Raw genomic sequence first — 230,686 nt, forward strand, 5'->3', positions numbered from 1 at the left:
CCTCTACCGTGCTCATCGTCATCGCCAAGGCCAGCGGCCGCATCAGCTGGGGCCAGCTGGGCGCCAACTGGCTGAACGTTTATCTCGGCAATCTGGTCGGCGCGCTGTTCTTCGTGGCGCTGATCTGGTTCTCCGGCGAGTATATGGTCGCCAATGGCCAGTGGGGGCTGAATGTCCTGCAAACCGCAGACCACAAGCTGCATCACACCTTTATCGAAGCCGTGTGCCTCGGCATTCTGGCTAACCTGATGGTCTGCCTGGCGGTCTGGATGAGCTACTCCGGCCGCACCCTGACCGACAAGATGCTCGCCATGGTGCTGCCGGTCGGGATGTTTGTCGCCAGCGGCTTCGAGCACAGCATCGCCAACATGTTTATGATCCCTATGGGCATCGTGGTCAAACACTTCGCCACGCCGGAATTCTGGCAAGCCGTAGGGGCGGTACCTGAGCAATTCGCTCATCTGACAGTAAGCAACTTCATCATCGACAACCTGATTCCGGTCACCATCGGTAACATCATCGGTGGCGGTCTGCTGGTTGGGTTGACTTACTGGGTAATTTATCTGCGCGGGGGTCGCGAACAGCACTAAGCTGTGAGTTACCGCGCGCAGAGTTAGAAATCCACAATCAAAGGTAGGTGTACAATGACCGAACTTAACGAGAAATTAGCCAACGCTTGGGAAGGTTTCAGCAAGGGTGACTGGCAGAATGAAGTCAACGTTCGTGACTTCATCCAGAAAAACTACACGCCTTATGAAGGTGACGAGTCCTTCCTGGCTGGGGCAACTCAGGCCACCACCACCTTGTGGGACAAGGTTATGGAAGGGATCAAACTGGAAAACCGCACTCACGCGCCGGTTGATTTCGACACCAACGTTGCTTCAACCATCGTTTCTCACGACGCGGGTTACATCGCCAAAGAGCTGGAAACCATCGTGGGTCTGCAGACCGACGCCCCTCTGAAACGCGCGCTGATCCCGTTCGGCGGCATCAAAATGGTCGAAGGTTCGTGCAAAGTGTACGGCCGCGAGCTGGATCCGCAGCTGAAAAAAGTGTTCACCGAATACCGTAAAACCCACAACCAGGGCGTATTCGACGTTTACACCAAAGACATCCTGAACTGCCGTAAATCCGGCGTGCTGACCGGCCTGCCGGACGCCTACGGCCGCGGCCGCATCATCGGCGACTACCGCCGCGTGGCGCTGTACGGCATCGACTTCCTGATGGCCGACAAGCTGAACCAGTTCAAATCGCTGCAGGAAAAACTGGAAAACGGCGAAGATCTGGAAATGACCATTCAGCTGCGCGAAGAGATCGCTGAACAGCACCGCGCTCTGGCTCAGATCAAAGAGATGGCCGCCAAATACGGCTACGACATCTCCGGCCCGGCCACCAGCGCGCAAGAAGCGGTGCAGTGGACCTACTTCGGCTACCTGGCCGCGGTGAAATCCCAGAACGGCGCCGCCATGTCCTTCGGCCGCGTGTCCACCTTCCTCGACGTGTTCATCGAGCGCGACATCAAGGCGGGCAAACTGACCGAAGAACAAGCGCAGGAACTGATCGACCACCTGGTGATGAAACTGCGTATGGTGCGCTTCCTGCGTACCCCTGAGTACGATGAGCTGTTCTCCGGCGACCCAATCTGGGCAACGGAATCCCTGGCCGGTATGGGCGTTGACGGCCGCACCCTGGTCACCAAAAACAGCTTCCGCTTCCTGAACACCCTGTACACCATGGGGCCGTCTCCGGAGCCGAACATGACCATCCTGTGGTCTGAGAAGCTGCCGCTGAACTTCAAGAAATTCGCGGCGAAAGTGTCCATCGACACCTCTTCCGTTCAGTACGAAAACGACGACCTGATGCGCCCTGACTTCAACAACGATGACTACGCCATCGCTTGCTGCGTCAGCCCGATGATCGTCGGCAAACAAATGCAGTTCTTCGGCGCCCGCGCCAACCTGGCGAAAACCATGCTGTACGCCATCAACGGCGGCGTTGACGAAAAACTGAAAATGCAGGTCGGCCCTAAAGAAGCGCCGATGATGGACGAAGTGCTGGACTATGACAAAGTCATGGCCCGCATGGACCACTTTATGGATTGGCTGGCCAAGCAGTACGTGACCGCGCTGAACATCATTCACTACATGCACGACAAGTACAGCTACGAAGCTGCGCTGATGGCGCTGCATGACCGTGACGTTTATCGCACCATGGCTTGCGGCATCGCCGGTCTGTCCGTGGCGGCCGACTCCCTGTCTGCCATCAAGTACGCGAAAGTCACCACCATTCGCGACGAAGACGGCCTGGCCATCGACTTCAAAGTGGAAGGCGAGTATCCGCAGTTCGGTAACAACGACGCCCGCGTCGATGACATCGCCTGCGACCTGGTGGAACGTTTCATGAAGAAAATTCAGAAACTGCGCACCTACCGCAATGCGGTACCGACCCAGTCCGTACTGACCATCACCTCCAACGTGGTGTACGGTAAGAAAACCGGTAACACCCCGGATGGCCGCCGCGCAGGCGCACCGTTCGGCCCAGGTGCCAACCCGATGCACGGCCGCGACCAGAAAGGCGCAGTAGCCTCCCTGACCTCGGTAGCCAAACTGCCGTTTGCCTACGCGAAAGACGGGATCTCCTACACCTTCTCCATCGTGCCTAACGCGCTGGGTAAAGACGACGACGTGCGTAAAGCCAACCTGGCGGGCCTGATGGATGGTTACTTCCACCATGAAGCCTCCATCGAAGGCGGCCAGCACCTGAACGTCAACGTGATGAACCGCGAAATGCTGCTGGACGCGATGGAAAACCCTGAGAAATACCCTCAGCTGACCATCCGCGTTTCCGGTTACGCCGTGCGCTTCAACTCGCTGACCAAAGAGCAACAGCAGGACGTAATTACTCGTACCTTCACTCAAACGATGTAATACGCCGGCCGGGCGGGAAACCGCTCGGCACCAACGCAGGGGCCGGTTTTGCCGGCCCTTTTCTCCCACCGCTCTCCCCTGACTCTGTACGAGTCTGTTTTGCCGGACATCTATACTGAATGGATAGCCGGCAAAACAGTTATCCGGCAACTGACCGGCCGACAGGCATCATTACCCCGGTGGCGGTTCCACCCGCTGCTGCATCGCAGATACCTGGCCGGCGGCCACGCGCCTATTTTTAGACTGCGTTTGACAGTCAATATTGGAGAAAACCCCGCAATGTCAGCAATTGGTCGCATCCACTCCTTCGAATCCTGCGGCACCGTCGATGGGCCCGGGATCCGCTTTATCGTCTTCTTCCAGGGCTGCCTGATGCGCTGCCTCTATTGCCATAACCGCGACACCTGGGACACCCACGGCGGCAAGGAAGTGACCGTCGAAGAGCTGATGAAAGACGCGGTGGCCTACCGCCACTTCATGAACGCCTCCGGCGGCGGCGTGACCGCGTCCGGCGGCGAGGCGATCCTGCAGGCTGAATTCGTGCGCGACTGGTTCCGCGCCTGCCACGCCGAAGGCATCAATACCTGCCTGGACACCAATGGTTTTGTGCGCCGCTACGATCCGGTGATCGACGAGCTGCTGGACACCACCGATCTGGTGATGCTGGATCTGAAACAGATGAACGACGAGATCCACCAGAACCTGGTCGGCGTCTCCAATCACCGCACGCTGGAATTCGCCCGCTACCTGGCGAAACGCAACCAGCGCACCTGGATCCGCTACGTGGTGGTGCCGGGCTGGTCAGACGACGATAAGTCGGCGCACCTGCTGGGCGAGTTCACCAAAGACATGACCAACATCGAGAAAATCGAGCTGCTGCCTTACCACGAGCTGGGCAAGCACAAATGGATAGCGATGGGGGAAGAGTACAAGCTGGACGGCGTGCACCCGCCGAAAGCCGAGACCATGGATCGCGTCAAAGGCATCCTGGAAAGCTACGGCCACAAAGTGATTTACTGATTGGCGCACGCCAAAAGAAAAAACCGGCTCATGGCCGGTTTTTTCATGCTCAGGCGGCGGCGAACGGCGTGTGATGGTGATCCGGCTTCTGTTTCTTCAGCAGCATCAGCAGGTAAACCAGCGCCACGGCGGCGATCATCACGAACAGCACGCGGTCGGAATAGTTTTGCATCAGCAACGCCGTCATCGACGGCCCCAGCAGGCTGCCGATGGTGTAACTCATCAACAGCGCCTGGTTCATCGCCACCAACTCGTGCGGCAGCGCCTTCTCGCAGGCCCAGGACATCGCCACCGGATACAGGGTAAAGCCGGCGCAGCCGAGGATGAACAGCGAAGGCGCCATGGCGTAGTTGCCGAGCATCGCCACGCTGGCGAGGATCACCACGAACACCTGAATGCGCAGCACCAACAGGCGCCCGTAACGATCGGCCAGGCGCCCGACCGGCCATTGGCCGACGATGCCGGAGCTGACCAGCAGCGCCATCCAGTAACCGACGTTGGCGTCGCTCATGCCCTGATGGGAGAGGTACAACGGCATCAGGCCGTACAGCGAACCGAGCACGATGCCGGAAATGATGCAACCGTTGATGCCGAGGCGCGCGCTGCGGCGTCTCAGCATGGTCCACACCGCCGCCTGCTGCGGCTCGTCTTCATGGCGGTTGACCCGCGCGAACAGCATCGGCAGCATGGCGCTGATCACAATGGCGGTCACCCACGGCACCACGTGCAACAATTCGGTCGAGGTCATGCTCAACAGCAATTGGCCGGTCACCGTACCAAGGTAATAAACGATCATATAGGCCGCCAGCAGCTGGCCGCGGTTGCTCAGGTTGCCGCTGCGCAACAGCGCGCTCTCCACGATCACCCAGATCCAAGCGCAACCGACGCCGGCGAAGAAGCGCCAGCCCAGCCAGCTCCAAAAATCGATCGACAGCACCATGCCGGCGGTCGCGGCGGCGAACACCAGACAAGAAAGATGATAGCTGCGGGTAAAGCCGACGCGCTGGATCAGTTTGCCCGCCACCAGCGTGCCCAATAGGTTGCCGCTGAAATAAGAGGAGCTGACCATTCCCACCTGCCAAGTCGACAGCTGAGCATGGGTTAACCAAAGAGGCACTAACGTATTCAAAACGGCAATGGATACCGTGAGCAGCAAGAGGCCGCAGAGCAATAAGAGCACTGGGCGGGAGTATGCGGACATAGTGAAATTGTGACCGAACGCGCAATGAGAGTGCGCGCATCATGCCACTGGCGATAAAAAAGTCAATCGCCTCTTATCGTTCCACCGCACGATTTGTTTCCGGCTAACCGGCTGAAAAAGCGCTATGCTCAGCGCAGAGCGAATTTGACGACAGAGAGGCAAGATGAGTCAGGCAAATGATGCGGCGGTAGAGGCCCTGCTGGCGGACATCGGCAGCACGCAAGGTGACCTGCTGGCCATTGTGCAGCAGGTGCGGCGAATCGCTGCGGCGAGCGGCAACGGCGTCACCGAGTCGGTCAAATACGGCGGCATCATGTTCTCGCATAGCCAATTTTTCTGCGGCGTTTTCGCCTATCGCCACCACGTCACGGTGGAGTTCGGCCACGGCTACCGATTGGAAGATCGTTATCACCAGCTCGAAGGCAGCGGCCAGTATCGGCGACACATCAAGCTCCACTCGCCCGCCGAGGTGAAAAGCAAGCATCTGGCGGACTACCTTCAACAGGCTTATACGCTGGCGCCAGACTGAATTCTCGACATAAAAAAAGCGCCCGCAGGCGCTTTTTTCGTGGTTTGCCGTTTAGCCGATATATTCCAGGCCGCCCATATAAGGACGCAGCACTTCAGGCACCTGAATGCGGCCGTCGGCCTGCTGGTAGTTTTCCAGCACCGCCACCAGCGTACGGCCAACCGCCAGGCCGGAGCCGTTCAGCGTGTGAACCAGACGCGGTTTCTTGTCGGCTTTGCTGCGGCAGCGCGCCTGCATGCGACGCGCCTGGAAGTCCCACATGTTGGAGCAGGACGAGATCTCGCGGTAGGTATCCTGCGCCGGCAGCCACACTTCCAGATCGTAAGTTTTGCACGCGCCGAAGCCCATGTCGCCGGTGCACAGCAGCACCTTGCGGTAAGGCAGGTTCAGCAGCTGCAGCACTTTTTCCGCGTGGCCGGTCAGCTCTTCCAGGGCATCCATCGAATCTTCCGGACGAACGATCTGCACCATCTCGACCTTGTCGAACTGGTGCATGCGGATCAAACCGCGGGTGTCGCGGCCGTAAGAACCGGCTTCCGCGCGGAAGCATGGCGTGTGTGCGGTCATTTTCAGCGGCAGAGTTTCCTCTTCCACGATCTCGTCGCGCACCAAGTTGGTCAGCGGCACTTCCGCCGTTGGGATCAGCGCGTAGTTGCTGCTGTCGGCTTCTTCTTCCAGCGGACGGGTATGGAACAGGTCTTCGCCGAACTTCGGCAGCTGGCCGGTACCGTACAGCGTGGCGTGGTTAACCAGGTAAGGCACGTAGGCCTCCAGGTAGCCGTGCTGCTCGGTGTGCAGATCCAGCATGAACTGGGACAGCGCGCGGTGCATGCGGGCGATTTGCCCTTTCATCACCACGAAGCGCGAACCGGTCAGCTTAACCGCGGCGGCAAAATCCAGCCCGCCGGCCATTTCGCCCAGATCGACATGATCGCGCACCGCGAAGTCGTACTGGCGCGGTTCGCCCCAGCGGGCAACTTCCAGGTTTTCGCTGTCGTCTTTACCATCCGGCACGGCGTCGTCCGGCAGGTTAGGCAGCGTCAGGGCGTAATCGCGGATCTCGCTCTGCAACGCATCCAGCGCCGCCTTGGCGGCATCCAGCTTGTCACCCAGCTCGTTCACTTCGCGACGCAGCGGCTCGATGTCTTCCCCACGCGCTTTGGCCGCGCCGATGGATTTCGATCGGGAGTTGCGTTCCGCTTGCAGCGTTTCAGTTTCTACCTGCAGAACTTTGCGACGTTCTTCCTGCGAACGCAGCAGATCCAGATCGAGTTTAAAGCCTCGGCGAGCCAGTTTGACGGCGACTGCGTCTAGCTCATTACGCAGCAGATTGGGATCGAGCATGCTAATCCTGTACTTGTTGTTATTGAAAGAAGTGTTGTTGTTCTATGCGGCTGATTTATAGCCGCATAAAAGAAGAGTGATACCCGCTAACCTTACCGCAACGGCCTCGCTAGCGGTAGCGTTTTGTCGGGCTATTTTGATCCTGCTCAGCCAGCCATGCCAACTTTTCGCCGATTTTCCCTTCCAGCCCGCGCGAGGTCGGTTGATAGTAGCGCGTATGGGCCATTTCGGGCGGGAAATAGTTCTCGCCGGCGGCGTAGGCGTTGGGTTCGTCGTGGGCGTAGCGGTACTCCGCCCCCAGCCCCATTTCCTTCATCAGCTTGGTCGGCGCGTTGCGCAGGTGCTCCGGCACGTCATAATCGGCCTGCTCTTTGGCGTCGCGCATGGCGGCCTTGAACGCGGTGTAAACCGCATTGCTCTTCGGCGCGCAGGCCAGGTAGACGATCGCCTGCGCGATGGCGCGTTCGCCCTCCGCTGGCCCCACGCGGGTGAAGCAATCCCAGGCTGCGATCGCCACCTGCATGCCGCGCGGATCGGCGTTGCCCACGTCTTCAGAGGCAATCGCCAACAGACGGCGCGCCACGTAAAGCGGATCGCCGCCGGCGGTAATGATGCGCGCATACCAATACAGCGCGGCGTCCGGCGCCGAGCCGCGCACCGATTTATGCAGCGCGGAAATCAGATCGTAATAACGGTCGCCCTTGTTGTTGAAGCGCGCGCTGCGCTCGCCCGACACTTCTTTCAGCAGCTCCGGCGTCAGCACCCGCACGCCTTTGGCGTCCAACTCCGCCATGTCGGCCATCATTTCCAGGCTGTTCAGCGCCCGGCGTGCGTCGCCGCCCACCAGCTCCGACAGCAGGCGGCGCGTTTCCGCCGGCAGCTCGATATTCTGGCCGCCAAAGCCGCGCGCCTTGTCGCCCATCGCCTGATCCAGCACCTGGCCGATATCTTCGGCGGTCAGCGCCTTCAGCAGGTAAACGCGGGCGCGGGACAACAGCGCCGAGTTCAGCTCGAACGACGGATTTTCGGTGGTGGCGCCGATAAAGGTGATGGTGCCGTCTTCGATGTGCGGCAGGAAAGCGTCCTGCTGGCTCTTATTGAAGCGGTGCACTTCGTCGACGAACAGGATGGTGCGGCGGCCGGCGTCGCGATTTTGCCGCGCCCGCTCGATCGCCTCGCGGATTTCCTTGATACCGGAGGTCACGGCTGAGATCCGTTCGACATCCGCCTGGCCGTAACGGCCGATCAGCTCTGCCAGCGTCGTCTTCCCGGTGCCCGGCGGCCCCCATAAAATCATCGAGTGCAGCTGCCCGGCCTCAATGGCGCGCGGCAGCGGCTTGCCGGCGGCCAGCAGGTGCTGCTGGCCGATATACTGCGCCAGCGTGGTCGGCCGCATACGCGCGGCCAACGGCTGGAACTCGTTCTGGGAAAAATCGAGCGACAGATTATTACTCACTTGCACCTCACTGGCGCTGGTCGTCCAGCGTCACCCCCTTCGGCGGGGTAAATTTGAATTTGGCCGGATCGGCGGCGACGTTCTGCTGGCTTTTCAGCGTGTAGGAACTGCGCTGGCCGTCCTGCTCCACCGCGGCGAAGCTGCGGATGGTGCCGCTGTTGGTTACGCTGATGGCGAACTGCTTCAGGTTGCCGCTGGCGGACTTCGGCGTCAGCTCGAAATCATCGCCCTTTTGCTTCACGTTGTACTGTTTCCAGTCGCTGGCATTATTGCGGGTGATCAGCATAAACGGCGTATTGCCGGTGGCGTTCTTCAGCCAGGTTGCCGTCACCTGCTCGACGAATGGGTTATAGAACCACAGGGTCTGGCCATCGGAGACCAGCACGCTCTCATCGGGCGAGGTCATATGCCAGTTGAACAGGTTTGGGCGCTTCACCCACAGCTCGCCTTCCCCCTGTTGCACCGCGGCGCCGTCGGCGCTGGTCACGGTTTGTGAGAAGCTGGCGTGGAAACTGTTCACCTTCGCCAGGCGACTTTGCAGATCCTGTGCGGCATCGGCCAGCACGGAAGTAGAAGCGAATCCCGAAAGCAGACAGCAGGCAACTAACAGTTTTTTCATTATTCCAGATACCTTATGAAATGCGTTAACCGCAGGGCGACGCCGTGCGGGTCAAATCAACCCTTTACCCCGTTACTTTACCCGAAGCCGGCGATCGGCCGGTAGGCCAATGTTCCGAGAAGAAACGGGTTTACGCTTCTTTGCACAAGGGCCGCTTAAGCGGCCCTTTCTTATTGAATTGCAATGGCTAAACGACCATCAATCGTGCCGCGGCGGCGCCAGCACCTCGCGGTTGCCGTTGTGCCCCTGCTCGCTGACGATGCCCTGCGCTTCCATCTGTTCGATGATGCGCGCCGCGCGGTTATAGCCGATACGGAACTGGCGCTGCACGCCGGAGATGGAGGCGCGGCGTTTGTCCACCACGAAATCCACCGCCTGGTCAAACAGCGGATCCAGCTCTTCGTCGCCGTCCATACCGCCGCCGGCACCGCCCTCGCCATCTTCGCCGCCGCTGAGAATGCCCTCTTTATATTGGGGCCGCTCGCGCGCTTTCCAATCCTTGACCACCGCGTGCACTTCCTGATCGCGCACGAATGCGCCATGCACGCGCACCGGAATCGAGGAGTTCGGTGCCAGATAGAGCATATCGCCCATACCCAGCAAGGACTCGGCGCCCCCCTGATCGAGGATGGTGCGGGAGTCGATTTTGCTCGACACGGTAAAGGCGATACGCGTCGGGATGTTGGCCTTGATAAGACCCGTGATCACATCCACCGACGGACGCTGGGTCGCCAGCACCAGATGGATACCCGCCGCACGCGCTTTCTGCGCCAGGCGAGCGATCAACTCTTCGACCTTCTTGCCGACCGTCATGATCAGATCGGCGAATTCGTCGACCATCACCACGATGTACGGCTCTTTCTCCAACACCGGCGGCGTGATGTCCATGCTGTCGGTCGGCTTCCAGAACGGATCCGGGATCGGACGCCCCATCGCTTCGGCCTGATCGACGCGCTCGTTGTAGCCGGCCAGGTTACGCACACCCAGGGCAGACATCAGCTTGTAGCGGCGTTCCATTTCCCCCACGCACCAACGCAGCGCGTTGGCGGCATCTTTCATATCGGTGACCACATCGGTCAACAAGTGAGGAATGCCTTCGTAAACCGACAGCTCCAGCATTTTCGGGTCGATCATGATAAAGCGCACTTCTTTCGGCGTGGCTTTATACAGGATGCTCAGGATCATGGCGTTGACCCCGACCGACTTACCGGAACCGGTGGTACCGGCGACCAGCAAGTGCGGCATTTTGCCCAGATCGGCCACCACCGGCTCGCCGGAGATGTCCTTACCCAATACGATGGACAGCGGCGACGGGTTGTCACGGAAGGCCGGGCAATCCAGCACTTCGCGCAGGTACACCGTTTGCCGCTTGGCGTTCGGCAGCTCCAGACCGACGTAAGGCTTGCCGGGGATCACTTCTACCACGCGCACCGCCGAAGTCGACAGCGAGCGCGCCAGATCGCGCGACAGGTTGGAAATGCGCGCCGCTTTAACGCCCGGCGCCAGATCCAGCTCGAAGCGGGTGATGACCGGCCCCGGCAGGATGTCTACCACGTCGGCTTTCACGCGGTAATCGGCCAGGCTGGCCTCCACCAGACGCGCCTTCTGTTCCAGCGCGAAGGAGTCGACCGGTTCTACCTCTTTCGGAGCCTCGGTCAGCAGATCCAGCGTCGGCAGCGGCGTGGTCGGCTTCTGCAGCGGCTGATCGTTGCGCATCAGGAACGGGTGAATCAAGCTGTCCATCGCCGGATGCTGCTCGGCCTGAGTTTGCTGAGGCTGCTGCTGCACCGGTTGCTGTGGCTGCTGATATGGCTGCGACGGCTGTTGATACTGCTGCTGCGACGGCTGTTGATACTGCTGTTGCTGCGGCTGCTGGTATTGCTGAGGCTGCGAGTGCGGTTGCTGAGGTTGGGCAACCGGCGCCGCAGGCTCAAACTGGCCGAACGGCACGTCGTCCTGTTGCTCGCTTTGCTGTTCAATGCGCTCTTCAAGCTGCGGAGACAGCGTGAACATCGGCTCGCTCGGGCCATCATCCACCAGATCCGCCATCGGCGAGAAGCTGAAAGCATTGCGGGTATCCACCGGGCTGGCGGCCGGCGCTTGCGGAGCAGCCGCTTGCTGGCCGTAGCGCGCCTGCTGCTGCTCGGCGAACGCCTGGCGCAGCGCGGCTTCTTGCAGCGCCTCTTCGTCGTCCTGTTGATAGCCTTCGCCGTAGCGTTGGTTCTGCTGCTCGGCAAACGCCTTGCTCAGCTCGGCTTCCTGCAGGGCGCTCTCGTCATCTTGTTGCTCCGGCGCGTAGCTTTCGCCGTAGCGTTGGCTTTGCTGCTCGGCAAACGCCTGACGCAGCGCGGCTTCCTGCAGCGCCTCTTCTTCCTGCGGGCTCACCGCCGTCGGCTGCTGAGGATCCGCCTGGCGCTGTTCCTGCTCGGCCGCACGCTGCGAAGGCAGCTTGATGCCGTAAGAAGCCAGCTCGCGACGGGTCGGGATGCGCACCGGGTTCGGCCGCGGCAGCTCAGGGCCGATGCCCTGCTTAACCTGCGGATTGCCGTCGCTGGTGGCCGTGAAGGCCGGCATGAAGGTCGCCGCTGCGGCGCCCGCAGCGGCAGCGGCTGCCGTATCCAGCTGTGGCTTGGCACCGGAAGCGCTGAAACCACCCGCTCCGCTGACGTCGGCGCTGTCGCGCTGCGCGGCGGTAAAATCAAAGGGAGAACGCGCCGGCGGCTGCGGCGCAGCCGGCTCTTGCCAATTGCCGAGACGCGGCTCATCGTCATCCTGATAAGGATCGACAGGACGCGTCGCCTTCGGTGCAGGCGTTTCTTCCGGAATTTCGAAGGAGTACAGCGGCGGCGTGGCGTCTTGCGCCGGGGCGCTCACCGGGTGCTGATTGACCGAGGCCGGCGCGGCCGGCGCCACCGTTACCGACGGCGCCTGAGCGGCGATCGGCGCTGCAACGGGCTCGTGGATCGCTGCCTTCACCGCCGGTGCAGGCGAAACCACCGGCGCGATTGGCGCGGCGTCGGCTTCAACCTCAGCATCGTCGGCTCGCAGGCCGCTGAGCAACGGATCGGCGGCGTCTTCCGCCGCCTCTTTGGCGCTTTCAGTGACCGAAGGCGCAGAGAACAACACGTCGTCATCGGCGGCCGCGGCTCCGGCGGCGGTCGCGGCAACCGCTGCGGCGGCACCCTTCCCTGCCTGCTCAGGCTCGTCGTCAACGTAACGCTCGTCATCCTCGAAATAACGCGCTTCGCGACGCGAACGGTTGGTCATGAAGGTCGCGACGCCCAGCACCGCCCCGCCGATCTTCTCGGCGATCACCAGCCAGGACCAGCCGGTAAACAGCGTCAGCCCCGCCGCCCACACGCACAGCAGCGCCAGCGTGGCGCCGATGCCGTTGAACCATGGCAACATGGCGTTGCTCAGCAGGCTGCCGATCACGCCGCCGGAAGCGAAGTAATAGAGATCGTCAACGTTCAGCGCCGCCAGCCCACAGGAGGTAAGCACTAACGCCAGGGTGCCGATCAGGCGCAGGGAGAGCGCGAAATAGTCGACGTAGTCTCTGTTGGCCCGTTGGCGATAGGCCGCCCAGCACAGGACCAGCATGATCGGTGGTATCGCGTAGGCGAGCACCCCGAAGGTGAAGAACAGCGTGTCGGCCAACCAGGCCCCAACACCGCCGCCCAAGTTGTGAATCGGCTCATGCCACGCGGTCTGCGACCAGCTTGGGTCAGACGGGTTGAAACTGACCAGCGCAGCCATGAGGTAAACGGCAAAAATCGCTACCACGATAAGCACAGCCTCCAGCAAACGCCGGCCACTGCTGAGTCTTTTCAGGGTAACTTCTTTATCTTCTGTATATTCCTGGCTCAAGAAAGGCTCTCCAGGTTCCTGTTAGCTGACATAGCAACAGCGCCGAGAAGCTTCCCCGGCGCCGAAACTGTATGAATAAACAGGAGTGTAACCAATTTAATCAGGTTTTGCACCTGCACCTTACCGTGTTTTGATAACCAGACGGTTACTCTGTTTCACTTCTTCCATCACTACGTAGGTACGGGTGTCGTTGACCCCCGGCAAACGCAGCAAGGTTTCGCCCAGCAGTTTACGGTAAGCCGACATGTCCGGTACGCGGGTTTTCAACAGGTAGTCGAAATCACCGGAAACCAGATGACACTCCTGAATCTCTTCAAGCTTCTGCACTGCCGAGTTGAATTGCTCAAACACATCCGGCGCGCCGCGGTTCAGCGTGATCTCCACGAAAACCAGCAGGGACGCATCCAGATAATGCGGGTTAAGCAATGCGGTATAGCCATGAATGAAACCCTGGCGCTCGAGACGGCGCACGCGTTCCAAACATGGTGTCGGGGATAACCCCACGCGCTTCGAAAGCTCGACGTTCGAAATACGCCCATCCTTCTGCAGCTCATTCAGGATGTTGCGGTCGATACGGTCAAGATCTTTACCCGGGCGTTTCTTGTTGTCTGCCATTATTATTGTCTCTCTTATTTTCTTCCGTGCACTTGCCACACCCTAGCCAACGTCAATGTGTAAGGGTTCGTTCCAAGCGAAGACCCGATGCCTGTCATATGCTTCTTCACTACCATCATTCCACGCCGCGCAGCCTGTCTGTCCAACCCCACGCGGCGCCGGTAACGACGTTAAGGTCGAGAAAAAATCAGCAAACGCTTGCGCGCCCTGCTCCGCACATCCACCGCGCATTGCCGCCTCGCGGCGCAAATACGTACGATTTGCTGGTGTTACGGGGATAATTTCTTCTTCCTATGATGTTTTCGCAAATGCGCAGCGGATTGTCAAAGTAAAAGAAGCAAAATCAGAACAACGTACCGTCACGAAAAGTCTGCATCCCATTTTTGGTTATGAATCGCTGGCAGATAAACCCCGGCAGGGAGCGGCCTAAGTCGCAGAATGCGCCGTTTTTGCGCGCTTGGCGATTCAGCGGCCTAATGCGACTTTGATAAGGTAAATTTCTGCGTTCGGCGTACGATTTGCCGACAGCGGGTGCATTAATAGGCGACAACTATCATACAAATCGTTAACAACGTCGCCCGGCGCTTTTTTTACTGCGTCATTTTCCCTACAATCGGCTTCATTGTCCGCCATTGTGGAATAAAGAGGTTATTCATGGGCACGGCTAAACATAGCAAATTACTGATTCTGGGCTCCGGCCCGGCCGGTTACACCGCCGCCGTTTACGCGGCGCGCGCCAACCTGAGCCCGGTGCTGATCACCGGTATGGAACAAGGCGGCCAGCTGACCACCACCACTGAAGTGGAAAACTGGCCGGGCGACGCCGAAGGCCTGACCGGTCCGGCGCTGATGGAGCGCATGCGCGAGCATGCGGAGAAGTTCCAGACCGAAATCGTCTTCGATCACATCAACAGCGTCGATCTGCAGCAGCGTCCGTTCCGCCTGTTCGGCGACAGCGGCAAATACAGCTGCGACGCGCTGATCATCGCGACCGGCGCCTCCGCCCGCTATCTTGGCCTGCCTTCCGAAGAGGCCTTCAAGGGCAAAGGCGTTTCCGCCTGTGCGACCTGCGATGGCTTCTTCTACCGCAACCAGAAAGTCGCGGTGGTCGGCGGCGGCAACACCGCCGTTGAAGAAGCGCTGTACCTGTCCAACATCGCCGCCGAGGTTCACCTGATCCACCGCCGCGACAGCTTCCGCTCGGAGAAGATCCTGATCGACCGGCTGATGGAAAAAGTGAAAAGCGGCAACATCGTGCTGCACACCGACCATACGCTGGACGAAGTGCTGGGCGATGAAATGGGCGTGACCGGCGTGCGTATCCGCAGCACCAAAGCGGAAAACGAAACCCGTGAACTGGAACTGGCCGGCGTGTTCATCGCCATCGGCCACAGCCCGAACACCGGCATCTTCGGCGGCCAGCTGGAGCTGGAAAACGGCTACATCAAAGTGCAGTCCGGCATTCACGGCAATGCGACCCAAACCACCATCCCCGGCGTGTTCGCCGCGGGCGACGTGATGGATCACATCTACCGCCAGGCGATCACCTCCGCCGGCACCGGCTGTATGGCGGCGCTGGACGCGGAGCGTTACCTGGACGGCATCGCCGGCGCAGAAGTCTGCTAAAACGTTCTCTTCATAAGCAAAAAGCGGCTCTCGAGCCGCTTTTTTTGTTTCCCCCCTCCGCACTCCCCTTCTCGCGTCTGTTATAGCCACATTTGGCCGCTTTATTATTTTCAGTCTGCCGGGTGACGAGGTAACATGGGGCCTCGCTTGTTTGTCGCCGATTGCGCCAAACACTATTATTTAACAGTACGTTAACCCAGCCCGTAACAAACGGGCGCCGGCGACGCAGACGCATATCTGATGAAAAAAACCAGACAGCAACAGTTAACCCGTTGGCTTAAAACCCAGAGTTCGTTAGCGCAGCGTTGGTTGCGCCTTTCCATGCTGTTGGGGCTGTTCAGCGGCCTGCTGATCGTGGCGCAGGCGTGGCTGTTGGCCAGCCTGCTGCACGCCCTGATCATCGAGCATACCCCACGCGAACAGCTGATCCCTTCGTTTATCTGGCTGGCCGCCGCGTTCGCGCTGCGGGCGCTGTTGAGCTGGCTGCGGGAACGGGTCGGTTTCCTGTGTGGCCAGGTGATCCGCCAGCGCATGCGCCAACAGGTGCTGGATAAGCTGCAGCAGCTCGGGCCGGCCTGGATCCAGGGCAAACCGGCGGGCAGCTGGGCCAGCATCATCGTCGAGCAGATCGAGGATATGCAGGACTATTACTCGCGCTATCTGCCGCAGATGTATCTGGCGGTCTTCATCCCGCTGCTGATCCTGATCGCCGTCTTCCCGATCAATTGGGCCGCAGGCATCATTCTGCTGGCGACCGCGCCGCTGATCCCGCTGTTCATGGCGCTGGTCGGCATGGGGGCCGCCGACGCCAACCGCCGCAACTTCGTGGCGCTGGCGCGATTGAGCGGCAACTTCCTCGACCGCCTGCGCGGCCTGGACACCCTGCGGCTGTTCGACCGCGCGCAGGCCGAAACCGCGCAGATCGCCAAATCTTCCGAAGACTTCCGCAGCCGCACCATGGAAGTGCTGCGCATGGCCTTCCTCTCTTCCGGCGTGCTGGAGTTCTTCGCTTCGATCTCCATCGCCGTGGTGGCGGTGTACTTCGGCTTTTCCTACCTCGGCGAACTCAATTTCGGCAGCTACGGCCTCGGGGTAACGCTGTTTTCCGGTTTTCTGGTGTTGATTCTGGCGCCGGAGTTTTTCCAACCGCTGCGCGATCTCGGCACCTTCTACCACGCCAAGGCGCAGGCGGTCGGCGCGGCGGAAGCGCTGGAAACCTTCCTCAGCGCCGAAGGCGAGCAGATGGGCAACGGCACGCGGCAACTGCCCGCCGATCAACCGCTGACGCTGCAGGCGAACGCGTTGGAAATCCTGTCGCCGAACGGCGTACTGCTGGCCGGGCCGCTGAGCTTCACCCTGCAACCGCAGCAGCGCGTGGCGCTGGTCGGGCTGAGCGGCGCCGGTAAAAGCTCGCTGCTGAATCTGCTGCTCGGCTTCCTGCCCTATCGCGGATCGCTGACCGTCAACGGCGTCGAGCTGCGTGACCTGTCCGCAGAAAACTGGCGCCAGCAGCTGAGCTGGGTCGGTCAGAACCCGCACCTGCCGGCGCAAACCCTGCGCGCCAATATCCTGCTGGGCTGCCCGCAGGCCGACGAAGCGCAGCTGCAGCAGGCGGTGGAACACGCCTACGTCAGCGAACTGCTCCCTTATCTGCCGCAGGGGCTCGACACCGAAGTGGGCGACAACGCCGCCCGCCTGTCGGTCGGCCAGGCGCAGCGCGTGGCGGTCGCCCGGGCGCTGATCGGCCCGCGCCGCCTGCTGCTGCTGGATGAACCGGCCGCCAGCCTCGATGCCCACAGCGAGCAGCGGGTGATGCAGGCGTTGAACGCCGCTTCGCATCAGCAAACCACCCTGCTGGTGACGCACCAGTTGGAAGACACCGAAGACTACAATCAGATTTGGGTGATGGATAACGGGCGCATCGTGCAACAGGGCGATTACGCCACCCTCAGCGCCCAGCCGGGCCTGTTCGCCACTCTGATCGCCCATCGCCGCGGGGAGCTTTAATCATGCGCGTTTTGCTGCCGTTTTTGGCGTTGTACCGCCGCCATAGCCTGCTGATTAGCCTCGGCATCCTCTTGGCGATCGTCACTCTGCTGGCCAGCATCGGCCTGCTGGCGCTCTCCGGCTGGTTCCTGGCCGCCTCGTCGCTGGCCGGACTGGCGGGCCTGCTGACCTTTAACTACATGCTGCCGGCCGCCGGCGTGCGCGGCGCGGCGATCTTCCGCACCGCCGGGCGCTATGCCGAGCGCGTGGTCAGCCACGACGCCACCTTCCGCGTGCTGTCGCATCTGCGGGTGTTCACCTTCAGCAAGATCCTGCCGCTGACGCCGGGCGGCATCGCCCGTTTCCGCCAGGCCGAGCTGCTCAACCGCCTGGTGGCGGACGTGGACACGCTGGATCATCTTTATCTGCGGGTGATCTCGCCGCTGATCAGCGCAGCGGTGGTGATCCTGGTGGTCACCTACGGCCTGAGCTGGCTGGATCCTGCACTCGCCCTGACGCTGGGCGGCATCCTGTTGCTGTTGTTGCTGCTGGTGCCGCCGGTGTTTTATCGCGCCGGCAAGCCGATCGGCGGCCAGCTTACCGCGCTGCGCGGCCAATACCGCACCGACCTGACCGCCTGGCTGCAGGGGCAGGCGGAATTGGTGGTGTTCGGCGCCGTCAACGACTTCCGCCAGACGCTGAACGCCACCGAACAGCGGTGGCAACGCCGCCAGTGGCAGCAGGCCTCGCTAAGCGGCATGGCGCAGGCGCTGATGATCCTCGCCAGCGGGCTGACGGTAACGCTGCTGCTGTGGCTGACCGCCGCCGGCATCGGCGGCGATACCCAGCCCGGCGCGCTGATCGCGCTGTTTGTCTTCGCCGCGCTGGCGTCGTTCGAAGCGCTGATGCCGGTCGCCGGCGCCTTCCAGCACCTCGGCCAGGTCATTGCCTCCGCCACGCGGGTCAAGCAGATCATCGATCGTCAGCCGGAGGTCACCTTCCCGGCCGCCGGCCCGGCCGCCGCCGATCGGGCTCAGCTTAGCCTGCAGCAGCTGAGCTTCACCTACCCCGACCAACCGCAGCCGGTGCTGCGCGACGTCACGCTCGAGGTCGCGGCCGGCGAACACATCGCTTTGCTCGGCCGCACCGGCTGCGGCAAGTCCACCCTGCTGCAGCTGCTGACCCGCGCCTGGCGCACCGACGGCGGAAAAATTCTGCTCAACGGCGAACCGCTGGAGGATTATGATGAAGCCACGCTGCGTCGGATGACCACGGTCGTCAGCCAGCGGGTGCATATCTTCAGCGATACGCTGCGGGAAAACCTGCGGCTGGCCGCGCCGGATGCCGACGACGCTCGCCTGAGCGAGGTGCTGCGGCAGGTGGGGCTGGATAAATTGCTGGACAGCGACGGCGGGCTGAACGCCTGGCTGGGCGAAGGCGGCCGGCAGCTGTCCGGCGGCGAACAGCGCCGCTTGGGCATCGCCCGCGCGCTGCTGCACCCGGCCCCGCTGCTGCTGCTCGACGAACCGACTGAAGGGCTGGACGCCGAAACCGAGCAGCAGATCCTGGCGCTGCTGCGCCGGCATTGTCAGGGTAAGACGCTGATCCTGGTGACGCACCGTCTGTACGGCCTGGAGCATCTCGACCGCATTTGCGTAATGGACGACGGCCGGATTGTCGAACAGGGCGATCACGCCACCCTGATGCGCCGGCAGGGCCGCTATGCCCGCTTTCGCAACCGTATCAGCAACCTGGCGCCGTAATCGGCCCGTAGAGGACGCAGAGACCCCGTATGCGCATCGTGAAGCTTTCCCCACAGTCGCTGGCGTTCCCCTCGCCTGAAAGCGCCCTGCGCGACCCTAACGGCCTGCTGGCTATCGGCGGCGACCTGACGGCGCCGCGGCTGCTGGCGGCCTACGAGCGCGGCATCTTCCCCTGGTATTCGCCGGGGGAAGCCATCCTGTGGTGGTCGCCCGATCCGCGTGCGGTGCTGTTCCCGACAGAGTTTCATCTCAACCGCAGCCTGAAACGCTTTTTGCGCCACGATCCGTTTCGCATCACGCTCAATCACGACTTCGCCGCGGTGATCGCCGCCTGCGCCCACCGGCCGGATGAAGGCACCTGGATCGGCCCGGAGGTGCAGCGCGCCTATCAGCATCTGCACCGCCTCGGCTACGCGCACTCGGTGGAGGTATGGCAGGATAATCAACTGGTCGGCGGCATGTATGGCGTGGCGCAGGGCGCGTTGTTCTGCGGCGAATCGATGTTCAGCCGCGTCACCAACGCCTCAAAATGCGCATTGATGGCCTTTTGCCGCCATTTTGCCGCTTATGGCGGGGAATTGATTGACTGCCAGGTGCTGAACGCTCACACTGCCCGCCTTGGCGCGCGTGAAATTCCGCGCCGTCAATTTTTGCAGCAGCTCAGCACCCTTCAACGGCGGCCTTTGGCGCCGGCGTGCTGGGAGCCGCAAGTCATATCCCCACAGCCGGCTGAACCGCCCTCTCCAGTAAACTAATTGGTGGAAACGGTGCAATGTTCACCGACACATCTTTACATAATGGGGGTTTTTCGGCATTATCTTGCCGGTTAAAAACTAAGGTAGTTAGACCTAGAGGATTCGATGGCCAAAGAAGACAATATTGAAATGCAGGGCACCGTTCTTGATACGCTGCCGAACACCATGTTCCGCGTTGAATTGGAAAACGGGCACGTGGTAACCGCACACATCTCCGGTAAAATGCGTAAAAACTATATCCGCATCCTGACGGGCGACAAAGTCACTGTAGAGCTGACCCCGTACGACCTGAGCAAAGGCCGCATTGTCTTCCGTAGCCGTTAATCGGCTCACCGCGCGCCACACGTTGGCGGCATCGAGGATGTAATCCCTCGGGAGCCCTTTCCGTTTACCCCCGCAGCGACGTTACACAACGGGTTGCAGGTGCGCAGGTAAACTGAGAGGGCTCACTCGTTTCTGTTGTACGGTGAATCTCACCCATAAAAAAAGCGATGCCGAAGCATCGCTTTTTCTTTGCCTGAAGGCGGCCTTAGTGCACCGCGCCCTCGTCCGCCTTGCGCTTGGCGGCGCTGAGGAAGTGGTAGGTCAGCTGTTTCTTGTCCTTGTCCAGCTCGACCTTCACGGAGCCGCCGCCCACCAGCGAGCCGAACAGCAGTTCGTTGGCCAACGGTTTCTTCAGGTTTTCCTGCATGACGCGCGCCATCGGACGAGCGCCCATCGCGCGGTCGTAGCCCTTCACCGACAGCCAGTCGCGCGCTTCGTCGCTCACTTCCAGCGAGACGCCCTTCGCATCCAGCTGCGCCTGCAGTTCGACGATAAACTTGTCGACCACCTGCTGGATCACCTCGGTAGACAGATGGTTGAACCAGATGATGTTGTCCAGACGGTTGCGGAACTCCGGCGTAAACACCTTCTTGATCTCTTCCATCGCGTCGGTGCTGTTGTCCTGCTGCACCAGGCCGATCGATTTGCGTTCGGTTTCCCGCACCCCGGCGTTGGTGGTCATCACCAGGATCACGTTGCGGAAGTCCGCCTTGCGGCCGTTGTTGTCGGTCAGCGTGCCGTTGTCCATCACCTGCAGCAGCAGGTTGAACACGTCCGGGTGCGCCTTCTCGATCTCATCGAGCAGCACCACCGCATGCGGATGCTTGATCACCGCATCGGTCAGCAGCCCGCCCTGATCGTAACCGACGTAGCCCGGAGGCGCGCCAATCAGACGGCTGACGGTATGCCGCTCCATGTACTCGGACATGTCGAAACGCAGCAGCTCGATATCCATCGCCTTGGCCAACTGTACGGTCACCTCGGTTTTCCCGACCCCGGTCGGCCCGGCGAACAGGAAGGAACCGACCGGCTTGCGCTCGTGGCCCAGGCCGGCGCGGCTCATCTTGATCGCTTCGGTCAGCGCTTCGATCGCCTGATCCTGGCCGAACACCAGCATCTTCAGGCGATCGCCCAGGTTTCTCAGCACGTCGCGATCGCTGGCCGACACGGTTTTCTCCGGGATACGAGCGATGCGCGCCACCACGGATTCGATATCGGCCACGTTGACGGTTTTCTTGCGCTTGCTGGCCGGCATCAACCGGCTGCGGGCGCCCGCCTCGTCGATCACGTCGATCGCCTTGTCCGGCAGATGACGATCGTTGATGTATTTCACCGACAGCTCCACCGCGGCGCGGATCGCCTTGGCGGTATAACGCACGTCGTGGTGCGCTTCATACTTGGTCTTCAGGCCGTTGATGATCTGAACGGTCTCTTCCGCCGTCGGCTCGGTGATGTCAATCTTCTGGAAACGGCGCGCCAGGGCACGATCCTTTTCGAAGATGTTGCTGAACTCCTGGTAGGTGGTCGAGCCGATCACCCGGATCTTGCCGCTCGACAGCAGCGGTTTGATCAGGTTGGCGGCATCCACCTGCCCACCGGAAGCCGCGCCGGCGCCGATGATGGTGTGAATTTCATCGATGAACAGAATGCTGTTCTGATCCTGCTCCAGCTGCTTGAGCAGCGCCTTGAAGCGCTTCTCGAAGTCGCCGCGGTATTTGGTGCCGGCCAGCAGTGAACCGATGTCCAGCGAATACAGCGTGCAGTCCGCCATCACTTCCGGCACGTCGCCCTGCACGATACGCCAGGCCAGGCCCTCGGCGATGGCGGTCTTGCCGACGCCGGATTCGCCGACCAGCAGCGGGTTGTTTTTACGACGGCGGCACAGCACCTGAATCGCGCGCTCCAGCTCACGATCGCGGCCGATCAACGGATCGATGCCGCCCACACGGGCCAACTGATTGAGGTTGGTGGTGAAGTTTTCCATACGGTCTTCCCCTCCGGACTGCTCTTCGTTCACCGGGTTTTCCGCATTCGGCGCTTGGCCCGGCTCGTCTTTACGCGTGCCATGTGAAATGAAGTTCACCACGTCGAGACGGCTGACGTCGTGTTTGCGCAGCAGATAGGCCGCCTGCGACTCCTGCTCGCTGAAGATGGCCACCAACACGTTGGCGCCGGACACTTCGCTGCGGCCGGAAGATTGCACATGGAAGACCGCGCGCTGCAGCACGCGCTGGAAGCTGAGCGTCGGCTGAGTGTCGCGCTCTTCTTCGCCGGCGGGCAGCGTCGGTGTGGTTTGTTCGATGAAGGCTTCCAGCTCCTGGCGCAACGCGGCCAGATCCACCGTACATGCCTCAAGCGCTTCTCGCGCGGCAGGGTTGCTCAGCAACGCCAGCAACAGGTGCTCCACGGTCATAAACTCGTGTCTGTGCTCACGCGCCCTGGCGAAAGCCATGTTGAGACTGAGTTCCAGTTCTTGATTGAGCATAAGCACCTCCCCAATAGATTGCCTTATTCAGGCTTTTTCCAGCGTACAAAGCAACGGATGCTCGTTCTCCCTTGCGTACCGGTTCACATGGACGACTTTGGTTTCCGCCACCTCGGCGGTAAAAACACCACAGATCGCCTTGCCTTGATAGTGGACCGTGAGCATCAGTTGCGTTGCGCGTTCAATATCATAAGAAAAGAACTTTTGCAGAACGTCAATCACAAATTCCATCGGTGTGTAATCGTCGTTGTTAAGTATAACTTTATACATAGACGGCGGTTTTACCGCATCGATTTGTTTTTCTTCGGCCAAGTGTTCAAAGTTTAGCCAGTCGTTGTTATTGCCCATCGCTGCTCATCTTCTCTGCTCTGCCCTCAGATATGGGGGCAGGTTTCGGTTATTCAAAGTGGGGATAGTTACTATTTTATCATCTTCGGCATCGTCCCGCCGCACTGTAACGTGCGCAAAAAAACGGGCCAATTGTGACTGAATCGTGGCAATAGCGTTACCTGCTTCAAACTTTGGTGAACTGCTCCCCGCCGACAAAAGCCGATCCCTTGACGCCCCGATCATTTGCTCTAGAGTGTAAATTCGTGGCTGGTGGTCTTTTAACCACCCCTTGTCCACCCTGCTACCCGCCCACGGCGGGTGCGAAATCAGTTATTCATCTCACTTAAAATAGCGTTGCGAGGGATGTAAAAGCATGGAGACGGGTACTGTTAAATGGTTTAACAACGCCAAAGGTTTTGGCTTCATCTGCCCAGCCGGCGGCGGCGAAGATATTTTCGCGCATTATTCCACCATCAAGATGGATGGTTACAGAACGTTGAAGGCGGGCCAGCAGGTCAGCTTCGACGTGCATCAAGGGCCGAAAGGGAACCATGCCAGTCTTATTGTGCCGGTGGAAAGCGAGGCGCTGTCCTAAACGCTTCCGGCAAAGTCGCGCTGCACTGAGCGTGACTGCGATAAAAATGCCAGCCGCCGTGTGACTGGCATTTTTTATGCCTGTTACCTACTCGCGCGCCAGCGCATCGATCGGATTCAGCCGCGCGGCATTGCGCGCCGGCAGATAGCCGAACACCACGCCGATGCCGGTGGAACAGAGGAACGCACTCAGCAACGCCGCCGGCGGGAAGCTGATCTGCCAGCCCGGCAATACCAGCTGCACCGCCAGGCCGATGGCGAACGATAGCGTAATCCCCAGCGCGCCCCCCACCAGGCAGACCAGAACCGCTTCGATCAGGAACTGCTGCAACACGTCGCCGGAACGGGCGCCCACCGCCATGCGGATGCCAATCTCGCGCGTGCGTTCGGTCACCGACACCAGCATGATATTCATCACGCCGATGCCGCCGACCACCAGCGAAATCACCGCCACCAGCGTCAGGAACAGCTGCAGCGTGCGGGTGGTTTTCTCGGCGGTTTGCACCAGGCTGTCCATGTTATAGGTGAAGAAGTCCTTCTTGCCGTGGCGCAGCGTCAACAGGCGCGACAGCTGCTGTTCCGCTTCCTTGCTGTCGTAGCCGTCGCGGATGCGCACGGTGATCGAGTCAAAATAATTGTTGCCCATCAATCGGTTGGCCATGGTGCTGTAAGGCACCCACACGTTCAGCGTCTTGCTGCTGCCGAACATCGACTGCTTCTCCTTGGCCACGCCGACCACCGTCGCCGGCATGTTGCCTACCAGGATCACCTCGCCCACCACGTTCTTCTGGTGCGGGAACAGCCGCCGCTGGGTATTGGCGTCGATCACCACCGTCTGCGCCTGCGACTGTACCTGCATCGAGTCGATGCCGACGCCCTGGGTAAAGCTCATGCCGTACACGCGGAAGAACTGCTCGCTGACGCCGTTGACGTTGGCCGCCGCGTCGACGTTGCCCAAGCGCAGCCGCATGCTGCTGCTGATGCTCGGCGACAGCGCGCTGATGTACGGCTGTTCGCGCAGCGCATCGAGATCGCCGTATTTCAACGATTGCCGGTAGGTCGGATCGTCGTCGCCGAAGTCCTTGCCGGGATAGATATCGACGGTGTTGGTGCCGATAGATTTAATGTCCGCCAGCACCATCTGCTTGGCGGCATCGCCGATCACCAGGATCGACACCACCGAGGCGATGCCGATAATGATGCCGAGCATGGTCAGCGCGGTGCGCATCTTGTTGGCCGCCATCGCACGCCAGGCCATCACCAGCGCCTCGCGGAAACGGCCGCCCACCTGCCGCCAGGAAGGTGCCGCAGTGGCCAGCGCCAGCGGCTTGGCCTGCGCATTCTCCTGCTGTGCCGGACGCGAATCGGCGATGATCTCGCCATCGCGGATCTCGATGATCCGCTCCGCCTGGCACGCCACCGCCGGATCGTGGGTCACCAGGATCACCGTGTGGCCCTGGGCGCACAGCTGTTTGAGGATCGCCATCACCTCTTCGCCGGAGTGGCTGTCGAGCGCGCCGGTCGGTTCATCCGCCAGGATCACCTGCCCGCCGTTCATCAGCGCGCGGGCGATGCTGACGCGCTGCTGCTGGCCGCCGGAAAGCTGGCTCGGCCGGTAGTTGACGCGCTCCCCCAGCCCCAGACGCCGCAACAGCGCCTCCGCCCGCTCGCGCCGCGCCGCTTTGCCCAGCCCCGCGTACACCGCCGGCACTTCGACGTTGTGCGCTGCGCTCAGGTGCGGCAGCAGATGATAGCGCTGAAAGATAAAGCCGAAATGCTCGCGCCGCAGCTGCGCCAGCGCATCGTCGCTCAGCGTCGCCACATCCTGCCCGGCCACCCGATACACGCCGGCGCTCGGCTTGTCCAGACAGCCGAGAATGTTCATCAGCGTCGATTTGCCGGAGCCGGAGGCCCCCATGATCGCCACCATTTCACCGGCGTCGATGCTCAGGCTGATCCCCTTCAGCACCTCCACCGTCTGCTCACCGGAACGGTAGCTGCGGCGGATGCCGCTCAGCTGCAACAGCGCCGCCATCAGCCGGCCTCCACGCCGCCGCGGCTGACGATCACCTCATCGCCCGCCTCGAGGCCGCTGAGGATCTGCACGTCGATATTGTTACGCAGGCCGATAGCCACCTCGCGCTTCTCTTCCTTGCCCTGCTTCAGCACCGAGACGTGGTAGCGATTGTCGGCGATCTGATCGCCCAGCGCCGCCAGCGGGATCACCAGCGCCTGCTCGACGCCGGCCAACTGAATATGCACCTGCGCCGTCATTTGTAAGCGCAGCAGCCTTTCCGGGTTGGGCACTTCGAAACGCGCATAATAGAAGATGGCGTTGTTGACCTTTTCCGGCGTCGGCTGAATGTCTTTCAGCACGCCGTCGAAGCGCCGGGTCGGATCGCCCAGCACCGTGAACCAGGCCTTCTGACCCGGCTTGAGGTTGATGACGTCGGCCTCCGACACCTGCGCCTTCACCAGCATGGTGCCGAGATCCGCCAGCGTCAGAATGTTCGGCGCCTGCTGCGCCGCGATCACCGTCTGGCCCTGCAGCGTGGTGATCTGCACCACGTCGCCATCCATCGGCGCCTCGATGCGGGTATAGGCCAGGTTGATCTTGGCGGTATCCAGGCTGGCCTGGTTCCGCGCGATCTGCGCATTGATGGTGCCCACCTGCGCTTTCTTCACCGCCAGCTGCGTCGCCGCCTGATCCAGATCCTGGCGCGACACCGCCTGCAGCTTGGCCAACGCCTGGTTGCGCTGCAGCGTGACCGCCGCCAGCTGCTGTTCGGCCTGCGCCTGCAGCAGTTGCGCATGCAGTTCACGCAGCGTCGCCTCGCCTTCGCGGATGCTGTTCTGCGCCTGTTGCGGATCGATAACGCCCAGCAACTGGCCTTTCTTCACCTTGTCGCCGATCTCGACATACAGCTTTTCCAACTGCCCGCTGACCTGCGCGCCGACGTCAACCTTGCGCACCGCGTCCAGCTGGCCGGTCGCCAACACGTTCTGCTGCAGATCGCGTTTGCTGGCTTTCACCGTTTTGAAATCGGTTGGCGCCGGATGGCGAAAGTGCCAAACGGCCGCCGCGGCAATCGCCGCAATGACCGCCAGAACGAGTATCCAGCGGCGTTTATGTCCCGTAAACCCTGTCAAAATTGACCTGCCTGTGCTTGTGAATATCAACCGCCCATTGCGGCGGCGGAGCTAAATTAGCACGCACCGTAGGGAATAACTAAACCTTAGCTCAACACAATGTGGAGACACGCCTGGTTACAGTTCAGCATTGAACTCCCGTTTAGTGAAGCCTTGATGAAATAGCGCCATTCAATACAGCCAAGGATTTCATCATGTCACAGCTCAGCTACCCACTCGCCTCCGCCCGGCCGCTTAACGGCTGGCAACTGATGACGGCGCTGATCAATGGCGAAAAGGCGCCAAGCAACGCCTGGAAAAAGCCCGCGTTTCGCCTGAAGTTTCTCGGCCGTTCGCTGCTCAACTGGCGCACCACCAGCGGCCTGCTCAGCACCCTGGCCAGCAACCCGCTGCGGGAGGAGATCCTGAGCGCGCAGCCGAACCTGCCGTGCAAACTGCATCGCCCGTACCTGGCGGCCAACATGAGCAAGATAGAATGCCTGTTCGCCCTGCGCGATCATTACGATCTCATCGCGCAGCGCATGCCGCTGAAGATGCGCCTCGGCCACCTCGGCCCGCAGCCTTTCGTGCTGGCCCGCGCGATGGGCAAAAACGAAGCGCCGATCGCGCTGGAACTGGCGGCGATCGACAAGCTGAATAAGGAAGGGGAAGCCACGCTGCTGCTGCGCAACGCCAACGGCGTGATGCTGGCGGAGATCACCTTTGCGCTGATGCATTATCAGCAGCAGCCGACGCTGTTCATCGGCGGCCTGCAGGGCGCAAACCATGAGGTGCCGCACGCCGAGATCCAGCACACCACCAAAGAGTGCCACGGCCTGTTCCCCAAACGGCTGGTGCTGGAAGGCATCTGCACGCTGGCGCGGCACCTCGGCATCCGCCAGATCGTGGCGGTCGGCAACGCCACCCATATCTATCAAAACTGGCGTTACCAGAGTAAGAAGAAGGACCAACTGCACGCCGATTACGATCAGTTCTGGCTGTCGATGGGCGCCAAACCGCTCGACAGCGGCTATTTCCTGCTGCCCGCGCGCATCGCCCGCAAGCCGATCGAAGAGGTTGCCAGCAAGAAGCGCGCCGAGTATCGCCGCCGCTATCAGCTGCTGGACGAGCTGGAACAGGGATTGGCGGCGCATTTCTGCGCCCGATAACGCCCGGTGGGCCGTCAGTCCGCCCGGCCGCGCGCCAGCCAGATCACCCGTGAGAACATTTTCTTCAGCAGCGGCGGCACCGAGTCCGTGCCCCATTCGCCGGCCTGCATCGCGACCTCGATCGCCAGATCCGGCTTCGACGAGTGGTGGACCGCTTTCAGGATCACCTTGCGCACCGGCATTTGCGCGTTGATCGGCACCGACGCCATCCGGTGATAGACCGGGCCGAACCCTTCGCGGAACATGAAGTGTTCCATATCCGGCGCCGGCAGCGCGGTCAGCCGATCGCGTTCGTTGTCTTCATGATTGTCCAGCAGGCTGCGCACGGTATTGGCGTACTTTTTGCCCGCCTCGTCGCCGTCCACCAGCGCATGCCACTCGATGCCCATGCGGCGGGCGAAGCGCAGCAGCGGCTTCAGGCCGCACTGGGCGAACTCGATGACCCGCACCCCTTCCGCCTCGAAATGGTAGCCGCACTGCCGCGCCAGCTCGTTCAGCAGCCACACTTCGGTCTCGCCTTCCACCAGCAGCCAGCAGCGGGCGAACAGCGACGACGGCCGGTTGAAACGGATGTGAAACGCGATGCGCCGCCCGTCTTCGGCGCTCAGCCCGCGCGGCCCGAGACGGTAGGTCGCGACCCGCCCCGACTCGCGCACCAGCCGGCAGACGTGCTCCACCGGCACCAGCGACACCAGTTCGCTGGAGTTGGTGGTAGTGATGCGCTGCAGCGGCAGCTGATTGAGCAGCCCCCAGGCCACCGACAGCATAATCGGGTGCAGGCGAGTTTCCGGGTCTTCCACCAGCAGCAGCGGCCGTGCATGCGCATCCAGCTTAACGTCGCCCTTGGCCTGCAGCAGGGTGGAAAACATCCCCAGCAGGATCAGGCGCATGCTGCGGCTGTTCGGCTCGGCCACCATACGGTTGATGCCGTCCAGCGCACGCCAGGCATCCTGCTCCGGTTCGCCGCCGCGGCGGCGCGGCCGCGTCACCTGCGAACTTTGCTCGGCGAAGTAGTGCTCCAGCAGTTGCTGCATGGCCGCCAGCCCCTGACGCAGTTCGCCGTTGGTCAGCTTCTGCGGATTGCGCACCAGCTCGCGCGTCAGCTGATCCAACTGCTGCGCCAGCGCCTGGGTATCGGGTTTGCGTTCATCGCCGAGGCTGCTGGGGCGCAGGCGACGAATAAAGCGCGCGTCGCGCAGGCGCAATACCGGATGAATGCGGATGATGGCGTGGGCCAGCTGTTCGATATGGTGCAGTTGAAAGGCGTTGCCGTCGGCGTCGAGAAAACCGCGCCAGGTGCACACCGTGCCGTCGTCGGCCAGCTCGCCTTCGCAGCGGTAATGAATGCGGCTCAGGCCATCCTCGCCCTTGACCCACAGCGGCGTCAGGTGGCGATAGCGCGGCAGGTGCGCATGGCCGATGTCTTTTTCGCAGAAGGTGAACACCACCTGCAGGTGGCGCTCTTTGGCCGCCTCTTCTCCGGGCGGGAAATGAAAGTCGTGCGCCTCAAACCGATACAGCTTCTGCTCCGGCGCCAGCAGCAGCGTCAGCGCATCCAGCAGGCTGGATTTACCCCAGGCGTTTTCGCCGAGCAACAGCGTGTTGTCGTCCAGCATCAGGGACAGCCGGTTAATGCCGCGAAAACCTACAATTTCGATACGCTCCAAGAACATCCGCCGCCTCCCGTGCGCGCCGTCGCCTCGTCAATGAGGCAACCTTCACAGAGCATGGTCAAAAAACCCCTTGCAGGTCAAGCGGCCAACGTCAAATCTGCCGCTTTACTCCGGCCGGGCTTTTGGTTAGCGTGTGCTCCTCGCCGCCGTTCGGCGCGCGTCAAAACTCAAGGACACAAGCTGCACCATGTACTCAGGACTGTTGATTATTCTGTTACCGCTGATTGTCGGTTACCTCATTCCCTTACGCCATCGCCCGCTGCTGGTGCTGATCAACCGGCTGCTGAGCTGGATGGTGTACGTGATCCTGTTTTTCATGGGTATCAGCCTGGCGTTCATGGAAGATCTCAGCAGCAACTTGGTGCTGATCTTCCAATACAGCGCGGTGTTCTTCTTCTGCATTCTCTGCGCCAATCTGCTGTTGCTGGCGCTGCTGGAGCGGCGCATGCCGTGGCGCAGCAGCCATAAACAGGAAAAGCTGCCTTCGCGCGTGCACATGGCGCTGGAGTCGCTCAAGCTGTGCGGCGTGGTGCTCGGCGGCTTCCTGCTCGGCCTGACGCAGTGGCAATGGCTGCAGTTCGCCCATAAAGGCAGCGAATATGCGCTGATCTTCCTGCTGTTGCTGGTCGGTATTCAGCTGCGCAACAGCGGCATGACGCTGCGCCAGATCGTGCTCAACCGCCGCGGCACGCTGGTGGCGTTGGTGGTGACCGTCGCGTCGCTGGCCGGCGGCGCGCTGGCGGCGCAGCTGCTGGGGCTGCCGGTCAAGGCCGGGCTGGCGATGGCCTCCGGCTTCGGCTGGTATTCGCTGTCGGGTATTCTGATCACCGACGCCTACGGCCCGGTGATGGGCAGCGCCGCGTTCTTCAACGATCTGGCGCGCGAGCTGGTGGCGATCATGCTGATCCCGACGCTGGTGCGCCGCAGCCGCTCCACCGCCCTCGGCCTGTGCGGCGCCACCTCGATGGACTTCACCCTGCCGGTGCTGCAGCGCAGCGGCGGGCTGGACATGGTGCCCCCCGCCATCGTGCACGGCTTCCTGCTGAGCCTGCTGGCGCCGGTGCTGATCGCCCTGTTCTCCTGATCCTCTCCCCTGGGGGCCGCCCGGCCCCCAAAGCGTAATAATTCCCATCCGCACAGCAAAATTGCGCTAAATCAAACTTGCCCGCAGTAGTCGCACAAAAGCCTTTTGCAACCCCGATCGCCGATCTATGCTTTTAAACAAGCATTACAAATGCAACTTTAAAAATAAAAGGAAGCGACTATGTTCTGTGTGCAATGTGAACAAACCATCCGTACCCCGGCAGGCAACGGCTGCGCGTATGCTCAGGGCATGTGCGGCAAGACGGCGGAAACCTCCGATCTGCAGGATCTGCTGGTGGCGGCGCTACAGGGCCTCTCCGCCTGGGCGCTGCAGGCGCGTTCGCTGGGCATCGTCGATCACGAGATCGACAGCTTCGCCCCGCGCGCCTTCTTCTCCACCCTGACCAACGTCAACTTCGACTCCCAGCGCATCATCGGCTACGCGCGCGAAACCCTGCTGCTGCGCGATTCGCTGGCTGCCCGTTGCCGGCTGCTGGATGCCGGCGTGCGCGTCGATCACCCGATGGCGGCGCTGCAGCTGGCCGGTGACGATATGCCTGCGCTGCTGCAACAGGCGGCGCAGTTTGCCCTCAACGGCGACAAGGCCGAGGTCGGCGACGACGTCCACGGTTTGCGCATGCTGTGCCTGTACGGCCTGAAAGGCGCCGCGGCCTATATGGAACACGCGCACGTGCTCGGCCAGTTCGACGAGCAGCTCTATGCCGACTACCACGCCTTTATGGCCTGGCTCGGCACTCGGCCGCGCGACATCGACACCCTGCTGAACAACGCCATGGGCATCGGCAAGATGAACTTCAACGTGATGGCGATCCTCGATCGCGGCGAAACCCAGGCCTACGGCGATCCGCAGCCCAGCGCGGTCAACGTGCGCCCGGTGGCCGGGAAAGCCATTCTGATCTCCGGCCACGATCTGAAAGATCTGCGCATGCTGCTCGAACAAACCGAAGGGCAAAACGTCAACGTCTACACCCACGGTGAAATGCTGCCGGCGCACGGCTATCCGGAGCTGAAAAAATTCAAGCATCTGGTGGGCAACTACGGCAGCGGCTGGCAGAACCAGCAGACGGAGTTCGCCAAATTCCCCGGCCCGATCGTGATGACCTCCAACTGCATCATCGATCCGAACGTCGGCAACTACGGCGATCGCATCTGGACCCGCAGCATCGTCGGCTGGCCGGGCGTCAACCATCTGGAGGGCGGCGACTTCGGCGCCGTGATCCGCCAGGCGCAGGGCATGAACGGCTTCCCTTATACCGAGATCGAGCACCTGATCACCGTCGGCTTCGGCCGCCAGACGCTGCTGAACGCCGCCGACACGGTGATCGATCTGGTGTCGCAGAAAAAACTGCGCCACGTCTTCCTGGTCGGCGGCTGCGACGGCAGCCGCGACGAGCGCAGCTACTTCACCGACTTCGCCCGCAGCGTGCCGCAAGACTGCCTGATCATGACGCTGGCCTGCGGCAAGTACCGTTTCAACAAGCTGGACTTCGGCACGCTGGAAGGGCTGCCGCGCCTGCTGGACGTCGGCCAGTGCAACGACGCCTATTCCGCCATCATGCTGGCGGTCAAGCTGGCGGACACGCTCGGCTGCAGCGTCAACGAACTGCCGCTCAGCCTGGTGCTGTCGTGGTTTGAACAGAAGGCGATCGTCATTCTGCTGACGCTGTTGTCGCTGGGGGTGAAAAACATCGTCACCGGCCCGACCGCGCCGGGCTTCCTGACCGACAACCTGATGGCGATCCTCAACGAGAAATTCGGCCTGCGTCCGATCACCACCGTCGAGCAGGATATCAACGCGCTGCTCGCCTGATGCCATTACGTTATGGGGCCGCCTGCGCCGGCCCCTTTGCTTTTTGAGGTGCCCCGATGACTCAACCCACTCCGCTTTGCCCGAACCGCATGCAGGTACATTCCATCCAGCGCGAAACCGCCGACGTCTGGACGCTGAACCTGATCTGCGACGTTTTCTACCCTTATCAGGCGGGCCAGTTTGCGCTGGTCAGCATCCGCAACAGCGAGGAGACGCTGCGCGCCTATACGCTCTCCTCCTCGCCCGGCCAGAGCCGCTTTCTCAGCATCAGCGTGCGCTGCCTGCCGGACGGCGTCGGATCGCGTTGGCTGACGCAAGAGGTCAAGCCCGGCAACACGCTGTGGCTGTCCGACGCGCAGGGCGAGTTCAGCTGCGAGCGCCACCCGGCCGATCGTTATCTGATGCTGGCCGCCGGCTGCGGCGTGACGCCGATCGTCTCGATGTGCCGCTGGCTGACCGCCAACCGTCCGGCCTGCGATATCGCCGTGATCTTTAACGTGCGCACCCCCGCCGACACGATTTTCGCCGATCAATGGCGCGCGCTGTGCGCCGCCCATCCGCAGCTGCGCCTGACGCTGATGGCCGAGCGGGATCTGCAACCCGGCTACCTCAGCGGCCGCATCGATGAGCAGACGCTGCGGCAGGCGGCGCCGGATATCGCCGAACGCACGGTGATGACCAGCGGCCCTGCGCCCTACATGGACCACGTGGAGCAGCTGTGCCGTCGGCTCGGCGTGCCGGCCGAGCGTTTCCATAAAGAGCAGTTCCACACGCCGGCGGCGCAGGCCGATGCCACTGAAGGGCTGACGCTACGCGCCGCCCGCCCGCTGCGCGAATTCCGCGTGCCGGTCGGCAGCACGCTGCTGGCGGCGATGGAGACCAATGCCCTGCCGGTCAACGCCGCCTGCCGTGCCGGGGTGTGCGGCTCGTGCAAAACCCGCATCCTCGAGGGCGACTACATCACCACCAGCACCATGACGCTGAGCGCGGAAGAAATAGCGCAAGGCTACGTGCTGGCCTGCAGTTGCCAGCTGCGGGGCGACGTCACGCTGGCGTGATCCCTTGGCCCCATCTCCGCGATGGGGCATTTATCGGCAAGTTCCCCCCTCCCCGCCCGGTTACACTTTCCCCCGTCCTACGCTCTTTACCCTTCCTGACCGCATCTCGTCCACCGCCGGTAAGCTATGCTTGCAGTTGTTCTGCTGCCGCTCACCGGATCGAGTACACATCGTTTTTTAAACCATGTTTGGGGGAACCATGAAGCAAACCGTAGCCACACTGATCGCCAAAACGCTGGATCAAGCCGGCGTAAAACGCATTTGGGGCGTGACCGGCGATTCGCTCAACGGCCTGAGCGACAGCCTGCACCGCATGGGCACCATCGAATGGCTGGGCACCCGCCATGAAGAGGTGGCCGCCTTCGCCGCCGGCGCCGAAGCCCAGCTCACCGGCCAGTTGGCGGTGTGCGCCGGTTCCTGCGGCCCCGGCAACCTGCACCTGATCAACGGCCTGTTCGACTGCCACCGCAACCATGTGCCGGTGCTGGCGATCGCCGCGCACATTCCTTCCAGCGAAATCGGCAGCGGCTACTTCCAGGAAACGCATCCGCAGGAGCTGTTCCGCGAATGCAGCCACTATTGCGAGCTGGTTTCCAACCCGGAACAGCTGCCGCGCGTGCTGGAGATCGCCATGCGCAAGGCGATCCTCAACCGCGGCGTCTCGGTGGTGGTCCTGCCGGGCGATGTGGCGCTGCGCATGGCACCGGAAGACGCGACCCTGACCTGGCATACCCCGGCGCTGCCGCTGGTGCAGCCGCCGATGAGCGAGCTGAACAAGCTGGCAGAGACGCTGAATCAGGCGAAAAACATCACCCTGATGTGCGGCAGCGGCTGCGCCGGCGCGCACGATGAGGTGGTCAAGCTGGCCGAGCTGCTGCAGGCGCCGGTGGTGCACGCGCTGCGCGGCAAAGAGCATATCGAATGGGATAACCCTTACAGCGTCGGCATGACCGGGCTGATCGGCTTCTCCTCCGGCTACCACGCAATGATGAACGCCGACACGCTGGTGCTGCTCGGCACCCAGTTCCCCTACCGCGCGTTCTACCCCACCAACGCCAACATCATTCAGATCGACATCAACCCCGGCAGCATCGGCGCGCACTGCCCGGTCAATATGGCGCTGGTGGGCGATATCCACACCACCCTCACCGCCCTGCTGCCGCAGCTGGAGCCCAAGCGCGACCGGGCGTTCCTCGACAAGGCGCTGGAGCATTACCGCAACGCGCGCAAGGATCTCGACGGGCTGGCGACCGCCAACGACGACCAGCCGATCCACCCGCAGTATCTGGCGCAGCAGCTCAGCCGGTACGCCAGCGACGACGCCATCTTCACCTGCGACGTCGGCACGCCGACGGTGTGGGCCGCCCGCTACGTGAAAATGAACGGCAAGCGCCGCCTGCTCGGTTCGTTCAACCACGGTTCGATGGCCAACGCCATGCCGCAGGCGATCGGCGCCCAGGCCACCGCGCCGGATAAACAGGTGATCGCCATGTGCGGCGACGGCGGCTTCACCATGCTGATGGGGGATTTCCTGTCGCTGGCGCAGCTCAAGCTGCCGGTGAAAATCGTGGTGTTCAACAACAGCGTGCTGGGGTTCGTGGCGATGGAGATGAAGGCCGGCGGCTACCTGACCGACGGCACCGATCTGCATAACCCGGACTTCGCGGCGATCGCCAACGCCGCCGGCATCAAGGGCATCCGCGTGGAAAAAGCCTCGGAGCTGGACGGCGCGCTGCAGGAGATGTTGGCGCACCCCGGCCCGGCGCTGCTGGACGTGGTCACCGCCAAGCAAGAGCTGGCGATGCCGCCGCAGATCAAGTTCGAACAGGCGAAAGGCTTCAGCCTGTACATGCTGCGCGCCATCATCAACGGCCGCGGCGACGAAGTGGTCGAGCTGGCGAAAACCAACTGGCTGCGCTAAGCAAGCTGCCCCCGGTGAAATAAGGGTATATGATGCCATGTACCCTTTTCCTCTCCCTTACATTCCAGGAACCCTATGCTTATCGATCTACGCAGCGACACCGTCACCCGCCCCAGCGCCGCCATGCGCCAGGCGATGGCTCAGGCAGAGGTCGGCGACGACGTCTACGGCGATGACCCGACGGTCAACGCGCTGGAGGCCGAGGCGGTGCGCCTGTCGGGCAAAGAGGCGGCGCTGTTTTTGCCCAGCGGCACCCAGGCCAACCTGGTGGCGCTGCTGAGCCACTGCCAGCGCGGCGACGAGTATCTGGTCGGCCAACAGGCGCACAACTATAAATACGAGGCCGGCGGCGCAGCGGTGCTGGGCAGCATCCAGCCGCAGCCGATCGAGGCTGACGCGGACGGCACGCTGCCGCTGGACAAGCTCGCCGCCGCCATCAAACCCGACGATATCCACTTCGCCCGCACCCGGCTGCTGAGCCTGGAAAACACCATCGGCGGCCGAGTCCTGCCGCAGGCCTACCTGCAGCAGGCGTGGCAGTTTACCCGCGAGCGGCAGCTGGCGCTGCATATCGACGGCGCGCGCATCTTCAACGCCGCCGTGGCGCTGAACCTGCCGCTGAAAGAGATCGTGCAATACTGCGACACCTTCACCATTTGCCTGTCGAAAGGGCTGGGCGCGCCGGTCGGATCGCTGCTGTGCGGCAGCGAAGCCTTCATTCAGCGCGCGCTGCGCTGGCGCAAGATGACCGGCGGCGGGCTGCGTCAGGCCGGCATCCTGGCGGCGGCCGGCCTCTACGCGCTGGAGCATAACGTCGCGCGGCTGCGCGAAGACCATGACAACGCAGTCTGGCTGGAGCAACAGCTGCGGCAGATCGGCGTGGAGGTCGTCGAACCCGGCGCACAGACCAACGTGCTGTACCTGCGCCAACCGCCGGCGCTGGCGGCCAAATTCGGCCCGTGGATGCGCGAACGCGACGTGCTGATCAGCAGCGGCCCGCTGACGCGCATTCTGACCCACCTCGACGTCAGCCGTCAGGATCTGCAGCGGGTGGTCGAGCTGTGGCGGGAGTTCCTCCAGCAGCACGCCTGATTTCCCCTCCCCGGCGCGCCGGGGAGCCCTTCACCGCCCGCCGATGGCCTCGACAAAGCGGCGGGTGATCTGCTGCGGGCGCGTAATGGCGCCGCCCACCACCACAGCATGCGCCCCCAGCGCCAGGCAGCGCGCGGCCATCGCCGGCGTTTCGACATTGCCCTCGGCGATGACCGGCACCGGCACCGCCGCCAGCACCGCACGCAGAAAGCCGAAATCGTCCTCCGCCAGTCGGGCGCCCCGGCTTTCGGCGGTATAGCCGTGCAGCGTGGTGCCCACGCAGTCGAACCCCAACCTGGCAGCCTCTTGCGCTTCTTCCACGGTGGCGATGTCTGCCATCAGCAGCAGCCGGGGATACCTGGCGCGGATCGCGGCAACCAGCGCCGCCAGCTGCAGCTCCCCTGGCCGCCGGTGGCCGGTAGCGTCCAATGCAATCATCTGCGGCGCCGCAGTCATCAGCTCATCGATTTCACGCAGGGTCGGCGTGATATAGACATCGCTACCGGCATAATCGCGCTTGATAATGCCGATCACCGGCAGCGCCACCGTGCGCAGGATGGCTTTAACGTCTTCGACGCCGTTGGCGCGGATCGCTGCCGCACCGCCTTGCTCGGCCGCCAGCGCCATGCGCGCCATGATAAAATCGCTGTGCAGCGGCTCGTCGCCCAGCGCCTGGCAAGACACCACCAGCCGGCCCTTAATCTGCTGCAAAATGGAAAGCGTCATAAATCCAACAACTCCTCGACTTCGTTTTTAATAATGGTCACGTGCGGGCCATAGATCACCTGAACGCCGTTGCCGCGAACGATCACCGCCCGCGCGCCGCTGGCCTTCAGCCCGCTTTCGTCCAGCAACCGGCTCTGTTTTACCGTCACGCGCAGCCGCGTGGCGCAACAATCCAGTTCGACGATATTCTCTTTGCCGCCCAGCGCCGCCAGCACCTGCTGCGAGCGTTCGGTGCCGGTCGTCACCGCTTCCGGCGTGGTTTCCACCTCGCGCCCCGGCGTTTTGAAATTGAAGCGCAGGATCAGGAAACGGAACGTGAAGTAGTACAGGAAGAACCAGGGCACCCCGACCAGCGGCACATACATCCAGTGGGTTTTCGCTTCGCCCTGCAGCACGCCGAACAGCATGAAATCGATAAAACCGCCGGAGAACGTCTGGCCGATGGTGATATGCAGAATGTGCGCGATCGCGAACGCCAGGCCGTCGAACAGCGCGTGCACCACGTACAGCGCCGGCGCGATGAACAGGAACGAGAATTCGATAGGTTCGGTGATGCCGGTCAGGAAAGAGGTCAGCGCCGCCGACAGCAGCAGCCCGCCGACGCGTTTGCGGTTCTCCGGGCGCGCGCTTTGGTACATCGCCAGGCAGGCGCCGACCAGGCCGAACATCATGGTGATAAAGCGGCCGGACATGAAGCGCGCCGTGCCGATGTAGAACTGCTGCGTATTCGGGTCGGCCAACTGGGCGAAGAAAATGCGCTGCGTGCCTTCCACCAGCTGTCCGTTGATCACTTCGCTGCCGCCGAGCGCGGTAGTCCAGAACGGCAGGTAGAAGATGTGATGCAGGCCGAACGGCCCGAGCATGCGCAGCACGAAGCCGTAGATAAAGGTGCCGAGATAGCCGCTGGCGTCCACCAGCCCGCCCATGCCGAAGATCAGCCGTTGGAAAGGCGGCCACACCACGGTCATCAGGGCGCCGACCGCCATCGCCGCCAGCGAGCTGACGATCGGCACAAAGCGCGAGCCGCCGAAAAAGCCCAGGAACGGCGGCAGCGCTATCTTGTTGTAGCGGCCGTGCAGATACCAGGTCACCAGACCGATGACCACCCCGCCGAACACCCCGGTCTCCAGCGTCTGGATCCCGAGAATCGTTCCCTGCCCCACCGCGCCGGCGTTCTGCGCGGCCAGCGTGCCGTTGATTTTCAACAGCGCATTGATGGTGGCGTTCATCACCAGGTAGGCGATCAGCGAGGCCAGCCCCGCCGTGCCCTTGTCGCTTTTGGCCAACCCCACCGCCACGCCGACCGCGAACAGGACCGCCAGGTTGGCGAACACGATGGCGCCGGCGCTGGCCATCACCGTAAATACGCTTTGCAGCCAGCCGACGTCGAGCCAGGGATACGCCTCGACGGTATTGGGGTTGGACAGCGCACCGCCGATCCCCAGCAGCAGGCCGGCCGCCGGCAGCACGGCGATCGGCAGCATGAACGATTTGCCGAACAGCTGGGCTTTTTCGAACCAGCCGCCGGAGCGCGACAATTCTGGTGTTGACATAAATTTTTCCCCGCTATCATTTTTATGATGAAAATTTTTACCACATTAAAATTAATTTAATGAAAATTTTATTCATAACGATGATCGGCTTCACAATCCGTCGATTTCGCTGGCGAGCGGCGGCGTCTTTCCGCCACAATAGAAACGGGAATACTCAGAAAGGTAACGTGATGAATACAGGCAACTTGTTATTGCGGCTGCGGCAGGATTTGGCGGGGTACAGCCCCACGCTGCAAAAGCTCGGCAACTATCTTCTTGCGCAGCCCTCCCGCGCCGTTTACCTGACCATCACCGAACTGGCGCGTGAAAGCGCCACCAGCGAAGCCAGCGTCACGCGGCTGTGCCGCCATCTGGGCTGCAAAGGCTATACCGAATTTAAAATGGCGCTGGCCCTCAGCCTGCAACAAAGCCAGCCGGAGGCGACGACGCGGCAAAGCGCGACGGAAAATTTGGTGGAAGAGAGCGTTCAGGCGCTGCGGGATACCGGCGCGCTGTTGGATCCGCAGGCGCTGCAACAGGCGGCGGACAGCCTGCAGCGTTGCGCTTCGGTGCAGATTTACGGCGTCGCCGCCAGCGCCATCATCGGCGATTTCCTGCACTACAAGCTGCTGCGCCTCGGCAAACCGGCGCAGCTGTTCAGCGACATGCACCGGGCGGCGATGAACGCCGCCTCGCTGAGTGAGCGGGATCTGCTGATCGTCATCTCCAGCTCCGGCTCCACCAAGGACGTGCTGCATGCGGTGGCATTGGCCAAAGGGCGCGGCGCACGCGTGATCGCCGTCAGCAACACCCAACGCAGCCCGCTGGCCAAGCTGGCGGATACGCTGCTGGTGGCGGCCAAACCGGAAGGGCCGCTGACCGCCGGCGCCCTGCCGGCCAAGGTCGGCGCCATGCTGCTGGTGGAGTTGATGATCGCCGAACTGGCTCGGCGCGATCCCGCCTACGCTCAGGCGATGCAGGCCACCGCCAGCGCCACCCTGCCGCTGCTGCTGTAATCAGAAGATCCAGCGGCCATAAACCCAGTACCACAACCCCAGCACCGCCACCAGGTTGAGCGCCACGCTGAGGATGAACCAGGTTTTAAACGGCTGCTTCTGGGTTTTGTGGCGAAACAGCTGCTGTGCCGCCAGTGCGCCCAACCACCCGCCCAGCGCGCCGAACAGCAACAGCGTCGCCTCCGGCACCCGCCGCCACCCCTTGCGCGCCGCCAGCTTATCGCCGCCGTAGATCAGAAACGTCAGCAGGTTGGCCAGCAGCAACCACATCCACACCGGATGCAGCGAGAACAGGCTGGCGACCAGCGCCAGGCCCAGCAGGGCGTAACAAATCACATTGAGCTTCATGGCATCTGGTTTTTCGTTCGATAAAGGGCGCGTAGTGTGAACCTGCGCCACGATGGATGCAACCGGCTTATACCCATACAAAAAGTGCATTTAAACCCCGAATTTGGCATCCTGTCGTTCTGCCAATCCTCTACCGCACAAGGTGGCCCGATGACACCCCAACGTGTACTGGTTCTTGGAGCCAGCGGCTATATAGGCCAGAACCTGATCCCGCACCTGATCGAACAGGGGCATCAGATTACCGCCGCCGCGCGGCGCATCGAGTGGCTGCAGGAGCGGAACTGGCCGCAGGTCAACTGCCTGTATGCCGATCTGTACCGCCCGGAGACCCTGAGCGCGGCGCTGTGGGAGACAGATACGCTTTACTATCTGGTGCACGCAATGGGCGACGGCGACGATTTTATCGAGAAGGAGCGCCAGGCGGCGGAAAACCTGCGCGACGCGCTGCGCAATGCCGGCGTCAAACAGGTGATCTTCCTCGGCGCGCTGCAGCCGAACGACGACAGTTCGCCGCACCTGGCGGCCCGCCGCCTGACCGGCGAGATTTTGCGCCAGAGCGGCGTGCCGGTGACCGAACTGCGCGCCGGCATCATCGTCGGCCCCGGCTCGGCGGCGTTCGAAGTGATGCGCGACATGGTCTATAACCTGCCGGTGCTGACGCCGCCGCGCTGGGTGCGCTCGAAGTCGTCGCCGGTGGCGCTGGAGAACCTGCTGGTTTATCTGGCCGATCTGCTGGCGCACCCGGCGCAGGAGCACCACATCTTCGACGTTGCCGGGCCGGAGTACCTCAGCTATCAGGATATGTTCCAACGCTTTATCGCCATCAGCGGCAAACGGCGCTGGCTGATCCCGCTCCCCTTGCCGACGCGGCTGATTTCGGTGTGGTTCATCAGCCTGATCACCTCGGTGCCGACGCCGATCGCCCGCGCGCTGATCCAGGGGCTGAAGCACGATCTGCCCGCCGACGGCCGGCCGCTGCAGGCGCTGATCCCGCAGCGGCTGCACACCTTCGATCAGGCGGTCGCCACCACGCTGCAGCGCGAACAGGAGGTGGTCGATTCCGCCGACTGGGGCTACGATCCGGCGGCGCGGGCCCGCTGGCGCCCCGGCTACGGTTACTATCCGAAACAGGCCGGTTGTTCGCTGGACACCACCGCCACCCGCGAGGCCCTATGGCAAACGGTGCAGCAGCTGGGGGGCGAAGAAGGCTATTTCTACGCCAATATTCTGTGGCGGATCCGCGCCCGCATGGACGACATGATCGGCAACGGCGTGGTCTATGGCCGCCCGGCGCGCGCGAGCCTGGCGCTGGGCGACGAGATCGACGGCTGGAAAGTCATCACGCTGAAACCGCTGCGGCAACTGGCGCTGCTGTTCGGCATGAAGGCGCCGGGGCTGGGGCGGCTGAGCTTCACCATTACCGATCACGGCGATCGCCGCACGCTGGACGTGCGCGCCTGGTGGCATCCGGCCGGCTTCAGCGGGCTGCTGTATTGGTTCGCCATGATGCCCGCGCATCTGTTCATTTTCCGCGGCATGGCGAAGCGCATCGCCGAACTTGCCGAGGGTCTGGACCGCCAACAGCGCTGAACGCCGTTCATTTGTCGATCAACCGCACAGTTTGCCGCTGTGCTTCGGGGCTTTCCGATTGCATAGCGCACGAAATCACGGAAGAATGGCATCTTATTTGCTGGGAGCGCCGCAAGCGCCCGCCGGTATTCCGATTTTGGGTGAGAATAGAGTCCGTTATGAAGGTATTGGTCACCGGTGCCACCAGTGGGTTAGGCCGTAACGCCGTCGAATATCTGCGCCGTCAGGGCATCAAAGTGCGCGCCACCGGCCGCAACCAGGCGATGGGCGGCCTGCTGGAAAAAATGGGCGCGGAGTTCATTCATGCCGATCTCACCAATCTGATCTCTTCGCAGGCCAAGGCGATGCTGACGGACGTCGACGTGCTGTGGCACTGCTCCAGCTTCACCTCGCCCTGGGGCACCGAAGAGGCCTTCGAACTGGCCAACGTCCGCGCTACCCGCCGCCTCGGCGAATGGGCGGCGGCCTACGGCGTGGCGCAGTTCATTCACATCTCTTCCCCGGCGATCTATTTCGATTACCACCATCACCGCAACGTGACCGAAGACTTTCGCCCGCAGCGCTACGCCAACGAGTTCGCGCGCAGCAAGGCCGCCGGCGAGCAGGTGATCCAGCAGCTGGCGCTGTCCAATCCGCAGACCCATTTCACCATTCTGCGCCCGCAGGGATTGTTCGGGCCGCACGACAAGGTGATGCTGCCGCGGCTGCTGCAGATGATCAAACGCTACGGCAACCTGCTGCTGCCGCGCGGCGGCGCGGCGATGGTGGACATGACCTACCTGGAGAATGCGGTGCACGCCATGTGGCTGGCGACGCTAAAAGAAGATACGCCGTCCGGCCGCGCCTATAACATCACCAACCAGCAGCCGCGCCCGCTTCGCACCGTGGTGCAGCAGCTGATCGACGATTTGGGCATGAAGTGCCATATCCGCTCCGTCCCCTATCCGATGCTCGACATGATGGCGCGCGGCATGGAGCGCCTCGGCAGCAAAAGCGAGAAGGAGCCGGTGCTGACCCACTACGGCGTCGCCAAACTCAATTTCGACCTCACGCTCGATACCACCCGCGCGCAGCAAGAACTGGGCTATCAGCCGATCGTCTCGCTGGAAGAAGGCATCGCGCGCACCGCCCGCTGGCTGAAAGATCACGGCAAGCTGCACGGCCTGTAATCAACGCGCCGCGCCGTACTTCACCAGCAGCGCATCGACAATCGCTTCACTCTCCGCATCCGGTTCGCCGCGCACATCGTCGGGCCGGAAGTGCATCTGAAACGCCGCCAGCACATTGCGCTGCTGCCGCGCATTCCACGACGGGTCGATCGCGTAGCCGTAACGCGCCAGCTTTTCGAGCAGCGGCGCCATCGCTACCGGCGCATGGCGATCGCGCCCCGCCAGCAAACGCTGCACGTCGCGTTCGTCCGGCCAGGCGCCGATGCCGGCCTGCGCCAGCTGCCGCCAGGGGAACAGCGGGCCGGGATCCTGTTTGCGCTGCGGCGCGATGTCGCTGTGCCCCACCACGTCCTGCGGCTGGATGCCATAGCGTTGGATGATGTCGCGGCTCAGCGGGACCAGCACGGCGATCTGCTCCGCCGTATAGGGCTGCCAGTGGGTGAACAGCATGCTGCGGGTGAAGCCCTTGTTGACGATTTCGATGCCGATCGAGGTGTCATTGAGGTTGCTGCGGCCGCGCCAGGCGCTGGCGCCGGCATGCCAGGCGCGCATCGCTTCCGGCACCAGGCGGAACACCGTCGGTTTACCGTGTTCGCGCTGCGGATGCGCCGGCAGCAGATAATGCGCGCTGACGTGTTCGTCGGTCAGCGTTTTCAGCGATGAGTGGAAGTCTTCCGCCGTGTAGTGCATCACCAGAAAGCGGATGCGTTGATCCGCGCCCTGCGCCTGATGCAGGGTTTCGAGCTGGTAAGCGCCGCGATCGACGAGCGTGTCCTGCTGCGGATTTTGGCATCCCGCCAGCAGCGCGGCGGCGATGATCCCTGGCCAAATTTTCACTTATCCTCCCTGTGATGTGATGACCTGATATAGCGTTAACGTTAATCAATAATCGCCACGGAAGCCACCGTCGGACAAAGTAAAACGCCCCGGACGCGCCAGGGCGTTGAGGAGTGGGATTAGCGGCTGGCTTTCACCGCGGTGCCGCTGACGGTCACCATCAGCATGCTGCCGTCTTTGCCAACGGTTTCATAATCGATATCGATGCCGACCACCGCGTTGGCGCCCAGCTCTTTCGCCTGATCTTCCAGTTCTTCGAACGCGATCAAGCGCGCCTTGCGCAGCTCTTTCTCATAAGCGCCCGAGCGGCCGCCGACGATATCGCGCACGCCGGCGAAGAAATCACGAAAGATGTTGGCGCCGAGGATCGCTTCGCCGGTGACCACGCCGCAGTATTCGGTGATGGTGAACCCTTCCAGGGTCGGGGTAGTTGAAAGCTGCATCAGAATTCCTTGTTTGATTAATTCAACGTATCTATGACCAGAAGATTAGCGTTATGTTCGCTTAATCAATGGCACGCAGTACGAATGCAAGGCCAAAAAACGCATTTATACTGTAAGCTATCGGTCTTCATGGTAGAGACTTTCACATAAGGTAATAAGATGAAAACAAAAACGATTGCGGCTGTTTTACCCTTAGCGCTGTTGCTGAGTGCCTGTACCACGGTGGAACCGGCATACAAGGATATCGGCACCCGCAGCGGCAGCTGTGTGGAAGGCGGCCCGGATACGGTCGCGCAAAAGTTCTATGACCTGCGCATCCAGCAGGGCGCCGGCCTGCCGGACAGCAACCGCCTGGCGCAGCTGCAGCCTTACCTGAGCAAAGTGCTGTATCAGGATCTGGTCAGCGCCGCCCAGAACCCGGGCAAGCATCGGATCACCGGCGACTTGTTCTCCGGCAATGCGCAGGGGCCAGGCAGCGCGTCCGTCGCCAGCGCCTCGACCATTCCTAACACCGATGCGAAAAACATCCCGCTGCGCGTCGACTTGAGCTACCAAAAAGACGCCAACAGCACCGTGAACTGGCAGGACGAAGTGCTGATGGTGCGCGAAGGCACCTGCTGGGTGGTTGATGACATTCGCTACCTGAATGTTCCAGCGCATGCCACCAACGGCAGCGTGCGCCAGGTGTTGGAAAACCAGTAACCCGCGATCCCTAGGCCGACGCGGGTTTGCCGCGTCGGCCGTCCCCGCCTCCCGCCTGCCGCTCAGATTTCGTCCAATAGAAAAAATTTCGCTACCGATCTCACAGCCTGCACCACAAATCCCCTCCCTCGGCTTGAGTCGCGGTATCTTGTGCTAATCTTTTACTGTCCCGCCGCACACTCATAAATTTTAACGCACAAAGATTGCATAAGTATTCTGTGGAAGTTAACATTTGCGGCATCAATGTCTATTCAATTCTGGCGCATGAGTATTCAACTTAACGGTATCAATTGCTATTACGGCGCTCACCAGGCGCTGTTTGACATCACGCTGGATTGTCCAGCCGGGGAAACCCTGGTGCTGCTTGGCCCAAGCGGCGCCGGGAAAAGTTCATTGCTGCGGGTGCTGAACCTGCTGGAAATGCCGCGTTCGGGCCAACTGCAGATCGCCGGCAACCAATTCGACTTCAAGCAGGCGCCTGGCGAGAAAGCCATTCGCGAACTGCGTCAAAATGTCGGCATGGTGTTCCAGCAATACAACCTGTGGCCTCACCTCACCGTGGTTCAGAACCTGATCGAAGCGCCTTGCCGCGTGCTGGGTCTGACCAAGGCTCAGGCGATGGAGCGCGCCGACAAGCTGCTCAAGCGTCTGCGCCTGACCGACTTCGCCGATCGCTTCCCGCTGCACCTTTCCGGCGGCCAGCAGCAGCGCGTGGCGATCGCCCGCGCCCTGATGATGGAACCGCAGGTGCTGCTGTTCGATGAACCGACCGCGGCGCTGGATCCGGAAATCACCGCTCAGATCGTCAGCATCATTCGCGAACTGGCCGGCACCGGCATCACGCAGGTGATCGTCACCCACGAAGTGGAAGTGGCGCGCAAGACCGCCAGCCGCGTGGTGTACATGGAAAACGGCCACGTGGTGGAGCAAGGCGACAGCAGCCACTTCACGCAACCGCGGACCACCGAGTTTGCCAACTACTTATCACACTAACAATTAACTTGCTGTAATTTGGGGAGTTTGCGATGAAAAAACTAATAATCGCCGCCGTTCTGGCCGGCATCAGCGTTTCCGCCTCCGCAGCCGAAACCATCCGTTTCGCTACCGAAGCCTCCTATCCTCCATTTGAATTTATTGACGCCGGCAACAAGATTCAGGGTTTTGATGTCGATCTGGCCAACGCGCTGTGCAAAGAGATGCAGGCCGAGTGCACCTTCACCAACCAGGCGTTCGACAGCCTGATCCCAAGCCTTAAATTCAAGCGTTTCGATGCGGTGATGGCCGGCATGGACATTACGCCGGAACGTGAAAAGCAGGTGCTGTTCACCAAGCCGTACTACGATAACTCGGCGCTGTTCATCGCGCAGAAAGGCAAAATCGCCGACGTGGCGGCGCTGAAAGGCAAGAAAGTGGGCGTGCAAAACGGCACCACCCACCAGAAATACCTGACCGACAAGCACCCGGAAATCACCACCGTGCCTTACGACAGCTACCAGAACGCCATTTTGGATCTGAAGAACGGCCGCGTTGATGCGGTGTTCGGCGATACCGCGGTGGTTAACGAGTGGCTGAAGCAGAATGACGCGCTGGCGGCAGTGGGCGCCAAAGTCACGGATAAAGACTACTTCGGCACCGGCCTCGGCATCGCGGTACGCCAGAAGAACACCGAGCTGCAGGGCAAGTTCAACGCCGCTCTGGACAAGATCAAGCAGGATGGGACCTATGAAACCATCTACAAAAAATGGTTCCAGCAGTAATACGCCCCGATGAATGAATTTCAACCTTTAGCAAGCGCCGCCGGCATGACCGTCGGCCTTGCCGTTTGCGCCCTGATCCTCGGGCTGATTCTGGCGATGCTGTTCGCCGTATGGGAATCGTCCCGCTGGAAAGCGGTCAGTTGGCTCGGCACCGCCTGGGTGACCGTGCTGCGCGGCCTGCCGGAAATCCTGGTGGTGCTGTTTATCTATTTCGGTTCGTCGCAGCTGCTGCTGATGCTCTCCGACGGCTTTACCCTCAACCTCGGTCTGTTCCAGCTGCCGATTCAGCTGGCGATCGACAATTTCGAAGTCAGCCCGTTCCTGTGCGGGGTGATCGCTCTGGCCCTGCTCTATTCCGCCTACGCCTCGCAGACGCTGCGCGGCGCGCTGAAAGCGGTGCCGCAGGGGCAGTGGGAGTCCGGCCAGGCGCTGGGGCTCGGCAAGGCGGCGATCTTCTTTCGCCTGATCATGCCGCAGATGTGGCGCCACGCCCTGCCCGGCCTCGGCAACCAGTGGCTGGTGCTGCTGAAAGACACCGCGCTGGTGTCGCTGATCAGCGTGAACGATCTGATGCTGCAAACCAAAAGCATCGCCACCCGCACCCAGGAGCCTTTTACCTGGTATGTGATCGCGGCGGCCATCTACCTGCTGGTGACGCTGTTCAGCCAATACGTCATCAAACGCATTGAGCTGCGCGCCACGCGCTTTGAGCGGGGGCCGGTCTGATGATTGAGTATTTGCCGGAAATCCTCAAAGGGTTGCACACCAGCCTGACGCTGACCGTCGCCGCGCTGATCGTCGCGCTGGTGCTGTCGCTGCTGCTGACGGTGATCCTGACGCTGAAAACGCCAATCCTGACGCCGCTGGTCAAGATCTACGTGACGTTGTTCACCGGCACGCCGTTGCTGGTGCAGATCTTCCTGATCTACTACGGCCCCGGCCAATTCCCGGCGATCCGCGACTACCCGTGGCTGTGGAATCTGCTGTCGCAGCCCTGGCTGTGCGCGATGATAGCGTTGGCGCTGAACAGCGCGGCCTACACCACGCAACTGTTCTACGGCGCGGTGCGCGCCATCCCCGCCGGGCAGTGGCAATCGTGCGAAGCGCTGGGCATGTCGCGCCGGCAGACGCTGCGCATCCTGCTGCCGTTCGCCTTCAAGCGCGCGCTGTCGTCTTACTCCAACGAAGTGGTGCTGGTGTTCAAAAGCACCTCGCTGGCTTACACCATCACGCTGATGGAAGTGATGGGCTACAGCCAGCTGATGTACGGCCGCACTTACGACGTCATGGTGTTTGGCGCCGCAGGCCTGGTGTACCTGTGCGTCAACGGCCTGCTGACGCTGCTGATGCGGCTGGTGGAGCGCCGCGCGCTGGCGTTTGAGCGCCGCAACTGAGGCCGCCTCCCCTCATGAGCCCCGCCGTCGTGCGGGGCTTTTTTTATCTCCAAGGCAATATTTAATCATTTTCATTGCATTTTAATTCACTCGATGGCAGGGTTATCAGCAGGTGTCCTCGCAAAAACCTCTGGCGATTACCAGTAAAAACAAACGATAGCGAAAAATCACTTTCAGGATCCAGACAGGAGCTCTACGCATGAAAAAACTGCTGCTTGCCGCGACGATGTTGGCCGGAATCACCTTTAACGCCACCGCGGCCGAGACCATCCGCTTCGCCGCTTCCGCCACCTACCCGCCGTTCGAATCGCTCGACGCCAATAACCAGATCGTCGGCTTCGATATCGATCTGGCCAACGCGCTGTGCAAGCAGATGCAGGCGCAGTGCACCTTCACCAACCAGGCGTTCGACAGCCTGATCGCCGCGCTGAAATTCAAGAAATACGATGCGGTGATTTCCGGGATGGATATCACGCCGGAGCGCAGCAAACAGGTCGCCTTCACCCAGCCTTACTACGCCAACTCGGCGATCGTGATCGCGCAAAAAGGCAAGTTCAGCTCGCTGGCGGATCTGAAAGGCAAAAAACTCGGCATGGAAAACGGTACCACCCACCAGAAATACATGCAGGACAAGCATCCGGAGATTAACACCGTCTCTTACGACAGCTACCAAAACGCCATTCTGGAGCTGAAAAACGGCCGTATCGACGGCGTGTTCGGCGACACCGCCGTGGTGAACGAGTGGCTGAAAACCAACCCGCAGCTGGCGCCGGTCGGCGAGCACATCACCGATGCGCAATACTTCGGCACCGGTCTCGGCATCGCGGTGCGCCCGGACAACCAGGCGCTGCTGGCCAAGCTGAACGCCGCGCTGGACGCCATCAAGGCCGACGGCACCTACAAGGCCATCAACGACAAGTGGTTCCCACAGTAAGTCCGCATGTGGAGCCGCCATCCTTTGGCGGCTCCATCCGATTGCCACCCCATCCGATTAGTGCTAAATTTGATACTGAATTTAGCATCAAGGATAACATCATGACGGTTCAACCCATTCTTGCCGATTCCGCAGTCAGCATCAGCGATTTTAAGAAATCGCCCAACGCCGCCCTTAAAGAGGCACAAGGGCAGCCGGTCGCCGTCCTGACCAACGGTAAGATTTCGGGATATTACGTCTCACCGGAAACCTGGGAGGCTATCGCGGAGTACCTGGAAGATATCGAACTCGCTGAAATCGTTCGTTCACGGATGAACGGCAAACGCATTAAGGTCAATTTGGATGACTTATAAGCTTGAATTCGAAGAACATGCGCTGAAGGAATTTAAAAAACTGTCCCCGGTGATCCGGGAACAGTTCAAAAAAAAGCTGGTATCGGTATTGGTTAATCCCCACGTCCCCGCCAACAAACTCGCCGGTTTGCCCGATTGCTACAAAATCAAACTCAGAGCATCAGGCTTTCGTTTGGTGTATCGCGTCATGGAAACGGAGATCGTGGTTCTGGTCCTGTCTGTGGGCAAACGCGAACGTTCAGCGGCTTATACGGCTGCCAAAAAGCGCCTTTAACGCCGCACCAACAGCGTCAGCACTTCGTAGTGCGCGGTATGCGGGAACATGTCGAACAGCTGCACCCGTTCGATGTGGTACCCCGGCAACATCTCGATATCTTTCGCCATGCTCTCGGCGTTGCAGCTGGAATAGAGAATATAGTCCGGCGCCATCCGGCTCAAATAGTCGCACAGCGCCTGGCCGATGCCGCGCCGCGGCGGGTTGACCAGCACCAGTTGCGGCACCTGGCCTTCGGCGGTGGCGAAACGGGTGGAATCGAGCGCCTGAAAATCTACGTGCAACAACCCTAACCGCTGCGCCGACTGGCGCGCGCAGGCGATCGCTTCCGCGCTGATTTCGATGCCGGTCAGCCGCGTTTGCGGCTGCGCGCAGTGCAGGCCGAAACCGCCGACGCCGCAGAACAGATCCCACATGCTGTCGATACCCAGCGCGCGCACCCAGTCGCGGGCGGTGGCATACAGATCGGCGGCCACCTGCGGGTTGGTCTGGAAGAAGCTTTGCGGGCGGATGAACAGCGGCACCTGATTGAACTGTTCCTCGAGCGCCTGCTGTTCGGTCAGCGCAATCTCGCGCTCCCCTTCCATGATCGCCATGTGCACCGGCTGAATATTGGCGGAGATCACCTTGAGCTGCGGCAACTGCTGCTGCAGCCACGGCAGCGCGGCGCGCAGCTGCGCCAGCTTGGTTTCCGAGCGCAGCACGAAGCGCAGCATCACGCCGCCGTCGAGCGTGCTTTCGGTCAGCAGCAGGTACTTTAGCTCGCCGCGTTTGCGCGCCACGTTGTACGGCGTCAGGCCCGCGCGGGCGATAAAGCTTTTCAGCACCGCGAACATCGGCGCAAAACCGGCAGGGTACAGCGGGCAGTCGCTCAGATCGGCCGGTGTGCCGTCGCGGTGCAGCATGCCGAGCAGCGGGCGCTCCACGCTGCCGCTGACCACCATCTTGGCTTTATTGCGAAATGCGCTCAGTTCCCCCGCCACCGGCTGCAGCCACTGCGCGACGTCGCGCCCAGCCAGCAGCGAGTGCAGGTGATGCTGTTTGTCGGCCAGTTGCTGCGGATAGGGCTTTTCCAGCCACTGACAGGAACGGCAGGTGCCCGCCGTATACAAAGCGCAATGCATGAAGATTACCGTGAAGTTCAGGATGACGAATCAAGGGCGCAGAGTTTACCACTCCGCGCGCCTAAAATCTCACTTGCGCGCGGCGAAGAAGCGGCGGCTGGCGGTGGGAACAAACAGCAACGCCAGGATCACCGCGTCGGGGATCTTTTGCAGGATCAGAACGTGCAGGATTTGGCCGCTGGTTTCCCCTTCCACGGTGAACACCTCGGGAAAGACGCTGCCGATGGTGGCCAACAGCAGGTAAAGCACCACGATGCACTGGCAGGCTACATACCCCCAGCGCCCCCAGTTGCGGCCGCGCATCACGGCAAAACCGCAGCTGATTTGCAGGCACAGCAGCAGCAGGCCGGCCAGAAAGATAAAGGTAGAATCCCACGCCTGCGCGCTGGTGTTGACGAACTCCTGCGCGCCGTCGACGCCCAGCTCGCCCAGCAGCAGCACCACGCTGATACACTTGATCGCGACCATGGCGGTACCCGCCACCATCACCGGCACCGGCGCATCCGAAGTCGATCCCATTCCCTGCCCGCTTTTCAGCATGTCTGACATATCCGTATTCCGCTACGACGCGCCACCTATACAGGTGGCGTATGTAAAGTCAGGTAGTTAGTTGCAATACTTATTGATTGCAAAAATAGCAGGTTTGTTACGATTCAGCTACGGGCCGCCCGCTGCAATTCGCGCGATCGTTGTTTTTCCGAGCGCGCCATAAACCACCAGGCGATCAGGCCGAGAATGCCCACCACCAGCAGGATCAGGCTGGCCAACGCGTTAATTTCCGGATTCACCCCCATGCGCACGCTGGAGAACACCAGCATCGGCAGCGTGGTGGCGCCCGGGCCGGAGACGAAGCTGGCGATCACCAGGTCGTCCAGCGACAGGGTGAACGCCAGCATCCAGCCGGAGATCAGCGCCGGCGCGATCATCGGCAAGGTGATGACGAAGAACACCTTCAGCGGCGGCGCCCCCAGATCCATCGCCGCCTCTTCAATTGAGCGATCCACCTCGCGCAGGCGCGAGCTGATCACCACCGCCACGTAAGCGGTACAGAAGGTGACATGCGCCAGCCAGATGGTGAACATGCCGCGCTCCGACGGCCAGCCGAAGGCGTGCCCCATCGCCACGAACAGCAGCAGCAGCGACAGGCCGGTGATCACGTCCGGCATCACCAGCGGCGCAGTCAGCATAAACGCGAAGCCGGTCGAACCGCGAAAGCGGCCGAAGCGCACCATCACCACGGCGGCGATGGCCCCCAGTACCACCGCGGCGGTGGCGGAAGCGGCGGCGATGGTCAGGCTGAGCCCCACCGCGCTGATCATCGCCGAGTCGTGGAACAGTTCGGTATACCAGCGCGTGGACCAGCCGGCCCATACCGTCACCAGCTTGGAGCTGTTGAAGGAGTAGATCACCAGCATCAGCATCGGCGCATACAGGAAGGTAAAGCCGATCGTCAGGATGGCGATGCGCCACGGTGAACGCACTACCGGCAAGTTGTTCATGCCTGCCCCCCCATTTCCTTGTTCTGGTGTTTGTGGAACCACAAAATTGGCACGATCAACAGCAGCAGCATGATGGTGGCGACCGCCGAGGCCACCGGCCAGTCGCGGTTATTGAAGAACTCCTGCCACAGCACGCGGCCGATCATGATGCTGTCCGGCCCACCGAGCAGTTCCGGGATCACGAACTCCCCCACCGCCGGAATGAACACCAGCATCGAACCGGCGATGATGCCGCCGCGCGTCAGCGGCACGATCACGCTGAAGAAGGTTTTCAGCGGCCGGGCACCCAGATCCAGCGACGCCTCCACCAGCGAGTAATCCAGCCGGATCAGCGCCGTGTAGATCGGCAGCACCATAAACGGCAGATAGGAATAAACGATGCCGATATACACCGCCAGGTTGGTGTGCAGGATCACCAGCGGCTGATCGATGACACCCAGCCACATCAGGAAGTTATTAAGAATGCCATTGTTTTTCAGAATGCCCATCCAGGCATAGACGCGGATCAGGAACGAGGTCCAGGAAGGCAGGATCACCAGCAGCAGCAGAATGTTGCGGGTTGACGCCTTGCTGTGAGCCACCGCCCAGGCCAGCGGATAACCGATGATCAGGCAGCACAGCGTCGAGACCGCCGCCACGCGCAGCGACTGCAGGTAGGCGTCGATATACAGCGGATCGTCGGTCAGCTGCAGGTAGTTGGCGAAGTTGAGCGCGATGTTCAGCTTGCCGTCCACCCAGCTCATCAGCTCGGTGTAAGGCGGCACCGCCAGCGCCAGCTCCGCCAGGCTGATCTTGAACACGATCAGGAACGGCAGCATGAACAGCAGCGTCAGCCATAAATACGGCAGCGCGATCACCAGCTTGCGGCCGTGAGCCATCAGCAGGCGGTGGAACAGCGCCTTGAGGGTGCCGGGCGTTTTGGCCGGAGGTTCCGGCGTGCGTTCAGAAAGCAGGGTCATACGGGTTACTCCTTACCGGCTCCACTACACCGTCAACACTACGCAGCTGTCGGTTTCCCAGCACAGACGCACTTCATCGCCCCAGGTCGGCATCCCTTTGCGGAAACGGTGGCCGTTTTGCAGCTGGGCGCTGATAATCTGCCCGCTGTGCAGCTTCACGTGATAAATGGACAGATCGCCCAGGTAGGAAATATGCGCCACTTCTCCCACCGCGAAGTTGCAGCCGTCTTCCGGCACCTGTTCGCACAGCAGGATCTTTTCCGGCCGCAGCGCCACCTGGATCGGCACGCCGTCCACCACCGAGGCGTCCGGATCGACTTTGATCGCATGGCGCAACCCGGGGCTTTGCAGGATCAGCGCATCGTCGTGGCGCTCTTGCAATACGCAGTCGAAGACGTTGACCGAGCCGATAAATTCGGCGCTGAAGCGGCTGTTCGGATGCTCGTAGATCTCTTCCGGCTCGCCGATCTGCACGAACTTGCCGCGGTTCATGATGGCGATGCGCCCCGCCATGGTCATCGCCTCTTCCTGATCGTGCGTCACCATCACGCAGGTGACGCCGACGCGCTCGAGAATGTCGGTCACTTCCAACTGCATGCGATCGCGCAGTTTCTTGTCCAGCGCGCCCATCGGCTCATCCAGCAGCAGCAGCTTGGGCCGCTTGGCCAGGCTGCGCGCCAGCGCCACCCGCTGCCGCTGGCCGCCGGAAAGCTGGTGCGGCTTGCGCTTGGCATACTCTTGCATGTGCACCAGCGCCAGCATTTCCGCCACCCGCTCTGCGATCGCCGCCCGTGGCATTTTGTCCTGTTTCAGGCCGAAGGCGATGTTCTGCTCCACCGTCATGTGCGGGAACAGCGCGTAGGACTGAAACATCATGTTGATCGGCCGCTGGTACGGCGGCACGTGCGACATATCCTGCCCATCGAGCACGATCTGCCCTTCCGAGGGCTGCTCGAAACCGGCCAGCATGCGCAGCAAGGTGGACTTACCGCAGCCGGACGGGCCGAGCAGCGCAAAGATCTCGCCCTTGTAGATGGTAAGGCTGACGTCTTCGACCGCGTTCTGCCCGTCGAAGGTTTTGGTGAGGTTACGGATTTCCAGCAGAGGGGTGAAAACCTTCTGCGACTTGGCTTGAGGACGAGGGATGGCGTCGTTCAATCGGGGTGCTCTCCGGCGTAAAGCGGCACAAAACCACGGCGAGCGCCGTGGCCCAAAACGGCAATGCAGGCGGGGAGCGCCCGCCTGCCGGTTTACCGACGATCGGGGAATATCCCCCATCATCACTTCCCGCTTTTAACTTTAGTCCATGCGCGGGTAATGACACGGTCCAGCTTCGGCGATTGTACGTTAAGCGTGAACAGCTTGGCGCGCAGATCGGCCGGCGGATAGACGTTCGGGTTATTGCGCACCTCAGCGTTCACCAGCGGCGTTGAGTCCTTCACCGCATTGGCGTAATAGACATAGTTGCTGATGCCGGCCATCACGTCAGGTTTCATCAGGAAGTTCAGGAACTGGTAGGCGGCGTCTTTGTTCTTGGCGTCCGCCGGCATGGCGAACATGTCAAAGTAGGTCAGCGCCCCTTCTTTCGGGATCGCGTAGGCCACGTTCACGCCGTTCTTCGCCTCTTTGGCGCGATTGGCCGCCTGCATCACGTCGCCCGACCAGCCGATCGCCACGCAGATATCACCGTTCGCCAGATCGTTGATGTATTGAGACGAGTGGAAGTAACGGATGTTCGGCCGCAGCTTCAGCAGCAGATCGTTAGCCGCGCCGGTATAGTCCGCCGCGTTGGTGCTGTTGGGATCTTTGCCCAGGTAGTGCAGCACGGTGGCGTAGACCTCGCTCGGCGCATCGAGGAAGGAGACGCCGCAGCTTTTCAGCTTCTCGAGGTTTTCCGGCTTGAGGATCAGATCCCAGCTGTCGACCGGCGCGTCTTTGCCCAATGCCGCCTTCACCTTGTCGACATTGTAGCCGATGCCGGTGGTCACCATCAGGTAAGGGATGCCGTATTTGTTGTCCTTGTCATTGTGCGCCACCAGCTTCAGCATCTCGGGATCGAGATTCTTGTAGTTGGGCATTTTGCTCTTGTCGAGCGGCTCGAAGATGCCAGCCTGCGACTGGCGCTCGAGGAAGTTGGATGAAGGAACCACCAGATCATAACCGGTGCTGCCCGCCATCAGTTTGCCTTCCAACACTTCGTTGGAGTCAAAGACGTCGTACACCACCTTGATGCCGGTTTCTTTCTGGAATTTGGCCAGGGTATCCGGCGCGATATAGTCGGACCAGTTATACACGTGCAGCGTTTTCTCTTCGGCTGACGCCGTGACGGACGCGGCCATCAACAGGCCGGCAACCACACCCGATAACCACTTTTTACGTTGGGTGACCATCCGTAACTTCCTCCAAAACAGGGTGAATCATAGAATTGAACTTGTATCTGCAGCGATACAAAACCTTTCCTGATCGAGCGCAATCGTTGCAACCGCGAACTGAATGGCTATGCATATGATTGCATGCGCCTTTTTTCACTGCCCTGCTCGCGTGGCCACAAGGGAAATCGCAAGCCCTTTGCAGAATCAGCAGCATAGCCGCTGCCATCGCAACCCGCCAGCCCCCAGGGTAAAAAACGCCTTTTATCGATTTTTTATGCAGTTTTTCTCTATGTGATACGCCATTAACGGCACAAAAGGCGAGAAAGATCGGGCGGCAAAGGCCAAAGTGCAGAATATTTTATTGCGGAGGGGAATAACGGCAGCATGCCGCCGGAGCGACGGCATGCTTAAGGTACGACGAGGATCAGTGCAGCATCGGCTGACGCACGGCGCCAGCGGGGATCTCTTCTTCATCACCCATAAACAGCAGATCGTTCGCCCGCGCCTCGAGGATCACCATCGAGACCTGCTCTTCGCCCTGCTGCATGAAGTGGGTGAACTGCTCGTAGGTGATGCCGACCGCCACGCTCAACGACTGGCAGACGATCAGCTTCGGCAGGTTGTCGTCCTGAATGTCGACGAATGCCTTGATGGTCAGCGAACTGGCGTTGATCTGGCTCAGGTCCGCCACCAACGGGATCAGCGCGGTGGGCTTTACCTCGGCCAGCGCGGAAAACAGAATGACGTTGTCCACCAGATCTATCTTGGCGTCGAACACGCCGTCGAAGTTCTGCATGTGCGGCAGGTGCAGCGCCTGGCAGGAATCGCACTCAAAGAAAGAGATGCCCGACTGATCCAGCCAGCGCCGCAACAGCGCCAAATCGGGGACAATGAGTGAATCCATAATAACCAGCCTCACAATATTCAATACGCGAAAAGGCGCATAGCTTACGGAATATTCACCCGATACGCCACGATCAATGCGGCTTAATTCACTAATTCAGATATTGCACGGCGGGAAAAGCGCGCCGCCCGCCCGTCAACCGCCGGATTTCAGGCGAAAGCCTGGCCGGCCGCGCTGCTCGATGTATTCGATCATCATGCCGGCGATGTCCAGCCCGGTGGTGGTTTCCACCCCTTCCAGCCCCGGCGACGCGTTGACCTCCATCACCAGCGGGCCGCGCTCGGCGCGCAGGATATCCACCCCGGCGACGTCCAGCCCCAGCGTGCTGGCCGCTTTCACCGCGATCGCCCGCTCCCTGGCGGTGATGGTCACCTTGCGGGCGGTGCCGCCGCGGTGCAGGTTGGAGCGAAACTCGCCGGGCTTGGCCTGCCGTTCGATGGCGGCCACCACCCGGCCGCCGACCACCAAACAGCGCACGTCGCGCCCCTGCGCTTCACGCACGTATTCCTGCACCAGGATGTGGGCGTTCAGCCCGCGAAAGGCGTCGATCACGCTTTCCGCCGCCTGGCGGGTTTCCGCCAGCACCACGCCGATGCCCTGCGTGCCTTCCACCAGCTTGACCACCAACGGCGCGCCGCCGACCAGCTCGATCAGATCGCCGGTATCGTCCGGCGAATGGGCAAAGCCGGTAATCGGCAGATCGATGCCCTGCCGCGCCAGCAGCTGCAGCGAACGCAGCTTGTCGCGGGCGCGGGTAATGGCCACGGATTCGTTTAGCGGGTAGCTGCCGAGCAGCTCGAACTGGCGCAGCACCGCCGTGCCATAAAAGGTGATGGCGGAGCCGATGCGCGGGATCACCGCATCGTAACGCTCCAGTTGGCGGCCGCGATAATGAATGGTCGGCGCCGCCGGATTGATGTTCATGTAGCAGGAGAGCGGATCGATGATATCGATGCTGTGCCCGCGATCTTCCGCCGCTTCACGCAGCCGCTTGCATGAGTAGAGCGTTCCGTCGCGAGAAAGAATGGCAATTTTCACTCGTCACCCCAAAGGCCAACGCCTGCCCGGCAGGCGGGTTAGCGGCCGCGGCGCTCAGGCGCGCGGATCGCTGTCCTGATTATCTTTCGATTGCGGTTTGCGGCGATCGTTTTCCGGCGGCAACCCGCCGCGCATCAGCGGCCCAAAGCCCTGCACCACGCGCCACACCAGAAACGCCGCCGCCGGCACCATCAGCGCCACGCCGAGGAAAATCATGCCGACCGCCGCCTGCTGCGAAGCCAGCCAGCCCGGCAGCTGCAGGTGCCCGTGAATGCTGAGGTAGGCCAGCACCAGCATCACGATGCCCAGCCCTTCCAACACCAGCACCGGGCGCGGTAAGTCACCGAATGAACGCATATTTTTCTTCTCCAGAAGGTCTGCCTCCAGTGTAGTGAATTCCCGTCGGCGGCGACAGTCCCGGCAGACTAATTGGTTACATGAATCAAACTAACAGGTAATTCCTGCTTTTTTTTCGCCGTCTCAACGGGCATAGTAGGCGCCATCTGACGCAGGTAATGACTTTTTCGGTGACGGGATGTCGTTGCGGTAGCGAACAATTTATTGAAAATCCAATTAAGGAGCGTTGCATGTTTGCAGTAATCTTCGGGCGTCCTGGCTGTCCTTATTGTGTCCGCGCTAAAGAACTGGCGGAAAAACTGACTGAAGAACGCGACGATTTCAACTTCCGTTACGTTGACATCCACGCGGAAGGCATCACCAAGGCCGATCTGGAAAAAACCGTCGGCAAACCGGTTGAAACCGTGCCGCAGATCTTCCTGGATGAGAAGCACATCGGCGGTTGCACCGATTTCGAAGCTTACGCCAAAGAACACCTGAACCTGTTCCAGTAAGTTTTTGAACGACAAAGACAAAAAAGGCGCTTAACGCGCCTTTTTTTATTGCCGCTGCCGCCGGTGCAGCTGCTGCAGCGTCTGCAACAGGCCGAGGGCGAACAGCATCAGCATCGCGCCGAACACGCACCAGAACACCGCGCTGGTGGCGTACGCCAGCTCCTGCCAGAACGAAGAGGACGGCGTCAGCCAGAAGTGGCGGATCAACAGGCACAGCGGCAGCGCATACAGCGCGCCGAGCAGCGGGCAAAGCAGCCGCTTGCGGCTCGACAGATAGCTGGCGATCGCACCGGGGATCACAAACAGCAGCAGGCCGGTTTCGCCGTGGTGCTCATGATCGGTGCTGCCGAACAGGCCGGTTTGCTGGCCGAGAAACACCAGGCTGAACAACAGAAAACAGCTGAGAATGCCCAGCCAATATCTATAACTCGTCATGCGAATTCTCCCCCGCCCAATTACCGCATCAATAGAAATCGGCCCGCTCACCCGCGCGGTGACGCTGAACCGAATTTTTTCCTTGGTCAAAAGAGAGTTAAATGCGCACGGCGGCGCAGGAAATCAGCTTTCTGTGCTGGCTGTCATCGGTCATAGCGTCTAGAATGAACGCCGCCGAACGATGGTTCGCTTTGCCTTACGCTGGTGGTGATTTATGACGTCGTTTTAAGGCTGAATTTATCTCTTATAGTTATCTATATCAAGCACTTACTGGTAAACAATAAGTTATCCTCCGTGAACATAAACGTCGCTAGTTTGTTAAACGGTAACTACATTCTGTTACTGTTCGTGGTACTCGCACTGGGGCTGTGCCTCGGTAAACTCCGTCTGGGCTCCGTCCAACTCGGTAATTCCATTGGCGTTTTGGTGGTTTCGCTGCTGCTCGGCCAGCAACACTTCGCCATTAACACCGAGGCGCTGAATCTCGGCTTCATGCTGTTTATTTTCTGCGTGGGCGTGGAAGCCGGGCCCAACTTTTTCTCGATTTTCTTTCGCGACGGCAAAAACTACCTGATGCTGGCGCTGGTGATGGTCGGCTCGGCGATGGTGATCGCCATCGGTCTCGGCAAACTGTTCCACTGGGACATCGGCCTGACCGCCGGCATGCTGGCCGGCTCGATGACCTCGACGCCGGTGCTGGTGGGCGCCGGCGACACGCTGCGCAACACCATCGTCAACGGCCCGGCGCTGCTGGCGGCGCAGGATCATCTGAGCCTTGGCTACGCCCTCACCTACCTGATCGGTCTGGTCAGCCTAATCTTCGGCGCGCGCTACCTGCCGAAGCTGCAGCACCAGGACCTGTCCACCTCTGCCCAGCAGATCGCCCGCGAACGCGGCCTGGACACCGACAGCCAGCGCAAGGTCTACCTGCCGGTGATCCGCGCCTACCGCGTCGGCCCCGAACTGGTGGCCTGGGCCGACGGCAAGAACCTGCGCGAACTGGGCATCTACCGCCAGACCGGCTGTTACATCGAACGCATCCGCCGCAACGGCATTCTGGCCAACCCGGACGGTGACGCGGTGCTGCAGGTGGGCGACGAGATCTCGCTGGTCGGCTACCCGGACGCCCACGCGCGGCTGGATCCGAGCTTCCGCAACGGCAAGGAAGTGTTCGATCGCGATCTGCTCGACATGCGCATCGTGACCGAAGAGATCGTGGTGAAGAACAGCAACGCGGTGAACAAGCGCCTGAGCCAGCTGAAGCTGACCGACCACGGCTGCTTCCTCAACCGCGTGATCCGCAGCCAGATCGAAATGCCGATCGACGACAGCATCGTGCTTAACAAAGGCGACGTGCTGCAGGTGAGCGGCGACGCGCGCCGGGTGAAGAGCGTGGCGGAGAAGATTGGCTTTATCTCGATCCACAGCCAGGTGACCGACCTGCTGGCATTCTGCGCCTTCTTCATCATCGGCCTGCTGATCGGCCAGATCACCATTCAGTTCAGTAACTTCTCGTTCGGCATCGGCAACGCCGCCGGCCTGCTGATGTCCGGCATCATGCTCGGCTTCCTGCGCGCCAACCACCCGACCTTCGGCTACATTCCGCAGGGCGCGCTGAACATGGTGAAAGAATTCGGCCTGATGGTGTTTATGGCGGGCGTGGGCCTGAGCGCCGGCGCCGGCATCGGCCACAGCCTGGGCGCGGTCGGCGGCCAGATGCTGATCGCCGGGCTGATCGTCAGCCTGGTGCCGGTGGTTATCTGCTTCCTGTTCGGCGCCTACGTGCTGCGCATGAACCGCGCCCTGCTGTTCGGTGCGATTATGGGCGCCCGCACCTGCGCGCCGGCAATGGAGATCATCAGCGATACCGCACGCAGTAATATCCCGGCGCTGGGCTATGCCGGCACCTACGCCATCGCTAACGTGCTGTTAACGCTGGCGGGTTCACTCATCGTGGTGCTATGGCCGGGGATACTCGGCTGATCGATTAGCGGGAGAGATGGATCGGCGATAAAAATATTTTGATTTTTTTGTCGCCGGCCAGAACTTTCGTTGGGGGCCGCAGTCTGAATTAGTGCCACTGCTTTTCTTTGATGTCCCCATTTTGTGGAGCCCGATAATCCCGCCTTTTAGGTTCAAGATTATCGGGTTTTTTGTTGCCTGAAAAACGTATTACATCAACGGCCCACGACCCCGAAATGCACATTTTTGCTGTGGTTCGGTCACACATCCCTCTTCTCATTCGTCATCTATATGTGTTAACCCGATAAATGAGGAGTTCTTATGACTACGCCAGTGAATACCGACCCTGTCAATCATGCGCAAACCATTGCCAACGTTTTTTCCGCGCTGCTGAAAGTGCATGGCGCTATCGACGCGCACAATCTAGAGCGCAAGATCTACCATCTCGTCCTCCTGCGCGCTTCGCAAATCAATGGCTGCGGTTACTGTGTCGAGATGCATACCAAAGAAGCGCGTGAGGACGGTGAAACCAACGCACGTCTGGACAGGCTGGTGGTATGGGAACACGTTGATGATTTCACGCCTCGCGAGCGCGCCGCATTTGCCTGGACAGAAGCGTTAACGCGGCTTGAACGCCATACCGAGTATGGCCCACTGCGCGCGGCATTGCGCGCGTACTATTCCGAGGAAGAAATCAGCGCGCTAACCGCAAATATCACTATGATAAATCTGTGGAATAGAATTCATATTTCCGGCCACTAATATGAAAAACGACAAGTATGCAGCACTGTTCGAATCGAGAAGACCGTTTCTGATCGGCCTCGCCTATCGTATTTTAGGTTCTCTGGCCGACGCGGAAGATGCCGTGCAAGATACCTATATCAAATGGTTAAATGCGGATCGCCACAGCATTCTGAATCCTGCTGCCTGGCTGACCACCGTCTGCACTCGTCGTTGTCTTGACCTGCTGCGCGCCGCGCAGCAGGCTCGCGTCGATTATGTCGGTATTTGGCTACCAGAACCCATTCAAACCGCCGTAGCCAAAACGCCCGAGCAAACGTTGGAACTCTCATCGTCGCTGTCGACGGCCTTTATGCTGTTGCTCGAAAGACTCACTCCCCGCGAGCGCGCAGCCTATTTGCTGCATGACATCTTTGACTTGCCCTACGCGGATCTCGCCATGACATTAGGTGGAGAAGAAACGGCGTGTCGTAAACTGGTGTCACGCGCGCGCGAAAAAGTTGGCCGCCCAGAGGAGCGTAAAACCCAGCCCACAGAGCGGCAGGAAGCCTTGCTTATCGCTTTCAAAACGGCGGTGGAAACGGCAGATATCGAACCGCTTTCGACCCTGTTGTCCGAAGACGTTAAGCTCAGTGCGGACGGCGGCGGCAAAGTGCCCGCCAACCTGGCTGAACTCGTCGGCAAACGTGACGTGCTCGAATTTATCGGCGGTAAATTGCCCGTATTTTGGCGAGCCTATCTCTGGCAACACGCGCTCATCAATGGCGTGCCAGGCGCCTTGCTATCCGAACAAGGCCGTATTACGGCGTCTGTCAGTCTCAGTTTGAATGCCGAAGGCCGACTGGCTCAGGTATTTATCGTGCGCAACCCAAGCAAACTTTCGCAACTCGACCGTCTGTGGACAATGCCTCTGCGGTAAGAATACCCTTACAACATGTGCCCATTTTCTGGTATTACAGCGAGACGGTTTATTGACTGACAGGAGCAGGCGGCCATTTCCCGCCACGCTTAATTAGCTCGTCTCTGATGCGCTCAAGAGACTCTTTCGCCTCACTGCCGTCCTGACTCCTATTAATCAGCCGTTGCAGCTGATTGCCCATCGTCCAACCCGAGTTGCCTCTTATATCGCTATCGGCACCTTTTTCTAAAAGAAGAATGACGTGGTCATAGGAGTGATAGTCTAAAGCATCGATGAGCAGCGTATCACCCAGTGAATTTCTTATATTTATATCCGCACCATAATCCAACATGACCTCTAATGTCTCTGTATTCTTCGCAAGAATACTTTTAAATATAATTGGCTTATTGTTGATTTTATCTTTTGCATTAGGAGAGAGCCCCCCATCTAACATGGATTTTATCCAGACTCCCTTATCTGCTTTCATAACAAATTCAGCGGGGCTACTTCTCCCTTCCGGCCTAGGCTGTAGTGGGTCTGCCCCCGCCTTGACCAAATCTGTAATGATCTTGAGTCGCTCTGGCGTGTTCTTGTCAAAGATAGCGTTATTTATCGCCCAGAATAGCAACGTCATCTCCGCCTTGGCCGGCCGATTTAACGTTTCTTTGCTTACCGTCGGTAAAATCTTATCCAGCTTTTGCCTGTCACCCTCGTAGATGATGTTGGCGATGTCCAGTTGCGTCCCTTCAAAATAATCCTGCGGTTGTAAATCCATACCTTGTTTGCATCCCTGCATCACAAACATCGACAGCACCACGGTGATAATCAGAGTAATGTGCTTCATGCCGTACCCGTCCACGTCAAACGCCCGTTATTTCACCCGCCTGAAAGCTAACTAATTCACAATGTTTATCTTCTCTTTAATTTTAATTAATTTTTTTATATAAGAATTATTTTTGTCTCCTTTGGCTATTTCCGCAGAAATCAGAGAAAGGAAGCTGTCATTAAAATCATCTTTGGCTAAGGGGTTAGCGCCATGAGCCAAAAGAACCTCAATGTGCTCAGGGCAACTGTTATACAGCGCATTAATTAATGGAGTTCTGTTCATAGCCCCTTTGATATTAACATCAGCTTTGTAATCTATTAGGGCACTCAATGTCTCTGTATTAACCGCTTGAAAGCTCTTGAAAATTATTGGCTGATTGTTTATTTCATCCCTTGCATTAGGCGATAATCCGCCTTCAAGCATAGCCTGTATCCAGACGCCTTTATCCGCTTTCATAACATATTCAGCCGGGCTACTTCGCCCTTCCGGTCTTGGCTGCAGTGGATCTGCCCCTGCCTTGACCAAATCCGTAATGATCTTGAGCCGCTCTGGCGTGTTCTTGTCAAAGATGGCGTTATTTATCGCCCAGAATAGCAACGTCATCTCCGCCTTGGCCGGCCGATTTAACGTTTCTTTGCTTACCGTCGGTAAAACCTTATCCAGCTTTTGCCTGTCACCCTCGTAGATGATGTTGGCGATGTCCAGCTGCTTTCCTTCAAAGTAATCCTGTGGTTGTAGATCCATACCTTGTTTGCACCCCTGCATGATGAGCGTAGACACTACCATCGTGATAATGAGTATGATTTTTTTCATATTCTTCCCTTGATTGTGGCAATGTCATCGTCTTTTTCATTTTCAATGCATTGTATCGCCTGGTCTATACCGTGCTTATCCAGCAGTGAGCCTGTTCCACCGGAAAGCGTGTGTTTTACTCCCACTGCATCAGGCGCCAACATGGACAAGCGTTCTTTCGCCATCACCGCCGGGGGATAAAATTGGAGGTCTTTGGCATCCTCCCACAAATCAACCTCCTGCAGCTTGGTCAATAGCTCCCCCTTCACGCGATACGCCTGAATATTATCGGCGCTGCCTATAATCGAACCGCCATATTTTTCTACAGTTCCTGCATTCAGGCCTGCTGCATTAAACGTCCAAGCCGGTTTGCCGCTGGCCATGGAGGCCGCAGACGCCATGCCCCCGCCCAGCGAATGGCCAGATATCCCGGCACCGCCTTTAATTGCTTTACCTATATTGACCGCTTTCTTGTAATATTCGGAGTTAAACCCCAACCCCTGAGCGCCGTTATTTGACCAGTCACTCAGGTTTTTAATGCCTGACAAATCGCCATTCAGTAACGCTTTCTGGGCAGCCTTACTTATTCCCTCCGGGAACTCGGGCGCACGCGATCCACGGAACACCACCGTCGGATTCATCGCTTTACCAAAGACCGTTTCATCTGGCTGATAAACCCGAGCCAGAAAGCCCGGCGTATCCTCATCGTCATAGAGCATATCTTTGCTTAAACCGAGTTTACCCAGCGCCCCATCATTGTTACTGATGTCCTTCCAGCCCTCAGGGATGTCTATCGTGTCCTTGAGTGGGTTAGTGGTCTTGTAAACATTCTCAGCCAGCTTCGCTTTTTCGACCGCGACGTTGTTCTCCGCCAATCGCTGTGCCGCCATGCGCGCATCAGGGTAAATGCTGCGGTTGCCTCGCCCTATCAGGTACTGGCGTTCTTGCCAGCGTTCAGCCTTAGTCATCGGACGAATGGCCTGTACCGTGGCGGCAACGGTTGCCACTGCGGTAGCGATGGCTTGCTGCAGAGGGGGATTCCGGGTCGTATTCTGCCTCGCCGGCAGCACCGTCGGTTTTGCCCGCCGGCCATAGCGGCTGACCATTTCTTCATAGCGGGCGATCACGCGCCCAGTTGGATAAAAGGCAGGAAGAGAGCTGCCGGGATAGCGCTGTAATCGGCCTTCCGCGTCGACGTAAAACGCGTATTTCGTCGGCGTCCAGGCGCCCATTCCCTCATCAATCGCCAGCAAGCCGCCCCGATTGAGATCATCGAACACGCTGCGCTTCACAATCGCGTCCTCACGATAACCGGTGACGCCAATACCGGATTGAGTATTGCGGGTTATGGAGTACCGGCTGCTTATCGATATGCCGGCTGCGCCGCCGAACAGATAATGCCGTTCCAGCTCATGGTGCGCTTGTGTCGGGGTGAGTATCCGGGAGAAACTTTCCGGCGCCGTGTGTTCAGAAAAGAGAGAGAGCAGCTTCATACGGCACCAGCCCGTACGTCGGTTCCCTGGGGCGGCGTTCCAGCCCCTTTCCTTGTCACCTCGCCGAGATTTAGCGAACGATAACGCATTGGATATCCTTATCTTGCAAGTCACTGTATGCCCGTGAATGTTCGAAAAACTAGCATAATTCAGCAAAGATTGCTTTGTTGTCTTGCTGTTCACACCGTAAGACCCGGTGGAGAGAATTCATGTAATGGTGTTTTTCGGCAGCGGCGTCTGGCAAACGCCATAGGAAAATAAATCTCAGATAAAAGTCTGGCGGAAAATCAGAAGGGATATAGAGAAAAAAAAATGGCACACCCAACGTTGCTGGGCTGCTTTTGCTGCGCCGGCCACAGGCCGGCGCAGCAATGCCCGTTTAGAACCGCTGTTTGATAGGTTCATCACTGTTCAGATTGCCGTTGGCCTGCGCTTCCCCGCAGGTGGTGGGGCCAAAGGCCACCACTTTGCCGTCGCTGTTTCTGAAGCCGACGTAGAACGGCGTCACGGTGCCGTTCGGCAAGCGGTGGTGGTAGTCGTGGCATACGCCCTGGCCGTTCAGCGTCGGCAGGGTGGCGATCGGCGCGCCGAAATCCCGGCTTATCGAGCGCTTGTCGGCGCCGACGTGAAAAGCGTCGGCGATCTTTTGATCGCGCAGCAGGCTGAAGGTATCGCAGCCGGTTAACAACAGGCTCACCGCCACAACAGCACTCCCTAACCCTTTAATCATTTTTCACTCCCTCTATATATATTGAGCCTGGCGGCAATTACGCTGTTTTGCCGGGTAAACATCGGCGAGCGCCCAAGGGCGTGCCTGCTCGCAAGAGCATTAAAAAAGAGAAGCCATGCAAATTAATGATTCAACGAATGAGATAACCATCCCATCGCCGTGGAAAGAACCGGATGGCGACGCGTTACAGTTTGCGGATCACATTGCCAATCAGGCATTTCACGGCGTTGATTTGCGCCGTCAGCCCCGGCTTGTCGGCGGGAAACACGCCGTCCAGCGCCGCGGTACCGACGGTGAAGCCAACCGCATTGCCCGTCACCACGGCGGCGATGCGATCTTCGCGGTCGATAGAGCCGGCGATATAAACCGGTTTGTCGACCGCATCGCACACCCGTCGAATCAACGTCGGCACGTCGCCGGCGAAGCGGTAGGCCAGCAGATCCAGCCCTGTCACGCCCGGTAAAGCGGCGCGCTGGCGGGCGCTGGCGACAATGTCTTCAATGTCACCTTCCAGCACGCTGGGGTGGCCGCTGATGCGGCCGGCGAACGGATAGTAGCGCAGGTCAGACTGACGAATGATCGGCAGCACGCTTTCCGGGCGCGTTCCCCCCATCAATACATCAACGCCCAATTCCAGCGCCGCGCGCGCCGAATTCATCTCGCTTTCTTCATCCAGGCTGACCACTTCCAGATAAGCGGTGGCGCCGCCGGCGTGGATCGCCTGCGCCAACTGTTTGAGTTGATCCAGCGGCTGGCCGATATCCTTAAAGCCGATATGCTTCACGCCGGCAGCCAGCACTTCTGGCAGCCGCGCTTGCGCATCGGGCACCGTGCTGTCGTTGCGCGTCAGCATGAAAATAAACTCGGGTGTGTGCATGGTGTTTCCTTATTGTCTTCAGGTGATATGAGTTATTGGGCGCGCAGCATTTTTTCCGCCTGCCGGAAGGCGTACAGCAGGCTGGCGTGTTCCGCCCGTCCGCTGCCCGCAATATCGAACGCCGTACCGTGGTCGACCGAGGTGCGGATAAACGGCAGGCCGACGGTGACGTTAACGCCGTGATCCACCCCGAGATATTTCACCGGGATCAGGCCCTGGTCGTGATATTGGGCGACCACAATGTCGAACTCCCCGCGCCGGGCGCGCATAAAAACGGTATCGCCGGGCCAGGGGCCGCTGACGTCCAACCCCTGTTCCCGCGCCAGGGCGATGGCGGGCACGATGACGTCAAGATCTTCGCGGCCGAACAGGCCGTTTTCACCGGCGTGCGGATTCAGGCCAGCCACCGCAATGCGCGGTTTCGCTATGCCCAACGCCCGGCAGGCCGCTTGCGCCAGATGAAACGCGCGCAGCTCGTTTTCCACGGTCGCCGCGTCGATGGCGTCCCGCAGCGAAACGTGAATGGAAACCAGGATCACCCGCAGCTCGTCGTTGGCCAGCATCATGGCGAAGTCCTGGGTGCCCGATCGCGCCGCCAGGATCTCGGTGTGCCCCGGATAATCGATCCCCGCCAGGCGCATCGCTTCCTTGTTCAGCGGCGCAGTGACGATGCCGGCGATGCGCCCCGCCAGCGCCAGATCGATGGCGGCAACCACCCAGGCATAAGACGCCGCCCCCGCGCGCTGATCGAGCCTGCCGAGGGGCAAGTCCGCCGGCAGCGCAACGCCGGCGGAATAGACGGCGGTCTCCCCCCGCCGCCAGGCTTCGTCCCATCCTGCCAGCGAGGCGGGCAGTTCGCGGATAGGCAGCGTCAGCCCCAGACTGGCCGCCGCGCGCGCCAGTGCGCCGGCATCGCCAATCACCACATAAGGCGTGCTCAACCGCTCTGTGGCCGCCAGTTTGGCGATGATCTCCGGCCCGATGCCGGCGGGATCGCCCATGGTTATCGCCAGCGGCAAGGTGGAAAGGGTCATTGTTCTTCTCCTTCTCGGTCAGCGCGCAACCGGGTTACGCAGTTCAACAACGTACCGGCCCGGCCAAAACCGCCCGCCTTGGTGGCGAACGGCAGCCTGCGGCCCGGCAGATTTAACAACCCGAAAGGCACGCCGGGTTCCACCTCACCGAACAGCGTCAATGAGCCGGCCGCCATGGCGTCGACGATGCGCCGCGCGGTATCGCCGCCGGTCGCCACCAGCCCGTCGAAGGCTGGCGTGCAACGGCTGACGACCGCGCCCAGCGCAGCGGCATGATCCGCCGTGGCCGCTCGCGACCGGGGCGACATCAGGCAAACCACATCTGCGCGCGCAAACGCCGCTCGCACCTCTTGCGCTGCCGCCTCGGGATCGGCCGCTTCAGGCAGCGTGACAAGCACCGCACCCGCCTGCCGCAGGCTTGCCAGCTGGGCGTCATTCGCGGGATGCAAGCTGCCAATCGCCACCAGCACTTTGCTGGCTCTCAGCGGCGGTTGAGCGGGCGGCGCGTTCTCCTTAGGGGACAACGCACGCGACAGCGCCGCCGCCAGGCCCGGCGATCCCACCCACACCACCGGTTCGGCAATACCGATCCGCCTCACGACCTCATCCAACTCGCCGTTGTCTACGGCGTCAAATACCTGAAAGCGCGTCGGCTCCAGCCCCGCCATGCACTCCATGACGTAGCCGGTGACGATCGGGTTCTTCGGATCGCGCGCAAAGGCGGTCTGCTCCAGCGCGACGCCGTCGACGTATTGTCGGCCGCCCACCGTGGTGCGGCCGGCATCCGGGAAGGCCGGCGCAACGATGGCGAGACGGCGCCCGCTGCCCGACAGCGCCCCGCGCGTTTCCGGCCCCAGATTGCCGCGCAGCGTGGAATCGATCGTTTTGTAGATGAGGCGCGCCGGTTTCACACTGGCGGCGGCATGGCGAAAACGCCGCTCCGCCTGCTCCGGCGAAACGAAGCGGGAATCTAAATCGAAGGCGACAATCTCAGCGCCCTGCAACGCGGCATCGGGCAGGCGCAGCATGACGCAGGCGTTCAGTCCGCGTGCGGCGAACGGAGCCGCGCCGTCGAGCGCGCTGGTAAGATCATCGGCGAGAATGGCAATCATCGCAGTTACCCGTAAGTGGAAAGTGATGCACACTTTGGCGGATTTGGCTGGCAATAAAAAACGATTTGCGTAGTATCGATGATTGAAAAAAACTCAATCAAAAGGGGGCGCAGTGCGTCAACGAAGGTTGCCTAACCTGGCGGTATTACGGGCTTTCGAAGCTACGGTGCGGTACGGCAGCGTGTCGAAAGCCGCCAAATCACTCAACGTCACCGACGGCGCCGTCAGCCGTGCGGTGCGCGAATTCGAGCAGACCCTGGGATTCGCGCTGTTTCAACGCACCAGCCGCATGGTGCATCCGACGCCGCAGGCGCAAGAGCTGGCGAGCGAGATCGGCCGGGGGCTGGACAACCTGCAGTCGGCGATCGACCGCGCCTGTCGGCATCATCAGAATCGCCCGTTGGTGATCTCCTGCGAGCCGACCTTTCTGATCCGCTGGCTGATCCCACGCCTGGCCGGTTTGCAGCAGGCGGTGGGGAAAGAGCGCGATCTGCAGCTGGTCTCCGCCGGCGGCGCCGTCGCCTTCTCGCGCGAAGGCATCGATCTGGCGATTCGCCGCAACGATTTCCCGATCGCCGACGACGTGGTCGCCCGCCCGTTCCTCAAAGAACGGGTCGGCCCGGTATGCCGCCGGGAGCATGCCGCGGCGGGGCGTGAACTGCGCGGCACCCTGCTCCACACCGAGACGCGACCGTACGCCTGGCGCGACTGGTGCGCCCACAGCGGCTTCGAGATCCGGCCGGGCAACGAGCTGCGTTTCGAACATTTCTATCTCAGCCTGCAGGCGGCGGTCGCCGGCGCCGGTATCGGCATCGGCCCTTTGGCGCTGGTGGCGGATGACATCGTCAACGGCGCGCTGGTGGCACCATATGGCTTTGCGCCTGACGGGACGGATTACGTGCTGATGACCCTGGCCGACGGCCAGGAGGATGCGATATTCTCAACGGTGTTGGATTGGCTGATCGCCATGGGGGAAGAAACCGAACGGGCGGTATTGGCGGGCGGAAAGAAAGCGTAACGGGGAAAAGTCTCCGCCTGCCGCGCAGGGCAAGCGGAGCGGCGTCAGGCGGCGATTACTTCTGCTCGGCCTGGCTTACGGTATCTTCGGCTTTCCAGATGCGGTATTTCACTTCCGCGTCTTTCGGCGCATACACCACGATCGGCAGGCGGCTGTTGTAGCGCTGCATCGCGGCGTCACCCAGGTTGGCGGCGATGAATTGCTTGGTCTTGGTGTTGTCCGGGCAGCCCATCATGGTCGAGGCCGGTTCAGAGAGCTTCTCCAGCACCAGATAATCGTAGCCCCAGCCGGACAGGGTTTTGGTTTCCAGCGTGCCGCCGATCATGTGGCGGTTGCAGTCCACCTCCAGCGTCTTGCCGATCAGCAGCTCCACCTTGTAGTTCTCTTCGTGCTCTTGCTTCGGCAGGTAGATCACCTGGCGGTTCATGCCCTTTTCGGCTTTCGGGTAAGGCGCGACCTTTTCCAGCGGCTGTTTGCTGATATCCGCGTCATCGCCAGAGGTAGCCGCCATAGCGCCGGCGGAAACGGCCATCAGCAGGCCGGAAAATACAACGGATGCCTTGTTCATGTTTTATCCCTACACTTTTTGTCAAATAATCCGCCTATAAACTAATACACTACCGCCAAGCCCGCCATAGGTTTAATCTTCTTTACAATAGGCGATAAATAGTGACAATCGCCTGATATCGCCGATTAACCGAAGCAATGGCTCAGTGTTTCTTCAGGTTGGTGATATAGGCCTTCACCACCTGATAAACATAATCCTGGCATGCCAGCCCGGTTTGCGGATTGTATTTGCCCTGATTGGTGATGTTGTTGGACAACACGCGAATGCCGACGAACGGCACCTTGAATTCGGCGGCGATCTGCGCGGCGGAGGCGGTCTCCATCTCTTCGACCGCAGTTTGATAGCGGTCGTGGAAATAGCGAATGCGGTCTAGCTCGCTGTTCCACACGTCGGCCGAGCCGATCACCCCTTCCACGACCTTGCCCTGTCGGTAATCGCTCTTAACGCTTTGCGCAATCGCCAGCAGGTTGGGGTCGGCGGGAAACTGGCGCAGGCTGTGCGCCTTTTTGTCCTCGCCGGCGCTGCCTTTGGAAGCCAACAGATCCATCGGCTGCCACTGCCGTGAGTCGCTGCCTGCCCCCAACGCCTTGGCCGGCGTTTTGAACGCCCCGAGATTGACCGAATATTTGCCCAGCACGATGTCATACACCTTGAGCGCAGGATCGTGGCCGCCGGCGGTGCCCTGGTTGATGATCGCCACCGGGTGAAACTGCGTGGCGGCGATCGCCGTGGCCGCCGCGGCGTTGGACATGCCCTTCAGCGTCTCCGACACCACCACCGGGTAGCCGTCTACGGTGCCGTGCCAAAAGCGCCAGCCGCCAATCTGCTCCTCGCGCGGGTTTTCCAACCGCTGGGCGAAACGTTCCGCCTCCACCGGCATGGCGCCCTGCACCACGATCGGCCCGGCGGCCGCAGGTTGGCCAAAGCTCAGCGGAGAAAAGGCCGCACCGGCAGCCGCCAACAGTAAGACACGCGCGTTATTCTGCATCACCACACTCTCATCCCGAAAAAAAGCAAACGATTACCTTAGCCGAAGGCGGTGGCCTCGGATAGGGTTTTCTTACCGGTGGACTAAGGTTTTCTTAAGACGGAATGATTACAGTGGCGTTATTCAATCCTGCCACCGAGCCTGCGCGTGAATCCAGAATCGTCATTAAATCAATCCTCAACGGCACCGCAAATTAAGACAACCGCTCTTTACTCCCTGCCGGCATCCTTTTACCGTTGGCAGGTTTTTGGCCTGCTGATCAGCGGCCTGCTGTTCCTGTGGCTTTCCCGCAGCCAACAGCTGGACTGGGCGATCGGCAACTTTTGGTACGATGCCGCCAGCGGGCATTTCCCGTGGCAAAACAATTATTGGCTGGATCTGATCAACCACCGCCTGCTGAAGCAAATAGTGATCGTCGGGGCGGTACTGGCGCTGTTTTGGGGCATCTATCGCCGCAGCGCGCGCCTGATCGTGACCATGCTGTTGATCGGGATCGGCCCGTTGGTAGTGGGCATTCTCAAGGCCACCAGCGCGCACTCCTGTCCGTGGGATCTGATCGAGTACGGCGGCAAGGCGATGTCCTTCCCGTTGTTCGATGCGGTGCCGGCACTGCCGGGCCCCGGCCGCTGTTTCCCCGGCGGGCACGCCTCGAGCGGTTTCGCGATCATGGCGTTGTTTTTCCTGTTTTATCCGCAGCGCCCGCGCCTGGCCTGGTGGTGCTGGTGCGGCGGCATTGCGCTCGGCATGCTGATGGGCTTTGGTCAGATCATGCGCGGCGCACATTTTCTTACCCATAACCTGTGGGCGGGTTGGTGGGTTTGGTTAAGCCAGTTGGTTATTTATTGGATGGTTAGCGGCTATTGGTGCCGCAAGATGAGGTAACGGTTATGGAGCAGTTAAACCATGTTCTTTTCGCCTGGATCAATGCGACCCCGGCGTCTCCCGAGTGGATGATTGATTTCGCCACCTTTTTGGCGCGCGATCTGATCATTATCGTGCCGCTGCTGATCGTCGGCCTGTGGCTGTGGGGGCCGCAAAGCCAGCTGGTTTCGCAGCGCGAAGTGGTGGCGAAAACCACGATCGCGCTGCTGTTCGCCATGCTTGCCGCCTCCGCTATCGGCGCGCTGCTGCCGCATGAGCGCCCATTCGTCGCCGGCGTGGGGTATACCTTCCTGGCGCACGCGCCGGACAGCTCGTTCCCGAGCGATCACGGCACCGCCATCTTTACCTTTGCGCTGGCGTTCCTGTTCTGGCACCGGGTCTGGTCCGGTGCGCTGCTGATGATTGTCGCCGTCGGCATCGCCTGGTCACGCGTTTACCTCGGCGTACACTGGCCGCTGGATATGGTCGGCGGTTTCCTGCTCGGTCTGGTCGGCTGCCTGTTCGCCCAGCTGGTGTGGAATCTGTTCGGCGATGCCCTCGCCGACAAGCTGTCGCGCCTGTATCGTTTCTTGTTCGCCTTCGCCATTCGCCGCGGCTGGGTGAAAGAGTAACCGTACAACATGACCGGGGCGTTACCGCCCCGTGATTTCACACCACGCCGGTGGTCACGCAGAACGCCCGCGTTTTTCCCGCTCCCAGCATCACCCCCGCCTCACCCTCTGACGCATTCGGGCGGCAGTTCGCCGGCTGAACAAAGGCCAGCAGCCGCCGGTTGCCCTGAACGGCGATGCGTCGCAGGCCATAGTTGAACTGCCCGGTAGCGAAGCGCGTGACATAACGCCGGCCTTGCGGCGTCAGCATAAAGAACTCGGCCTGATCCACATAGCGCGTCAGATCGTCGGAGCACAGCAGTTCTTGCCGGATCGCATCCCCTAACAAAGCCGGCGTCGGCAGATTCTGGCGGAATACCGCGTCGGGAATGCAATCATAGTTGAGGCGACACACATAGCGCAGCGGCTGCGGCCGCTCGGCCAGGTTAGTGACCTTCATCTCTATGGCGAACTGCGCGCTCTGGGCTGCCAAACGCAGCGCCGGGCCGATGCGCCAACGCCCGCCCAACCGCTCGCCTTCGCCATGCAACGTCAGCTCATCGCCCGTCAGCTGCAGCCACACGCGCTGCATCTGCAGCGGCGCGCCGTCGTGGCTCGGCCAGGCGGGGCAGAACGCCGCGTCGTCAGCGCGCTTTCTCCCGAGACCGCGGGCGCTGCGGCGGCCCGATTTCAATGAATAACCGTCAAACTCGGCGTCCCAAATCGCCAGGCCCTCATACGGCAAGACCGTCAGCGCGCCGCGGCAGTTCGCCAGCGTCAGCATCGGCCCGCGTTCTGCGCAGCGATGCGCGCTCACCGCGAAATCCGCATTGCGGAACAGTTCCTGCCGATGCGCCCCGAAAGCTTCAGGATCCAGTTCGATGTTGATCTTCATCTTTTTTCCCTCGACGTTGCGCCCGCGCAGGCCGCGAGCCGTTAAATGTTATTTAAATAACAAAACTCCGCCTTTAAGTTATACGTATAACGGCCTGTTCGCGACGATCTCGTCGACATTTTTTAAACATCGCTAGGTTTATCGGCATCTGAATGTTATTATTTTCACATTACCCATCCGGCTTACTGTCTTAACTTCACTAAGGAATCGCGATGACCACCGAAAACATCGATTACGCCAGCTACGTTGACCACACCCTGCTGGCGATGGACGCCACCGAACTGCAGATCGCCAAACTGTGCGAAGAAGCGCAGCAGCACAACTTCTATGCGGTATGCGTCAACTCCGGCTACGTGCCGCTGGCGGCCCAGCTGCTGCAGGAAAGCACCGTGAAAGTCTGCTCGGTGATCGGCTTCCCGCTGGGCGCCGGCCTGACCGTCGCCAAAGCCTTTGAAGCCAAAGCGGCGATCGCCGCCGGCGCGCAAGAGATCGATATGGTGATCAACGTCGGCTGGCTGAAAAGCGGCCTGCTGGACGAAGTGAAAGCCGACATCGCCGCCGTGCGCGAGGTTTGCGCGGCTATCCCGTTGAAGGTAATATTGGAAACCTGCCTGCTCAGCGATGCGCAGATCGTCCAGGTTTGTGAAATGTGTCGCGAACTCGATGTCGCCTTCGTGAAAACCTCTACCGGCTTCAGCACCGGCGGCGCTCGGGAAGAGCACGTCAAACTGATGCGCGAGACCGTGGGCAGCGAAATGGGCGTGAAAGCTTCCGGCGCCGTGCGCGATCGCGCCACCGCCGAGAAGATGATCAACGCCGGCGCCACGCGTATCGGCACCAGCTCCGGCGTCGCCATCGTATCCGGCGCCCAGCCGGCGGCGGGCAGCTACTGATCGTCGGCATGCCCTAACGGGCATAGCCAATACACAACGATGCGGGACAATACGGGCGGCCAATGCGGCCCGATATTGCCCCGCATCGTTGTGTTTAACGCCGGAAACGCCGGCACGCCCTTTACCTCTACTACCTGTGGGAAGACGGATCTATGGAAACGCGGCGCGAAGAACGTATCAACCGGTTAGTTCAGGCGTTAAAACGCGCTGACAAGATCCACCTGAAAGAAGCCGCCGTGCTGCTGGGGGTCTCGGAGATGACCATTCGCCGCGATCTGAGCGCCGAACCGGCGGCGGTGGTGCTGCTCGGCGGCTACGTGGTGACCGATCCGCGCAGCAACGGCGTCACCAACTACTTCGTTTCCGATCAAAAAGCCAAGCAGGTGACGGAGAAACGGCGCATCGGCCTGCTGGCGGCGCCGTTGATCAATGAAAACGACACGGTGTTTTTCGACTGCGGCACCACCACCCCGGCGATCATCGACGCCATCGCCGACGAGCTGATCTTCACCGCCGTGTGTCATTCGCTGAACACCTTCCTGGCGCTGCAGGACAAACCGAACTGCAAAGTGGTCCTGTGCGGCGGTGAGTTCAAGCCGAACAACTACATCTTTTCCAGCGTCGGCGGCCGCAACGAGCTCGATCACATCTGCCCGAACATCGCCTTTATCTCCGCCGCCGGCCTCAGCCTGCAGCATGGCGCCACCTGCTTCAACTTCGACGAGCTGGAGATGAAGCATCGCGCCATGGCGATGGCGCAGCAAAAGATCCTGGTGGCGGATCACAGCAAGTTCGGCAAAACCAAACCGGCCTGCATCGGCCCGCTGACGCAGTTCGATCGGGTGATCAGCGACCGCCAACCGGACGCCGACTTCATGGCGTTCTTCAACGACAACGCCATCGCTACCCGCTATTAATTCGCCTTCTGCGCCGTCGAAACCGACGGCGCACCGCTGCAATCCCCTTCTTTCCCCGCCCGAAAATGAACAAATAATGCGCAATCGATTCGCGTTTTTCGCTTATCCGCACGCAACATCAGGTTAATAAAATGCAACAGGTCACCCGGGTGATTATTTTCTCGCAGGCTAAACCCGCTGCCGGCTGGGTAAATTAACGACTATTTATGGCTTTTATATGATAAATCGCGCCAAAGGCCGCGATGTTTAAATAAACGGCGGTTTAAGCGGTTGCAGCAAATATCGCCAATACCTGTTAGGCATCTGTTATTTATATGATGAATGGTTACGCATTTCTATCCGCTAACCACGTAAGTAATTTCCCTTCGTTATTAACGGCGATTTTCATTAAAAACCATTTAAAAACAAATCGATGAATGAAATTTTACTTAAAAATACAATGTGATCCACATCACTAAAACTGCTTAATCCGGGTTTTTCGCTAGATCCAAAACCACGCATAAAATATATTGCTCGGCTTGCTGCTGAGCACAGCGCTTTATCCGGCTAATTATTGTACAAACCGCATAATCGCAGAAATTATTATGAGAGCGTTCTCAGCACAAAATCTTACACAAATGTGCAACAAATGCGCGAAAAATCGATAAAAAAGCAGATAACTGCACATATTGCGCATTTGAGAGCAGGATCACGGTTGTTTCTACTGTAAATCGTTATCTTGCCGCCAACAAAAATCGACAGGCAAAGACCTGTCGGCAGCGGTAACGACTTTTATCGCCCGTGACGGTGAAAAGTCTTTAGTGAATTACCCGGCGCTGTGCCTTGGTAATGAACACAATAAACAACCAGGGGGACGCCAAAACATCCCCGCAAGCAACACCTGATTCTTACCGCAAGCGTTGCCTGAATAGGACGCTTGACGGTTTAACCTTAAGTTTTGCCTTTTAATTTTAAATTCGTGTTCACTTCGGAGATATTTATGGACACTACACAGACCGGCACAATTGCCTCTGCGGCCTCGGGCTCCAGCAGTACCTGGCGTAAAACGGATACCATGTGGATGTTGGGCCTGTACGGCACCGCCATCGGCGCAGGCGTCCTGTTCTTGCCAATCAACGCCGGCATCGGCGGTTTGATTCCTCTGATCATCATGGCCATCATCGCTTTTCCGATGACCTTCTTTGCCCACCGCGGCCTGTGCCGTTTCGTTCTGTCCGGCAAGAATCCCGGTGAAGACATCACCGCCGTGGTAGAAGAGCACTTCGGCATCACCGCCGGTAAACTGATCACCCTGCTGTACTTCTTCGCCATCTACCCGATTCTGCTGGTTTACAGCGTGGCGATCACCAACACCGTCGACAGCTTCATCACCCACCAGTTGGGTATGACGTCGCCACCGCGTGCCATCCTGTCGCTGATCCTGATCGTCGGCCTGATGACCATCGTGCGCTTCGGTGAGCAGGCCATCGTGAAAACCATGAGTATCCTGGTCTTCCCGTTCGTCGCGGTGCTGATGCTGCTGGCGGTGTATCTGATCCCTAACTGGACCGGCGCCATCTTCGAAAACGTGTCGCTGTCCGGCAGCGGTACCGGCATGGGCCACGGCCTGATCATGACCCTGTGGCTGGCGATCCCGGTAATGGTGTTCTCCTTCAACCACTCGCCGATCATCTCCGCCTTCGCCGTCGCCAAACGCGAAGAGTACGGCGCAGACGCCGAGAAGAAATGCTCCCGCATTCTGGCCTACGCACACATCATGATGGTGCTGACCGTGATGTTCTTCGTGTTCAGCTGCGTGCTGAGCCTGACGCCGGAAAACCTGGCGGAAGCCAAGGCGCAGAACATCTCGATTCTGTCTTACCTGGCTAACCACTTTAATAACCCGATGATCGAGTACATCGCGCCGGTTATCGCCTTCGTCGCCATCACCAAATCGTTCCTGGGCCACTACCTGGGCGCGCGTGAAGGCTTCAACGGCCTGGTTGCCAAGTCGATGAAGAGCCGCGGCAAAACCGTCAGCACCGCCAAGCTGAACCGCATGACCGCTATCTTCATGCTGGTGACCACCTGGATCGTCGCCACCCTGAACCCAAGCATCCTGGGCATGATCGAAACCCTGGGCGGCCCAATCATCGCCATGCTGCTGTTCCTGATGCCGATGTATGCCATCCGTAAAGTGCCTGCCATGCGCAAGTACAGCGGCCACATCAGCAATGTGTTCGTGGTTGTGATGGGTCTGATCGCCATCTCTGCTATCGTGTTCAGCCTGCTCGGCTAATCACGTCCGGCCGGCGCCGCTGCGCGCCGGCCCTCCCGCACTCCCCCATTTCCCGTATTCACCGCCTGAAACCTGAAGAAGGAGGCGAGACCATGGTCAGCGTTTTCGATATTTTCAAAATTGGCATCGGCCCATCCAGTTCCCACACCGTTGGCCCGATGAAAGCCGGCAAACAGTTCGTCGACGATCTGATCGCCCACCAGCAGTTGCAGGACACCACCCGCGTGGTGGTCGACGTGTACGGTTCGCTGTCGTTGACCGGTAAAGGCCACCACACCGATATCGCCATCATCATGGGCCTGGCCGGCAACCTGCCGCACGACGTGGACATCGACAGCATTCCCGGCTTTATCCGCGACGTCGAACAGCGCGGCCGCCTGCCGCTGGCCAACGGCCATCACGAGGTGGATTTCCCGCAGCACGGCGGCATGAATTTCCACAGCGACAACCTGCCGCTGCACGAAAACGGCATGCGCATCCGCGCCTTCGCCGGTGAGCGCCTGCTGCACAGCAAAACCTATTACTCGATCGGCGGCGGTTTCATCGTCGACGAAGAGCACTTCGGCCAGTCCGCCGAGGGCGCCACGCCGGTGCCCTACCCGTTCAAATCGGCGCACGATCTGCAGCAGCATTGCAAAGACACCGGGCTGTCGCTGTCCGGCCTGGTGATGCAGAACGAGCTGGCGCTGCGCAGCAAGGCCGATATCGACGCGCACTTCGCCGACGTCTGGCAGGTGATGAGCGCCGGTATCGAGCGCGGCATCAACACCGAAGGCTTGCTGCCCGGCCCGATGAAGGTGCCGCGTCGCGCCGCCGCGCTGCGCCGCATTCTGGTGACCGGAGACAAGAACAATATCGACCCGATGAACGTGGTCGATTGGATCAACATGTTCGCGCTGGCGGTCAACGAAGAAAACGCCGCCGGTGGCCGCGTGGTCACCGCGCCGACCAACGGCGCCTGCGGCATCATTCCTGCGGTGCTGGCTTACTACGACAAGTTCATCCGTCCGGTAAACGCCAACTCCTACACCCGTTACTTCCTGGCGTCCGGTGTGATTGGCGCGCTGTACAAGATGAACGCCTCGATCTCCGGCGCCGAAGTGGGCTGCCAGGGGGAAGTGGGCGTGGCCTGTTCGATGGCGGCGGCCGGGTTGACCGAGCTGCTGGGCGGCAGCCCGGCGCAGGTGTGCATCGCGGCGGAGATCGCCATGGAGCACCATTTGGGGCTGACCTGCGATCCGCTCGCCGGCCAGGTTCAGGTGCCCTGCATCGAGCGTAACGCCATTTCCGCCGTCAAGGCGGTCAACGCCGCGCGCATGGCGATGCGCCGCACCAGCGAACCGCGAGTTTGTCTGGATAAGGTGATCGAAACCATGTACGAAACCGGCAAAGACATGAACGCCAAATACCGCGAAACCTCACAGGGCGGGCTGGCGATCAAGGTCGTAGCCTGCAACTGACCGCCACGGCGAGGCACTTAAGGCACCGGCCGCTCCGATTGGGCCGGCGCTGTCTCAGTGCTGCACCTTCCCTGCCGCAACGCCAGGCTGAATGCCGGCTCGCGCCCCCACGGCGCCGGGACGGGCGCTGTGCCGCAGCCAGCCGTAAAGTTCGGCATTACGCCGGAACCCCATCTTGCGCATAACGCTCATCTTGTGATTGCTGACGGTTTTCACGCTGATGTCCAGCATCCGTGCGATTTGCGTCACTCCCATCTCCCGCGTCATGCAGCGCATGATCTCCTGTTCGCGCAGCGTCAGGCCTCGGTGCTGGCATACGCAGTTCATGCCACAACTCGGCCTGCCCGGCCATTTGCTGCGCCGCTCCAACTCGGCGTTCACCTGATACAGCGCCGATACTAGCGGCGTATCGTGGTAGATGACGCCGGCCTCCAGCGCGCAGCGGGTGCCGGCGGTGCGTTTATGCCGCCCCTCCGGCGTTCGCAACGAGAAATACAGCGTTTGGCGCCCCGCAGCCTGCGCCTCAAAGAAGTGACAAAAACAGCTTTGCACGCCGGGAGGAAAATAGCAGAACACCAGATCGGCTTCGTGAACCTGCTGCGCATCCAGTAACAGCGTGCGCTTGCCGTAAGTGCTGAAGTGCAGCGCCAGGGCCTCCTGCCAACCGGCGCTGAAGTAACGGTTTTCATCAAATAGCGCGATTTTTATCATGGTGTTCATCCCTGCCCTCCCGCCGTGTCGGCTTCCCGTTTAACCGCCTTGGCACCCTTTGCCGGTGCCTGGCTGTTGTCGATGCGTAATTCATAAACCATGGTGGCGTTGGGCGGCACCTTCGGCGGATAGCCGGTTTCGCCGTAGGCCAGCGCCGGCGGCACGACCATCGTCAGCGAACCGTGGTTATGCAGATGGCTTATCGCCTCCCGAAACAGCGGCGGATATTCGGACAGCGGTTGCGACAGCACCTTGCCGCTCAGTTCCATATCCTGGATCACCGTGCCGTCGGTCAGTTTCTCCTTCACCACCACATCGACCACCGCCGTTGGCGCCAACGCCCCCTCCCCGGCGTAATCCACCCGATACCAGAAGCCCATCGCCGACGGCTTAACGCCCTTTTGTTGACGGAACTGCGCCAGGTAATCTTCGTCACGCCGCCGCTGTTCGTTAACGCGTTTCTCACGCGCGGCCACGGCGGCGGCATCCGCCTGCGCCGTCAGCGCATTCAGTTCATCCGGCGGCAGCTGCAAACGCCCCGACACGCTATCGATGACGCCCGCCAACAGGCTGTCGCGATCCACCGGTACGCCCCAGCTTTGACGCTCCGCCACTACCCCCTGAATGTCGCGCCCTAGCGCACTGCCCGCCGCGTAGGACAAACGCTTGCGTTCATCCTTCAACTGCTCCGGCGTCATCTCCCATTGCAGCCGCTGATGCAGCGCCAACAGCGCCTCGCGCGCCTGCTGGGTCGCCTTCTGCTCAGCGGCTCGCTTCTGCTCACTCGCTTCCAACGCGGCGCGCAGAGCGTGCAGCGCCTCCTGGTGCTCGCGCTGGCGTTGTGCAAGCGTCTGTGCCGATGCCTGTGCGGCGGACTCCAGCTCGCTGGCGCGCCGTTCGGCCTGCATCGCCGCCGCTTTGGTTTTAGCGGTTTCCTGCGTCGCCTGACGCAGCAGCGCCTCGACGCGCTGGGCATCGGGCGAGCCGCGCCAGGCGGCGCCCAGCCCGGCGATCCACTGCTGCAGCGTTGACGAATCAGGCAACGTCGCGACGGGTGGCGCCGCTTTCTCCGCCCGCAGCGCGGCAAGTTCCTGGCGCAACATCGTCAGTTCCATTCGCTGGCGCGCCAGCTGTTGGTCACGCGCCAATAATGCCTGGCTCAGCGTAAAAGCTTTGGCCGGTGAAGCTGGCTGTTGGGTGTCCGACGGGCGCTTCGCCGGCTCACGCTTTTTTTGCCCCGACGCACGGTCGGCGGGCGCCGCGTTTTCGCTCTTCGGCCCGGTGCTCTGCCGTTGATACTGCTCGGCAAACTGCAGCAGCGCCGGCACGCCGTCGTCCGCCTGCGCAACGCCGGTGAACAGCAGAGCGACACAGCCGAGCAGACGCAGCCTCATTTAATCTGCTCTCCGCGATCCGCCAGCCCGGTCAACACCGCCTGATTCACCCCGGCGCACAGATAGTTGACCTTGTAGCGATACAGCGCATCCACCGTCTCCTGCGTGTCGCCGTTTACCCGGGCGCGCAGATTGGCGTACTGCGAAGCGCCGCTCATCAGGCTGTCGAAGGCCTGTTTATAGCGCTGATACTGCTTCTCGTTGATGGTGCGCAATGCGCCCAGTTGCTGCTGGCACTGCTGCAGCTGCTCGGCCTCACGCTGCTTGCGCAAAGCCTCTTCTGACGGCGCTTGCACAGCCTGATTTTGGGTGTTCACGGCGGGTTTGCCCGATTTTTGGTTTTGACAGGCGGCGGCGCTCAACGCCAACAGGCACAGCAGGCTCATGCGCAGGGTGCGATTGAGGGGCTTTATCATCATTGCGTTTTTTGTCCTTGTAGACGCTTATTCGTATTCCAGCGTAAAAGTGGCCACCGCGCTGAAGGTACCGCGGCCGATGGTCTTCGTTTGGATAGCCTCCGGTTCCCCCTGCACATAGGCCTGCAGCGTGAGCGTGGTGTTGCCGGCATTCAGGCGGAATTTATCGCTGGCGCGATTGAGCGGCAGCGCCTTGCCGCTGCTGTCCTCCAACCCGATGCCGATCCCCGAGGCCAGGCTGCCGGCATCCAGCGCCAGCAGGCCGGGCAGTTTGGCGTTCTCGGTGCCGGTAAACGTAATGGCCACCGTATTGCCCAGGCTGAGATCGCACTCGGTCAGGTGCAACGCGAAGGTTTGGCTATGGGTGCGGGTATTCAGATACAGGTATTTGTCGACGATGGTGCCGAAATCCAGTTGGATATCCTCATCTCCCGGCTGAATGACGCACGGCTCGGCCACCAGCGTCCCGTGAAAGCGCATGTTTTCCGCCGCGTCCGCCGGCTGCGCCATCATGCCGGCCACCATGACCATGCCTGCCCCCAACAGCGCGCTCCGGCGCCGGTTCGTCTCTGTCGTGCGCATGACGCCACTCCCTTTGGTTAGGCTTGCGCCGGCTCGGCGCAAGCGGCGTATTAGTCGTAATAAAGGCGGAAATCGATCGCCGCACGGTAGGCGCCGGCGCTCAGCGTCGCCGGGGTGCGCACCGGCGTCACCGTATACGTCAGGGTGTTTTGTCCCGGCGTCAGCAAGATCGGTTTGTTACGCGCGCCGAGGCGCACCGGCAGGCCGCTGGCATCCGCCAACTGCAGCCCCAAGCCGGTAACGCCGGCGACCCTGACCAAACCCGGCGCGTCGTCATCCGCCGGCGCGGCAAACGCCACGGACACCGCAGGCTGGCTGCCGCTCCAGGCCAGCACCCCGGTCCAGGCGTCGCGGTTACTCGCCGGCGCCCGCAGGCAGTCTTTCAGCGTCAGCTCGAACGCCACCGGCGTGCCGCGATCGCCCGGGCGCTGAAAATGCGCCGTTCCCGTCTCCCCCAGCCACACTTCCTGACGAGCGGTGGTCATTTCCAGACTGCAGGCGCTTTCCGTCAACGCGCCGTAGACGTGGAGCGTGCCGTTCGCGCCCTCCACCTCCCAGTTCTCCACCGCCCGGGCCGGCGGCATCAGCATCAGCATCGTGCCCGCCGTCAGCGGCACCATCAGCGCGGCCAACACCGTCAGGCCGATAGTGCGTCGCTGATGACGTTCATAGGCTTTTCCCAACAACATGGGGATCTTTCGTTGCATGATTCGTTCACTCCGCTGTGTTCACTCTGTCTTCCCTGCTGGCGCGCGGATCGTCATTTGGCGACCGGCACGACCTGGCAGGCATTGCCGGCGCAGCGGAAGTTCAACTGCGGCCGCCCACCGTAATCGTTGATGTACGCCAGCGACGGCCCGTTGCCGAGGCTCGCGGCGGAGACGTTCAGCGGGGCGCTGGCCTTCGGCGCCACCATCAGCGGTTCAAAGCCCGCCGCCCCTTTCCCGCCCTTGCCGGCGCTCGCCTCAACGATCGTCACGTAATACGGGGTCGGGTTGTTCACCACGTACTTGTCGCCCTGCCGGGTCAGCGTCAGCTGCTCCTGCCACGGCGCCGCGTTCTTTTTCGGGGCGAGCGCCGCCGGGCGATAAAACATTTTGATGCGCGTCTGCAGCGCTATCTGCAGCGTGTTCGGCTTATTGCTGCGCGGCGGGATCTCGCGCAGGTTGAAGTAATACAGCGTCTCCCTGTCCTGCGGCAGCTGACGCGCCGCCGGCAGCGACTGGATCTTCACCTGGCTCGGTTTGCCTGGTTCCACCCGCTGCACCGGCGGCAGCACGGTGAAAGGGCTTTGGATCTTGTTGCCGCGATCGTCTTCGATCCATCCCTGCGCCAGATACGGCAACTGTTTGTTCTGGTTACTGATGTTGAGACTGACCGTTTTCAGGTCGCCGTCGAAAATCACGCGCGTGCGATCCAGCGCGATGGCCGCATGAGCGGGCAGGCTGACCGCGCCGATCGTCAACGCGGCGGCGAGCGGGCCCACAAGGAAAACGGTCTTTCTGGTCATAGTCAGATTCATCATGTCTTCACGGTTCCAGTCGGCCGGAAGCGGACGAGCCCGCCCCGGCGGTTTAGCGGCGGAGCGCACTCCGCCGGGTGTATGTCAGTTGGCGTCGGCCGCCGGCTTGTCGCCGGCAAGAGGACGGCAAGGCAGCAGCAACGTGTTCATCAACATTTCGGCCGGCAGCGGCGCCGGCAGCTGGATTTCACACTGCGCCGCGCCGTTCCAGTGCACGCTCATGCGCTCGCCGGGATTGAGGCCGGACAGGTAAACGCTGCCGCCGTCATTGATGATGCCGGTCTCCTGTTTGCGGGCATTCAGCACCGTGGCGCCGAACGGCGGCTCGCTGCCGTCCGCCAGCTTGACGATCGCCATCGCCTTCTCGCCGGCAATCACCTCAAACTTGCGGTAGCCGATGGCTCCCTCGGTCAACGTGGCCTGCACCACCGAACGCGTCGCCTCGACGTTGTCGCTCAGGCTGTTGAGATCGATGCTGGCCTTGTTGCGGTAGTAGCTGTTTACATCCGCCACCACCGCCTTGCCGTAACGGTTGGTCAGCACCGTACTGCCGTAGCCACGCACCGGCACACCGGCGACGCCTTCGGTATCGAGCAGCAAACGCGTGCCGCCCGGCGTATTGACGCGGTGCAGCACCGCCCCTTCCGCCGCCATTGTCAGGCCGCCCTGCGCGCCAATGCCGACGGCGCTGTAGCGGCCGGCCTGGTAGCTGGCGTTGGCGTTGATCTGCGCCATATCGCCCTGATGGCTGTAATAACCGCTGGCCGTCGCTCCGCTGCGTGCGGCGCCGGCGCTGATCTGATAGTTGTTGTGTTCATCGACCCGGTTGTAGTACCCGACCCGGTGGGCGTTCTCTTCGCGATCGAGCGTCATGTTGTAACTGAGCGTGCCCGCGCTGCCCCAGGGCAGCGACAGCGACAGATACATCCCGTCGTCGTTGCGCTCGTTGTATCGGTTGCGATAGGCCGACAGCGACACGCTGACGTTCTTGAAATCGCCGATGTCGAAGTAGCGCGACACCATCAGGTTGTAACGATCGTTCGGTGCCCGATCCCAGTAGGTTTGGTGGCTGTAGTTGAGATAGGTGCTCAGCCCCAGATCGCGGAACTGTTTGTTGAAGGTGATGGTGTACATCTCCTTGCTCTTGCCGCTGCGCCCCCCTTCGTAACGCGCATCCAGGTAGTCCCCCATGCTCATGAAGTCTTCCTGAGAGAAGCGGTAACCGGCGAAGGTGACCTGGCTGTCGTATTCATCGAAGTTCTTCGAATAGCTCAGCCGGTACGAACCGCCGGTCAGCGTGCCATCCTGCGGCAGACGCGCACGCGACTGCGTGGCATCGAACGACAACGCCCCCAGCGCCATCAGATCGCGCCCGATCCCCAGCGACAGCGCGTTGTAATCGCCGCCGGCGATGCCCCCGCCGTACAGCGACCAGCCGTTGCTGATCCCCCAGGAGAACTCGCCGGTGCCGAACATCGGCCCGCGCAGATGGTGCCCCCACTCCGACGGCTTGCCCGTCGCCAGCTTGTAACGCACTGTACCCGGCCGCGTCAGATAAGGGATGTTGGCGGTGTTCATCTTGAACTCCTGCACGCTGCCGTCCTGCTCTTCGACGCGCACGTCCAGCTCGCCGGAAACCGCATCGTTGATGTCCTGAATGCGGAACGGCCCCGCCGCCACCTGCGTTTCATACAGCACGCGCCCCTGCTGGCTGACCACCACCTTGGCGTTGGTTTTCGCCACGCCGGTCACTTCCGGCGCATAGCCGCGCAGGTTGGGCGGCAACATGCTGTCGTCGGATCGCAGACTGACGCCGGTAAAGCGCAGGCTGTCGAAAATGTCGGAGTTCAGGTAATCCTCACCCATTGTCAGCCGCGAACGCAGCGCCGGGATCGCCCGGTAGGCGTAATAGCGGCTCCAGTCGAACTGTTTGTCGGTCGGCTGAGAAGAGCCGGTCTGATGGTTGAGGTTGGCCTGCCAGTCGGCGCGCAGACGCCAGGCGCCCAGGTTGGCGCCGCCGGTGCCATTGCCGCTCAGGCTGTAACTGCTGCCGCCCTTCTGATGTTTTTGCGTTTGGGCGTTGACGTTATAGTCAAACAGCAGCCCAGGAATACCATCATCCCAGCGCGAAGGCGGGTCCCAGTTTTCCGAGCTGTATTCCAGATAGGCCTGAGGAATGTTGAGATACAGCGAAGAGCTGGCAAGATCGCCGCGGGCTTCCATCCCCGCCAGGCTGGAGGCGTCAAGGCAACGGCCGCCGTGCGTCCAGTTCAGCGTGCTTAACAGTTTTTCTTTCAGCCCCAGTTGGTTGACCAACTCCGGCGAAAGACAGGCTTCGCTGCCTTTAGGATCGTTCTCGGGCGCCATAAACGTCACCGGCTGTTCCGGCAGATCGTTCTTATTGACGTGCACCACCATGGTATAAACGCCCGGCATGATGTAGCCGCTGCGCGTGAATTGGCTCAGATCGATATTTTTGCGATCGTTGATGTCCAATACGTCGGTATTGAATTGAATCACGTCGGCGGCATAGACCAACGCGATTGGATTTCCCAGAGAAAGGGCAACGCAAAGCCCCAAGGCCTGAAGACGAAATAACTTCCCTGCCGGTGAAAGCATAATAAAGTCCTTTCAATAACGAATTAACCGTCAGTACGAGAAAAAATCAAAAATAATCCAGCTTAAAACGCACTGTGGAAAAATACGCTCCCACCTTCAACGGCTGGTGATTCGGCATCAACGTCATGGAATAATTCAGCACTCGGTTCCCCGGTATTATTCCCTCCATCGGCAAAGGTTTCCCTGGAATAACCGCCGTGCCGCTGCTGTCTTTTATCTCCAATGCAACGCCGCGCGCATCGCCCTGTACGCCAAACAGAGCGCCTTCCGCATAACCATCAAACGTGACCTGAAAGAATTTCCAGTCAGGCTTGTTTTCCGGCCGTTCCAAAATGCAATTGACCAATTCGATACTGAAAGGTTTGGTCACCCCCTGGCCGTCACGAATGATCTGCCCGAGAGGAATAGTGTCCATATCGATCGTCTGATCGCGGCTGCCGGCGGCAATGGCGCAGGCGGTGTCGATAATGGCGCCGTGCATGTTGACTTTGCCCCACCCCTGCGCGGCGGAAGTTGCATGGCCGGGCGCAAACGCCAACGACGCCAAAAGAACGGCACCCGCTCGATTCCTTGGTAAAAACATCGCGACATTCCTTTGACAGGGAGATTCACCAGGCATGCGGCGAACCCCATGCCTGGTTGATTAAGCCTTCGGGCTCACTTACTGATAAGCCAGGGTGAAATCGGCTACGGCAGTGAAATCGCCCGGAACGATGGCGGCGGAAGCGCCTTCGCCCTGCAGGTAGGCGGCGAAATGCAGGGTGTTGTTGCCGGTATTCAGGGTCTGCGCGGTAGTCGCTTCACCCAGTTTGATCGGCTGGCCATTGTAAGAGATGGCTACGCCGGCGCCGCTGGCGGTGCCCGCGATACCCAACAGATCCTTGTCGGTGGACGATGCGACGCCGCTGAAGGTGGTTTTAACGGTTTTCAGCGTGGTGATGTCGCACTGCTCCAGTTTGATTTCAAACGGACGCGGGTTGGATTTGCCGCCGTTTTTCAACGCCACGTTGGAAACCTGGCCCAGATCTACGGTCTGATCGATCGACTCGGGCGCAATAGAGCATGGCGCATCAATAATAGAGCCCGTGAAGGTGACCTTACCGTGTCCCTGATCGGCTGCCTGTGCAAAAGAACTTGCGCCAAATGCAATCACTGCAGCCATCATGATTTTGTTAAGTTTCATAGAACCTATATTCCTTATAAGAAAAAATGCATATTCCAATCAAGAAAAAGAGCAACAGGAAACCTGCTCGCGCTTATATGTGCGCAGCCCTGATTCTTTAGCATCTTGCTGGTTGGTTAACTGCCAAAACCCAAAGGCATCGACAATAAATACGTCGATAACGGCAAGTCTGCAGCGGCCCACCCATTAATGAATCCGTCATATAAAAATAAACGAAATCACAACAAGCAGAGGCCAATACTTTCTAATCCGTCCTTCTTGTCCGGCGATGAATATTCTGGCAAATGCCTCTCAGCAAAAAAAGGCTTTTTTTGATCAAGGCGAACATTCGCAATTTATTTCCTAATTGAAGTTAATTTACTGTTATTTTTAGCCTCATAGATCGTAAAAGATGCTTTTATAGAGCAATATCCTGTTTTTCTTTGATTCCCAAGTAATCAGATCGCAAAGTGGCGCTTTGTGAATATAATAAACCAAAATTTTAGGTTTCAGCGTGACGCCACCCCTGCCTAAGCATAGGTAAAAACGGGGCGGGCAACGCCTTTTTTTTCAATCCTGATAAATAGATAGGAATTTTCTTTGTTCGCGTTTTACCTCGTTGTTGGTAGGCAGCGAAAGTTTGTTTTTTCTTAGGAATACGGCAATCGGAATACAGAGGAAGTGCTATGGAAGCGTTATCTCCGAAACAAAAGGAAATACGGCAATTGCAGCACGATCTGCTGCAAACATTATTCGCGCAGTCGCCCCGTAAGTGCCCTATCGGCGGGTTGCCGCCACAGCAGCAATGGCTATCGACGCGGCAACTGGCCAATGCCGTCAACGTCGGTGTTTACCGGGCGCGGCGGCTATTGCTGGATCTTGTCTCCCGGAAAAAAGTGATTGTGACGGACGGCTCTATCAACAACTCATTGAGGTGGTATCCCACCGCGTTGCTGAACGGTGATAACGACGGCATCTCCAACAGCGATGCCCCTCACTCCCCTTTAACGGAATAAATATGGCCAGCCGGCCTGATTGGCAATATTTCATTGCGGAGTAACGCCGCACACTATTTATATATATTGGGATATTATCGTGAGAAAAACAGCCCTGCTATTTTTACGTTGCTGCCTGGCATTATCTTTCTTCATGCTGTTTGGCAACGCCAACGCGTTTACCTGCCGCACGTCCGATGGCGGACTGATTCCACCCGGGGGCTCGACCACGCCGGTTGACGTCCGGGTGCGCATCGGGCCACAGCTTTCTTATGGCAAAAACGAAATCGTCAACGTCAGCCAGGTCACCTGTAAAAACGACGTCGCGAGCTGGTATGACTATCTCAAAACCGACAGCCCGGCGCTGTCGATGAACAGTGCGATTTTTGGCGCCATCGGCAGCGGCACCACCATCAACGGCAGCGATTACAACTCCCCGGTGCCATCAGGCATCAGCGTACTCAGCCTTACCGGCCTGCAAACCCAGTCGGTCGCCATCCGGGTCTATATCGTGTTGAACCGTTTCCCAACGCCGGACATCAAGGTGAACAAGGGCGACGTCATCGGCCAAATCAACTTTATTCAGACCAACGATCAGCCGGGTTGCCCACAGTGCGGCGTTTATCGCTGGCGCCTGATCGCCGACAACGACGCTTACTTCGTCACCACCAGCTGCACCATCAACAACGGCCAGCAGATTAACGTCGACTTCGGCCAGATCCGTCAGGACTTTCTGACCCAGAGCGCCAATGATGCCCAGATAAAACAGGACAAAGCGCTCAGCTACCAATGCGACGACCAGAGCGCGACGCAGGATATTCTGATCCGCATGGTCAGCGATGCCAGCGGCTTCTCCAGCGATTTTATCAAGACCACCAATCCTAACGTTGGCGTGGCGATGATGTACAACGGCGCGGTGGTGAAGCCGAACAATGCCTTCAGAACGCGCATCGTCAACGGCCAGGGCAACGATACCGTGACCTTTGTACCGGTAAAGAACAATGTCCCTTACACCAGCATCGCCACCGGACCGCTGTCGGGTTCGGCCACGCTGATCTTCAGCGCACCTTGAGACGGGAGCCAGAATGAACATGACGAGTAAAACGCGCTGCGCTTTGCTGTGGGCGCTGAGCCTGATTAGCGCCGCGGCTCAGGCCGCCGACCAGGGTACCAAGGTCAACATCACCGCCACCGTGGTGGCGCCTCCGCCTTGCGTGATCAACGACGGGCGCACCATCGATATCGACTTCGGCAAGGTCGGCATCAAGCGCATCGACGGCAATCGCTATATGCAACGCATCGATTACAGCATCAAATGCGAGTTTCTGGATAACAGCCGCCAGTTGAAAATGAAGATCATGGGCAGCGCGGCGGCCTTCGACGGCAGCGTGTTAACCAGCAGCGTCAATGGATTGGGCATCAAACTGTTGGCCAACGGTAAGGCCTTCGCCATCAATACGCCGCTGAACATCGACTACGCCAATCCGCCGACGCTTGATGCGGTGCCGGTGAAAAACAGCGCCGTCACCCTGGCGGAAGGCGATTTCACCAGCGGCGCCACCATGCTGGTGGACTACTTTTAATCACCGCCCCAAAAAATCGCGAAAAAAAAGCCGCAACCTCTCAGTTGCGGCCAGGTCGAGGATCGTGCGCCCGGGGCGCGCTCCTCACATCAGGGTATTCAGCCGAAGATCCCGCCGAACCACTGGCTCAGCTTCATCATCACCATATCCCAGATGCGGCTGAAGAAGTTGCCCTCTTTCACCTCTTGCATCACCACCAGCGGGTGTTGCTCGATGGTCTTGCCGTCCAGTTGGAAATCGATGGTGCCGACCACCTGGTTTTTCGCCAGCGGCGCTTCCAGCGTCGGCTGGGTCAGCTTGTAGCTGGCCTTCAGGTTTTTCATCTGCCCTTTCGGAATGGTGACCGAGGCGTCTTTCGCCACGCCGAGCGGCACTTCGCTGACGTCGCCGAACCACACTTTCTGGGTGACGAACGGCTTATCGGCCTTGATCGGCGTCGCGGTTTCATAGAAGCGGAAGCCCCAGGTCAGCAGTTTTTCGCTTTCGCTAAAGCGCACGCGATCGCTCGGCGCGCCCAGCACCACCGAGATCAGGCGCATCGGGCCGTCGGTGGCCGATGCCACCAGGTTGTGGCCGGCGCCGCTGGTGTAACCGGTCTTGATGCCGTCGACGTTCAGGTTGCTGCTCCACAACAGGCGGTTGCGGTTAACCTGGCGGATCTTGTTAAAGGTGAATTCTTTCTCTTTATGCAGCGCGTATTCGTCCGGCACGTCGCGGATCAGCGCCTGGCTCAGCAGCGCCATGTCGCGCGCGGTGCTGTACTGCCCTTCCGCATCCAGGCCGTGCACCGTCAGGAAGTGGGTGTTCTGCAGCCCCAGAGATTTGGCGTAATTGTTCATCAGGCCGACGAACGAATCCTGGCTGCCCGCCACGTAGTCCGCCAGCGCGATGCTGGCGTCGTTGCCCGACTGGATCACGATGCCTTTATTCAGCTCCAGCACCGGCACCTGATCGCCCGGCTTGATGAACATCAGCGAAGAACCGCGCAGCGCCGGGTTGCCGGGCGCCCAGGCGTCTTTGCCGACGGTGACCATGTCTTCCGGCTTGATCTTGCCGGCCTTGATCGCCTGCCCAATCACGTAGCTGGACATGATCTTGGTCAGGCTGGCGGGATCGAGGCGGGTGTCGGCATTGCCTTCGGTCAACACCTTGCCGCTGTTGTAATCCATCAGAATGAAGGCCTTGGCGTCTACCTGCGGCGGCGCCGGCGGCTCGGCCGCATGCACGGCCGGGGCGGCCAGCAACAGGATGCCTACGCTGAAGGTCAGTTCTTTCAGGGAAGTGGATAAGTTTTTTTTCATCATGACGTCGCCAGAGTGTCCATTCAAATCATTGAAATAGCGTTAACTTTCAAACATGTTCACGTTTTAAGCCAACCAGCGAGAGTGGCCCGGTGCGCGCGTGCCGGCCGCAACCCCCTGCGGCGCCCGTAGCGGGTAACGCAGCGCACCGAAAATGCCCTTGCTGTGAGTTTATGTGATTTATCTTATTTTTGCAGGGTTTAGCGTGAATTTTCAGCATTTTTACATAACTGTACGCAGCCCCCCGCTTATCGTTCAAAAAAGCATCGCGACGCGCATTTTTGCACCCACCCACGGCTACACGGCCAAGCATCTGCACTGCTAAACATCTGCGCATCCACACGTCTAAAAAAGATTAATATATTCCATAATGGCATATATAACCGTTATTTGTTCTTTTTAAAGCGCTTATTCTCAGCGCTATCATCCACATAACGACTTTTATACCGAATAATCCTGGAGATGAGTCATGGCGATCCCCCATTCCGTCATCGAGATGATTGGCAATACCCCGATGCTGGAACTGACCCGGTTCGATACCGGCCCGTGCCGGCTGTTCGTCAAGCTGGAGAATCAAAACCCCGGCGGTTCGATCAAAGACCGCGTGGCGCTGTCGATGATCGAACAGGCCGAGCGCGACGGCAAGCTGCAGCCGGGCGGCACCATCATCGAAGCCACCGCCGGCAATACCGGCCTGGGGCTGGCGCTGGTGGCGGCGCTGAAAGGCTATAAGCTGCTGCTGGTGGTGCCGGACAAGATGAGCCGCGAGAAGATCTTCCACCTGCGCGCGCTGGGCGTGGAAGTGCAGCTGACCCGCTCGGACGTCGGCAAGGGGCATCCGGCCTACTATCAGGATTACGCCAAACGCCTGGCCGGGGAGATCCCCGGCGCCTTTTATATCGATCAGTTCAACAACCCGGCCAATCCGGCGGCCCATACCACCACCACCGCGCCCGAACTGTGGCGGCAGATGGAGCATGACGTGGACGCTATCGTGGTTGGCGTCGGCTCCGGCGGCACGCTGGGCGGGTTGAGCCGCTATTTCGCCGAGGTTTCGCCGCAGACGGAATTTGTGCTGGCCGACCCTGCGGGTTCAATACTGGCGGACTATCTCGACAGCGGCCACATCGGCGAAGCGGGCAGCTGGCTGGTGGAAGGCATCGGTGAAGACTTCATCCCGCCGCTCAGCGACTTTGACCAGGTCCGCCACGCTTATCGCATCGGCGACGCCGAAGCCTTCGCCACCGCGCGCGATCTGCTGCGCAAGGAAGGCGTGCTGGCGGGATCGTCCACCGGCACCCTGCTGGCCGCCGCGCTGCGTTACTGCCGCGCACAGACCGAACCCAAGCGGGTGGTGACCTTCGTCTGCGACAGCGGCAACAAATACCTGTCTAAAATGTATAACGACCACTGGATGCTGGAACAGGGCCTGCTGAGCAAGCCGCAGCACGGCGATCTGCGCGATCTGATCGCCTACCGCCACGACGAAGGCGCCGCCGTCTCCGCCGCGCCGGACGACACGCTGGCGATCGTGCACGCCCGCATGCGGCTGTACGACATCTCGCAGCTGCCGGTGCTGGAAGGCGATCGGGTGGTCGGCCTGATCGATGAGTGGGATCTGCTGAACGCCGTCCAGGCCGACGCCGCCCACTTCAGCCTGCCGGCCGGCAGCGCGATGACCAAGCAAGTCCAGACGCTGCAAAAGGAAGCCGGCTACGACGAATTGCAGGCCACCTTCAACCATGGCCACGTCGCGGTGGTGCTCGACGGCGAGCGCTTCCTCGGCCTGATTACCCGCACAGACGTGCTAAACGCCTGGCGCCAAAAATTACGTTAATAAGGACCCTTTATGGCCAAGTTTGATACGTTGACCGTTCACGCCGGTTACACCCCGGACGCCACCGGCGCCGTGATGCCGGCAATTTACGCCACCTCCACCTACGCCCAACCGGCGCCGGGCGAGCATACCGGCTACGAATACTCCCGCAGCGCCAACCCGACGCGCACCGCGCTGGAAAGCGCCATCGCCGAACTGGAGGGCGGCAGCCGCGGCTACGCCTTCGCCTCCGGCCTGGCGGCCTGCTCCACGGTGCTGGAGCTGCTCGATAAGGACAGCCACCTGATCGCAGTAGACGATCTGTACGGCGGCACCTATCGCCTGCTGGAAAAAGTGCGCAGCCGCACCGCCGGCCTGCGCGTCACTTACGTGTCGCCGGCGGATCTCGCCGGGCTGGAGCAGGCGATCGAGCCGGACACCAAAATGATCTGGGTAGAAACCCCGACCAACCCGCTGCTGAAGCTGGCGGATCTGAGCGCCATTGCCGCGATCGCCAAAAAGCATGGGCTTATCAGCGTGGCGGACAATACCTTCGCCTCGCCGTATCTGCAGCGCCCGCTGGATCTGGGCTTTGACGTGGTGGTGCACTCCGCCACCAAATACCTCAACGGCCACTCCGACGTGGTGGCCGGCGTCGCGGCGGTGGGGGATAACCCGGCGCTGGCGGAACAGCTCGGTTTCCTGCAAAACGCGGTCGGCGGCATTCTCGATCCGTTCAGCAGCTTCCTGACGCTGCGCGGCATTCGCACCCTGGCACTGCGCATGCAGCGCCACAGCGACAGCGCGCTGCGCATCGCCCAGTGGCTGGAGAGCCAGCCGCAGGTGGAAAACGTCTACTATCCCGGCCTGCCTAGCCATCCGCAGCACGCGCTGGCGGCGCGCCAGATGACGCGCTTCGGCGGCATGATCTCGGTGCGGCTGAAAGGCGACGACGCCTATGCGCGCCGGGTCATCAAGCGCTCGCGCCTGTTCACCCTGGCGGAAAGCCTGGGCGGCGTGGAAAGCCTGATCAGCCAGCCGTTCAGCATGACGCACGCCTCCATTCCGCTGGAACAGCGCCTGGCAACCGGCATCACGCCGCAGCTGGTGCGCCTGTCGGTGGGGATTGAGGATGTGGAAGATCTGATCGCCGATCTGCAGCAGGCGCTGGCGGAATAATCGCCCGCATCAAGCGCCATCAGCCCGGCCGGCGCGCCGGGCTTTTTTGTGCCCGCTATTCAGACGCCGATGACGTCCCGATAAAAGCGCTGCGCCACATCGGGGTGGGAACGGATGCGGCCTTTCAGGTAGTTATACCCCACGTCGCGCAGCAGCGGGTTGAGCGGATCGCTGGCCGGGCCGCGCGCCTGCGCCGCCAGCGGCGGCGGCAGTTGATACAACGGCACCACCGCGTCCAAGCGCGCGCCGAGGAAAAAAGCGATCGACAGCCTGTCGCGCCCCGCCGGCGGCGTTTCCACCCGGTGCACCGTGGCGCGCAGATAGCCGTTGGTCGCCAGTTCCAGCAGCTCGCCGATGTTCACCACGAAGGTGTCTTCACGCGGCTGGGCGTCGAGCCACCGCCCTTCGCTCACCTCCACCTGCAACCCTTTTTGCTCGTCCTGCAGCAGGAAGCTGAGAAAACCGGAATCCTTGTGCGCGCCGACGCCCTGTGCGCTGGCGGTAGCGTCCCGCCCCGGATAGCGAATCAGTTTGATGTGCTCGTTGGGCTTATCGCCATACAAGCGATCGAAAGCCTGCTCCGGCAACGACAGCGCCAAAGCGAAAGCGCGCAGCAGCCGCAGCGACATGGCGGTCATCGCCTGTTGCCACTGCAGCAGCAGCGGTTTCAGCGTCGGCAGCGCCGCCGGCCACTGGTTTGGCCCCTGCAGGCGTGCCCAGCGTGGGGTGTCGTCAGACAGCGTCAGCGCCGGGCGTTCGGCACCGATATCGAACTGCTCGCGCCAGTCCGGCTGGCCGCGCGTGAGCTCCGCCGCCGCCCGGTTGTAACCGCGAAAGTGCGGCGAATGCACCATCTGCACCGCCAGCTTGTCGGCTTCCGGCAGCGCGAAAAATTGCCGCGCGCCCTGCTGCAGCCGCGCATTCAGCACACTGTCCACGCCGTGCCCGCGCAGATAGAAAAAGCCGACGTCGCGGGCCGCCGCGCGCAGATCGTCGAGAAAGGCGCGCCGCTGACGCGCATCGCCGTCAAGCAGCGAAAGATCCAGCAGCGGCAGCGTCTTCAGCGTCGTCAGATGCGTCATCATGCGGTTCCTCTTCTTCCCCAATCACAATCGGGCTGCCATACAGGCGAATAATCAACATTGTCACTCCCTACCGGGTAGCTGCATTTGCTCCATAGTTATCACCGCGCTCGCCGGGGCGGCCAATATTGTTGCGTTCTAAGTTATGCAAACGTTCAACAAACTGTCGCAAAACCGTCATCAATGTTACTTATGCTCTGCGCAATTTCGCCGACGCCGCTGGCTGGCGACGGGCGCTATCCGCTATCCTGTAAACGACCTCATACCCTGCCTGCCGGAGAAATACTGATGGATTTAGCCTTATTCGACCTGGATGAAACCCTGATTGACGATGACAGCGCCAGCCTGTGGATCCGCTGGCTGGTCGGCCAGGGCTTCGCGCCGGCGGAGCTGGAGCTGCAGGAGCAGCAGCTGATGCAGCTTTATTATCAGGGCAAGCTGTCGATGGAGGACTACATGCAGGCCACGCTGGCGCCGCTGGCCGGCCTGAGCGTGCAAACCGTGGCCGGCTGGGTACAGCGTTACATCCGGCGCGATATCCTGCCGCGCGTCTATCCCGCCGCCCGTGAACGCCTGCAGTGGCACCGCGAGCGCGGCGACTGCATTCTGGTGATCTCCGCCACCGGCGAGCATCTGGTGGCGCCGATCGCCGAACAGCTCGGCGCCGATGATGCGCTGGCGATCGGCGTGGAAATCAGCGACGGCCGCTTCACCGGCAACACCTACGGCACCATGACCTATCAACAGGGCAAGGTGATCCGCCTGCAACGCTGGCTGGCGCAGCATCCGCACCTGCAATTCGAACACAGCCACGGCTACAGCGACTCCCTCAACGATAAGGCGATGCTGCAATTCGTCGACAGCGCCACGGTGATCAACCCCGACAGCGAACTGAGCGCGCTTGCGGCGGAGCACGGCTGGGAAGTGTGCCGCTGGGAACGCTGAGCGGCAGGCAAAAAGTGCCCTGCGGTGTGACAAATAGCGTTTTGTGGCGTAGGTATAGAGGGTCCTTAATCCACTAACGGAGTTGCGCAATGCTGACCATTTGGGGCCGTGAGAATTCGAACAACGTCAGGAAGGTGCTGTGGTGCGCCGCCGAACTGGGGCTGAGCTACACCCACATCAACGCCGGCGGCGCGTTCGGCAAGGTGAACGAAGAGAGTTACCGCGCGCTGAACCCGAACGGCCTGGTGCCGCTGCTGCAGGACGATGACTTCGTGCTGTGGGAATCCAACACCATCGTGCGCTACCTGGCGGCGAAATTTGGCGACGCGACGTTCTATCCGCAAGATCTGCAGGCGCGCGCCGCCGCCGAGAAGTGGATGGACTGGACCACCTCAACCATCGTCCCGGCCTTCACCATCGTCTTTTGGGGCCTGATCCGCACCGCGCCGGAATTGCGCGACATGGCGAAAATCGAAGCGGCGATCGCCACGCTGGAAAAGCACTTCGACGTCATCGAACAGACGCTGGCGCGCCAGCCTTACCTCTCCGGCGACGCGTTCGGCTTCGGCGATATCCCGCTCGGCAGCTTCGCCTACGCCTGGTTCGAAATGCCGATCGCCCGCCGCCCGCGGCCGAACATGGAGCGCTGGTATCAGCAGCTGCGCGCCCGCCCGGCCTATCAGCGCGGCGTGATGAGCGAACTCACCTGATCGCTGCGGGGCGTTACGACGCCCCGACCTTCAACAGCTTGCCGTTCCGCTCGTCCGTCAGCAGATACAGATAGCCATCCGGCCCGCTGCGCACCTCGCGAATGCGCTCGCCGCGATCGCCCAGCAGCCGCTCTTCCGCCACCACCTTGTCGCCTTCCAGCGTCAGGCGAATCAGTTCCTTTTGCGCCAGCGCGCCGATGAACAGCGAGTGCCGCCAGGCGGGGAAGCGCTGCCCGTCATAAAACGCCATGCCGCTGAGGCCGGGCGATACCCGCCAATAGTGCAGCGGCTGTTCGGTGCCGGGCACCCGTTCCCCTTTGGCCTCGGGGATCGGCTGGCCGGAATAGTTGATGCCGTAGGTGGCCAGCGGCCAGCCGTAGTTTTTACCCGGCAGCGGGAGGTTGAGCTCATCGCCGCCGCGCGGGCCGTGCTCGTGTTCCCAGATCGCGCCGCTCCACGGGTTCAGCGCCAGCCCTTGCGGATTGCGGTGCCCATAAGACCAAACCTCCGGCCGTTTGCCGGCCTGGCCGACCCAGGGGTTGTCCGGCGGCACCGCGCCTTCGGCGGTCAGCCGCACCAGCTTGCCCTGCAGCTTGTCGGTCTCCTGCGCCGTCGGCCGCTGGTTGTTTTCGCCCAGCGCGATAAACAGGTAGCCCTGCCTGTCGAACGCCAGCTTGCCGCCGAAGTGATTGCCGACCGACAGCTTGGGCAGCTGGCGGAAGATCACCTTGAAGTTTTCCAGCCGCCTTCCGTCTTCGCTCAAACGGCCGTAGCCGACCGCCGTGCCGGCTTTGCCGCCCTCGCCCGGTTCGGCGAAGCTGAGGTACACCCGGCGGCTGGCGGCGAAGTCGGGGGCCGGCAACACCTCCAGCAGGCCGCCCTGCCCCTCGGCGTAAACCTGCGGCACGCCGGCGATCGGCGGCGACAGGCCTTTGCCCTGCTGCCACAGCCGCAGCCGGCCGGGCCGCTCGGTGATAAGCAGGCCTTGTTCCGCCGGCAAAAAGGCCAGCGACCACGGGTGTTCCAGGCCGTCCTGCAGTTGGCTGACCGTCGGCGCGGCGTGCAGCAGGCCGCTGCACAGCAGCAAACCGGCCAGCAAAGTCAATCGGGGCATGGCATCCTCCTGGGGGTGAAATGACCCGTTTAGTGTAGCCCACTCAGCGGGCGCGGTCGTTTGCATTACATTTCAACAGGTTGCCTTTTAGCCGCAGTGTGCTTAAGTTAACCCATCACCCAGGAGGAATCATGGACATTACCGTTACCGACGCGATTGACGAAGACACCCTCGATGCGATCAGGCAAGGCCTGCGCGCTTACAACCTGCCGCATATCGATGCCCGTCACCGCAAGCCGCTCAGCGTCTATGCGCGAGACGAGGCCGGCACGGTGATCGGCGGGCTGACCGCCGAAACCTGGGGCAACTGGCTGAGCGTCGAATGGCTGTGGGTGGCGGATTCCCAGCGCGGCAGCGGCCTCGGCGGCCGGTTGATGCGCGCCGCCGAACGCGAGGCGCAGGCGCGCGGCTGCCGCTACGCTCGCCTGGATACCTTCAGCTTCCAGGCGCGGCCGTTCTACGAAAAGCTCGGCTATCAGCTGCAAATGACGCTGAAAGAGTATCCGGTGGAACATGAGTGTTATTTTCTTACCAAAACCCTGACTGATTAATGGATGGACGGATGGACAGCAAAAGCATGGTGGTGAACTGTGTGGCGTACAAAGCCGGCCAACGGCTGGGCGAAGTGACTATCGACGATATCAGCGAGGTGGTCAAACAGCCGGATACCTTCATCTGGCTGGGGCTGCGGCAGCCGGAGCCGGCGTTTATGCGCAAGGTGCAGGAGGAGTTCGGCCTGCACGATCTGGCGATCGAAGACGCGCTGTGCGCGCACCAGCGGCCGAAGCTGGAAACCTACGGCGACTCGCTGTTCATCGTGGTGAAAACCGCGCAGTGGGGCGAGAACGACGAAATCGAATACGGCGAAACCCATTTCTTCGTCGGCAAAAACTTTCTGGTGACGGTGCGCCACGGCGCCTCGCCCAGCTACGCGCCGATCCGCGCCAAGGCGGAAGAGAACCGCAAGCAGATGTGCCGCGGGCCGGGCTTCGCCCTCTATTCGGTGTTGGACTTCGTGGTGGACAACTACCGCAGCGTGGTGACGCGCTTCGAGAGCACCATCGAGAATATCGAAGCCAACATGTTTCAGTCGGAGTTCGATCAGGTGGCGATCGAGAACGTCTATACCCTGCGCCGCCACCTGTTGGCGCTGCGCAACGCCGCGCTGCCGATGGATGAAATCTGCAACCAGCTGATCCGCCTGCACGAAGAAGTGATCCCGAAAGAGCTGCGCGCCTATGTGCGTGATGTGCAGGATCACGCGCATCAGGTGGTCAGCAATATCGACGACATGCGCGAAATGCTGACCAACGCCATGCACGTCAACCTGGCGCTGGTGACGGTCAAACAGAACGAAGTGGTGAAACGCCTGGCGGGCTGGGGGGCGATTTTGGCCATCCCGACGGTGATCTTCAGCCTGTACGGCATGAACTTCGCCGACATGCCGGAGCTGAAGTTCCCGTGGGCCTATCACGCCACGCTGGGGGTGACCGCCGTCGGCTGCATTTTCCTGTATCAGAAGCTGAAGAAATCGGGCTGGCTGTAAGCGCCAAAACAACGGGTTTTCCCGCCGGCAAAAAACCTCTGCGGGGCAGCCCGCCCCGCCGCTTCAATACAGCATCGGCCGCCGATCGTGATGCACGTGATTGTGGCGGCCGATATGCTTGTCATCGGCCGCGCCGATATCCATCGATGCCAGCACCATGCCTTCGCCTGCCAGGCTCTGCGTCAACGGATAGCCGTCGGCGTCGACGATCACCGATCCGCCGATCCACGCAACGCCGCGCTCCGTTTCGCAACGATCGCACACCGCGATGAACAGCCGATTGACGGCGGCGTTGGCCTGCGCCTTCACCATCTCCGCCGGCCGTTCGCCCTGCGGGCGCGGCGCCAGCGGCCAGTTGACCGGCGCACACAGCAGCTGAGCGCCGGCCAGCGCCGGCAGCCGCACCCACTCAGGGAATTCGAGATCGTAACAGATCATCACCGCCAACCGGCCAAAGCGGGTCTCGACGACCGGCGGCGGCCGATCGCCGGCGGTAAAGATGGTGCTCTCTTCGTGCCACAGGTGCGCTTTGCGATAAATCGCCCTCACCCCCTGCGCATCGATCAATGCCGCGCTGTTGGCCACCTCGCCATCGGGCAGGCGCTCGCAAAAACCGGCGACGATCGCCACATCCAACTCGCGCGCCAGGCCCCGCCACAGGCTGAGGCTAGGCCCGTCTTCGGCCTCGGCCAACGCCCGCGCCTCCGCCTTATCGCGCAGCACGTAGCCGCTGTTCACCAACTCCGGCAGCACGATAACGTTGGCGCCGCGCTGCGCCGCCCGGCGGATAGCCTGGACGGACAGCGCCCGATTATGTTCCGCTTCCCCGACCCGCAACGCTAACTGGCAGCATGCGACGCTGATTTTTTCCTTCACTCCGGCTCTCCTTCCAATAAACCCTCGCTGCGCAACGCCACCCGCCGTTCGGCTTCAAGATCGAGCTTTCGGCACATCACGACATAAACGCTCCCGGCCACCAGCAGGCCGATCAGAAAAGCGATATCCGCACCGCCCAGTAAAACAGCAAAGGGGCCGGTGTAAAAGCCCAACGTCATGAACGGCACCATCGCCAGCAGGCCGATCGCGTAGGCCGTCAGGCCGGGGCGCCCCCAGCGGCCGTAGATCCCCGCCGGGTTGAAGATTTCACCAATCGCGTAATGCCCGTCGCGCACCACGTAAAAGTCCATCAGATTCACCGCCGTCCAGGGCACCAGGAAATACAGCATCAGCAGCACAAAGGTATTGAAGCTGGCGAGGTAGCTCGCCGGGATGGCCAACGCCACCGCAAACACCGTCAGGGCGACGACGCCAATGCCGGTCATGCGTAATTTCAACGTCGGCGTCACTTTACGGAACGCGTCAATCGCACTGAGGCTGGTCAGCATCGCGCCATAACAGTTGACCGCCATGATACCGACCAGCGAGGGCACAGCGATCAGCACGGCCAGCGTGCCGAACCCCGGATAGACGGCATTTCCCACCGCCTGTACGCTGCCGATCGCATCGGGGGACGGTAAGGCTGAAGCCAGAAACGCGCCCAGCGACATCAGCCAAAGCGCCGATCCGGCCGCCCCCAGATAAGTCCAAAAGATCACGTTGGCAGACGGCGTTTCATGCGGTAAATAACGCGAGTAGTCGGAAACGTACACCGCGTAGCTGATCTGGTAGCCGGCGGCGGCCGACAGCTGAATCAAAAAGGCCGCCCACGAGAAATGCCCGGCGCCGATGGCGGCGTCCATCCGCAGCGACAACACGGCGCCGACCGTCAGCACGCCAAACACCGCCATCATCACATAGGTCAGCCAGCGCTGCACCGCATGCAGCATATCGTGGCCGACGATCGCCAACAGCACGGCCACCGCGATCAGCAACGCATACCAGGGCAGGCGGTGGCCCGGCAACATCGTGTTGATCGCATCGGTCGCGAGAATAACGTTGAACACGTTGAAACCGATGTAGACAAACACCACGGCGGCAAAGGGAACGATGGCACCACGCAGGCCGAATTGAGCCCGCGACTGGATCATCTGCGGCAGCCCCATCCGCGGCCCCTGGTTGGCATGACACGCCATGAAGAAGGTGCCGAACCCTACGCCGGCGGCAATGGCCAGCATCGAATAAAGCGCACCCAGCCCCAGCGCCGGGCCGGTGAAACCGACCACCATCGTCGTCAAAACGAAATTACCGGTAAACCAAAACGGCGCCTGATGCCAAACCTTGCCATGCCGCTCGTGACGGGGCACATAGTCTATCGAGCGCACTTCAATTTTTGGGCGTGACGCCACATTGCGATTGTTCATGTCCCACCTCGTCGCAGTCATTAGCCTCGTCGTTTCAGCGCTCGGTTTGGGTCTGCAGCTGCGCTGCCGGGCGGCTCAACAGGCTGCCCAGCACGAAGGCGACGCCGCCGCCCAGCAGGCCGCCGTAGATTGGGCTGTTGGCGTCGATGCCGTGCCAGACCATCAGCCCCACCACGCACAGGCTGCCGGTCAGCATGCTGGCGATGGCGCCGGCGCTGGTGGCGCGCGGCCAGAAGATCGCCCCCACCAGCGGGATCAGCATGCCGCCCACCAACAGGTTGTAAGCCAGGGTCAGCGCCGCCAGCACGTCGCGCACCACGAATGCCAGCCCCAGCATGACCGCGCCCATGAGGAGCGTGGTGAAGCGCCCGGCGGCCAACCCGCCGGAAGGTTTGCGCCGGATGGCCGGCAATACGTCCTCCAGCGCGATGGTGGAAGAGGCCAGCAGGCAGGCGCTGGCGGTGGACATCAGCGCCGCCAACGCCGCGGCGGCCACCAGCCCGCTGACGCCGACCGGCAACACCGCCTGCGCGATAGCGGCGAAGGCGCCGTCGGTGTTGCTGAGCGACGGCAGCACGATCTTGCCGGCCATGCCGATCAGCGCGCCGGTCACGCCGTACAGCACGCAGTAGACGCCCGCCCCCAGCCCGGCGAAGCGGGCCACGTTGGCGCTGCGGGCGGTAAATACCCGCTGCCAGATGTCCTGGCCGATCAGAATACCGAAGAAGTAGATCAGGAAAAATACCAGAATGGTGTCCAGCCCGATCGACGACAGCTGGTAGTAACCGGCGGGCAGCAGGCTGGTGAACGCCTCCCAGCCGCCGGCCTTGACGATGCTCATCGGCATCAGCACCAGCATCATGCCGACGGTCATGATGATGAACTGAATGATGTCGGTCAGCGTCAGCGACCACATGCCCCCCAGCGTCGAATACAGCACCACCAGCCCGCCGCCGAGCAGGATAGACGCGCTGAACGACAGGCCGAACATCACCTGCATCACGCTGCCGATGGCGATGATCGAAGTCACCGCCACCATCAGATCATACGCCAGCATGATCGCGCCGCTGGTAACCCGCGCCGCCGGATGATAGCGCCGCGACAACACCTGGCTGACGGTATACAGCTTCAGCTTGAGCAGCGGCTTGGCCAGCACCAGGCTCAACACCACGATGCCCAGCCCCAGCGCGCCGCACAGCCAGACGCCGGAGATGCCGTAGGTGTAGCCGAGCTTGACGCTGCCGATGGTCGACGCGCCGCCGAGCACCACCGCCGACAGCGTGCCCAGATACAGCCCCGGCCCCAGGTTGCGCCCGGCGACCAGATACGCCTCTTTGGAATTGGCGCGGCGAATGCCCATCCACCCCACCGCGCCTATCACCAGAAAGTAAAACACCACGACCAGCAGATCGAGATTCATGGGTACCTCCACTCCGTTGTTATTGTTATCAGGGGCCCCGACGCAACCGCTCCGCCGGTAGGGTCAGTGCGCCGCCTCAGCGGGCCGGCAGCACGCACAACATTTCAAACAGCAGGTTGGCCGCCAGCAGCGCCGTGTTGCCGGAGCGATCGTAAGGCGGCGACACTTCCACCACATCGCCGCCCACCAGGTTCAGCCCGCGGCAGCCGCGCACGATCTCCAGCCCCTGCCAAACCGACAGCCCGCCGACCTCCGGCGTGCCGGTACCCGGCGCGAAGGCCGGATCCAGCCCGTCGATATCGAAGCTGAGGTAAACCGGCGCATCGCCCATCTGTTCGCGGATCTCCGCCATCAGCGGCGTCAGCGATCGGTGCCAGCAGGCCTCGGCCGGCACCACGCGAAAGCCCTGACGGCGCGACCAGTCGAAATCGTCCGCCGCATAGCCGCTGCCGCGCAGGCCGATCTGCACCACTTTTTCCGGCGCCAGCAACCCCTCCTCGAACGCGCGGCGGAAGGTGGTGCCGTGCGCCAGCTGTTCACCGAACATCTCCTCGTTGGTGTCGGAATGCGCATCGACGTGGATCAGCCCGACCGGGCCATGTCGACGGGCGACGGCGCGCAGCACCGGCAGCGTCAGCGTGTGGTCGCCGCCGAGCGTCAACGGCATGCAGCCGTGCGCCAGGATCTCGTGGTAAGCCGCCTCGATGCGCTGCACGCTGTCCGCCAGGCTGTAAGGGTTGATAGCGACATCCCCCAGATCGGCCACCTGCAGCCGTTCGAACGGGGCGGAGCCGGTGCCCATGTTGTAGGGGCGGATCATCACCGATTCCTGGCGGATCTGGCGCGGGCCATAGCGGGTGCCGCTGCGGTTGGAGGTGCCGATATCCAGCGGAATGCCGACAAAGGCGGCGTCCAAACCGCGCGCCTGTTCGGCGGCGGGCAGGCGCATCATGGTGGGGATACCGGCAAAGCGCGGCATATCGTTACCGCTTTGGGGTTGGTTCAGCATGGCGTTTCCTTGTCTTGATCTGCGATAAATTGAAACATTTTAGCAACATTCGCAGACTACCCCGCTGGCCACCCCGGCTACCATTCCCGCTTTTGCATGTAAACATCGAAAAACGCGATGTAACTAACTTATTGAAGTATTGATTTTTATTTCAACTTCATGCCATAAGGGAGGCCATATCTTCAGCGCCGCACCTATTTTCTCGATGTTAAAAATGGGTTAACCGGCCGACGTTCTGCGGAGGGGACGATGCTCACCAACCTAAGCGATATCGATCTGAAACTGCTGCGGGTATTCGTCGCGGTGGCGGAAGCTCAGGGCGTCAGCGCCGCGCAGGAAGCGCTGCTGATGAACCAGTCCACCATCAGCACTCACCTGGCCTCGCTGGAAACCCGGCTGGGTTTTCGCCTGTGCCAGCGCGGACGCTCCGGCTTCAGGCTGACGCCCAAGGGCGAACGCATGCTGATCGCCTGCCGCTCGCTGTTCAACGCCGCCCGCGACTTCACCCGGGTCAGCCAGTCGCTGAACGGCCTGCTGACCGGCGATCTGCAGATCGGTCTGGTGGATAATCTGGTTTCGCTGCCGGGCAATCCGTTCAGCCAGGCCATCAAACACTTCCAGCGCCGCCACCAGGACGTGCAGTTGCAGTGCCGCATCTGTTCGCCGAACGAGATTGAGCAAGGGCTGCTGCACCGGCAGCTCGATCTGGGCATCGGCTACTTTGGCCAGCAGTTGGAGGCGTTGCGTTATCAGCCGTGGCTGGAGGAGACGCAGGCTATCTACTGCAGCGCGGATCACCCGCTGTTCGCGGTGGAAGAACCGGAGCGCGAGCAGATTGAAAACGCGCGCTGGGTCAAGCGCGGCTACCTGCTGGCGCAGCAGCTGTGCCCGATCGCGCCGCCTCACCTGGCGGCGGTGGCCCACCATATGGAAAGCGTCGCCCATCTGGTGCTGAGCGGCACCTGTCTCGGCTATCTGCCCACCCACTACGCGGCGCGCTGGGTGGAACAGGGGCTGCTGCGGCAGCTGGGCGGCGCGGCGCTCTCATACCGCGCCACGCTCAGCCTGATCAGCCGCCCCGTCCAGCCCGACGAGGCGTTGAACGCGCTGCTGGAGGATTTGGCGCGCGCCGCACGCCAATCACTTCATCGCTGAGAGGCCAGCGCCCGATTCATGGCAAACAGCGTGCCGATTAAAGACAGGATGAGGAGCCCAATGATGGCCCAGGCGAAAGAGGCCGCCCCGCCCTTGTCGAGCAGCATGCCACCGACCGCGCCACCGGCGGCCACGGCGGTATTCCAGCCCGTCGTATACATAGACTGCGCCACGTCGGCCGCGCGGCCGGAAAGGCGTGACAATGCCGTCTGCGTGAGGGTGGCGAAACCGCCGAAAGCCGCGCCCCACAATGCGACCGCGAGATAAACCATCGGAGCCATCCTCCCCCCACTCCCCAGCAGCATCGCCGCGAGGGCAAAGATGACGATGCTCATCACCGTAAGAGATTGGACTCGCCGATCGACCAGCATCCCGGCGACGCCCAATCCTGCAATCGCGCCCAGCCCGAAGATAAACAGCACGATATCGACCCGCTCGGATAACCCCGACGGCGTGAGGAAAGGCTCCAGGTAGATATACAGAATGTTGTGGGCAACGATGAAGGTGAACACCACAAACAGCACGGCGCGGATCCCGCATTGCAAGAATACGCCGCTCAGAGACGGACGATGTTCCTTAGCCTGGCCGGGGAAATCCGGCACGATGGCAATGATCCACACCACGAGCATCAGCGCCATCAACGTCATCAGGCCAAAGGCGCCTTGCCAGCCGATGGCTCGACCAAGCAACGTGCCGAGCGGAACGCCGAGCACCAGCGCCAGGGTGGCGCCGGCGCCGGAGATCGCAATAGCGCGGCCGCCAAGATGGGCCGGTGACATGCGCACGGCGTAACCGGCCAGCAAGGACCAAACGATGCCGCCGAAAACGCCGGCGAAGAAACGCGTCGCCAATGAGACGAGGTAATCATGCGACAACGCCGTGACGAGGTTGACGATGGCAAAACCGCAGATCGCACTCAAGAGCAAGGGGCGGCGCCGCATGCCTTGCGTCAATGCGGTGAACGGAATAGCGGCGACCAACGCCCCCACCGCATAGGCGGTGATGAACTGCCCCGCCAGACTTTCAGATACGTTCAAATCGCCCGCGATCGAAGAAAGCACGCCCGCCGGCATGATCTCGGTCAGCAGCGTGATAAAAGCGGCCATCGCCAATGCCAGCAGGCCCCCCAGCGGCAACCGCTCGCTGCTCCCGGCAGGCGCAGATATCGTCGTTTGATTCATCAATCACTCCCCATTCAAAGATGTTTCCGCTCATTGCGGATGACGGTTGCATCATGCTGCCCACTCGCCGATAAAAGAAAAACAGGCTAAAGTGAATAACACTCATGACAAAAAAGTCATCAATAGAATGGAAGCCTATGGAAAGTCTGGGTTCTCTCGATGTTTTCGTGCGGGTCAGTGAAAGCCGCAGTTTCACGGCGGCCGGACAACAGTTGGGGATCTCCGCGTCGGCGGTCAGCAAAACTATCGCCCGGCTGGAGGAACGGCTCAGCGTGCGGCTGTTTCACCGCTCCACCCGCACGGTCAACCTAACGCCGGAAGGGGCTTTGTTCCTGGAAAGGTGCCGACGCATTTTGAGCGAGGTGAAAGAGGCGGAAGCCGAACTGTTGCAAACGCGGGGAACGCCCCAGGGCAAGCTGCGCATCAGTCTGCCGTCGCTGGGCACGCTTTTCATGCCAAAACTGGGGGACTTCAAACGCCGCTATCCTGAGATCGAGCTGGATATTGATTATTCGGATCGGCTGGTTGACGTGATTGAGGAAGGTTTCGATGCCGTTATCCGCAGCGGAACCCCGAGCGACTCACGGCTGGTTGCCCGCCGGCTGGGTACCTGCCGCAAGGTTTTCGTTGGCGCGCCGGGTTATTTCAGCAAAGCGGGTATGCCAAGCAAGCCCGAGGATCTGACAAGCCATGCCCGTTTGCATTATCGCTTCCCCAGCACCGGCAAACTGGATGTCTGGCCGCTGGGAGACAAGACGGAGATGATCCCCGAACGGCCGGCAAGCATGGTGACAAATACTCTCGATCCGCAGGTGTGCTTCGCGGAGCAAGGGCTCGGCATCGCTTATTTGCCGGAAATCGCCGTGCGTAGACAGCTGGAACAGGGCAGCCTGGTGACGGTCCTGGATGAATACGACCGCGAGAACATGGTTTTTCATGTCCTCTGGCCGTCGGGCCGCCACCTGTCAGTCAAAATCAGGCTGTTCGTCGACTTTGTGACGAGCCACCTTTTCCCGCTTTAAACGGCGTAGGCTGCCTTAACTGACCGGCATGCGCGCCGGATCGGGATACTGGTACTCAAAACCCAGCTCGTTGCAGATGCGGTTGCCGTCCACCAGCCGCTCATCCTGCTCCGCTTCGTCGGCGAACTGCGGCGGCTCCAGGTGCAGCTGCTCGGCCAGCGCCGGATAAAATTCGCGTTTGGCCGGATGACGCGGCGCGCACAGGTTGTATACGTGGCCGCCCTTCGGCAGCTTCAGCAGCAGTTGGATGGCGGCGATGACGTCGTCCTGGTGCACCAGATTCACCCCCTGCGAACCGCCCTTCACGTCGAGTTTGCCCGCCAGGAAGCGGCCGGGGTGGCGATCGGCGCCCACCAGCCCCGCCAGCCGCAGAATGTCCACTGAGGTATTCGGCAATTCATGCAGCCAGCGCTCCAGCTCGGCCAGCACCCGGCCCGACGGCGAGACCGGCCGCAGCGGCGACTCTTCGCGCAGCGTGCCGGCGGTTTCGCCGTACACCGAGGTGGAACTGGTAAAGATCACCCGCGGCACGCCGAAGGCCATCGCGCTGTCCACCAGCATGCGCACCGCATTGAAATAGTTCTCGCTGCCTTCGACGGTGCGCCGTGCGGGCAGCGTCACCACCAGCGCATCCACGCGCAGCAGCGATTCCAGATCGTCCGGATCGCACTCCAGCTCCGGCGTCAGCTCCAGTTGATAGCATTCGATGCCGCTCATGCGCGCGGCCTCGACGCCGTCCGGCGTGGTTTTGCTGCCGACCACGTCATACCCGCGCCCCATCAGCGACAGCGCCAACGGCATGCCCAGCCAACCCAAACCAATAATGGCTACCTTTTTCATCCTCTTCCTCTCCTGAAGATCGCAGCGCCCTACCCCTAAGGCTACGCCACTGTGCACGGCGATACAATCTGCCCGGCTTAAGGTTAGGTAAAGCCGTGTGTGGCTAATAACCTAACCTGTTTCAATAAATTAAATTTATGACGTTAAAAAAGGGTTGCGCGGTGGACAGAGGATAGTTTAGCTTAATTGGCATACGGTTTTTACCGGCTTTTGATTAGAGAAAAACACCATGACACGCGTTCAGTTCAACCACCATCATCACCATCACCCTGACTAGTCTTTCAGGCGATGTGTGCTGGAAGACGGTTTGTTAATCTTCCAGTGGCGCGCAGAACGCAAGAGAGAGCCCTCGGAAGATTTCTTCCGAGGGTTTTTTTTTGGCTTCGGACAGACAGAAAGAATATTTTTACAACAAATTCATAAAATTACAGATTAAACAGAGGTTACCATGCTGGACAAGACACGTTTACGGATCGCAATGCAGAAGTCGGGCCGCCTGAGCGAGGAATCCCAGGAACTGCTGGCGCGCTGCGGCATCAAGATCAACCTGCAGCAGCAGCGTCTGATCGCCTTCGCGGAAAACATGCCGATCGATATCCTGCGCGTGCGCGATGACGACATTCCGGGCCTGGTGATGGACGGCGTGGTCGATCTGGGCATCATCGGCGAAAACGTGCTGGAAGAAGAGCTGCTCAGCCGCCGCGCTCAGGGCGAAGACCCGCGTTACTTCACCCTGCGCCGCCTCGATTTCGGCGGCTGCCGCCTGTCGCTGGCCACCCCGCTCGACGCCGAATACACCGGCCCGCAAAGCCTGCAGGACGCACGCATCGCCACCTCTTACCCGCACCTGCTGAAGCAATACCTCGACCAGCAGGGCGTGCGCTTCAAATCTTGCCTGCTGAACGGTTCGGTGGAAGTGGCGCCGCGCGCCGGCCTGGCCGACGCCATCTGCGATCTGGTCTCTACCGGCGCCACGCTGGAGGCCAACGGCCTGCGCGAGGTGGAGGTGATCTACCGCTCCAAGGCCTGCCTGATCCAGCGCGACGGCGAAATGCCGGAAGCCAAACAGCAGCTGATCGACCGCCTGATGACCCGCATTCAGGGCGTGATCCAGGCGCGTGAATCCAAATACATCATGCTGCACGCGCCGAGCGAAAAGCTGGACGAGATCGTCGCGCTGCTGCCGGGCGCCGAACGCCCGACCATTCTGCCGCTGGCCGGCGCGCAGAACCGCGTGGCGATGCACATGGTGAGCAGCGAAACCCTGTTCTGGGAAACCATGGAAAAACTGAAAGCGCTCGGCGCCAGCTCGATTCTGGTGCTGCCGATTGAAAAGATGATGGAGTAACGCCATGTCGACCTTCAACACGCCGATCGATTGGGCAACGTGCAGCGCCGAACGCCAGGCCGAGCTGCTGATGCGCCCGGCAATCGCCGCTTCCGACAGCATCACCCGCACGGTGAGCGAGATCCTCGACAACGTGAAGGCCAACGGCGATCGGGCGCTGCGCGACTACAGCGCCCGCTTCGACAAGGCGGACGTCGCCGCGCTGCGCGTCAGCGCCGAGCAGATCGCCGCCGCCTGCGCGCGGCTGGGCGATGACATCAAACAGGCGATGGCGGTGGCCGTCGCCAACGTGGACACCTTCCACAACGCGCAGCGACTGCCGGCGGTGGACGTCGAAACGCAGCCGGGCGTGCGCTGCCAGCAGGTGACTCGCCCAATCGACTCGGTGGGCCTGTATATTCCCGGCGGGTCGGCGCCGCTGTTCTCCACCGTGCTGATGCTGGCGACGCCGGCGCGCATCGCCGGCTGCCGCCGGGTGGTGCTGTGCTCGCCGCCGCCGATCGCCGATGAGATCCTGTATGCAGCACAGCTGTGCGGCGTGCAGGAAGTGTTTCAGGTCGGGGGCGCGCAGGCGATCGCCGCCCTGGCGTTCGGCACCGAAAGCGTGCCGCGCGTGGCGAAGATCTTCGGGCCGGGCAACGCCTTCGTGACCGAAGCCAAGCGGCAGGTCAGCCAGCGCCTCGACGGCGCGGCTATCGACATGCCGGCCGGGCCTTCGGAGGTGCTGGTGATCGCCGACGCCGGCGCCACCCCGGCGTTCGTCGCTTCCGATCTGCTGTCGCAGGCCGAACACGGCCCGGATTCGCAGGTGATCCTGCTGACGCCGGACGCGGCAATGGCGCAGGCAGTGGCCGAAGCGGTGGAAAGCCAGCTGGCCGAGCTGCCGCGCGCCGAGACCGCCCGCCAGGCGCTGGCGAGCAGCCGCCTGATCGTGGCGCGCGATCTGCCAGAGTGCGTGGCCATCAGCAACCGCTACGGCCCGGAGCACCTGATCATTCAGACCCGCAATGCGCGCGAGCTGGTGGACGGCATCACCAGCGCCGGCTCAGTGTTCCTCGGCGACTGGTCGCCGGAGTCCGCCGGCGATTACGCCTCCGGCACCAACCACGTGCTGCCGACCTACGGCTACACCGCCACCTGCTCCAGCCTGGGGCTGGCCGATTTCCAAAAACGCATGACGGTGCAGGAGCTGACGCCGCAGGGCTTCAGCAACCTGGCCGCCACCATCGAGACGCTGGCCGCCGCCGAGCAGCTGATCGCCCACAAGAACGCCGTGACCCTGCGCGTCGCCGCCCTGAAGGAGCAAGCATGAGCATCGAAAAACTGGCGCGCGCCAACGTTCGCGAGCTGACCCCTTATCAATCGGCGCGCCGCCTCGGCGGTAAGGGCGACGTGTGGCTCAACGCCAACGAATACCCGATCGCGCCCGAGTTCCAGCTGACCGCGCAAACCTTCAACCGCTATCCGGAGTGCCAGCCGGCGCAGGTAATCGAACGCTACGCCGCCTACGCCGGGGTGAAGAAAGAGCAGGTGCTGGTCAGCCGCGGCGCCGATGAAGGCATCGAACTGCTGATCCGCGCCTTCTGCGAGCCGGGCAAAGACGCCATTCTGTTCTGCCCGCCGACCTACGGCATGTACGCCGTCAGCGCCGAAACCTTCGGCGTGGAGCGCCGCACCGTGGCCGCCAAAGAGGACTGGCAGCTGGATCTGCCGGCCATCGCAGACAGCATGGACAACGTGAAGCTGATCTACGTCTGCAGCCCGAACAACCCGACCGGCAACCTGATCGACCCGGACTCGCTGCGCAACCTGCTGGAGCTGGCCAAAGGCAAGGCGATCGTCGCGGTGGACGAAGCCTATATCGAGTTTTGCCCGCAGGCCTCGGTGGCCGGGTGGCTGAGCGACTATCCGCATCTGGCTATCCTGCGCACGCTGTCGAAGGCCTTTGCGCTGGCCGGCCTGCGCTGCGGCTTTACGCTCGCCAACGAAGATCTGATCGCCCTGCTACTGAAGGTGATCGCGCCTTACCCGCTCTCGACGCCGGTGGCGGATATCGCCGCGCAGGCGCTGAGCGAAGAAGGTATCCGCACCATGCGTCAGCGCGTCACCGACATCGCAGCCACCCGCAGCTGGCTGCAGCAACAGCTGGAAAAATGCGCCTGCGTCGAGCAGGTTTTCGCCAGCGACAGCAATTACCTGCTGGCCCGCTTCACCGCCTCAAGTAATGTGTTTAAAAGCTTGTGGGATCAGGGCATTATCTTACGAGACCAAAACAAACAGCCCGGGTTGTCCGGCTGCCTGCGCATCACCATAGGCACCCGCGACGAATGTCAACGCGTGGTGGACGCTTTGTCCGCCCTGCCCGGCGCCAACCAGACTCGCCAGGAGCCAATGTGAGCCAAAAAATCCTCTTTATCGATCGTGACGGCACGCTGATCGCCGAGCCACCGGAAGATTTCCAGGTTGACCGCCTGGACAAGCTGGCGCTCGAGCCGGACGTGATCCCTTCCCTGCTGGCGCTGCAACAGGCGGGGTATCAGCTGGTGATGATCACCAATCAGGATGGGCTCGGCACCGCCAGTTTCCCGCAGGAAACCTTCGATCCGCCGCACAACCTGATGATGCAGATCCTCAGCTCGCAGGGCATTCAGTTCGCCGATGTGCTGATCTGCCCGCACCTGCCGGCGGACAACTGCGACTGCCGCAAACCGAAAACCGCGCTGGTGAAGGGCTACCTCGAACCCGGCGTGCTGAATGCCGCCCACAGCTACGTGATCGGCGATCGGCCGACCGACGTGCAGCTGGCGGAAAACATGGGCATCCAGGGGCTGCGCTACCAGCGCGGCGTGCTGGGCTGGAAAGAGATCGTGCGCCAGCTGACCCTGCGCGACCGCCACGCGCGGGTTAACCGCGTGACCAAAGAGACGCAGATCGACGTCAACGTCTGGCTGGATCGCGAAGGCGGCAGCAAGATCAAAACCGGCGTCGGCTTCTTCGATCACATGCTGGATCAGATCGCCACCCACGGTGGCTTCCGCATGGAGATCGACGTCAAAGGCGATCTGTATATCGACGATCACCACACGGTGGAAGACACCGGTCTGGCGCTGGGTGAAGCGCTGAACAAGGCATTGGGCGACAAGCGCGGCATCGCCCGCTTCGGCTTCGTGCTGCCGATGGATGAGTGCCTGGCGCGCTGCGCGCTGGATATTTCCGGCCGCCCGCACCTGGAGTACAAGGCCGAGTTCAACTATCAGCGCGTCGGCGATCTCAGCACCGAAATGGTCGAGCACTTCTTCCGTTCGCTCTCTTACACCATGGGCTGCACGCTGCACCTGAAGACCAAGGGCAAAAACGACCACCACCGGGTCGAGAGCCTGTTCAAAGTGTTTGGCCGCACGCTGCGCCAGGCGATCCGCGTCGAGGGCAATACCCTGCCGAGCTCGAAAGGAGTGCTGTGATGAACGTGGTGATTTTGGATACCGGCTGCGCCAACCTGGCCTCCGTCACCTACGCGGTGCGGCGCCTGGGCTATCAGCCGGAGGTGAGCCGCGATCCTGAGATCGTGCTGCGCGCCGACAAGCTGTTCCTGCCGGGCGTCGGCACCGCGCAGGCGGCGATGGATCAACTGCGCGAGCGCGATCTGGTCGAGCTGATCAAGGCCTGCACGCAGCCGGTGCTGGGCATCTGCCTCGGCATGCAGCTGCTGGCGGCCAGCAGCGAAGAGAACGGCGGCGTGACCACGCTCGGCCTCATCGATACGCCGGTCAAGCAGATGACCGACTTCGGCCTGCCGTTGCCGCACATGGGCTGGAACCAGGTGTCCGCGCAGACGGGCCACCATCTGTTCCGCGGCATCGATGACGGCGCCTACTTCTATTTCGTTCACAGCTATGCGATGCCGATATGCCCCAGCACCATCGCCCAGGCGAACTACGGCGAGCCCTTCACCGCCGCCGTGCAAAAAGACAACTTCTTCGGCGTGCAGTTTCATCCAGAACGTTCTGGAGCGGCCGGCGCGCAACTGTTGAAAAACTTTCTGGAGATGTAGGCAGCATGATTATTCCGGCTTTGGATTTGATCGACGGTAACGTGGTGCGTTTGCATCAGGGCGATTACGGCCAACAGCGCGACTACGGCAACGATCCGCTGTTACGCCTGCAGGACTATCAACAACAGGGCGCGCAGGTACTGCACCTGGTCGATCTGACCGGCGCCAAGGATCCGGCGGCGCGCCAGATCCCGCTGCTGCGCAAACTGCTGGCGGGGGTTAATGTGCCGGTGCAGGTCGGCGGCGGCATCCGCAACGAGCAAGACGTCAGCGCCCTGCTGGAGGCCGGTGCCACGCGCGTGGTGATCGGCTCCACCGCGGTGAAACAGCCGCAACTGGTGCAGAGCTGGTTCGAGCGCTACGGCGCCGACGCGCTGGTGCTGGCGCTGGACGTGCGCATCGACGCGCAGGGCGAGAAACGCGTGGCCATCAGCGGCTGGCAGGAGGATTCCGACGCCACGCTGGAACAGGTGGTGGAGCAGTTCCTGCCCTACGGGCTGAAGCACGTGCTGTGCACCGACATTTCGCGCGACGGCACGCTGGCCGGTTCCAACGTGGCGCTGTATCAGGCGATCAGTCGCCGCTATCCGCAGGTGGCCTTCCAGGCCTCGGGCGGCATCGGCAATCTGGACGACATCGCCCAGCTGCGCGGCAGCGGCGTTGCCGGCGTGATCGTGGGGCGCGCCCTGCTGGAAGGTAAATTTAGCGTTGAGGAGGCGATTGCATGCTGGCAAAACGGATAATCCCGTGCCTGGATGTTAAAGACGGGCAAGTGGTGAAAGGCGTGCAGTTCCGCAACCACGAAATCATCGGCGACATCGTGCCGCTGGCGCAGCGCTATGCGCAAGAAGGTGCGGACGAGCTGGTGTTTTACGATATCACCGCCTCGAGCGACGGCCGGGTGGTGGACAAAAGCTGGGTATCGCGCGTGGCGGAGGTGATTGATATTCCGTTCTGCGTCGCCGGCGGCATTAAAAGCGCCGAGGACGCCAGCCAGATCCTGTCTTTCGGCGCCGACAAGATTTCGATCAACTCGCCGGCGCTGGCCGATCCCGAGCTGATTAGCCGCCTGGCGGAACGCTTCGGCGTGCAGTGCATCGTCGTGGGCATCGACACCTGGTTCGACAGTGAAACCGGCAAGTATCACGTCAACCAATATACCGGCGACGAGAGCCGCACCCGCATCACCCAGTGGGAAACCCTCGACTGGGTACAGGAAGTGCAGCGCCGCGGCGCCGGTGAGATCGTGCTGAACATGATGAACCAGGACGGCGTGCGCAACGGTTACGATCTGCAGCAGCTGCGCCGGGTGCGCGAGGCCTGCAAGGTGCCACTGATCGCCTCGGGCGGCGCGGGCACTATGGAGCACTTCCTGGAAGCGTTCCGCGATGCGGACGTCGACGGCGCGCTGGCGGCGTCGGTGTTCCACAAACAAATCATCAATATCGGCGAGCTGAAAAGGTTCCTGGTTGAACAAGGCGTGGAGATTCGCGTGTGCTGACAGAACAACAGAACAACCAGCTGGACTGGGAAAAAACCGACGGCCTGATGCCGGCCATCGTGCAACACGCCGTTTCCGGCGAAGTGCTGATGCTGGGTTACATGACGCCGGAAGCGCTGGCGGCCACCGAGCAGAGCGGCAACGTCACCTTCTTCTCGCGCACCAAGCAGCGCCTGTGGACCAAGGGTGAAAGCTCCGGCCACTTCCTCAAGGTGGTCAGCATCACGCCGGACTGCGATAACGACACGCTGCTGGTATTGGCCAACCCGATCGGCCCGACCTGCCACCTCGGCAACAGCAGCTGCTTCCACCCGGCCGCCAGCGACTGGACGTTCCTCTATCAGCTGGAGCAGCTGTTGGCGGAGCGCAAGCACGCCAGCCCGGACAGCTCGTACACTGCCAGCCTGTATGCCAGCGGCACCAAGCGCATTGCGCAGAAGGTCGGGGAAGAAGGCGTGGAAACCGCGCTGGCCGCCACGGTCAACGATCGCGAAGAGCTGACCAACGAGGCCTCGGATCTGATCTATCACCTGCTGGTGCTGCTGCAGGACCAGGATCTGGACCTGAGCGTGGTGATCGGCCGGCTGCGCGAGCGGCATCAGAAAAAAGCGTGACGCTAACTCGCGCCCAATAAAAAAGCCGCCGGGCGTTAACCTCGGCGGCTTTTTTTATCGCTCAACGGGCGGGCTTATTCCATCCATTCGGTATGGAACACGCCTTCTTTGTCGATGCGTTTATAGGTGTGCGCACCGAAGTAGTCGCGCTGCGCCTGGATCAGGTTCGCCGGCAGCACCGCGGAGCGGTAGCTGTCGTAGTAGGCGATCGCAGCGGAGAAGGTCGGCGTAGGAATACCGTTCTGCACGGCATAGGCCACCACGTCACGCAGCGCCTGCTGGTACTCGTCGGCGATTTGCTTGAAGTATGGCGCCAGCAGCAGGTTGGCGATATCGGCATCCGCCGCGTAAGCGTCGGTGATCTTCTGCAGGAACTGGGCGCGGATGATGCAGCCGGCGCGGAAGATCTTGGCGATTTCGCCGTAGTGCAGATCCCAGTTGTTTTCTTTAGACGCGGCTTTCAGCTGAGAGAAGCCCTGCGCGTAGGACACGATCTTGCCCAGATACAGCGCGCGACGCACTTTCTCGATGAATTCGGCTTTGTCGCCGGTGAACGGCGCCACTTTCGGGCCGGTCAGCACTTTAGACGCGGCAACGCGCTGGTCTTTCAGCGAGGACAGATAGCGCGCAAACACCGACTCGGTGATCAGCGACAGCGGTTCGCCCAGATCCAGCGAGCTCTGGCTGGTCCACTTGCCGGTGCCTTTGTTGGCGGCTTCGTCCAGGATCACATCGACCAGGTATTTGCCCTCTTCGTCTTTCTTGGTGAAGATGTCTTTGGTGATGTCGATCAGGTAGCTGTTCAGTTCGCCCTTGTTCCACTCGGCGAAGGTTTCGGCCAGCTGCTCGTTGCTCAGGTTCAGCGCCTGCTTCAGCAGGGAATAGGCTTCGGCAATCAGCTGCATGTCGCCGTATTCGATGCCGTTGTGCACCATCTTCACATAGTGGCCGGCGCCGTCTGCACCGATGTAGGTCACGCAAGGCTCGCCTTCGGCAACCGCAGCGATTTTCTCCAGGATCGGCGCCACCAGCTCGTAAGCTTCTTTCTGGCCGCCAGGCATGATGGAAGGCCCTTTCAGCGCGCCCTCTTCACCGCCGGAAACGCCGGTACCGATGAAGTTGAAACCCTGGTCGGACAGTTCGCGGTTACGACGGATGGTGTCCTGATAGTAGGTGTTGCCGCCGTCGATCAGGATATCGCCCTTGTCCAGGTGCGGAGTCAGCGAGGCAATGGTTTTATCCGTTGCTTCGCCCGCTTTCACCATCAGCAGGATGCGGCGCGGTTTTTCCAGCGATTCGACAAACTCTTCAACGGTATAATACGGCGCCAGATTCTTGCCCGGGTTCTCAGCGATCACTTCGTCAGTTTTGTCGCCAGAACGGTTGAAAATGGAAACGGTGTAACCACGGCTCTCGATGTTCAGCGCGAGGTTGCGGCCCATTACCGCCATGCCGACAACGCCGATTTGTTGCTTGGACATTTAGGAACTCCTGTCTGAGATAATTACTACATTGTAATCAAATGGTTATACAACATAGTAGGGTTGCATTGCTTTATTGTACATGATTATTCCTAAGCATGTACCTATCGCAGCCATAACAATCTTTACAAAATCACGCACAGTTGGCGGTTCTATATACGCCCTGAGCGCATTGCTACATTACCGGTAACATTGCGGAAAAGAAAAGGTTCGGATGTGCGGTTTGCCGCACTCGTGTCAACGGCCAAAAATCAACCAGAACATGTGGTTCAAGATGAGGATATCGCATTGGCAAACCTGCTCCACACCTTCGAAAGAAGTCATCCCATTACGCACCACGCTTGCATTTTGGTCTGTAATCCTACAATTCCTAGCAATTGCACATATCTCATTTGAATATGTCATCACTGGTTACTAGGAACAGACTGAAACCCTGAAAATCCAGAGGCATTACAAGTGATTTAGTGGTAGGATATTAAAGGTTTTCTAGCCTATTTATGCTGAAAATAGTTTCAGCATATGAATGAAAACGAACACGCGCCCCCTTCTATTGGTTCTCGCTTACCAAGGGCGGTAGCGTGCTTTTTTAGACTAAACACGCTTGCGCAGAGCAACGCCCTGCCTAAAAATCAGGCAATCTGTACGCGAAAAACTCAGTGTTCACTTCCGCTTCATCAAGAAATGTGATGTTTTTTGCTGAAGTGAAGGCATCGAAAAATAAAAGAAAATCTCATGTATCATTGATGTGTTCCGCGACATTACCGTAGGACCGAAACGCGTTTGACAATAGCCAGTGGTAATGCGATGCGGGTGCGCACGGACAAAACAGATTATGTTCACGATATGAAAATCTCCGAGAGAAAATTTTGGCGTATTTTCCATGGAATGCTCGCGGAACAGTGTGTTTAGCCCTATAGCTATTTTCTCATCCTCCGCCATATCAATAACGCATCCGTTACACATGATTATGTTACGAAGAAAGTTAAACCATAAAGTCAAAAAAGTTAATCAATAGCCTAGGTGTTAAATGAATATTTTCTCTATTCTTGTTAAGACTTTTTATCGGTGTCTTCATACACTTACCACCAATAAGAATCTTGTTATTTCACTTTCAAAACGGGATATCGGCAGTAAATACAAAGGGTCATTCATCGGGCTTCTTTGGTCGTTTATTAATCCAGTATTGATGATGGTGATTTATACCTTCGTTTTCAGCGTCGTATTTAAAATTCGCTGGGGCGCAGGGGTAGACTCCAAAGGAGAATTTGCGTTAGCTCTATTTATTGGTTTGATTTTTTTCGGGCTTTTTTCTGAATGTATTAACCGAGCTCCCTCATTAATTGTTAATAACGTTAACTATGTTAAGAAAGTTGTTTTCCCAGTTGAAACGCTGCCGCTCGTGTCTTTGCTGACCGCGCTGTTTCAAATGGTGATAAATTTGATCGTCTGGTCGTTATTTTATGTGGCAATTGTAGGACTTCCTACCTGGCACATCCTGTGGTTACCAGTGATCATTGCGCCATTCCTCATGATGGTCCTGGGCGTATCCTGGTTTCTTTCATCTCTAGGTGTTTACTTAAAGGACATCGCCCAAGTCGTTGGCGTGCTCACCATGATTTTGATGTACCTCTCGCCGATATTCTATCCGATATCCATGCTGCCTGACGCCTATCATATCTTCATGCAACTCAGCCCGTTGACTTACGTGATTGAGCAGGCAAGAGATTGCATGATGCTGGGTAAAAATATCGCCTGGGGCAGTTGGGGCGTTTATACCCTCACCTCTTTCGTCATCATGCTGCTAGGTTATGGTTGGTTTATGTTCACGCGTAAAGGGTTTGCCGATGTCATCTGAATTCGCAATTTCAGTCAAAAATATTTCGAAACGATTTGAAATGTACGCAAACCCGAAGCATCGCTTATATCAGATGCTCTCGTTTGGTCACCGTACGTTTTTCAAAGAGTTCTGGGCATTAAACGGCGTTACCTTTGACGTTAAGCGCGGTGAAACACTCGGTATTTTGGGGCGTAACGGCGAAGGGAAAAGCACCTTGTTGCAGATTATCGCCGGTACGCTGACAGCAACCTCAGGGAGCGTCGAAGTCAATGGCAAACTGGCTGCGCTGCTGGAACTCGGCGCCGGTTTCAACCCTGAGTTTACCGGCCGTGAAAACGTTTATCTGAGCGGCATAATTCTTGGCATGACGCGCAGTGAAATGGATCAGAAGTTCCCTGAGATCGAAGCCTTTGCCGACATCGGCGAACATATCGACCAACCGGTCAAAACCTACTCCAGCGGAATGTATGTACGTTTGGCTTTTGCCGTTCAGGCTTGCATAAAACCTGAAGTGCTCATCGTTGACGAAGCACTGTCGGTCGGTGATGAGAAATTCCAACGCAAATGCTTCGACTATATCGAATCCCTGCGCGCGCAGGGATGTTCGATCATCCTAGTGACACATTCAACATCGACCGTAGAGAAGTTTTGCCAGCGCGCTATTTTATTGCGTAAAGGTCGGGTTGAAGCCATCGGTAGCGCTAAGGAAATCATCGATCAATACCATGCCCTGCTTTATTCGGACGAAAAGACCTACCTTCGTTATCTGAATAACATCGCTAAAAACACCAATAAATCAGCCGACGCGCCGGTAAAAGAAAGCCAGGACGCCGTCGCTGCCCATGAGGGCTCAATCGAGGAACAAGCCGAAAGCGACCTGACAAGCGGAGCACTGATTGAAAGTTGGATTATCAAAGATATCCACAATCAGCCATGCGATCTTTTCCGCGTAGGCGAAAAGGCTGTTATCAGCTTTGATATTAGCGTGTTTGGACCAATAGCAGAACTGCAAGCCGGTTTAGTCATCAAGACCGTTGAAGGCATCACGGTATTTGGCACCAGCACTTTATACCATAAAAAGAATATACATGATGCTAAGGGCGGCGATATTCTTAGGGCAACGTTTGAACTTGACCTGGCTCTGTGCGAAGGCAGCTATTTTGTTTCATTAGCTATCGCCAACGCCATCAGCCACGCTGATATGTCCTACCTTGATAAGAAAACTGACGTGATCGTTCTTAAGGTCATAGAGCCCCGTACAACTATGTCAGGTATTGCTGCCTTGCCTGTTTCGTTATCACTCGAAAAGTGGTCAGGAGAACATGAATAAATCAATACTTATCATAACTCAGTATTACTCTATCGGCGGGTTAGAGACCTATATAGACACCCAGGTAAAGGATCTGGTTGCCCACGGTTATCAGGTACATCTTATGTCTGCCGCTGTAGCAGACTCGACATTATTGCCCGAAGAACTGAGCTCATACCATGAAAATTCCGATTTGAATATAGGCTCAATCAGCCAGCTCATTCAGGCGATCGACACGATACGTCAAGTAATCAAAGAAAAGGATATTGATCTCGTTCATGTTCACCCCTTTGATTGCATTTTCCCCGCAGTGATTGCTGCAGATTGTGAGAAAATTCCCTCGCTATTGACGCTGCATGGACCACTGTCGCTGCAACATTTCACCAAGAACATTTATAATCAAACGCTGGCCATCTACTTTCTAAAGACACTGCAAACAATATTCTGCGTGTCTCAAGAAATAGCAGACCAACTGGCGGAAATTATCGACCATCCGTCGGTCATGATCGTCCCTAATCTGATCGATAATAATCAAATTCACAACACAGAGATAGAGTGCCCTGAGAATAAAAGCTGGCTGATCGCCAGCAGATTAGATAGTGACAAATCCGATGGTATTATAAGCTTCATCGATTTCGCAAGCCGCTGCGAATCCATAAGCGGCTTAGATATTTATGGGGACGGTGATAATGCACACCTAATTAGAACTTATGTAAGTGATAACGGTTACAATGAGTGGGTTCATTTTAAAGGTATCGTGAGCGATATTCCCGCAGTGATGAAAAATTATGCTGGGTTCGCAGGAATGGGACGTGGCGTACTTGAGGCGGGTTTTAGTCAGCTTCCTATCTGCCTGGTAGGATATGACGGCATCAAAGGAATACTTGATGACGAACTCTTTAAGCAAGCCGCCTATTGTAATTTTTCAGGCAGGAACTTGAGCAATGTCGATGAAGAACAACTCATAGCTGCATTTTCCAGCGCTCGTCCTCTTTCTCCATCACTGCTCAACCAATATCAAAGTGAAGGTCGATGGAGCCAAATTTTCGAAGGTTTCACGGCTCCTGATAAAGAAAGATATGACAACAGCGATTCTTTAAGCCTTTACCAAAATTTAGCAGAACCCCCTGAGTTGCAGCACGACGAAAATTATTTATACGCTAACGAATTTATTACCGCTATTTTCAAAACGGTAGCAAATCGTTTATTAGAAAGCCGCACTATAATAACCATGCACGATGAATGTTTAACCGAGAACGTCGGAATGAAAAATAAACTCGATAAGGAAATGGGGGATTTTCAAAGTAGTACGATCATCCCTCCGAGTGCCGAGCAGTCTGTGATGGCAAAATTAAGTGAACTAGAGCAGCAAAATCAATCGTTGCAACAAGACGTTAAATCTCTGGTTCAACTATTGACCTCTATGGCGGAACAGCAAAACCAGCATATGCAAACTCAAGCACAAGCCTTGGGGGCAACCTCACTGCAAAAGCTCAGATATTGGTTCCAGCTCACCAGCCAGTCTGTCACCAGACCAGACAAACGTTATGAATTAGCTAAAACCCTTTACTGGAAGCTTCCCGAGCCTCTAAGAGTGAAGCTACACTCACAACGTCATCGCTACGTGCAAAAATATTTCCAGTATCGCTGCAATGCCGCTGCAACTGAAATTACAGCGTCGGAAAACTTGCCGACATGGCTCTTAGAGGTGAACAACGCGGAAAAAATCATCTTTATTCCTTGTAGCTTTGAATTTGACGAACTGGTCAACCAACGTCCGATTAATGCGGCAAAATATTTTGCTGAAAAAGGGTATAAGGTTATTTTCATCGCCTGGCAATGGACACCGCAGGAGTCCCTGTCGAAAGGTTGCTCTCAGGTGTGGCAAAACGTTTACCAAGTGCCTTTGTATGAATTCGTCAACTTTACCAAACAATGCAAATTGAATGGTAAAACGGCGCTATTCATCATTACTCTGCCAGCACAGGTATTTATACCAGCTATCTACGATTTCAGAGCGCAAGGCTGTCACATTGCTTACGATATCATGGATGAGTGGGAGTGCTTCAATCAAGTGGGTCAAGCACCTTGGTATCTGCGAGGAGCGGAAGAAACTATCATATTACAAAGTGATTATGTATGTGGCGTTGCTCCATCACTGCGCGATAAATTCTCCTCGCTCCGAAGTGATATTGAGGTTATTGGCAACGGTTACTCAGAGAACGTATTGGGCGATACACGAAATATCGCGCAGAGCACCTCAAATAAAGTGGGTTACTTCGGCCACCTTACGGACTCCTGGTTTGACTGGGATATCATTTTTAAACTAGCCGAACATAACCCTCAGTATCATTTTGAAATTATTGGTTATGGCGAGCCCGAATGGGTTGTCGAAAAAGTGAAGCATTTTACCAACATCATGCTAGTTGGTAAAGTGATGCCGAAAGATCTCCATCAATATGTTAAAGAATGGTCGATCGGGTTAATCCCCTTCAAAAGTGGTGAGCTTGCCCAAGCGGTAGATCCTATTAAAATATATGAGTACCTTTATTTTGGTTTGCCAACGTTGGTAACAGGTATCGAACATATTAAACGCTATCCGATGACTTATTTTTCCGACGGAAGTGATATCCTTGAGTTGTTTAATAAAACATTAAATTGCGAGCGAAACTCATCCGAACTTGAAACATTCCTGAAAGAAACAACCTGGGCAGCCAGGTTCAAAAAAATGGAGTCAGACATTTTGACTCAAAATGGAATCGGAGAACTTTATGCTTCGTAAAATAGCATTTATCTACCCTTGGGCAACCCACGGGGGTGTTGAAAAGGTCATGCTTACTCGTGCAAAACTGCTAAATGACACGGGGATTTATCAGATTGACGTTCTCTTTACTCACGACTCTGGTGCAGCTAAAGCGATTAATTCCGCTCTGTCTGATTGTAAAAACGTCAATGTAAAAATAGTCAGCCTGAATTATCTGCAGGAGCAGAATTACCACTATATATTCTGTATCGATTTTCCTGCCGCACTTGAATTTTGCCATACTAAAAAACTCAAATACTTTGCAGAATGCCACACGCCTTATAAGGATAACAGAGCCTATCTGAGCAATATCCCGGAAAGTTGTTCGGCAATACTTTGTCCTTCAAACCTGTTCATGGAGCAACTTGAGCCTGAGTTGAAGAAAGTGCCCTGTCAACTATCACTGCTGCGCAATTTTGTTCCTTGGGATCATGTATCTCATGAGGCAGATAGTATTCCAACGTTACCGCGTTGGTCGAGAAGGCCTATCCTATTTTTGGGACGTATGGATAAGTTAAAAAACCCACTTGAACTATTAGATGCATTTGTTTCACTGAAAACGCGCCATCCTGAAAAATATATGCTTCTTCTGTGCGGCCCACAATCCTCTGAGATCGACATCAATACCGAGTTAGCAAGCCGAGGCCTGATTGGCGATGCCGTTGTCTTGCCGCCAGTGCCATTTTTAAAAGTTGATAAGCTTCTCATCGCAGTCTCCAAAGCAAATGGCATATTTATTTCGCCATCAACAGGGGAGTCCTTTGGGCTATCAGCTTCAGAAGCCATTTGTTCCGATATACCTGTCGTTTTATCCGATATCGAAGCACACCGGTATTTAGTGGCTCCCCGTGAGAAAGAGTTCACCTATCCTCTGCATGGTGCACGTCAATTGTCAGAAAAAATAGAGTTTATTTCTGAAAACTATGCAAATTCCAAAGTATCACTGTCCGAACTTAAAGATAAGTTTTCAGCTCATGCCTTTATGAGCGATTGGGATGAATTGCTACGTAGACACTAATTTCGACCATCCTATGCTGACTTTGCTTTCAGAATGGGGATGTTAATTTTTTGAGGAAGTTATGCTAAAGAAAATTATGTGCGTTGTGGGCACTCGGCCGGAAGCGATAAAAATGGCGCCGGTGATCAAGGCTCTTCAGATCTCCGGCGAATTCGACGTTAGCGTATTGGCGACGGCCCAACACCGAGACCTGTTGGATCAGGCTTTCCAACTTTTCGAAATTGAAGCCGATTATGATCTTAATGTCATGACGCCTGGGCAAACATTGCCAGAGTTGACCGCGCGCCTGATGACCAGCATCGACCGAACTCTCGAAGAGGCAGCACCGGATTTGGTTATCGCACAAGGCGATACGACGACCGTCTTCGTGACATCCCTGGCCTGTTTCTACAAGAAAGTGCCTTTCGCTCATCTCGAGGCGGGGCTGCGCACACACGACCTCTATTCACCTTTTCCTGAAGAAGCAAACCGTATTCTTGCCGGACATTTAGCACGCTTGCATTTTGCTCCGACCGAAGTATCTAAAAGCAACCTCTTGCACGAAGGCATTCCTGCAGAGCATATTCACGTTACAGGAAACACCGTGATTGATGCCTTGCTGACGACCGCACAAAAGACGTTTGATATCGGCATCGATATCCCCCAAGACGCCCGGATGCTTCTTATCACTTCTCATCGCAGAGAGAACTTCGGCCAACCTATTGTCAATATCTGCAACGCGGCTCTTGAACTTATTGAAAAATATAGTGATATCTATATTCTTTTCCCCGTTCACCCCAACCCAAACGTGCGCGAAGTCACGGACCGTCTGTTAAAAGACCACGAAAGAATTAAGCTGGTCAGCCCATTTGACTATGGCCCTTTCGTTGCCGCCATGAAGAATGCCTACCTGATTCTTTCCGACTCTGGCGGCGTGCAAGAAGAAGCTCCGGCCTTGGGCAAACCCGTCTTGGTCTTACGTCGCGATACTGAGCGCCCAGAAGCCGTCTCGGAAGGAGTGGTGAAATTAATCGGAACGGAACAAGCGGACATCGTAAGAGAAGCGTCTTTGCTGCTTGATAGCCCTCAGGCCTATCAAGAAATGGCAAAAGGAAGCTCTCCTTACGGTGATGGTGAGTCCAGCCAGCGTATCGTCCGTATCGTCCGCAATTTCTTTGCTAAACAATGCCAATGAAAATCGTCTATCTTTCAGCGGTTCCCTGGTTGAGCATAAGTCAGCGCCCTCATTTTTTCGCCAAATACGCGCTGACCCATGCCACCCAGGAACTTTTGTGGATTGAGCCTTATCCTAGTCGTTTCCCTACCCTCGCCGATCTGACCCCCGGCCGTCATGCCCCTGAACCTGCAGGATTGGATTTGATAGAGGGTCTGCAACTGGCTCGGTTGGGTTTTGTAGCCCCCGTGGAGCCGCTACCTGCGTTGTTTAAGCTGTTCAACCAAGGGAAAATAAAGAAAATCATTGACGATATAAAGAATTTTATATCTGAAGATACCACCCTAGTTATCGGCAAACCCTGTCTGCTGGCCAACATGCTTATCAAGCAATTTAAATGGCGGCAAGTGTGGTATGACGCCATGGATGATTTCCCTTCATTTTATTCTGGCCTATCAAAGAAAAATACGGCTAATCTTGAAAAAGAAATCGCCCGACAAGTTGACCGTATATTCTGCTCAAGCCATGCCTTAATTGAGAAATTTTCGTCTATCGCCCCCAGCAAAACTGAGTTGGTGTTGAATGCGTGTTCAGATGACTTGCAGAAAATTCATATCCCGAAAGCATCGCATGAAAAAATCACATTTGGCTATATCGGCACAATCGCAAGCTGGTTTGACTGGAAGTGGGTGTTCGAGTTAGCCACTAAAAATCCGGAAGCAGTCATAAACCTGGTAGGGCCAAGAAAAACAGGAATTCCGGAAAGCTTACCTCAAAATATCATCCTGGAGCCGCCCATTCCACACCCCCAGGTAATGAATAAGATATCCACCTTTGATTATGTGATTATTCCGTTTTTGCAGAACGACATTACTAAATATGTCGACCCTGTTAAATTCTACGAATACAGGTTGGCAGGGAAAGCCATACTATCGACTCCATTTGGCGAGATGCTATGGCATCACAAAGAAGAAGCCTACAATTCTGACGCAACGCTAAGCATTACTATACCTGACAACACGCTAGTTTTTCCTTCACCTAAAAAACCAAACGACATCCCAAGATGGAGTGGACGATTCTCTCATGTCTTTACCGGCTATTGAAGATGAAAAATTTCTTACAATCTCATTAGTAATTTTCAAACCGAATCTTGTAGATTTAAGAAAAACCCTTGCCGCACTTGTTGAGACAAACGTTTTTAAAGCACACGACTGTTATTTATTGGTTGTTGATAACTCGCCAACTACTGAGCCTGCAGTCACTTCGCTAATTAAAGAGTTCCTTGACGTCATTCCCGGAAATTACATATCGCGACCAGACAACCCTGGCTTTGGAGTGTCACATAATTTAAGCTTAGCTATTAAGTCAAAATACACCCTTATATTAAACCCTGATTTAGAGATGGATAATAATGCATTAGAGAATGCATTTTCCTTTATGGATAAGCATCCTGAATGTGGTTTAATTACGCCTTATGCAACTTGGGGGAACGGCGAAACACAGTATTTATGTAAACGATATCCTTCTGTGTTTGTATATATATTACGTTTCTTTGCGTCGGTTAAAGGAAAGCGCTTTTTCAAAAATTATCTCCGTAGCTATGAAATGGCTGATACGCTGACACCGCACGATGTTTATTTCGACCCACCGATTGTGAGCGGTTGCTTTATGTTTTTCCGCTACTCCGTACTGAAAGAAGTATCCGGATTCAATCCCAAATTTTTTCTCTACTTCGAGGATTTCGATCTCAGCATCCGTACGGGAAAAATTACCAGAATCGCCTATGTCCCTGATGTCAAAGTAGTACATTACGGTGGCCATGCCGCACGCAAAGGCTGGGTTCATATTAAGCTATTTTCACGTTCAATGATTACTTTCTTTAATATTCACGGCTGGAAAATTTGGTAACTCCATAGCGAATAAGCTATGCGCCAATTACTGCCGGGTGAGCATGAAAAGAACAAAATACATCATGCTCACCCTCGCAGTGCCGACATTACTCTTGTAAGTAACCTATTTTTCTCAATCGAGAAATCACGAATTCCAGGGCTGACTGCCAGTTAGAAGCAGGAATACCTATCCCATTGATTTTATTGCAACTCAAGGTTGAATATTTAGGACGTTTGGCCAAAGTCACATATTGTTCTGATGTTATTTTACTGACCTTTGGCATGCGAGAAATCGCCCCCACCTCCGCGGCAACTTTAAATATGTGCTCCGCAAACTCACTCCAGCAGACCTCTTCATCCCCGCAGAAGTGATAGATCCCTCCCTGAGCCTCACAAAGCAACATTTTTATCATCGCGTCTGCGATGTCCCCCGCATATGTCGGGCAACCGCGTTGATCGGCTACGATATCAAGAGATTCACGTTGCTTTGCCAACCTCAGCATGGTTTTAACGAAATTTTCGCCATATTCACTGAAAACCCAGGAAGTGCGAAGAATTATCGCATCTTGCATTTCTGAGACGATCGCCAATTCGCCATCACGCTTGGTTTTCCCGTAAATGCACAGTGGGCGAGTTCCAGCCAACTCATTGTATGGAAGCCTGCCCAGGCCATCGAAAACATAATCTGTAGAAATATGAAGCAGTCGGCACTCCATTGCGTTTGCAACCATGGCCAAATTGGCTGGGCCGACAACGTTGGCTAACAACGCAGCCTCGCAATCTTGTTCCGCTTTATCAACGGCGGTATAGGCTGCAGCATTGATGATCGCCGTCGGTTTAAACTCCTGGACGACAGCCTTAACCTGCTCCAGTTTGGAAATGTCCATCGTATTGCGGTCGGCCGCTAAAATAACCCAATCGGCGGGTACCCGATCGATAAAACAGCGCCCGACCTGCCCTTTAGCCCCGGTCAAAAGAACTCTCATTAAATCAGTTCTCTGAGAAATTTGCCGTTCTTGTCCTTTTCCGACAAAACAGGGTGCCGAACAGGCCAGGCCACGCCGACATCGGGATCATTCCACATCAGGCACCTTTCATGTTCTGGCGAATAGTAATCCGTGCACTTATATTCAAAATCCGCGATCTCAGAAAGTACGACAAAACCGTGGGCCAAACCTGGCGGGATCCAAAGCTGAGTTTTGTTCTCTTCCGATAGCACAATGCCTTCCCACTTGCCAAATGTGGGTGAGTCTGGGCGAATATCTACTGCAACATCATAAACTTCGCCCCGCACCACACGAACCAACTTGCCTTGCGGCTTGATATCTTGATAGTGCAATCCGCGCAAAACCCCCCGAGAAGAGCGTGAATAATTGTCTTGGACGAAGTCCAAATCGATATCCAGCATGTCTTGAAAGCGACGCTTCTCGAACGTTTCCATAAAAAAACCGCGAGTATCACTGAATACCGTTGGTTGAATGACTTTGACTCCATCGATTTTAGTATCGATAACCTGCATTCTGCATACCTCATAAGACGCGAGAATTTGTGCTCAAAAAATTCTCGCAAAATACAGTCAATTACAATATCTTAGCTTTATTGGCGTGATGGCGAAAAACGTAAACAAAGCCTAATCCTCCTTACCGCCACCTGTTAACAACATGAGAACAGAGGCAAACAAGGGAGCCAGGAAGCATCATTTTGAGGTAAACGATTGATAAAATCCGTGACCAACCACAGCGTCTTCCTCTCAACGCCTTGATACTCACTACCATTAGCGCAAAACTTCAGTGTACCTTACTGATGCAAAGTAAGTGAAATGGTGGAGTTTAAAGCTTCACAAGCCTGATAGGCTAACATACTCGCTGCTCTTGTCTCTCTCAACAGATCTTCAACAAGGCATTTCCAGGAGGGAACATCTCATATTCACACACCAGATACCGTGACCAGCAATACCCTGCGGTTTTATGCCATAACGACATATCGTCCCAACAAAGTATCTTCAATGGCACCAGTATAATCTGATAGTGCGGATTTTTCATAAGGAAGTGCTGATTATTATCAGATAAAGCCCATAAAAAAGCGAGGGTGATAAACCCTCGCTGATCGGTGCTCTTCTTGTTTATTAGATTCCGATAGCCTTGTGGCTGTCGGAGCACCGCCCAGACTACCAACAATCGATATTTTTAATCAGCGCTGTTTAACGGTATCCTTGCGGATTTTTCTTCTGCCAGTTCCAGGTATCGCGCATCATGTCATCGATACCCCGACTGACTTTCCAACCCAACTCCTGATAAGCCAGATCGGCGTTCGCCCAGAAAGCAGGCAAATCGCCGTCGCGGCGAGGTAATATTTGGTAAGGGATCGTTACGCCGGACGCTTTTTCAAACGCCTGAACCATCGCCAGCACCGAGTGCCCTACGCCAGCCCCCAGGTTATAAGCCTTAAACCCGTTGATCTTCGGCAAATGATCCATGGCTTTCAGGTGGCCTTCAGCCAAATCCATGACATGGATGTAATCGCGCTCTCCCGTGCCGTCCTTCGTCGGATAATCTCCGCCGAAAATGCCCAGCTTTTCCAACTTGCCGATAGCCACCTGTGAGATGTAAGGCAGCAAGTTGTTGGGGATACCGTTAGGATCTTCGCCAATTAGTCCGGACTCGTGAGCCCCCACCGGATTGAAGTAACGCAAGGCAATAATCGAAAATTGCGGTTCAGCCTTAGCGAAATCCTGCAGGATCTGCTCCACCATCAACTTGGACGTGCCATAAGGGCTGGTTGTCCCGCCGATCGGTGTCGTCTCCACATAGGGCACCGGCGAATTGGCGCCATAGACAGTGGCGGAGGAACTGAAGATGAAATCATGCACGCCGGCACGGCGCATAGCGTCCAGTAACACCAGCGTTCCTGTAACATTATTTTGGTAGTATTCCAGCGGTTTACGCGTAGATTCCCCAACGGCCTTAAGGCCGGCGAAGTGGATCACAGCGGTAATCGTGTGCGCTTCAAAGATGCGATGCAGGCATTCAGTATCCTGAACATCGCCTTGGTAAAACACGGCGGCTTTTCCCGTCAGTTTCTCTACGCGGTGTAAAGATTCCGCTGACGAGTTCGACAGGTTGTCCAACACCACCACGTCGTCGCCACGTTCCAGCAGAGATAAAACGGTGTGAGATCCAATGTAACCGGCACCACCGGTAACTAATATTGTCATTTCAACCTCTTATACCTCGGTTGTACCGAAAGATATCTCTTCGTATTTTAAGAAAGCTACCTGCCAAGTCGCCTAAACAGGCCTGGATCGCAACTCAAAGGTATCACAACAACCTCTAAGCGAGAGCGGTAAAAACCGCCCTCATCACTGACTTATCGCAAAACCTCAAACAAACATTACGACCCTGCGGCCAACAGCGCCAAAATCTCGTCGGTTTTTTCTTGCATCAGTGCAACATCGGCCCGCGACTCGACATTAAGACGTACCACAGGTTCCGTATTGGAGGAACGCAGATTGAAACGCCAGCCTGCGAACGCCATGCTGATGCCATCTGTGTAGTCTACCTCATCGGCATGCGGTAAATAGTGTTGTTTAACGCTTTCAATGGATACGTCTGGCTGAGCCAGTTTGATATTGATCTCACCGGAAGACGGGTAGGCGGCAATGCGATCCTGTACCAGTTGCCCCAGAGTTTGTCCCTTCACACTGACCAGTTCAGCGACCAGAAGCCACGGGATCATGCCGCTGTCGCAATAAGCAAAATCACGGAAATAGTGGTGAGCGCTCATCTCTCCGCCATAAATGGCATCTTCCGCACGCATGCGTTCCTTAATGAAAGCATGGCCGGTTTTCGACATCACGGGTACGCCCCCGGCATCGGTGACTACATCGACGGTGTTCCAACTCAGACGTGGATCGTGGATGATCTTCGCGCCCGGCTGTTTCTGCAAGAAGGCCTCCGCCAGCAAGCCGACGATATAATAACCCTCAATAAAATCGCCTTTTTCATCGAACAGGAAGCAGCGGTCGAAATCGCCGTCGAACGCGATGCCCATATCAGCGCTATGCTCACGCACCGCATCGGCGGTATCCGCGCGACACTCAGGCAGCAATGGGTTGGGAATACCGTTAGGGAAAGTGCCGTCCGGCTGGTGATGCACCTTGATAAACTCCAGCGGCACGCCCCGCGCCTTCAGTTGCGCTTCAATAGCATCGATCACATGCCCCGCCGCACCGTTGCCCGAGTTGATCACCAGCTTCAATGGTTTGAAATTTTTCACGTCGACGTAGGACAGAATGTGTTCTACATAAGCCCCTAATACGTCCTGGCGAACATAGCTACCGCGCATTGCAGGCGGGGCCTGAAATTGGTTTTTCTCCGCCAGTTCTTGGATCGCCCGTAACCCGGTATCGCCGCTAATCGGCCGAGAGCCATCACGCACCAACTTCATGCCGTTGTAATCGATCGGGTTGTGGCTGGCGGTGACTTCCACGCCACCATCCGTTTTTAAATAGGTTGTGGCGAAATAGATTTCTTCGGTACCGGTTAAGCCGATGTCTATCACATCAGTGCCCGCATCCTGCAAACCCTTCGCCAGCGCCAGTTTCAGGCTTTCACTGGTTAACCGAACATCGCTGCCCAACACGATATTTTTGGGCTTCAAAAACTCGCCGTAGGCGCGTCCAATACGATACGCGATGTCCTCATTCAGCTCTTCGCCCAGCTTTCCCCGAATGTCATAAGCTTTAAAACACGTCAATTTTTGCATTACCAAACCCTATTAAACTCTGCCATAGCGATCTTGCAAACGCTCAATATCATCTTCTTCCAGATAGTGCCCCGACCTGACCTCGATCATTTCCAAATCGATTTTTCCCGGGTTTTCTAACGTATGGACACTGCCCGGAGGAATGAAGGTAGACTGATTTTCCGACAAGAAGAACTCTTGATCATCAACGTTAACTCTTGCTGTCCCACTCACGACGACCCAATGTTCGGCACGGTGGAGATGGCGTTGTACCGACAGCCCCTCCCCTGGCCGCACAATGATTTTCTTCACCTGGAAGTACGTGCCGCTGTCGATATCGCAAATCTTGCCCCAGGGACGATAGGCGGTGGAATGCTGGCGAAAATGATGAAGATTGCGTTTTTTAAGCTCATCAACCACTTTCTTCACATCCTGCACCTTGTCCTTGTGAGCGATCAGCAAGGCATCACTGGTGTTGACCACAACCAGGTTTTCCAACCCGATGGTCGCCACCAACGCGGACTCAGAGGAAATGTAGTTATCATTGGAATCGATTGAGATAATTTCACCCACGTTGACATTACCCAAATGATCCTTCTTTGACACTTCCCACAATGAGGACCAGGAACCGACGTCACTCCAGCCCGCATCAATAGGAATCACCACCGCGTCATGTGTCTTTTCCATCACCGCATAGTCGATGGAGTCACTAGGGCAGTGCTTGAAGATGTCTTGCTCAACCCGGATAAAATTCATGTCGCGTTGACTGTTGCTCACAGACTGCTGGGTTGTGCTGAAAATTTCAGGACTGAACTGCCGCAGTTCCTGCAGGAATTTGGCCGTCTTGAACATAAACATACCGCTATTCCAGCTGTAATCACCGCTGGCGAGGTATTCGACCGCTTTCTCCAAACGCGGCTTCTCAACGAACGAATCAACTTTGAAACATGCATTGGAAAGGTGCTCGCCACGCTTAATATAGCCATAGCCCGTTTCAGGGTGCTCAGGGATAATGCCAAACGTGACCAATTGGTTGTTTTCTGCAAACGAAATAGCCGTCTGAATAGCCGCGTGAAAATTATCCACTTTGGTGATCAGATGGTCCGCTGCCAGCACCAAAAGCATACTCTCTTCGTCTTCCTCAGCAGCAAGATGAGCGGCTAACGCCACTGCTGGGGCAGTATTACGCCCTACGGGCTCTAAAATAATATTGGTCGCTAATTGTCCAACTTCACGTAATTGTTCGGCAACTAAAAAACGGTGTTCCTCGTTGCAGATGACCAGAGGAGCAGCAACTTCGATACCGGTCAGACCCGACAAACGCTGTAACGTTTGTTGCAGCAGGCTCACCCCGCTGTCATCAATAGATAAAAACTGTTTAGGAAACGATTCTCGCGACATCGGCCACAGACGACTCCCAGTACCACCGGCCATAACCACAGGAATTAGTTTGGACATTATCTACCCTTTACTCAGCCATCGTTCTTACAAGGACGCCGCCGCACGTCAGCAGCATCACTCTAAAATTCGTACGGATATTAACCAATCGTTACACTTTGCGAAAAGCATGCATCCTTCTAACCTACCGTTCCTTAACAGAAAATTATGTATAAAAATAAACCAAGCAAGTATAAATACAGAAGGAACTACCAGCCAATAACATAACGTATTAACGCAAAAAAGAGCAGCATAGTGCTGCTCTTTCAGATTAATGCTCATAGTGAATATGTTGCTAGCGACTGCGGGCAAAATACTGCGCTACCCGCATAACATCTTTTTCATCCAACGTACCGGAGTCGCTCAGCAAGGTAATCCACGACTTGATGTAGGCGTACTTGGCGGAGGCCAGATCGCGCTGGGCGCTATAGAGCTGCTGTTCGGCGTTGAGCACGTCAACGTTGACACGTTGCCCGGCCAGCACGCTTTGCCGGGTCGCCGTTACCTGTGTGGTGGCCGATTGTACCGCCAACTCATAGGCCGCCACCTTGGCGCGGCTGCTGATGCACAGATTGTACTGCTTGCGCAGATCGTTGAGCGTGGTGCCCGTCTGCGCATCCATCTCATACATCGCCTGGCCATAGCGCGCCGCCGCCTGCCGGGTCGACGCCGAAACGCCGCCGCCGGAATAAATAGGCATGCTGACCTGCACGCCGATGCTGTCGGTGCGGTATTTCTGGTTAACCGTGTTATCGCTGCTGGAGTCGTTTTCCGAATGCGAAGCATACAGCTGAACCTGCGGCATAAAGCCCGCCCGATTCCTTTCGACGTCATACTTGGCGGCATCCACGCCATGACGCGAGGCGGCCAGCACCGGGTTATTCTCCAGCGCGATCTTTTGCCACTCTTCAAACTTGGACGGGATCAGCGGCGCCACCTTGAACTTGCCCGGCCGCAACACCTGCAATTCATCCAGCTGGTTCAGCGGCATGCCGATAATCACTTCCAATTCGCGCTGCGCGGCATCCAGCGCATCGCGCGCTTCGATGACCTGCGCTTCGGCCAGGCTGTAGCGCGCCTGGGTTTCCGATACGTCGGTAATGGTGCCTTCACCGGCGCTCATCAGGCGATCGTTCAAGGTCAGCTGTTCCTTGTAAGCCGCCTTTTGCGCTTCGGCCAACGCGATTTGATCCTTGGAATAGGCCACTTCGACATAGGCGTTAATCACCCTAACCGCAAGATCCAGCAACTTACCGCGATAGCGCTCGTCCGACATCATCGTCTGCGCGACGCCGGCTTTGTAGCGCGCGTACGCTTCATAATCGAACAGCGGCTGCGTCAGCGTGATCGAACTGGAATAACTGCGATATTGCTGCCGCCGGGTGACCTCCGAAACATTGCCGAAAAAGTCGCTCTGCGGATATTTTTGCGTCTGCCAGTTGCGCGGCGAATTCTGATAGTTCAGCGACACTTTCGGCAGCAGCCCCGCCCTGCCGATGTTTTCGTTCTCATCTCCCGCTTCTTTCTCTTTTATAGCCGCCCGGAAAGTCGGGTCCTTTTCTAATGCCAGCGAATATGCGTCTAAAATCCCTATCGAATAAACCGGCGCAGATATCGCAAACAAAAGGGTGCCGATAACCAGACCGGCAGCCTGTCGTTTTGATTGAATCAAAATTATTCCTCGGTTAATGAAGTATGAGCGCGATCCAAAATAGGTTTAAACAGATAGCTCAGCAGCGAGCGCGACCCCGTTTTCACGAACACCTCCACCGGCATCCCCGGCTTGATGTCCTCGCCACTGAGCATCTTCATGCCCTCCGGCGAGACCGTGACCTGCATCTGGTAGTAAGGCTCACCGTTGGCTTTGTCGACCAGGCGATCGGCGGAAACCAACGTGACCGTTCCCGGAATTTTCGGGGTTTTGTTTTGGTTGAAGGCGGTAAACATCAGATCCACCGGCAACCCGTTGTACACCTTGTCGATCAGGTCAACTTTGAGGCGAGAATCCACCACCAATGTCGCCTGGCTGGGTACAACGTCCATCAGGTGGTCACCCGCTCCCACGACGCCCCCCTGAGTGAAGATATTCAATCCGACCACGGTGCCGTCCACCGGTGAGGTGATGGCAGTGTTGCCCAGATCGAAATCTGCCATTTGCAGCTTATTGCGAAACTCGCTGGCGTCCATTTGGGTTTGCGCCAGTTGCGTTCTGACCTCGCGCTGATAGTCGGCGAAACGCTGGTCGATACGCTGCTGAGATTCCTGCAGCTGCTTTTGCAGCTGGCCAATCCGCCCGACGGTTTCATCGATGCTGCTGTTCACCTCGGCAAACTGACGCTGCACTTCCAGGTAGCGGTTGCGCGGCAGGTAGCCGTCCGCCGCCAGTTGCTTCATGCTGTTCATCTGCTCACGCAGGCTGGAAAGTTGAATCTGCTTGTTGGCGCGCGAATCCTGCAGGCCTTTCAATTGGAAACGAATCCCGTCCATCGACTGCTTATAACCGTCAATTTCACTTTGCAGCCCCTGGCGGCGGGAGGCGAACAGCTGCGTTTGCAACGCGATGATTTCAGCCACGCGCGGCTGAGTTTTGATCTGGGCAAAAATAGGGGAAAAAGTGACGTTGCTCAGACCGTCGCGCTCGGCGAGTAAACGCCCTTCGGTGGCCAGCGTGGTGTAGTACTGGTCGCGCAGGGAATCGACCTGCGCCTGTGCCTGCACCTGGCTCAACTGCACCAGGACTTCTCCGGCTTTCACCTTGTCGCCGTCTTTCACCGCGATATTCTTGATGATGCCGCTGGCCGGGGCCTGCACCGTTTTGCGATTGCCGGAAACGGTTACCGATCCCGGCGATGCCACCCCTTTATCCAGAGGCGCGAACGCTGCCCAGGCCAAAAATCCGAACAGACCAATTCCCACCACCAGCCAGCCCATCCGGGTAAACCGCCGTTCATCCTGCGGGATCTCTTCAATATACGAGTCTTGCGGCTCGCCAATGTGCGTCGACATACCAACTCCTTTAAACTGCGGACGGCAATAAAGCCGCCAGGCAATTCACGGCTTAATTAATTTGCGTTTTCGGGATATTGCCTTCATCCGGCTCGGAATTTACCGCCCTCACCGCTTGCTGAGGCGGTTGCGTCTGCGCTTTTTGCGCATTGGCTAACGCCTGAAGCACTTGTTGAGTCGGGCCGAATGCGTTGACGTTGCCATTTACCAGGAGCAACAGCTTGCTGGTCATCGACAGCAAATTGGTGCGATGGGTAATCAGAACCACCGTTTTATTACGTTGCTTGAGGAACATAATGGCCTGGTTCAACGCTTTCTCGCCCGCATCATCCAGGTTGGAGTTAGGCTCATCCAATACCACCAGCGAAGGGTCGCCATACAATGCGCGCGCCAGGCCGATACGCTGTTTCTGTCCACCGGAAAGCCCAGCGCCACCGTTGCCGAGCACCGAATCGTAGCCGTTAGGGAAACGCAGGATCAGTTCGTGCACGCCGGCCAGCTTGGCGGCTTCAATGACTTTCTCTGAGTCAATATCGTTAAAGCGGGCGATATTCTCGGCGATAGTCCCGGCAAACAGCTCAATGTCCTGTGGCAGATAGCCGATATACGGCCCCAACTCATCCTTGTTCCACTGATAGATGTCGGCATTATCCAACCGAACAATCCCTTCGCTGACCGGCCAAATGCCGACCAGCAAACGCGCCAGCGTCGATTTCCCCGACGCGCTCGGGCCAATGATCCCCAGCACGTCACCGGGTTGGATGGTAAAACTCACGTTATGCAATACCGCATCGCCTTGGGATCCCGGCGGCGTGGCGGTGACGCCTTCTACGGCCAGCACCCCTTCCGGGCGCGGCAAGGACATGCCGGTACCCCGTTGCGGATGCGTTTCCAGCAGCTTGACCAACCGGCCATAAGAAAGCTTCGCCGCGCTGTAGCTCTTCCAGACGTTAATAACCTGCTCAATCGGCGCCAGGGTTCGCCCCATCAGAATGGAACCGGCGATCATCATACCGGGCGTGATGTGCCCATCGATCGCCAGCCAGCCCCCCAGCCCCAGCACCAATGATTGCAGCGACATGCGCACAAACTTGGTGATCGACGTGACCCGCGATGCGCGTTCGCTGGCGATGCGCTGACTGTTCAAGAACCGCTGGTGCAGACCGAACCACCGGCGTTTCAGGTTGGGCAACATCCCCAAAGCTTCGATCACTTCGGCATTGCGCAGATTGGTGCTGGCCAGCGTCCCGGACATAATCGACAGCTTGCTGGCTTCCGCCAGCGGCTTTTTCGACACCATTTCGTTGATCACCGCCAATGCGATCAGCAACAGCGCACCGACCAGAGCGAAAAGCCCCAACCAAGGGTTAAAGAGGAATATCACCAACAGATAGATTGGAAACCACGGCGCATCAAAGAAGGCGAACAGCGCGCTGCCGGTGAGGAATTGGCGCAGATTGGTCAAATCGCTCAGCATCTGGCCGGCATCAGACGAGCCGTTTTTCAGATTCGCCTCGTAGGCCGCGGTATAGACTCGCGTGTTGAGCCGCATATCCAGCTGGCTGCCGATGCGGATCACCACCATGCTGCGCACGTATTCCAACAGCGACATCATGCCGAACATGCCCAGCATGATCAGCGTCAGCATCAACAGCGTGATTTCATTGCGAGAAGGAAGCACCCGGTCATAAACCTGGAGCATATAGATAGAAGGAACTAGCATTAATAAATTAATAAATGCGGTAAATATGCCAACGGTCCAGAAAACCTTGCTGCGAGTCCGTATAACATCCGCAATTTCATTGCGCGGTATAAATTGGTTCACTTTCTGCCCTTACATCATGTGCACTGTCAGTCAAAATCCGCATTGGACTCTTATAAGGAAAATCCTAAAAAGGGAAAAATAAAATAAATCCTAAAGAACCCCACCCCAGACATGCTCGAGACTGCAGATACTTTTCCTAACTATAGGTAGAGAAAGCGGATACCAGCAAGGCCGTAAGCAAAAAAAATCGCATCACAAACCACAGAAAAAAACAAATGAAAACAGTGGGGTAAATAATAGGCGGGGCAAAGCGGGTTTAGTACGAAAGGGAATAAATTAGAGATAATGACGTAGTTCACAAATTTCAAAGAATACGGGGTGTTTATACACCCCGTATTATTTATTGACTAACAGTTTCAATGGGAATTATAACCCACTGGAACTCATACTTACGCGTAGTGCAGCGTATCCACCAATTGCTGGTGGTTTTGCCCAGTCAGGTATACCACGGTATCGTTGAGGTCCAGCGAGTGGTTATCGTTGTTGTCGATAATCACGTAAGAGCTGGCAGTGTTACCGCCACCGCTGAATACAACGGATGCCACACCCACTTTCGACGTCAGCGAGTTGCTGCTATCCAGGCCAAGAATACCGCCCAGCAGGCCGATAACGCCATTGGTCAAACCGCCCACCAGTGTCCCCAACAATGCATCCAACGTGTCGGCAGAACGCGTACCGTAGTTCGCTACCGCGGTGCCGCTGGCGTCATCGGAGATAGTCAGGCCGCCATGGTTCACGTCGACAATCGAGTCCTTGAGGCTATTAAAGTCCTTGATGGTCACACCCGCCTGCGTGTTACTGGCCTTGATGTCGTAGGTGTTGGCACCTGCGCCGCCGGTCAGCGTGGTGTTGCCAATCACGCCCAGAGTATCGGCAGCACTGGTACCTTCTACGGTCATTTGGTAACCGTTCAGGCCCAACGCCGTCAACACCGGTGCCAACAGGTTGGTGGTGACAATACTCAGCGGCAGAATGTTCAGCAACTGAATGATGATACCGTCACCGGTACCGCCATGGCTGGAGTCGAGATTCAGCCCCGCGGTATTGGTGGACGCATTGATATCACGCACGTTGCTGAAACCGCTGCCCACCGTCAGATCCAGCGCGTGATCACCGGTCACGTTGATGGTCTGAACCTGCGCATTGGTGCCGGCCAATGACAGAATATTGTCAAAGCTGCCGGTACCGCCCGAGGCCACGTTAACCGTGGTCAGAGCGGTGCCCAACAAGGCGCTGCTGCTGCTGTTGAGAGTGATGGCGCCGGCATTCACGTTGGCAGAACTCACCGCATCGAAGTTGATATTGAAGTGATCGGTGGCGTTCTGGACAAAGGTGAAATTCAGCGTACTGGCAGCGGTCGCGTCCCCTTTCACTGCCAACTGCGCAGCGTTGCCGCCGGCGGCATTGATGACGTTGACGTTAGCCAGACCGGAGACCACAAACCCCTGTGTGCCCAGATTGGTGGCCGCTGCGTTCTGCGTAACCGTGCCGCCCGTAGTGCCTTCGACCGTGGACGTGCCGTTGGTCAGGCCAAAGTCAAAGGTGTTGTTTGGCGTTGTCACGCTGGTGGTAGTCGGTGAACCAATCAGCGGCGTCGTAATCAGCGTACCGACGGACTTGCCGATATAGCCGGTCAGGTCGATCTGCTCGAAGTTCGAGAAGTTGTTGGCGTTGCTGGTCACGGTGCTGGTACGAACGCCCAAGGCGTTTTGGTTGGTCACCACGGTTTTGGTGATGAAGTTGGCGGAGATAGAGTCCGTACCCGCGCCGCCATTAGCGGAGATGCCGGCGCCGACGGTGTTGGCTGCGCCGGTTGCCGCATTCCCCGCCCATTTCAGCGAGTCGTTGCCGTTGCCAAGGTTAAAGTCGCCGGTGCCCGTGGCGATATTGGCCGTCGACGTCACGATGACATCGTCATTCCCGGAACTGGCGTTCAGAATCACGTTGCCATTGTTAACGGTAATATCGACACCAGGGTTAACCCCGTTGTCAGACAGGTTGACCGTTGCTGCACTGGTGCCGTTGATGGTCAGATTCGCCAGGTGGTCGGCGAACTTCAGGTTCACGATGCTGGCGGCATTGGCGTTCAGTTGCACATTCGTGAGTACCGCTGTTTCGGCGTTGCTGATTTGATGCGACGTACCGGTGTTGACGGTGCCGGTTGCGTTACCGCCGGCGGCCGTTGCCGTCAGAGACGCGGAGGTTTTATACAGCAGGCTGGTACCGATATCGAACTCGAAACCATGCTGCTGGGTTACAGTAATATTATCTGTAGCCGTCGAGTTACGCAGATCGTTAATAATAGCCTGAGTAATAAGTGCCTTATCAGATCCTAACGAGCTATACACCAAAAGCTGCGCGGCTGTAGCAGCTACACCATGTACCCCAGTGTAAACATGTTGTATAAAGTCATCACCCGTTAGTTGGGCACCTTTCTTCTGAAACTCGCTTGATTTCAATATGGTCCCAATAAATCCTTTATAAGTCATCGCTCCTTTCGATAAATACTTACTCCAATCATCTAATCCACGAGCATCAATATCACGCTGCGGAACTGCAAGATAAACTGCAGAAACCTGCTCTTGATAACTTAATGAAGGCAGTTGCCCTGGCTGATAGCTGATAGTCGCGCTATTGAAATGTTGCTGCGCGGTAGTATCGCCTGAAGCAACAGTACCACGAAGAGAATCAATCACTTGAATCAGAACTTCTGCACGAGAAGTCCCTCCAGTCAGTTCAGTGACATAGTTAGATAATTCGGTCGCAGAGGGAGACCTTTCGTAACCCCATTTAAATAAACGAATCACATAATCGGTATTGCTAAGAGAAGTCAGATTTGCAGAGAAAATTATTTCTTGCGCTACCTGGACGAAGGTTTTCGTACCGGCATTAATGGCCGCTCCATAGTTGTTTATGCCAAGTGCAGATTGAGCCGCCCCAGTAACATAATAGATAGCCTGCACGTCTGAGGCGCCTTGCCCAAGGGCAGCGGCGCTTACCGACGGGAACAGAACAGCATTTACTTGCTGATCAAGACTAGCCTGCGCAGCGGATAGAGTAGAGTCAAATCCCGAATAATCAAGAACCTGATTTACAACTTTAGCCATTGCCTCGGCAAGAGTACTACCCGTCAGGTAATCTTGCAAAGTTGAGGTGGGTGCAGCAGAGCCAAAAATTTTTGTATAAACAATTTGTAAAGCATTTAAATCTGATAAACCGTTAAAGAGGGCTACACCATCCGCAGAAGTCAATAAAGTAGTAACATATGCTGAGGCAGATAGTTCACCTCGCTGCAATTGCGCACCTATTGAGTCGAACGTAGCGTGTGACGCGCTTTTCCCTAAAACAGCGTATAAAATAGCTGCTGCTTCTTTCTGATACGCTAATGAAGCCATGATTCCCCCCTTAGAGGACTAACTTGAGAAGCCATAAAAAAATCGGAAGCATAAAAGAGATATAACTCATTAATAATGCAGCTAAACATGCATTCCGACTGGTTATACCCAAACAAAGACAGCAAAGCTGTCTGAATTAAAAGAAAGGATAAGATTCAGGTTATGTCAAGGCAGACGGCGAAAGGTTTTAGCAAACAAAAACCATATAGTTAACATGGATAATATTTTTCTCACAAAATTCCCAAACAAGAAAAATCCATAAAAACACTGAGATCACATAAAAAAAACAAAATAGTTATAAATAAAATAAATTATAATGATTTTAATAAGCAATTAAAACTATAGCAACACTACAAATACACCAAAAAAACTGAGCATCAACATCCTGAAGTCAGCACAATGCATTACCTCTAAAAGACTTTCACACAAGTTATATTCTGGATATAGAATAGAGATAAGTCATAACTTCAACTGAAAATAGGTAGCAGGTAAATAATTAGCTATAATCAAAAAAATACAATATTATAATCTCGAGGTGTAAACACAGAACTCAATGAAAAATAAATTTGACCTCCGCCATGTCGTTACAAGGGGGTCAAACTGTGCCGAGAATATATTTTCTCGATGACATAATCACTCACGCAACTATTTAAAAATAAAAAATGCCGGTCTCGGCCTGTTACCAAAGAGATCCCCCCCTTTCCCTGATAGAGGAGAGCAAACCTAAAGAGTTATATAAATGATTTATGAATAAATTTTGCATCAGCTTAATTACGATGAATGGTCGCTTCTCTCTAAAAGCACGCGATATATGGTATTAAATCATGAGCAGATTTTAAATAAAAATGGGGAAACAGCAAAGAATGGACGGGGAATAAGATCTTTATTAAGATGCACAATGGAGGGAGTAAAAGAAATAAGTCGCAAACGGTAACCGACGATTCGCTTCGCATACAAAATAAACATTGAGAAATTTACGAGCAGCTCAAAAAAACGAACACCGCAGAGAGGAAATACATCATCAGTATCAAGGGAAAAACGTTATCATTGGGGATAGATAAGTAACAGGAAAGATGTTATTTCTTACGAGGGAGGGAGGGGGAGGAATAGCGCCTATCAATTTCGATATAGGGGTACACGAGAGAACAATGCGTTAGCAGGAACATTCTCTCGTCAAATTAACATCGGACACTCTTTAGCGATAATAAAAGGTAATAAGTCCATTAATTCAGCATACACTTAAACAAGCAGAAATCAATCTTCAACGCACTCCTTCGTAATGAATTGCATTACACGCTGCTCAACAAATAAAAAGATCATAAAGATACACAGATATATAGAGAAATTAGCTGAACATTTAATATCACTAAAAATGAAAATATTTACTCGTCTATTTTACCAAAACCCTTCCAAATCCCCGGGCTGCCAGCTTCAACACATACCCACCCCATGAAACTACCTCTCTGTGGTAAGGAGTTATCGATAACATCACCAACAGAAAAGCGGCCGTTCTTTGGTGGTCCTGGCAGTAATAAGCGTCTTATCGAAGGGATAATTACACGTGACTCTACGCCAAGAACGGTAAATCTACCGACGACATTATTATTTAGCCACATCCCATTTTTTGAACCAAATTGGACATCACCTGCAACCATGCAATCATCAATTAGCACATTCGGTACTTTTGGGTCAATAAAAACATCTCCGTCGATAATAGAAGAAATAACTCTTATCCTCAATTTCTTTGAACCAGACCTGGCAAAAAATGACTTTTTGATTCGGCAGTTTTCAAAAATAACGTCACCATCAAGGTTCGACCAGTCAATTGAATTAAAGATGCAGTCTTTAAAAATTTTAAATCCTGAGGTGGATATTGCATCAACTGTATCAATAGTTACATCTTTGAAAGTGAACTTGCTGTTCGTCCCTGTTTTTATCTTTATATTTTTCGCGGGGCTGCACCGGTGCGAATCAATATAAAACTCACCATAAACATGCTTCAAAAGATATTTAATTTCATCACTTCCTCCGCCACTGACTTTGATCGTCCCTTTTCTCTGCATAAAAAGAGTACAGCCTTCAGTTCCAGAGACATCCCAATGCGCATTATATTCAGCATGCAAATTGACGAAATAGTTTTCTATGCCACCGGCAAAATCACAAATTGGCGAAACAGGGTTATCTTCCCATTGGCAATCATTAAAACGAAGATAATTGCAATCATCTCTTAGAGATGACATTATAACTACTGGGCTAACCAGCGTTTTAGACTCATCAAAGCCATCTTTTAAATTGGCTCGATCGCCAGATGTTCTTCCGCAATTGAAAACATCAACTTGTTCAAAAACAGAGTCTTGGCATTTGTCGATAAACAGCCCCGCACCATCAAACCCCTCCAGAGTAACCTGTTCTAGACGCATTGCATATTGATATTGCAGAAAAAAACCATGACACTTGCTCAAGTTTCCAATGAGTTGAATATTGCTAATGGATACAGCACGGAAGCCAGGACTTTTAGCAGATTTATTAGATTTCCCAGGAAAATGAAAGACACCGAAATTTTCGTAGCCTTCATTCATGCGAACATCAATGACGGTCCCCCCTTTTTTGCCAAAGCCATCTATTTTAGCCCCAGAGTCTAAAGGAAAGATAATAGGTGTTTTAACTACTAGCTTTCCTCTCGGCAAAACGATTTTACGATTGCTGGAAAAATTAATAGCACGAGTAATCGCCGGTCCATTATCATCTTGTGTGTCGCTGATCCCAAAATAACTGCCTAAAATAGGCTCATCGTTTGAAAACACTCTTTTCCAACGCTTACCATCATCTGTAACAATTACCATCCCCCCATCATCAGGAGAAGTATTGTCATCAGCATCATAATAGAACTCCCCACCTCCAGAATGTTGAGATTGCACGGACGGCTTATGGTTAGCAACTACGCTTCTCATCACGGAATTAACTGCAGTAGTACCTTGTGATGGATAATAGCTGAGTACATTTACCCGTTGACCAGGACTGATGGGAGAAAGTTTCTTTAAGCTACCAATATCAGGACAATTACTAGCTAAGGATTCGGTACTTGCATTTTTTATCGAATTATCAGCAAAGGCATTTTCTGTCCTTGAGATAGCAGCAATGGAAGCCAATGCCATAACGATACCGTTCTTTAGTGATTCTCGCTTAGAAAAATCAGGACTACTTTTCTTCATTTTCTGCCTCCAGAATAAATTTATTGATCTTGTTCCCAGAGAGAAACCACCATATTAACAAGCAGCTTTAAATGAGATCACTCTTATTCTTAGTGTGATTTGAGTATATGTAATAATAAGTAAGTATTATAAAACTATCAACAGTGAAAAATGTTACAGTGGCAGTAAAAAGCACCAAAATAACAACATCATAACTATCTAATTTCAAATACATACAGAAGAATACTATTGCGATGAGACCAATAACCCCCATCTCCATAGTAACACCTAGAAGCCCCACATTTGGCTTGAAACCAAATCCACCTAAATAATCAACAATAGGCTGATAATTGGTAAAACATTCGTATTCTTTTCCACACCCAATTAAGAAACTCGGTACGTTCATATTTAAGACTAAATATGATGCAGAAAAGCGATGTGCTATAGATTGATTTTCGTAGAAAAAGGCAGGAATCCCGACATTAAGATAGTTTGCGATCGAAACGAAAACGACAATAAAGAGTGAAAAAGTGAGCACAACAGGGATTTTAGCTAATATGCGCCGAAATGGATAAACAGCTGCTATAAGGAAAAGTATAACTGAGGCCTTAGACAAACTGAAAATATAACCTAATGCAAATAATACAATCTCCCAAGCCTTTAGCTTAAAATCTCTTAGTCTTATCATAAACGAGATGATTAATAGGGAAACAAAAAAACCAGCCTCTCGAGATAACCCAGACATTCTTGGCAACAGAAAAACTTCATATTGGTTAGTAAAAGTTTTGGTTGCATAGTCGCCCCATATTGCAATCGATATTGCCTTTGGCCCTATTGCAGCAGAATAGTTTGTACCAGCGAACTCATATAATGAAAACTGTAAAATACACCAAATAACAGAAATAAGCATACAGACATATATTTTACTAAAAACTGGCTTTCCTATTTTGTGAATATATGCAACACCCAATACTAGAGCAAATGTTTTAACGACTAAATCATACCGCCAAAATGCTAGACACAAGACAGTCCACACACAAAAACACAGTAATATTTTTAAAGATACTGTAGACAATTTTCTTATAAATTCATAATCCATGAAAACCAGAGGAATCCAAAGATATAAAGTCACATCACCGACGTAAGGATTGAAAGGTGTAGCGATGAAAAAAAATGCAATCCCCCATCTCAGAATATTTAGGAAGAGTCTTTCCTTTTCGCTACTATCAACGATAGTGTGTGTTGTAATACTCATTGATTTTTGCTCTCATGAAGAAAATTTTCTTATAATATACTAACCATTAATCACAATCAATAAGCCGATTTATTTATAAACCCTTTAAAGACCGTAAGAAAGATAATTCGGATATCGAACCAAACGCTCCAATTCCTAATATAATCGAGATCATATTCAACTCGACTTTGCATCTTGTCTAGAGTGTCCGTTTCACCTCGCCATCCATTTATCTGGGCCCAGCCAGTGATTCCTGGTTTAACTTTATGACGAAGCATATAGCCTTTAATTAGCTTTCTGTATTGCTCATTATGCGCGACAGCATGTGGGCGAGGTCCAACAATCGACATGTCCCCCATCAACACATTTATAAATTGCGGAAGTTCATCAAGCGATGTCCGACGTAAGAAAGCACCAACGGCAGTAACCCGAGCATCACCTTTTTTTGCCTGAACAACTTTATCTCCATTTTCCATAACGCTCATGGATCTAAACTTCCAAACCATTATAGATTTTCCATCCATGCCATAACGTCTCTGCTTGAAAATAATCGGGCCTGGAGACGTGAACTTAACAGACATCGCAATCAATAAAAGAACAGGGGAAATAAATATTAATATTGCAAGCGAAAGTATAATATCCTCTACACGCTTTATTATTTTATTGACACCGCTGATTGGTGTATCAAAAAGAGAAACTACAGAAACACCATTTATTTCTTCGCTACGCGACTGTAGAATATTAAAAGTAAAAACATCTGGTATAAGCATTACCGAGCAAGTTGTATCAGATAATTCAGCTACAGTATCCTTGATTAAACGTTCTTGCTCCATTGGCATCGCAATATAAATTCTATCAATCCGTCCATCTTTTGCGTCTCTGATAAGTTGCTCTAAATCACCACATTTTCCGACTTTCGTGTCGATAGAGTTACATGCGTCATCATATATTCCAAGGACTTTGAAGCCCATCCAATGAGCATCATTTAAAGTTTCGGCTAACTTGATACCAACAGGGAGCGAGCCCATGATCGCAACATTGCGGGTGTTAAACCCGAGATTTCGCATATAACCAAGCAATAAACGAATAATCGAGCGAGAAACTATCAAACCACAACATGCCAAGAGGTACCACTCAGCATATAGCGTTAAATCACTATAAAAACCATCGATAAAAGATATAAGACCAATAGTTAATAAAACACTTAAAGACCAGTTTTTTATGATGAGTTGGATCTCTAAGGTAACACGGACTCCACGCCACGAGCGGTAAAACTCGGTTATCCCACCTACCATTTGAAATATGACGATTGATATCAATACTACAATCCAGTACTCCATGGTAAATACATTGCCTGACAGCTTGCATGCCAAATAAAGACAGAAACTTATAATAGCAATGTCTGAAAACCGCTGTATCATTGAAGTTAGCGAAGCATTAGACTGTAGAGCACCACGACGAAAACCATTCATAGCTGTTTGCCTATTAACCAACATAGTATAACTCCTGCCCAGTACCTGCCAGATTAAAAATATAATTTTTATAAAACAGAAGAATACATTATATATCAGGAGAATCGCGTTCAACTCTCCTATTCCAGAAAAAATATCTTTGTTGCACTTTAAATATCATGCACCAAGATCAAGGTATAATTTTTTAGTTGCCTCAATCATCTTGTCCGCGGTAAATTTCTTACTGAACGTCTCTATTGCGGCATTCCCCATTCTCTGCCACTCCTCTCTTGATGTACTTTCGAGTATATGACATAGCTCCTCCGTTTGCTCAGGAGAAAATAGCCGGCCATTTATGCGATCTTCAACAACCTCCGGGAAAGAACTACAGTTACTCGCTAAAATAGGTAATCCATAGCTCATTGCTTCTAACGGAACCATTGCAAAACCTTCCCATCGACTTGGTATTAGCAATACATCAGCACGACAGAAATGTGGTGCCAATTGTTCAGCGGATAACCAGCCGGCATACGTCGTCTGCGGTAGATCTTGAATATTATCATTCTCATTTTCAAGCACAAAGTCGCCGACAACTGTCAAATGGAATGCTTTACCTTCTAATTGGTGCATAGCTTTGGATAAAATATCAAAACCTTTTTGGTAGTCGAAGCGGCCAACAAAAAGCAGCTGAATAAGCTCATTACCCTCAGGGGAATTGACTTTTTTGACGTAATTTTTATTACTCGGAACGCCATTATGAACGACGACCAATTTATTTTCATTAAGCCCTGCATCAACAGCCATTTTTTTTTCACAATGGCTGACACAAATAACAACATCAGTTATAGGAAGCAATGCTTTTTCGATGACGGTATATATACGTGATTTAAAACGAGATACAGTCATCATAAATGCGAAAGCATGCGGGCAATATATTACTTTTGGCCGATAAATTGGCCATAATAAAATTAATGACAATCGCCCTAAAGCACCAGCAAAACTACTATGTAAATGAACCACCTCTGGTCGATGCTTTAATACAACCCCCGTAAATATAAAGAAAAACTGTAGAAAACCTCGAATCCCACGCCCTAGTCGAGGAAAAGGTTTTATCGACCTCGAGTCGACACCATATAATTCTGAAACCTGATCGGCAGGAACTAAGCAACAGATTTTGTCCTGCCCTATATCAGCAATCTGACTTTTGGCTAACTGACGAAGGACCGTAGCCACTCCCCCTTTGATTGTTTCTGCCGCATGAAGAACTCTCATCAAAACTCCCAATAATATTTATTCTAAATATTGTGATATTATTTTATTAACTGCTTGTGCCGATTTCTCCCATGAGAAGCGACGTGTGTTTTCAAAACCCAGTCTTATGAGCTCCTCGCGGACTGTATCATTGCCAATGATAGTTTCCATTGCTTTAGCGATTTCATCAATTTTGTAAGGATCAAAATACAAAGCACTCGTCCCCAAAACCTCAGGAATCGACGCGGAGGAAGACGCTATAACTGGACACCCGCAAGATTGAGCCTCAAGAGGAGGGATCCCAAACCCTTCATAGAAAGATGGGAAAACAAATGCTGTTGCATTCTGGTATAATTTAACAAGTTCCAGATCATCGACGCGCCCCAAAAATTCTATATTTGAATTAGTATTCTCGGCATTCGCATACATCTGCTTATTGAAGTTATCAGCAGAACGACCAATAATCTTTAATTTAATTTCAATTTTATCGTCTAACATGGCAAAGGCTTTTAACATGCCATGAAAATTTTTATGGTAATTAGGGGAGGATACGGCAAGAAGGTATTTTTCTTGTTTACCTGAGTCAATCGATTTAAAATTTGCAGATGACGCATTATAAACCACTGATATTTTTTCTTTTTCAACATTGAAAGCTTTGGCTATCTCACCTTTAGAAAACTCACTGACCGTAATAATTTTTCTGCTATTTTTTAGCATGATTGGAATAATCAAGTTGTAAATATAACGGAACTGTCTAGAAAAGCTCTCAGGATATCTTTTGTAGGTGATATCGTGATGTGTGACTATTTGATTCCTATAGAATAAGGGAGCAGTACTGCACAGGTTAAGTAACGGCGGAGAGCCAATACTTTTGAGATATTTAGGGAGATCGATTTGTTCCCACAAATGACCATATTTTTTTCCAATCACCTTGATTTCAAAAGACGGATCAATCTCAATCTTAAATTTCTCGTCAGGAACGAGGAAAACAATATCGTTTCTGATTCCATTCAAACTTCGAGATATCTGTTCTGCAAAACGTTGCACGCCCGTCATATCTTGCGTAAGAAATCTTGCATTAATATAAATCATTAACGGCACCAATTATTAATCATTATAGGGAGACATTTTAATATAAAAGCTAACATCAATATAGCTCGGTATATTTTTCTGCAATATGTTTTATATCAAAGTCCCGCACCGGATTTATATCAAATGTAGGATGCGTCATAAGATAGTCAATATTAAAGTCTTGAATGGGGTATATATTTTGATAAAATTTAGCTATTTCCGCAACCCCAGCAGTAAAATTAGTATAAACAATTTTCCCTGCATTGGCAGACTCAGCAACTGCCCGCCCAAATGGTTCATTCCATTTGTTAGGCAGAACAACAACATCGACCGATGCCATAAAATCTTCTACCTTAATAAAACCCATCGTCTTTATATTACTGGCAGATGCTAACATCTCCAATTCGTTACCTTCCATATCATTACCGAAGCGCCCTGCAGCATAGAAATCGATACCTTTTGTATTTCTATATTTTTCAGCTAACAAACAATAATCATCAAACCCTTTATCTCTAGTCAATCGTCCAATGAAGCCCACTCGTACATTTTCATGACCACTATCATCTTTTTTAAAATCAATATGTGAAATAGGATTATAGATATATGCATGAGCAGCGCTAATGCCAAATTTATTTGACTTATGAAGTTTAGAGATATACTCACTGATACCTACAAAACAATCAACATTTCTGCTGCAATTTTTTTTCACAGCAGAAAGAAGCTTTACACCAATACTATTAACATCAATATTATTTCCCGACTTAAACAATGTACTATTAGGATGAAAAAGATAGTAATCTCGCGTTGTATGGACTATTTTTATGTTTTCTTTTTTAGCTGCTTTCCAAACAGAAACTGAAAAGCCACTTAAGTTATTTGTATGTACAACATCGGGTTTTATCCTTGCCAACTCTTTACCAACAAGTGACATCATCCAGGGGTTGTACATGTCAATGAGATGCCATACAAGCTTCTTCAATCGCCCTTTCCTACCATTAGCGAATGGCCAGTAAATATTTTTTAGAGGGAAATAAAAAATGCGAACACCATTTAGTGTCTCTTCTAACATCTCACTATGATTGTGCAAACAAAAGACAGTCACATCGTGACCATTACTGATTAACTCCTCTGCCAGCAGTTGAACAGAAACTTCAGCACCACCGACTTTATAAGGAGCATAAAGTGTATTGATCATGACAATTTTCATAGCCTACCTATTTAAGCGTGGAAGTGTTTAATCAAAGCACCTTGTTAATCAGTTCAATATTGGCATTATTATATCGCGAATAATTATCGTATATACAGCCGACAAAAGATTTCCACTCTGGCGATAAATTAGCCTCATTGATTACGTAAGACGTTATTTTTATCTTATCCCCATAGATCATGATCAAATTGTCGTATAAAGAAGAGTAAAATCCAGCAATGGAAGACACGTTTTCTTTTTCCATTAAAGGATATACTTCGAAAGGAAAATCTAATCTTTTAACTTTAACAAGCTCTGATATTATTTTTATTTTTTCAGTCCTTTCTCTGCGATGTGGCACATAATAAAAAACAGATTCAGGTTTTGATTTCAATAAGTCTTTTATCATATTTAATGTTAATTGAATATCATCAACCGATGTTACTCCTGCCTCAAAAAGCGGCGCCCCAATAATGAACACTTTATTATTGTCACTGGGTAAGCTTGCTAGCTTTTTTTTATAATTTTCGTAACAGTGCCTTATGACGGTATCACTCTTTTTGACTTTTTCCCCAATGTTATATACGGAAAAAAATGTGATTTTTTCGAACTCATTGTTAACCATGCCAATGGATTTCAAGAATAAAGACTTAATAATTTTTCGCGGACTAATTCCCTCCTCTCGATTTATTCTGAGCGTCGCCGTCCCATCATCAAGAAGAACAATGCTTCTTTTTTTAAATTTTCCGGCTAGCATCCAGAAAACGCGCGCACGATATTCGCCCGCAATAAGAGTGACTCTGTTTTTATTTATTCCTCCACCACCAATCCCTTTAAGAGCACTTTTGATCTTTAATGAGTTTTTTAGAGTTCCTTCAACATCAATAACAACCAATTTCTTGTACTTAATCATATCCACTATGTTCATGATCTGATTATAATTAAGCGCAGAATTTTCTGTTTTTTTATTGATGATCAAGATCTCCAGACTTATTTTTTTAACATCCAAAAACTCTATTAAATTAAACGCCTGCAATGGCGATTCGATATACGCAATATAAGTATCCATAATTATTTCACCATAGCACTCATTCAATTGTTATTTAAAGCCTTCAGATATATCAGTGGAATTTTTTCTCATCACGCAACTTTATATAATGTTCAACATCTCGTTGAGAAAACACTTTTGCCGGATGTCCTCCAGCAATAGCAAACGCCGGAACATGCTTAATTACGACGCTACCTGCCTGTATGATTGCACCCTCACCAATTGTAACCCCGGGCAGAACAATCACATTGATCCCAAGCCAAACATTATCCCCGATATGCGTATCCTTAATCACATAAGTGTTATCGTAGGGAATCGCATTCCCATGATGATTATGATTTTCTGTGATCAATACACAACCAAAACCACAGTGAAAATTATCGCCGATAGTAACACCGCCCTTTCCAACCACCGTCAAACCATTGGAGTTAAAGTTATCACCAAGTCGGGTTTTATTATTAACGATAGTTAAAAAGTTAATTTTCGGATCTTGACCACATCTTTCAGCCATTCTGATAACTTTTGAACGATAACGCTGCTTACGTAAGTTTCGCAACCATCGTTTAAGACTTGCTATCATCTTTTCCTCTCAATACTGATCTGTCGCTTGCCACAATAAAAAGTCACTGCACACGCATAAAAACTAGAAATTGCATAAACCAGGCAGAAATACTCAACTTTGATTTCTGTCATGGTGATGACAAATATACCAATCAAATGCGTTATCATCGAGCCCATGGTAATAATTGAGATTAATTTATTTTTACGATAGTAAAACAGTGAGTGCGTAAAAATATAATAAATCGATAAAAATGCAGTTCCAGGCAAAAGAATGTTGAAGTAATAAATGGCGCGATTGAACTCAGCATTAAACAGATACGGGAAAGCAAATGGCAAAATAAAGAAGTAAATAATGCACGAAACGATAACCAGAGCTGTGTAACCATATTGAATGAGCTCGACCCCTCTAAAATCGTTCGCTTTAAGCTTGCGATAAATGAAAGGTTGGAACGCCTGGTTGATTACGCCGAAAAAGAGCATAACGATAGAGGTTAGCTGAAACGCCAAGCCATAAACCCCGACTACCGCCGTACTCATGTAATGCGCTATGAAGAATCTATCCACCGAGGATTTAATCCAATAACTGCCATGATGTGGCAATAGGGATACCCCGTAGCTAATGATTTCCTTATAACGCTTACGCAACGGTTGGAGCACGCTGCGTTCAACCGCTATTTTTCTGTAAACAAAGAACTCGTAGGCCAGCTGAATGCTGAAAAATGATGCCGCGATCGCTATCAAACGTTGTCCTGGCGTCGACGCTATCATTTCATAAAGAGCGATAGTGAATAAAACGTTGAATGCGGAAAGCAAAAATTGGCCGATAGCGGCAACTTTATAGGTCTGACTAATGCGCAAATGCGATAAATTGATAAAGTTCAGCGCCTGCGCCAGAGATGCCAAAACAACCAGAAAACCGTCGCTGAAAGAAACAGAGATCTTGGTGACCAGTGTGACAATGTAGAATATAGCCACCAGTAGCGCGCTCGACGCGAAAGCCAAGGCGATGTTATCTCTGCGGAACACCAGGGAGCTCCCTTCCCCCTCCTGCATGTATTTGACCGGCAACAGACCTTGACCACTGAACGAAATGAAAATGATCAAGATCTGAATAACGGACAAATAAAGAGTCAGCGCGCCGTACCCCGACGCGCCTAGGTGTGCTGTCAAATAAGGCAATATGATGAAGCCGATGACCTTGCCGAGAATGTCCCCTACCGACAAGGCCGCAGCCCCCATAATGGCTTTACTCATTTACAGATACTTTTCCAGGAAGTTAAGCGCATGCCAGAACCCTTCCCCTTGGTTTTTGTGCCCCTGCCACACTTCAGGAATAAACTGCGCTCCCGGCGCATGACGACGCAGATCATCAGCCAGCTCGTCAAAGTTCACATCGCCTTTACCGATCTGTACCCCTTCACCATCCACTCCCAAAGCATCAACAATATGCATATGTGCGGTGTAAGGGCCGACCTTCTGGGTAAACTCATGAAGATCCCATTGGTAGTAATTACAAGCCATCATGGAATGCGACGTGTCATAGCAGATGCGGTAGCCGTATTTCTCACAGAACGCTTTAATCTCGTCCGGATCGACAAACAGGTTATGGTAGCTTTGACCACCAAAGTGCCATGGGAACGGAGGCATCGTCTGGATGATGATTTCAACGCCTTCTTGATTGATTTCACCCAGAGCGGCGCCAATGCGTTCGTACATCGCCTGGCGTGATTCTTTTGGCAAGAAACCGGTGGTATTGAAACCGCCTGCATTCACCACGATGACCGGACGCTCAGTTTTCGGGAAATATTGCTTCAACGCGCGAGTCACATCGCAGACACGCTGCAGCTGTTTGATCGAATGAGCAAGATAAACGGGATCATCCGTCGCCAGATCCAAAATATGATCGTTGGCAAACAGCTCGGGGCTATGTACCGCAAAACCGATATTTTCAGCGCCGGAGAAGAATTCTGTCAAATCGAGTTCCATATCCTGATAGCTCAGATGGAACTCGACGAAGTCCAGATTGGATTTATTCTTCAACTTGCCATAATCGTGGTAGCGCACTGGAATGCCGAACGGACGATTGAAATCATAGTCCTTGGCTTCTATCGCCACATCATTTAGATCCGACTCATAGAAATACCCGCCTTTTTCGTGGTCACGATTGGCTTTCTTACCGACCAATTGCTCCAGATAAAGAGGCTGCAGACCCTGCCCCGGACTCTTCACTTCAACCATCTCGCGAGTGATGATTTCACCTTTTTTCAGATCGCGATTGATAATCAAACTTTTTGCCAGAGTTTCGCGGTTGATCATTTCCCCTTGGGTGATAGTACGTTCGCCGGCGTTGCCCATGGACTCTTCAACTTCGCGGATACGTACGACCATCTCTTTGAACTCAGGGGGTAACAACGACACCTTGTGGTCGTTGCCTTCCATGGATTTGTCGATGGTGAAGTGTTTTTCGATTACTCTTGCGCCCAGCGCGGTCACGGCGATCGGCACTGAAATGCCACGCTCATGGCCAGAATAGCCGACCAAGCAGCCCGTCACCTGCTGCAGACGTTTGATATAGGCCAGGTTGACGTCTTTGAACGGCGTCGGATACGTAGAGTTGCAATGCAGGATCACAAACTCGGCACCTTTCGATTTCAAGAAGTCTACCGAGCTTTTGATTTCTGCTTCGCTGCACATACCGGTAGAACAAATCAGCGGTTTGCCCGTAGCGGCCAACGCGGCCAACATTTCGTGGTTAGTGAAGTCAGCGGAAGCGACCTTATAACCTTCCATGCCGTAGTTTTCCAACACTTCCAGGCTCTTCAGATCCCAAGGGGTACACAGCGGGGTCAGCCCCTTCTCCTTGCAATAATCGAACACTTCAATCAGTTCTTCATTGCTGAGCTGGAATTTTCTCAGCAGATCCAGCGTGTACTGTGCGCCAAGATCGGCGGATTTGTCTTTATCGTTGCCGCCCTTATACAAAGAGCTCAGATCGCGCATTTGGAACTTGACGCAATCGGCGCCCGCGTCAACCGCCAGGTCAACCAGATGCTTAGCCAGCTTAATATCGCCATTATGGTTGTTGCCAATTTCAGCAATAATGTAAGTCGGCGAGGTTTCCGTGATAGTGTGTTTGCCAATCGTCAGGCCTTTTTCGCTTTGCAGCGCAACGGCGACCAAACGACGATAATCATCAACCAGCGGCAGAACGTCAACGCCATTCGAAAACAGCGATTCAATCTCATTGCGTGGCGCATCCACTTTTTTATAGCGGACGTTCTGATTCATCACTTCCGACATTTCGCGGCTCAGATCGAAGTCGCCGTTAGTGATCCAACGACGGAAATCACCGTCTGAGAAAGAACCGCACAGCTTGCCGTCTTCGGTGACAACAAAAATAATGCGTTTTTTATTCGAGTTGATTTTTTCTAAGGCTTTAATGATTGATTCGGTTTCAAACACTAAAAAGTCAGATATTTTTTTCTGAATTAACATAAATTATCTCCCACTCCAATTTTTCAAAATTACTTCAACAACCGCCCAGTCCAGCATGGTGTCAATTTCAAAGCTTTCCTCTTCCGACATCTTATGCGCTACAACTTTGCCACCAAGACGATTACCGGTACTGAGGAGAATTTCGCTTTTCGTAACGTAAATTGAACCATTTTCTTTAAGTTTGATATTTTCAGGCTTAATATCTTGCCGACGCGGACGGTTTAAGTAGTCGTAATAGGCTTTCGGATTATCTTCATTTTCCCACAAGAAATGCCAAAACTCACATACGCTCAGCAGTGAATCGGCTTTCTTTTCAATAATCTTTCTGATTGCAGAATCAATCGCATCATCTTTGCGAACAGGAGAAGTAGCCTGCAACAGGACGGTATACTCAGGGTGGTAACTCTCATGTTCAGCCAACCACTCCAGCGTATGCAAAAGCGCGGGCTCAGTCGCAGCGGTATCGTTCGCCAGATGGGCCGGACGCATGAACGGGACTTCCGCGCCATATTCTCTGGCTACGGCAGCGATATCTTCACAATCTGTAGAAACAATAACACGATCAATACTCGAAGAATTTAATGCCTGCTCTATGCTCCAAGCGATTAATGGTTTACCTGCAATTTCTTTAATGTTTTTTTTGGGAATACCTTTCGACCCACCCCTTGCCGGAATAATTGCAAGATTACTCATTTTTTCTCCAAATATCCTGTATTATTAATTCTTTATTGAACTAAAAGCCCCTCTATATCGAGATATCGAGGAGCTTTATTACTTTAAGAGAGGAAAAAATTACTTATACTCGTAAGCGTAGTAGCCGTAAGCGTCACCGGATTTATTTTCAACGGCATTAAGAATAACACCTTTAATCTCGGTACCATTCTGTTCGAAACGACGAATACTCACTTCAATTTCTTTCAATGAATTTATACCATGACGCGCAACAAGTAATGTTGTGCCTATGTTTCGCCCAACAATAGCTGCATCCGTAACCGCAAGGATAGGCGGCGTATCAACAAGCACTATGTCATAGTGTTCGCTTGCCCATGTTAAGAGATCGGTTAACCGTTTATGCATCAATAGCTCAGATGGGTTTGGTGGGACTTTACCCCGGGAAATAAAGTCTAGACTAGACAACTCTGTCTTTTTAATTACGCTCTCGACAGACGTTTGACCGGATAAGAAATCTGATAGCCCCATACCTAACTCACAACCTAACAGGCTATGCGCATACCCTTTACGCATATCAGCATCTATAAGGAGGACTTTTTGCCCAGCCTGTGAAACAACAGCGGCTAAGTTTAAACTTACAAACGTCTTACCGATATTCGGGCTAGCGCCACATATCATCAGCACATTATTTTTAGCTTCAATCATCGCAAAATGCAGGCTGGTACGTAGACTACGTACAGCCTCAATAGCAAGGTCTGCTGGGTTGCCTACAGCAAGCAACGAGTCAACATTAGCTTGATTCTTTCTTTGTCCTTTATTAAGGATAGAGCTATCTTTCTTCTGTTGCCATTCAGAGAGAGGAATACTCGCATACACATTAATGCCTTGCTGTTCAAGTTCCTCAGGACTTTCTATCCCTCTGTGAAGCATATTTTTCAAGACTACTACAACAACTGAAAGCACACCGCCAAATAAAGTAGCAATAATTATGATTAGCACTTTTCTCGGTTTTACCGGTTTAGGGGCAGCCTCAGCAGAGTCAATAATGCGGACGTTACCAACGGTACTGGCTTTAGTGATCGAGAGCTCTTGCTGTTTATTCAACAATTGCATATAGATTTCTTTCCCAGCATCAACATCTCGTGTTAAACGAAGTATTTCCTGCTGGGTTTGAGGCATCTTGCTAACACGTTTATTCAACTTATCTTTTTCTTGCTGCAATGTCGAGCGTTTCTCCATTAATGCTCGATATGCTGGGTGCTCTTTCGTATAAAGCTTGGATATTTCAGCCTCTTTGAAAGTAAGCTCATTTAATTGAGCTTCCACACCAACGATTGTATCAAGAACAGATTTTGCCTCTAAAGATAAATCGACAGAATCATTCTTTTGGCGAAAACTATTAAGCTTATCCTCCGCAGAATTTAAAGACTCTCTGACTAATGGCAATTGATCTTTCAGAAATGCCAAACTACGAGCGGCTTCTTCTGATTTTCTTTCTACGTTTTGCTCAAGATAATTACGGCTTATGCTATCTACAATTTTTTTAATTTGAACAGGATCATCACCATTATAACTTATAGATAAAACACCTGTGTCTTTTCCTTTATCCTCAACTGTCAGATTATCTAAAAGGTTTAATGTTGCGGACAGTTTTGACAATTTTTCAATTTCAAAAACAACTCCTGGTGCGGACTCTATTCCACTGACAAGTAGAGATATATTATCACCTGACGCCAACTGTCCCACTTGTCCTTTAAATAAAAAATCACCATTCTTTGAAATGATATAGTTTTCTTTATCGACTACTGTCAATTCGAGATTAGCATCAGATAGCTCAGGTGGTACATTTAACCGCGATAATGCGATCTGCCCAGGTTCTTCTCCCATCAGTCTAGCCCAACCGCGTCCGAATATAGGAAAATATTTCTGATTCGCGATCGTATCTAGATGCAGATCACTTACCGTTTTACCCAAAATCATCCGTGAAGTTATCAGCTCGATTTCGGTTGACGACGCAGGCTGTGCATCAGGAAGCATTTGAGTCAGGTCATTAACAAGCGAATTACCATCGCTCCTTTCCACCTGAATTAATGCGTCGGCTCTATATATTGGAGTGGCAAAAAGACTATATAGGAGCCCCAACACACAAAAAAACGTTGTGAACCCTAAAATCAACCAGCGATGATCAAAAAGGATGCTAATCAATCTGGCTAAATCTATCTCATCATTGCTTTGGCTAGCTGGAAGCTGGCCAGCTTTACTGTTGTTAGTCATGTTGTTCTCTATTCAACGGTTTAAAGCATCAGCCCATTTCTGAGCTGATTCTGCAAGCAAATTGTAGGCATATTCAAATGCCTCAGGACTTTTCCTGTAAGGATCAGGAATATCTTTTTGCCCTTGCCAGTGTGCAAAAAGCATTGTCTTCCCTCTTACTTCAGGAATGAGCCTACATACAGCATCTACATGCCCCCTTTCCATTACAAGAATGAGAGAATATTCTTGACACATACTCTTTGTAAGCTGCCGTGCCACATGACCCTCAAGAGAAATACCGTTCTTACTGGCTATCAGTGCCGCTTGATTATCAGCACTGTGCCCAGCTAAAGCATGTATACCTGCGGAGGCAATATTTTTAGCCGGACACAGTTTTTTAAGCAAAGCCTCGGCCGTCGGTGAACGGCAGATGTTGCCTACACAAACTACCAAAATGGAATCAAACATACTCTATGCCCTATGGCCAATTACGAATGCGCAATGTACCTTCAGTCAGGTCATTGAAGCTCGATATTGTAGGTGCCAGCTGACTGATAACACGATTCCAACGGACAATTGGTGCAGCAGTGACATAGACGATATCATAAGGCTGAAGTTGGAATTCTGCCCCCATAACCATGGCTGTCGCATCAGCCATGTTCAACTGATAGATATCAGCTAATTTGCTACCCTGTGTACCATGGAGAGGTCGGATGACAAACACACCGGTTGCATCTGCGGTCGTTTGGCTTATCCCATTGGTATTACCTAAGGCTTCCGTGAGTGTCATACCACTCCGATCCATTTTCAGTGTCGCTGGTGTTTTAACCTCACCCATAACAAATATCTTAAGATCGTCATTTCGAGGAATATAAAGAATATCACCCGGGTACAATAATCTGTTCTGTGTAAGATCGCCGTTTTGCATCATTTTCTGCAACGATAGGCGCTCTTCTTTACCATTGTGGGTGAGCACGATATTGCGCCAATCGGCATTTTCCGTCAGGCCGCCCGCGACGTTAATTGCATCAAGTACCGTCAAGGGAACATTAGTGATAGCTTGTTGCCCTGACTTCGATACCTCACCAGTAATGTATGCTTTCTGCGAACGAAACGCAGCTATATTGACATCGACCTGAGGGCTTTCAATATATTGAGAAAGCCGACTTGCTATTTCTGAACGAACCTGGGTCGCAGTTTTTCCCGCTACACGAACTTTACCAATATAAGGATAAAAAATTGTACCATCCGATTGGACCCAGTTCCCCGTATCGCTTGCGCTTCGGTATTGGCCTGCTGGTGTAGTCAACTCCGGGTGATCCCACACGGTTACATTAAGGACATCACCAATACCGATATGATATTCGTAACTACGAAGTGCTTGTTCAAGCAACGCGTTCGGCTGAGCGACTACTCGTGGGGGACGAAGCTTGTCAATCAACTTTGGCGTAACCGGATACACATTCACCAGTTCATCGATATTAAAATCACTATCCTCTTGTTTTACCGTTTCTTTTCCTGAGGTGTGTAAATGCTGTCCGGGAAGGATAGTACAGCCACTGAGGATACCGACGGATACAAGTATCGATATAATTTTCAATTTTCTTTTTGCCATCGAGTTATCATCACTTTCAAGTATGTGTTTCAGCAAAGCTGACAAGATAATCCTATCTAACCTTGGCAGCTGATTTGCAATCTAACGAAAATTCCAAGCACAAAGTCATGTGAATTCTGCTCTTGCTCTGTAACATTCATCAAGACGTGCACTCTCTCGTCATTGAGCTATCGTTGAAGTGTCAGAGGGTAGTATTAGGATGGTATGGGAAGACAGGTGGCCATCCTGGCAAATCAAGTACTACGTCTAACACTGGCATTCGCATCTGAAGTCTACGAACTGCCGTTTGGTCGATATCTCTTTCAATCTGCTACAAACTCAGGGTGGAAAGAATCTAAACAATACCGACCATTGGAAGATTTTAATATAAAAATCAATCATGCGAAATGCTGGCGTTTAAGACTCAACCCTCAGTATCATGATTTATAACCTCTTAAAATGCCAACTTTTCTGCCCACTCACGGAAGGCTTTTCCCTGCGTAGGATGGCGCAACCCGTAAGTCACGAACGCCCGCAGATAGCCCATTTTCTCACCGCAATTGAACGACTCACCAACCAATTCAGTGGCCTCTACTATTTGCTGCTGAGTCAGCTCAGCAATAGCATCTGTCAGCTGAATGCGTCCCCAAGCGCCCGGCTCAATTTTCTCGAGAATAGGCCAAATATCCGCAGATAGCGCATATCGCCCAACGGCTGAGTAGTTTGATTTTAGCGGAACATCGCGTCCCGGCTTCTCGATTATTGAACTGATACGCGAAGAATCGCCAGGTTGCAGTGCGTTATTCTCACACTCGACAACAGAATATTCACGCAGAGTATACTCGTCGACAGTTTGAACCAGTATCTGGCTATGGCCCGTTTCTTCGAAACGAGAAATAAGATGCGACAAATTATCTTTTCTCAGATCAGCCTTAGCATCATCAAGCAATACATCCGGCAACAGCACGACAAACGGAGAATCACCGACCAACGGCTTAGCGCAGAGAACGGCATGCCCCAGTCCTTTCGGCTGCCCTTGGCGAATGTGCATCAGCGTCACGCCTTTTGGCGTTATCGACTGCACCTCATCCAGCAATTGCCGTTTCACGCGCGCCTCCAACATCGCCTCCAGCTCGAATGAGGTATCGAAATGGTTTTCAATGGCGTTCTTGGAAGAATGCGTCACCAGGATGATCTCTTTAATCCCCGCCGCGACGCATTCGTTGACAATGTATTGAATCAACGGCTTATCAACGATTGGCAACATCTCTTTCGGAATCGCTTTGGTCGCCGGCAGCATACGCATGCCCAATCCGGCAACGGGAATAACCGCTTTCAACTTCGTCATGGTAGACCTCATTCAATCTCGTGATCGCTTTCAGCCGCGGTGGCGACAACCTGTTACTTTCCTAACGTCTGCTTCAACCAGCGGCTGAAATTCTCACCTTCCGTACCGTGACGCAGACCATACTGCACAAACGCCTTCATATAGCCAAACTTGTCGCCGCAATCGTGGGACTTGCCGCTCATGTGGAATGCTTCCACCGTTTGCTCATCCATCAACATCGCAATCGCATCGGTCAGTTGAATCTCATCGCCCGCGCCGGGAGGGGTTTTCTCAAGTAACGGCCAAATATCGGCGGCAAGCACATATCGGCCGACGACGGCCAGATTGGAAGGCGCATCCTCGCGGGCCGGCTTCTCAACCACCGCCGTCATCGGCGCGCTTTCTCCTGCCGCGATCGTCGCGCCAGCGCAATCTACCACACCGTATTTGGACACATCTTGTTCCGGCACCGGTTCAACCATAATTTGGCTGTAACCCGTATCACCAAAACGCTGGATCATTTTAGCCAGATTTTCCTTACGCAAATCCGCCGTAGAATCATCCAATAAAACATCGGGCAACAGCACAACGAAAGGAGAATCACCCACCATTGGCTTGGCGCACAGCACCGCATGCCCCAACCCTTTCGCCTGTCCCTGACGCACCTGCATCACGGTAACGTCCGGCGGGCAAATACTTTGCACTTCGCTCAGGAGCTGGCGTTTCACACGCGCTTCGAGCATGGCCTCCAGCTCAAACGAAGTGTCAAAATGGTTTTCAATCGCGTTTTTCGATGAGTGCGTAACCAATACGATATCTTTAATCCCCGCCGCCACGCATTCAGCAACAATGTACTGGATTAAGGGCTTATCGACCACGGGCAACATTTCTTTAGGGATCGCCTTGGTCGCCGGCAACATACGGGTTCCCAACCCCGCAACGGGGATCACTGCCTTGAGTCTTGTTTGCATTTTCATTCCAATTCATCGTAGCGCTGCATTCACCTGCGCAGCGTGAACAAAGGGATTCAATCGGGCACGCTACCGCCCTTGGCTTGCAGCTACCAAAGTACTGTTATGACGTATCCACCACGTCATTGCATGAGCCAAACAATTTTTATGCAAAACGGCTCTCATTCTTCGTTTGAACTGCCATGCCGTTCACAAAAAAGTAAAAAAACCGGTGCCTTTATAACCAAACAATGCTAGTTACTGCCGTTATATGACTAAGATTCTTATACTAATGTCTAAGTGATACAAGCCTTAGATCCCCCCAGCCAGCCGTTTTCAGAATAAGACTACTCATGCCTGATACCGATAAGAATCATAGTCAAGGAAAATTGTTTTAATGTTTTGATTTAAATAAATTTAATAAGGCGTTTCTTTTCTGAGCGCATACATCCCGGTAGATATTTGCGCCCTCCGGCCCCTGGCTCCGTTGGCCACTCGGCGCCGATCGATGTTTGCGGCAATCCTCCTGTTCTGAACCACATCCTCCCGATTAAAGTTGAATTTTGCCGCCTCAACGCCCATCATTCCCGAGCGGCATAAGCCGTAGAACTTACAGGTGAAATTGGGCGTATGGAATGGATCGCTGATCCAACAATTTGGGCCGGCCTGGCCACGTTGGTCGTGCTGGAAATCGTGCTGGGTATAGACAACCTTGTCTTCATCGCCATTCTGGCGGACAAACTACCAAAACAACAAAGAGATAAGGCCCGTGTCGTCGGTCTGTTGCTGGCGCTGGTCATGCGTCTGGCGCTGCTCGCCTCCATCTCGTGGCTGGCGACGCTGACCAAACCGATGTTCATCGTCGCGGAGCACCCCTTCAGCGGCCGCGATCTGATCATGCTGGTCGGCGGGATATTTCTGCTGTTCAAGGCCACCATGGAGCTTAATGAGCGGCTGGAAGGCAAGGATGAAGAGCAGCACGGCGCGCGCAAAGGCGCACGTTTCTGGCTGGTGGTGGCGCAGATCGTGGTGCTGGACGCCGTTTTCTCGCTCGACTCGGTGATCACCGCCGTTGGGATGGTCGATCACCTGGCGGTGATGATGATCGCGGTCTGTATCGCCATCGGCCTGATGCTGCTGGCCAGCAAACCGCTGACGCGTTTCGTCAACGCTCACCCGACTATCGTTATTCTATGCCTGAGCTTCCTGCTGATGATCGGTTTCAGCCTGGTGGCGGAGGGCTTCGGCTATCACATTCCGAAAGGTTACCTCTACGCGGCGATCGGCTTCTCGGTGATGATCGAAGCTTTGAACCAACTGGCCCAGTTCAACCGCCGGCGCTTCCTGTCGAAGGTGCGGCCACTGCGCGAGCGCACCGCCGAGGCGGTACTGCGCATGCTGAGTGGTAAACATGAAGAAGCGGAGGTCGACAGCCATTCCGCCAACCTGCTGGCGGACAGCGACAGCGAAAACGGCGAGATCTTCAACCAGCAAGAGCGGCGCATGATCGAACGCGTGTTGGGCATGGCGCAGCGCACCGTCAGCAGCATCATGACCTCGCGTCACGACGTCGAATACCTTGAGCTGAACGATCCGCAGGAAAAGCTGACGCAGTTGCTGGAGCGTAATCAGCACACGCGCATCGTAGTGGTAGAAAGCAGCGCCAGCGATGAGCCGTTGGGCGTGATCCACACCATCGACGTCCTCAAACAGCAGCTGGCGCAGGCGCCGCTGGATCTGCGTGCGCTGATACGCCAACCGTTGATCTTCCCGGAACAGCTCACGCTGTTAAGCGCCCTGGAACAATTCCGCCAGGCGCAGACGCACTTTGCCTTTGTGGTCGATGAGTTCGGCTCCGTCGAAGGCGTCGTCACCCTGACGGACGTGATGGAAACCATCGCCGGCAACCTGCCGGAGGCCGGCGAAGAGGTGGACGCACGCCACGACATTCAGCAAAACGAGGACGGTAGCTGGATCGCCAACGGCTATATGCCGCTGGAAGATCTGGTGTTGTACCTGCCGATGCCGCTGGAAGAAAAGCGCGAATACCACACGCTGGCGGGGCTATTGATGGAACACAGCCAGCGCGTGCCGCAAGAAGGCGAACAAATCAGGATCGGTGACTACCTGTTCGAGCCGTTGGAGGTCAACAGCCACCGCATTCTGAAAGTGAAGATCACCCCGCCTCCTCCAGCGGAGGACTACGAGGTGTAACATTGAGGCCGGGCATTGCCCGGCCTTTGTGTTACTGGGGAACCAGCAGCTCCGTCGCCACGATCACCACCACCAGCCCGACAATCACCGGCACCGAAGTGCGCTTCACCACGTCGAACGGCGAGATTTTCGCCATGCCGGAGACCGCCACCACCACACCGGAGACCGGCGACAGCGTACGGCCGAGATTAGACGCCTGCAGCATCGGGATCACCAGGTAGGCCGGATTCACGCCCATCTGCGCCGCCAGTTTCGGGATCAGTTCGACAAACGCATAGAACGGCGCATTGCCGGAGCCGGTGGTCATGGCCGCCAGCATGGTAATCACCACCAACACCAGCATCATGATCAAACCGCCGGTGCCGAACGACTGCGCCAACCCGATCAATCCGCTGATAAAGCCGACGGTGCTCAACCCCTGCGCGAAGACGCCCGCGGCCACCAACAGCATCACCACGCTGGCGAATGCGTCCGCCATGCCGCGATACGCCACTTCCAGGCCGCTGAATACCTGTTTGGCGCTGAAGCTGCGCACGAACTCAATCAATGCCGCCAACAGTATGCACCCTACCAGCACGGTAATGATGTGCAGCTCCGGCCCCCATTTGCCGTCGAAGATCAGCACGCCGAGGATCGGCGTAAACGGCAATATCGCGTAAAACCCCGGCGCATGCGTTTTGATTTCGCTGACGTCCACGATGTGATGCTGTTCATCACTCTTCCTGTCGAGATAACGCTGCCAGAAAAAGTGCGCCACGGCCATGCAGACGATGGCGGCAATCGAGATAGGCAGCGTGGTTTTGAACGCGAAGTCCACCAGCGGCATCTCCGCCGCCTTGGCCGCCAGCACCACGTCGCCGGAGGTCGGCGCCAGGATAATCGCCGCCGGCGAAGCGCAAATGGCCGCCGCCGCCCCGCGGCTGATGCCAACGTTCACCATCAATGGGAACAGCGTCGCCATCAGCAATACACCGAGGCCAGTGGCGGAAGAGACCGCCAATGACATCAGGCAAGCGACAAAATAGGCCGCCACCATCAGCAGATAAGGCGAGTTGATCATCTGCAACGGGCGCGAGGCCAGCTTGACGACCACATCGTTGGCGCCGATATGCGTCATGTAGGCGGCGAAACCGCACAGCATCATGATCATCATGCCCAGATCGCCGCCGCGGCTCATCAGCAAGATCTTGACGTATTCGATAATATCGGTCGCGCGCCAGCCGGTAGACGCGGCGCCGGACGGCAACAGCGTTTTCCCCATCAGGGCGCTGATACCGAGCAGCAGCAACCCTCCCACCATCAAGACGCCGGTGGCGGAATATCCTTTGATGATGTAACGGCCCACGCCCACCGCCACCGCCGCGCCAATAAGAAGCTCTATCATGTTTCCTCAACTCGTTATGTTTTCGCGCTCAGGCGCATAGTCATAGCAAAATATGCTCTTACTCTGCACAAATCGAGCGTGAGTCTTCATGACCTTCATCAAGGTAACGGAGGGAAATTATCGCGGGAAACGCCGATATTGACGCGAGCCGTAAAACGGCCCGCGTCAGGAGGGATTACAGCTTGTCGAGCAGCTTCTTCAGATCCTGGCCTTCGCGCGAATCCTTGTTCTTTTCAGCCCATTTGTTCAACGCATCTTTGGCCCGATCCTGCAGCGTTTTGCGCAGCACCTGATCGACCTGCAGTTGGTAATTCAGCTGTTGCCACGGCCCGTAAACCCGCAGCGGGATCGGCGTTTTTTGCAGTTGCTCGATCAGTTCGCCGCGCCCTTGCCAGCCGCCTGTGACGCGCACGTTAAGCGCCATATCGCACTGTTTTCCCGGCATATCGATACTGCCGGCGCCGGTCAGCGCCAGCAAAGGCGAATCCGCCGTCAGGCTGCTGAGCTTGACAGTGCCCTGGCTCAGGCTGGCCCGCGCCGAGACGCTTTTGACTTCGGTATAGCGCTGATAGCTGTCTTGCCCGCGCACGCTGTTATCGTTGCGCGCCACCGCCTGTTGGATCAATTGCTGAATGTTCAGGCCGTGCAACTGCGCATCCTGCATTGCCAACTGCGCCGTACCGCGCCAACGGTGCTCAAATGACTGTGAAGAAAGGCGATCGCCGGTCAAATCTCCTTTCATGCTGAATTTGCCGGTCAGCATCTGCGGCATGTCGAAGGCTTTGAGCACCGTGCCGAGCTCAACCTGGTTCAGGGTCGGCTGCACGTTTATCACCGGTTTATTGCCGCGAGCATCGAGCGATCCCGGCAAGGAGAAATCGCCGCCGGCCAATTGCCCGGCAAGTTTATGCAGCGTCAGCAGGCCGCGTTGATTATCCGCCGCGACGGCTAACTGGGTAACGTTCATACCGCGGTAGGTCAACTGCGCCGCCTGCAGATTCAGCTGTGCATTGAAATCGCGCAGCGCTTCCAGGTTCTGCTGCCGATCGTCAACCTGGCTGGCGATCACCGGCGCGGCGGTCACGGCGGGCTGCTCGGCGGTATTGGTGCTGGATTGCCAACCGGAAAGCGCGTCGAGATCGAGATTAGCCGAATTCAGGTTCACCACATAGCCGGGCACCGCCCCCAGGCTGGCGCTGATATCGCCGGTCAACTGGCTGTTATTGGCACTGACGTTCAGCTGGCTGACGGCAATCTGCGCCGGCGTCTGCTGATAGACCACCTGAGCATTGCCCTCGCCTTGAATACCGCCGTTCGGAATATCTGCCCCCGCCAATTGGTAATTGAACTGGGTCACCTTGGCACCGATCTGGTGCGGGAACTGCTGCAGATCGATATCGGCCGCCATGCTGAAGGCCAGGTCGCGCTGATCGCGGTTGACCCGGCTGGAGATGTCCAGCCGCGCCTGCCGTTTCTCCGTTTGCTGCAGGGTAAGATTGATGTCCCGGACATTGATTTGCTCGTTGTCGGCGCGCTGCCAAATCAACAGGCTGTCCACGATGCGCAGGTTATCGATATCGAATTTCCAGGCCGCGTCTGCCGCATCAGCGCCGCTGCCGGCCGGCGCAATCGGGGCGTCCACTTGCGAGTGCTCTTCACTGTCGGGGGTGAGGCGAATGACGGCGTTTTTCAACATCACCTGTTTCACAAACAGCTGATGCGACAGCAGCGGCAACAGTTTGACGTCAAGGCGCATGTTTTCCGCGCTCACCACCGGCGCCTTGGCGCCCGGCGCGGTCAGCGTCATGCGCCCGGCCAAAATGCTGAGCTGCGGCCAGATATGCCAACGCAGGTCGCCTTCGAGCGTCAGCTGGTAGCCGCTCTTCTGCTCGACCTTTTTGACCATGTAACCGCGAAAATCATTCGGATTGACCAGCAGTACCAGCGCGGACATCCCCGCCACCACGACCACCAGTAAAATCGCCAATGTCGTCAGTAATCTTCTCATGCCACCCTCTTGTCAGCGCCACACCGACGGTGCATCCCGCGCCGTTAGTCCTTGTCGATTCGACTGGCTACTGCGCCCTGCTGATCGCGATATTTTGCGTCCTGCCGGCTGTTGTATGGCCGGGCCGCCGGGCCGGACAACGGCTCAAAGCTCAAGGCGCCAATCAACATCCCCGGCCGCAGCGCCAGCGGCAACTTGCCGGAGTTGTAAAACTCCAGCACGATGCGCCCGTGCCAGCCCGGATCGATACGGTGCGCGGTCACGTGCACCATCAGCCCCAGACGCGCCAGAGAAGAGCGGCCGTCGAGCCAGCCCACGAGATCGTTCGGCAGCGTCACGGATTCGAAGGTCACCGCCAGGGCCAGTTCACCGGGATGAAGGAAGAACGCCTCGCCTTCCGGCAGGACAATCTCGTCGCTCATCACGCGATCCAGCGCGGCGCTGACTTCGTCTTTCGGCCCGCTAAGATCGATAAAAGGCGCGGTATGGCCGCGGAACACGCGGAACTGATTGCCCAAACGGACATCTACTGTGGCCCCGTTGATGCGTTCGAGCGGCGGGCGCGGGGAAATCACCAGTTTCTCGCTATCCAGCCAGGCTTCTATATCGCGGTCGCACAGTCTCATGTCTTTCTTCTCCATCAAAACGCGTAACTAAACAAAAATTGCCACACAACGGGCGAAAGGTCTACGCCGGGGTGCAAATAGTTGGCCGCCGGCCGGAAATGCGCATTTCCGGCCATGTAAGCGGCATTATTCAAAGAATTGGCTGATTTTGGCTTTCAGAATATCGATCGCGATGCGGTTTTTGCCGCCGCGCGGGACGATGATATCGGCGTATTGTTTGGAAGGTTCGATAAACTGCAGGAACATCGGGCGCACGGTTTTCTGGTATTGCGCCATCACCGAATCCATCGAGCGGCCGCGCTCATTGACGTCGCGCTTCATGCGGCGCATCAGGCAGATATCGAGCGGCGTGTCGACAAAGATCGAGAAGTTCATCTCCTGGCGCAGGCGGATATCCGTCAGCAGCAAGATCCCTTCCAGAATGATCACTTTTTTAGGTTCGAGATGGACGGTTTCTTTCTTGCGCGTATGCTCGGTGTAGCTGTACAGCGGCAGCTCGATCGCCTTGCCGGCTTTCAGCATTTGCAGATGCTGGAACAGCAGGTTGTGATCCATGGCGCTCGGGTGGTCATAGTTGGTTTTGACCCGTTCTTCCATGGTCAGGTGAGTCTGGTCTTTATAGTAACTGTCTTCTGGAATAACGCCGATGTGCTCATCGCCGACCTGCTCGCGGAGTTCGCGGTACAACGTGCTGGCGATAAGGCTTTTTCCGGAGGCAGATGCGCCAGCTATACCAATAATGACGCACTGATGCGGATTGTCAGTCATAAAATTAAAGACCTGATTTCGTATTGTGAAGGGGGGGAACTAAAACGCGACAATTATAGGGAGTCGCCGGGGATTGCGCCACTGTATATTGCGCGGCGGCGAGCGAATTCGGGCTGCCACGCCACGGGCACGCGGCATTTTAAGAATCTCGCGGCTAGGGCAACGCGCCGTAACGGGTTACACTCCCCGGCGCTGACTTTTGCTCCCCGCCCCCTTTCATCGGAGATTGATGTGCTGGATTGGTATTTTCTGACTTTTTTCGGCGACAGCATGTTGTTGCTGCCCTGCGCGCTGATTCTGTTTTTATTGCTGCTCATATCTCCCGCCACCCGCGCGGCGGGTTGGCAGTGGGCGCTGATCTTCGGATTCACCGGCGGGGTGGTCTGCCTGTCCAAACTGGCCTTTATGGGCTGGGGCATCGGCAGCGAGCGCTATGATTTCACCGGATTCAGCGGCCATTCAGCTCTCGCGGCCAGCATCTGGCCGCCACTGCTCTGGACGTTGACCGGCCGCTTTTCCCACCCGATACGCAGCATCGCTTTGCTGACCGGATGGATATTGCCTTTTACCATCGGCGTGTCGCGGCTGGAAATTCGCGTGCATTCGGTATCAGAGGTGATCAGCGGGCTGATTTTAGGCTACCTGGCCAGCGCACTGTTCCTGTGGTTGCAGCGGAACAAAGCGCGCCCGCATCTCTCCTGGCCGCACTTCGCCATCGCGCTGGCCTTGCCCTTGGCGCTGATGGGGCAGCGGCAGCCGGCCCCCACCCAGGGATTGCTGGAGCATATCGCCAAAACGCTGGCGCAGATCGAACGCCCTTATACCCGGGCAGATTTGCACAACCCCACCCGCATCCCATAAAAAAACCCGGCGCTTGAGCCGGGTTCTTGCAGTGCGATAGGCAGATTACAGCGCGCGGAACGCGATCTCCGTCGGGATCGCCTCGCCCTGCCAATACATCTGCGCAGCCACGCGGCCGGCCAGTTGACGATACATTTCGGCGAATTCGCTGTCCGGGCGGCTGATCACCGTCGGCGTACCGCGATCCTGGTCTTCGCGCAGCGAAATATGCAGCGGCATCTGCCCCAGCAGGCGGCTGTGGTATTTCTGCACCAGCTTCTCGGCGCCGCCGGTGCCGAAGATCGGCTCATGGTGGCCGCAGTTGCTGCAGATATGCACGCTCATGTTCTCCACGATGCCCAGCACCGGCACATGCACTTTCTCGAACATCACGATGCCCTTGGCGGCATCCAGCAAGGCGATATCCTGCGGCGTGGTGACCACCAGCGCGCCGGTTACCGGAATGTTCTGCGACAGCGTCAGCTGGATGTCGCCGGTGCCCGGCGGCATATCCAGCACCAGGTAATCCAAATCCGGCCACAGCGTATCCTGCAGCAGCTGCATCAGCGCCTTGCTGGCCATCGGGCCGCGCCACACCATGGCGTTGTCGTCGGTCACCAGATAGCCGATGGAGTTGGTCGCCAGGCCGTGCGCCATGATTGGCGCCATGTGCTGACCGTCCGGCGAAGTCGGCCGCTCATGTTCGGTGCCCAGCATGTTGGGGATCGACGGGCCGTAAATGTCGGCGTCCAGAATACCGACCTTGGCACCCTCGGCTGCCAGCGCCAGCGCCAGGTTGACGGCGGTGCTGGATTTGCCCACCCCGCCTTTGCCGGAGCTGACGGCGACGATGTTGCGCACGCCTTTGATGCCGGCCTGGCCGTTGGCGCGTTTCAGCGTCGTGATGTCGTGTTTCAGCTTCCAGTCGATGGCGGAAGCGCCGGTCACGCGCAGCAATTCGGGGCCGACGCTCGCCTGCAGCGCCTCAAAACCGCTCTGCCAGGCAAACGGCATCGTCAGTTCGATATGCAGCACATCGTCCAGCAACGCGCAGTGATGAATGGCCTTCAATGCGGTCAGGTTGTTTTTCAACGTCGGGTGTTCAAAGGCGGCCAGTACACCGGTCACCAGGGCGCGCAGAACTTCGGGGTTGGTCTGCTCAGGGGATTTTGCGTTCATCCCGGCTCCTTGATTTTGAATGGGTAGCTTCCGGCTAAGCATATCAGAACTGCGCTGCCGCTGACGCATATAACCTGCAAGAAACCGCCCTAGCAGCGAAGGGCGCGATCGGTTAACATCGAAGGCCCTTTTATTCATTACAGAAAGCAAGTTCTCACTATGGCTCAAGTCGCGAAAAAATTATTGGTGACGTGCGCGCTACCGTACGCAAATGGTTCCATCCATCTCGGCCACATGCTCGAGCACATCCAGGCGGATATCTGGGTGCGTTACCAACGAATGCGCGGCCACGAAGTGCATTTCATCTGCGCGGACGACGCGCACGGCACGCCGATCATGCTGAAAGCGCAGCAGCTGGGCGTGAAACCGGAAGAAATGATCGCGGAGATGAGCCAGGAGCACCAACAGGATTTCGCCGGCTTTGGCATCAGCTATGACAACTACCATTCGACCCATAGCGATGAAAACCGCGAGCTGTCCACCCTGATTTACAGCCGCCTGAAAGAAAACGGTTTTATCAAGAACCGCACCATTTCTCAGCTGTACGATCCGGAGAAAGGCATGTTCCTGCCGGACCGTTTCGTGAAAGGCACCTGCCCGAAATGCAAATCGCCGGATCAGTACGGCGACAACTGTGAAGTGTGCGGCGCCACCTACAGCCCGACGGAGCTGATCGATCCGAAGTCCGTGGTTTCCGGCGCGACGCCGGTGATGCGCGACTCCGAGCACTTCTTCTTCGACCTGCCGGCCTTCAGCGAAATGCTGCAGGCGTGGACGCGCTCCGGCGCGCTGCAAGAGCAGGTGGCGAACAAAATGCAGGAGTGGTTCGAATCCGGCCTGCAGCAGTGGGACATCTCCCGCGATGCGCCTTACTTCGGCTTCGAGATCCCGGATGCGCCGGGCAAATACTTCTACGTCTGGCTGGACGCACCGATCGGCTACATGGGCTCCTTCAAGAACCTGTGCGACAAGCGCGGCGATCTGGACTTCGACGAGTTCTGGCGCAAAGACTCCACCACCGAGCTGTATCACTTTATCGGCAAGGACATCGTCTACTTCCACAGCCTGTTCTGGCCGGCAATGCTGGAAGGCAGCAACTTCCGCAAACCGACCAACCTGTTCGTGCACGGCTACGTGACGGTGAACGGCGCCAAAATGTCCAAATCGCGCGGCACCTTCATCAAGGCCGGCACCTACCTGCAGCATCTGGACGCCGACTGCCTGCGCTATTACTACGCCGCCAAGCTCTCTTCACGCATTGATGATATCGATCTCAATCTGGAAGACTTCGTGCAGCGCGTAAACGCCGACATCGTCAACAAGGTGGTGAACCTGGCGTCGCGCAACGCCGGCTTTATCAACAAGCGCTTCGGCGGCAAGCTGGCCGACAGCCTGGCCGATCCGGCGCTGTACCAGACCTTCGTTGACGCGGCGCAGAGCATCGCCGAAGCTTACGCCGGCCGCGAGTTCAGCCGCGCGATCCGCGAAATCATGGCGCTGGCCGATCTGGCCAACCGTTACGTGGATGAGCAGGCGCCGTGGGTGGTGGCGAAGGAAGAAGGCCGCGACGCCGATCTGCAGGCCATCTGCTCGATGGGCATCAACCTGTTCCGCGTGCTGATGACTTACCTGAAGCCGGTGCTGCCTTCGCTGACCGAGCGCGCCGAAGCGTTCCTCAACGCCGAGCTCAGCTGGGACGCAATCCCGCAGCCGCTGCTGGGCCATCAGGTGAACGCCTTCAAAGCACTGTTCAACCGCATCGATCTGGACAAGGTCAGCGAGATGGTCAACGCCTCGAAGGAAGACATGGCCGCCGCCAAACCGGTGACCGGTCCATTGGCCGATGATCCTATTCAGGAAACCATCACCTTCGACGACTTCGCCAAGGTGGACATGCGCATCGCCCTGATCAAGAGCGCCGACTTTGTCGAAGGCTCCGACAAACTGCTGAAACTGCAGCTGGATCTGGGCGGCGAATCGCGCCAGATCTTCTCCGGCATTCGCTCCGCTTACCCGGATCCGAAAGCGCTGGAAGGCCGCCTGACCATCATGGTCGCCAACCTGGCGCCGCGCAAAATGCGTTTCGGCGTTTCGGAAGGCATGGTGATGGCGGCGGGCCCCGGCGGGAAAGAGATCTTCCTGCTGAGCCCGGACAGCGGCGCGCAGCCCGGCATGCAGGTCAAGTAACCGCGCCGGCGCGTTACATCAAGGGTCGAGCTTGCTCGGCCCTTTTTTAATGCCTCAAACCCAAGGTTATAAACAGTAAGAAAACGTCATAACCGCTCTGATTCCCTCGCCCGCCGTATCCCGCTATGATGCTCAGCAACAACAAATAGACGTCCAGACAGAAAGACTGCTATAACAGACCTTCACCGGGACCCTTTACCCGCTTTTTTGGAGCCTATAATAATGACAAACCTCAAGACTTCGCTGCTCGCCCTCAGCCTGCTGGCTGCCCTGCCGCTGCAGGCGGCGGAAAATGCCACCGTGCCGGCCGCCATCGCTCAGCATCAGGGGCCGGTGCGCATCGCGGTGATCCGCAATCTCGGCTCCGACGACAACACCACGCAATTCTTGGCGGGCGCCATTCAGGAAGGGCGCAAGCTGGGCTTCAAGGTAGACACTTTCCTCAGCAACGGCGACGACGCGCGCTTCCAGGACTTCGTCAACCAGGCTATCAGCCAGAAATATGACGGCATCATTCTCTCACAGGGGCGAGCCCCCTATTCCACCGAGCTGGTCAAACGCATCGCGGCGGCCGGCATCGCCGTCGCGGCTTTCGATACCGACGTCAGCGGCAGCGTTCCCGGCGTCACCGTCTCGCAGCAGGACGACGCTTCGCTGGCCAACGCCTCCTTCGGCCAGCTGGTGAAGGATTTCAACGGCCAGGCCAACATCATCAAACTCTGGGTGGCCGGCTTCCCGCCGATGGAACGCCGCCAGGCCGCCTATCAGCAGCTGCTGAAACAGCATCCGGGCATTCACGAGCTGGAATCGATCGGCGCGGTCTCCTCCGACGTGCAGGGCGATACCGCCAACAAGGTGGGCGCGGTGCTGGCGAAATACCCGAAAGGCAAGATTGACGCCATCTGGGGCACCTGGGATGCCTTTACCCAGGGCGCTTACAAGGCGCTGAAAGAGAACGGCCGCACCGAAATCAAGCTGTACAGCATCGATATCTCCAACCAGGACTTGCAGCTGATGCGCGAAGCCGGCAGCCCGTGGCAGGTCAGCGTGGCGGTGGATCCGAAGCTTATCGGCGCAGTCAACCTGCGCCTGGTGGCCAACAAGATCGCCGGGGAAAGCACGCCGGACAGCTATCAGTTCAAAGCGACGGTCATTCCGCAAGCGCTGCTGCTGGCGCAGCCGGGGCCGGTCAACGTCGCCGGGCTGGCGAAGATCATCCCCGGCTGGGGCAGCAGCAGCGATTTCGTCCAGCCGTGGTTCGCCACGCTGCAGGCCGAACACGGTAAATAGTGCTGTTTTTGACGAGGCTGGCGGCGCAGCCTCTGTTTTTAACCTAATTATCGGCTTTCCCCTTCCGTCCTCGCCAAAATACGCTATGTTATCTGCATCGCCCATAACTGTATGCATAAACAGGCTTCGAATGAAGGGATTCCCCTCGCTGATCAACGTACTGCTGGCCAGTTCGCTGGTGTTGACCATCGGCCGCGGCGTGACGCTGCCGTTCATCACCATCTACCTCACCGAGCATTTCCATCTGCTGCCGAAGAGCGTGGGCGTGATCCTAGGCGTCAGCCTGACCCTCGGCATCCTTGCCAGCCTGTACGGCGGCTATCTGGTGGACAAATTCAGCAAAAACCGCCTGATCCTGCTGTCGATTGTCTTGTTTGCGCTGAGCTTCTTCGCCATTCCCTGGATCCCGCGCCCCGGCGGCGTCATCGTGGTGCTGGCGATCCTGCATACCTGCTATTCGGTGTTGAGTATCACCATCAAGGCCTGCTTCGCCGACTGGCTGCCGGTCGAGCAGCGCATCAAGGCTTTCTCTATCAACTATACGTTGGTCAACGTCGGCTGGGCGATCGGCTCTGCGCTCGGCGTGCTGGTGGCCGGGCTTAGCCCGCTGCTGCCGTTTTATCTGTCGGGCGGGTTGGCGCTGGCGACGGTGGCGGCGCTGAGCCTGCGCTTGCGCGGCCGGGAACAGCGCCCGGCGCCAACCGCCGCCGCACCGGCGGCGCTCCCCAACTTCCGCCAGACGGTGACTATCCTGCGCAGCGATCGGCGGCTTATCTACTTCACTCTCGGTAGCACCCTGGGCGCCGTGGTGTTCGGTCAGTTCACCGGCTATCTGTCGCAGTACCTGATCACCGTCTCCAGCGCCGAGTTCGCCTACAAGATCATCGGGCTGGTAATGATCGTCAACGCCGGCATCGTTATCGCCCTGCAATACTTGCTCAGCCGCGGCATGCGCCAGGAAAACATGCTGCGCTGGCTGGTGCTGGGCACGCTGTTTTTCATCGTCGGGCTGCTCGGTTTCATGATGGCCGGCCAGGCGGTCTGGCTGTGGATGGTGGCGATGGCGGTGTTTACCCTCGGCGAAATCATCGTCATTCCGGTGGAATATATGTTCATCGACTTTATCGCGCCGCCGCATCTGAAAGGCAGCTACTATGGGGTACAGAACCTCAGCGCGCTGGGCGGCGCCATCAACCCGGTTCTGAGCGGTATGCTGCTCAGCTATGCCGCGCCGCCGTTGATGTTCGTGATGTTGATCGTTTGCGCGCTGCTTAGCCTGCTGTTTTTCTTCCTTGGCCATCGGCTGGCAGAACAGGCTGCGGCAACCGCCGAAGACGCGCGCTGAATCCGCGCGTAGCGGCCATTCCGGGCTGTCAACCCGCCGATCGGGCATGGCGCCCATAGCGAGAATTCATGGCGCGATCTGTGGCATGGCTCACAGTTTAATTGTATGATGAATGCATCAGTTAAACGGGAAAAGACAATGGCCAACGTGCTCACACTATGCTGGAAATACCTGAGGGCTCTGCTCCTCATCTACCTTTGTCTGTTCGTCGGCAACGCGCTGGCGGCGCTGCTGCCGTTCGCCATTCCCGGCAGCATTCTCGGCATGCTGCTGCTGTTCGCCCTGCTCTCTACCCAGATTATGCCGGCCAAATGGGTTAAACCCGGCTGCCATCTGCTGATCCGCTACATGGTGCTGCTGTTCGTGCCGATCGGCGTCGGGGTGATGAAATACTACGACCAGATCGTCGCGCATCTGGGCCCGCTGGTTATCTCTTGCCTGATCAGTACGCTGATGGTGCTGGTGGTGGTCGGCTATACCTCACATTATTTTCATCGCGAGCGCCGCATCGCCGGCAAACCCGACGACACGGAGGGTAACTCATGATCCATGAAATCTGGTGGTCGCTGCCGCTGACGCTGGCGGTCTATTTCGCCGCGCGCTGGCTGGCGCGCAAGCTGAATATGCCGCTGCTCAACCCGCTGCTGGTTTCCATGGCGGTGATCATCCCGCTGCTGCTGCTCACCGGCATCCCCTATGAGCGTTACTTCCTGGGCAGCAAAATCCTCAACGATCTGCTGCAGCCGGCGGTCGTCGCGCTGGCCTTCCCGCTGTATGAGCAGTTGCACCAGATCCGCGCGCGCTGGAAATCGATTATCGCGGTGTGCTTCATCGGCAGCCTGACCGCCATGATCAGCGGCGGCGCCATCGCCCTGTGGCTGGGTGCCACGCCGGAAATCGCCGCCTCTATCCTGCCGAAATCGGTCACTACGCCGATCGCCATGGCCGTCGCGGACTCGCTCGGCGGCATTCCGGCGATCAGCGCGGTCTGCGTCATTTTCGTCGGTATCCTCGGCGCCGTGTTCGGCCATACGCTGTTCAACCTGTTGAAAATCACCACCCACTCGGCGCGCGGCCTGGCGATGGGCACCGCGTCCCACGCGCTGGGCACCGCACGCTGCGCGGAGATGGACTACCAGGAAGGCGCTTTCGGCTCGCTGGCGCTGGTGATCTGCGGCATCATCACCTCGCTGCTGGCACCGTTCCTGTTCCCGGTGCTGCTGCACCTGTTCAGTTGAACAGGGTGAAACTTGCGATACATCTCGCATTTATGTATCTCATTGCACTAATTTCATCAATTAAGAGACATCAATCACACTTTAATGTCTCTGGCCTGCCTAGAATGTTATCCCGTTAACCTGTAGAGAGACTTTCTATGCACCCGCGTTTTCACACCGCGTTCAGCGCACTGCCCGCGACACTGCAATCCGCCCTGCAGCCCTATCTGGACGCGCCTGACTTTCCGGCGATGTTCACGGCCGAGCAAGCGGCGGCGATCCGCACAGGCTGCGGGCTGGACGATGATGCGCTGGCATTCGCGCTGCTGCCGCTGGCGGCGGCCTGCTCGTTAACCCCGATATCGCACTTCCACGTCGGCGCCATCGCGCGCGGGCAAAGCGGCAACCTCTATTTCGGCGCCAATATGGAATTCAGCGGCGCGCCGCTGCAGCAATCCGTGCATGCGGAACAGAGTGCGGTAACGCACGCCTGGCTGCGCGGCGAAAAAGCGCTGGCCTCGGTCACCGTCAACTACACGCCGTGCGGCCATTGCCGCCAGTTTATGAATGAACTGAACAGCGGCGGCGAGCTGCAGATCCGTCTGCCGGGCCGCGCGCCGGCCACGCTGGCGGACTATCTGCCGGACGCCTTCGGCCCGAAAGATCTGGATGTCGCCTCGCTGCTGATGGACGAGGTCGATCATGGCCATCAGCTGGCGCTGAACGATGCGCTGGCACAAGCGGCGCTGGCGGCGGCCAACCGAAGCCACGCGCCGTACAGCAACGCCCACAGCGGCGTGGCGCTGGAAACGGCGGACGGCATCATCTACGCCGGCCGCTATGCGGAAAACGCCGCCTTCAACCCGAGCCTGCCGCCGCTGCAGGCCGCGCTGATCCTGCTGAACCTCTCCGGCGGCGATTGCCTGAACATCCGCCGCGCCGTGCTGGCCGAACCGCAGGAGGCGATCATCAGTCAGTGGGACGCCACCCGCGTCACCCTGGCGGCGCTGGGCTGCCAAAACGTCAGCCGCGCCGCGTTCTAAGCGCTCAACGGCGGAGCCATCCGGTTCCGCCGCTAACAGCCCCGCCCGCCAAATACAATGCCCCGACGCCGCCGGAGACACTTTCTTTAGTTAAAAAATCATTTGATTGTCGATAATTACGCCAACCTGGTTCATCATCTGGCAACAAATGCTGTACATCTGCTCTTTATCTCTTAGGATCGTCGGCAATAAAGTTATCTGATACGTGAAGAGTAAAACTGATGGAACTAGAATACGAAAGCAAACGCCCGCTCTACATCCCTTACGCCGGCCCGATTCTGCTGGAATTTCCGCTGCTGAACAAAGGCAGCGCTTTCACCGAGGAAGAACGTAGCCACTTCAACCTGCACGGCCTGCTGCCGGAAGCGGTGGAAACCATCGAAGAACAGGTGGAACGCGCCTACCGTCAGTATCAGGATTTCAAGAACGATAACGACAAGCACATCTACCTGCGCAACATCCAGGACACCAACGAAACCCTGTTCTACCGCCTGCTGGACTCGCACCTGAGCGAGATGATGCCGATCATCTACACCCCGACCGTCGGCGAGGCCTGCGAGCACTTCTCCGATATCTATCGCCGCGCGCGCGGGCTGTTCATCTCCTATCCGAACCGCGATCGCATCGATGACATGCTGCAAAACGCCACCAAGCAGAACGTCAAGGTGATCGTGGTCACCGACGGCGAGCGCATTCTCGGCCTGGGCGATCAGGGCATCGGCGGCATGGGTATCCCGATCGGCAAGCTGTCGCTGTACACCGCCTGTGGCGGCATCAGCCCGGCCTATACCCTGCCGGTGGTGCTGGACGTCGGCACCAACAACCCGCAGCGCCTCAACGATCCGCTGTACATGGGCTGGCGCCATCCGCGCATCTCCGGCGAGGAGTACCACGCCTTCGTCGAAGAGTTTATTCAGGCGGTCAAACGCCGCTGGCCGAACGTGCTGCTGCAGTTCGAAGACTTCGCGCAGAACAACGCCACCCCGCTGTTGAATCGCTACCGCGATGAGATCTGCTGCTTCAACGATGACATCCAGGGCACCGCCGCGGTCACCCTCGGCAGCCTGATCGCCGCCAGCCGCGCCGCCGGCAGCCAGCTGCGCGATCAGACCGTCACCTTCCTCGGCGCCGGTTCCGCCGGCTGCGGCATCGCCGAGCAGATCATCGCGCAGATGAAGTCCGAAGGGTTGAGCGAAGACGAAGCGCGCGCCCGCGTGTTCATGGTCGACCGCTTCGGCCTGCTGACCGACAAACTGCCGAACCTGCTCGACTTCCAGAGCAAGCTGGTGCAGAAGAGCGACAACCTGGCCGGCTGGGAAACCGCCAGCGACGCCATCTCGCTGCTGGACGTGGTGCGCAACGCCAAGCCGACCATTCTGATCGGCGTGTCCGGCCAGCCGGGGCTGTTTACCGAAGAGCTGATCCGCGAGATGCACAAGCACTGTGAACGCCCTATCGTGATGCCGCTGTCCAACCCGACCTCGCGCGTGGAAGCCCGTCCGGAAGACATCATCAACTGGACCGACGGCGCCGCCCTGGTGGCGACCGGCAGCCCGTTCGCGCCGGTGAGCTATAAAGATCAGCTGTACCCGATCGCCCAGTGCAACAACTCCTATATCTTCCCCGGGATCGGCCTCGGCGTGCTGGCCTCCGGCGCCACCCGCGTCACCGACGCCATGCTGATGGCCGCCAGCCGCGCGCTGGCGGACTGCTCGCCGCTGGCCACCGACGGCCACGGCGCGCTGCTGCCGAATATCGACGATATTCAGGGCGTGTCGAAGTGCATCGCCATGGAAGTGGGTAAAGCCGCGCAGCTGCAGGGCGTGGCGATCGTCACCTCCGAAGATGCGCTGTCGAAAGCCATCGAACACAACTTCTGGCGGCCGCAGTACCGCAGCTACAAGCGCACCTCGTTCTGAATGGCGCGCTGAAATGACCCAGCCCGGCTCCGCCGGGCTTTTTTGTGCGGCAAAAACGCCGAAAAATGCGGCGGCGCGCGTGCTTCAGGCGGTTCGCGTCTTGCGTAGGTCGGTCAGGTAAAGTAGCCTTGATCCATCTTTTTCAGCCCGGCGCGCGTAAGGCAACAACATGTGGAAACGCCTGATCATCAGCCTGTTCATCATCATTGCGGTGTTGATGGGTTCGGCTATTGCGCTCGATCGCTGGATCAGCTGGAAAACCGCGCCTTACGTCTACGACGAACTGCAGGCATTGCCGCACCGCCAGGTCGGCGTGGTGCTCGGCACCGCCAAGTATTACCGCACCGGGGTGATCAACCAGTACTACCGTTACCGCATTCAGGGAGCGATCAACGCCTATAACAGCGGCAAGGTGAAATACCTGCTGCTGAGCGGCGACAACGCCCAGCAAAGCTATAATGAGCCGATGACCATGCGCCGCGATCTGATCGCCGCCGGCGTGGCGCCGAGCGATATCGTGCTGGACTACGCTGGCTTCCGCACCCTGGACTCCATCGTGCGCACCCGCAAGGTGTTCGACACCAACGATTTCATCATCATCACCCAGCGCTTCCACTGCGAGCGCGCGCTGTTCATCGCCCTGCACATGGGCATTCAGGCGCAGTGCTACGCGGTGCCGTCGCCGAAAGACATGATGACGGTGCGCGCCCGCGAAATCTTCGCCCGCCTGGGCGCGCTGACCGATCTCTATATCCTCAAGCGCGAACCGCGCTTCCTCGGCCCGCTGATCCCGATTTCCGCCATGCACACCGTACCGGAAGACGCCCAGGGCTACCCCGCCGTTTCGCCGGAACAGCTGGTCGAGCTGGAGCACAAGCTGAAAGAAGAGAAGCAGAAAGCCAAACAGCCCTAACGTGCAATGCCCAAAATAAAGGCCGGCATATTTTGCCGGCCTTGTCGTCTGTACTGCGGTAAATCTACTTCTTCTTGGCGTATTTCAACGAATCCAGCGCCACGGCGAAGATGATGATGCTGCCCTTGATGATGTACTGCCAGTACGGGTTGATGCCGATATAGGTCAGGCCGTAGTTGATGACGGTGAAGATGATCACCCCGGTCACCACGCCCCACACCGTACCCACCCCGCCGGCGAAGGAGACGCCCCCCACCACGCAGGCGGCGATGGCGTCCAGCTCGTACATAAAGCCGAGGTTATTGGTGGCGCTGCCGATGCGCCCCGCTTCCAGCAGGCCGCCGAAGGCGTAGAACACGCCGGACAGCGCATAGATCATGATCAGGTTCAACGGCACGTTGACCCCGGACACCTTGGCCGCTTCCGGGTTGCCGCCGATGGCGAAGATGTTCTTGCCGAAGCGGGTCTTGGTCCACAGGATCCAGACGAATATGATGGCGATCAGCGCATAGAAGGTAATGTACGACAGCTTAAAGTCGCCGAAGCGCAAGAAGCCCTGGGCAAAGGTGGAAAACTTCGGATCGAAGCCCGCGACCGGCGAAGCGCCGACCGAGTCGTAATACAGCGAGTTGATGCCGTAGACGATGATCATGGTGCCCAGGGTGGTGATGAACGGCGTCACGTTGAGATAGGCGATAATCAGGCCGTTAACCAGGCCGATCACCGCGCCGACCGCACACACCAGCAGGATAACCAGGGGAATCGACCAGGTTTCCATGTGCGGGAACACCTTGTTGACGTTATCCATCGACTGCAGCAGCGTGGCCGCCACCACCGCCGCCAGCCCCACCTGCCGCCCGGCGGACAGGTCGGTGCCCTGGGTCACGATCAGCCCCGCCACGCCCAACGCGATGATGATGCGCACCGAAGACTGCGTCAGAATGTTGCTCAGGTTCATCAGGCTGAGGAAGGTAGGATCCTGAATGATGATGATGGCCAACAGCACCAGCAACACCACGTAAATGCCGCCTTCCTTGAAATAGGTAAATAACGTTTTTTTATTTAGCGCGTTCATAATTCCGATCCTTAAAGGTGCAGGGAGGCGAGACGTAAGATTTCATTTTGCGAGGTCTGTTTGGTGTTAACGATGCCCGCAACCTGACCATTGCTCATCACCAAAATACGGTCGGTGATCCCCAAAAGCTCCGGCATTTCGGACGAGACGATAATGATCCCCTTGCCCTTCTTCGCCAGTTCGGTCATCAGCTGATAAATCTCGAACTTGGCGCCCACGTCGATGCCGCGCGTCGGTTCATCCAGCATCAGGATCTCCGGCTGCGTCAGCAGCCAGCGGCCGATGATCACCTTCTGCTGATTGCCGCCGGACAGCGAGCCGATATGGGTGTGATGCCCCGGCGTTTTCACCCGCATGGCGTCGATCACCCACTGGGTGTCGCTCTTCATCCGCGCGTTATCCAGCAGGCCGAGCTTGTTTTTATAATTGCGGATATTGGAGATCAGCGAGTTGAAGCCCACGTCGAGGTAAGCGTAAATCCCGGTGGATCGGCGCTCTTCGGTCACCAGCGCAAAACCGTGGTTGATCGCTTCGTTGGCGCTGTGGTTATCGATCGCCTTGCCGTGCAGCTTGATGGTGCCCGCCACCTTTTCGCGAATGCCGAACAGCGTCTCGACGATATCGGTGCGTTTGGCGCCCACCAGCCCGGCGATGCCGAGGATCTCGCCTTGGTGCAGATCGAAGGACACATCGCGGATCGAGGGCTGGCGCAGCGACGTCAGGTTTTTCACCTCGAGGATCACCTCACCCGGCGTGTTCTGCCTGTCGGGGAAGCGCTGGCTGAGCGAGCGGCCGACCATCATGGCGATGATCTTGTCCATATCCAGCCCTTCCAGCGGTTGGGTGGCGATCCATTGCCCGTCGCGCAGCACCGTTATCTCGTCGCACAGCTGGAAGATCTCTTCCATCTTGTGCGAGATATAAACGATGCCGCAGCCGCGCTCTTTCAGCTTGCGGATGATGGTGAACAGGTGATTGACCTCTTTCTCCGTCAGCGAGGAGGTCGGTTCATCCATGATGACGATTTTGGCGTCGTACGAGAACGCCTTGGCGATCTCGATCATCTGCATCTGCGACACCGACAGGTTGCCCACCTTTTCGCGCGGGTTGATGTCGATATCCAGCTCGTCGAAGATCGCCTGGGTGTCTTTGAGCATTTTTTCCTGATCGACGAACAGGCCTTTGGTCGGATAGCGCCCCAGCCACATGTTGTCCATCACGGTGCGCTGCAGCACCAGGTTCAGCTCCTGGTGCACCATGGAAACGCCGTGCTCCAGCGCTTCTTTCGAACTCTTGAAATCGATCTCCCGGCCCTGAAACACAATGCTGCCGCTGTCTTTTTTGTAAATGCCGAACAGGCATTTCAGCAACGTCGATTTACCCGCGCCGTTCTCCCCCATCAGGGCGTGAATCGAGTGCGGGCGGACGCGTAAATTGACATTGTCCAAGGCTTTGACGCCGGGAAATGACTTACAGATATCCGTCATTTCCAGCAAAAATTCGCGTGAGCTATCGGCCATAAATACACCTGGCTTAACTGTCTTGCAGTCGTAAACATCCCCGCCGGCGGTATTCCTGGTGTTGGCGCCGCAGGCGGGGTCTTAGCGGGATCTCAATTCTTATTTAACAAACTGAGACAGGTTGTCTTTATCTACGCCGACGTAAGGAATACGCACGACTTTATTTTCGATTTTATATTGGGTGCCTTCGGTGGCCGGTTTGCCCGCCGCCAGGTTCTTCGCCAGCTCGAAGGTGGCTTTCGCCTGGTTGTCGGCGTCGTTCAGCACCGTGCCCGCCATTGCGCCGGATTTCACCAGCGCCAGCGCCTCAGGCAACGCATCGACGCCAAACACCGGGATAGTGGTCTTGTTATGCGCCTTCAGAGCTTCCACCGCGCCCATCGCCATGGCGTCGTTGTTGGCGATCACCACTTCAATCTTGTTGGCGTTCGGGCCGGAGAGCCAGGCGTCCATCTTGTCTTTCGCCTGCGCGGTATCCCACATCGCGGTATCCATCTGCAGCTGCTGGGTCTTGATGCCTTTCTCGTTCAGCGTTTTCACCACGTAGGTGGTGCGCGCTTCAGCATCCGGGTGGCCCGGCTCGCCTTTCAGCAGCACGAACTGGATCTGGCCGTCTTTGTTCAGATCCCAGGCCGGGTTGGCTTGCCAGTGTTTGGCGATCAGCTCGCCCTGGATCACGCCGGATTCTTTGGAGTCGGTGCCGACGTAATACGCCTTCTCATAGCTGTCCAACGCCTTGCGGGAAGGCTCTTTGTTGTAGAACACCACCGGGATATCGTTTGCGCGCGCCTTATCGATAACCACCGGCGCCGCGGCCGGGTCGACCAGGTTGATCGCCAGCGCTTTCACGCCCTTGGCCAGCAGCACGTCGATCTGATCGTTCTGCTTGGACTGGTCGTTCTGCGAGTCATTCATCAGCAGGGTGACGTCCGGTGAAGCCTTGGCGTCCTTCTCAATAGCCTTGCGCACCACCGACATGAAGTTGTCGTCGTATTTGTAAATCGTGACGCCAATACGGGTGTCAGCATGGGCTGCGGCGCCAAACATCATGGCTGCGGCCATGGCGGCCAGGGTGAAAACCTTCTTATTCATTGTCAGTCTCCGGTTCTGTGTAGGGTATTACTCGTCTTTGAGCCAATGGTCACCGGCAGTGCGCACACCCCAGGCCAGGCGATTTCCACTCAACACCTGCCGTCCGTGGATTTTGTTATTTCCGAGAAATGCTGTGTCAGCGCGAGATAAAGGTTGCAGCGGCAAGGGCCTTTGCGCCGGAAAACGCCTAGAGCATAGACGGCGTGATGTTAATATTCTGTGAATTTTCTCACAGATTGAAAACGGTTACACAAGATTAAATCGTCAGAGAGTGACCGTCGCCTCACTTTGCCAGGGGGCGACAGAATGGCGCCGCACCAGCGTCGGCATGAACAGATGAGCGGCCTGCGGCTCCGTCAGGCCTGCCGCGCCCTGCAACGCCAGCTCGGTGGCCAGCGTGGCCATCGAGACGATCGGGTAGCGCACCGTGGTGAGCTTGGGGCTGGTGTAACGCGCGATGGGGATGTCGTCGAAGCCGATCAGCGAGAAATGCTGCGGCACCGTGATACCGTTTTCTTTCAGCACCGCCATGGCGCCGGCGGCCATGGCGTCGTTGTAGGCGAACACCGCGCTCAGCTGCAGGTTACGCCCCAGCAGCTCCACCATCGCCGCCTCGCCGCCCTGCAGATCCGGCGAACCGTAGGCGCGCCAGTTATCGGGCGTGGCCAGCCCGGCGGCGGCCATCGCCTGCGCATAGCCCTGCTGGCGCAGCGGCCCGTCTTCGATCGGGTGATTGGAGCCCAGATAGCCGATGCGCCGATGGCCCTGCGACAGCAAAAGACGCATCGCCATTTCCGCGCCGCAGACGTTATCCAGCCCGACGCAGCGCGGCTCATAGCCGGGAATAATCCGGTTGATCAGCACCATGCCCGGCACCTGCTCCAGAAAGCCGATCAGCTCGGCGTCGCTCAGGGCTTTGGCGTGAACAATCAGGGCGTTACAGCGCTGGCGAATCAGCACTTCGATCGCGTGTCGCTCTTTGTCCGCCTGATGATAGCTGTTGCCGATCAGCAGGTATTTGTGGTGTTTCTGCGCCACCGTGTCTACCGCTTTCACCAGCGCGCCGAAGAACGGATCGGAGACGTCCATCACCACCACGCCCAGGGTATCGCTGCTTTGGGTCGCCAACGCCTGCGCGTTGGCGTTGGGGCGATAGCCCAGCTCCGCCACCGCCTGCAGCACCTGCTCGCGCGTCTCCTTGCTGGTCAGCGCGCTGTGATTCAGCACGCGGGAGACGGTCGCCACGGAGACCCCGGCGCGTTTCGCCACGTCGCGAATGGTGATCGGATGAACTGGAGGCATGCGGGATCCTGAAATCGGGGTAGTGGCCGGTGGCGCTATCCTACCCCGATTGGCCCGCTGCTCTGCGTGAATTACGTCACAGGAAAGAAAACGTTTACATACATTTTTTTAACCTGCCGGCGGGCGCTCACTTCAGCGTTTTGGGTTCCGCTTCGCCGGCGGCCAGCTGCGTCAGCCTGCGCCACAGCCATTCCATCGGCCCCTGTTCGAAGTAACGCAGCCACAGTGCGGAAAACGCCAGGTTGGCCAGCCAGACCAGCGGCACGAACGCCAACAGCTGCAGCCGGTCGAACTGCTCATAGAGGCCAAAGCGATAAAACAGCGTGGTGCAGATCAGCGTTTGCAGCAGGTAGTTGCTCAACGCCATGCGCCCCACCAGGGTCAGCCAGTGGGCGATGCGCATGCGCGACAGCGCGGGCCAGAAACCGTAACACAGCGCCAGATAGCCCATCGCCTGCAGCGGGGCGCCCAGCTCGCGCGGCACCTGCAGCAGGAAACCGCTCCAGCGATAGTCCCAATGCACCTGCCATTGCAGCGCCACCGCCGGCAGCTGGATCAGCACCGAAAGCGGCAGCAGCCACGCCGCCTGCCGCAAATAATAACCGGAGGAATAACTGCCGCGCAGCCAGCCGCTGCGCATCAACCCGGCGCCGAACAGCATCAGCCCCGCCAGCTCCCAGCCATACTGCGCGCCGATGGCCAGCAGGCTGGACGAGAGCAGATCGGCGCGGCTGCGCCAGGCTTCGAAACCGCCCTGCAGCTTCCAGAACTTCTCGTACTGCAGCTCCGCCGCGCCCGGCTGCCAGAAGCTGCCCGGCTCACCGTGCGAGATAAAACCGAGCAACAGCAGCACCGCCACGCCGATCAAATACAGCACCACGCCGGTTTTCAGCAGCTGGAAGGTTTCCCTGGCCTCGCGGATCATGCGCCAGCACACCAGGCCAATCAGCCCGTAGGCCAGCAGAATGTCGCCGTCCCACAGGAAGATGGCATGCGCAAGACCGAACAACAGCAGCCACGACAGCCGCGCGCGGATCCAGCTTTTGCCGCGCCGCAGCAGCATTTGCAGCCCGGCGCCGAACAGCAGCGCGAACATCGCCAGGAACTTGGCCTGGGCGAAGAGATCGAGCAGCGCCCAGGTCCAGGCGTCGCGCGATGACGGCATGCCCAAATAGGCCGGGTTGAGGTAGGCGGCCTTCGGCAAGCCGAAGGCGCTGATGTTCAGCAATAAAATGCCGAGGATGGCGATGCCGCGCACGCAGTCCAGCGTGGCGATGCGCGGCAGAGGGTGACTGTTCATTTTTTATCGCTGTCTTCCGCTCATGAAAAAGGCGCCCGCAGGCGCCTGTTGTCGTCGTGCGGGTCGCCCCGCAACGCCATCACCCCTGGTGATGACGCACCGCGCGCAGGAACTCCTGGCGGGTATTCTGGCTGGACTTGAACAGCCCCCCCAACGAAGTGGTGGTGGTGGCGCTGGTCGCGTCGCGGATGCCGCGCGCCTTGACACAATAATGGACCGCATCGATCGATACCGCCACGTTATTGGTGCCGAGCAGGGTCTGCAGCGCCACCAGGATCTGCTGGGTCAGGCGCTCTTGCACCTGCGGACGCTGGGAGAAGAACTGCACGATGCGGTTGATCTTCGACAGGCCGATCACCGAGTCTTTCGGGATATAGGCCACGGTGGCCTTGCCGTCGATGGTCACGAAGTGGTGTTCGCAGGTGCTGGTCAGCGTGATATCGCGCACCGTCACCATCTCATCCACCTTCATCTTGTTCTCGATAACGGTGATTTTCGGGAAGTTGGCGTAGTCCAGCCCGGAGAAGATCTCGTCGACATACATTTTGGCGATGCGATGTGGCGTCTCCGCCAGGCTGTCATCGGACAGATCGAGGTTCAGCAGCTGCATGATTTCGGTCATGTGCTCTTTGATGCGGCGCTTGCGCGTTTCGCGATCCAGCACTTCCCCGCGCAGCGGCGTCTCCAGACCACGCTCTTCCAGCGCCGCATGCACCAGCGCGGCTTCTTTACTTAATGATGTCATGTATTTGTTCTCCTGCGGACGGAACCCGCCGGCGGCCTGGTAGGGCGTGCGGCCGGCGAATTGCTTGCTCTCGTGACGGCAGAGTTTTCGTGGTGGATAACGTGAACCCGGTCAAGATTTTGCTCCCACTGTAGATGAGAGCGCGGCGATTATCCAGTGATTGTGCTTCATCCGCAGGTGAAATATTCGCATTTAGCACAATCAGGCCGGCTGCGGGATTCCACGCTTTTTGTATGGATTTCAATCACCGCATCGCCGTTTTTTGCGCCAACCGCCGCGCCGGGGTATTCACCACCAGCGCACCGGCCACCAACAGCGCCGCCACCGCCACGTACAGCGCCGGCTCCAGTCGATGGGTCAAGGCGGTCGACAGCGCCGACAGCATCGGCCCGACCAGTTGGCCGATCGCATAACCGGTGGTCAGCAACCCGGCCATGTAGCGCGCATGGCGCGGCGCCAGTTCACGGCCGTGCTGAAGGGCGAGCTGCACCACGCAGAGGAAGCCGCCGCCGGTCAGCAACGCCCCGAGCGCCAGGCCGGCCACGCCCGGCACCACTTCGGCGCTCAGCACGCCCAGCGCCTGTATCCACAGCGTGATCGCCAACCGGGTCTGGGTAGTGAGCCGATGGCGGGTCAAAATGCCGATAACGATCCCCAGCACCGCCGCGCCGCCGAACACCGGCCAGACGAACTGCGCGAACAGGCTGCCGGGAAAACGCGCCGCCGCCATCTGCGACAAGAACGTCGCCGGCAGGATGTAGCCGAACCCGGCGAGGCTGTAGCTCCACACCAGGCGTTTGAGCGCCGGCGTCAGCAGCAGCGGCTCCGGGGCCACGTCCGGGCGATGCAGCTCGCCGCTGCGCGGCAGAAAGGCGCTAATCGCCCCCACCAACGCCAGCGCCGGCACGCCATACACCAGCCAGGCCTGCGCCGCCGTCAGCCCCAGCGTGTTGATGCCCACCGCCAGCATGCCGCTGAGGAAGATACCGGCGCCCGGCCCGGCGAACACCGCCGCGCTCAGCGCCGGCCGGCCGTAGTGCGCCAACCGCTCATTGGTCCAGGCCGCCACCAGCACCATCGCCCAGCCGCTGGCCCAGCCGATGACGAAGCGCAGCGCGCCGTGCGTCCATTCATCCTGCGCCAGCGCCGACAGCAGCGTCAGCGCCACCGCGCCCCACACGCCAAGCCACAGGCGCCGCTCGACGTGGCGCGTGGCGCGCATCGCGTCGTAGGCGCCGCACAAGTAGCCCAAATAGTTGATCGCCGCCACCAGCCCGGCACCGGTCAGTGTGAACTGGTGTTCCGCGATCATCAGCGGCACCTGGGGGGTGAAAGCGAAGCGGCCAATGCCCATCGCAACGATCAGCGCGGCAAAACCGCTCAAGGCAATACGTAAAGCCATATCGGCATCCAAAAGGTTAAAAGAAAGTTGCCAGTATCATGCCGCAGTATTAAACTCACAAAAACTGAATAATAGTTATCAAGTTCATCACGAAACGAGAATATTATGGATCTGACCCAGCTTCGCATGTTCTGCTGCGTAGCGGAAACCGGCTCGGTCGCCCGCGCCGCCGAGCAGCTGCACCGCGTGCCGTCGAATCTGACCACCCGGCTGCGCCAGCTCGAGCAGGAGCTGGGCGCCGATCTGTTTATCCGCGAAAAACAGCGCCTGCGCCTGTCGCCGATGGGCCATAACTTTCTATGCTACGCCAACCGCATCCTGGCGCTGAGCGACGAGGCGATGAGCATCACCCACGCCGGCGAACCGGCGGGCAACTTCGCCCTCGGCTCGATGGAGAGCACCGCCGCTACCCGCCTGCCCTCGCTGCTGGCGGCTTACCACCAGCGCTTCTCGCAGGTTTCGCTGTCGCTGACCACCGGCACCTCCGGCGAAATCGCCGATCGGGTGCGCGCCGGCACGCTGGCCGCGGCGCTGGTCGACGGCCCGGTACCCTATGACGAGCTGAACGGCTGCATCGCCTATCCTGAACATATGGTGGTGATCTCCTGTCTCGATCACGCGCCGATCCACAGCGCCAAAGACGCCAATGGCGAGACGCTGTTCGCCTTTCGCGCCAGCTGCTCCTACCGCCTGCGGCTGGAGGCCTGGTTCAAGCGCGAAGGCGCGCGGCCGGGGCAAATTATGGAGATCCAGTCCTATCACGCCATGCTGGCCTGCGTCGCCAGCGGCGCCGGGCTGGCGATGATCCCGCATTCGGTACTGAGCCTGCTGCCGGGCCATGAGCGGGTCCGGGTTCACCCCCTGCCGCCGGACGTGGCCGACACCGCCACCTGGTTGCTGTGGCGCCGCGACGCGTTCGGGCCGAACGTGCGCGCGCTGAAAGAGTTGATTATTGAACAGACGGAAACCGCCGCTGTTGATGAAAGCACCCCCAACGATTTATCAGACGTTGTCGATATCGCCTGATTTAAAAAGAAAACCACTGAGGAGACTATGATGGAGATGATCAAAACCCGCGCCGCCGTTGCCTGGGGCCCGAACCAGCCGCTGAAGATCGAAGAAGTCGAGCTGATGCCACCGCAAAAAGGCGAAGTGTTGGTGCGGATCGTCGCCACCGGCGTTTGTCACACCGATGCCTACACCCTGTCCGGCAAAGATCCGGAAGGCGTGTTCCCGGCGATCCTCGGCCACGAGGGCGGCGGCGTGGTGGAAGCGGTCGGTGAAGGCGTCACCAGCGTGGCGGTCGGCGATCACGTGATCCCGCTCTACACCCCGGAGTGCGGCGAGTGCAAATTCTGTAAATCCGGCAAGACCAACCTGTGCCAGGCGATCCGCGCCACCCAGGGCAAAGGGCTGATGCCGGACGGCACCACCCGCTTCTTCAAGGACGGCAAGCCGATCTTCCACTACATGGGCACGTCCACCTTCTCCGAGTACACCGTGGTGCCGGAAATCTCACTGGCGAAAATCAACAAGGAAGCGCCGCTGGAAGAAGTGTGCCTGCTGGGCTGCGGCGTGACCACCGGCATGGGCGCGGTGATGAACACCGCCAAAGTGCAGCCGGGCGACACCGTGGCAATCTTCGGCCTGGGCGGCATCGGCCTGTCGGCGATCATCGGCGCGCAGATGGCCGGCGCGGGCCGCATCATCGGCATCGACATCAACACCAGCAAGTTCGATCTGGCGCGCAAACTGGGCGCTACCGATCTGATCAACCCGAAAGACTATGACAAGCCGATTCAGGACGTGATCGTCGAGCTGACCGACGGCGGCGTCGACTTCTCCTTCGAGTGCATCGGCAACGTCAACGTGATGCGTTCCGCGCTGGAGTGCTGCCACAAGGGCTGGGGCGAATCGGTGATCATCGGTGTCGCGGGCGCTGGCGAAGAGATCTCGACCCGTCCGTTCCAGCTGGTCACCGGCCGCGTCTGGCGCGGTTCGGCGTTCGGCGGCGTCAAGGGCCGTTCGCAGCTGCCGGGCATCGTCGAACGCTATCTGGACGGTGAATTCGCGCTGAACGACTTTATCACCCATACCATGGGGCTGGAGCAGATCAACGAAGCGTTCGATTTGATGCACGAAGGCAAATCGATCCGTTCCGTCATCCACTTCGACCAATAAGCCAGGAGGCAGAGATGACGTTGTCATTGGAACTTCTCGAAGAGCACCGCATGTTCGGCGGCTGGCAGCAGCGCTATCGCCACGCGGCGCAGAGCCTGAATTGCAACATGACATTCAGCATCTACCTGCCGCCGCCGCGCGATGACAACCCGCCGCCGGTGCTGTACTGGCTGTCGGGGCTGACCTGCAACGACGAGAACTTCACGTTGAAAGCCGGCGCGCAGCGCATCGCCGCCGAGCTGGGCCTGGTGCTGGTGATGCCGGACACCAGCCCGCGTGGCGACGAAGTGCCGAACGACGAAGGCTACGATCTGGGCCAGGGCGCCGGGTTCTACCTGAACGCCACCCAGGCGCCGTGGGATCGCCATTTCCGCATGTACGACTACATCAGCGCCGAACTGCCGGCGCTGATCGAACAGCACTTCAGCGTCAGCGATCGTCAGTCGATCTTCGGCCACTCGATGGGCGGCCACGGCGCGCTGATGATGGCGTTTCGCAATCCGCAGCGCTTCCGCTCGGTATCGGCGTTCGCGCCGATCGTTAACCCGTGCCAGGTGCCGTGGGGCCGTAAGGCGTTCACCGCCTATCTGGGCAGCGACGAAAGCCAGTGGCTGCAGTACGACAGCTGCCATCTGCTGGCCAGCGGCGCGGAAAAAATGCCGGTCCTTATCGACCAGGGCGACGACGACCAGTTCCTGGCCGACCAGCTGCAGCCGGCGCGGTTGGCGGAGCTGGCGCGCCAGCGCGACTGGCCGCTGACGCTGCGCATTCAGCCGGGGTACGATCACAGCTACTTCACCATCGCCACCTTCGTGGAAGATCACCTGCGCTTCCACGCCGAGCACCTGTTCCGCTGATAAAAAAATCCGGGCGGTTATTAAAGCGCCCGGATTTCTTCAAATACCGTCAAGAAGAAAGTCGATGGCGGCTTTTATCCTGGTCCGATACTGGGAAACATCACAAAACTCGGCCCCCAAAGCCCGAACCGGGATGCTGGCCATTTCATATGTCATCACGGCGTACTCGTTGTCATCAATCAATCTGATCAACGGGATCAAGCGTTCCGGTCGCGTACTCCCCGGGTATTTTTCAACGGGCAACAAAGGGATCACAACTCGACGATTTAATTGCCCAATGATATCGCTCGTCACATCAAGCAGCAGGGGATAAACCGCGCTGTTCCCCCTATTCGCATACACCGTAAATTGCATCGCTAAAACGTCCTGTATTCGTCGCTAAAGCAACCATGCTCATCATTAAATCGGTTAAGCGCTTCAAGCGCCTCTCGGTTTTCTTCCTGCCATTTTATCCTCTCATGCTGACGTAACTCAGCATCTAAAGCAGCAGTTAGCGTCGCGCTGAGATTAATCCCCGCCTCACGCGCACGGCTCAACAAACTGCGTTCCAGCGTCATGGTCACACTTTGCGTCGTTCGTTGTTTTACTGGCATCGGCACCTCTCTCACTCATTTTCGTGCAAACAACACGGTTTATTGAACGATAGTAGCATTGAGACGTCATTTGAGCCCGTTCAAATATGCGCCATACGTTAAAGCATCACCCCTTCAGCTTAGGATCCAGCGCGTCGCGCAATCCGTCGCCCAACAGGTTGAACGCCAGCACGGTAATGAATATCGCCAGACTGGGGAAGATCGCCACGTGCGGCGCGATCACCATATCGGCGCGCGCTTCGTTGAGCATCGCCCCCCACTCCGGCGTCGGCGGCTGGGCGCCCAGGCCCAGAAACGACAGGCTGGCGGCGGTGATGATCGAGGTGCCGATGCGCAGGGTAAAATAGACCACGATCGAAGACAGGGTGCCCGGCAGAATGTGCCGCAGGATGATGGTCCAGTCCGAGGCGCCGATGCTGCGCGCCGATTCGATATAGGTCAGGTGCTTCAGCACCAGCGTATTGCCGCGCACCAGGCGGGCGAAGGCCGGAATGCTGAAGATCGCCACCGCGACGATCACGTTGGCCATGCCGCTGCCCATGATCGCCACCACGCCGATCGCCAGCAGAATACCGGGAAACGCGAACAGCACGTCGCAGACGCGCATGGTGAGGCGATCCCACCAGCCCTCATAGTAGCCGGCCAGCAGCCCCAGCAGGGTGCCGATCGCCCCGCCCGCCAGCACCGAGAACACCCCGGCCGCCAGCGAAATGCGCGTGCCCATCAGGATGCGGCTGAAGATATCGCGCCCGAGAGAATCCACGCCCAGCCAGTGCATCAGCGAAGGCCCCTCGTTCAGCCGATCGTAATCGAAATAGTTTTCCGCATCGAACGGTGCCAGATAAGGCGCCAGCAGCGCCGCCGCAATCAGCAGCAGCACCAACAGGCCGGCGACCAGCGCCGCCCGCTGGCGACGAAAACGCCGCCAAAACTCGCTCCACGGCGTGCGTACCGCGTTGGAGTCGATAAGCGGCATCGCCTTCAGTGCGGCGTTGCGCCGCCAATGCTTAATCATGCCGCGTCCTCATTGATAACGAATCGCCGGGTTGATCGCCGCGTACAGCATATCCACCAGCAGGTTGATCAGAATGAACTCCAGCGAGAACAGCAGCACCTCAGCCTGGATCACCGGGTAATCGCGCATCTCCACCGAGTCCACCAGCAACCGCCCCAACCCCGGCCAGTTGAACACCTTCTCCACCACGATCGAACCGCCGAGCAGGAAGCCGAACTGCAACCCCATCATGGTCACCACCGGGATCATCGCGTTGCGCAGGCCGTGTTTCATCACCACCACGCTTTCCCGCACGCCCTTGGCGCGCGCGGTGCGCATGTAGTCCTCCTGCAGCACCTCGACGAACGAAGCGCGGGTGAAGCGCGCCATCACCGCCGCCACCGCCGCCCCCAGGGTGATCGAAGGCAGAATGTAGTGCCGCCAGCTGTCGGCGCCCACCGTCGGCAGCCACCCCAGCTCGACCGAGAACACCTGCATCAGCAGCATGCCGAGCGCAAAGGCCGGGAACGAGATCCCCGACACCGCCAGCGTCATGCCGAGGCGATCCGGCCAGCGGTTGCGCCACACCGCCGACACCACGCCGATCGCCAGGCCGAACGCCACCGCCCACAGCATGCTGGTGACGGTCAGCCAGAAGGTCGGCATAAAGCGCGAGGCGATCTCTTCGCTCACCGGGCGTTTGGACACCATCGAGATGCCGAAGTCGCCCCGCAGCGCGTTGACGAAGAAGTGCGCGAACTGCTGCGGCAGCGGCTTATCCAGCCCCAAATCCTTGCGCACCAGCTGCACCACCGCCTCGTCGGCCTCCGGCCCCGCCGCCAGCCGCGCCGGATCGCCCGGCAGCAGGTGAACGAACAGAAACACCAGCACCGCCACGATCAGCAGAGTCGGGATCAGGCCCAGCAGTCGTTTCAGAAAATAATTGAGCATCTCATTCCTTCCCCCGCCCGCCGCCGCTTGGCCACGGGCGGGGATGGGCGCCTTATTTCAGATCGGCGTTATCAAAGTTGAACGAGGTATCCGGCATCACGTAGAAGCCGCTCAGCTGCTTGCTGTTGGCCGACAACAGACGTTCAGTCGCCAGGAAGATCCAGGGCGCGTCGGCCCAGATGCGATCCTGCGCGTCCTGATACAGTTTCTGCTTCTCGGCGCGATCGGTGGTCGCCAGCGCGTCGGTCAGATCCTTGTCCACCTGCGGATTGCTGTAGAACGCGGTGTTAAACTGCTTCGGCGGCGCCGCCTGGGTAGAGAACAGCGGCGACAGCGCCCAGTCCGCTTCCCCGGTCGAGGCCGACCAGCCGGTGTAGAACAGCCGCACGCCGGTGTCCTTCACCCCGACGCTCTCCACCTGCGCCGCACGCTGCCCGGCATCCATCGCCGTCACCGTCACTTTCACCCCCACCTGCGCCAGCTGCTGCTGGGTGAACTGCAGCACCTTCTGCGCGGTGCTGTGGTTGTGGGAAGACCATAGCGTGGTGGTGAAGCCGTTCGGGTAGCCGGCCTCTTTCAGCAGCTCGCGCGCCTTGGCCGGATCGTACGGCCACGGCTTATAGCGGGCGGCGAAGTCGATCGCCGGCGGCACCGGGCCTTCCGCCGGCACCGCGTAACCGGCGAACGCCACCTTGATCAGCGCGTCCTTATTGATGGCGTAGTTCAGCGCCTGACGCACCTTCGGGTTGTCGAACGGCTTTTGGGTGACGTTCATGCTGATGTAACGCTGCAGGATCGACGGCGCGGCCACCACATCCAGCTTGGCGTTGCCCTCCAGCACCTTGGCCTGCTCGTAGGGGATCGGGAAGGCGAAGGTCGCCTCGCCGGTCTGCAGCATCGCCGCGCGGGTGTTGTTATCCACCACCGGGCGCCAGGTGATGCTGTCGAGCTTCGGCAGCCCCGGCTGCCAGTAGCCTTCGAACTTCTTCACCTTGACGAAATCGGTCTGGTTCCAGGTCACGAACTGATACGGGCCGGTGCCGACCGGGTGGAAACCGATCTCCTTGCCGTATTGCTTCAGCGCCGCCGGCGAGATGATCGCCGCCGCCGGATGCGCCAGATTGTTGACGAACGCCGAGAACGGCGCCTTCAGCACGATCTTCACCGTATTGGCATCCACCGCCTCGGTTTTGTCGATCATCTTGAACAGGTTGTAGCGCTTGAGGTGGCTGTCCGGGTTGCTGGCGCGATCGAGGTTGATCTTCACCGCCTCGGCGTTGAACGCGGTGCCGTCGTGGAATTTAATCCCCTGGCGCAGTTTGACCGTGTAGGTCAGGCCGTCTTTGCTGACCTCATAGCTGTCCGCCAGCACGTTCACCAGCTTCATGTCCTTATCGAAGCCGAACAGCCCCTGATAGAAAGATTTGGCCACCGCCTGCGACAGCGTGTCGTTGGCGTCGTAAGGATCGAGGGTGGTGAAATTGGAGGCCACGGCGATCACCGCGTCCTTCGCCGCCCAGACCGGGCCGGTTCCCGCCGCCAGCAGTACGGCGGCCAACAGCGCATTGCGTTTGAATGTGTGCTTCATGTCGCTTGTCTCTCCTGAGGTCTTTAAAAAGCACCGGCGATCGGGTGGCGGGCGACAAAGTGCCCGGCGCCAACCTGCACCAGCGGTGCGGTAACGGGTTCATCGCCCAGCGCGCGCACTGGGCTCGGGATCTCATCGGCCGGCAGCGGCTGCCGTTTGTGGGCATGAGCGGGATCGGCCACCGGCACCGCCGCCATCAGCTTGCGGGTGTAGGGGTGCTGCGGATTGTCGAACACCGCCTGCCGCGGGCCAATCTCGACGATCTGCCCGAGGTACATCACCGCCACCCGGTGGCTGATGCGCTCCACCACCGCCATGTCGTGTGAAATGAACAGAAAAGCGATACCGAACTCGCGCTGCAGATCGAGCAGCAGATTAACGATCTGCGCCTGAATCGACACGTCCAGCGCCGACACCGCCTCGTCGGCGATCACCACTTTCGGGTTCAGCGCCAGCGCGCGCGCGATGCAGATGCGCTGGCGCTGGCCGCCGGAAAATTCGTGCGGGTAGCGGCGCGCATGCTCCGGCAGCAGGCCGACGCGCTCCAGCAGCCAGGCCACCCGTTGCTCCGCCTCGCGGCCGCGCATCACGTTGTGCACCAGCAGCGGCTCCATGATGGAAAAACCGACCGTCAGACGCGGATCAAGCGAAGCGTATGGATCCTGAAAAATGAACTGAATATCGCGCCGCAGGTGCTGCAGGGCCGGCCCCTTCAACTGATCTATCCGCCGCCCGGCGAAGGTGATGGTGCCGCTCTGGCTGTCCACCAGCTTCAGCAAAGAGCGCCCGGTGGTGGACTTGCCGCAGCCGGACTCGCCCACCAGCCCCAGTGTCTCGCCGGGGTAAAGATCGAAACTGACGTTTTCCACCGCGTGCACCCGGCGAGTGACCCGATTGAACAACCCGCCGCGCAGATCAAAGCGCGTAACCAGATGCTCCACCTGCAGGATCGGCGCGGCGTCTGGCGGCACGGTATCCTGCGGCGCCGTATCCCCCTCGCCGCCCGGCAACGGAAACTTCGCCGGCAGCGGCCGATCGGCCATCGCCCCCAGCTTCGGCACCGCCGCCAACAGCGCCCGGGTATAGGCCTGCTGCGGCGCGGCGAACAGCTCGCGCACCCGATTTTGTTCCACCTGCTCGCCGCGGCGCATCACCAGCACCCGGTCGGCTATCTCCGCCACCACGCCCATGTCGTGAGTAATGAAGATCACCCCCATCTGCATCTCCCGTTGCAGCACGCGGATCAGCTGCAGGATCTGCGCCTGAATGGTGACGTCGAGGGCGGTGGTGGGCTCATCGGCGATCAGCAGCGCCGGCTTGCAGGAGAGCGCCATGGCGATCATCACCCGCTGGCGCATGCCGCCGGAAAGCTGGTGCGGGTAGCGCCCCAGCACCTCTTTGGCCTCCGGAATACGCACCAGATCGAGCATGCGCAGCGCCTCCTGGCGCGCGCTGCGGTGATCCATGCCCTGATGCAGGCGCAGCGATTCGGCGATCTGCTCGCCGACCGGAAATACCGGGTTGAGCGAAGTCATCGGCTCCTGGAAGATCATCGCCATGTCGGCGCCGCGCACCGTGCGCAGCGTGCTCTGCGAGGCCTGCGCCAGATCGAGCAGCGCGCCGTCGCGCCGGCGCAGCGTCATGGCGCCGCTGACGATGCGCCCGCCGCCCTGCTCCACCAACCGCATTAGCCCCAGCGAAGTGACCGATTTGCCGGAGCCGGACTCACCGACGATCGCCAGCGTCTCGCCGCGATCGAGATCGAACGACAGGTTGCGCACCGCTTCTACGGCGCCGTCCGGTTGAGGAAAGCTGATGCTCAGATCGCGCACCGTCAGCACCCGCTGCGGCGGCAATGACGGCCCGCCGCTGGCGGCGGGTCGAAGTAAAACGTCGGTCATGCACCCTCCCGGTGAACGCTTAGCGGTAAATCCCGACGGACGGCGCATCGCCGACATAGCCAAAACCGCGATACATCCCCTCGCAGTTGAACGGCAGCGCGATATTGCCGTGGCGATCGACGGCGATCATGCCGCCGCTGCCACCGAGGGCCGGCAGCTTCTCCATCACCACCCGATCGCTGGCCGCCTGCAGGCTCAGATCGCCGTATTCGATCAGGGCGGAAACATCATAGGCCGCCACGCCGCGCATGAAGATTTCGCCGGTGCCGGTGCTGGAAACCGCCACGGTGGCATTGTTGGCATAGCAGCCGGCGCCGATAATCGGCGTGTCGCCTACCCGCCCGGCCTGCTTGTTGGTCATGCCGCCGGTCGAAGTGGCGGCGGCGAGGTTGCCCAGCGCATCCAGCGCCACCGCGCCGACGGTGCCGAATTTGCGATCGGGATCGAGCGGATCGCCGGCCTGCGCCGCGCCGTCGTGATCGAGCAATACCCGGCCCTGCTCCGCCTGGGCGCGGTGCAGCTGATCGAAACGTTCTTGGGTAAAGAAGAAGTCAGGGGTAACCATTTCCAGGCCGTGGGCGGCGGCAAACTTCTCGGCGCCTTCGGCGGCAAACAGCACGTGTTCGCTGTTTTCCAGCACCGCGCGCGCCGCCAGCACCGGGTTGCGGATGCGGCTGACGCCGGCGACGGCGCCGGCATCGCAGGTGCGGCCGTCCATCACGCAGGCGTCCAGTTCGTGAGTGCCCTGATGGGTAAACACCGAGCCTTTGCCGGCGTTGAACAGCGGGCACTCTTCGAGCAACCGCACCGCTTCGGTCACCGCGTCCAGCGCGCTGCCGCCCTGGGCCAGTATCGCCTGCCCGGCGGTCACGATCTCGGACAGCGCCTGGATATACTGCCGTTCTTTTTCCGCACTCAGCGCCGCCCGGGTAATTGCGCCCGCGCCGCCATGAATGGCAATCACTGGTTTGCTCATTTGCCTGACACCCTGTGTTAATCCCGCCGTTGCGCAGCGAATAAGCTGAGCGCGGTATCATTATTATTCAGTCTTTTTCGACTCTATTTAGTCCTACAGTGGAAGTACAGCATAACGTCCACGTCCCGCTTTTAGCGTAGTCCGCTTAGACCGTTTCGCACCTTGAAATAGCTTATTGGAATAAAAACAGCAGGTTATAAAAAGCCGTAAACCGCCGATCGTACGGCCAAGATTATTGGTAATTCCGCGTGCGGAAATAGCGGCATGGCGTAAGGAAATAAACGTTCGCGCTGAATAACGCTTATTGCGGCGCCCGGCCTGCTGTTTTTTCCCCGGCCGGGCGCAGATGATCCGAGATTAAAAACCCGATCCGGGCTGCTGTAAAAAAGCCTCTTCTTCCGGCGTGCTGGTGCGCCCCAATATCGCATTGCGATGCGGGTAGCGGCCGAAACGATCGATGATCGCCTTGTGCCGAAGCTCGAACTCCAGCTGGTCGCCGTTATTGAGCTCGGTGTACAGCACCAGCGCCTGCTGGTGGATTAGCGGCGATTCCGAATGCATGAACGGCAGATAAAGGAAACCGCGCTGCTCGCGGCTCAGCCGTTCGCACTCGCCGCTGCGGATCGCCTCCTGCGCCAGGATCAACGCCATGCCGTCGCAGGCGAACGACTGCGGTGTGCCGCGGAACAGGTTGCGGCTGAACTGATCGAGCACGATCACCTCCGCCAGCCGCCCCTCGATGGTGTCGCGCCAGTGCGCCAACTCCCCCGCCGCCGCCGCGCGCCAGATTTCGCCGAAACGGCTGTGCAGCAGACGATCGAAATCGTCGTCCTTTTTGAACCACATGATCGGTTCGATCTCGTCGAACCAGAAGTCGATAACCTGTTTATGCATCATGATTCTCCTCTGTTTTACGCAGTTTATACCCGATCGTCCCAGCGCCGCAGTGCGAAAGATGGCGGGCATAACCCGTTCTCCCCCCCGGCGTTCTCTGCCATAATACCCGCACTTTGTCGCTATTTTAGCGCACCCTGATTACGGAGTTCCCTTTATGGATCATTGCCATACTTCCGATCTCATTTCCCTGGAGCAAGCGCTGGAAAAAATGCTCGGGCAGATCGCCCCGCTGCAGCAGACCGAATCCATCGCGCTGACCGCCGCCGCCGGCCGCATCACCGCCGCGCCGGTGGTCTCACCGCTCGACGTGCCGCCGTTCGCCAACTCGGCGATGGACGGCTATGCGCTGCGCCTCGCCGATCTGGCGGCCAATGCGCCGCTGCCGGTCGCCGGTAAGGCCTTCGCCGGCGCGCCGTTCGACGGCCAATGGCCGGCCAACAGCTGCGTGCGCATCATGACCGGCGCGCCGATCCCGGCCGGGGCGGACGCGGTAGTGATGCAGGAGCAGGCCGAGGTGAGCGACCAGGGCGTGTGTTTTACCGCGCCGGTTGAAGCCGGACAGAATATCCGTCTGGCGGGTGAAGACATTCGCCGCGGCGCGAGCGTGTTGCCGGCCGGCGTGAAGCTGGACGCCGCGCAGCTGCCGCTGCTGGCTTCGCTTGGCGTCGCCGAGGTGCAGGTGATGCGTAAGCTGAAGGTGGCGGTGTTCTCCACCGGCGACGAACTGCAGCCGGTCGGCCAGCCGCTGCAGGCGGGCCAAATCTACGACACCAACCGCTTCGCGGTGCGCCTGATGCTGGAGCAGATGGGCTGCGAGGTGCTCGATCTCGGCATTATCCGCGACGATCGCGATGCGCTGCGCGACGCCTTCACACAGGCAGACAGCCAGGCCGACGTGGTCATCAGCAGCGGCGGCGTTTCGGTCGGCGAAGCCGACTACACCAAACAAATGCTCGACGAACTGGGCCAGGTCAGCTTCTGGAAGCTGGCGATCAAACCCGGCAAACCCTTCGCCTTCGGCAAACTGGGCCACGCCTGGTTCTGCGGCCTGCCGGGCAACCCGGTTTCCGCCGCCCTGACCTTCTACCAACTGGTGCAACCGCTGCTGGCGAAGCTGGCCGGCCACAGCGACTGGCGCCTGCCGCCGCGCCTGCGCGCACGGGCGCTGACCCCGTTGAAGAAATCGCCGGGCCGCCTCGATTTTCAGCGCGGCGTGTTCAGCAGCAACGCCGCGGGCGAACTGGAGGTCAGCACCACCGGCCACCAGGGCTCGCACGTCTTCAGCTCCTACAGCCAGGGCAACTGTTTCATCGTGCTGGAGCGCGAACGCGGTTCGGTGGCGGTAGGCGAAACGGTGGAGATAGAGCCGTTCAACGCCCTGCTGAGGAGCTGAGCATGCTGCCGGAATTGACCGACGCCGAAGCGCTGCGCTACAACCGCCAGATCGTGCTGCGCGGCTTTGACTTCGACGGCCAGGAGAAGCTGAAGGCCGCCCGCGTGCTGATCGCCGGGCTGGGCGGGCTGGGCTGCGCCGCTGCGCCATATCTGGCAGCGGCCGGCGTCGGCCATCTGGTGCTGGTGGATTTCGACACCGTCTCGCTCTCCAACCTGCAGCGCCAGATCCTGCACCGCGACGATCGCATCGGCCAGAGTAAGGTCGCTTCCGCCAAGCGGGAACTGAGCGCCATCAACCCGCATATCCGCATCGACGCGATCGACTGCCGTTTGGAAGATGACGCGGTCGCGGCAGAGATCGCCGCCTGCGATCTGGTGCTGGACTGCACCGACAACGTGGCGGCGCGCGATGCCCTGAACCGCCTGTGCCACGCGCAGCAGAGGCCGCTGGTTTCCGGCGCGGCGATCCGCATGGAAGGCCAGCTCAGCGTGTTCACCTATCAGCCGGGCGAGCCCTGCTACCGCTGCCTGAGCCGGCTGTTCGGCGACAGCGCCCTCACCTGCGTCGAAGCGGGCGTGATGGCGCCGCTGGTCGGCACTATCGGCACCCTGCAGGCGATGGAAGCCATCAAGCTGCTGGCCGACTATGGTCAGCCGCTGCGCGGCAAGCTGTTGATGTTCGATGCGATGAGCATGCAGTTCCGCGAGATGAAACTGCCGAAGGATCCGCACTGCGCGGTGTGCGGCGGGGAATGACGAATAAAAAAAGGGCGGGATAATTCCCGCCCTGATGCGTTGCCGCGAGGGTTAGACGATGCCCTGGCTGCGCAGATAGTCTTCGTAGTTGCCGGTAAAGTCGATCACCTTGTTCGGAGTGATTTCCAGAATGCGCGTCGCCAGCGAGCTGACGAACTCACGGTCGTGGGAGACGAAGATCAGCGTGCCTTCGTACATCTCCAGCGCCATGTTCAGCGATTCGATGGATTCCATATCCAGGTGGTTGGTCGGTTCGTCCATCACCAGAATATTCGGGCGCTGCATCATCAGCTTGCCGAACAACATGCGGCCCTTCTCACCGCCGGACAGCACCTTCACTTTCTTCTTGATGTCGTCCTGGCTGAACAGTAAACGGCCCAGCACGCTGCGCACCGCCTGCTCATCGTCTTTTTCCTGCTTCCACTGGCTCATCCAGTCGAACACGGTCAGGGTATCGTCAAACTCGTATTCGTGATCCTGCGCGTAGTAACCGATACGGGCGTTTTCCGACCACTTCACGGTGCCGCTGTCCGGCTGCGCGTCGCCCACCAGCGTTTTCAGCAGGGTGGTTTTACCGATGCCGTTGGCACCCAGCACCGCAACCTTCTCACCCACTTCCACCATCAGGTTCAGCTTGCTGAACAGCGGGCCGTTGTCGAAGCCCTTGGTGAGCGCTTCCACTTCCAGCGCGTTACGGAACAGCTTCTTGTCCTGATCGAAACGGATGAACGGGTTCTGGCGGCTGGAGGCCTTCACTTCTTCCAACTGGATCTTGTCGATCTGGCGGGCGCGCGAGGTGGCCTGCTTGGATTTGGAGGCGTTGGCGCTGAAACGGCTGACGAACGATTGCAGCTCGTTGATCTGCGCCTTCTTCTTGGCGTTGTCGGCCAGCAGACGTTCACGCGCCTGGGTGGCGGCGGTCATGTATTCGTCGTAGTTGCCCGGATAAACGCGCAGTTCGCCGTAGTCCAGATCCGCCATGTGGGTGCAGACCATGTTCAGGAAGTGACGGTCGTGCGAGATGATGATCATGGTGCTGTTGCGTTCGTTCAGCACCTGCTCCAGCCAGCGAATGGTATCAATGTCCAGGTTGTTGGTCGGTTCGTCGAGCAGCAGGATTTCCGGATCGGAGAACAGCGCCTGCGCCAGCAACACGCGCAGCTTCCAGCCCGGCGCGATTTCGCTCATCGGGCCATAGTGCTGTTCCACCGGAATGCCGACGCCAAGCAGCAGTTCGCCGGCGCGCGCTTCGGCGGTGTAACCGTCCATCTCGCCGTAGGCGACTTCCAGATCGGCCACTTTATAGCCGTCTTCTTCGCTCATCTCCGCCATGGCGTAGATGCGGTCGCGCTCTTCCTTCACCGCCCACAGCTCGGTGTGGCCCATGATCACGGTGTCCAGCACGCTGTATTGTTCGAAGGCGAACTGATCCTGACGCAGTTTACCCAGGCGCTCGTTCGGATCGAGGAACACGTTGCCGCCGGTCGGCGCCAAATCGCCGCCGAGGATTTTCATAAAGGTGGACTTGCCGCAGCCGTTGGCGCCGATCAGGCCATAACGGTTGCCGCCGCCGAATTTAACAGAGATGTTTTCAAACAACGGCTTGCTGCCGAACTGCATGGTGATGTTGTTGGTGCTTAACACAGCGCTCGCTCTTTATACATAGGGAATGTGATTTGGCGCGCATTATGCCACAACGGGGTTAAGAGATCGCGGGAAGTTTTGGTGACATTTTGAGCGGTGACGACGGATGAGTCATAGCTGGGTTAAATAACACCGATAAAATTCACGGCGAGATTTCACGCAGCAAGCCGTACAATATTTGAAACCAATTCGCCAAATATATTAATTAAACTTAAAAATGACATTTATTCTCCCCAGACACGAATAAATCGTATCTATTCACCTTATGAAAATCATTAATACAGCCAACACGTCTCTATTTAATTCTAGTTTTTTCCGACTATCGCCACACATTCTGCTATACGCGACATTTTGTGACCGCCTTCTTAATTACCAAGGTTTTTTAGAGGATTAATGCGTTACAGCTCACTAAATCGACATGGCACATTCGTTCCAGCTAAAGAAAAAATCAAATAAAAACAATTAAATACAGAAATATGTGAAAATCAAACCACCGTTATCCCGCTAACTACTCTCATATTGCATATGATTGTACATACAAGTATATGTAAACGTGACGTTGCCGTTTTGTTGGCGTTTCGGGGCTCGGTTATCGCCGCCCCGGATAACGCCACCCCGGCCAGAAAATAATAACAACACACCGTCCACCTATCGCGAGAGACAACGATGAACACTGCTGAAAACGCATTGCCCAAAAGCCAAACGGCGCAGAAGGGCGCGGTAAATTACAAAGTCATTGTCGGCGCCAGCCTGGGCAACGGCCTGGAGATTTTCGACTTCACCGTCTACAGCTTCTTTGCCGCCATTATCGGCAAACTCTATTTTCCCAGCGACAGCGCCTACGGCTCCTTGTTGATGTCGGTGGCGGTGTTCGGCGTCGGCTTTATCATGCGCCCGCTGGGCAGCATGGTGCTGGGTGCCTATGCCGATCGGGTCGGCCGCAAGGCCGCCATGCTGATGACCATCGTGCTGATGGGCGTCGGCACCGCGCTGATCGCCTTCGCGCCCACCCATGCGCAAATCGGCGTTCTGGCGCCGGTGCTGATCGTGGTTGGCCGCCTGATTCAGGGGTTTGCCGCCGGCGGTGAAGTGGGCTCGGCCACCACGCTGCTGCTGGAGTCGGCAGGGGCCAACCAACGCGGCTTCTTCGTCAGCTGGCAGGCGATAAGCCAGGGCATCAGCGCCCTGCTTGGCGCCTCTTTAGGCCTGGCGCTCACCTATTTTCTGCCGGAGCAGGCACTGTATGCCTGGGGCTGGCGCGTGCCGTTCATCATCGGTTTGTTGATCATTCCCGTCGGCATCTATATTCGCAAACATCTGGAAGAGACCTACAGTGGAGAGGCGCCGGCTCACGCGCGGCCACCGCTGAATCCGGTATGGGATCTGGTGAGCAATCATGCCAAAGATCTGTTGCTGGGCGTATTGATCATCATGTCCGGCACCGTGATGGTCTACGTGGTGCTGCTGTATATGCCGACCTACATGATGCAGACCTATCACATCGCCGGCCCGACCGCCTACCTATTCAGCTGTATCGCCTCTGTGGTACAGATCATCGCGGTCTATTGCGCAGGCCGTTACGTCGATCGGGTGCAGAACTACAAAAGGCCGCTGCTGTTCTCCATTTTTGCGGCGTTGCTCCTGATTTACCCGACCTTCTGGTTCCTCAGCGCCACGCAAACCCTGTGGCTGGCGATCGTTTTCCGCATCCTGCTGATCTGCGCGTTGGGGATCAACATGCTGTCGAGCACCATGCTGATCGTCTCGGCGCTGCCGCGCCACGTGCGCGCCACCGGCACCTCGATGATCTACGCCTTTGGCGTGACGCTGTTCGGCGGATCGGCGCAGTTGGTCGTCACCTGGCTGCTGGACGTCAGCGGCAATCCGATGGCGCCGGCGTGGTACGTCACCGGCATGTTGACCGTCAGCCTGATCGCCACTCTGCTGTTCCGCGAACGTCATAAAGAATAGCGCCTGCTGCCGGGCCGTGCGGCTATCGGCTGCCCGGCGCCGGCGTAATGCCCTGTTCCTGCAAGAGGGCGATAAACGCCTGCGCGGCGGCGCTGCGGTAAGCGCCTTTGCGCTGCAGCCATACCGCCTGCCGCACCGGCATGGCGTTGGCCAAAGCCACTTTTTTCAACTGCCGGTTCTCGCGCGCAATGGCGGCCGGCAGCAGCGTGGCGAGCTGCCCGCGCCGCACGATCTCGACGATGGCGCCTAGCGCATTGGCCTCCACCGCCACCTGCGGCCGGAAACCCAGCTGCGTGCAGTAGCGATCGATAAACTGACGCGTGGCAAAGTCGCCGCTCAGCAAGGCCAGCGGCAGATGTTGCCACTCCGCCAGCGTCAGCGGCCGGCGATGAGACGCCAAGGGATGATCGGCGCCGACCATCAGCTCCAGCGACTCATTGAACAACGGCGCCGCTTCCACCTCCGCCGACTGCGCCATCTCGAAGGCAATGCCCAGATCCAGCCTATCCTGCGCCAGCAGCGCCTCCATTCGCTCTTGCGCCATCTCTTCAATGCTCAGCGTAATCCCCGGATAGCGGCGGTAGAAGGCATCGACCGCCGGCCCCACCAGATAGGCGGTGAACGTGGGGGTCATCGCCAGCCGCAAATGGCCGCGCGCCAGCGTCGCCACGTCATGGATCGCCCGCGCGCCGGCATCCAGATCCTGCAGCGCCAGCCGCGCATAGCGCATCCACGCCTCACCGGCGTCGGTCAGACGCACGGCTCTGCCGCTGCGATCGAACAGCGGCGCTCCCAATGTGTCTTCCAGCTGCTTGATCTGTTGCGACAGCGTCGGTTGCGACACGTGCAGCGCTTCGGCGGCGCGGGTGAAGTTGCCCTGTTCGGCAACGGCCAGAAAATAACGGATGTGTCGCAGCAGCATAACGCCCCAGCTATTAGTAAAACCTATAGCTGGCATTATAAATGGGTCTTAGACCCTATAGCCAGAAGCGTTCATCATGCCGCCATCGCATAACGACACCCAATGGAGAAACGGATGAAAGAGGTGATTGAAGGCTTCCTGAAGTTCCAGCGCGAAGCCTTTATTGAACGCACGGCGCTGTTTCAGCAGTTGGCGACCCGCCAAAACCCGCGCACCCTGTTTATCTCATGTTCCGACAGCCGCCTGGTGCCGGAGCTGGTCACCCAGCGCGAGCCGGGCGATCTGTTCGTGATCCGCAATGCCGGCAACATCGTGCCTTCTTTCGGCCCCGAACCCGGCGGGGTTACCGCCTCGGTCGAGTACGCCGTCGCCGCGCTGGGCGTGGAAGATATCGTGATCTGCGGCCATTCCGACTGCGGCGCAATGACCGCCATCGCCACCTGCCAGTGTCTGGATCACCTGCCGACGGTCGCCGGCTGGCTGCGTTACGCCGATTCCGCGAAGGCGGTCAATCAGGCTTATCCGCACGCTTCCAACGAGGCGCGGGTCGCATCGATGGTGCGCGAAAACGTCATCGCCCAGCTCAACAACATCAAAACGCACCCTTCCGTCGCCCTGGCACTGGATCAGGGCCGCCTGACGCTGCACGGTTGGGTCTATGACATCGCCAGCGGCGCTATCGACGCGCTGGACGGCGAAACCCGCCGCTTCGTGCCGCTCGCCACCCATCCCGAGGTGACCGCCACCCCGGCGCTCGCCCGTTTTTAAGTCAACAAAAGGAGCTAACATGACACACTCTCTGCACAACGCAGCCCCGCGCGCAGCGCTCACCGACATCATCATGGCCGCCAAGATCCGCCATAACCTGACTTTCGACGCGCTGGCTGAGGGCACCGGACTCAGCCTGGCGTTCGTCACCGCCGCGCTGCTGGGGCAGCATGCGTTGCCGGAACAAGCGGCACGCACCGTGGCGGCCAAGCTCGGGCTGGACGAAGAGGCGGTACAGCTGCTGCAAACCATCCCGTTGCGCGGCAGCATTCCCGGCGGCGTGCCGACCGATCCGACCATTTATCGCTTCTATGAAATGCTGCAGGTTTACGGTTCCACGCTGAAAGCGCTGGTGCACGAGCAGTTCGGCGACGGCATCATCAGCGCCATCAACTTCAAGCTGGATATCAAGAAGGTGGCCGATCCGGAAGGCGGCGAACGCGCGGTGATCACCCTGGACGGCAAATACCTGCCGACCAAGCCTTTCTAATCTACTTCCGCGCCATCGCCTTCCAGGCCGCGCTGCCGTGCGCGGAAGTCGCCTTCCACAACGCGTTTAACGCCAAAGCCTAGCCCTGTTGCCGGCGCCGTCATGGCGCCGGTTTTCAGTCCTGTTCGCCATAACGCAAGACTGTCATCCCTTCCTCTTCCGCCGGGGGAACAAAGTACTGCGCCAGGCGCTCAAACTCCGCTTCGCTCAGTGTAAACGGGTGCTCGCCGCGCGCGTTTCTCAGCGTTATCCGGCTCAGGCATTGCGCATGGCTGACGTCGAGAAAATGCAGGCAGTGCGCGACGCCGGCCTCCTCCACCAACGCTTTGGCCCAGCGCCGCCTGTCTGGCGTATTCATCGGGAAATCGAGCGCCACGGACCAGCCGCCGCGCAGCAACTGAACGAGGTGCCCGCCCAGCGCCCGCCGCAACCGGTCGGAACAGCGCGCATAGTCTTGCAGGCTGGTCATCTCCTGTTCATACAGCGTCGCCAGCCACGCATCTTCGACCAGCAACAGCGTTTGCGGTTGCTGCGCCAAACGCTGCGCCAGCGTCGATTTGCCTGCGCCGGCCTTGCCGCACATCAGGTGTAAAACTGCAGGGTAGGTTTTCATGACGTTCTCCGGTCGTTGCCGGAAGGGGATAAAAAAACCCGCCTGCCGGCGGGTTTTTATTGGCGACACACGCGCTATCCCACCCTTTGGAGAAGGGTGATAATAATTTGCGCGAATGGGCGGTAGGATTTTTTCATAGCTAATGAATATGACAATCGTGCGCCGTTGTCAATTCGCCGTCATCAATCCCTGTTCTCGCACAAATTCAGTGAATAAACTCACTTTCTGCTGCACATGCCGGCGCGTCGGGTAAACCGCGAAAACCTGATGCACGTCGGCAATCTGTTCAGGGAACAGCCGCACCAGCCTGCCGGCGGCGATCTCGGGGTCCGCCACGAACGACGGCAGCGAACCGATGCCCAGTCCCGCCACCAGCATATCCCGCAGCATCAGGCTGTTGTTGGCGATCAACCGGGGAGTGAACGTCACGCTCAGGCTCTCCTCACCGGCGGTGAACTGCCACTGCCCCGGCCTTTCCGCCAGGGAATAGGCCAGACAGCTGTGTCGCTGCAATTCATTCGGCGTTTGCGGCACGCCGTGCTGCGCCAAATAGCCGGGCGCGGCGCAAATTCGCTGGTGCACTTCACCCAGCGCCCGGGCGCTGAGGGAAGAATCCGGCAGCCGTCGGCGAATGCGCAAGGAAATATCGAAACCGGCCGCCACCACGTCCAATACCCTGTCGTCCAACGTCAGCTCCACCTGCAGCTGCGGGTAACGTTGCATAAACGGCGGCAGCAGTGGCGACAACACCGTCAGGCCGAACGAAAGCGGCGCATTGACCCGCAGCGTGCCGGAGACCTGCTGCGCGCTGGCGGCAACCGTCTGCTCCAGTGCGTCGAACTCGCCGAGCAATCGGCAGGCTTCCTGGTAATAGAGCTGCCCGGCTTCGGTCAGGCTCATGCTACGGGTAGTGCGCACCAGCAACAGCGTCCCCAACCGGTTTTCCAACTGCTTAATCTGCTTGCTCAGCGCCGCCGGCGTGATCGCCAGATCCTCCGCCGCCTTATAAAAACTGTTGCGCTCAACCACGCGACGAAAGGCGCGCATCGTCAGTAGCACGTCCATATTATGTCCTGATAGTTAATTATAAATTCAATAAAACACAGATTATTAACCTCAACAACCTCAGTAGACTTTATTCAACCGCCTCCCTGAGTGAGAGGTGAATTTAATCTACTGATAATCATGGAGTTAATAATGAAAAAGACCCTGTTCGCCCTGATGCTCGGCCTGAGCGCCGCCGCCGCCCCCGTCGCCGCGCTGGCGCAATCCCCCGCCGCCGACAGCCGCCAGGCGGGTTATGTGCAGCCGCTGACCGCCGAGAACAGCCTGTTGCTGTTGGTCGATCTGCAGGACATGTTCGGCATGACCATTTCCTCTATCGATCAAACCAACCTGGTCAATAACGCCGCCGGCATCGCCAAGGCCGCCAAGGTGTTCAACGTGCCGACCATTCTGGCCTCGGCCAACGCCAAAAGCTTCGCCGGGCCGGTATTCCAGCAGGTGACGCAGGCACGCCCGGACCTGCAGGTATACGACCGCACCGCCATCAACGTCTGGCAGGATCGGCGCGTGGTGGATCTGATCAAACAATCCGGCCGCAAGAAAATCATCATCGGCGGGCTGTGGACTGCCAGCTGCGTGATGCTGCCGGCGCTGTCCGCCCTGGGCGAGGGCTATGAGGTTTATATCCTGTCGGACGTCACCGGTGACATTACGCCAGACAGCCAAAACAACGCCATGCAGCGTCTGGTACAGGCGGGCGCCACACCCATCAACTGGGTGGCGTTGATGCTGGAATGGCAGCAGGACTGGAGCCGCAAAGCCACGGCGGGAGGCGTATTGCAGATCGCCCGCGACCACGGCGCCGCCTGGGGGATGGGCGCCAGCTACGCCGGGGCAATGAAGGTGGGCAGCGAAGCGAAATAACGGACGAAAGCCCGCCGGCGGCGGGCTTTATTCAGGTGCGGTGATAACAACGGCTATCTTGCGGCGCCTGGTCGCGACTCTCCAGCCCGTAGTCCCGCACCACCTCCGCCACCCGCAGCCGATAGTGCGCCAACACCTCGCCACGGCCGCGCGCCTGCGCCGCCCGGTGCTGCTCGAGATTGCGCCACTGCTGCACCGCCGCCTCGTCACGCCAGAAGGAGAGCGACAGCAGGCGCGCAGGATCGGCCAGGCTTTGAAAGCGCTCGATGGAGATGAATCCGTCGATCTGCGCCAGCAGCGGCTTCAGCTCCGCCGCCAGCGCCAGATAGGTATCGCGCTGCCCGTCGGCGGCCTGCAGTTCAAAAATCACGGCGATCATTATCGTCTCCTCTCAACGGTAAAACTCAGGTACGCGCGCATTGATTGTAGGAAGGGCGCCACTGCATCGATTTCAACGCCCGCTCATCAATATCCAGCGAACACAGACGCACAGCACCAGAATGCGACAGCCACAGGTTAGCAATGGACGCGCAGTCATACTTCGTCTAACCTCGAAGTATGCATAACATCGACCTAGAAGATCGTTTGGCGGCGCTGAGCGCCGCCATCGCCGACCGCACCCGGGCGCGCATGCTGTGCCTGTTGATGGATGGGCGAGCCTACACCGCCACCGAGCTCAGCGCGGCGGTCGAGGTCGCCCCGTCCACCGCCAGCGCGCATCTGGCGAAACTGCTGGAGCAGCAGCTGATCGCCTGCGTCAAACAGGGGCGCTACCGCTATTTTCGGTTGGCCGGTCAGCCGGTGGCCGAAGCGCTGGAAGGCCTGATGGCGCTGGCAGGCGTACCGCGCCCGTCGGTGAAAAGCAGCACGCCCACCACGCTGCAATATGCCCGCACCTGCTACGACCATATGGCGGGCGAGGTGGCGGTGAAACTGCACGATCGGCTGCATGCGCTGAACTGGCTGAGCGGTGAGGAAGACTACCGCTTAAGCGACGCCGGTCAGGCCGCGCTGGCGCGGCTGGGCGTCGATTGCTCCCCCGCCCCCACCCGCCGCCGCTTCGCCTGCGGCTGCCTGGACTGGAGCGAACGCCGCTCTCACCTCGGCGGCGCGCTGGGCGCCGCGCTGTTGGCCGCCTTTATCCACCGCGGCTGGATCGTCCGCCGGCTCGACAGCCGCGAGTTGCAGCTGACCCCTGCCGGTAAAAAAGCGCTGGCAGCACATTTTGAACTCACGGTGTAACCCGGCGGCGGGGTAGTTTTACTGCAATACTCAAGGGGTACGCTTAGGCCACCCCGCCAACCCGAGGAGTTTCCATGCTCGATTCCACCCAATTCCCGATCGTCAAACGCTGGCCGGCTCAGCATCCTGAAAGGCTGCAGCTCTATTCCCTGCCGACGCCGAACGGCGTCAAAGTGTCCATCATGCTGGAAGAGATCGGCCTGCCCTATGAGGCGCACCTGATCGACATCGGTAACAACGAAACCTGGACGCCGGAATTCCTGGCGCTGAACCCGAACGGCAAGATCCCGGCGATCATCGATCCCGACGGCCCCGGCGGCCGGCCGCTGCCGCTGTTCGAATCCGGCGCCATTCTGCTCTACCTGGCGGAAAAGAGCGGCCGTTTCCTGCCGCAGGATCCGGCGCAGCGTTACGAAACCATTCAGTGGGTGTTCTTCCAGATGGCCGCCGTCGGCCCGATGTTCGGCCAGCTCGGTTTCTTCCACAAATTCGCCGGGCGCGAGTATGAAGATAAGCGGCCGCTGGAGCGCTACAAAAACGAATCGAAACGCCTGCTCGGCGTGCTGGAAACGCGCCTGGAAGGCCGCGACTGGATCATGGGCGCGGACTACACCATCGCCGATATCTCGCTGCTGGGCTGGGTGCGCAACCTGATCGGTTTCTATGAGGCGCGCGAGCTGGTGGAGTTCGACAGTTTCCCCCGCGTCGCGCAGTGGCTGGAGCGCGGTCTGGCGCGGCCGGCGGTGCAGCGTGGGCTCACTATACCGGCGCGCGCGGCCTGATCGTCAAACGGGATGGCCGCCGGGCCGTCCCGCCTTCCGCTGTCATAAAATTGTCATCCCTCTGCTCTACTCTCCTTACGTAACAATTTGATGTTATTTACATTGTTGTATTACGACAAGGAGCTTGCCCCATGCAACCTGCTGTATCCCTGATCGCCGGCGCCGTGCTGTCCGCCCTGCTCTGTTCCTCCGCCATCGCGGCGGAAACCTCGGCCAATGCCGATGGCCTGACCGAGCGCGCCGCGCGCGGCACCCTCACCGAACCGGGCGGCGCCCGTCGTCTGGCCGGCGATCAGACCGCCGCGCTGAAGGCGTCGCTGTCGGACAAAACGGTGAAAAACGTGATCCTGCTGATTGGCGACGGCATGGGAGATTCCGAGATCACCGCCGCCCGCAACTATGCCGAGGGCGCAGGCGGTTACTTCAAGGGCATCGACGCCCTGCCGCTGACCGGGCAATACACCCACTACTCGCTGGACAAGAAAACCCACAAACCGGATTACGTGACCGACTCCGCCGCTTCCGCCACCGCCTGGGCCACCGGGGTGAAAACCTATAACGGCGCGCTCGGCGTGGACGTGAACGGCAAAGACCAGCCGACGCTGCTGGAGATCGCCAAGGCGGCCGGCAAGGCCACCGGCAACGTCTCCACCGCCGAACTGCAGGACGCCACGCCGGCGGCGCTGGTGTCGCACGTTACCTCGCGCAAATGCTACGGCCCGGAGGAAACCAGCGAGAAATGCGCCGCTAACGCGCTGGAAAACGGCGGCCGCGGTTCCATCACCGAGCAGTTGCTGAAAACCCGTGCCGACGTCACGCTGGGCGGCGGCGCGAAATCCTTCAACCAACTGGCGAAAAGCGGCGAATGGCAAGGAAAATCGCTGAAAGATCAAGCGGCGGCGCAAGGTTATCAGTGGGTGAGCAACGCGGATGAACTGCAGGCCGTTACCCTGGCCAATCAGCAAAAACCGCTGCTGGGCCTGTTCGCCGACGGCAACATGCCGGTGCGCTGGCTGGGGCCGAAAGCCAGCTATCACGGCAACCTCGACAAACCGGCGGTGACCTGCGAAAACAACCCGGCGCGCACCGCGGCCACGCCAACGCTGGCGGCGATGACCGAAAAAGCGATCGCGCTGCTGAAAGACAACCCGAACGGCTTCTTCCTGCAGGTAGAGGGCGCGTCGATCGATAAGCAGGATCACGCCGCCAACCCGTGCGGGCAGATTGGTGAGACCGTCGATCTGGACGAGGCGGTGCAAAAAGCGCTGGCCTTCGCCCGCGCCGACGGCAACACGCTGGTGATCGTCACCGCCGACCACGCGCACTCCAGCCAGATCGTCGCCGCCGACGCCAAAGCGCCGGGCCTGACCCAGACACTGACCACCAAAGACGGCGCGCCGATGACCCTCAGCTACGGCAACTCGGAAGAGGAATCGCAGGGGCACACCGGCACCCAGCTGCGCGTCGCGGCCTACGGCCCGCACGCCGCCAACGTGGTGGGGTTGACCGATCAGACCGATCTGTTCTTCACCATGCGCGATGCGATGGGCATCAAGTAACCGCCATGTGAATCCTGGCCGCCCGCAACGGCGGCCGTTTATTATTGGTTACCGATGCGTATTTGCAATTTAACCGCAATTATTGTGTGATAACGAAATAACGTTTAATTACGCGACAATTAGCCCCTGAAAATAACGCGGTTATATGGCCTTACTCCCCTCTCTGTTTATTCCTGCGACAGCAACCGGCCTATTTTTGCTTATATTCATTTTTTTTAGTTACAAAAGTAGTTTTTAACATTCTCGCAAACAATAATACCCCGCCAGTAACGTGAACCGATCAATTTGCATCCGGACGGCCTGCAATAGTTCACTTTTCGTTAAAAACCCTATTAACAAAAAGGCATTATCGCTGCCTATCGGCTCACGCCGGGCGGTCGGCTTCACTATTTTCCAGGGTAACTCCCGCTAAATTCTTTCACCTGCAATGAGTAGAATTTACACACAAGAGATTTAATTCAATGAGAAAATTACTCGTCCTGATTTTCAGCCTCAGCCTGTTTAGCGTTACGCAGCAGGCAGCGGCTGAAGAGAAGAATAAAACCGTCGACGTGGTGTTGATCGGCGGCGGCATTATGAGCGCCACCTTGGGCACCTATCTGCATGAGCTGGAGCCGACCTGGACCATCGACATGTACGAGCGCATGAACGGCGTGGCGGAAGAGAGCTCCAACGGCTGGAACAACGCCGGCACCGGCCACTCCGCCTTCAGCGAAATGAACTACACGCCGGAAAAAGCCGATGGCACCATCGACATCAGCAAGGCGGTGAAGGTCAACGAGTCTTTCGAAATCTCTCGCCAGTTCTGGTCTTATCAGGTGAAAAACAATGTCCTGAAAGATCCGAAATCCTTCATTAACAGCGTGCCGCACATGAGCTTCGTGTGGGGCGACGACAACGTCAACTTCCTGCGTAAACGCTACGCGGCGCTGCAGCACAGCACCCTGTTCCGCGGCATGGAATACTCCGAAGATCCTGCGCAAATCAAACAGTGGGCGCCGCTGGTGATGAACGGCCGCGATCCGGCGCAGAAAATCGCCGCGACCCGCATGCCGCTGGGTACCGACGTCAACTTCGGCGTGATCACCCATCAGCTGGTTGACGCGCTGAGCACCAGCGACAAGTTCAAGCTGAACCTGAGCCACGAAGTGCGCGACATCAAGCGCAACGCCGATCAGACCTGGAGCGTGACCGTTGCCGATCTGAACCGCGACGGTAAAGAAACCACCGTTAACGCCAAGTTCGTGTTCATCGGCGCAGGCGGCGCCTCCCTGACCCTGCTGCAGAAATCCGGCATCCCTGAAGCCGACGGCTACGGCGGCTTCCCGGTCGGCGGCCAGTTCCTGGTCACCACCAACCCGGCGATCGCCAACCAGCACCTGGCCAAAGTGTATGGCCTGGCCAGCGTAGGTTCGCCGCCGATGTCCGTGCCGCACCTGGATACCCGCATGCTGGACGGCAAGCGCGTACTGCTGTTCGGGCCATTCGCCACCTTCTCCAGCAAGTTCCTGAAGAACGGTTCGCTGTTCGATCTGCTGCACTCGCTGAGCACCTCGAACCTGATGCCGATGACCCACGTCGGTCTGGATAACTTCGATCTGGTGAAATACCTGGTCGGCCAGCTGATGATGAACGACGACGATCGCTTCGCCGCGCTGAAAGAGTACTTCCCGGACGCCAAGCAGGAAGACTGGAAGCTGTGGACCGCAGGCCAGCGCGTGCAGATCATCAAGAAAGACGCGGATAAAGGCGGCGTGCTGCAGTTCGGCACCGAAGTCGTGAGCTCTGAAGACGGCAGCATCGCCGCTCTGCTGGGCGCGTCACCGGGCGCTTCCACCGCTGCGCCAATCATGCTGCACCTGATGGAAACCGTGTTCAAAGACAAAGTGGCGACGCCGGAATGGCAGAGCAAACTGAAAGAGATCATCCCGTCCTACGGCCACAAGCTGAACGGCGATATCGAGATGACCAACAAGATCCGCGGCTACACCAGCAGCGTGCTGGGTCTGAACTACATTGAAGTGAAACCGGAAACCAACTGATTTTCCACTCGTTTCCTGCTGGAAAGGCCGCTTTATGCGGCCTTTCTTTTATCCCCCTGCGATTCAAAGAGCATTTTTGGTCACCTTTTTCCCCCCGGTTTACCCTTGCGTAACGGCGCACTCGCGCCTATTATCAAAGTATATTCTTGGATAATTAAGCTAAGTCACTGTGACCTGAATGTCGTTTTTGCGGGAGAACTAAAACCATGGATCGCGTCAATATCATTCACGATTTACTAGACTGGATTGAAACTCATCTGGACCAGCCGCTGCTGCTGGATAACGTCGCCGCCAAGTCGGGCTACTCCAAATGGCACCTGCAGCGCATGTTCCGCAGCACCACCGGCCACGCGCTCGGCAGCTATATCCGCGAGCGGCGCCTGTCGCAGGCGGCGCAGGCGCTGCGCTCCACCCCGCGCCCGATCCTGGATATCGCCCTGCAATACCATTTCGATTCTCAGCCTTCGTTCTCACGCGCCTTCAAGAAACAGTTCGGCAAAACCCCGGCGGTGTATCGCCGCACCACCCGCTGGGACGTGGCGGAATGGCCGGCGCAGCCGGTGGAAGTGGAGGCCGAGCCACGCCACGATGCCCCCACGCTGCCTCGTTGGTATGCAGGCAAACCGCCGGAAGGCGTTTGCACCACCTGGATGGGGCTGCGCTGATAAACGCGGCATAACACGTAAAAAGGGTTCAGTTCTCGCGAACTGAACCCTTTTTAATTGAAGCGACACCGGATTATTTGAAGGTGACGTCAACGTTGGCGGTGGCGTTGAACACCCCGGTCTTCGGCGTATTGGTCAACCACTTCAGGTTCGCGATAAAGGTCTCTTTCACTTCGTTCTGCTTATCCTGCAGCACGCCGCCGAAATCCACGTTGGTTTGCAGTGGGATCGGCGTTTTGTTGGTGTCGCGTTGCTGAGTCAGGAAGATCGCCACGCCCGGTTTGGTGGTCGGCAGGATCTGCGTGTTATCTGACGGATCGGCGTTGGTGCTGCTGAAACTGGCCTGCAGAGACTGGCCGGCACACTCGCCGCCGCTCAAGGTCGCCTTGATATCGAACGGCACCTGCTTGGCGATAGTGCCGGTTTTGGCGCTGGACGTCGTCAACACACCGAAATCGACGCTGGCGCCGTTGTTGGCCAACACGGTGATCTGCGGATTGCACTGGATCACGCGGATCTTGTCCAAACCTTTGATATAGGCGTTAAAGTTGCTGTCTTTGGTGGCGTTCAGGCCCAACTCACCATCGATCTGGAACAGCGAAGCGCGCGCCAGCGGCGGGAAGTTACCCGCCGGCGGTTTCACCCCGGTGGCTTTGATATACACCGAATAAGTGGCGGTCACCGCCTGAGGATCGGCTTTCCTTCTATTACTGCCCGGTTTGGTACCCGGCCCCAAATCAGGGCCCGTCGGCCGGTTGGAACTTTGCTTCAGGTTGATCGCATCATAATCACGCCCGTTGATCGACACCCCAATCTCCAACGACTTATCCAGTGCGCCGAACGAGTTCTGCGGGTTCCAATAGATGTAAGCGTTCTCTCCACGCGGGTAGTTGTCGGTATCCCAGCAGGTAAAGGTGGAGGTAAAGTTCTGCGAACGCCAAATCAGGTTGCCTTTAACAAAGTCGCTGGCAGCCAACACGATCGGGCGGTCGACGTCGATATCCTGCGTCACGCTGCCGGTTGGCCTGCTACTGCCGGTCGAGTTGCCGAAACGGCACTGCATCGCCGCCGCCTGTTGCGCCATCGCCAACCCCGCCAGCCCCACCACCGACAGAAGTGTGTTACGTGCTAATTTGCTCAAGTTCATGGTGTACCTTACAGTTTTTGGCATTGCAGGGTCAGTTCCTGATATCCCATGGCCGCTTGTTTATCGCCCACGTCCGCCGGGATCGGCAGTACGCATTGCTGGTCGGCTTTCGGCCCCCATTTGATCGTCAGTTTCTCACCCGCTTTCACGCCGGAAACATAGGTTGCGCCTTCCAGGCCCACGGTGCCGCTGTTGCGGCCGGACTCGTTGAACACGCCGGCGCCGATGGCCGGATAACCGTTGTCACCCAGACGAGCATGAATCAGCAGGCTGACGCCCTTGAAGGTATCGAAACTCACCTTCACCACCGATTTCTCGGTCGGCACCACTTGCTTACTGGCCACCGGCACATCCAGGCCCGGGCCGAAATCTTCGGTGCGCAGCGCCACATAGTTGTAGCGGTACGGGTTGGCCGACGGCACAACCGCATAACCGAAGCGATCGATGGTCACGCCCGGCTGGTTTTCCAGACGCACGCCTTTGGCGTCTTTCGCTTCCACCAGCAAGATAGTGTTCTGCAACGGCTGCGTCAGCGTCGCGCCGCCGGAGTGCACCAGCAGGCCGCCGGAGAGGCCCACCCCTTCCTGACGGTATTTCGAGCTGTAGGCATAGCTACCGTCGATGTTACCGATGCTGCTGCTGTAGCCCAGGTTCAGGTTGCTGCTCTGACCGGAGGACTGCGTATGCCCGGTGGAAACCGAATAGTTCATGCGACGATCGTCCAGCATGGTGCCGCTGATGCCGGTTGAGTAGCTGTCGCCGCTCTGTTTGCTGTGCGCCGCGCTGAAGTTGGCAGTGGTCGAATTGTTGCTCTGGCCCCAATCCAACGGGATCGACATCGTGAAGTTCACGCTGCGATCGGAATAGCCGTACTGGCCGCGCGTATCCTGTAGATAAACGCCGTAGGAAATGCGCTTGAAGCCGTCGTTGTAACCCAACTGAATCGTGCGATCGTTACCGGATACGCCCCAGTAGTTCTGATGGCTCACGTTGGCGTACAGGCTGGCCCCCGCCCACAGCTGCTGGCTGAGCGACAGCTCGACGCGTTCGCGCTTGTTGCCGTAGCGCGCGGTGTATCGAGTGCGTTTCTGATTGTTGCTCCAGGAAGGCTGGCCCGGCTGCAGATCGTTCGGATCCCAGTAATCATTGGCATAAATGCCGTTGCGCCAGCTGTTGCGCTCCTGGACCGCATCGCTGAGATCATAGTAACCGGAAGTCGCATAGCGATAGCCCGCCAACTGGAAGTTGGTGCCCATCTGGTTGAGCGATTTGGAGTACAGGAAACGGAAGCTCTGCCCCTGCTTGCGATCGCCGTTCGCCAGCTCGGTATCGGAGATCGAACCGTCCACGGAGATGGCACCCCACGATCCCAGGCTCTTACCGATACCCACGGCAGCGGAACGGTAGTGCTCGGCAATGATGGCGCCGCCGAACGGCGTCAGGCCATAGTTCATGCCGTATGCCGCAGTACCCTGAATCAGCTTCGGCTGATAGCCACCGTTACCGTTATGGTATTTACCGGCGGTCAGCTGGAAGTTCCAAATGCCTTCGCGCAGCATGTTGGCCACGGAAGAGTAGGCGACGCTGAACGTTTTATGCGAACCGTCGGCCTCGTTGACGGTCACCTGCAGGTCACCGTTGTTGGTATGCGGATAGACGTCGTGGATCTCGAAAGGACCCGGCGCGACGTTGGTGCTGTAAATGACGTAACCGTTCTGGCGAATCTCGACGCGGGCGTTGGTCGCCGCCACGCCGCGCACCACCGGCGCATAACCGCGCAGGCTGTCCGGCAGCATGTCGTCAACGCTGGAGAGTTGTACCCCGCGGAACTGGAAGCTGTTGAACACGCTGTTGTTGGTGCTCGCCTGCCCCATCACCAAACGGCTGCGCCATGGCACGATGTCGGTCTCGGCCCAGGAAGAGACGTTGGTCCAGTTGCTGCTGCTGCCACTCTGTTTGTCCCAGGTGGAGTTGTTGCGCAGGCGCCATCTGCCCAGGTTAAGGCCGCTGTTCAGCGCGAGGAACATGTACTCGCTGTCGTCAGCGTCATCTTTGCGATAGCTGTTCTTGTTGTAGTTGAAGTTATAGTTGGCGAACAGCGCGTTGATGCCTTCATCGTACATGCTTGGCGGGATCGCGCCGATAGCGCTCAGATCCATCATGGTCTGAGGTACGGAAATGTTGATCTGCTGCACCGCCGCGTCATAGCTGACGGTGGCGTCTTTAACCAACGCAGGCAGATCAACGCAGCTGCCGGCCTGCAGCGTTTCCGGCAGTTTGATGCCGTAGTTGCGCAGGTCTTCAACTTTCAGGCAGGGTTGAGACGCGGTCTGGCCTTTAACCTGACGAAAAGTAACATCCTTATGATCGACCTGAGTCAGGTTGACGTAGATGTCGAATGGGTAAACGCCCGGTTGCAAAGCATCGCCCTGAGCGACCGCTTCCGCGTTGCTCAGGTTTTCATCGCCGTGAATAAACGACATGTTAAACTCTGCCAGCGCCGCTTCACTCCAGAACATCGGCGCACTGGCGGCAATGATTGCAATTCGGATCAGCTGTGTCAGCCGCGTCGTTCCGCCTGCTACTTTTCGTTGATTTGCCATTCCCTGTCTCTCTTATTGTACTGGAACGTCCTTGACTTCCGTTCTACCGCCAAAATCGTTGATATAACTGAAAGCAATCTTGTTGCCAACGCTGACGCCCGCCGGGATGCTGATCGATAAGCGATCTTTCGGGCTCACCATGTTGGCGTCCACATCCACGGTCTTGCCCGCGCTGTTTTTCAAATGCAGCGCCCCAAAGGTAATATGCAGCGGGCCATCGTTAATCACTTGCAGACGTGAACCTTCACGCTGCCAACGCAAGTTTTGTACTTGCTCGTCCAGCGTCGTTTTCAACGCCACCGGCCGGTAAAAAAGTTTGATTCGAGTACGCACCGCAACCTGCAGCACGTTTTCTTGCTTCGGCGCCGGCGGAATTTCCTGCACGTTAATCCACAGCAGGGTTTCTTTATCCTGGGGTAAGCCATTACCGGAATAGATAAAGCGCAGAACTGCAGTTTTGGCAGCGTCCAATTTCAGAATCGGTGGAACGACAACGACAGGTAGATTTTTCGGCACTTGGTTTCTGTCACCGGTGTCCAGCCAGGTCTGCACCATATAAGCTTCTGAAGCATCGTTATGAATCGGCAGAGAGGCGGATTTGTCGTCGCCTTTATAGATCACGCGAGTGGCATCTACCTGGATACCGGCGTAGCTGTTAAAGGTGCCCAGCATCAGCAGAGCAGCAAAGAACTTTTTCATCGGTTTCCTCTACGGGCCATCCTTGGCCGTGTGTGTCCTGAAAGACGATTATTTGTATTCGATAGTGAACGGGCTGGTGGCGTTAGCCAGACCTGCAGTTACGTTGCTGTCGAATGAACGGTAACGAGCCTGCAGGTTGAAGGTCGCTTTACCGTCAGCAGCGATGGTGACTTTCGCTACGTCGTCGTTGATGTTGGAACCGTCGCCGATAGCGAATGGCTTGCCGTTGTTATCGGTGATTTCGATACCCACGCCGGTAGCTGCAGCGCCGGTGCCGCCAACGTTGCTTACGGACAGCAGGTCTGGGTTGCCGGCAACGGTGTTACCGTCGAAACGCAGGCTGTAATCACCGGCATCACATTTTTCCAGAGAGATCTGGAAAGCTTTAGAAGCGGATTTAGAACCCACGGTTGGGAAAGCAGAAGTTGGGTAAGTACCCAGGTAAACTTCTTTATTCTGAGTATCGCTAGTTACCTGGCAGGTAGACTGTTTGATTTCACCGGTGAATTTAACAGTGCCGTTTGCTGCCATTGCGTTGGAAGCAGTTGCAGACAATACCAGGGCAGCCAAAGGCAATAATACTTTTTTCATTTCCAGCTCCATAGAACAATAAAATAATCGATTCAGTGGCGGGCTTATATATATTGCCGCCACTGAGCATACACTCAGCGATAGCACTCCCTTGCTGAAAAGGAGCGTTGCCTCGATGAACTCATTGCCGGACGAAATATAGACTAAGCATATTCTTAATGTTAAATCGTTTAAAACATTCATAAGCCCCCTCTTGATAGGAATAAACTATCGGCGAATACCTATCGATCGATGTTGACGATTCATATGAATAGGAATAATCTGTGTTTGGGAAAGCTGCAGAGTTCAAGATTTTGCATTAAGGCCTGAAAATCAGCATATTATCCCGAATATTTACATTTAGTAACATATTGCGACATTTGGACTTTGGCACGAATTACGCGTTAAATGGTCTGTCGACACGCTTCGGCCATTCTGGCGCTTTAAATAAGAAATTTACCAATAAACCTGGAGTAACTTTCTTTTTAAACATTTAAAATCAACAAGTTAAATATCAATCCAAGGATTGGGAAATGAGCGGTTCTTTCAGAGAGAAAAATAACGGCATTAATTATGTTTTTCAGCCAATGTTCGCGAAATCGGGACAATTGCTGGCCGTTGAATGTCTGTCTCGCTTTACGTTTAATAGCGAATACGCTCATTTTTCTCCTGAACAGTTCTTTCGCCACGCCGATAGCGCCACCCGGATTGAGATTTTGATGGATCAGATCAATCTGATCGATAAATACAAACACTGGTTTCATGAAAACCAAGTGATAGCCACTTTGAATGTTGACGATTATTCTCTGCAATCGCTGGCGAATACTCACTTTGCCGAAAGAATTAATGCCATGCGCTGTATTCATTTCGAGATCAGCGAGAATTCAACCCGGCTGGTGAAAGATCGCGTGCACGGCGATCCGTCATTGAATAGTTATTCATTTTGGCTCGATGATTTTGGTTCTGGCTATGCGGGTTTTTCCGCGTTGTACAACAGCCAGTTCCGCTTCGTTAAGCTCGACCGTTTTCTGCTCTGGGACTTCATGAAAAAGTCCGGCGGCGAGGGCTTGATGCGCGCATTACTGCGCTTCTTTTACCTTAATCATTACAAGGTAATTATCGAAGGAGTTGAAACTCCCGAACACAAGAAATGGCTGGATGAAATGCCATATTACGCACTGCAGGGAAAGCTGTGGAAGGAATCCAGCATCAAGGATTTGAACTCGCTTCTTACAGCTGAATACTTTTAACTCGGTATTGGTGTTTGCCCTATGTCTAAAAACAACGTTCTTGTGATTAGTGAGTGTAAGTACAGCTATGTTGGCCTGTCGGTGCTGCTGAAGAAACACTACGGCGCGTACGATATCCGCCTGTTTTCCGATTTCATGCACGGCGGCGCCAAAGCAGAGAAGATCACCAAGCACGATATCGCGCTGATTTTCACCTCGCAAAACCTGGAGCAGAGCGTTAACGTGATCGAAAGCCTGGTGTCCCTGCACCAGCAGTACAACAGCAAAACGCGCCTGTTGGTGTTCTACGACGACGAGCGCGTGGTGAAACTGCTGTCGATCCTGGGGATTTCCGTTGAGTTGGTCTCCACCCGCATTCCGCTTTATTCGCTGCAGGAAAAAATCCAGCGGCTGTTGGAAAGCAAAGAACCGGGCGGCATCAGAGTGCAGAAAACCCGCGAGCTCAGCCCGGCGGAAAGCGACGTGATCTTCAATCTGCTGCGCGGCGACAGCCTGCTGCACATTGCGGAAAAGCGCGGCACGCACCCAAAAACCATCTTCTCGCAAAAATACAGCGCGATGAAAAAGCTGCGGCTGCGCAGCATGAGCACCATCTTCGTCGCCGGCAAATAAACATCCTGGCTTGTTGCGCGGTACGCCGCGCGGCAACCCGTCTCCCCTGCCGCCACGTTAAATTAATGTAACAACCGGCGACAAAGCAGCAACAGACACACAACATCTCCTCCTGTTGGCTACGATTCGCACACGGATTATCCGTGAGTCATGTCGTGTGGATTAAAATAAACATCAGGAGATGTTATGAAGTCGTCCTTATTCAGCCGCTATACCTGCTTTGTGCTGAGCATCTTGCTCACCCTGGCTTTCTTGATCATGATGCACAACTATCCGTGGTTCTGGCTGCCGGCCCTGGCCTGCGGTTGCCTGATGGTGTTGGGTATCTACGATCTCACCCAGCAGCGCCACGCCATCTGCCGTAACTACCCGATCATCGGCCGCATGCGCTTCTTCTTCGAGTTCATCCGCCCGGAACTGCGCCAGTATTTCCTCGAGCAGGATAATGAAGAGATCCCGTTTTCGCGCACCCAGCGCACGCTGGTGTATCGCCGGGCGAAAAACGAGATGGGCGACAAACCGTTCGGCACCCTGCTGGACGTCTACCAAACCGGCTATGAGTGCATCGGCCACTCCATGCGGCCGGTGGAAGCCGCCGACCCAACCAGTTTCCGCATCACCATCGGCGGCCCCGACTGCCGCCAGCCTTACTCCGCGTCGATCTTCAACATTTCTGCCATGAGTTTCGGCGCGCTCTCCGCCAACGCCATTCGCGCGCTCAACCTCGGCGCGGCCAAGGGCAATTTCTACCACGACACCGGCGAGGGCAGCATCAGCCGCTATCACCGTGAAAACAACGGCGATCTGGTGTGGGAGCTGGGCAGCGGCTATTTCGGCTGCCGCACCGCCGACGGCCATTTCGATCCGCGGCGCTTTGCAGAACAGGCGCAAAGCCCGCAGGTGAAAATGATTGAAATCAAGCTCAGCCAGGGCGCCAAACCCGGCCACGGCGGCATTCTGCCGGCGAAAAAGGTGGATGCGGAAATCGCCGCCACCCGCGGCGTGCCGGAAGGGGTCGATTGCATCTCGCCGGCGTCGCACAGCGCCTTCACCACCCCGCTGGAAATGATGCATTTCATCCAACAGCTGCGCGAGCTGTCAGGCGGCAAACCGGTCGGTTTCAAGCTGTGCATCGGCCACCCGTGGGAGTTCGTCGCCATCGTCAAGGCGATGCTGCACACCCGCATCCTGCCGGATTTCATCGTGGTGGACGGCAAGGAAGGCGGCACCGGCGCCGCGCCGCTTGAGCTTTCCAACTATATGGGCATGCCGCTGCGCGAAGGGCTGCTGTTCGTGCATAACACGCTGGTAGGCTGCGGCCTGCGCGACCAGATCAAGATAGGCGCCAGCGGCAAGATCATCAGCGCGTTCGACATCGCCAGCGTGCTGGTGCTCGGCGCCGATTGGGTGAACTCGGCGCGCGGCTTTATGTTCGCCGTCGGGTGCATCCAGTCGCAAAGCTGCCACACCAACCACTGCCCGACCGGCGTAGCGACGCAAGATCCGCTGCGGCAAAAGGCGCTGGTGGTGCCGAACAAGGCGGAACGCGTCTACCACTTCCATCAAAATACGGTGAAAGCGCTGGCGGACATGTTGGCGGCGGCCGGCGTCAGCCGCCCGGAGCAGCTGACCTCGCACCATATGCTGCGCCGCATCACGCCGACCGAGATCAAGGTGTACGCCGATATCTATTACTACCTGGAGCCGGGCGCGCTGCTGCAGCCGGAGATCAAAAGCGAGTTCTACGCCCGCATGTGGCGCATGGCGACGCCCACCAGTTTCGATCAGGCGATCTCGCTGCCGGCGGCATGATGGGATAAGGAATAAAAAGAGAGTTGCCCCCTCGCCTTGGGGAAGAGCATATGGAGAGGGGTTGCTTGCTACGGCGGCCCTCCCCCTCAACGGCGAGAGGGCGTGTCGGTTACTGTTTGCGCACCGGCGCATCGCCGGCGACGTAATAGTCGGCGGTGCTGCGCGGCAGCGGCGCGCGCTGGCGAATGCGATCGGCTAACTTCTCGGCGATCATGATGGTGGTGGCGTTCAGGTTGCCGGTGATGATCAGCGGCATGATCGACGCATCCACCACCCGCAATCCTTCCATGCCGTGCACCCGGCCCTGCCCATCGACCACCGCCATCTCATCCTCGCCCATCTTGCACGAGCAGGACGGGTGGAAGGCGGTTTCGGCGTGCTCGCGCACGAAGGCGTCCAGCTGCTCGTCGGTCTGCACCTCCGGCCCCGGGCTTATCTCGCGGCCACGGTATTCGTCCAAAGCCGGCTGCGCCATGATCTCGCGCGTGATGCGAATAGCGTCGCGGAACTCCTGCCAATCCTGTTCGGTCGACATGTAGTTGAACAGAATGCTCGGGTGCTGGCGCGGATCTTTCGACTTCACCTGCACCCGGCCGCGGCTCGGCGAACGCATCGAGCCGACGTGCGCCTGGAAGCCGTGCTCTTTTACCGCGTTGCTGCCGTTGTAGTTAATCGCCACCGGCAGGAAGTGATACTGAATATTCGGCCAGGCGAATTCTGCGCGGCTGCGGATGAAGCCGCCGGCCTCAAACTGGTTGCTGGCGCCAACGCCGGTACCGTTGAACAGCCATTCCGCGCCGATCTTCGGCTGGTTGAACCATTGCAGCGCCGGGTACAGTGACACCGGTTTCTTACAGGCGTACTGCAGGTACATCTCCAGGTGATCCTGCAGATTTTCCCCGACGCCCGGCAGATCGTGCACCACCTTGATATCCAGGCGGTTCAGCAGCGCCGCCGGGCCGACGCCCGAACGCTGCAGGATCTGCGGCGAGGCGATGGCGCCGGCGCACAGCAGCACTTCGCGCCGCGCTTTGGCGTGGGTCAGCTGATTGCTGTCGCCCTGCAAATAGTTGACGCCCACCGCACGCTTGCCGTCGAACACGATGTGGTCGGTCAGCGCATGGGTGACGATCTTCAGGTTCGGCCGCGAACGCGCCTGATCCAGATAGCCGCGGGCGGTGCTGGCGCGGCGCCCTTTCGGCGTCACGGTGCGATCCATCGGGCCGAAGCCTTCTTGTTGGTAACCGTTCAGATCGTCGGTGCGCGGGTAACCCGCCTGCACGCCGGCTTCCACCATAGCGTGGAACAGTTCGTTGTTACCGGCTTTCGGCGTGGTGACGCTCACCGGGCCCTCGCCGCCGTGATAGTCGTTCGGGCCGATATCGCGGGTTTCCGCCTTGCGGAAATACGGCAGGCAGTCCAGATAGGTCCAGTCTTCCAGACCCGGCGCCTTGGCCCAGTTATCGAAGTCCATCGCGTTGCCGCGAATGTAACACATACCGTTGATCAGGGACGAACCGCCCAGCCCTTTGCCGCGGCCGCATTCCATCCGGCGATTGTTCATGTGCGGCTCAGGATCGGTCTCATACGCCCAGTTATAGCGGCGGCCCTGCAGCGGAAACGCCAGCGCGGCCGGCATCTGGGTACGGAAATCCATCCGGTAATCCGGGCCGCCGGCTTCCAGCAGCAGGACGCTGACGTCGGCATCTTCGGTCAATCGGGTGGCTAACACGTTGCCGGCGGAACCGGCACCGATAATGATGTAGTCAAATTCCATTCATTATCTCCTTACTTTTATAGGCCTGCACGATGCGAAAACGCGAGACGCGGCTCGGCAACAGGCGGTGTATTTTGGCTCTCTAGAGATTGTCGGCCGCAGCCAACGCGGCTGCGGCTCGAAAGACGACGGGGATAGTTAAAATACCGAGGCGTATTCGCCCAGCTCAACCTGCACCGATTTGATCTGGGTGTAGTGTTCCAGCGTAGTCAGGCCGTTCTCGCGGCCAACGCCGGACTGCTTGTAGCCGCCGACCGGCATTTCCGCCGCCGACTCGCCCCAGGTGTTGATCCAGCAAATGCCGGCTTCCAGCTGGTGGATCACGCGGTGCGCGCGCGCCAGATCGTTGGTCACCACGCCCGCGGCCAGGCCGAAGGTGGTATCGTTGGCGCGGCGCACCACTTCCTCTTCGCTCTGGTAGCTGAGAATGCTCATCACCGGCCCGAAGATCTCCTCGCGCACGATTTCCATGTCGTCGCGGCAGTCGCTGAATACCGTCGGCGCCACGTAAGCGCCCTTGCCGAATTCGCCGTGGGTGACGCGTTCGCCGCCGCACAGCAGACGCGCGCCGCTGTTCTTGCCGCTTTCGATAAAGCGCAGCACCGATTCCATGTGCGCGAAGCTGACCAGCGGCCCGAAGTTGGTCTGCGGGTCGGTCGGATCGCCGAGGCGAATGCGCTTCACGCGCTCGAGGATTTTCGCCTCAAACTGCGCCTGCAGCGCCGCCGGCACGAAGACGCGGGTGCCGTTGGTGCACACCTGGCCGGAGCTGTAGAAGTTGGCCATCATGGCGATATCGGCGGCGCGATCCAGATCGGCGTCGTCGAAGATAATCAGCGGCGACTTGCCGCCCAGCTCCATGGTGACTTCTTTCAGCGTCGACCCCGACGCGTTGGCCATCACCTTCTTGCCGGTTTTCACCCCGCCGGTGAAAGAGACTTTGGCGATGCCCGGATGGTCAGTCAGGTACTGCCCCACCTCCGCGCCGCTGCCGGTCACCACGTTGAAGACACCGTCCGGCAGGCCGGCTTCGGTGTAAATTTCCGCCAGCTTCAGCGCCGTCAACGAGGTGACTTCGCTCGGCTTGAAGATCATCGCGTTGCCCGCCGCCAGCGCCGGCGCGGACTTCCACAGCGCGATTTGAATCGGGTAGTTCCAGGCGCCGATGCCGGCCACCACGCCCAGCGGTTCGCGGCGGGTATAGACGAACGAGGTATCGCGCAGC

203 protein-coding genes and 1 other annotated feature (2 of these 204 only partly in view) are annotated in these 230,686 nt (G+C 57.6%); of the genes, 92 read left to right on the plus strand and 111 right to left on the minus strand.

What is annotated here, in order from left to right; all coding sequences use genetic code 11:
• The 3 genes from focA to pflA all read left to right on the plus strand — a co-directional run.
• Positions 1–590: the 3' portion of a formate transporter FocA gene (gene focA, locus ABTW55_RS03290; protein WP_019454548.1), read on the plus strand. The gene continues 271 nt to the left of window position 1, outside the view; the window shows 590 of its 861 coding nt (coding positions 272–861); the start codon falls outside the window, past its left edge; the stop codon is at positions 588–590.
• Between the two features lie 54 nt (positions 591–644).
• Positions 645–2,927 carry a formate C-acetyltransferase gene (gene pflB / locus ABTW55_RS03295; RefSeq protein WP_004928286.1) on the plus strand — a complete coding sequence of 761 codons (2,283 nt, stop codon included), beginning with the start codon at positions 645–647 and terminating at the stop codon, positions 2,925–2,927.
• A 279-nt stretch (positions 2,928–3,206) separates the two neighbouring features.
• Complete coding sequence (gene pflA / locus ABTW55_RS03300; RefSeq protein WP_033637850.1) at positions 3,207–3,947, plus strand: pyruvate formate lyase 1-activating protein; 741 nt, start codon at positions 3,207–3,209, stop codon at positions 3,945–3,947.
• Positions 3,948–3,996: 49 nt separating this feature from the next.
• Here pflA and ABTW55_RS03305 read toward each other — a convergent pair whose 3' ends face one another.
• Positions 3,997–5,148, minus strand: a complete 1,152-nt coding sequence (locus ABTW55_RS03305) for an MFS transporter (protein ID WP_033637849.1) — start codon at positions 5,146–5,148, stop codon at positions 3,997–3,999.
• A 163-nt stretch (positions 5,149–5,311) separates the two neighbouring features.
• Here ABTW55_RS03305 and ABTW55_RS03310 point away from each other — a divergent pair, with 163 nt between their 5' ends.
• Positions 5,312–5,677 (plus strand): DUF1801 domain-containing protein, encoded by a 366-nt coding sequence (locus ABTW55_RS03310; RefSeq protein ID WP_060419734.1) that lies wholly within the window; start codon positions 5,312–5,314, stop codon positions 5,675–5,677.
• Between the two features lie 51 nt (positions 5,678–5,728).
• On the opposite strand, the gene serS is transcribed toward ABTW55_RS03310, so the two are convergent.
• The 5 genes from serS to lrp all read right to left on the minus strand — a co-directional run bounded on the left by serS (position 5,729) and on the right by lrp (position 13,578).
• A complete protein-coding gene (gene serS, locus ABTW55_RS03315) occupies positions 5,729–7,021 on the minus strand; it encodes a serine--tRNA ligase (RefSeq protein WP_033637847.1) in 1,293 nt (430 codons plus the stop codon).
• A gap of 109 nt (positions 7,022–7,130) precedes the next feature.
• On the minus strand, positions 7,131–8,417 hold the full coding sequence (locus ABTW55_RS03320; protein WP_060422224.1) for a replication-associated recombination protein A: 1,287 nt from the start codon (positions 8,415–8,417) through the stop codon (positions 7,131–7,133).
• Between the two features lie 67 nt (positions 8,418–8,484).
• A complete protein-coding gene (gene lolA, locus ABTW55_RS03325; RefSeq protein WP_019454555.1) occupies positions 8,485–9,096 on the minus strand; it encodes an outer membrane lipoprotein chaperone LolA in 612 nt (203 codons plus the stop codon).
• 198 nt (positions 9,097–9,294) lie between these two features.
• Positions 9,295–12,963 carry a DNA translocase FtsK 4TM domain-containing protein gene (locus ABTW55_RS03330; RefSeq protein WP_060419737.1) on the minus strand — a complete coding sequence of 1,223 codons (3,669 nt, stop codon included), beginning with the start codon at positions 12,961–12,963 and terminating at the stop codon, positions 9,295–9,297.
• A 120-nt stretch (positions 12,964–13,083) separates the two neighbouring features.
• A complete protein-coding gene (lrp, locus tag ABTW55_RS03335) occupies positions 13,084–13,578 on the minus strand; it encodes a leucine-responsive transcriptional regulator Lrp (RefSeq protein ID WP_004928318.1) in 495 nt (164 codons plus the stop codon).
• 654 nt (positions 13,579–14,232) lie between these two features.
• On the opposite strand from lrp, the gene trxB reads away from it, so the two are divergent.
• From trxB to infA, 5 genes are all read left to right on the plus strand, one after another.
• Positions 14,233–15,204 carry a thioredoxin-disulfide reductase gene (gene trxB / locus ABTW55_RS03340; protein WP_060419740.1) on the plus strand — a complete coding sequence of 324 codons (972 nt, stop codon included), beginning with the start codon at positions 14,233–14,235 and terminating at the stop codon, positions 15,202–15,204.
• Positions 15,205–15,444: 240 nt separating this feature from the next.
• Positions 15,445–17,211, plus strand: a complete 1,767-nt coding sequence (cydD, locus tag ABTW55_RS03345; RefSeq protein ID WP_319864466.1) for a cysteine/glutathione ABC transporter permease/ATP-binding protein CydD — start codon at positions 15,445–15,447, stop codon at positions 17,209–17,211.
• Between the two features lie 2 nt (positions 17,212–17,213).
• Positions 17,214–18,953, plus strand: a complete 1,740-nt coding sequence (gene cydC, locus ABTW55_RS03350) for a cysteine/glutathione ABC transporter ATP-binding protein/permease CydC (RefSeq protein ID WP_060419753.1) — start codon at positions 17,214–17,216, stop codon at positions 18,951–18,953.
• A 29-nt stretch (positions 18,954–18,982) separates the two neighbouring features.
• Positions 18,983–19,708: a leucyl/phenylalanyl-tRNA--protein transferase gene (gene aat / locus ABTW55_RS03355; RefSeq protein ID WP_033637838.1), complete on the plus strand. Its 726-nt coding sequence runs from the start codon at positions 18,983–18,985 to the stop codon at positions 19,706–19,708.
• 105 nt (positions 19,709–19,813) lie between these two features.
• Complete coding sequence (gene infA, locus ABTW55_RS03360) at positions 19,814–20,032, plus strand: translation initiation factor IF-1 (protein WP_002211347.1); 219 nt, start codon at positions 19,814–19,816, stop codon at positions 20,030–20,032.
• 205 nt (positions 20,033–20,237) lie between these two features.
• Here the strand turns inward: infA and clpA are convergent, their stop codons facing one another.
• Complete coding sequence (gene clpA / locus ABTW55_RS03365) at positions 20,238–22,517, minus strand: ATP-dependent Clp protease ATP-binding subunit ClpA (RefSeq protein ID WP_060419756.1); 2,280 nt, start codon at positions 22,515–22,517, stop codon at positions 20,238–20,240.
• A gap of 27 nt (positions 22,518–22,544) precedes the next feature.
• Positions 22,545–22,865, minus strand: coding sequence for an ATP-dependent Clp protease adapter ClpS (gene clpS, locus ABTW55_RS03370; protein ID WP_004928347.1), 321 nt, complete (start codon positions 22,863–22,865; stop codon positions 22,545–22,547).
• Between the two features lie 355 nt (positions 22,866–23,220).
• Between clpS and cspD the strand changes: the two genes are divergently transcribed.
• Positions 23,221–23,442: a cold shock-like protein CspD gene (gene cspD, locus ABTW55_RS03375; RefSeq protein WP_004928349.1), complete on the plus strand. Its 222-nt coding sequence runs from the start codon at positions 23,221–23,223 to the stop codon at positions 23,440–23,442.
• A gap of 87 nt (positions 23,443–23,529) precedes the next feature.
• Here cspD and macB read toward each other — a convergent pair whose 3' ends face one another.
• Together macB and macA are read right to left on the minus strand one after the other, a co-directional pair.
• Positions 23,530–25,476, minus strand: a complete 1,947-nt coding sequence (gene macB, locus ABTW55_RS03380; protein WP_060419761.1) for a macrolide ABC transporter ATP-binding protein/permease MacB — start codon at positions 25,474–25,476, stop codon at positions 23,530–23,532.
• Positions 25,476–26,591 (minus strand): macrolide transporter subunit MacA, encoded by a 1,116-nt coding sequence (macA, locus tag ABTW55_RS03385; protein WP_060419764.1) that lies wholly within the window; start codon positions 26,589–26,591, stop codon positions 25,476–25,478. Before macA ends, macB begins: the two co-directional genes overlap by 1 nt.
• A gap of 194 nt (positions 26,592–26,785) precedes the next feature.
• Between macA and ABTW55_RS03390 the strand changes: the two genes are divergently transcribed.
• Positions 26,786–27,739, plus strand: coding sequence for a VirK/YbjX family protein (locus tag ABTW55_RS03390; RefSeq protein WP_060419766.1), 954 nt, complete (start codon positions 26,786–26,788; stop codon positions 27,737–27,739).
• A gap of 14 nt (positions 27,740–27,753) precedes the next feature.
• Here ABTW55_RS03390 and ABTW55_RS03395 read toward each other — a convergent pair whose 3' ends face one another.
• Positions 27,754–29,412 carry an ATP-dependent endonuclease gene (locus ABTW55_RS03395; RefSeq protein WP_033637834.1) on the minus strand — a complete coding sequence of 553 codons (1,659 nt, stop codon included), beginning with the start codon at positions 29,410–29,412 and terminating at the stop codon, positions 27,754–27,756.
• A 187-nt stretch (positions 29,413–29,599) separates the two neighbouring features.
• On the opposite strand from ABTW55_RS03395, the gene ABTW55_RS03400 reads away from it, so the two are divergent.
• The 5 genes from ABTW55_RS03400 to ltaE all read left to right on the plus strand — a co-directional run bounded on the left by ABTW55_RS03400 (position 29,600) and on the right by ltaE (position 36,397).
• Positions 29,600–30,496, plus strand: coding sequence for a lysine exporter LysO family protein (locus tag ABTW55_RS03400; protein ID WP_004928363.1), 897 nt, complete (start codon positions 29,600–29,602; stop codon positions 30,494–30,496).
• A 180-nt stretch (positions 30,497–30,676) separates the two neighbouring features.
• On the plus strand, positions 30,677–32,326 hold the full coding sequence (hcp, locus tag ABTW55_RS03405) for a hydroxylamine reductase (protein WP_060419769.1): 1,650 nt from the start codon (positions 30,677–30,679) through the stop codon (positions 32,324–32,326).
• A gap of 56 nt (positions 32,327–32,382) precedes the next feature.
• Positions 32,383–33,384 (plus strand): NADH oxidoreductase, encoded by a 1,002-nt coding sequence (gene hcr, locus ABTW55_RS03410; RefSeq protein WP_060419771.1) that lies wholly within the window; start codon positions 32,383–32,385, stop codon positions 33,382–33,384.
• Between the two features lie 199 nt (positions 33,385–33,583).
• Positions 33,584–35,305: a ubiquinone-dependent pyruvate dehydrogenase gene (gene poxB / locus ABTW55_RS03415; RefSeq protein WP_049197181.1), complete on the plus strand. Its 1,722-nt coding sequence runs from the start codon at positions 33,584–33,586 to the stop codon at positions 35,303–35,305.
• Between the two features lie 75 nt (positions 35,306–35,380).
• Positions 35,381–36,397 (plus strand): low-specificity L-threonine aldolase, encoded by a 1,017-nt coding sequence (gene ltaE, locus ABTW55_RS03420; protein ID WP_033646651.1) that lies wholly within the window; start codon positions 35,381–35,383, stop codon positions 36,395–36,397.
• A gap of 30 nt (positions 36,398–36,427) precedes the next feature.
• Here ltaE and ABTW55_RS03425 read toward each other — a convergent pair whose 3' ends face one another.
• Positions 36,428–37,123 carry an N-acetylmannosamine-6-phosphate 2-epimerase gene (locus tag ABTW55_RS03425; RefSeq protein ID WP_060419774.1) on the minus strand — a complete coding sequence of 232 codons (696 nt, stop codon included), beginning with the start codon at positions 37,121–37,123 and terminating at the stop codon, positions 36,428–36,430.
• Positions 37,120–38,676, minus strand: a complete 1,557-nt coding sequence (locus ABTW55_RS03430) for a PTS transporter subunit EIIC (protein ID WP_060419778.1) — start codon at positions 38,674–38,676, stop codon at positions 37,120–37,122. The genes ABTW55_RS03425 and ABTW55_RS03430 overlap by 4 nt, the downstream gene beginning before the upstream one ends.
• Before the next feature lie 167 nt (positions 38,677–38,843).
• On the opposite strand from ABTW55_RS03430, the gene ABTW55_RS03435 reads away from it, so the two are divergent.
• Positions 38,844–39,671, plus strand: a complete 828-nt coding sequence (locus ABTW55_RS03435; RefSeq protein WP_043147107.1) for a MurR/RpiR family transcriptional regulator — start codon at positions 38,844–38,846, stop codon at positions 39,669–39,671.
• Here ABTW55_RS03435 and ABTW55_RS03440 read toward each other — a convergent pair whose 3' ends face one another.
• Positions 39,672–40,019, minus strand: coding sequence for a DUF1294 domain-containing protein (locus tag ABTW55_RS03440; protein WP_033654657.1), 348 nt, complete (start codon positions 40,017–40,019; stop codon positions 39,672–39,674).
• A 150-nt stretch (positions 40,020–40,169) separates the two neighbouring features.
• Between ABTW55_RS03440 and ABTW55_RS03445 the strand changes: the two genes are divergently transcribed.
• Together ABTW55_RS03445 and ABTW55_RS03450 are read left to right on the plus strand one after the other, a co-directional pair.
• Positions 40,170–41,609 carry a DUF2867 domain-containing protein gene (locus tag ABTW55_RS03445; protein ID WP_060419782.1) on the plus strand — a complete coding sequence of 480 codons (1,440 nt, stop codon included), beginning with the start codon at positions 40,170–40,172 and terminating at the stop codon, positions 41,607–41,609.
• A gap of 158 nt (positions 41,610–41,767) precedes the next feature.
• Positions 41,768–42,778 (plus strand): NAD(P)-dependent oxidoreductase, encoded by a 1,011-nt coding sequence (locus ABTW55_RS03450; RefSeq protein WP_033646660.1) that lies wholly within the window; start codon positions 41,768–41,770, stop codon positions 42,776–42,778.
• Here the strand turns inward: ABTW55_RS03450 and ABTW55_RS03455 are convergent, their stop codons facing one another.
• Both ABTW55_RS03455 and ABTW55_RS03460 read right to left on the minus strand, forming a co-directional pair.
• Positions 42,779–43,615, minus strand: coding sequence for an N-acetylmuramoyl-L-alanine amidase (locus ABTW55_RS03455; RefSeq protein WP_060419785.1), 837 nt, complete (start codon positions 43,613–43,615; stop codon positions 42,779–42,781). It abuts the gene before it with no gap.
• Positions 43,616–43,734: 119 nt separating this feature from the next.
• The gene (locus ABTW55_RS03460; protein ID WP_033637822.1) at positions 43,735–44,058 is read right to left on the minus strand and encodes a heavy metal-binding domain-containing protein; all 324 of its coding nucleotides are present in this window, start codon (positions 44,056–44,058) and stop codon (positions 43,735–43,737) included.
• A gap of 159 nt (positions 44,059–44,217) precedes the next feature.
• On the opposite strand from ABTW55_RS03460, the gene ABTW55_RS03465 reads away from it, so the two are divergent.
• The 8 genes from ABTW55_RS03465 (at position 44,218) to ABTW55_RS03500 (ending at position 49,472) form a co-directional block, all read left to right on the plus strand.
• On the plus strand, positions 44,218–44,760 hold the full coding sequence (locus ABTW55_RS03465; RefSeq protein ID WP_033637821.1) for a lipoprotein: 543 nt from the start codon (positions 44,218–44,220) through the stop codon (positions 44,758–44,760).
• Between the two features lie 264 nt (positions 44,761–45,024).
• Entirely contained in the window at positions 45,025–45,753 is a 729-nt protein-coding gene (gene artP / locus ABTW55_RS03470) for an arginine ABC transporter ATP-binding protein ArtP (RefSeq protein WP_038884338.1), read from the plus strand.
• Positions 45,754–45,785: 32 nt separating this feature from the next.
• The gene (gene artJ / locus ABTW55_RS03475) at positions 45,786–46,517 is read left to right on the plus strand and encodes an arginine ABC transporter substrate-binding protein (RefSeq protein ID WP_033637819.1); all 732 of its coding nucleotides are present in this window, start codon (positions 45,786–45,788) and stop codon (positions 46,515–46,517) included.
• Positions 46,518–46,526: 9 nt separating this feature from the next.
• A complete protein-coding gene (gene artQ / locus ABTW55_RS03480) occupies positions 46,527–47,243 on the plus strand; it encodes an arginine ABC transporter permease ArtQ (RefSeq protein WP_033637818.1) in 717 nt (238 codons plus the stop codon).
• Complete coding sequence (gene artM, locus ABTW55_RS03485) at positions 47,243–47,911, plus strand: arginine ABC transporter permease ArtM (RefSeq protein WP_033637817.1); 669 nt, start codon at positions 47,243–47,245, stop codon at positions 47,909–47,911. The genes artQ and artM overlap by 1 nt, the downstream gene beginning before the upstream one ends.
• Before the next feature lie 199 nt (positions 47,912–48,110).
• Complete coding sequence (gene artJ / locus ABTW55_RS03490) at positions 48,111–48,845, plus strand: arginine ABC transporter substrate-binding protein (RefSeq protein ID WP_033637816.1); 735 nt, start codon at positions 48,111–48,113, stop codon at positions 48,843–48,845.
• Between the two features lie 101 nt (positions 48,846–48,946).
• Entirely contained in the window at positions 48,947–49,198 is a 252-nt protein-coding gene (locus ABTW55_RS03495; RefSeq protein WP_004928423.1) for a type II toxin-antitoxin system Phd/YefM family antitoxin, read from the plus strand.
• A complete protein-coding gene (locus ABTW55_RS03500) occupies positions 49,188–49,472 on the plus strand; it encodes a type II toxin-antitoxin system RelE/ParE family toxin (RefSeq protein ID WP_033654647.1) in 285 nt (94 codons plus the stop codon). The genes ABTW55_RS03495 and ABTW55_RS03500 overlap by 11 nt, the downstream gene beginning before the upstream one ends.
• Here the strand turns inward: ABTW55_RS03500 and rlmC are convergent.
• The 9 genes from rlmC to ABTW55_RS03545 form a co-directional block, all read right to left on the minus strand.
• Positions 49,469–50,596 (minus strand): 23S rRNA (uracil(747)-C(5))-methyltransferase RlmC, encoded by a 1,128-nt coding sequence (rlmC, locus tag ABTW55_RS03505; RefSeq protein ID WP_060419788.1) that lies wholly within the window; start codon positions 50,594–50,596, stop codon positions 49,469–49,471. The two genes, ABTW55_RS03500 and rlmC, sit on opposite strands and share 4 nt — an antisense overlap.
• A 69-nt stretch (positions 50,597–50,665) precedes the next feature.
• A complete protein-coding gene (locus ABTW55_RS03510) occupies positions 50,666–51,145 on the minus strand; it encodes a YbjO family protein (protein WP_048321404.1) in 480 nt (159 codons plus the stop codon).
• Positions 51,146–51,249: 104 nt separating this feature from the next.
• On the minus strand, positions 51,250–52,095 hold the full coding sequence (gene potI, locus ABTW55_RS03515) for a putrescine ABC transporter permease PotI (protein ID WP_016928360.1): 846 nt from the start codon (positions 52,093–52,095) through the stop codon (positions 51,250–51,252).
• Positions 52,092–53,054 (minus strand): putrescine ABC transporter permease PotH, encoded by a 963-nt coding sequence (potH, locus tag ABTW55_RS03520; protein WP_033646669.1) that lies wholly within the window; start codon positions 53,052–53,054, stop codon positions 52,092–52,094. The genes potI and potH overlap by 4 nt, the downstream gene beginning before the upstream one ends.
• Before the next feature lie 24 nt (positions 53,055–53,078).
• On the minus strand, positions 53,079–54,212 hold the full coding sequence (potG, locus tag ABTW55_RS03525) for a putrescine ABC transporter ATP-binding subunit PotG (RefSeq protein ID WP_033637812.1): 1,134 nt from the start codon (positions 54,210–54,212) through the stop codon (positions 53,079–53,081).
• Between the two features lie 122 nt (positions 54,213–54,334).
• Positions 54,335–55,444 (minus strand): spermidine/putrescine ABC transporter substrate-binding protein PotF, encoded by a 1,110-nt coding sequence (potF, locus tag ABTW55_RS03530; protein ID WP_033637811.1) that lies wholly within the window; start codon positions 55,442–55,444, stop codon positions 54,335–54,337.
• A gap of 406 nt (positions 55,445–55,850) precedes the next feature.
• Positions 55,851–56,330 (minus strand): YbjN domain-containing protein, encoded by a 480-nt coding sequence (locus ABTW55_RS03535; RefSeq protein ID WP_004938666.1) that lies wholly within the window; start codon positions 56,328–56,330, stop codon positions 55,851–55,853.
• 135 nt (positions 56,331–56,465) lie between these two features.
• Entirely contained in the window at positions 56,466–57,368 is a 903-nt protein-coding gene (rimK, locus tag ABTW55_RS03540) for a 30S ribosomal protein S6--L-glutamate ligase (RefSeq protein ID WP_033637810.1), read from the minus strand.
• 54 nt (positions 57,369–57,422) lie between these two features.
• Positions 57,423–57,725 (minus strand): YbjC family protein, encoded by a 303-nt coding sequence (locus tag ABTW55_RS03545; protein ID WP_033646672.1) that lies wholly within the window; start codon positions 57,723–57,725, stop codon positions 57,423–57,425.
• Between the two features lie 230 nt (positions 57,726–57,955).
• On the opposite strand from ABTW55_RS03545, the gene ABTW55_RS03550 reads away from it, so the two are divergent.
• A complete protein-coding gene (locus tag ABTW55_RS03550; RefSeq protein WP_004938676.1) occupies positions 57,956–58,219 on the plus strand; it encodes a GrxA family glutaredoxin in 264 nt (87 codons plus the stop codon).
• Between the two features lie 45 nt (positions 58,220–58,264).
• Here ABTW55_RS03550 and ABTW55_RS03555 read toward each other — a convergent pair whose 3' ends face one another.
• Positions 58,265–58,654: an inner membrane protein YbjM gene (locus tag ABTW55_RS03555; RefSeq protein WP_033637808.1), complete on the minus strand. Its 390-nt coding sequence runs from the start codon at positions 58,652–58,654 to the stop codon at positions 58,265–58,267.
• A 294-nt stretch (positions 58,655–58,948) separates the two neighbouring features.
• Between ABTW55_RS03555 and ABTW55_RS03560 the strand changes: the two genes are divergently transcribed.
• From ABTW55_RS03560 to sigJ, 3 genes are all read left to right on the plus strand, one after another.
• Entirely contained in the window at positions 58,949–60,637 is a 1,689-nt protein-coding gene (locus ABTW55_RS03560; protein ID WP_072008430.1) for an aspartate:alanine antiporter, read from the plus strand.
• Positions 60,638–60,937: 300 nt separating this feature from the next.
• Positions 60,938–61,378, plus strand: coding sequence for a carboxymuconolactone decarboxylase family protein (locus ABTW55_RS03565; RefSeq protein ID WP_049213125.1), 441 nt, complete (start codon positions 60,938–60,940; stop codon positions 61,376–61,378).
• Position 61,379: 1 nt separating this feature from the next.
• Positions 61,380–62,276: an RNA polymerase sigma factor SigJ gene (sigJ, locus tag ABTW55_RS03570; protein WP_049213126.1), complete on the plus strand. Its 897-nt coding sequence runs from the start codon at positions 61,380–61,382 to the stop codon at positions 62,274–62,276.
• A 49-nt stretch (positions 62,277–62,325) separates the two neighbouring features.
• Here sigJ and ABTW55_RS03575 read toward each other — a convergent pair whose 3' ends face one another.
• The 7 genes from ABTW55_RS03575 to ABTW55_RS03605 form a co-directional block, all read right to left on the minus strand.
• Positions 62,326–63,099, minus strand: coding sequence for an ankyrin repeat domain-containing protein (locus ABTW55_RS03575; protein ID WP_060422226.1), 774 nt, complete (start codon positions 63,097–63,099; stop codon positions 62,326–62,328).
• Between the two features lie 51 nt (positions 63,100–63,150).
• On the minus strand, positions 63,151–63,894 hold the full coding sequence (locus ABTW55_RS03580; protein WP_060419791.1) for an ankyrin repeat domain-containing protein: 744 nt from the start codon (positions 63,892–63,894) through the stop codon (positions 63,151–63,153).
• Positions 63,891–65,366: a phospholipase gene (locus ABTW55_RS03585; RefSeq protein WP_060438902.1), complete on the minus strand. Its 1,476-nt coding sequence runs from the start codon at positions 65,364–65,366 to the stop codon at positions 63,891–63,893. Before ABTW55_RS03585 ends, ABTW55_RS03580 begins: the two co-directional genes overlap by 4 nt.
• A gap of 379 nt (positions 65,367–65,745) precedes the next feature.
• On the minus strand, positions 65,746–66,096 hold the full coding sequence (locus tag ABTW55_RS03590; RefSeq protein ID WP_146224395.1) for a hypothetical protein: 351 nt from the start codon (positions 66,094–66,096) through the stop codon (positions 65,746–65,748).
• A gap of 184 nt (positions 66,097–66,280) precedes the next feature.
• Complete coding sequence (locus ABTW55_RS03595) at positions 66,281–66,973, minus strand: hypothetical protein (protein ID WP_060419794.1); 693 nt, start codon at positions 66,971–66,973, stop codon at positions 66,281–66,283.
• Positions 66,974–67,005: 32 nt separating this feature from the next.
• The gene (gene pdxA, locus ABTW55_RS03600; RefSeq protein WP_060419796.1) at positions 67,006–68,007 is read right to left on the minus strand and encodes a 4-hydroxythreonine-4-phosphate dehydrogenase PdxA; all 1,002 of its coding nucleotides are present in this window, start codon (positions 68,005–68,007) and stop codon (positions 67,006–67,008) included.
• Positions 68,004–69,173: a four-carbon acid sugar kinase family protein gene (locus tag ABTW55_RS03605; RefSeq protein ID WP_146224396.1), complete on the minus strand. Its 1,170-nt coding sequence runs from the start codon at positions 69,171–69,173 to the stop codon at positions 68,004–68,006. The genes pdxA and ABTW55_RS03605 overlap by 4 nt, the downstream gene beginning before the upstream one ends.
• Before the next feature lie 58 nt (positions 69,174–69,231).
• On the opposite strand from ABTW55_RS03605, the gene ABTW55_RS03610 reads away from it, so the two are divergent.
• Positions 69,232–70,137 (plus strand): LysR family transcriptional regulator, encoded by a 906-nt coding sequence (locus tag ABTW55_RS03610; protein ID WP_060419801.1) that lies wholly within the window; start codon positions 69,232–69,234, stop codon positions 70,135–70,137.
• A gap of 55 nt (positions 70,138–70,192) precedes the next feature.
• Here the strand turns inward: ABTW55_RS03610 and eco are convergent, their stop codons facing one another.
• Entirely contained in the window at positions 70,193–70,705 is a 513-nt protein-coding gene (gene eco / locus ABTW55_RS03615) for a serine protease inhibitor ecotin (RefSeq protein WP_033637803.1), read from the minus strand.
• Between the two features lie 142 nt (positions 70,706–70,847).
• Complete coding sequence (locus ABTW55_RS03620) at positions 70,848–71,693, minus strand: 5'-methylthioadenosine/S-adenosylhomocysteine nucleosidase (RefSeq protein WP_060419804.1); 846 nt, start codon at positions 71,691–71,693, stop codon at positions 70,848–70,850.
• A gap of 147 nt (positions 71,694–71,840) precedes the next feature.
• Here ABTW55_RS03620 and ABTW55_RS03625 point away from each other — a divergent pair, with 147 nt between their 5' ends.
• Both ABTW55_RS03625 and ybjG read left to right on the plus strand, forming a co-directional pair.
• Entirely contained in the window at positions 71,841–72,575 is a 735-nt protein-coding gene (locus ABTW55_RS03625) for a phosphatase PAP2 family protein (RefSeq protein WP_060419806.1), read from the plus strand.
• 5 nt (positions 72,576–72,580) lie between these two features.
• Positions 72,581–73,186: an undecaprenyl-diphosphate phosphatase gene (gene ybjG, locus ABTW55_RS03630; RefSeq protein ID WP_033637800.1), complete on the plus strand. Its 606-nt coding sequence runs from the start codon at positions 72,581–72,583 to the stop codon at positions 73,184–73,186.
• 37 nt (positions 73,187–73,223) lie between these two features.
• On the opposite strand, the gene ABTW55_RS03635 is transcribed toward ybjG, so the two are convergent.
• Complete coding sequence (locus tag ABTW55_RS03635; RefSeq protein WP_060419809.1) at positions 73,224–74,060, minus strand: hypothetical protein; 837 nt, start codon at positions 74,058–74,060, stop codon at positions 73,224–73,226.
• A gap of 212 nt (positions 74,061–74,272) precedes the next feature.
• Here ABTW55_RS03635 and deoC point away from each other — a divergent pair, with 212 nt between their 5' ends.
• The 4 genes from deoC to ABTW55_RS03655 all read left to right on the plus strand — a co-directional run bounded on the left by deoC (position 74,273) and on the right by ABTW55_RS03655 (position 79,608).
• Entirely contained in the window at positions 74,273–74,953 is a 681-nt protein-coding gene (deoC, locus tag ABTW55_RS03640; protein WP_033637798.1) for a deoxyribose-phosphate aldolase, read from the plus strand.
• A 152-nt stretch (positions 74,954–75,105) separates the two neighbouring features.
• The gene (gene deoR / locus ABTW55_RS03645; RefSeq protein ID WP_033637797.1) at positions 75,106–75,870 is read left to right on the plus strand and encodes a DNA-binding transcriptional repressor DeoR; all 765 of its coding nucleotides are present in this window, start codon (positions 75,106–75,108) and stop codon (positions 75,868–75,870) included.
• A 979-nt stretch (positions 75,871–76,849) separates the two neighbouring features.
• Positions 76,850–78,148, plus strand: a complete 1,299-nt coding sequence (locus tag ABTW55_RS03650; RefSeq protein ID WP_004938697.1) for an HAAAP family serine/threonine permease — start codon at positions 76,850–76,852, stop codon at positions 78,146–78,148.
• A gap of 92 nt (positions 78,149–78,240) precedes the next feature.
• Positions 78,241–79,608, plus strand: coding sequence for an L-serine ammonia-lyase (locus tag ABTW55_RS03655; RefSeq protein ID WP_033646691.1), 1,368 nt, complete (start codon positions 78,241–78,243; stop codon positions 79,606–79,608).
• 54 nt (positions 79,609–79,662) lie between these two features.
• Here the strand turns inward: ABTW55_RS03655 and ABTW55_RS03660 are convergent, their stop codons facing one another.
• The 9 genes from ABTW55_RS03660 to ABTW55_RS03700 all read right to left on the minus strand — a co-directional run bounded on the left by ABTW55_RS03660 (position 79,663) and on the right by ABTW55_RS03700 (position 88,035).
• Positions 79,663–80,328: a helix-turn-helix transcriptional regulator gene (locus ABTW55_RS03660; RefSeq protein ID WP_033654632.1), complete on the minus strand. Its 666-nt coding sequence runs from the start codon at positions 80,326–80,328 to the stop codon at positions 79,663–79,665.
• Positions 80,325–81,713: an FKBP-type peptidyl-prolyl cis-trans isomerase N-terminal domain-containing protein gene (locus tag ABTW55_RS03665; protein ID WP_060419813.1), complete on the minus strand. Its 1,389-nt coding sequence runs from the start codon at positions 81,711–81,713 to the stop codon at positions 80,325–80,327. The genes ABTW55_RS03660 and ABTW55_RS03665 overlap by 4 nt, the downstream gene beginning before the upstream one ends.
• Positions 81,710–82,132: a hypothetical protein gene (locus ABTW55_RS03670; protein WP_060419817.1), complete on the minus strand. Its 423-nt coding sequence runs from the start codon at positions 82,130–82,132 to the stop codon at positions 81,710–81,712. The genes ABTW55_RS03665 and ABTW55_RS03670 overlap by 4 nt, the downstream gene beginning before the upstream one ends.
• Before the next feature lie 24 nt (positions 82,133–82,156).
• Positions 82,157–82,711: a fimbrial protein gene (locus ABTW55_RS03675; RefSeq protein ID WP_033654629.1), complete on the minus strand. Its 555-nt coding sequence runs from the start codon at positions 82,709–82,711 to the stop codon at positions 82,157–82,159.
• 50 nt (positions 82,712–82,761) lie between these two features.
• Positions 82,762–83,400 (minus strand): fimbrial protein, encoded by a 639-nt coding sequence (locus tag ABTW55_RS03680; protein WP_060419820.1) that lies wholly within the window; start codon positions 83,398–83,400, stop codon positions 82,762–82,764.
• 71 nt (positions 83,401–83,471) lie between these two features.
• Positions 83,472–84,236, minus strand: a complete 765-nt coding sequence (locus tag ABTW55_RS03685; RefSeq protein ID WP_048321394.1) for a fimbria/pilus periplasmic chaperone — start codon at positions 84,234–84,236, stop codon at positions 83,472–83,474.
• A gap of 81 nt (positions 84,237–84,317) precedes the next feature.
• A complete protein-coding gene (locus ABTW55_RS03690; protein ID WP_049234301.1) occupies positions 84,318–86,852 on the minus strand; it encodes an outer membrane usher protein in 2,535 nt (844 codons plus the stop codon).
• 46 nt (positions 86,853–86,898) lie between these two features.
• The gene (locus tag ABTW55_RS03695) at positions 86,899–87,435 is read right to left on the minus strand and encodes a fimbrial protein (RefSeq protein ID WP_060419822.1); all 537 of its coding nucleotides are present in this window, start codon (positions 87,433–87,435) and stop codon (positions 86,899–86,901) included.
• Between the two features lie 78 nt (positions 87,436–87,513).
• A complete protein-coding gene (locus ABTW55_RS03700; RefSeq protein ID WP_025302212.1) occupies positions 87,514–88,035 on the minus strand; it encodes a fimbrial protein in 522 nt (173 codons plus the stop codon).
• Between the two features lie 665 nt (positions 88,036–88,700).
• On the opposite strand from ABTW55_RS03700, the gene ABTW55_RS03705 reads away from it, so the two are divergent.
• From ABTW55_RS03705 to ABTW55_RS03715, 3 genes are all read left to right on the plus strand, one after another.
• Positions 88,701–89,030 carry a hypothetical protein gene (locus ABTW55_RS03705; protein WP_033646709.1) on the plus strand — a complete coding sequence of 110 codons (330 nt, stop codon included), beginning with the start codon at positions 88,701–88,703 and terminating at the stop codon, positions 89,028–89,030.
• 133 nt (positions 89,031–89,163) lie between these two features.
• Positions 89,164–90,081: a fimbrial protein gene (locus ABTW55_RS03710; RefSeq protein WP_072022384.1), complete on the plus strand. Its 918-nt coding sequence runs from the start codon at positions 89,164–89,166 to the stop codon at positions 90,079–90,081.
• A 19-nt stretch (positions 90,082–90,100) separates the two neighbouring features.
• Complete coding sequence (locus ABTW55_RS03715) at positions 90,101–90,592, plus strand: fimbrial protein (protein WP_223181936.1); 492 nt, start codon at positions 90,101–90,103, stop codon at positions 90,590–90,592.
• 98 nt (positions 90,593–90,690) lie between these two features.
• Here ABTW55_RS03715 and ABTW55_RS03720 read toward each other — a convergent pair whose 3' ends face one another.
• Positions 90,691–91,896 (minus strand): serine hydrolase, encoded by a 1,206-nt coding sequence (locus ABTW55_RS03720; protein WP_060419826.1) that lies wholly within the window; start codon positions 91,894–91,896, stop codon positions 90,691–90,693.
• 466 nt (positions 91,897–92,362) lie between these two features.
• Between ABTW55_RS03720 and ABTW55_RS03725 the strand changes: the two genes are divergently transcribed.
• Entirely contained in the window at positions 92,363–93,730 is a 1,368-nt protein-coding gene (locus ABTW55_RS03725; RefSeq protein ID WP_060419828.1) for a cystathionine beta-synthase, read from the plus strand.
• Between the two features lie 12 nt (positions 93,731–93,742).
• The gene (locus ABTW55_RS03730; protein WP_033637784.1) at positions 93,743–94,888 is read left to right on the plus strand and encodes a PLP-dependent aspartate aminotransferase family protein; all 1,146 of its coding nucleotides are present in this window, start codon (positions 93,743–93,745) and stop codon (positions 94,886–94,888) included.
• Between the two features lie 59 nt (positions 94,889–94,947).
• Here ABTW55_RS03730 and ABTW55_RS03735 read toward each other — a convergent pair whose 3' ends face one another.
• Positions 94,948–95,970, minus strand: a complete 1,023-nt coding sequence (locus ABTW55_RS03735) for an isopenicillin N synthase family oxygenase (protein WP_060419831.1) — start codon at positions 95,968–95,970, stop codon at positions 94,948–94,950.
• Positions 95,971–96,258: 288 nt separating this feature from the next.
• Between ABTW55_RS03735 and ABTW55_RS03740 the strand changes: the two genes are divergently transcribed.
• Entirely contained in the window at positions 96,259–96,915 is a 657-nt protein-coding gene (locus tag ABTW55_RS03740; protein WP_033654623.1) for an HAD family phosphatase, read from the plus strand.
• 89 nt (positions 96,916–97,004) lie between these two features.
• The gene (locus ABTW55_RS03745) at positions 97,005–97,625 is read left to right on the plus strand and encodes a glutathione S-transferase family protein (RefSeq protein ID WP_033637781.1); all 621 of its coding nucleotides are present in this window, start codon (positions 97,005–97,007) and stop codon (positions 97,623–97,625) included.
• Between the two features lie 13 nt (positions 97,626–97,638).
• On the opposite strand, the gene ABTW55_RS03750 is transcribed toward ABTW55_RS03745, so the two are convergent.
• The gene (locus tag ABTW55_RS03750; protein ID WP_060419834.1) at positions 97,639–98,739 is read right to left on the minus strand and encodes a PQQ-dependent sugar dehydrogenase; all 1,101 of its coding nucleotides are present in this window, start codon (positions 98,737–98,739) and stop codon (positions 97,639–97,641) included.
• Positions 98,740–98,870: 131 nt separating this feature from the next.
• Between ABTW55_RS03750 and ABTW55_RS03755 the strand changes: the two genes are divergently transcribed.
• Together ABTW55_RS03755 and corA are read left to right on the plus strand one after the other, a co-directional pair.
• Positions 98,871–99,290, plus strand: coding sequence for a GNAT family N-acetyltransferase (locus ABTW55_RS03755; protein ID WP_060419837.1), 420 nt, complete (start codon positions 98,871–98,873; stop codon positions 99,288–99,290).
• 11 nt (positions 99,291–99,301) lie between these two features.
• Entirely contained in the window at positions 99,302–100,285 is a 984-nt protein-coding gene (gene corA / locus ABTW55_RS03760) for a magnesium/cobalt transporter CorA (RefSeq protein ID WP_060419840.1), read from the plus strand.
• A gap of 63 nt (positions 100,286–100,348) precedes the next feature.
• Here corA and ABTW55_RS03765 read toward each other — a convergent pair whose 3' ends face one another.
• The 4 genes from ABTW55_RS03765 to speB form a co-directional block, all read right to left on the minus strand.
• Complete coding sequence (locus tag ABTW55_RS03765) at positions 100,349–101,161, minus strand: nitrilase-related carbon-nitrogen hydrolase (RefSeq protein ID WP_060419843.1); 813 nt, start codon at positions 101,159–101,161, stop codon at positions 100,349–100,351.
• Positions 101,158–102,585 (minus strand): cytosine permease, encoded by a 1,428-nt coding sequence (locus tag ABTW55_RS03770; RefSeq protein WP_060419846.1) that lies wholly within the window; start codon positions 102,583–102,585, stop codon positions 101,158–101,160. The genes ABTW55_RS03765 and ABTW55_RS03770 overlap by 4 nt, the downstream gene beginning before the upstream one ends.
• A gap of 34 nt (positions 102,586–102,619) precedes the next feature.
• Positions 102,620–104,005, minus strand: coding sequence for a sodium:solute symporter (locus ABTW55_RS03775; RefSeq protein ID WP_033646725.1), 1,386 nt, complete (start codon positions 104,003–104,005; stop codon positions 102,620–102,622).
• Positions 104,006–104,081: 76 nt separating this feature from the next.
• The gene (speB, locus tag ABTW55_RS03780) at positions 104,082–105,014 is read right to left on the minus strand and encodes an agmatinase (RefSeq protein ID WP_039566780.1); all 933 of its coding nucleotides are present in this window, start codon (positions 105,012–105,014) and stop codon (positions 104,082–104,084) included.
• Between the two features lie 249 nt (positions 105,015–105,263).
• Between speB and ABTW55_RS03785 the strand changes: the two genes are divergently transcribed.
• Positions 105,264–106,169 (plus strand): LysR family transcriptional regulator, encoded by a 906-nt coding sequence (locus tag ABTW55_RS03785; protein WP_060419849.1) that lies wholly within the window; start codon positions 105,264–105,266, stop codon positions 106,167–106,169.
• On the opposite strand, the gene ABTW55_RS03790 is transcribed toward ABTW55_RS03785, so the two are convergent.
• Complete coding sequence (locus ABTW55_RS03790) at positions 106,160–107,350, minus strand: MFS transporter (protein WP_080431146.1); 1,191 nt, start codon at positions 107,348–107,350, stop codon at positions 106,160–106,162. The genes ABTW55_RS03785 and ABTW55_RS03790 overlap by 10 nt on opposite strands.
• Positions 107,351–107,487: 137 nt before the next feature.
• On the opposite strand from ABTW55_RS03790, the gene ABTW55_RS03795 reads away from it, so the two are divergent.
• On the plus strand, positions 107,488–108,372 hold the full coding sequence (locus ABTW55_RS03795; RefSeq protein ID WP_033637772.1) for a LysR family transcriptional regulator: 885 nt from the start codon (positions 107,488–107,490) through the stop codon (positions 108,370–108,372).
• A 15-nt stretch (positions 108,373–108,387) separates the two neighbouring features.
• Here the strand turns inward: ABTW55_RS03795 and ABTW55_RS03800 are convergent, their stop codons facing one another.
• Positions 108,388–109,212, minus strand: a complete 825-nt coding sequence (locus ABTW55_RS03800) for an SDR family oxidoreductase (RefSeq protein WP_039566785.1) — start codon at positions 109,210–109,212, stop codon at positions 108,388–108,390.
• A 229-nt stretch (positions 109,213–109,441) separates the two neighbouring features.
• Here ABTW55_RS03800 and hisL point away from each other — a divergent pair, with 229 nt between their 5' ends.
• The 9 genes from hisL (at position 109,442) to hisIE (ending at position 116,726) form a co-directional block, all read left to right on the plus strand.
• On the plus strand, positions 109,442–109,489 hold the full coding sequence (hisL, locus tag ABTW55_RS03805; RefSeq protein WP_100396937.1) for a his operon leader peptide: 48 nt from the start codon (positions 109,442–109,444) through the stop codon (positions 109,487–109,489).
• Positions 109,465–109,591, plus strand: a sequence feature (His leader region). Its footprint overlaps the gene before it by 25 nt.
• 69 nt (positions 109,592–109,660) lie before the next feature.
• Complete coding sequence (gene hisG, locus ABTW55_RS03810; RefSeq protein WP_060419852.1) at positions 109,661–110,560, plus strand: ATP phosphoribosyltransferase; 900 nt, start codon at positions 109,661–109,663, stop codon at positions 110,558–110,560.
• 4 nt (positions 110,561–110,564) lie between these two features.
• Positions 110,565–111,872, plus strand: a complete 1,308-nt coding sequence (gene hisD / locus ABTW55_RS03815) for a histidinol dehydrogenase (protein ID WP_060419856.1) — start codon at positions 110,565–110,567, stop codon at positions 111,870–111,872.
• Entirely contained in the window at positions 111,869–112,957 is a 1,089-nt protein-coding gene (gene hisC / locus ABTW55_RS03820) for a histidinol-phosphate transaminase (RefSeq protein WP_041034253.1), read from the plus strand. The genes hisD and hisC overlap by 4 nt, the downstream gene beginning before the upstream one ends.
• On the plus strand, positions 112,954–114,021 hold the full coding sequence (gene hisB / locus ABTW55_RS03825) for a bifunctional histidinol-phosphatase/imidazoleglycerol-phosphate dehydratase HisB (RefSeq protein WP_033637767.1): 1,068 nt from the start codon (positions 112,954–112,956) through the stop codon (positions 114,019–114,021). Before hisC ends, hisB begins: the two co-directional genes overlap by 4 nt.
• Positions 114,021–114,611, plus strand: a complete 591-nt coding sequence (gene hisH, locus ABTW55_RS03830; RefSeq protein ID WP_060419859.1) for an imidazole glycerol phosphate synthase subunit HisH — start codon at positions 114,021–114,023, stop codon at positions 114,609–114,611. Before hisB ends, hisH begins: the two co-directional genes overlap by 1 nt.
• Positions 114,612–114,616: 5 nt before the next feature.
• Complete coding sequence (gene hisA, locus ABTW55_RS03835) at positions 114,617–115,354, plus strand: 1-(5-phosphoribosyl)-5-[(5-phosphoribosylamino)methylideneamino]imidazole-4-carboxamide isomerase (protein ID WP_060419862.1); 738 nt, start codon at positions 114,617–114,619, stop codon at positions 115,352–115,354.
• On the plus strand, positions 115,336–116,112 hold the full coding sequence (gene hisF / locus ABTW55_RS03840; protein WP_033637764.1) for an imidazole glycerol phosphate synthase subunit HisF: 777 nt from the start codon (positions 115,336–115,338) through the stop codon (positions 116,110–116,112). Before hisA ends, hisF begins: the two co-directional genes overlap by 19 nt.
• The gene (hisIE, locus tag ABTW55_RS03845; protein ID WP_033654609.1) at positions 116,106–116,726 is read left to right on the plus strand and encodes a bifunctional phosphoribosyl-AMP cyclohydrolase/phosphoribosyl-ATP diphosphatase HisIE; all 621 of its coding nucleotides are present in this window, start codon (positions 116,106–116,108) and stop codon (positions 116,724–116,726) included. The genes hisF and hisIE overlap by 7 nt, the downstream gene beginning before the upstream one ends.
• A 74-nt stretch (positions 116,727–116,800) precedes the next feature.
• On the opposite strand, the gene gndA is transcribed toward hisIE, so the two are convergent.
• Positions 116,801–118,207: an NADP-dependent phosphogluconate dehydrogenase gene (gndA, locus tag ABTW55_RS03850; protein WP_004938815.1), complete on the minus strand. Its 1,407-nt coding sequence runs from the start codon at positions 118,205–118,207 to the stop codon at positions 116,801–116,803.
• Between the two features lie 1,027 nt (positions 118,208–119,234).
• Between gndA and ABTW55_RS03855 the strand changes: the two genes are divergently transcribed.
• The 7 genes from ABTW55_RS03855 to ABTW55_RS03885 all read left to right on the plus strand — a co-directional run bounded on the left by ABTW55_RS03855 (position 119,235) and on the right by ABTW55_RS03885 (position 128,235).
• Positions 119,235–120,062: an ABC transporter permease gene (locus tag ABTW55_RS03855; RefSeq protein ID WP_060419864.1), complete on the plus strand. Its 828-nt coding sequence runs from the start codon at positions 119,235–119,237 to the stop codon at positions 120,060–120,062.
• The gene (locus ABTW55_RS03860; protein ID WP_033654607.1) at positions 120,052–121,374 is read left to right on the plus strand and encodes an ABC transporter ATP-binding protein; all 1,323 of its coding nucleotides are present in this window, start codon (positions 120,052–120,054) and stop codon (positions 121,372–121,374) included. The genes ABTW55_RS03855 and ABTW55_RS03860 overlap by 11 nt, the downstream gene beginning before the upstream one ends.
• Complete coding sequence (locus ABTW55_RS03865; protein WP_060419866.1) at positions 121,367–124,135, plus strand: glycosyltransferase; 2,769 nt, start codon at positions 121,367–121,369, stop codon at positions 124,133–124,135. The genes ABTW55_RS03860 and ABTW55_RS03865 overlap by 8 nt, the downstream gene beginning before the upstream one ends.
• Complete coding sequence (locus ABTW55_RS03870; protein WP_072008428.1) at positions 124,125–125,174, plus strand: glycosyltransferase family 4 protein; 1,050 nt, start codon at positions 124,125–124,127, stop codon at positions 125,172–125,174. The genes ABTW55_RS03865 and ABTW55_RS03870 overlap by 11 nt, the downstream gene beginning before the upstream one ends.
• Before the next feature lie 61 nt (positions 125,175–125,235).
• Positions 125,236–126,348: a non-hydrolyzing UDP-N-acetylglucosamine 2-epimerase gene (gene wecB, locus ABTW55_RS03875; protein WP_033654605.1), complete on the plus strand. Its 1,113-nt coding sequence runs from the start codon at positions 125,236–125,238 to the stop codon at positions 126,346–126,348.
• Positions 126,345–127,430 carry a glycosyl transferase gene (locus ABTW55_RS03880; RefSeq protein ID WP_033654604.1) on the plus strand — a complete coding sequence of 362 codons (1,086 nt, stop codon included), beginning with the start codon at positions 126,345–126,347 and terminating at the stop codon, positions 127,428–127,430. The genes wecB and ABTW55_RS03880 overlap by 4 nt, the downstream gene beginning before the upstream one ends.
• A complete protein-coding gene (locus ABTW55_RS03885) occupies positions 127,411–128,235 on the plus strand; it encodes a glycosyltransferase (RefSeq protein ID WP_072008427.1) in 825 nt (274 codons plus the stop codon). The genes ABTW55_RS03880 and ABTW55_RS03885 overlap by 20 nt, the downstream gene beginning before the upstream one ends.
• Before the next feature lie 88 nt (positions 128,236–128,323).
• Here the strand turns inward: ABTW55_RS03885 and rfbD are convergent, their stop codons facing one another.
• The 25 genes from rfbD to galU form a co-directional block, all read right to left on the minus strand.
• Entirely contained in the window at positions 128,324–129,202 is an 879-nt protein-coding gene (gene rfbD, locus ABTW55_RS03890) for a dTDP-4-dehydrorhamnose reductase (RefSeq protein WP_033654602.1), read from the minus strand.
• Entirely contained in the window at positions 129,202–129,735 is a 534-nt protein-coding gene (gene rfbC, locus ABTW55_RS03895; RefSeq protein ID WP_033642476.1) for a dTDP-4-dehydrorhamnose 3,5-epimerase, read from the minus strand. The genes rfbD and rfbC overlap by 1 nt, the downstream gene beginning before the upstream one ends.
• Before the next feature lie 681 nt (positions 129,736–130,416).
• Positions 130,417–131,430: a UDP-glucose 4-epimerase GalE gene (gene galE, locus ABTW55_RS03900; protein WP_060419870.1), complete on the minus strand. Its 1,014-nt coding sequence runs from the start codon at positions 131,428–131,430 to the stop codon at positions 130,417–130,419.
• A 176-nt stretch (positions 131,431–131,606) separates the two neighbouring features.
• The gene (gene cpsG / locus ABTW55_RS03905; protein ID WP_033654600.1) at positions 131,607–132,980 is read right to left on the minus strand and encodes a phosphomannomutase CpsG; all 1,374 of its coding nucleotides are present in this window, start codon (positions 132,978–132,980) and stop codon (positions 131,607–131,609) included.
• 12 nt (positions 132,981–132,992) lie between these two features.
• On the minus strand, positions 132,993–134,417 hold the full coding sequence (locus ABTW55_RS03910) for a mannose-1-phosphate guanylyltransferase/mannose-6-phosphate isomerase (RefSeq protein ID WP_033654599.1): 1,425 nt from the start codon (positions 134,415–134,417) through the stop codon (positions 132,993–132,995).
• 274 nt (positions 134,418–134,691) lie between these two features.
• The gene (locus ABTW55_RS03915; protein ID WP_016928415.1) at positions 134,692–136,068 is read right to left on the minus strand and encodes a TolC family outer membrane protein; all 1,377 of its coding nucleotides are present in this window, start codon (positions 136,066–136,068) and stop codon (positions 134,692–134,694) included.
• A 2-nt stretch (positions 136,069–136,070) separates the two neighbouring features.
• Complete coding sequence (locus ABTW55_RS03920; protein WP_033637755.1) at positions 136,071–137,402, minus strand: HlyD family type I secretion periplasmic adaptor subunit; 1,332 nt, start codon at positions 137,400–137,402, stop codon at positions 136,071–136,073.
• Between the two features lie 52 nt (positions 137,403–137,454).
• Positions 137,455–139,227, minus strand: a complete 1,773-nt coding sequence (locus ABTW55_RS03925) for a type I secretion system permease/ATPase (RefSeq protein WP_049233429.1) — start codon at positions 139,225–139,227, stop codon at positions 137,455–137,457.
• 389 nt (positions 139,228–139,616) lie between these two features.
• Positions 139,617–142,622: a DUF4214 domain-containing protein gene (locus ABTW55_RS03930; RefSeq protein ID WP_033654597.1), complete on the minus strand. Its 3,006-nt coding sequence runs from the start codon at positions 142,620–142,622 to the stop codon at positions 139,617–139,619.
• A gap of 1,382 nt (positions 142,623–144,004) precedes the next feature.
• Positions 144,005–145,834: a hypothetical protein gene (locus ABTW55_RS03935; RefSeq protein ID WP_144337697.1), complete on the minus strand. Its 1,830-nt coding sequence runs from the start codon at positions 145,832–145,834 to the stop codon at positions 144,005–144,007.
• Between the two features lie 67 nt (positions 145,835–145,901).
• On the minus strand, positions 145,902–147,068 hold the full coding sequence (locus ABTW55_RS03940) for a hypothetical protein (RefSeq protein ID WP_051917650.1): 1,167 nt from the start codon (positions 147,066–147,068) through the stop codon (positions 145,902–145,904).
• Between the two features lie 56 nt (positions 147,069–147,124).
• Positions 147,125–148,519 (minus strand): undecaprenyl-phosphate glucose phosphotransferase, encoded by a 1,395-nt coding sequence (wcaJ, locus tag ABTW55_RS03945; protein WP_033654977.1) that lies wholly within the window; start codon positions 148,517–148,519, stop codon positions 147,125–147,127.
• A 156-nt stretch (positions 148,520–148,675) separates the two neighbouring features.
• A complete protein-coding gene (locus tag ABTW55_RS03950) occupies positions 148,676–149,770 on the minus strand; it encodes a glycosyltransferase (protein WP_080431145.1) in 1,095 nt (364 codons plus the stop codon).
• A gap of 18 nt (positions 149,771–149,788) precedes the next feature.
• Entirely contained in the window at positions 149,789–150,841 is a 1,053-nt protein-coding gene (locus ABTW55_RS03955) for a glycosyltransferase family 1 protein (RefSeq protein WP_033654951.1), read from the minus strand.
• Between the two features lie 55 nt (positions 150,842–150,896).
• Entirely contained in the window at positions 150,897–152,027 is a 1,131-nt protein-coding gene (locus ABTW55_RS03960) for a glycosyltransferase family 4 protein (protein WP_033654952.1), read from the minus strand.
• Between the two features lie 31 nt (positions 152,028–152,058).
• Positions 152,059–153,075 carry a polysialyltransferase family glycosyltransferase gene (locus ABTW55_RS03965; protein ID WP_060419875.1) on the minus strand — a complete coding sequence of 339 codons (1,017 nt, stop codon included), beginning with the start codon at positions 153,073–153,075 and terminating at the stop codon, positions 152,059–152,061.
• Positions 153,076–153,127: 52 nt separating this feature from the next.
• Positions 153,128–153,634, minus strand: a complete 507-nt coding sequence (locus ABTW55_RS03970; protein WP_072008442.1) for a DapH/DapD/GlmU-related protein — start codon at positions 153,632–153,634, stop codon at positions 153,128–153,130.
• Entirely contained in the window at positions 153,631–154,869 is a 1,239-nt protein-coding gene (locus ABTW55_RS03975) for an oligosaccharide flippase family protein (RefSeq protein WP_060419878.1), read from the minus strand. The genes ABTW55_RS03970 and ABTW55_RS03975 overlap by 4 nt, the downstream gene beginning before the upstream one ends.
• A complete protein-coding gene (locus tag ABTW55_RS03980; protein WP_033637743.1) occupies positions 154,870–157,110 on the minus strand; it encodes an N-acetylneuraminate synthase family protein in 2,241 nt (746 codons plus the stop codon).
• Positions 157,111–157,113: 3 nt separating this feature from the next.
• Positions 157,114–157,803: a cytidylyltransferase domain-containing protein gene (locus tag ABTW55_RS03985; RefSeq protein WP_033637742.1), complete on the minus strand. Its 690-nt coding sequence runs from the start codon at positions 157,801–157,803 to the stop codon at positions 157,114–157,116.
• A gap of 99 nt (positions 157,804–157,902) precedes the next feature.
• Positions 157,903–160,056 carry a tyrosine-protein kinase Wzc gene (wzc, locus tag ABTW55_RS03990; protein WP_033654955.1) on the minus strand — a complete coding sequence of 718 codons (2,154 nt, stop codon included), beginning with the start codon at positions 160,054–160,056 and terminating at the stop codon, positions 157,903–157,905.
• A gap of 12 nt (positions 160,057–160,068) precedes the next feature.
• Positions 160,069–160,503 carry a protein tyrosine phosphatase gene (locus ABTW55_RS03995; RefSeq protein ID WP_072008443.1) on the minus strand — a complete coding sequence of 145 codons (435 nt, stop codon included), beginning with the start codon at positions 160,501–160,503 and terminating at the stop codon, positions 160,069–160,071.
• A gap of 10 nt (positions 160,504–160,513) precedes the next feature.
• Positions 160,514–161,650 carry a polysaccharide export protein gene (locus ABTW55_RS04000; RefSeq protein ID WP_033654956.1) on the minus strand — a complete coding sequence of 379 codons (1,137 nt, stop codon included), beginning with the start codon at positions 161,648–161,650 and terminating at the stop codon, positions 160,514–160,516.
• A 433-nt stretch (positions 161,651–162,083) separates the two neighbouring features.
• Positions 162,084–162,977 (minus strand): sugar phosphate nucleotidyltransferase, encoded by an 894-nt coding sequence (locus ABTW55_RS04005; protein ID WP_033654957.1) that lies wholly within the window; start codon positions 162,975–162,977, stop codon positions 162,084–162,086.
• Positions 162,978–163,030: 53 nt separating this feature from the next.
• Positions 163,031–163,927, minus strand: coding sequence for a UTP--glucose-1-phosphate uridylyltransferase GalU (galU, locus tag ABTW55_RS04010; RefSeq protein ID WP_033638708.1), 897 nt, complete (start codon positions 163,925–163,927; stop codon positions 163,031–163,033).
• A 609-nt stretch (positions 163,928–164,536) separates the two neighbouring features.
• On the opposite strand from galU, the gene ABTW55_RS04015 reads away from it, so the two are divergent.
• Entirely contained in the window at positions 164,537–166,120 is a 1,584-nt protein-coding gene (locus tag ABTW55_RS04015) for a TerC family protein (protein ID WP_033637737.1), read from the plus strand.
• Between the two features lie 31 nt (positions 166,121–166,151).
• Here ABTW55_RS04015 and dcuC read toward each other — a convergent pair whose 3' ends face one another.
• The 4 genes from dcuC to udk form a co-directional block, all read right to left on the minus strand.
• Positions 166,152–167,504, minus strand: coding sequence for an anaerobic C4-dicarboxylate transporter DcuC (dcuC, locus tag ABTW55_RS04020; protein WP_060419883.1), 1,353 nt, complete (start codon positions 167,502–167,504; stop codon positions 166,152–166,154).
• 175 nt (positions 167,505–167,679) lie between these two features.
• The gene (gene asmA, locus ABTW55_RS04025) at positions 167,680–169,512 is read right to left on the minus strand and encodes an outer membrane assembly protein AsmA (protein ID WP_060419885.1); all 1,833 of its coding nucleotides are present in this window, start codon (positions 169,510–169,512) and stop codon (positions 167,680–167,682) included.
• A gap of 44 nt (positions 169,513–169,556) precedes the next feature.
• Positions 169,557–170,138: a dCTP deaminase gene (gene dcd / locus ABTW55_RS04030; RefSeq protein WP_004938917.1), complete on the minus strand. Its 582-nt coding sequence runs from the start codon at positions 170,136–170,138 to the stop codon at positions 169,557–169,559.
• A gap of 126 nt (positions 170,139–170,264) precedes the next feature.
• Positions 170,265–170,906, minus strand: a complete 642-nt coding sequence (gene udk, locus ABTW55_RS04035; RefSeq protein WP_004938922.1) for a uridine kinase — start codon at positions 170,904–170,906, stop codon at positions 170,265–170,267.
• 231 nt (positions 170,907–171,137) lie between these two features.
• Between udk and ABTW55_RS04040 the strand changes: the two genes are divergently transcribed.
• Entirely contained in the window at positions 171,138–171,767 is a 630-nt protein-coding gene (locus ABTW55_RS04040) for a phosphatase PAP2 family protein (RefSeq protein ID WP_060419888.1), read from the plus strand.
• A 45-nt stretch (positions 171,768–171,812) separates the two neighbouring features.
• On the opposite strand, the gene apbC is transcribed toward ABTW55_RS04040, so the two are convergent.
• Complete coding sequence (gene apbC / locus ABTW55_RS04045; RefSeq protein ID WP_060419891.1) at positions 171,813–172,925, minus strand: iron-sulfur cluster carrier protein ApbC; 1,113 nt, start codon at positions 172,923–172,925, stop codon at positions 171,813–171,815.
• A 159-nt stretch (positions 172,926–173,084) separates the two neighbouring features.
• Here apbC and metG point away from each other — a divergent pair, with 159 nt between their 5' ends.
• The 8 genes from metG to sanA all read left to right on the plus strand — a co-directional run bounded on the left by metG (position 173,085) and on the right by sanA (position 182,839).
• A complete protein-coding gene (gene metG / locus ABTW55_RS04050; protein ID WP_033637732.1) occupies positions 173,085–175,112 on the plus strand; it encodes a methionine--tRNA ligase in 2,028 nt (675 codons plus the stop codon).
• A 222-nt stretch (positions 175,113–175,334) separates the two neighbouring features.
• The gene (locus ABTW55_RS04055; protein ID WP_060419894.1) at positions 175,335–176,402 is read left to right on the plus strand and encodes a sugar ABC transporter substrate-binding protein; all 1,068 of its coding nucleotides are present in this window, start codon (positions 175,335–175,337) and stop codon (positions 176,400–176,402) included.
• Between the two features lie 130 nt (positions 176,403–176,532).
• Positions 176,533–177,747 (plus strand): MFS transporter, encoded by a 1,215-nt coding sequence (locus ABTW55_RS04060; protein WP_033646776.1) that lies wholly within the window; start codon positions 176,533–176,535, stop codon positions 177,745–177,747.
• A gap of 138 nt (positions 177,748–177,885) precedes the next feature.
• Complete coding sequence (locus ABTW55_RS04065) at positions 177,886–178,293, plus strand: CidA/LrgA family protein (protein ID WP_033654965.1); 408 nt, start codon at positions 177,886–177,888, stop codon at positions 178,291–178,293.
• Entirely contained in the window at positions 178,290–178,985 is a 696-nt protein-coding gene (locus ABTW55_RS04070; protein ID WP_033646779.1) for a CidB/LrgB family autolysis modulator, read from the plus strand. Before ABTW55_RS04065 ends, ABTW55_RS04070 begins: the two co-directional genes overlap by 4 nt.
• A gap of 137 nt (positions 178,986–179,122) precedes the next feature.
• Positions 179,123–180,007 carry a cytidine deaminase gene (gene cdd, locus ABTW55_RS04075; RefSeq protein WP_049233460.1) on the plus strand — a complete coding sequence of 295 codons (885 nt, stop codon included), beginning with the start codon at positions 179,123–179,125 and terminating at the stop codon, positions 180,005–180,007.
• Positions 180,008–180,228: 221 nt separating this feature from the next.
• Positions 180,229–181,926: an NAD-dependent malic enzyme gene (locus ABTW55_RS04080; RefSeq protein ID WP_033637726.1), complete on the plus strand. Its 1,698-nt coding sequence runs from the start codon at positions 180,229–180,231 to the stop codon at positions 181,924–181,926.
• A gap of 169 nt (positions 181,927–182,095) precedes the next feature.
• Positions 182,096–182,839, plus strand: a complete 744-nt coding sequence (gene sanA / locus ABTW55_RS04085) for an outer membrane permeability protein SanA (RefSeq protein WP_039566829.1) — start codon at positions 182,096–182,098, stop codon at positions 182,837–182,839.
• A 64-nt stretch (positions 182,840–182,903) separates the two neighbouring features.
• On the opposite strand, the gene mglC is transcribed toward sanA, so the two are convergent.
• From mglC to ABTW55_RS04120, 7 genes are all read right to left on the minus strand, one after another.
• The gene (gene mglC, locus ABTW55_RS04090; RefSeq protein WP_004938953.1) at positions 182,904–183,914 is read right to left on the minus strand and encodes a galactose/methyl galactoside ABC transporter permease MglC; all 1,011 of its coding nucleotides are present in this window, start codon (positions 183,912–183,914) and stop codon (positions 182,904–182,906) included.
• Between the two features lie 11 nt (positions 183,915–183,925).
• A complete protein-coding gene (gene mglA / locus ABTW55_RS04095; RefSeq protein ID WP_033637724.1) occupies positions 183,926–185,434 on the minus strand; it encodes a galactose/methyl galactoside ABC transporter ATP-binding protein MglA in 1,509 nt (502 codons plus the stop codon).
• 99 nt (positions 185,435–185,533) lie between these two features.
• Positions 185,534–186,526 carry a galactose/glucose ABC transporter substrate-binding protein MglB gene (gene mglB / locus ABTW55_RS04100; protein ID WP_033637723.1) on the minus strand — a complete coding sequence of 331 codons (993 nt, stop codon included), beginning with the start codon at positions 186,524–186,526 and terminating at the stop codon, positions 185,534–185,536.
• A 264-nt stretch (positions 186,527–186,790) separates the two neighbouring features.
• Positions 186,791–187,828 carry an HTH-type transcriptional regulator GalS gene (gene galS / locus ABTW55_RS04105; RefSeq protein ID WP_033646782.1) on the minus strand — a complete coding sequence of 346 codons (1,038 nt, stop codon included), beginning with the start codon at positions 187,826–187,828 and terminating at the stop codon, positions 186,791–186,793.
• Positions 187,829–187,955: 127 nt separating this feature from the next.
• Positions 187,956–189,128, minus strand: a complete 1,173-nt coding sequence (gene yeiB / locus ABTW55_RS04110; RefSeq protein ID WP_060419896.1) for a DUF418 domain-containing protein YeiB — start codon at positions 189,126–189,128, stop codon at positions 187,956–187,958.
• Positions 189,129–189,207: 79 nt separating this feature from the next.
• Positions 189,208–189,873, minus strand: coding sequence for a GTP cyclohydrolase I FolE (folE, locus tag ABTW55_RS04115; RefSeq protein WP_004938969.1), 666 nt, complete (start codon positions 189,871–189,873; stop codon positions 189,208–189,210).
• Between the two features lie 244 nt (positions 189,874–190,117).
• Positions 190,118–191,275 (minus strand): YbfB/YjiJ family MFS transporter, encoded by a 1,158-nt coding sequence (locus ABTW55_RS04120; RefSeq protein WP_033654978.1) that lies wholly within the window; start codon positions 191,273–191,275, stop codon positions 190,118–190,120.
• A 105-nt stretch (positions 191,276–191,380) separates the two neighbouring features.
• Between ABTW55_RS04120 and ABTW55_RS04125 the strand changes: the two genes are divergently transcribed.
• From ABTW55_RS04125 to fghA, 3 genes are read left to right on the plus strand one after another with little or no spacing between them, the layout of a single operon-like run.
• On the plus strand, positions 191,381–192,301 hold the full coding sequence (locus tag ABTW55_RS04125; protein WP_033654969.1) for a LysR family transcriptional regulator: 921 nt from the start codon (positions 191,381–191,383) through the stop codon (positions 192,299–192,301).
• Positions 192,302–192,331: 30 nt separating this feature from the next.
• A complete protein-coding gene (locus ABTW55_RS04130; protein ID WP_033637718.1) occupies positions 192,332–193,456 on the plus strand; it encodes an S-(hydroxymethyl)glutathione dehydrogenase/class III alcohol dehydrogenase in 1,125 nt (374 codons plus the stop codon).
• A 14-nt stretch (positions 193,457–193,470) separates the two neighbouring features.
• Positions 193,471–194,313 (plus strand): S-formylglutathione hydrolase, encoded by an 843-nt coding sequence (gene fghA, locus ABTW55_RS04135; RefSeq protein WP_015377214.1) that lies wholly within the window; start codon positions 193,471–193,473, stop codon positions 194,311–194,313.
• A 39-nt stretch (positions 194,314–194,352) separates the two neighbouring features.
• Here the strand turns inward: fghA and ABTW55_RS04140 are convergent, their stop codons facing one another.
• From ABTW55_RS04140 to ABTW55_RS04175, 8 genes are all read right to left on the minus strand, one after another.
• The gene (locus tag ABTW55_RS04140; RefSeq protein ID WP_019454426.1) at positions 194,353–194,667 is read right to left on the minus strand and encodes a CcdB family protein; all 315 of its coding nucleotides are present in this window, start codon (positions 194,665–194,667) and stop codon (positions 194,353–194,355) included.
• A 2-nt stretch (positions 194,668–194,669) separates the two neighbouring features.
• Positions 194,670–194,906: a type II toxin-antitoxin system CcdA family antitoxin gene (locus ABTW55_RS04145; protein WP_029988820.1), complete on the minus strand. Its 237-nt coding sequence runs from the start codon at positions 194,904–194,906 to the stop codon at positions 194,670–194,672.
• A 106-nt stretch (positions 194,907–195,012) separates the two neighbouring features.
• Positions 195,013–195,921: a glutathione ABC transporter permease GsiD gene (gene gsiD / locus ABTW55_RS04150; RefSeq protein WP_171887866.1), complete on the minus strand. Its 909-nt coding sequence runs from the start codon at positions 195,919–195,921 to the stop codon at positions 195,013–195,015.
• Positions 195,922–195,930: 9 nt separating this feature from the next.
• Positions 195,931–196,851 (minus strand): glutathione ABC transporter permease GsiC, encoded by a 921-nt coding sequence (gsiC, locus tag ABTW55_RS04155; protein WP_038880960.1) that lies wholly within the window; start codon positions 196,849–196,851, stop codon positions 195,931–195,933.
• Between the two features lie 52 nt (positions 196,852–196,903).
• Entirely contained in the window at positions 196,904–198,439 is a 1,536-nt protein-coding gene (gsiB, locus tag ABTW55_RS04160) for a glutathione ABC transporter substrate-binding protein GsiB (protein ID WP_033654972.1), read from the minus strand.
• A gap of 23 nt (positions 198,440–198,462) precedes the next feature.
• Positions 198,463–200,340 carry a dipeptide ABC transporter ATP-binding protein gene (locus ABTW55_RS04165; protein ID WP_060425328.1) on the minus strand — a complete coding sequence of 626 codons (1,878 nt, stop codon included), beginning with the start codon at positions 200,338–200,340 and terminating at the stop codon, positions 198,463–198,465.
• 19 nt (positions 200,341–200,359) lie between these two features.
• Positions 200,360–201,316, minus strand: a complete 957-nt coding sequence (locus ABTW55_RS04170) for an isoaspartyl peptidase/L-asparaginase family protein (RefSeq protein WP_033654974.1) — start codon at positions 201,314–201,316, stop codon at positions 200,360–200,362.
• Positions 201,317–201,673: 357 nt separating this feature from the next.
• Positions 201,674–202,210 (minus strand): DUF924 family protein, encoded by a 537-nt coding sequence (locus ABTW55_RS04175; RefSeq protein WP_033646798.1) that lies wholly within the window; start codon positions 202,208–202,210, stop codon positions 201,674–201,676.
• 157 nt (positions 202,211–202,367) lie between these two features.
• On the opposite strand from ABTW55_RS04175, the gene moeA reads away from it, so the two are divergent.
• Positions 202,368–203,606 carry a molybdopterin molybdotransferase MoeA gene (gene moeA / locus ABTW55_RS04180; RefSeq protein WP_060419904.1) on the plus strand — a complete coding sequence of 413 codons (1,239 nt, stop codon included), beginning with the start codon at positions 202,368–202,370 and terminating at the stop codon, positions 203,604–203,606.
• A 2-nt stretch (positions 203,607–203,608) separates the two neighbouring features.
• Positions 203,609–204,364 carry a molybdopterin-synthase adenylyltransferase MoeB gene (gene moeB / locus ABTW55_RS04185; protein ID WP_060419907.1) on the plus strand — a complete coding sequence of 252 codons (756 nt, stop codon included), beginning with the start codon at positions 203,609–203,611 and terminating at the stop codon, positions 204,362–204,364.
• A gap of 51 nt (positions 204,365–204,415) precedes the next feature.
• Here the strand turns inward: moeB and ABTW55_RS04190 are convergent, their stop codons facing one another.
• The gene (locus tag ABTW55_RS04190) at positions 204,416–206,008 is read right to left on the minus strand and encodes an ABC-F family ATPase (RefSeq protein ID WP_033637709.1); all 1,593 of its coding nucleotides are present in this window, start codon (positions 206,006–206,008) and stop codon (positions 204,416–204,418) included.
• 666 nt (positions 206,009–206,674) lie between these two features.
• On the opposite strand from ABTW55_RS04190, the gene ABTW55_RS04195 reads away from it, so the two are divergent.
• On the plus strand, positions 206,675–207,979 hold the full coding sequence (locus tag ABTW55_RS04195) for an MFS transporter (RefSeq protein ID WP_060419910.1): 1,305 nt from the start codon (positions 206,675–206,677) through the stop codon (positions 207,977–207,979).
• A 22-nt stretch (positions 207,980–208,001) separates the two neighbouring features.
• Here the strand turns inward: ABTW55_RS04195 and cynR are convergent, their stop codons facing one another.
• Positions 208,002–208,901 (minus strand): transcriptional regulator CynR, encoded by a 900-nt coding sequence (gene cynR, locus ABTW55_RS04200; RefSeq protein ID WP_041034168.1) that lies wholly within the window; start codon positions 208,899–208,901, stop codon positions 208,002–208,004.
• A 114-nt stretch (positions 208,902–209,015) separates the two neighbouring features.
• On the opposite strand from cynR, the gene ABTW55_RS04205 reads away from it, so the two are divergent.
• Complete coding sequence (locus tag ABTW55_RS04205) at positions 209,016–209,669, plus strand: carbonic anhydrase (RefSeq protein WP_060419913.1); 654 nt, start codon at positions 209,016–209,018, stop codon at positions 209,667–209,669.
• A 19-nt stretch (positions 209,670–209,688) separates the two neighbouring features.
• A complete protein-coding gene (gene cynS / locus ABTW55_RS04210; protein ID WP_049196256.1) occupies positions 209,689–210,159 on the plus strand; it encodes a cyanase in 471 nt (156 codons plus the stop codon).
• A gap of 115 nt (positions 210,160–210,274) precedes the next feature.
• Here the strand turns inward: cynS and ABTW55_RS04215 are convergent, their stop codons facing one another.
• Together ABTW55_RS04215 and ABTW55_RS04220 are read right to left on the minus strand one after the other, a co-directional pair.
• Complete coding sequence (locus tag ABTW55_RS04215; RefSeq protein WP_060419916.1) at positions 210,275–210,772, minus strand: ATP-binding protein; 498 nt, start codon at positions 210,770–210,772, stop codon at positions 210,275–210,277.
• A 168-nt stretch (positions 210,773–210,940) separates the two neighbouring features.
• Positions 210,941–211,837 carry a LysR family transcriptional regulator gene (locus ABTW55_RS04220; protein WP_033637701.1) on the minus strand — a complete coding sequence of 299 codons (897 nt, stop codon included), beginning with the start codon at positions 211,835–211,837 and terminating at the stop codon, positions 210,941–210,943.
• Between the two features lie 132 nt (positions 211,838–211,969).
• Here ABTW55_RS04220 and ABTW55_RS04225 point away from each other — a divergent pair, with 132 nt between their 5' ends.
• The gene (locus tag ABTW55_RS04225) at positions 211,970–212,701 is read left to right on the plus strand and encodes an isochorismatase family protein (protein ID WP_033637699.1); all 732 of its coding nucleotides are present in this window, start codon (positions 211,970–211,972) and stop codon (positions 212,699–212,701) included.
• Between the two features lie 31 nt (positions 212,702–212,732).
• Here the strand turns inward: ABTW55_RS04225 and ABTW55_RS04230 are convergent, their stop codons facing one another.
• Entirely contained in the window at positions 212,733–213,080 is a 348-nt protein-coding gene (locus tag ABTW55_RS04230; RefSeq protein WP_033637697.1) for an antibiotic biosynthesis monooxygenase, read from the minus strand.
• Between the two features lie 179 nt (positions 213,081–213,259).
• Between ABTW55_RS04230 and ABTW55_RS04235 the strand changes: the two genes are divergently transcribed.
• The 5 genes from ABTW55_RS04235 (at position 213,260) to ABTW55_RS04255 (ending at position 218,991) form a co-directional block, all read left to right on the plus strand.
• Positions 213,260–213,943 (plus strand): helix-turn-helix transcriptional regulator, encoded by a 684-nt coding sequence (locus tag ABTW55_RS04235; protein WP_060419920.1) that lies wholly within the window; start codon positions 213,260–213,262, stop codon positions 213,941–213,943.
• 74 nt (positions 213,944–214,017) lie between these two features.
• Positions 214,018–214,725 (plus strand): glutathione S-transferase N-terminal domain-containing protein, encoded by a 708-nt coding sequence (locus ABTW55_RS04240; protein ID WP_039566863.1) that lies wholly within the window; start codon positions 214,018–214,020, stop codon positions 214,723–214,725.
• Positions 214,726–214,856: 131 nt separating this feature from the next.
• The gene (gene phoA, locus ABTW55_RS04245; protein WP_033646822.1) at positions 214,857–216,284 is read left to right on the plus strand and encodes an alkaline phosphatase; all 1,428 of its coding nucleotides are present in this window, start codon (positions 214,857–214,859) and stop codon (positions 216,282–216,284) included.
• Between the two features lie 461 nt (positions 216,285–216,745).
• Positions 216,746–218,326, plus strand: a complete 1,581-nt coding sequence (locus ABTW55_RS04250; RefSeq protein ID WP_033637693.1) for a malate:quinone oxidoreductase — start codon at positions 216,746–216,748, stop codon at positions 218,324–218,326.
• A gap of 206 nt (positions 218,327–218,532) precedes the next feature.
• On the plus strand, positions 218,533–218,991 hold the full coding sequence (locus ABTW55_RS04255; protein ID WP_033646824.1) for a helix-turn-helix domain-containing protein: 459 nt from the start codon (positions 218,533–218,535) through the stop codon (positions 218,989–218,991).
• A 73-nt stretch (positions 218,992–219,064) separates the two neighbouring features.
• Here the strand turns inward: ABTW55_RS04255 and ABTW55_RS04260 are convergent, their stop codons facing one another.
• Genes ABTW55_RS04260 through ABTW55_RS04275 form a run of 4 tightly spaced genes read right to left on the minus strand, consistent with a single transcriptional unit; the run spans position 219,065 to position 224,031 of the window.
• The gene (locus ABTW55_RS04260; protein WP_376787958.1) at positions 219,065–220,132 is read right to left on the minus strand and encodes a fimbrial protein; all 1,068 of its coding nucleotides are present in this window, start codon (positions 220,130–220,132) and stop codon (positions 219,065–219,067) included.
• A gap of 14 nt (positions 220,133–220,146) precedes the next feature.
• Complete coding sequence (locus ABTW55_RS04265) at positions 220,147–222,741, minus strand: fimbria/pilus outer membrane usher protein (protein ID WP_033646825.1); 2,595 nt, start codon at positions 222,739–222,741, stop codon at positions 220,147–220,149.
• A gap of 12 nt (positions 222,742–222,753) precedes the next feature.
• The gene (locus ABTW55_RS04270; RefSeq protein ID WP_033646826.1) at positions 222,754–223,440 is read right to left on the minus strand and encodes a molecular chaperone; all 687 of its coding nucleotides are present in this window, start codon (positions 223,438–223,440) and stop codon (positions 222,754–222,756) included.
• Between the two features lie 48 nt (positions 223,441–223,488).
• Entirely contained in the window at positions 223,489–224,031 is a 543-nt protein-coding gene (locus ABTW55_RS04275) for a fimbrial protein (RefSeq protein WP_033647475.1), read from the minus strand.
• Between the two features lie 512 nt (positions 224,032–224,543).
• On the opposite strand from ABTW55_RS04275, the gene ABTW55_RS04280 reads away from it, so the two are divergent.
• The 3 genes from ABTW55_RS04280 to ABTW55_RS04290 all read left to right on the plus strand — a co-directional run bounded on the left by ABTW55_RS04280 (position 224,544) and on the right by ABTW55_RS04290 (position 227,684).
• Entirely contained in the window at positions 224,544–225,260 is a 717-nt protein-coding gene (locus ABTW55_RS04280; RefSeq protein WP_033637688.1) for an EAL domain-containing protein, read from the plus strand.
• Positions 225,261–225,281: 21 nt separating this feature from the next.
• Positions 225,282–225,872, plus strand: a complete 591-nt coding sequence (locus ABTW55_RS04285) for a LuxR family transcriptional regulator (protein ID WP_004939094.1) — start codon at positions 225,282–225,284, stop codon at positions 225,870–225,872.
• Positions 225,873–226,058: 186 nt separating this feature from the next.
• Positions 226,059–227,684 (plus strand): FMN-binding glutamate synthase family protein, encoded by a 1,626-nt coding sequence (locus tag ABTW55_RS04290; protein ID WP_033653380.1) that lies wholly within the window; start codon positions 226,059–226,061, stop codon positions 227,682–227,684.
• Between the two features lie 109 nt (positions 227,685–227,793).
• Here ABTW55_RS04290 and betA read toward each other — a convergent pair whose 3' ends face one another.
• Complete coding sequence (betA, locus tag ABTW55_RS04295) at positions 227,794–229,461, minus strand: choline dehydrogenase (RefSeq protein ID WP_033637685.1); 1,668 nt, start codon at positions 229,459–229,461, stop codon at positions 227,794–227,796.
• A gap of 138 nt (positions 229,462–229,599) precedes the next feature.
• Positions 229,600–230,686: the 3' portion of a betaine-aldehyde dehydrogenase gene (betB, locus tag ABTW55_RS04300; RefSeq protein WP_033646830.1), read on the minus strand. The gene runs 386 nt beyond the window's last position; the window shows 1,087 of its 1,473 coding nt (coding positions 387–1,473); the start codon falls outside the window, past its right edge — the gene reads right to left on this strand; the stop codon is at positions 229,600–229,602.

It is taken from the genome of Serratia sp. SM04 (assembly GCF_040280225.1).
GTDB lineage: Bacteria > Pseudomonadota > Gammaproteobacteria > Enterobacterales > Enterobacteriaceae > Serratia > Serratia sarumanii.

Excerpts from the sequence above, each read along its gene's own strand:
- ABTW55_RS04230 (WP_033637697.1), bottom strand. The coding sequence starts at position 213,080 with ATGATCGCCGTGATTTTTGAACTGCAGGCCGCCGACGGGCAGCGCGAT.
- ABTW55_RS04175 (WP_033646798.1), bottom strand. The coding sequence starts at position 202,210 with ATGCATAAACAGGTTATCGACTTCTGGTTCGACGAGATCGAACCGATC.
- ABTW55_RS03695 (WP_060419822.1), bottom strand. The coding sequence starts at position 87,435 with ATGTTTTTACCAAGGAATCGAGCGGGTGCCGTTCTTTTGGCGTCGTTG.
- moeB (WP_060419907.1), top strand. The coding sequence starts at position 203,609 with ATGCTGCCGGAATTGACCGACGCCGAAGCGCTGCGCTACAACCGCCAG.
- ABTW55_RS04215 (WP_060419916.1), bottom strand. The coding sequence starts at position 210,772 with ATGAAAACCTACCCTGCAGTTTTACACCTGATGTGCGGCAAGGCCGGC.
- ABTW55_RS03775 (WP_033646725.1), bottom strand. The coding sequence starts at position 104,005 with ATGAATCTCGATCTGCTGGTCGTGGTGTTTTACTTTCTGGTGATAGGC.
- ABTW55_RS04270 (WP_033646826.1), bottom strand. The coding sequence starts at position 223,440 with ATGAAAAAGTTCTTTGCTGCTCTGCTGATGCTGGGCACCTTTAACAGC.
- ABTW55_RS03320 (WP_060422224.1), bottom strand. The coding sequence starts at position 8,417 with ATGCGGCCGACCACGCTGGCGCAGTATATCGGCCAGCAGCACCTGCTG.
- ABTW55_RS03920 (WP_033637755.1), bottom strand. The coding sequence starts at position 137,402 with ATGTCGACGCACATTGGCGAGCCGCAAGACTCGTATATTGAAGAGATC.
- ABTW55_RS04195 (WP_060419910.1), top strand. The coding sequence starts at position 206,675 with ATGAACACTGCTGAAAACGCATTGCCCAAAAGCCAAACGGCGCAGAAG.
- ABTW55_RS03450 (WP_033646660.1), top strand. The coding sequence starts at position 41,768 with ATGAAGGTATTGGTCACCGGTGCCACCAGTGGGTTAGGCCGTAACGCC.
- ABTW55_RS03935 (WP_144337697.1), bottom strand. The coding sequence starts at position 145,834 with ATGAAGAAAAGTAGTCCTGATTTTTCTAAGCGAGAATCACTAAAGAAC.
- ABTW55_RS03860 (WP_033654607.1), top strand. The coding sequence starts at position 120,052 with ATGTCATCTGAATTCGCAATTTCAGTCAAAAATATTTCGAAACGATTT.
- ABTW55_RS03445 (WP_060419782.1), top strand. The coding sequence starts at position 40,170 with ATGACACCCCAACGTGTACTGGTTCTTGGAGCCAGCGGCTATATAGGC.
- gsiB (WP_033654972.1), bottom strand. The coding sequence starts at position 198,439 with ATGAAGCACACATTCAAACGCAATGCGCTGTTGGCCGCCGTACTGCTG.
- ABTW55_RS04000 (WP_033654956.1), bottom strand. The coding sequence starts at position 161,650 with ATGGCAAAAAGAAAATTGAAAATTATATCGATACTTGTATCCGTCGGT.
- ABTW55_RS04170 (WP_033654974.1), bottom strand. The coding sequence starts at position 201,316 with ATGAGCAAACCAGTGATTGCCATTCATGGCGGCGCGGGCGCAATTACC.
- ABTW55_RS03880 (WP_033654604.1), top strand. The coding sequence starts at position 126,345 with ATGAAAATCGTCTATCTTTCAGCGGTTCCCTGGTTGAGCATAAGTCAG.
- ABTW55_RS04140 (WP_019454426.1), bottom strand. The coding sequence starts at position 194,667 with ATGCAATTTACGGTGTATGCGAATAGGGGGAACAGCGCGGTTTATCCC.
- ABTW55_RS04275 (WP_033647475.1), bottom strand. The coding sequence starts at position 224,031 with ATGAAAAAAGTATTATTGCCTTTGGCTGCCCTGGTATTGTCTGCAACT.
- ABTW55_RS03870 (WP_072008428.1), top strand. The coding sequence starts at position 124,125 with ATGCTTCGTAAAATAGCATTTATCTACCCTTGGGCAACCCACGGGGGT.
- ABTW55_RS03425 (WP_060419774.1), bottom strand. The coding sequence starts at position 37,123 with ATGACGCTTTCCATTTTGCAGCAGATTAAGGGCCGGCTGGTGGTGTCT.
- galE (WP_060419870.1), bottom strand. The coding sequence starts at position 131,430 with ATGACAATATTAGTTACCGGTGGTGCCGGTTACATTGGATCTCACACC.
- apbC (WP_060419891.1), bottom strand. The coding sequence starts at position 172,925 with ATGAACGCAAAATCCCCTGAGCAGACCAACCCCGAAGTTCTGCGCGCC.
- trxB (WP_060419740.1), top strand. The coding sequence starts at position 14,233 with ATGGGCACGGCTAAACATAGCAAATTACTGATTCTGGGCTCCGGCCCG.
- ABTW55_RS03390 (WP_060419766.1), top strand. The coding sequence starts at position 26,786 with ATGTCACAGCTCAGCTACCCACTCGCCTCCGCCCGGCCGCTTAACGGC.
- ABTW55_RS03680 (WP_060419820.1), bottom strand. The coding sequence starts at position 83,400 with ATGTTGTTGGGAAAAGCCTATGAACGTCATCAGCGACGCACTATCGGC.
- ABTW55_RS03755 (WP_060419837.1), top strand. The coding sequence starts at position 98,871 with ATGGACATTACCGTTACCGACGCGATTGACGAAGACACCCTCGATGCG.
- cydD (WP_319864466.1), top strand. The coding sequence starts at position 15,445 with ATGAAAAAAACCAGACAGCAACAGTTAACCCGTTGGCTTAAAACCCAG.
- ABTW55_RS03555 (WP_033637808.1), bottom strand. The coding sequence starts at position 58,654 with ATGACGAGTTATAGATATTGGCTGGGCATTCTCAGCTGTTTTCTGTTG.
- ABTW55_RS03510 (WP_048321404.1), bottom strand. The coding sequence starts at position 51,145 with ATGTCAGACATGCTGAAAAGCGGGCAGGGAATGGGATCGACTTCGGAT.
- ABTW55_RS04235 (WP_060419920.1), top strand. The coding sequence starts at position 213,260 with ATGCATAACATCGACCTAGAAGATCGTTTGGCGGCGCTGAGCGCCGCC.
- ABTW55_RS03400 (WP_004928363.1), top strand. The coding sequence starts at position 29,600 with ATGTACTCAGGACTGTTGATTATTCTGTTACCGCTGATTGTCGGTTAC.
- wcaJ (WP_033654977.1), bottom strand. The coding sequence starts at position 148,519 with ATGAATGGTTTTCGTCGTGGTGCTCTACAGTCTAATGCTTCGCTAACT.
- ABTW55_RS03550 (WP_004938676.1), top strand. The coding sequence starts at position 57,956 with ATGTTTGCAGTAATCTTCGGGCGTCCTGGCTGTCCTTATTGTGTCCGC.
- ABTW55_RS03855 (WP_060419864.1), top strand. The coding sequence starts at position 119,235 with ATGAATATTTTCTCTATTCTTGTTAAGACTTTTTATCGGTGTCTTCAT.
- potH (WP_033646669.1), bottom strand. The coding sequence starts at position 53,054 with ATGACCCTGCTTTCTGAACGCACGCCGGAACCTCCGGCCAAAACGCCC.
- ABTW55_RS04065 (WP_033654965.1), top strand. The coding sequence starts at position 177,886 with ATGGCCAACGTGCTCACACTATGCTGGAAATACCTGAGGGCTCTGCTC.
- ABTW55_RS03795 (WP_033637772.1), top strand. The coding sequence starts at position 107,488 with ATGGAAAGTCTGGGTTCTCTCGATGTTTTCGTGCGGGTCAGTGAAAGC.
- ABTW55_RS03440 (WP_033654657.1), bottom strand. The coding sequence starts at position 40,019 with ATGAAGCTCAATGTGATTTGTTACGCCCTGCTGGGCCTGGCGCTGGTC.
- artP (WP_038884338.1), top strand. The coding sequence starts at position 45,025 with ATGAGTATTCAACTTAACGGTATCAATTGCTATTACGGCGCTCACCAG.
- ABTW55_RS03595 (WP_060419794.1), bottom strand. The coding sequence starts at position 66,973 with ATGCACACACCCGAGTTTATTTTCATGCTGACGCGCAACGACAGCACG.
- corA (WP_060419840.1), top strand. The coding sequence starts at position 99,302 with ATGGACAGCAAAAGCATGGTGGTGAACTGTGTGGCGTACAAAGCCGGC.
- ABTW55_RS04250 (WP_033637693.1), top strand. The coding sequence starts at position 216,746 with ATGAGAAAATTACTCGTCCTGATTTTCAGCCTCAGCCTGTTTAGCGTT.
- ABTW55_RS03590 (WP_146224395.1), bottom strand. The coding sequence starts at position 66,096 with ATGATTAAAGGGTTAGGGAGTGCTGTTGTGGCGGTGAGCCTGTTGTTA.
- ABTW55_RS03730 (WP_033637784.1), top strand. The coding sequence starts at position 93,743 with ATGGCCAAGTTTGATACGTTGACCGTTCACGCCGGTTACACCCCGGAC.
- ABTW55_RS03700 (WP_025302212.1), bottom strand. The coding sequence starts at position 88,035 with ATGAAACTTAACAAAATCATGATGGCTGCAGTGATTGCATTTGGCGCA.
- ABTW55_RS04120 (WP_033654978.1), bottom strand. The coding sequence starts at position 191,275 with ATGGCTTTACGTATTGCCTTGAGCGGTTTTGCCGCGCTGATCGTTGCG.
- ABTW55_RS03970 (WP_072008442.1), bottom strand. The coding sequence starts at position 153,634 with ATGATAGCAAGTCTTAAACGATGGTTGCGAAACTTACGTAAGCAGCGT.
- wecB (WP_033654605.1), top strand. The coding sequence starts at position 125,236 with ATGCTAAAGAAAATTATGTGCGTTGTGGGCACTCGGCCGGAAGCGATA.
- ABTW55_RS03535 (WP_004938666.1), bottom strand. The coding sequence starts at position 56,330 with ATGGATTCACTCATTGTCCCCGATTTGGCGCTGTTGCGGCGCTGGCTG.
- ABTW55_RS04015 (WP_033637737.1), top strand. The coding sequence starts at position 164,537 with ATGGAATGGATCGCTGATCCAACAATTTGGGCCGGCCTGGCCACGTTG.
- hcr (WP_060419771.1), top strand. The coding sequence starts at position 32,383 with ATGACTCAACCCACTCCGCTTTGCCCGAACCGCATGCAGGTACATTCC.
- ABTW55_RS03940 (WP_051917650.1), bottom strand. The coding sequence starts at position 147,068 with ATGAGTATTACAACACACACTATCGTTGATAGTAGCGAAAAGGAAAGA.
- dcd (WP_004938917.1), bottom strand. The coding sequence starts at position 170,138 with ATGAGACTGTGCGACCGCGATATAGAAGCCTGGCTGGATAGCGAGAAA.
- galS (WP_033646782.1), bottom strand. The coding sequence starts at position 187,828 with ATGCCTCCAGTTCATCCGATCACCATTCGCGACGTGGCGAAACGCGCC.
- serS (WP_033637847.1), bottom strand. The coding sequence starts at position 7,021 with ATGCTCGATCCCAATCTGCTGCGTAATGAGCTAGACGCAGTCGCCGTC.
- deoR (WP_033637797.1), top strand. The coding sequence starts at position 75,106 with ATGGAAACGCGGCGCGAAGAACGTATCAACCGGTTAGTTCAGGCGTTA.
- ABTW55_RS03635 (WP_060419809.1), bottom strand. The coding sequence starts at position 74,060 with ATGAAGATCAACATCGAACTGGATCCTGAAGCTTTCGGGGCGCATCGG.
- artQ (WP_033637818.1), top strand. The coding sequence starts at position 46,527 with ATGAATGAATTTCAACCTTTAGCAAGCGCCGCCGGCATGACCGTCGGC.
- ltaE (WP_033646651.1), top strand. The coding sequence starts at position 35,381 with ATGCTTATCGATCTACGCAGCGACACCGTCACCCGCCCCAGCGCCGCC.
- ABTW55_RS03745 (WP_033637781.1), top strand. The coding sequence starts at position 97,005 with ATGCTGACCATTTGGGGCCGTGAGAATTCGAACAACGTCAGGAAGGTG.
- artJ (WP_033637819.1), top strand. The coding sequence starts at position 45,786 with ATGAAAAAACTAATAATCGCCGCCGTTCTGGCCGGCATCAGCGTTTCC.
- ABTW55_RS03430 (WP_060419778.1), bottom strand. The coding sequence starts at position 38,676 with ATGTCAACACCAGAATTGTCGCGCTCCGGCGGCTGGTTCGAAAAAGCC.
- sanA (WP_039566829.1), top strand. The coding sequence starts at position 182,096 with ATGTGGAAACGCCTGATCATCAGCCTGTTCATCATCATTGCGGTGTTG.
- ABTW55_RS03580 (WP_060419791.1), bottom strand. The coding sequence starts at position 63,894 with ATGAAAAAAATCATACTCATTATCACGATGGTAGTGTCTACGCTCATC.
- ABTW55_RS04255 (WP_033646824.1), top strand. The coding sequence starts at position 218,533 with ATGGATCGCGTCAATATCATTCACGATTTACTAGACTGGATTGAAACT.
- gsiD (WP_171887866.1), bottom strand. The coding sequence starts at position 195,921 with ATGATTAAGCATTGGCGGCGCAACGCCGCACTGAAGGCGATGCCGCTT.
- hcp (WP_060419769.1), top strand. The coding sequence starts at position 30,677 with ATGTTCTGTGTGCAATGTGAACAAACCATCCGTACCCCGGCAGGCAAC.
- ABTW55_RS03965 (WP_060419875.1), bottom strand. The coding sequence starts at position 153,075 with ATGGATACTTATATTGCGTATATCGAATCGCCATTGCAGGCGTTTAAT.
- ABTW55_RS04280 (WP_033637688.1), top strand. The coding sequence starts at position 224,544 with ATGAGCGGTTCTTTCAGAGAGAAAAATAACGGCATTAATTATGTTTTT.
- ABTW55_RS04060 (WP_033646776.1), top strand. The coding sequence starts at position 176,533 with ATGAAGGGATTCCCCTCGCTGATCAACGTACTGCTGGCCAGTTCGCTG.
- hisG (WP_060419852.1), top strand. The coding sequence starts at position 109,661 with ATGCTGGACAAGACACGTTTACGGATCGCAATGCAGAAGTCGGGCCGC.
- sigJ (WP_049213126.1), top strand. The coding sequence starts at position 61,380 with ATGAAAAACGACAAGTATGCAGCACTGTTCGAATCGAGAAGACCGTTT.
- ABTW55_RS03675 (WP_033654629.1), bottom strand. The coding sequence starts at position 82,711 with ATGCGCACGACAGAGACGAACCGGCGCCGGAGCGCGCTGTTGGGGGCA.
- cynR (WP_041034168.1), bottom strand. The coding sequence starts at position 208,901 with ATGCTGCTGCGACACATCCGTTATTTTCTGGCCGTTGCCGAACAGGGC.
- ABTW55_RS04205 (WP_060419913.1), top strand. The coding sequence starts at position 209,016 with ATGAAAGAGGTGATTGAAGGCTTCCTGAAGTTCCAGCGCGAAGCCTTT.
- asmA (WP_060419885.1), bottom strand. The coding sequence starts at position 169,512 with ATGAGAAGATTACTGACGACATTGGCGATTTTACTGGTGGTCGTGGTG.
- ABTW55_RS03790 (WP_080431146.1), bottom strand. The coding sequence starts at position 107,350 with ATGAATCAAACGACGATATCTGCGCCTGCCGGGAGCAGCGAGCGGTTG.
- ABTW55_RS03740 (WP_033654623.1), top strand. The coding sequence starts at position 96,259 with ATGGATTTAGCCTTATTCGACCTGGATGAAACCCTGATTGACGATGAC.
- ABTW55_RS03655 (WP_033646691.1), top strand. The coding sequence starts at position 78,241 with ATGGTCAGCGTTTTCGATATTTTCAAAATTGGCATCGGCCCATCCAGT.
- hisA (WP_060419862.1), top strand. The coding sequence starts at position 114,617 with ATGATTATTCCGGCTTTGGATTTGATCGACGGTAACGTGGTGCGTTTG.
- macB (WP_060419761.1), bottom strand. The coding sequence starts at position 25,476 with ATGGCGGCGCTGTTGCAGCTGAGCGGCATCCGCCGCAGCTACCGTTCC.
- clpA (WP_060419756.1), bottom strand. The coding sequence starts at position 22,517 with ATGCTCAATCAAGAACTGGAACTCAGTCTCAACATGGCTTTCGCCAGG.
- rfbD (WP_033654602.1), bottom strand. The coding sequence starts at position 129,202 with ATGAGAGTTCTTTTGACCGGGGCTAAAGGGCAGGTCGGGCGCTGTTTT.
- cspD (WP_004928349.1), top strand. The coding sequence starts at position 23,221 with ATGGAGACGGGTACTGTTAAATGGTTTAACAACGCCAAAGGTTTTGGC.
- gndA (WP_004938815.1), bottom strand. The coding sequence starts at position 118,207 with ATGTCCAAGCAACAAATCGGCGTTGTCGGCATGGCGGTAATGGGCCGC.
- hisD (WP_060419856.1), top strand. The coding sequence starts at position 110,565 with ATGTCGACCTTCAACACGCCGATCGATTGGGCAACGTGCAGCGCCGAA.
- ABTW55_RS03910 (WP_033654599.1), bottom strand. The coding sequence starts at position 134,417 with ATGTCCAAACTAATTCCTGTGGTTATGGCCGGTGGTACTGGGAGTCGT.
- ABTW55_RS03395 (WP_033637834.1), bottom strand. The coding sequence starts at position 29,412 with ATGTTCTTGGAGCGTATCGAAATTGTAGGTTTTCGCGGCATTAACCGG.
- ABTW55_RS03310 (WP_060419734.1), top strand. The coding sequence starts at position 5,312 with ATGAGTCAGGCAAATGATGCGGCGGTAGAGGCCCTGCTGGCGGACATC.
- ABTW55_RS04265 (WP_033646825.1), bottom strand. The coding sequence starts at position 222,741 with ATGGCAAATCAACGAAAAGTAGCAGGCGGAACGACGCGGCTGACACAG.
- aat (WP_033637838.1), top strand. The coding sequence starts at position 18,983 with ATGCGCATCGTGAAGCTTTCCCCACAGTCGCTGGCGTTCCCCTCGCCT.
- clpS (WP_004928347.1), bottom strand. The coding sequence starts at position 22,865 with ATGGGCAATAACAACGACTGGCTAAACTTTGAACACTTGGCCGAAGAA.
- ABTW55_RS03735 (WP_060419831.1), bottom strand. The coding sequence starts at position 95,970 with ATGACGCATCTGACGACGCTGAAGACGCTGCCGCTGCTGGATCTTTCG.
- ABTW55_RS04165 (WP_060425328.1), bottom strand. The coding sequence starts at position 200,340 with ATGACCGACGTTTTACTTCGACCCGCCGCCAGCGGCGGGCCGTCATTG.
- ABTW55_RS04145 (WP_029988820.1), bottom strand. The coding sequence starts at position 194,906 with ATGCCAGTAAAACAACGAACGACGCAAAGTGTGACCATGACGCTGGAA.
- cpsG (WP_033654600.1), bottom strand. The coding sequence starts at position 132,980 with ATGCAAAAATTGACGTGTTTTAAAGCTTATGACATTCGGGGAAAGCTG.
- ABTW55_RS03465 (WP_033637821.1), top strand. The coding sequence starts at position 44,218 with ATGAAAACAAAAACGATTGCGGCTGTTTTACCCTTAGCGCTGTTGCTG.
- ABTW55_RS04070 (WP_033646779.1), top strand. The coding sequence starts at position 178,290 with ATGATCCATGAAATCTGGTGGTCGCTGCCGCTGACGCTGGCGGTCTAT.
- ABTW55_RS03725 (WP_060419828.1), top strand. The coding sequence starts at position 92,363 with ATGGCGATCCCCCATTCCGTCATCGAGATGATTGGCAATACCCCGATG.
- ABTW55_RS03660 (WP_033654632.1), bottom strand. The coding sequence starts at position 80,328 with ATGAACACCATGATAAAAATCGCGCTATTTGATGAAAACCGTTACTTC.
- cydC (WP_060419753.1), top strand. The coding sequence starts at position 17,214 with ATGCGCGTTTTGCTGCCGTTTTTGGCGTTGTACCGCCGCCATAGCCTG.
- ABTW55_RS04055 (WP_060419894.1), top strand. The coding sequence starts at position 175,335 with ATGACAAACCTCAAGACTTCGCTGCTCGCCCTCAGCCTGCTGGCTGCC.
- mglC (WP_004938953.1), bottom strand. The coding sequence starts at position 183,914 with ATGAACGCGCTAAATAAAAAAACGTTATTTACCTATTTCAAGGAAGGC.
- ABTW55_RS04125 (WP_033654969.1), top strand. The coding sequence starts at position 191,381 with ATGGATCTGACCCAGCTTCGCATGTTCTGCTGCGTAGCGGAAACCGGC.
- ABTW55_RS03715 (WP_223181936.1), top strand. The coding sequence starts at position 90,101 with ATGACGAGTAAAACGCGCTGCGCTTTGCTGTGGGCGCTGAGCCTGATT.
- ABTW55_RS03670 (WP_060419817.1), bottom strand. The coding sequence starts at position 82,132 with ATGATGATAAAGCCCCTCAATCGCACCCTGCGCATGAGCCTGCTGTGC.
- ABTW55_RS03495 (WP_004928423.1), top strand. The coding sequence starts at position 48,947 with ATGACGGTTCAACCCATTCTTGCCGATTCCGCAGTCAGCATCAGCGAT.
- ABTW55_RS03785 (WP_060419849.1), top strand. The coding sequence starts at position 105,264 with ATGCTCACCAACCTAAGCGATATCGATCTGAAACTGCTGCGGGTATTC.
- lrp (WP_004928318.1), bottom strand. The coding sequence starts at position 13,578 with ATGGCAGACAACAAGAAACGCCCGGGTAAAGATCTTGACCGTATCGAC.
- ABTW55_RS03865 (WP_060419866.1), top strand. The coding sequence starts at position 121,367 with ATGAATAAATCAATACTTATCATAACTCAGTATTACTCTATCGGCGGG.
- hisH (WP_060419859.1), top strand. The coding sequence starts at position 114,021 with ATGAACGTGGTGATTTTGGATACCGGCTGCGCCAACCTGGCCTCCGTC.
- ABTW55_RS04220 (WP_033637701.1), bottom strand. The coding sequence starts at position 211,837 with ATGGACGTGCTACTGACGATGCGCGCCTTTCGTCGCGTGGTTGAGCGC.
- gsiC (WP_038880960.1), bottom strand. The coding sequence starts at position 196,851 with ATGCTCAATTATTTTCTGAAACGACTGCTGGGCCTGATCCCGACTCTG.
- ABTW55_RS03770 (WP_060419846.1), bottom strand. The coding sequence starts at position 102,585 with ATGAACAATCGCAATGTGGCGTCACGCCCAAAAATTGAAGTGCGCTCG.
- ABTW55_RS03930 (WP_033654597.1), bottom strand. The coding sequence starts at position 142,622 with ATGGCTTCATTAGCGTATCAGAAAGAAGCAGCAGCTATTTTATACGCT.
- fghA (WP_015377214.1), top strand. The coding sequence starts at position 193,471 with ATGACGTTGTCATTGGAACTTCTCGAAGAGCACCGCATGTTCGGCGGC.
- artM (WP_033637817.1), top strand. The coding sequence starts at position 47,243 with ATGATTGAGTATTTGCCGGAAATCCTCAAAGGGTTGCACACCAGCCTG.
- eco (WP_033637803.1), bottom strand. The coding sequence starts at position 70,705 with ATGAACAAGGCATCCGTTGTATTTTCCGGCCTGCTGATGGCCGTTTCC.
- ABTW55_RS03750 (WP_060419834.1), bottom strand. The coding sequence starts at position 98,739 with ATGCCCCGATTGACTTTGCTGGCCGGTTTGCTGCTGTGCAGCGGCCTG.
- dcuC (WP_060419883.1), bottom strand. The coding sequence starts at position 167,504 with ATGATAGAGCTTCTTATTGGCGCGGCGGTGGCGGTGGGCGTGGGCCGT.
- ybjG (WP_033637800.1), top strand. The coding sequence starts at position 72,581 with ATGGAGCAGTTAAACCATGTTCTTTTCGCCTGGATCAATGCGACCCCG.
- ABTW55_RS03665 (WP_060419813.1), bottom strand. The coding sequence starts at position 81,713 with ATGAGGCTGCGTCTGCTCGGCTGTGTCGCTCTGCTGTTCACCGGCGTT.
- moeA (WP_060419904.1), top strand. The coding sequence starts at position 202,368 with ATGGATCATTGCCATACTTCCGATCTCATTTCCCTGGAGCAAGCGCTG.
- deoC (WP_033637798.1), top strand. The coding sequence starts at position 74,273 with ATGACCACCGAAAACATCGATTACGCCAGCTACGTTGACCACACCCTG.
- pflA (WP_033637850.1), top strand. The coding sequence starts at position 3,207 with ATGTCAGCAATTGGTCGCATCCACTCCTTCGAATCCTGCGGCACCGTC.
- metG (WP_033637732.1), top strand. The coding sequence starts at position 173,085 with ATGGCTCAAGTCGCGAAAAAATTATTGGTGACGTGCGCGCTACCGTAC.
- ABTW55_RS03720 (WP_060419826.1), bottom strand. The coding sequence starts at position 91,896 with ATGATGAAAAAAAACTTATCCACTTCCCTGAAAGAACTGACCTTCAGC.
- ABTW55_RS04290 (WP_033653380.1), top strand. The coding sequence starts at position 226,059 with ATGAAGTCGTCCTTATTCAGCCGCTATACCTGCTTTGTGCTGAGCATC.
- ABTW55_RS03980 (WP_033637743.1), bottom strand. The coding sequence starts at position 157,110 with ATGTTAATTCAGAAAAAAATATCTGACTTTTTAGTGTTTGAAACCGAA.
- cdd (WP_049233460.1), top strand. The coding sequence starts at position 179,123 with ATGCACCCGCGTTTTCACACCGCGTTCAGCGCACTGCCCGCGACACTG.
- ABTW55_RS03985 (WP_033637742.1), bottom strand. The coding sequence starts at position 157,803 with ATGAGTAATCTTGCAATTATTCCGGCAAGGGGTGGGTCGAAAGGTATT.
- potF (WP_033637811.1), bottom strand. The coding sequence starts at position 55,444 with ATGGTCACCCAACGTAAAAAGTGGTTATCGGGTGTGGTTGCCGGCCTG.
- ABTW55_RS03500 (WP_033654647.1), top strand. The coding sequence starts at position 49,188 with ATGACTTATAAGCTTGAATTCGAAGAACATGCGCTGAAGGAATTTAAA.
- ABTW55_RS04130 (WP_033637718.1), top strand. The coding sequence starts at position 192,332 with ATGGAGATGATCAAAACCCGCGCCGCCGTTGCCTGGGGCCCGAACCAG.
- ABTW55_RS03885 (WP_072008427.1), top strand. The coding sequence starts at position 127,411 with ATGTCTTTACCGGCTATTGAAGATGAAAAATTTCTTACAATCTCATTA.
- ABTW55_RS03460 (WP_033637822.1), bottom strand. The coding sequence starts at position 44,058 with ATGCAGCTTTCAACTACCCCGACCCTGGAAGGGTTCACCATCACCGAA.
- rlmC (WP_060419788.1), bottom strand. The coding sequence starts at position 50,596 with ATGCATTGCGCTTTGTATACGGCGGGCACCTGCCGTTCCTGTCAGTGG.
- ABTW55_RS03705 (WP_033646709.1), top strand. The coding sequence starts at position 88,701 with ATGGAAGCGTTATCTCCGAAACAAAAGGAAATACGGCAATTGCAGCAC.
- ABTW55_RS03620 (WP_060419804.1), bottom strand. The coding sequence starts at position 71,693 with ATGCAGAATAACGCGCGTGTCTTACTGTTGGCGGCTGCCGGTGCGGCC.
- mglA (WP_033637724.1), bottom strand. The coding sequence starts at position 185,434 with ATGGCCGATAGCTCACGCGAATTTTTGCTGGAAATGACGGATATCTGT.
- wzc (WP_033654955.1), bottom strand. The coding sequence starts at position 160,056 with ATGACTAACAACAGTAAAGCTGGCCAGCTTCCAGCTAGCCAAAGCAAT.
- folE (WP_004938969.1), bottom strand. The coding sequence starts at position 189,873 with ATGACATCATTAAGTAAAGAAGCCGCGCTGGTGCATGCGGCGCTGGAA.
- rfbC (WP_033642476.1), bottom strand. The coding sequence starts at position 129,735 with ATGCAGGTTATCGATACTAAAATCGATGGAGTCAAAGTCATTCAACCA.
- ABTW55_RS04285 (WP_004939094.1), top strand. The coding sequence starts at position 225,282 with ATGTCTAAAAACAACGTTCTTGTGATTAGTGAGTGTAAGTACAGCTAT.
- mglB (WP_033637723.1), bottom strand. The coding sequence starts at position 186,526 with ATGAATAAGAAGGTTTTCACCCTGGCCGCCATGGCCGCAGCCATGATG.
- ABTW55_RS04080 (WP_033637726.1), top strand. The coding sequence starts at position 180,229 with ATGGAACTAGAATACGAAAGCAAACGCCCGCTCTACATCCCTTACGCC.
- ABTW55_RS03955 (WP_033654951.1), bottom strand. The coding sequence starts at position 150,841 with ATGATTTATATTAATGCAAGATTTCTTACGCAAGATATGACGGGCGTG.
- ABTW55_RS03995 (WP_072008443.1), bottom strand. The coding sequence starts at position 160,503 with ATGTTTGATTCCATTTTGGTAGTTTGTGTAGGCAACATCTGCCGTTCA.
- cynS (WP_049196256.1), top strand. The coding sequence starts at position 209,689 with ATGACACACTCTCTGCACAACGCAGCCCCGCGCGCAGCGCTCACCGAC.
- ABTW55_RS03960 (WP_033654952.1), bottom strand. The coding sequence starts at position 152,027 with ATGAAAATTGTCATGATCAATACACTTTATGCTCCTTATAAAGTCGGT.
- betA (WP_033637685.1), bottom strand. The coding sequence starts at position 229,461 with ATGGAATTTGACTACATCATTATCGGTGCCGGTTCCGCCGGCAACGTG.
- ABTW55_RS03305 (WP_033637849.1), bottom strand. The coding sequence starts at position 5,148 with ATGTCCGCATACTCCCGCCCAGTGCTCTTATTGCTCTGCGGCCTCTTG.
- ABTW55_RS03545 (WP_033646672.1), bottom strand. The coding sequence starts at position 57,725 with ATGCGTTCATTCGGTGACTTACCGCGCCCGGTGCTGGTGTTGGAAGGG.
- ABTW55_RS03975 (WP_060419878.1), bottom strand. The coding sequence starts at position 154,869 with ATGAGTAAAGCCATTATGGGGGCTGCGGCCTTGTCGGTAGGGGACATT.
- ABTW55_RS04240 (WP_039566863.1), top strand. The coding sequence starts at position 214,018 with ATGCTCGATTCCACCCAATTCCCGATCGTCAAACGCTGGCCGGCTCAG.
- infA (WP_002211347.1), top strand. The coding sequence starts at position 19,814 with ATGGCCAAAGAAGACAATATTGAAATGCAGGGCACCGTTCTTGATACG.
- ABTW55_RS03565 (WP_049213125.1), top strand. The coding sequence starts at position 60,938 with ATGACTACGCCAGTGAATACCGACCCTGTCAATCATGCGCAAACCATT.
- ABTW55_RS03575 (WP_060422226.1), bottom strand. The coding sequence starts at position 63,099 with ATGAAGCACATTACTCTGATTATCACCGTGGTGCTGTCGATGTTTGTG.
- yeiB (WP_060419896.1), bottom strand. The coding sequence starts at position 189,128 with ATGAACAGTCACCCTCTGCCGCGCATCGCCACGCTGGACTGCGTGCGC.
- ABTW55_RS03585 (WP_060438902.1), bottom strand. The coding sequence starts at position 65,366 with ATGAAGCTGCTCTCTCTCTTTTCTGAACACACGGCGCCGGAAAGTTTC.
- ABTW55_RS03690 (WP_049234301.1), bottom strand. The coding sequence starts at position 86,852 with ATGCTTTCACCGGCAGGGAAGTTATTTCGTCTTCAGGCCTTGGGGCTT.
- ABTW55_RS03950 (WP_080431145.1), bottom strand. The coding sequence starts at position 149,770 with ATGAGAGTTCTTCATGCGGCAGAAACAATCAAAGGGGGAGTGGCTACG.
- udk (WP_004938922.1), bottom strand. The coding sequence starts at position 170,906 with ATGACTGACAATCCGCATCAGTGCGTCATTATTGGTATAGCTGGCGCA.
- phoA (WP_033646822.1), top strand. The coding sequence starts at position 214,857 with ATGCAACCTGCTGTATCCCTGATCGCCGGCGCCGTGCTGTCCGCCCTG.
- speB (WP_039566780.1), bottom strand. The coding sequence starts at position 105,014 with ATGCTGAACCAACCCCAAAGCGGTAACGATATGCCGCGCTTTGCCGGT.
- potI (WP_016928360.1), bottom strand. The coding sequence starts at position 52,095 with ATGAACAACTTGCCGGTAGTGCGTTCACCGTGGCGCATCGCCATCCTG.
- ABTW55_RS03710 (WP_072022384.1), top strand. The coding sequence starts at position 89,164 with ATGCTGTTTGGCAACGCCAACGCGTTTACCTGCCGCACGTCCGATGGC.
- galU (WP_033638708.1), bottom strand. The coding sequence starts at position 163,927 with ATGCAAACAAGACTCAAGGCAGTGATCCCCGTTGCGGGGTTGGGAACC.
- ABTW55_RS03650 (WP_004938697.1), top strand. The coding sequence starts at position 76,850 with ATGGACACTACACAGACCGGCACAATTGCCTCTGCGGCCTCGGGCTCC.
- pflB (WP_004928286.1), top strand. The coding sequence starts at position 645 with ATGACCGAACTTAACGAGAAATTAGCCAACGCTTGGGAAGGTTTCAGC.
- hisC (WP_041034253.1), top strand. The coding sequence starts at position 111,869 with ATGAGCATCGAAAAACTGGCGCGCGCCAACGTTCGCGAGCTGACCCCT.
- poxB (WP_049197181.1), top strand. The coding sequence starts at position 33,584 with ATGAAGCAAACCGTAGCCACACTGATCGCCAAAACGCTGGATCAAGCC.
- lolA (WP_019454555.1), bottom strand. The coding sequence starts at position 9,096 with ATGAAAAAACTGTTAGTTGCCTGCTGTCTGCTTTCGGGATTCGCTTCT.
- ABTW55_RS03800 (WP_039566785.1), bottom strand. The coding sequence starts at position 109,212 with ATGAAAAAGGTAGCCATTATTGGTTTGGGTTGGCTGGGCATGCCGTTG.
- hisF (WP_033637764.1), top strand. The coding sequence starts at position 115,336 with ATGCTGGCAAAACGGATAATCCCGTGCCTGGATGTTAAAGACGGGCAA.
- pdxA (WP_060419796.1), bottom strand. The coding sequence starts at position 68,007 with ATGACCCTTTCCACCTTGCCGCTGGCGATAACCATGGGCGATCCCGCC.
- artJ (WP_033637816.1), top strand. The coding sequence starts at position 48,111 with ATGAAAAAACTGCTGCTTGCCGCGACGATGTTGGCCGGAATCACCTTT.
- ABTW55_RS04005 (WP_033654957.1), bottom strand. The coding sequence starts at position 162,977 with ATGACGAAGTTGAAAGCGGTTATTCCCGTTGCCGGATTGGGCATGCGT.
- ABTW55_RS04225 (WP_033637699.1), top strand. The coding sequence starts at position 211,970 with ATGAAAAAGACCCTGTTCGCCCTGATGCTCGGCCTGAGCGCCGCCGCC.
- ABTW55_RS03685 (WP_048321394.1), bottom strand. The coding sequence starts at position 84,236 with ATGATGAATCTGACTATGACCAGAAAGACCGTTTTCCTTGTGGGCCCG.